Here is a 230,686-nt window from a genome sequence, read left to right as displayed (position 1 = left end):
GGGCCAGCTGCGGGCAGGTTCCGGCGACTTTCTCGCGGAATTCGAAATCAGGCCCGAGGTCCGGCGCTTCCAGCATGCTGGCGCGTGGAGTTCCCATTGCCGGGCGGTAGCGCCCGTCGGACCAGCTGCGGATATAGGGCGCAACGGCGGCAAATTCGGGCCGGCCGTTAAAATCGTTGGCAAAGCCGGTGGCGGCGATGAGGAAATCGTAATGCTTCTCGCCCTGGGTGGTGGTAATCGCCAGGCCGTTGCCCGCTTCCCGCACCGCCACGATGCCGCAGTTCAGATAGAAGTGCGCCTGCGGATGGCGGGAAACGCGCAGCGTGGATGAGCGCGGCGGCGGCGTCTGTGAAGCGGAGGTGTAGTCAACAAACTTCCACTTCCACTCGTCCGCCAGGCGGTGCATACCGTGAACCACGCCCTGGCTGCCGATGCCGGTCATTTTATTGATGCGCGGCATTTCAGGGCGGCGGATCAGCATATCCACACTGGCGGCACCCGCCTCCAGCGCCGTCGCGGCGTTATCCATTGAGGATGCGCCCGCGCCGATCACCGCCACGTTTTTACCGCCCAGCGCCGTGAAGTCGATATCGTCAGCGGAGTGCGCCCAGAAGCGGCGATCGACGCCCTGCAGGAAGTCGGGAACGGCCGCGCCGCCCAGACCGGAGCGGCCGGTCGCCAGCACCAGCCGGCGGGTGTAGACCCGGCCGCTTTCCGCACCGGTAAGATCCAGCGCAATCAGGTCGTCAACCGGGGTAATGGTGGTAATGCGAACGTTGTTGCGCACCGGCAGGTCAAGCACCTGGCGATACCACACCAGATAATCCATCCACTGACTTTTCGGGATTTTATCCAGTTCCTGCCAGGCTTCTGCGCCCCACTGGGCGGTAAACCAGGCGCGGAAAGTCAGCTGTGGCAGCCCCAGTGCCGGGCCGTGCAGAGTTTTCGGTGAACGCAGGGTTTCCATGCGGGCGAAGGTGATCCACGGCCCTTCCTGCCCGGCCGGAGCGGCATCATAGGCCACCACGTTGCTGATGCCGGTGAACAGCAGTTTCGCCGTGGACGCCAGGCCGCACATACCGGCCCCGATCACCACCACGTCGCGCACGGCTTCACCGTGAAGGCGTTGCGGCGGAACCCAGGATTTTGCCGGAAGCTCAAGCAGTTCAAGATCGGATTGAAGCCGCTCTTCCAGAGCCTGCAGGCCGATTGCCGTTGCTGATGCAGCAGAATGCGTCATGGTTATTTTCCTGAATGCTGTCTCCCCCGGGCGGTGGGCAGCCTGCCTGCAAAAGCCCGGAGAGCGGCACTTCTATTATTCAAATAAAGCATGATTAAGCGCTAATAATCAGATATTCACATAATCATGCGTAATCGCTGGATAATCCTCCGCACCATGATTTGTGTCAAGAAAGTGCTTGCATTTCGAACGACGGATTTCTTATATCTTATGCCGAAAATGATATATAGGCCGGAAGGAAGGGAGTGAGGAACGGCCCAATTCAATCAAGTTTGAGCCGTCTGACGATCAGCTGTCCTGATTGATCAGCCGCATCACGCGCGGGTGCTCAGCGGCGGGCAGCTGCTGAAAAGCGGGCAGCAGCGTGGCGGCAGCCGTAGCCAGCGCGGTGACCAGCGACTGTGCGGCGCTGGGAAGCGGCCGCCCCTGCGGGGTGATCACCCCGAAAAAATAGGGAATTTCCTCCTCCAGCGGGCGGATGACAACACCCTCCAGCGGCATCCCCCAGGCGGTCACCGGCTCCAGAATGGCCACCCCCAGCCCGGCGCGCACGCAGGCCAGGATGTTGGCAGAGGAGTTGGTTTCAATGGTTTCGTGCAGCGGCGTCTTCAGTTTTTTGAGCGCTTTTTCAAAGCGGCCGCGCAGGCGCAGCGGGTTCCATGGCGCAATCAGCCGCCGCCCGGCCAGATCGCCAAGCGTGACCTGTTGCTGCGCCGCCAGCGGGTCGTCCTGCGGCAGCGCCACCGCGCAGCGCGACTGACCGATCCAGTGCAGTTCCACCGCGTGGTGCTCCAGCGGCAGGCTGCACAGCGCAATATCCGCTTCGCCGGAGATCACCGCGTGCGCCGTGTGCTCGGCGGATTCACTGATAATCTGCACCTTGTTTTGCAGGCTCAGCGAAGCCAGCGCCAGCGGCAGCAGCCCCGCAGCCAGCGCGGGCGTGGCGGCGATATGCAGCGGGCGATGCTGCTGGCTGCCGATTTCCTGCGCCCGCAGGCGGATCTGCTGAAGTGACAGCAGCGCTTTTTGCACGTACTGATGCAGCTGTAGCGCTTCCGAGGTGGGATGGATGCGCGGCCCGTTGCGGATAAACAGCGGATAGCCCAGCGACTGCTCCAGATCCTGAATCAGCCGTGAAACAGCGGGCTGTGAGCGCTCCAGCGCTTTCGCCGCCGCCGTCACGCTTCCGGCGGAAATCACCGCGGCGAAGGCTTCCAGCTGCTTTAAATCCAAATCCTGCAGTGGCGTCACGGCTTCACTCCTGTGCCAGAATGGCTTCGGCCAGCAGCGTATCAATCACCAGCGTGTTGGCAAAGCCGCCCTTCAGCGCGGCAACGATGGCGGTGAGCTTATCCAGCCCCGAGGCCACCAGCAGGCCGTTCATCTGGCGCAGGGTATCCAGCTCAATGCCGATCACGCGATCGTCCACCTCGCCGAGCAGCGGCTGCCCTGCGCTGTCGATAAAGCGGCCGGCAATAATCCCCGCCGCGCCGTGGGCAACGTAGCGTTCAACTTCTTTTTCGGTAACGATTTTAAACTGGGTGACGTGGCCGTCCGGGGTGCAGGGGCTGACGGTGAAAATGGCTTTATTACAGCGGGTCAGATGCTCAAGCTGCCCGGCGATAATCGGCTCTTCGCGCAGCAGGCGGGCCAGCTCGTTGTTGCTGCACACGGCCGGCGCATTCAGGGTGACGCATAACGCACTGAGCCGGTGAGCGATTTCAATCGAGCAGCGTTCGGCGGTGGGCAGCAGCGGGTTGGACATCGCCCCGATCAGCTGCCGTACCGTCAGATTTTCAATCGGCCAGTACGGCACCTTGTCCGAGATCAGGCTCAGCGTGGAACCCCAACTTACGCCGAGCTGATCGCCAGGCTCAAGGAAATCAAGCAGGACGTGTGCAGCCGCTTCGCAGACTTCGTTAAACCGGCTTTCGTCCGACAGGCCGTCAGCGGGGATCACAAAGGCATCGTCCAGAGAGAAACGTTCCGCAAGACGGTCGGCAAGATCGTTGGTGCGGAAGTGTTCCCCGCTTAACCGTACCGAGACAATCTCCCGCGTTTTGGCCAGCCTGAGGTAGTTAATCACCGTCAGGCGGGACAGCTTCATGCGGGTGGCGATTTCGCTTTGCGTCAGGTTTTTCACGTAATAGAGCCATGCCGCTTCGGCAATGATCCTGTCTGACGGCGACGTACTCTTGGGCTGCGTCTTGATATCCTTGCTCCTGGTTAGGTTAAATCTGACCGGAGCACATCTTCCGTTATCTCGCTATCGGTTTCAAGATGACGATCGGCACGCAGGCCTAATCGTTGTAAATCCGCATGATAGCCGCGCACGGCTTCCAGCGAGGTGGCTTCGCGATCCACCACCCGGCGCATCCAGTTCACCATAGTCGGCTGATGCTCCGCGCCGTTGATCTTGCGGCCAAACAGCGCCAGCCTGCCGCCGCGCCGTTCGGCCTGCGCCAGCAGCTCAAAGGTATCGCGATGCGTCCCCTGCCCGCCGCCGAGTACGCCCACCACCACCGACGGATCGTGGCTGACCAGCTCTTCCAGCGCCTGCGGGCCGTTATAGGCTACTTTAAGAAACTCCGGGCGCTCTGCACGGGTCAGCGAGGCCAGCGTGCGGATAATGCAGTCGTTAATAAACGCCGGAGTCTCCTGCGCGCTGAGGCCGGTGTCCACGTTCGGATTAAACACCTCCAGGAAGTGCATAATTCCGTGCGAGCGGGCGTCAGCGCGGAAGCGTGCGTAGGCTTCCAGCGAGGCGGCATCGTGTCGTGCATCATTGATCCACGTCAGCGAGTACAGGCAAATCGGCGCGCTGGCAAACTCCAGCGCCGCGCCGCGATACGGCAGCGGCGCAAACTCGCGGTAGCGGCCGCCGCGCAGCCCGACCCAGGCATCCGTGGCTTCATTGCCGCGAAACGCCGCCAGCATCCGGCTGCCCTCGAAAGCGCCCTCTTCCTTCAGCTGCTCCATGGTGGCGGTAGAGGTCAGCATAATATCCAGCGTATCCTGGCGGATCAGATCGCGGATCTGCCGGTGGAATTCCGGCCGGGTGCGTAACCCCACAGCGGCACCGCTGCCGTCGCGGCGGTAGCCCATTGCGGTGACGCCTGCGGCCAGATCGCCGTCTTTGGCATCGGCCAGCATAAAGTCTCCGGGGCGGTATTCACCGCGGCGGATACGATCGATCTTTTCAGCAAATCGTGTGGTTTCAAACGGTAGTAACGAACTCATTTTATTCCCTTCTCAGTAATCGGTAGGTTGAACGTCCAGCAGCGCTTTGATTCCCTGGTCGAGGCGCGTGAATTCCCGGTAGCGGGCCTGCAGTACCGCCACGTTTTCGGCAACGGGGTCATGGCGGCGCAGAATGCGGCTCATGGCAGCGGTGGCCTGCTCCAGCGAGGTATAAATCCCGCCCGCCACGGCGGCGCAGATCGCCGCACCCAGCGCGCCGACCTCCGGCGTATCCACCACCTCAACCGGGCGGTTGCAGGTATCGGCAAAGATCTGCGCCCACAGCGGTGAACGCGCCGCGCCGCCGGTCAGACGGATGGCTTCCGGCCAGGCTCCGCCAGTGTGAACCAGCAGCGCTTCGGCGTGGCGACGGTGCTCAAACGCCACGCCTTCGCAGATAGCGCGGATCATTGAAGCCTCGTTGTCCGTGGCGCGCAGGCGCATAAAGCTGCCCTGATAGGGATCGGGGCCGTGGATATACGGCATAAAGAAGCAGCGCTGGCTGTCGACCGGGCAGCCAGCCGCGATGTTCATCGCCTCGTCCACGCTGACCCGGTTGCCCAGCGCGTGTTTGAGGTACCAGCCCAGATTGGCGGCCGATGACGGGCTGCCTTCGGCAACCAGCCGGGCCGCGCCGTCGCGGTAGAGCATATTCAGCAGCGGATAGTTCTCGCTTATCGGGCGCGGAACTTCGATGGCGTTAATCGCCCAGGTGCCGGCAATAAACACCATGCGATCCGGCGACGTGACGCCCGCGCCCAGCGCGCAGGAGGCCACATCCATCATGCTGCCGGCGACCGGGATGCCCTCGCGCAGCCCGGTCAGTTGGGCAATCTCTGCGCTGATGCGCCCGCCGATGGCGGAACTGTTGACGATCGGCGGCAGCTTCTCCGTCAGCGGGCGATGGCCCAGCAGATCGAAGGCCTCAGCCGAATAGTCCTGGCGGCTCAGGTTCATCAGCCCGCCGCCGCTGGCGTCGGACGGATCGGTCAGCGCCTCCTGAGTCAGACAAAAGCGGATGAAATCCTTGCAGGCCAGCCCCCAGCGGGTTTTCGCCATCACCGCCGGCTCATTTTCCGCCAGCCCGGCCAGCTGGATCAGCGTCTGACCGCCCCAGGGACGGTGGCCGTTTTCATCGCTCAGCGCCCGGTCCTGTCCGGCGGCAACAGTGCGATCGGCGATCGGCTGGGCGCGATGATCCACCGAGACGATGCCCGGACGGGTGGGCTGCCCGTGCTCGTCAACGAGGAAAATGCCGTTGCCGAAGCCGGTACAGCCAACGGCCACCACCCGTGCGGCGGTGTCGCCCTCCAGCACGTCGCGAATGGCGGTCAGCGTGGCCTGCCAGAAGGCGTTACCGTCGCGCTCTACCCGGCCATCCGGGTAGTGTTCGGTGGTGACTTCGGCGTTGCGATGGCTGACCAGACGTCCCGCGCTGTCAAACAGCGCGACTTTAACGGCGGTGCCACCGGCATCGATGGCGAGAACGAGAGGTAAGTAGGATGCAGACATAATTATTATTTTCCATTCCAGAGAATGCGGGGATCGGCGGCGCAGCCCTGTGACTGCGTTTGTGCCCATAAGTCATCGTAGCCCAGCGTGTCGGCCATAATGTCAGCGATGTTGTCGAGCGTGCAGGTTGAAAGTCGGCCGGTCATCACGATGTTGGTCCGGCGCAGGATCATATCCTCCAGATTAAGGGTCATACGGTTGCGGGTCAGCCAGATAATTTCACGGCGCGAGTAGCCCGGTGCATCGGCAACCGGCGTGTCCTCTTCCTGGCCGCAGAAGGCTGCGACCTGACGGGCCACGGTGCCATAGCGGGTATAAAGTTCTTTCACTCTCTGCGTGGACAGCCCGCTGTCCTGCGCCAGCTGCACCACATCCAGCGTACCCGCACCCGGATAGGCGCGATCGGCGGTGCTGGCCGTTCGCTGCCGCCCCAGCAGGCCGAGCACGCTGTCGGCGGCCATTTCGGCAAACGAGCGGAAGGTGGTCCACTTCCCGCCGACCAGCGAGATCACCGGCGTGCTGCCCGCGCGGTCCTCGAACAGGGCGTGATCGCGGGCGGCCTGCGTCGCGCTGCCGTTTCCCGCCTGCAGCGGACGGATGCCGCTGGTGACCGCGACAATGTGTTCCCGGGTCAGGGTAATGTCGTCAAACAGGTGATTCAGCGACGACAGCAGATAGTGAATTTCATCATCCACCACGCGGCGATCCTGCGGATCGTCGGTTTCCACCTCGGTGGTGCCAATCAGCGTCACGTCCTGCACCGGCATACAGACCACCATCCGTCCGCGCCCGTCGTCAAAATAGAACGATCGCCCGGCCATGCGGCCGTGAAGCTGAGGATGGCGCAGCACCAGATGCGCACCCTTCACGCCCCTGACGCGGGTTGCGTCGATGCCCAGCTGCGAATTGACCCGGTCAATGGCCGAACCGGCGGCATTGATAATCACTCTGGGACGCAGTTCTGCCGTCTCGCCGCTCAGCGGGTCGGTGACAACAAACTGTCCCTCCTGTGCGTAGTGCCAGCGGAGGTGGTTCACGGCGGTGACGCCATCGATGCGGCTGGCGGCCTCCAGCATTTCAAACACCAGCGCCTCGGGGCCGGTGATCTGCCCGTCGTAATAGCTGATCACCGAACGTACGGCTTTGGGCAGGCCGGGCGGGAAGTTTTTACTGCCGATGACGACTTTATGATGCGGCAGCGCGCGACGGATCGCGCCAAAACGTTCGTAGGCCAGCAGGCCGCTTTTCAGGGCGATGAAGCTGAGCGGTCCCGGGCTGCGGGAGAAGCCGAAAAAGCGCAGCGCCGTACTGGGCAGGCCTTTCACCCAGTGGCGCACTGGCACCACCACCTCCAGCGGTTTGACCAGATGCGCCGCATCATGCAGCAGCATATTGCGCTCCCGCGCCGACTCACGCACCAGGTCGAACTCGCGGTTCTCCAGATAGCGCAGCCCGCCGTGGGCCATGCGGCTTGACGCACTGCTGGCCCCGGCGCAGAAATCACCGCTGTCGATCAGCGTTGCCGAAACCCCGTTGAGGGAGAGATCCCGCAACAGCCCCACTCCATTTACACCTCCGCCAATCACCAGCACATCCGGTACCGGGTTCGCTTTTAGCTTCTCCCAGGCCTCCTGACGGCCAGTGTGCGATGGGATCCTACTTTCCGAACTCAACATGCGATCTGCCTCACGAAACTTCGATTATTAAACACGGTCTTCGCATTACATATGTCAATATTGATAGACTAATGTCAATATCAATGTAACAGTAATGTGAAGAAAAAACACCTGCCTGCGGGATTTCACCATCCGACTGCTGCAGGTTTTTTTTCTTCTTACCTACTGAAAAACAATGAAAACCTGCATAACTTTGGAGTGAAATGATGGAAAGAGTAAAAAATAACGGGCTGTTGCTGACCGGCAGCATTATTGCCTTTGTGCTGATGGGGGCCGGGCAGTCGCTGATGGGGCCGGTGCTGCCGGAGTTTCGCCAGATGTTCGATCTGACAATTGCTTCGGCCAGCATGGTGGTGACCGCCCAGTGGGTCGGGGCGCTGATTGGGGTTATCGCGCTGTTTTTTGCCGGTAAGCGTGACTGGACGGCGCTGGCCTTTACCCTGCTGGTGGTGGGCGCAGCGCTGATGGCGTTCCATCCCGGCTGGCCGCTGACGCTGCTGGGATCGCTGGCGTTTGGTGCGGGGTACGGTGCCAGCCTGGCGCTGGTGAATACCCGCCTGCTTGCTGCCTTCGGCAACAGGGGACCGTCGATGGTCAGCCTGGTCAATGCGCTGTTCGGCGGCGGTGCCATTGTCGCCCCGCTGGTGTTTGTGGCGCTGGCGCGCAATCCGCAGCTGTGCTTCGGCATTCTGGCTGTCGGGCTGATCCTGCCGCTGCTGCTGTCGTTCCGTTTTCCAAAAACGTACGTTGCAGAAGAAACGGCTCAGGGCAACAGCGGCTTCACGCTCTCGGTGCCGACGCTGCTGGTGGGCGCCTCGGGGACGGCAATTGAAGCCTGTCTGATCGGGCTGGGTCCGGTGATCCTGGTGGCGGGGAATTTCAGCGACACAGCGGCGGCCAGCGCGCTCTCGCTGTTCTTTGTTTTCTTCCTCAGCGGGCGTATTGCGCTGAGTTTTGTCGGCCATCGCCTGCCGGCCGCGCCGATGCTGATCGGCGGCTTCATCGGTGGTGCCGTGCTGCTGGCCTGCGCCGGGAGCGGGATCGCCCCGACGCTGACCTATCCCCTGGCGGGCTTCTTTATCGGCAGCATATTCCCGAACTTCTTTGTGTTTGGTTCGGCGCGAATGGGCAACGACCCGCGCACCGGCTCGATTATCGTGACGGCCGCGCTGGCCGGTGGCGTGGTGGGGCCGCTGATTGTCGGGCAGGTGATGGCGAATCTGCCGCCGCTGACGCCGTTCTGGCTGCTGGCAGGCTACAGCGCGTTTATCGCACTGTGCGGGCTGCGTATTCTGAAAAGCCGGGCGGCACCGGCAATACCCGCCACCGGGAAATAAGATTTTGTGATGGCCGTTTATCGAAAGGGCTGAGTAGTGAGATACCGGCCTGGCAGTAACGTGACGGACAGATGACCAGACCAGCAATCCCCGCAGGCAGGCGGGGATTGCTGCCCGTCAGGCAGCGGAGCGGCTTAGCTGGCGACGTTCGGCAATCTTCTCGGCGTGCAGCAGCACCTCCTGCAAATCGCCTTCATCAATATCCAGCAGCTGGCCTGCCAGCAGTGCCTCATGCAGATCGTCACGGGTGATCGAGACGGTGATGGCAACCGGCGGCGGCACGGGTTCCGCTGCGCCCAGCGGATGCGGATAGCGACGCCCGGCCAGGTTGTTAAATACGATTGCCAGCAGCGCCAGCGACACCGAATTCAGCAGGACCGGGGTAAACGCAAACTCATAGCCCGTATTGTGGATGCCCGGCCCGCCGAGCACGGCGGTCAGCGCCACGGCCCCGCCGGGTGGATGCAGGCAGCGCAGTTTAAACATCAGCGCAATCGCCAGGCAGGCCGCCACCCCGCAGGCAATGGCCGGATTATCGATCCAGATCCCCACGGTGACGCCGGTCAGCGCGGAGATAAAATTACCGCCCACGATCGACCAGGGCTGGGCCAGCGGGCTGTTGGGCACGCCAAATAATAAAACGGCCGATGCGCCCACCGGGGCGACGAACCATAAATTAACCTCACCCAGCACCCAGTGGCTGAACAGGCTGGTGATCGCCAGCCCGATGCCGGCACCAAGACTGGCAAGGACCATCTGCTTTCTGGCAACCGCCAGCGGATGGGGTTTCAGGCGGCCGAAGAAAATCCGGGCCTTAGCGATAAGGCTATCTGGAGGGGACTGATTCATAGCGCAGGTGACTAATCCATAGAAAATTCTTATATTATGAGCGGGCGATTCTCCTCCGATTTCGCCCCGCAGACAACCTGCAAAAAAGTAGGGTTTTTCATATTCAACCGACCGTTTTTCGGCTACGGTATTTTTTATCTTTATAAAATCGCTGTGTTATTTTCAAGGAGCTGTAATGCGTCGTTACGTACTGAAGGGAGTTATGCTGGCACTGGTGGGATCGTTGGCCGCCTGCAGCCAGTCCACGGATAGCGTCACCGCACATACCAAAAGTTATGTCTTTAAATCCAAAAACGATTTCGATCCTAATTTTTCCACTCAGATTTCCGACACCATCCAGCTGATGAAGCCCGTTTTCAAAGCGTATCATGACGACGGTATAAAAGACCGTCAGGCGGGAATGTCGCGCGAAGTGGCGTTGCAGAAAGTGGATAACTTTAGAAAAGAAAAAGCCTCAGAAAAGATGGAAAGCCAGCATACCTTTATTAACAGCAGCTATGCCAGCTCGCTGAGCGACAAGCAGCGGGCGCTGTTTATCAACGAGGCGATGGGCGCCTATCTGGACGGTTTTGACGGGCGCTGATCGAAACCACTGCGATTTACGTCATGTGAACGGTGAACCGGACCGATTCTTCGGCTCGCATCATAGTTAATGAAACGCCGGGGCCTGATCCACCGATTCACCTGGCCCCGACGAACCGTATGTTGCCAGCGGCTCATTACCCTGAAATTTAAGGTCAGTTAAACCAGTGCGGCAGCGGATCGGGCAGATTCACCCAGCTGCGCGGCCCGGCGGCCAGTTCGCTGTCGGTCAGCAGCGCCGCATTCAGCCGGCGGCGCAGCGCCCCCTCATCCATCTGCATGCCGATAAACACCAGTTCCTGGCGCGCATCGCCTACGCCATCCTGCCAGTGCTGCATAATCCAGCGCAGGGATTCCTCGTCCTGCGGCCAGCGATCGCGCGGCACGCCGACCCACCAGCGTCCGGCCATCTCCTGGCGTGATACGCCGCCCGCCTGCGACCAGCTCCCGGCGAATTCTGGCCGGCTGGCTAACCAGAAATAACCTTTTGATCGCACCACGCCCGGCAGTTCCCCGCTGAAAAATTCCCAGAAGCGTTCCGGATGGAACGGCCTGCGCGCGCGCCAGACAAAATTGCTGATGCCGTACTCTTCCGTTTCCGGCACGTGGGTGCCGCGCAGCTCCTGCATCCAGCCGGGCGCCTGCGCCGCCTCGGCGAAGTCAAACAGGCCGGTATTCAGAACCTTATCCAGCGCCACCTGGCCGAAACGGGCCATTTCAATTCGTGCACGGGGATTCAGACTGCGCAGGATGGCGGTCAGCTCTTCGCGCTGCCTGTCGCTTATCAAATCGGTTTTATTGACGATCAGCACGTCACAAAATTCGATCTGCTCAATTAACAGGTCCACTACCGAACGCTCGTCGGACTCGCCCAGCGACTCGCCGCGGGAGGCAATGCTGTCGCGCGACTGATAGTCGCGCAGGAAGTTAAAGCCATCCACCACCGTTACCATGGTATCCAGCCGGGCTACCGCCGACAGGCTTTCACCGCTGTCGTCCTCAAAGGTGAAGGTTTCCGCCACCGGCAGGGGTTCGGAGATGCCGGTGGATTCTATTACCAGCTGATCGAAGCGGTTTTCCCGCGCCAGGCGATTGACCTCCAGCAGCAGGTCTTCACGCAGGGTGCAGCAGATGCAGCCGTTGCTCATTTCGACCAGTTTTTCATCGGTGCGGGACAAATCGGCCCCGCCGTTGCGGACCAGCGCGGCGTCGATGTTAATTTCGGACATATCGTTGACGATAACCGCGACGCGTCGGCCCTCGCGGTTGTTCAGAATATGGTTGAGCAGCGTGGTTTTCCCCGCGCCCAGAAAGCCGGAAAGCACGGTAACCGGCAGGCGACCATCGCGGTCGTTGTTGATGCGTTGTTGTGACATAGTGACATCCTCAGGTGCGTTAACGCAAAGATGAACGGGCGTTAAGCCGTATCCCTTACGGGGTAATTGTAATGTTATAACATAACAATTGAGGTTGTCATCTGTTTATCGAAAAATGCCGGGTGCAGGGATGTGTCGGGACTGCGTGGTGTACATTGTACGCTACGTGTATAATATGTTCGAGACAGGGAGAGTCATACAATGAGTTGCGGAATCGAGTTTATTGAAACTTCTCTATTTACCCGGCAAATAAAACAGATAGCCACTGATGATGAACTCAAGGAGTTACAGAAAGAGCTTATAGGATCACCTAATAAAGGCGATTTGATTCAAAAAACCGGCGGGCTGAGAAAAATAAGGATGGCAACAGCCGGTCAGGGAAAAAGTGGTTCTGTACGAATTATCTATTTTATTGCCACGGTCGACGTCATTTATCTGGTCATGGCTTACCCTAAAAATGTTAAAGACAGCTTGAGTGATGCTGAAAAAGCCGAGTTAAAAAAGCTGACCAGAATACTGAAAGATGAGGTAAAGAAATGAATTTTTATGAAGAACTGAAAAGCTCTCTGGAAGAGGCCGTGGAAATAAAAAAAGGCAACAAAGCGCCATCTGCCGTTACCCGATACGATATTGCAGATGTTCGTGCAATCAGAGCGCAGCTCAACGTTACTCAGGCCGAAATGGCGAAGGTATTAGGGACTAGCGTTGAGACCATTAAAAGTTGGGAGTCTAAAAGACGTAACCCAACCGGGCTGGCAGCAAAGGTTTTAGCTGCCATTCAGGCGAATCCCGCCTTTTTTCATGAGCTGGCTGCACATTAGTCGGGCGTGTTCTACTGCCTCACATCTGTCATTCTTTATCGTTGTTACAGCCCGCGTTAGCGGGCACGTTTAGCGAGTAAACCCTGCAGCAGCAGCGTCAGCGCTTCGGAACTCTGCGCCAGGCGGGCGTCACTCTCTTCTCCTTCGGCAATCCAGAATGCGGCTTCGGCCAGACTGCCGTAAATCAGCGAGGCCAGCGCCTGCGGATTCACTTCGGCTATCACGCCCTGAGCAATCAGTTGGCCAATCAGCCGCTGCATAGCATCAACGCAGTGTCGCTGAGATTCCTGCGACGGCCCACCCAGCACGGAACGGGCATCACGCAGGACGATGCGCTGATATTCAGGCTCCAGCGCCATGGTCAGATAGGCATTGCAGCGATGGGTAAAACCCTGCCAGCCGTCTTCAGCCGTACTGGAAATTACCTCCAGTCGCGCATCCATTTCTGCATCAATCTGTTCCACCACCGCCGCCAGCAGTCCTTTTTTGTCGCCGAAATGATGATAAAGCGCCCCCCGGGTCAGCCCCGCCTGCCCGGTCAGGTCGTCCATCACCGTATCGGCATAGCCGACCTTGCTAAAAACCTTACGTGCCGTTGCTATCAACGCGGCGCGGGTTTCTTCCATCTCTGCGCGGGTACGTCGCACCATAATCCTCTCCTTCTGCTAACGAGCTTTGAGTGTTTACATACGTGGCGTATGAATATATGCTTTTTCATACGCCACGTATGTATTATGTCTGCAGCCGTTTTCCGTGGCAAGCGGATGCGTTATGGAGAAGGAAATGATCGCGACTTATCGAGAGTTATTTGCTGCACCGGGCACGCGGGCTTTTACCCTCGCCGGAATACTGGCCAGGCTTCCGCTGCCGATGACGGGTATCGGCATCATCATTATGCTTTCGCAGTCCGGCGGCAGTTATGCCTTTGCCGGCGCCGTTTCCGCCACCTTCGTGATGACCTATGCGCTGGTGTCGCCGCAGATTTCCCGGCTGGTGGATCGTCACGGGCAGCGACGGGTACTGCCTGCCGCTACGGTCATCAGCACGATCGGCCTGATAATGCTTTCATTGAACAGCCTGTGGTGGGACAGCGCATGGATGATGTTTACCGGTGCACTACTCACCGGATTTATGCCCTCGGTATCGGCGATGGTGCGCGCGCGATGGACGGCGATCTACCGGGGACAGCCCCGACTGCAAACGGCTTACTCACTGGAAACGGTGCTGGATGAAGTCTCTTTTATCGCCGGGCCGCCGCTGGCGGTGGCGCTGGGAGTCATGGTGCAGCCTGAAGCCGCTTTGCTTCTCGCCATGCTGCTGCTGACAGCCGGCGTAATCGCCCTGCTGGCGCAGCGAGGAACCGAACCACCCCGGATCTCGTGTGATGTGACCTACAGCAACCGCTCCCTTATTCGCCTCCCGGCGGTGCGTTTACTGGTGGTCTTAATGATGGCGATGGGCGTTATTGTGGGCACCATCGATATCGTCAGCGTGGCTTTTGCCACCGGGCAGGGGCATCCCGCGCTGGCGAGCCTGGTACTTTCTGCCTATGCGCTGGGATCGTGCCTTGCCGGGTTGCTGTTTGGCGCGTTACATCTGCGTGCTGCACTGCATCACCAGCTGGTATTCGGCGGACTGGGGATCGCTTTGTCCACCCTGCCGCTGTTGATGGCAGGGAGCATCCTGTCCCTGACCGCTGCCGTTCTGCTCTCCGGTCTGTTTTTCGCCCCAACGATGATCGTAGCGATGTCGCTGGCCGAGCGCGCCGTGCCCGAAAACCGGGTGACGGAAGGAATGGCCTGGCTGCTTGCGGGGTTGAATATCGGTGTCGCGCTGGGCGCGGCAGTGGCGGGACAGGTGCTCAATCATGGCACGCCTTCACAGGGATTTAGCGTGGCGGTAAGTGCTGCGGGGGTGATTCTCGCCGTCGTTTTTTATGGCTTTCGACGCCCGGTGCCGGTTGTCACGGGTGAATAAATACGATCGGGTTAACGACACAATTGACTGATACCAATGAGGAAAAAGATGCGCGCTGAACTCAATCCCCCTGCTGTTGCCCCGGAAAACTGTTTATGGATGGCGGTGATCTGCGTTGGACTGGCAACGTTTGCGGTGGTCACAACAGAAATGCTGCCCGTGGGGCTGCTGACGACCATCGCCGAATCCTTACACACCTCCAACGGAAAAGCCGGAATGGCTATTTCCCTCCCCGCTCTTCTTGCCGCCCTGTTTGCGCCGTTTGTGGTTATTGCCTCCGGCGGAACAGACCGGCGTATTATTTTACGCTGGCTGTTGCTGCTGCTGGTGGTTGCCAATCTCGCATCAGCGCTGGCTTCCGGCATCATTTCGCTGCTGGCTGCACGCATCCTGGTGGGATTTTGTATGGGGGGGATCTGGGCGATTGCCGGGGGATTATCTGCGCGCCTTGTTCCCGCCCGGTCCGTCGGCCTGGCAACGGCCATAGTGTTCGGCGGCGTGGCGGCCGCCTCCGTACTCGGCGTTCCGCTTGGCGCATTCATCGGGGATTATGCCGGATGGCGTTGGGCATTTGGCGGCATGGCGCTGTTCAGCGTTTTGGTGCTGGCCCTGCACTGGGTCTTTATTCCGGCGCTGCCCGTAACGCATTCCGTTTCGTCCCGCCCGTTCGTGGAACTGCTGCAAAACCCTCGGGTTCGGGCCGGTCTGGTACTGACTCTGCTGTTGGTGGCCGGGCATTTTATGGCTTTTACCTTTGTACGCCCGCTGCTGCTGAACGTGGCGCGGTTTGAGGTGGAGTGGATCGGTATTCTGCTGCTTATTTACGGCATCACCGGCGTGGTGGGAAACTTCCTGACCGGGATTCTCACCACCCGGGGGCCGGCGTTGACTCTGTTGGCGATTGCGCTGGGCTTACTGTTGACCCCGCTGCTCTTTTTAAGCATCGGGCACTTCCGCACCGGCAGTGGAGCCGCGCTGATGCTCTGGGGCCTGGCCTACGGTGGCGTTTCGGTAGGTTTAATGAGCTGGATGATGAAAGCCGCACCGCGAGCAATCGAAATCGCCACGTCGCTGTATGTTGGGGTGTTTAACATCGGTATTGCTGCCGGTTCCTGGCTCGGTGGGGAGATAGTTGACCGGTATGGGCTGGTGCCCAACCTCTGGGTGACAGCAGCGGTTCTGGTGGCGGCGGCGCTGCTGTCACTTTACCTGGTGTTTAGCGAGCGGAAAAACACGTCCGTCGCTCTGCCGTCCTAGCTGTACCGCTTTGCCCCAAACACGCAGAGGATCACCGCCGTGGCGCAGGCGATCATGCTCCAGGCGATGGATTCATGCAGCAGCACGGCGGCCAGCAGCAGGCCAAAAAACGGCTGCAAAAGCTGGAGCTGACTGACGCCGGCGATGCCGCCCAGCGCCAGGCCGCGATACCAGAACAGAAAGCCAATCAGCATGCTGAACAGGGAAACGTAGCCCAGGCTTAGCCAGCCGGGCTGGCTGATGGCGCTCCAGCTTTGCGGCAGGCTGAACAGGCCGATAACCGCCATCAGCGGCAGGGAGAGCAGCAGCGCCCAGCTGATCACCTGCCAGCCGCCGAGGCGACGCGATAACCCCGCGCCTTCCGCATAGCCCAGGCCGCAGACGATGACCGAAGCAATCATGAGCAGGTCTCCGCTCAGCGATCCGCCCTGCCCACTGGCGATGGCAAAGCCGGCCACGATGGCGGCACCGAGCAGTGAAAACAGCCAGAAAGCCTTACGTGGACGTTCGCCGCCGCGCAGCACGCCGAACAGCGCCGTGGAGAGCGGCAGGAGGCCGATAAACACCACCGAATGACCGGCGCTGATATGACGCAGGGCCAGCGCGGTCAGTAAAGGAAAGCCGACGACGACGCCCGTCGCCACTATCAGCAGCGGCAGCATATCGGAACGTGCCGGTCGTCGCTGGCGCAGCAACAACAGCAGTGCCCCGCCCAGCAGCGCGGCGATGGTGGCTCTCGCCGATGTCAGAAACAGGGGGGAGAAATCATTGACCGCCACGCGCGTCGCCGGAAGCGAACCGCTAAAAATCATCACGCCGATCAGTCCACTCCACCATCCTGCCGTTGTCCGTTCCATAGTGCCTCGTTTCTGTTTTGACTCACAATTTTCAACGATAATAGGCAACGTCAGGAGCGTTTCGAAGATACAATGCAGTACAATTTTACCAAACTGTATGGGTTAAAAGGCCCATACGGTCACCGCAGCTCGCAGGGGATGAAGCAACATGACGCGCACCGAAACGCTGATAGAAGATATTCGCACCCGGATAATCGGGGGCGCCCTGACGGCCGGGGAACGGCTGCCGTCGGTGCGGCAGTATGCGGCGCAGATGCAGGTTTCACCCTCTACCGTGGTGGAAGCCTACGAACGGCTGGCGGCTGGCGGGATGATCCGCTCACGGCGCGGCGCGGGCTTTTTTGTGACAGGGTCACACCAGCCCCCTTTTAACCTGGTGGAGAAAAGCGCCGACTACCAGCGCGACGTGGACCCGTTCTGGGTTTCACGGCAGTCGCTGGATGCCGACCCTGATGTGCTGAAACCTGGCTGCGGCTGGCTGCCCGCTGACTGGATGCCGGTGGCGGCGCTGCGTAAGGCGATGCGCCAGCTGGCACGTTCCGATGCCAGCCTGCTGAGTGATTATGGCAGCATCCGTGGAGCCACCGCGCTGCGTCGCCTGCTGCTGGCCCGCTTCGCCGGTGAAGGGCTGTCGGCAACGATGCAGCAAATTATGCTCACCGGATCCGGGACTCAGGCGCTGGACCTGATCTGCCGCTTCCTGCTGCGGCCGGGTGACACGGTGCTGGTGGACGATCCCTGCTACTTTAACTTCCAGGCCCTGCTGCGCGCGCATCAGGTGACGCTGGTTGGCGTGCCGTTTACGCCAACCGGACCGGACGTGGCCGCGTTTGAACAGATACTCGGCAGCGCCCGCCCGCGCCTGTATATCACCAACTCGGCGCTGCACAACCCGACCGGGGCCAGCCTCTCCCCGCAAACGGCATGGCGGGTGCTCAGCGCCGCGCGGGAGCACGACCTGATTATCGTTGAGGATGATATCTTCGCCGAGTTCGAGCCGGAGCTGTCGTCGCGGCTGGCCATTCCTGACGGCCTGGAGCGCGTAATTCGCATGGGCAGCTTCTCCAAAACGCTCTCCGCTTCGGTTCGCTGCGGCTATATTGCCTGCCGGCCTGAATGGATTGAGGGCTTAATCGATTTGCAGATCGCCACCTGCTTCGGCGGCCCCAGCCCGATGACCACTGAGCTGCTGGCCTGCGTACTTTCCGGGGGAAGCTATCGTAAACATCTGGATGAGGTCACCCGACGACTGGCGCGGGCGCGCAAAGCGGCGGCAGAAAAGCTGACGTCGCTGGGGCTGACGCCGTGGATCGTGCCGCGCGGGGGATTTTATCTGTGGTGCCGCCTGCCGGCGGGGCTGGACTCGACGGAGATTGCTCGCCGCAGCCGCGAGCAGAACGTGGTGATGGCACCGGGCAACGTGTTCAGCGTGTCGCAGACGGCGGGGGCGTTTTTACGGTTTAATGTCGCCCATCTGGAGGATGAGCGCGTGTACAGCGTGTTGAAAGACGTGATGGCTGCGTGTCGACCCGGGCAATAGCCTCCCGCGTGCGGGGGCGTGGACGGGGTCGCCATCGCTGAATAACGAGGCCCGCTGACGGCCTCGTTTCTTTGCGAGTGAGCCATCCGTCAGCGGTGATACCAGCCGTTAATGCAGGCTCTCTTCCTTTAAATCAATCGCTCTCAGCGCCTGCTGGAAGGTGGTGTCGGTGATGTTGCGCGCGCGCTTGAGCCTGAACAGCTCGGCGCGCTGGGCCACGATCGCCTCGCGCTGCATCTCTTTTTCAATCCTGGCGCGCTTCTTCAGCTCCTGACCGACATCGTTCTGGTCGTCACTGTCGTTGTAGTGAAGGCGACGCTGGTAGGTCTCCAGCAGCAGGTTACCGGCATCAGCCCGCAAGGCCTCTTCCTCCGGGTCGTCAACGGGCTGGCTGAGCAATTCGTTGAGCCGGGCAATCGCCGCTTCGGTCAGCGCCGCGCTGATTGCCCCCTTGCCTGAATCATGGGGTAAGTCATCCGCCAGATACGAAGTCATGATTGGCAGGCCGACCGCGGCGACGATCAGCGACAGCAGGATCACCGACATTGAGAGGAAAATCAGCAGGTCTCTGCCAGGGAACGGGGAGCCATCGGTCAGCACCACCGGCAGCGTCAGAATACCGGCCAGCGTGATCGACCCCTTCACCCCGGCCAGCGCCATCACCGCCACCGCGCTGAACTGCGGGCGGCTGGTGGTGACTTTACCCTGGCGCTTCTGGCGAAACACCGTCAGCGTAATGGAAAGCCATACCCAGCAGAAACGTACCGCACCCAGCGCCAGGGTGATCACCACCGCATACAGCAGCAGATACCAGGGGGAGGAGACGCCCGCCTGGCTGGCAACGTCCGGCAGCGTCTGCAGCATGCGGGGAAGCTGTTCACCGAGCATCAGGAAGATCATCCCGTTCAGGATGGTCTGCAGCATGTTCCACACGGCGCTGCTTTTCATGCGGGTGGCGGGCAGGCGTGGACCGGAGAGCTGCTCGTAGTGCATCGCAATCCCGGCGGCAACCGCGGCCAGAATCCCCGACACGTGGAAGGTTTCGGCAAGGATATAGGCAGCAAACGGAATAAGAATACTGATCAGGATCTGTATCGCCGGCTCTTCGCGCGTGCGGCGGATCAGGAAGTTATTGCATTTGCCGGTCGCCCAGACCACCACCAGCCCGCTGAAGATACCGCCGATGGCCATGACCACAAACCGGGTGACCGCATCGCTGGCTGAAAAACTGCCGGTCAGCACCGCCGCAACGGCAAAGTTAAACGCCACCAGGCCGGATGCGTCGTTAAGCAGCGACTCGCCTTCAAGAATATGGCCCATACGGGAGGGCAGCGGCGAGCTGGCGGTCATCGCCGAGACCGCAACCGGGTCCGTCGGGGACAGGATCGCCGCCAGCGCAAAGCCGGCCGCCACGGTAATCGCCGGGATCAGCCAGTGGATGAATAACCCAATGCCGATAATGGTGACCAGCACCAGCCCGATGGCCAGTGACAAAATAGGTTTTAGATCGCTGAAAAAGGCATCCTTGGGGATGCGCCAGCCGTCAAGAAACAGCAAAGGAGGAATAAACAGCAGCAGAAAGATATGGGGATCAAAATCGACCTGAAAACCGCCCGCTGCCAGGGCGGCACCCGCCGCTATCTGGATCAGCGGCAGTGGGATTTTGGCAGACAGCAAATGGGATACAAAAACGGTAACAACAATGGCCATCATAAAAACTAATACAATGGTGATCAGCGACATACGCAACCTCCCCTTTTGGTAAAAATGGCATAACACATACAGACCTTCTCCCTGGTGGGTACAACATCAAAGCCTGGCTGGCATTCAAAACACCGGTTTTTTTCATGGCTGCCAGCCAGGGGGGGATGATACAGGAAATTTCTGATGGCGAGGGGATTAAGATTTTAACTGCGCATCGTTATCAGATATTTATCTTTCACAGTTTCCTGCCGCGCTGTTAATAATCTTTATAACTTAATTGCTCTGGCGGCGGCACTCATGACTGAACGTATTCGTTTAGCAAAAGCGGAAGAAGCAGAATTACTGCACGGATTATTACAGCGCGCCTATGCGCCGCTTATTCCGCAGGGGATCCACTTCACTATTACCCGCTCCAGCGTGGAGGATGTGCGCGCGGTCATCGCCAGCGAATCCACCTTCGTGCTGGAAAACGACGGCCGTCTGATTGCCACGCTGACGGTACGTTTCCCGTGGGCTGTCGACAGTAAGCCGGTGTCGCCGTGGCCCTTTCTGCACTGGTTTGCCGTCGATCCGGCATGTAAAGGCCAGGGCTTCGGCAGCCGGATTATTCGCTATGTTGAGGAGAGCTTCCTGCGCGATACGCTGAAATCCCCGGCGGTTTATCTGGCGACGGCCATTAAACATCCGTGGCTGTCACAGCTCTATTTACGCCGTGGCTACCAGCCGTTTCATCGGGCGGTAAATCCGCTGGGCGTGGAGCTGGTTTATTTAACCCGCGTCCTCGATCAGCAGCGCTATCAGCAGGTAAAAATTAAAGAACACCTTCACGACTTTATTGAAAACTCACTGACTGCCTAGTCATCTTTATTACCTTTCCGGGAAAACTATGCGCTTAAATAATAAAGTGGCCATGATGGCTACGGTTTCTTTGCTGGCTTTATCCGTCGCTTCCGCCTTTGCTGCCACCGAACCTCGTTCCGGCGGCACCCTGACCTGGGGCGTGGAAACCGAACCCAAACCGTTAAACCCGCAGCTTAACGGCCAGTCAAAAGCCGAACTGATCCTGCGCGTGGCCTATGAATCACTGCTGGCGCGTAAGGCCGACGGCAGCTTCGTTCCGTGGCTGGCGGAAAGCTACCGCGTGGAGCAGGACGGCAAGCGGATTATCTTCACCCTGCGCCCGGACGTGAAGTTCTCCGACGGCGCGAAGCTGAATGCGGACGCGGTGGCGCAGAACTTCCGCCAGATTCAGGATCCGGCCTACTGCGCGGGATCCAGCCTTTGCGCCCTGAGCCGCCATATCGACAGCATTGAAACCCCGGACGAGCGGACCGTGGTGCTGAATCTGAAGGCGGTTTACTCGCCGTTCCTCGCCTTCGCCGCCGGCCTGAAGCTGATTTCACCGAAATCCTGGCAGTCGCCGGACCTGAAAGCGGGCGGGGCTTCCGTGGCCGGAACCGGGCCGTTTATCCTGCAGCGCTATGAAAAAGGCCAGCAGATCGTGTTTGTGAAAAACCCGGAATACAACTGGGCACCGGCGGACGCCGCGCATCAGGGTCCGGCGTATCTGGACGGTGTGACCTATCGCTTCCTGCCGGAGTCTTCGGTGCGCGTGGGCGCCCTGCTTTCCGGACAGGTTGACGCGATTGAAGGCGTTTCCGGTAACGATGCCGGTGAATTTAAAAACAATTCGGACTTCACCTATCAGCACGCGCTGAATACCGGTACGCCTTATTCACTGTTCCTCAACGTGGAATACGGCCCGACGCAGGAACTTAAGGTGCGCCAGGCACTGTTACAGGGGCTGGACGTGGCGCCGATCCTGCAATCGATCTATCGCGGCGAACGCACCCGCGCCTGGGGCATCACTTCCCCGGTCGATCCGCTGTACACCAACGGCGTTGAGGGTAAATACGGCAATAATCCGGAGCTGGGCAACAAGCTTCTGGACGAAGCGGGCTGGACGGCGCGTGATGCCGACGGTTTCCGCACGAAGGACGGCAAGCGCCTGAGCATTGAAATCATCCAGGCGCAGGCGACGGTGCGCGACCAGCGCGATGTGCTGCTGCAGGCGATTCAGGCACAGGCTCGTCAGCGTCTGGGCGTCGAGCTGAAGCTGCGCTACGTCGACTCCGGTACCTATACCGAGCTGCGCAACAGCGGCCAGTTTGGCTCGATCGCCAACTCCAATACCGAAACCGACGGCATCGATATTGAAAACCACTACCTGCCGGTCAATGCCGGCGGCGCAATCAACTACAGCCGCACTTCAGACCCGGCGATCCTGCCGCTGCTGAATGGCGCGTCCGCGACCGCCGATGTGCCGGCCCGCCGTGGCTTCTACGCGCAGCTGCAGCAGCTGGCGATTATCGACCGCGCGGTGGCGATCCCGCTGTACGAGCCGGAAGACCAGATTGCCGCCGCCAGCTACGTCCACGGTATTGGTTTCCGTCCCTTTAAACAGATGCCGGAAAACGCCTACAGCGTCTGGCTGAGCGAACATTAACAGGTGAGCCATGAGTAGCGAAACCACCCCCCTGATCAACGGTGCTCAACCGCCGCGACCGAAGCCGTCATCCTCGCTGCCCTGGCGCATTGCCGGGCGCATAAGCGGCGGCGCGATGGTGCTGTGGGCCGCGGTCAGCCTGTCGTTTATCGCCGTCTGGCTGGCCCCGGGCGATATCGTCAGCCTGCTGGTCGGTGAACAGGTGCGCACCCCGGAAATCGAAGCGGCTATCCGCGCGGAATGGGGGCTGGATCGCCCACTGTGGCAGCAGTATCTCAACTATCTGTGGCGCATCGTTCACGGTGATTTTGGCCGCTCCTATATGCTGAACGTTGACGTCGGCCAGCTGGTGTTTTCGCAGCTGCTGCCAACGCTGAAGCTGGCCGGGGCCGCACTGCTGGTCAGCGTGGTGTTTGCGGTACTGGTTGCCGTGGCGACCGCGCACCGGCGCTGGGGGCGGAGCTTCGCCAGCGGTCTGGAACTGCTGCTGGCCTCCACCCCGTCGTTCTGGCTGGGCATCGTGCTGCTGTTCGTTTTCAGCTTCACGCTGCGCTGGTTCCCGGTGGCGGGCGACCGCAACTTCGCCGCGCTGGTGCTGCCCTCCCTGTCGCTGGGGCTGGCGCAGGGGGCAGTAGTGTCGCAGGTGCTGCGTCGCGGGCTGGAGGATGCGCTGGATCAGCCGTTTTCCCTGACGCTGCGTGCCTGGGGGATCCACGGGGTGACCGTGCGTCTGCGCCACGCGCTGCGCCATGCCGCACTGCCGGCGGTGACGCTGACCGGCTGGCTGGTCGGCGGCCTGCTGAGCGGCGCGGTGATCACCGAGCAGGTCTTCAGCCGCCCCGGGCTGGGTAAAGTCACCGTTGATGCGGTGCTGGCGAAAGATATGCCGGTGGTGCTGGCGGTGGCGATCCTCTCCGCGCTGGTTTACGTGGTGATGAGCACGCTGGTCGATATCCTCGGCCTGCTGATCGACCCGCGACTGCGCAGCCAGGCTGAAAAGGAGTAAGCCATGTCCACGATGTTACTGGCTCTGCGACGGCCGCGCCGCATTCCGCTTGCCCTGTTGCTGTCCTTTGTTTTTCTTGCCGTGCTGGCGCTGGCCGCCGCGTTCCCGGGCTGGCTGGCACCGGGGGATCCGCTGCTGGCCGATCCGCTGAATGCCATGCAGCCGCCGTCGTGGCAGCACTGGCTGGGGACCGACCAGCTGGGGCGCGACCTGCTCAGCCGGGTGATTTACGGCAGCCGCTACTCCCTGCTGATATCGGTAGCGGCTATCGGGCTGGCCGTGGTTGTTGGTACCGCACTGGGCCTGCTGGCCGGGCTGGCGCGTGGCGTGGTCGATGAGGTGATTGGCCGCACGGTGGATGTGATTTCCGCCTTCCCCGATCTGCTGCTGGCGCTGATGCTGATCGCCTTTACCGGCCCCGGCACCACCAACCTGATTATCGCCCTGGGCGTGGCGTCGGTGCCGCGCTTTGCCCGCATGGTGCGGGCGCAGACATTTTTGATTGCGCAGTCCGGCTACGTTGAGCAGGCGCGTACGTTTGGCCAGCCGTGGCCTGTACTGGTGTGGCGGCACGTGCTGCCGCACGCCATCGCGCAGGTACCTGCGCTGGCGACGCTCGGCCTCGGCACGGCGATTATCGGTACCGCCGGACTGAGCTTCCTCGGCATGGGGCCACAGCCGCCGACGGCGGAATGGGGACTGATGCTCGCGGAAGGACGTAACTATCTGCGTAACGCCTGGTGGACCGGCGTCTGGCCCGGCGTGGCGATCACCCTGACGGTGGTGGCGGTGAGCGTGATTGGCCGCCACTGGCAGGCACGATTTGAAGGAAAACAGTGATGACCGCGATTGTTGATATTCACAACCTCTCGATTCGTTTCGGCACGCAGACGGTGGTGGACGGGCTTAACCTGACTATTCAGCCCGGCGAGTCCGTCGCGCTGGTCGGCGAGTCGGGGTCGGGTAAAACCGTGACCGCCCGCGCACTGCTGGGGCTTCAGGCCAAAGGCGCGGCGATCGATGCCGATCGTTTCACCATTCAGGGGCAGCCCGCGCTTGGCAACGGCGAGCGCGACTGGCGTCAGGTGCGCGGCCGCCAGATTGGCTACGTCTTGCAGGATGCACTGGTGTCGCTGGATCCGCTGCGTACGGTGGGCCAGCAGCTGGCCGACGCGCTGAGGGCCAGCCAGCAGGTTGCGGTGAAAGATATTGCTGCGCGTAGCCTGCAGCTGCTGCATGAGGCCGGGATGTCGGATGCGGAGCAGCGGCTGGCGGTGTATCCGCATCAGCTTTCCGGCGGGCTGCGCCAACGGGTGCTGATTGCCTGTGCGCTGGCCGGGCAGCCCGCGCTGCTGATTGCCGATGAGCCGACCACCGCGCTGGATATGACGGTACAAAAACAGATCCTGACGCTGCTCCGGCGGCGGCGGGAAAACGGCCAGGCATTGCTGCTGATTAGCCACGATCTGGCGGTGGTGGCCGAGCTGGCCGATCGCGTGCTGGTCATGCGTGACGGCAAAGTGGTGGAAAGCGGGGAAACCCGCCAGGTTCTCACCGCACCACAGCATCCGTGGACCCGCCGCCTGCTGCGTGCGATTCCAACGCCGCAGACGCGCGGTTTCCGCCTCGCCAGCGAACGCCCGCAGGCGCTGCCTCCCCGCCCGGTGGTGAGCGGCGAGCCGCTGGTCAATGTCAGCAACGTGCATAAATACTACGGCGATCGCCACGTAGTGAATAACGTCTCTTTCCAGCTGCGTGCCGGTGAAACGCTGGGCGTGGTGGGTGAGTCAGGCTCGGGTAAAAGCTCGCTGGCCCGGCTGCTGCTGGGGCTGAGTGAACCGCAGCGCGGCAGCATTGAGATTGCCGGGGAGCGCTGGAGCCAGCAGCCGGAGGCACTGCGCCGCAGTCGCCGCGCCGGACTTCAGCTGATTGCCCAGGATCCGCTCAGCTCGTTCGACCCGCGTTACAACGTGGAGCGGCTGATTGGCGAGAGTCTGGATACCGGCGGGATCTTCGGTGCGGCACGCCGTCAGCGGGTGCTGCAGCTGCTGGATGAGGTCAGCCTCAGCCGTGAATTACTGCACCGCTACCCGCGTGAACTGTCCGGCGGGCAGCGCCAGCGCGTGGCGATTGCCCGCGCCTTTGCACCCAACCCCGCGCTGCTGGTTGCCGATGAGCCGGTCAGCGCGCTGGATGTCTCGGTGCAGGCGCAGATCCTCGATCTGCTGGCCGATATGCAGACGGAACACCGCACCGCCCTGCTGTTTATCTCCCACGATCTGGGGGTGATTCACCATCTGGCCGATCGGGTGCTGGTGATGAAAGAGGGGCGGATTGTCGAAAGCGGGGATGTCGAGCAGGTGTTTAACCACCCCGCTCACCCCTGGACGCAACAGTTACTTGATGCGCTGCCGGCGATGCCCGGCCGCGCTGCCTGAGATAAAGGAGCACTATCATGAGTCAGACCCAATCCCAGCTGCGTCTGGGGGCGATTATTCAGGGGCCGTCCGGCAATATGTCCGCGTGGCGTCATCCCGACGCACAGAGCGATGCCAGCATTAACGTTGAATTCGTGCAGCAGCTGGCAAAACAGGCGGAGCAGGCGAAGTTTGATTTTCTGTTTGTCGCCGACGGGCTGTATATCAACGCCCAGTCGATTCCCCACTTTCTTAACCGCTTCGAGCCGATCACCCTGCTCTCCGCGCTGGCGCTGGTCACCCAAAAAATCGGCCTGGTCGCCACGCTGTCCACCTCCTACAGTGAGCCGTTCACCGTGGCGCGCCAGTTTGCCAGCCTCGATCAGCTGAGCGGCGGCCGCGCGGGCTGGAACGTGGTGACCTCACCGCTGGAAGGCTCGGCGAAGAACTTCTCCCGCGATCGTCATCCCGAGCACAGCGAACGCTACCGCATCGCCAGCGAGTATCTGCAGGTGGCGAAGGGGCTGTGGGATTCGTGGGAGGCGGATGCCTTTGTACGCAACAAGCAGACGGGCGAATTCTTCGATGCCAGCAAGCTGCACACCCTGAACCACAAGGGCCACTACTTCTCCGTGCAGGGGCCGCTTAACGTCGGGCGCTCGCCGCAGGGACGTCCGGTGATCTTCCAGGCTGGGGCGTCGGAAGCCGGCAAGGCGTTTGCCGCCGAAACCGCCGATGGCATCTACACCCGCCAGGAAACGCCGGAGCTGGCACGGGCGTTCCGTGAAGACGTGCGCCGCCAGCTGGTAGCCCGGGGTCGCAGCGCCGACGCAATACGCGTGTTCCAGGGGATCAGCGTGATTATCGGCGAGGATGAGGCGCAGGCAGAGGAACGCTACCAGCAGACCGCCCAATTGGTGACGGAGGAAAAAGCACTGGAGTATCTGGGCCGCTACTTCGAGCACTACGATTTCAGCCAGCACCCGCTGGATGAACCGTTCCCGGATATTGGCGATCTCGGCCAGAACAGCTTCCGCAGCACCACCGACACCATCAAACGCGATGCCCGCGAGCGCGGTTTAACCCTGCGCCAGACGGCGCTGGAGGCGGCAACGCCAAGGCCGGGCTTCTTCGGCACCGCAGAACAGGTTGCCGACGGGCTGGAGCACTGGTTCCGCTCCGGTGCGGCGGACGGCTTTATCGTGCGCGGCGGCACGCCGACCGCCTTTGATGATTTTGTTGAGCAGGTGATCCCGATCCTGCAGCAGCGTGGACTGTATCGCACCGAGTACGAGGGCAACACGCTGCGTGAAAACCTCGGTCTGAGCGAGCCGGAAAATCAGTTTGCCGCGCAGGAACAGCAGGCGCTGAGCGCCTGATCTGACACCTTCTTCCCCGTTGCCCGGCAGATCGTTTTGCCGGGCAAGACAGGCAAACATTCACACCGGAATACAGTAATCGCCTGTATCAAGGCTGCTGCCGACGTTATCCCACCGCGTCGGGTATCAACCGACGGCGCCTTTAGCTCCCTATCAATCATCCTCTTCCTTCTGTCATTTGTTTAAATATTGTCCGCTCAACGCCTGTTGATTTGGCATATCAATCCCCCGTGTTGCACTGATGTGATGCAATTGTCATTCGCCTTGCACTGCTGAATTTTCTGACGGCTAAACGCCTGAAAATGGCCGCCGCGAAAATAACCTCCATAACATGATGATTTATTGCAATAAAAAATAACCACACAAAGATGGCATGCATCGTGCTTTGTTAGTTTTGTGTCAGCAATGAGCTGAATGACAGCGAACTAACACGGAAACCCGATGAGCGCGAATAACAAACTGTTCACCCTGATTGAAGCCGCCTGGAGCAGCCAGACGCCGAGCGAAAAGCGCATCAGCTCCTGGCTGTTAAGCAACCGGGAACAGATCCCCTTTGAGACGGCTGACGGCATTGCTCAGGCCACCGGCACCAGCGGCATCACGGTGGGGCGCTACCTGCGCAAAATGGGATTCCGCAATCTGGAGGATGTGAAAAGCCAGCTGCGCGAAGCGCCAAGCCAGGCCTACAAACACTGGGGAGTGATCGACCGTCTGGACTCCTGGGAGCAGCAGCAGGCCTTGCCCGACCGGGTGAATCAGTCGCTGCATATGGAGCTGGAAGCCATTCGCTACGTCTATCAGCTGGCGCAGACCGACACGTTTATGGCGGTCAGCCGACAGATTGCGCAGGCCGATGCCGTGGTGATCCTGGGGATCCAGTCGACGCGGGGCATCGCCAATACCTTTTTCAGCCATCTGGAGTATCTGCGCCCGCGCGTCAGCTATGCCGAAGGCAGTTCGGGCAGCTGGCTTGAGTCGCTCAACTCCGGGTATGAAAAGCCTTACGTGGTGCTGACCGATACCCGCGCCTACTCCACCGTGGCGCGGCAGTTCTGCCGGGTGGCCGCCGAACGTGGCGTGGCCATGGCGCTGGTCACCGACATGTGGTGCCCCTGGGCGCGAGATTATCAGGCCGATGTGCTGCAGGTGAAAACCGATACCGGCAGCTTCTGGGACTCGCTCGCCCCGGTGAGCTGTCTTTATAACCTTCTCCTTTCTGCCGTAGTGGAACAGCTTGGGCCAACACTGTCGGCCCGTCTGGCACAGAACCGCCTGCTACAGCAGGAATTTGGTCAGTTTGAACGTTAAAAGCAGGGATAAAAGCATGATTCGGGAAACACAACTTATCGATATTGCTGAGCGCTTTCCTCAGCTACAGCTCGATATGAAATATGCCACGGCCGACAACATCACCGGCCAGCAGATTTACAGCTCCGCGCTGTGTCTGCTGCACGTTGATGCGGTTAAGGCGCTGGAAAAGAGTATTGAAATCGCCCGCCTGGCGGGCTTCACCCTACTGGTGCTGGACGCCTATCGCCCGCAGAAAGCCCAGGAGCTGCTGTGGCGCGCCTGCCCCAACCAGGATTACGTGGTGCCGCTGAGCCAGGGATCGAACCACAGCCGGGGGACGGCGATTGACGTCACCCTGCTGGATGCCGATGGACACGCGCTGGATATGGGCACCGGGTTTGATGAAATGGACGAATTATCCCATCCCTACCATCCCGCACTGGCGCAGGCTGCCCAGCGCAACCGACTGCTGCTTAACGCGGTGATGTTCGGCGGGGGCTTTACCGGTATTGCGACCGAATGGTGGCACTTTGAATTACCGCAGGCGTCGGTTTATCCGCTTATTGATGATGTTTTCTCCTGTATTTCACCCGTACCGATTGACGGAGTCTTACCATGAACAAGACATACACAGCATCAGGCTATTTTCGTCCACTTTTACTGGCGGCACTGGTTGCCGTTTCCGCGCAGGCGATGTCAGCCGTGCCGAAGGACATGCTGGTGATCGGCAAAGCGGCCGACCCGCAAACGCTGGATCCGGCGGTGACCATTGATAATAACGACTGGACCGTGACCTACCCGGCCTATCAGCGCCTGGTGAAGTACAAAACCGAAAACGGCAAAGGCTCGACCGACGTGGAGGGCGACCTGGCCGCCAGCTGGAAAAGCTCCGATGACGGGAAGGTGTGGACCTTTACGCTGAATAAGGGTCCCCAGTTCGCTGACGGCAGCGAAGTGACCGCCGAGGCGGTGAAGCTCTCCTTTGAACGACTGATGCGCATTAAGCAGGGGCCGTCCGAAGCGTTCCCGGCGGACTTAAAAGTGGAAGCGGTCGATGCGCAAACCGTACGCTTTACCCTCAAGGATCAGTTCGCACCGTTCCTGTATACGCTGGCTAACGACGGCGCATCAATTATCAACCCGGCGGTGCTCAAGGCAAATGCGGGCGACGATGCGCGGGCGTATCTGGCCGAGCACACCGCCGGTTCCGGTGCCTACATGCTGCAGCGCTGGCAGAAAGGGCAGCAGCTGGTCATGGTGCCGAACCCGCATTTTGCCGGCGATAAACCCGCCTTTAAACGCGTTTCGGTGAAAATCATCAGCGAAAGCGCCGCGCGCCGCCTGCAGCTGGAGAAAGGCGATGTGGATATTGCCGACTCGCTGCCGGTTGATCAGTTCGCCGCGCTGAAAAAACAGGGTGAGGTGGCGGTTTATGATTATCCGGCGCTGCGGGTCACCTATCTGTACCTGAACAATGCCAAAGCGCCGTTAAATCAGCCGGATCTGCGCCGCGCGGTGTCGTGGGCGACCGACTACAAAGGCATGGTTGACGGCATTCTGGGCGGTAACGGCAAGCAGATGCGCGGGCCGGTACCTGAGGGGATGTGGAGCTATGACGCCTCCGCCATGCAGTATTCGCTGGACCTGACCAAAGCGAAAGAGGCGTTCGGCAAGGTGGCGGATAAACCGAAAACCCTGTCGTTCCTCTATTCCGATAACGACCCGAACTGGGAGCCGATTGCCCTGTCAATGCAGGCCAATCTGCAGTCGCTGGGTGTTAACGTCAAGCTGGAAAAACTGGCCAATGCCACCATGCGGGAGCGCATCGGCAAGGGCGATTATGACATCGCAATCGGTAACTGGAGCCCGGATTTCGCTGACCCGTATATGTTTATGAACTACTGGTTTGAATCGAACAAAAAAGGGCTGCCCGGCAACCGTTCTTATTACGCCAATCCGCAGGTGGATACGCTGCTGAAGCAGGCGGTGTCGACCTCTGACCAGGCACAGCGCACCCAGTTCTATCAGGCCGCGCAGAAAGTGGTGATTGACGAAGCCGCCTACGTCTATTTATTCCAGAAGAACTACCAGGTGGCGATGAATAAAAACGTTAAGGGCTACGTGTTTAATCCGATGCTGGAACAGATCTTCAATATTTCCGAGATGAGTAAGTAAGTCGTTCCTTCATCCTTATCCCGCAGGGTCGGTTTCGATCCTGCTAAGGAAGCCATATGAGTTTCTGGAGTTTAATCCGGCAGCGAAGCTGGGGGCTGCTGCTGGTTGTCGCCGGCGTCTGCGTGATTACGTTTATTATTTCGCATCTGATCCCCGGCGACCCGGCGCGACTGCTGGCCGGCGATCGCGCCAGCGATGAAATCGTGCAGCATATTCGCGAACAGCTGGGGCTGAACCTGCCGCTGTGGCAGCAGTTTATCCGCTATGTTGAACAGCTTTTGCATGGCGATTTAGGCATGTCGATCCGCACCGGACGGCCGGTGCTGGAAGATTTGAAAACCTTTTTCCCGGCCACGCTTGAGCTGGCGTTCTGCGCGCTGCTGATTGCTCTGGTGGTCGGCGTCCCGCTGGGCGTGCTCTCAGCGGTATATAAAAACCGCTGGCTGGATCACATGGTCCGCCTGCTGGCGCTGACCGGGATATCGACCCCGGCATTCTGGCTGGGGCTGGGCGTTATCGTGCTGTTTTACGGCAAGCTGAATCTGCTGCCCGGCGGTGGCCGACTGGATGACTGGCTGGATCCCCCCGCTCACGTCACCGGATTCTATCTGATTGATTCCCTGCTCAGCGGCGATCTGGAGGCGTTTGGGAATGCGCTGACCCATCTGATCCTGCCTGCCACCACTTTGGCCTTTGTGCATCTGGGCATCGTAGCGCGCCAGATCCGCTCGGCGATGCTGGAACAGCTCAGCGAGGATTACGTGCGCACGGCGCTGGCCAGCGGGCTGAGCAAATTTACTATCGTGGTGCGCTATGCATTGCCCAACGCGCTGATCCCGTCGGTGACGGTGTTGGGGCTGGCACTCGGCGATCTGTTGTACGGCGCGGTGCTGACCGAAACGGTGTTTGCCTGGCCGGGAATGGGTGCCTATGTGGTTGCCTCCATTCAGGCACTGGATTTCCCGGCGGTGATGGGCTTTGCCGTCGTGGTGTCTTTCGCCTACGTGCTGGTCAACCTGCTTGTCGACCTTCTCTATCTGTGGATTGACCCAAGAATGGGTCGTGGAGCGTAACCGATGATGCTAACTCAACAACAGCCTGCGGTTGCCCGGGCTACGCCCCGCGCTGCGGCATGGAAACGCCGCCTGTGGATGATCCGCCAGAGTCCGTTAACGGTGGTGGGCGGTGCGATTATTATTTTTATGCTGCTGATGATGATTTTTGCCCCGTGGCTGGTGCCGCAGGATCCCAACGCGATTAACCTGGCCGAACGCCTGCAGCCGCCTGGGGCCGGGCACTGGTTCGGCACCGACGAGGTGGGCCGCGATCTGTTCAGCCGGGTGCTGATTGGCAGCCAGCAGTCCGTTGCTGCCGGTCTGGCCGTGGTGCTGGTAGCGGGCATCAGCGGGTCGCTGCTCGGCTGCCTGTCCGGTGTACTCGGCGGCCACAGCGATGCCTTCATCATGCGCCTGATGGATATCATGCTGTCGATCCCGTCGCTGGTTTTAACCATGGCGCTGGCCGCCGCGCTCGGTCCCAGCCTGTTTAACGCCATGCTGGCGATCGCCATCGTGCGCATCCCGTTTTATGTGCGGCTGGCACGCGGTCAGACACTGATTGTGAAGCAGCATACCTTTGTGGAGGCCTCCCGTACCTTTGGCGCTTCGCGCTGGCACCTGATCAGCTGGCATATTCTGCGCAACGCGCTGCCGCCGCTTGTGGTGCAGGCGTCGCTGGACGTGGGCAGTGCGATCCTGATGGCGGCCACGCTGGGCTTTATCGGCCTGGGTGCCCAGCAGCCCACCGCAGAATGGGGTGCGATGGTGGCGATTGGCCGCAACTACGTGCTTGACCAGTGGTGGTACTGCACCTTCCCGGGCGCGGCCATTTTGATTACCGCCGTCGGATTTAACCTGTTTGGCGACGGCATCCAGGACTTACTCGACCCGAAAGCCGGAGGACGTAACTGATGCAGGACAGAATACTGACCATTGAAAACCTTCGCCTCAGTTTCCCGGTGTATCAGGGCGAGGTGAGCGTACTGAATAACGTATCGATGCACATCGATCGCGGGGAAATCGTCGGCGTAGTCGGCGAGTCCGGCTCCGGCAAATCCGTTACCGCCATGCTGTCCATGCAGCTGATCCCCCGACACTCCTATCGGGTCAACAGCGGCAGGCTGGAGGTGGCGGGACAGGACGTGCTGAGCGCCAGCGAAGCGGAGATGCGGCAGATGCGCGGCAACAAAGTTGCGATGATTTTTCAGGAGCCGATGACCGCGCTGAACCCGACCCGCCGCATCGGTAAACAGATGGTGGACGTGCTGCGCCAGCACCGGCCGCTGTCGGCAAGCCAGGCCCGCGAGCGCGCCGAATCGCTGCTGAAAGATATGCAGATTGCCGATCCGCACAACGTGATGCAGCGCTACCCGTTCGAACTGTCCGGCGGGATGCGCCAGCGGGTAATGATCGCGCTGGCCTTCTCCTGCGAACCGGACCTGCTGATTGCCGATGAGCCAACGACGGCGCTGGATGTGACGGTGCAGCGCCAGGTGCTGAGGCTGTTAAAAGAAAAGGCTGCCGCCACCGGCACCGCCGTGCTGTTTATCAGCCACGATATGGCGGTGGTTTCTCAGGTCTGCGATCGGGTCTACGTGATGTATGCCGGGTCGGTGATTGAAAGCGGCAGTACGGCCAGCGTCCTGACGCAGCCCTCGCACCCCTACTCTGCCGGACTGCTGGAATGCTCGCCGGATAGCGCTGAACCCCGCGCGGAGCTGGCTTCGATACCCGGCACCGTGCCGAATCTGGCTCGTCTGCCGACGGGCTGCGCCTTTCGCGAGCGCTGCTTTGCGGCGGGCGATGCCTGCGGTAAACCGCCGCTGCTGCGCGCTTCAGGCGGCGCCGATCGCCAGGTGGCCTGCTGGTATCCGCAAAAGGAGACGGTAAATGTCTGAATCCCTGCTTGAACTGAACGAAGTCCACGTGAACTTCCCGGCCAGAACCAACTGGCGGGGGAAAGTCACCGAGCGCGTTCATGCGCTTAACGGTCTGGATATGGTGGTGCATCGCGGCGAAACGCTGGGCATCGTCGGCGAATCCGGCTGTGGGAAAAGTACCCTGGCGAAGCTGCTGATGGGGATGCTGAAACCGACGTCGGGGAAACTGGAGCTGGCCCGATCGCCAAACTCGTGGCTGGGCCGGGGTATGCAGATGGTGTTTCAGGATCCGCTCTCTTCACTCGACCCGCGCCTGCCGGTATGGCGGATTATTACCGAACCGGTGTGGATACAGTCGCGTACCGATGAAAAGCCCCGGCGTCAGCTCGCCGAGTCGTTGGCCGCGAAGGTGGGTATTCGGCCTGAGTATCTTGACCGCCCGCCCCACGCCTTTTCCGGCGGACAGCGCCAGCGCATCGCCATTGCCCGCGCGCTGTCGGGACAGCCGGACATTATGGTGCTGGATGAGCCGACCTCGGCGCTGGATATTTCCGTGCAGGCGCAGATCCTTAATCTACTGGTTTCGTTACAACAGCAGCAAAATCTCACCTACGTGCTGATTTCCCACAACGTGTCTGTGGTTCGCCATATGAGCGACCGCGTGGCGGTGATGTATCTGGGGCAAATCGTCGAGATTGGTGAGACGCGCCAGGTGCTGGATGCACCGCAGCATCCGTATACACGATTGCTGATGGAGTCGGTTCCGCGCATCGGCGCACCGCTGGATGGCGCTCCGAGCAATACGGAACTACCAGGGAATCGTCACTTGCCAGCGGGCTGTTATTTCCGTGAGCGTTGTCCTCATGCCTCGGAACGGTGCCGTGAGATACAACCCCTGCTGACACTGGATAACGGTAATGCGGTAAGGTGCTGGCGGGCGGAGGCATTGTCGTTTGCGGGCTGAGTCAGGAACACCCTTCCCCCGCTGTTTCACCTCCCGGGGGAGGGCTGATGGCATGGGAAGTGATGCTGCGGATGCAATAAATGCGCGAAGACTGTGCAAATCGATCGAAATAGTTACAACATACGATAAGTTAATGAACTTATTAACTCCGCACACATCTTTAAGATGGAGATTAAAAAATAGATACAGCGATCTCTGTTACCGCTAAGCAGGAAAAAATGGTCCAGATAAATTACCGTCTGTTATTCAGGACGGCACTGCTGCAGCTGGATCCAGTCTGCCAGGGTTTCCAGCCCGCCCGGCGCATAGGCTTCCTGCCCGAGCATCAGAAATGCGCCCTGCTTCCACCATGGCCACTGCGTCGTCAGCTGATAATCAAACAGCCCGCGCCGAAGCAAGCCGTGCGTTGCATCGGAGATTTGTTGAAGACATCGAGGAGTGCGGGCCGGCAGCGTTGCATTCCACTGTTCTGTCGACTCCTGAGGATCAACGTTTCGATCTGCTTCCCCCATAATAAGCATCACCGGCGTGGTCATCTGGCGAATATCTTCCCGGGCATCCGCCAGCGCATTTCTTCGCTCAAAATCCTGACGATTGCAGCGGGACAGGCAGGGAAGTGAAACCGTTTGTGGGGAATACTGCGCGTCGAACATCTCGTTTTCATCAGCCAGCGCTTTTGCTATTTCATCGGCAGCAACGCCTTCCGACAGCAACCTTTGCCGCATAAAATATAATCCCTGGCTGCGCCAGTTGACTGCGGCACCCATCAGTACAGCGAAGTCGGCGTGGCTCTGTCGGCTGGCACGCGGTACAACCCACCCTGCCTGAGAAAAACCGAGAAATCCCAGGCGGCTGTTATGCAATTCGGGGAGCGTTTTCAATGTTTCCAGCGCCAGCGCGGCCTCATCGGCACGATCGTCCATGGTCTGCGCCAGCCAGTTACCGCGACTGGTACCGACGCCGGGTTTATCCCAGGAAAAAACCGCTATACCGCGTGAAATCAGAAAGTTAACCAGCGGCAGGTAGCCGTCTGCCGACCAGCGATCCTGCGCTGCATCACCATGCACCAGCAGGACCACCGGCGGCGACGATATGCCGGAAGGAAGCAGTAATGTCCCTTCAAGTCTGTCTTCGCCGTGGCTGAAAACAACCGTCTGCTGCCGGGCGGAATCGGGCAGTTCAAACGCCTGCAGCCGACTCAGTACCGTTATGACGATCGTCATTAAAATCACCAGGACTGGCAGAACAACACTTACAACCCTTTTTCCGCGAGACATATCTTCCTTTGCATATCCGTGACGGCTGAATGATTTTTGATCGGCTCCGCAGCCGGCGATGGCGTTGCTGAGGGCGGATTTCCTGAAAAACTGGGCATAACACTAGCAGGATCGTCCACGATCATCAAAATGCGTGGTCGGCGGATACCGGACACGGCATGCTGGCTGACATTGGCGCGCGGATTACAGCAGCCCCGCCTCGGCAACAATCTCTACCAGAAAATCAGCCACCGCCCTGACCCTTGCGGATGCCGTTAACTCGGCATGCGTCACCAGCCATAAATCTTCGTTAAAGACGCGTTCGGCCGGGATGACCTCACTCAGTTCCGGTTCCTGTCTGGCGATAAAACAGGGCAGCACGGCCAGGCCCAGCCCGGCTTTCACCGCCGCGATCTGCGCCACCAGACTGGTGGTGACCAGCGCGGATGGGGCAGTCGGACAGGTTTCACTTAACCATTTCGCCGATGGCAGATGGCTGAAGGCGGGATCCCAGGTGATAAAGCCCCTGCCCTGCTGCGAATGGTCTGCCACAGGGGGATGGCCGTCGAGATAGGCTTTTGAAGCGTACACCGCCGAATCAATGCGCCCGACTTTACGAATTTTCAGCGACTGCTGTTCCGGGCGCACCAGCCTGAGTGCGATATCGGCATCATGCCGTGACATCGAAACGGTGTTTATGCCGGTTATCACTTCCAGCACGATATCGGGGAACCGGGCGTTAAAGCGCGGCAGCGCAGGGATAATCAGATGGCTGGCCAGCGTCATCGCCGTTGCCAGTCGGACTTTACCGGCCGGGCGCATATCCGTACCGGAGATATGACTCTCCAGCGCCAGGATCTTTCCTTCCACTTCTTCGGCGTAGTGCAGCACGTCCTGACCCGCATCCGTTAAAAAGTAGCCGGTCTGATGATGAACAAACAGACGAGTCTTCAGGCTGTTTTCCAGCGCGCTGATTCGCCTTGCCACCGTCGACTGGCTGACCTTCAGCGCGGCGGCCGTCTTCGTCAAACTTTGCGTGCGCGCAACGGTGAGAAAGAAGCGCAGATCGTTCCAGTCCATCATGAATGTCTCGCTGGATGTTTTCTGTTTTTGGAAAATGATTGTCCTATTTTGTCTGTTTTTTTCTAAATTCACCATACCTATACTGGCCACAATGATGAGTAACCTGATGATTTGAAAAGCCAGAGGAAGCCTGATATGACACAGAATGAACACACCTACACGGAAAAACGGAGCGCGACTGCGGTCGTCAACGCGTATTTTGCTGCCTTTGCGCAAGGCAACATCGCGGAGGCCACGGCCTTACTGGCTGACGACGTGGTCTGGCATATTGATGGCGATCCCCGCGTTTCCACGACGGGGCTGCTGCGTGGACCCGAACAGGTCAGAGGCTGGCTGGAGCGCTTCCCGGACCATTTTAAACCCGAGGTGTTTGCCATAAATCAGCTGATCGAACATAACAATAGCGTGCTGGCGATCGGTCGCTTTCGGCATACCGTATTAAGCACGGGAAACACCATCGGCAGCGATATGATTATTCATTTTACCGTCGCTGATTCGAAGATCGCTCGTTATCAAATCTTTGAGGACTCTGCCCTGCTGCAGCGCGCTTTTGACGCCAGCGACAGCTGGCAGGATCAGCAGATTAAAATCAACGGCACGCTCTATCGCTATCGCGACTGCGGTGAAGGCCCGACCCTGCTGTTTGCACACGGGCTGCTGGTCGACCGCGATGTTTTTGCAGCGCAGGTCCGCGTGCTCAGCCGGACCCACCGCTGCATCGTACTGGATATGCCGGGCCACGGGCAGAGCGGATTCCGCCCCGACGGCTGGACGCTGGATGATATCAGCGGCGACCTGGCCCTGATGATCCGCGAACTGTCGCTGGGGAAAGTGACGTTTATCGGCCAGAGCCAGGGCGGGATGGTGGGGATCCGGCTGGCCGCGCGGGATCCGGACTGCGTAGCGGGACTGATCCTTATCGGCACCAGCGCCAGAGCGGAATACCCGGAACGGCTTGAACAGTGGCAAGCGCAGCGCGAGGTGATACTGAACGGCAGTGACGAACAGCGGGCATCTCTGTTTGCGGATATTCAGCGCCGGCTCAACGGCCAGCGCTGGCTTACAGAACATCCCGTTGACGTTAAGCGTGAACGCGCCGTGATGCTGGGCCACAGCCGGACCGGGCTGGCGCTGGCGCTGGACGCGGCCGTATTCACCCGGGGCGATATCCGCGCCCTGCTGCCGTTGATAAGCGTGCCCACATTAATTATCAGTGGTGAAAGCGATCGGGCAACCCCTCCCGCGTTAAGCGCTGAGATGGCGCAGGCGATCCCGGATGCCACACTGCGGACCCTGGCGGAAACGGGACATCATCCGACGATTGAATCAGCTGACGCGGTGACACAGGCTGTCGTTTCATTTCTGTTTAATAACCAGAGCGGGAATATGCGCTAATTGGACATTCAAAGAATATTAAAATCCTTCATAATGCGTTACAGGATTTAATTATATCCAGAACCTGTTACGGCTTAATTCAATCAAATATCATAAATTTTCGGCAACACTGTTTTTTACATCATTATAGCGGTGCTTTCTATACTTAACCCCATGTGACTGCTAAGATGCTGTGATTTTCAACAGATAAGAGTGAGGACTAAAACATGTCCTTAAAGCATTTATTAAGGCGCATTGTATTTAGTCCCTATGACTATCAAGCCGTTAAAGTACGTCCTGAAAACATTAAGCTCGCCGTCATTCACATCCCTGACCAGATCGGGGATGCGATGGCCATTTTCCCGGTGATACGATCGCTGGAAAAGCAGCAGGTGGAACACGTCATTATTGTTGCTTCCACCATCAATAAGCCGGTTTTTGATGAACTGACCCTGGGCCAGACTCAGCTCACCGTGATAGAGATGACCTTTCAGGATCGTGCCAGGCTGGCAGAGATAAAATCAGTGGCACAAAATATCGTAGCCCGCTACGGCACGCCGGATCTCTGCATTGAGGCAATGCGAAAAAGCAATCTTAAGACGATGTTATTCGTCCGTAAATTAAAAGCAAAAACCAATTTTCAGGTTGTTGGTTTAGCGCTGAAATGCTTTTCTCCCGCCTGCCGGACTGCCTCCAGAATGGATCAGTTTTATCGCGCGCCGGTCCCCATGACCTGGTCGATCATGATGCGGGAAGCCGGTTTTCCTGTGGTCAGGGCGCAGTTTGAATTCCCCGTCAGCAACGCGGTTCAGGCGGAAGTTCGCCATGAATTAGAAATAACCGGTCGGTATATTGCCTTTAATTTTGAAGGAAGTGTTAAAGAGCGAACGTTCACGCTCGCCACGGCAAAAAAAATCATCGCCATCATCCGGCATGAATTTAACCTGCCGATAGCCATCGTTAACAGTCCTAAAGGCGTGAATACGGCGATTGAATTATCACAGTTATATGATGATGTTTATCGCCTGTATTTACCGCCTTCAATAAAACGCTCCGCCGCGGTGATTAAATCCGCTTACATCACCATCACACCGGATACCGCCATACTCCATATAGCCAGCGCCTTTAACATTCCCACCGTTGCCATTTACGCCAATTATAAAACGCGCTGGCCCGCCATGCAGGATATTTCTGAAACTATCGTCGTCGGAAATAATATTAACGACCTTAATCTGGATGAATTCACTTTCGCACTGCGTAATCTCAGCCGCCGGCTCGATCTGATTCAGGCAGCAGATCGGGAAGCGCCTGCAGGCCGTGCTGTAGGCGGATAATGTTAACAAACTCCCTCAGCGCCGGATGGACATAGCGCCGGCTGCTGTAATAAATATGGAAGGGTTCACCGTAAGCCGAGTGTTCGGGCATGACGTTGACCAGCGTCCCCGCAGCCAGCTCATTCTCAACCCGCGATTCCAGCACGTAGGCCAGCCCGGTTCCGGCGCAGGCCACCGAGAGGGTGGTTTCAGTGTCCTTAATGGTGATATTCCCCGGCACATTGATGCTGATATTGCCTTCCGGCGAGTCAAAGTCCCAGCGGTAGCGGGCGTTATTCCCCAGCAGCAGTTGAATACAACGATGTTCCGCCAGCGCCGCCGGTGAGGCGGGTGTACCGTGTTGCTTAACGTACTGCGGAGAACCGACCACGATCCACCGCTGCGGGCCAGTCAGCGGCACCGCGACCATATCCTCCGGGACCAGATGCCCGTAGCGCATACCGGCATCAAAGCCTTCAGCGGTAATATCCACCGGGCGATCCTCCACCACGATGGTCAGCCGGACCTCTGGAAACCGTGCGGAGAACGCCGGTAGTGCCGGGGCAACCAGCAGCCTTGCCGCATCGGCAAAAACGTTGATCCGCAGGGCGCCCAGGCTGTTCCGTCCGGGCGCATCCAGCGTTTCAATCGCCGCCGAAATCGTATCAAACCCCTCGCCCAGCTTTTCCGCCAGCTGCTGGCCCAGCGCCGTTGACGACACCGCCCTGCTGGTGCGGTTGAGCAGGCGGGCATCCAGACGCGCTTCAAGCCGCCGTATCGCATGGCTGACCGCCGAAGCGGACAGCCCAAGTTCAATGGCCGCCAGCTTAAAGCTGCGGCAGCGCAGCACCGTCAAAAAAGCCTGAAGATCGGCAAAATCGATACGTTCCATAACAATGATGAACCTGGTTAATTGCTTGAATGAATCCCACTCATCTTTTATCACGGGAGATCCCGTCGGGTAAACGCTAAGCTCCTTTCAACACGCAGTTTTGCCTCCCGGCCTGCTGAGCTGCAGCCGCCCTTTTCAGTCAATGAAAGTAAGGAACGACAAGATGAAACACAGAACACTGGGTAAAACCGGCCAGAAGGTGTCGGAAATTGGTTTTGGTGCCTGGGCAATCGGTGGCACCTGGGGCGAGGTCAGCGTGGAAGACGCGGAAGAAGCACTGAATGCCGCACTGGATTCCGGCGTCGACTTTATTGATACCGCCGATGTTTACGGCGACGGACGTTCTGAAAAGATCATTGCCAGCGTGCTGAACCAGCGCGGCGGCGAACGCCCGTTTATCGCCACCAAGCTCGGCCGCCGCCTGTCTCCGCATCAGGCGACGGGCTACACGGAAAAGAACCTCAACGATTTTGTCGACCGCTCGCGGATTAATCTGCAAATGGATACGCTGGATCTGGTTCAGCTGCACTGCCCGCCAACGGAAGTTTACTACTCGCCGGAAGTCTTTGCGGTAATGGATGAGATGATTGCCGCCGGCAAAATACGCAGCTATGGCGTCTCGGTTGAAAAGGTGGAGGAAGGCCTGAAGGCGCTGGAGTATCCGAACGTTGCCTCTGTCCAGCTGATTTACAACATCTTCCGGCAGCGCCCTGCCGAGCTGCTGCTGAAGGAAGCGAAGCGGCGCGACGTGGGGATTATCGCCCGTGTGCCTCTGGCTTCCGGGCTGCTGACCGGGAAAATGAGCGCGGCCACCGCCTTTGCCGCCGACGATCACCGGGCGTTTAACCGCAACGGGGAAGCTTTCGATAAAGGAGAAACCTTCTCCGGCGTGCCTTACGAGGTGGCGCTGGATGCCGTAGACGACATTCGCCGTTTCATTACCGGTGACGTGACGATGGCGATGTTTGCCCTGCGCTGGATCCTGATGAATGAGGACGTCACGGTGGTGATCCCGGGTTCGAAAAACCGGGCGCAGTCGGAATCTAACGCCCGTGCCAGCGGTGTGGATGCGCTGTCGCAGGAAACGATGGCCGCACTGAAGCAGCTTTACCAGGAAAAAATTGCGCCGTGGGTACATCAGCGCTGGTAGCAGGAGGCTGTCTGTTCTCAGAAGGGTGATGCGGGAGCCTGCTGGCTCCCGTCTTTTATCTCAGACGTTAAACGGCGCACGGCCCAGCAGCATGGCATCAATAACCGCCAGAACCCCCTCTTCATTGTTCGACGGGGCGGCATAACGCGCCGCCGCTTTTGCCGCCGGGGAGCCGTTAGCCATGGCAAAACTGAATCCCGCGTGCCTCAGCATCTCCAGATCGTTTCCCCCGTCGCCGAAGGCCAGCACGTCGTTATCCGCCACGTCGTAAATCTGCTGGATGCGTCGGATGCCGTTCGCTTTATGGTTGCCGGGGATCACCAGGTCAACGGATCCGTGGCCGCTGGAAACCGGCGTGACGATATCGCCAACCTGGTCAGAAATCTGCGCCATCAGCGCGGTGACGTCATCCTCAACGTAGCTGAGGGCGAATTTAAAAACGGTGTCATCGATCTGGTCATAGCTGTCGACCTTCTCCAGCATATGATAGTAAACGCGCATTTCATTGAAGAAGGCGTCACCGGCGCTGGCCAGCATATACGCCCACTTGCGGCCGCAGACCAGGAAATTCACGCCTTCGATGCGGCTGATGACCTCAATGACCCGTTTCACCTCCGCCTCGGGCAGGCTTCCACAGAAGATCTCACGCTGTTTATCCACCACATAGGCGCCGTTTTCCGCCACGTAGGCCAGTTCGGCATCAATCTCCGGGAAGAAGCTTTTTAACTGGTAATACTGATTGCCACTGGCGACAACGAATTTAATATCCCGCTGTTTTAGCTGCGCATACTGTTCGGCAAAACGCTGACGCGCGTAGTCACCCTGCCCGTTAAGGAAGGTGCCATCCATATCGACGGCCACAAGCTTGATCATCATTTATCTCCCTGTCTTATAAAAAAAGCCGGTACAACGGACCCGGCCGGCACATTGCCACTCAGGTAATCGTTAATACTTCAGTTTCCAGGCGCCCAGTACGATAACGAGGAAGCTGACCGCCACCAGCGAGAACGCCACGTAAAGACTGGAGAGATGCGCTACCCAGCCAATCAGCGCCGGTCCCCCCAGCACGCCGAAATAGCCCAGCGTCGCCACCATGGCCACCGAGCGATTGACCGGCATGGCTTTTTCCTGGCCCGCGAGGGTAATCAATACCGGAACGATGTTGGCGGCGCCAATCCCCACCAGCGCAAAGCCAAGCAGCGACATCGCCCAGCCGGTGGTCAGAACGCTCAGCAGATAGCCAGCGATACCCAGCACGCCGCCGACAACCAGCACCCGCTTGCGCCCCAGTGCGCTCACTACCCGGTCGCCGGTCAGGCGCATCAGCGACATGGCGATGGCGAACGCCGCAAACCCCCAGCCCGCGTGCTCAACCGCCATACCGCGCTCCCGGGTGATAAAAATGCCGCTCCAGTCGAGGATGGCCCCCTCCGCCATAAAGCAAATCATCGCCATCACCGCCATCAGCACCAGACGGAAATTGGGGCGCGCCTTTCCGCCCTCAGGCTGCGCTTCCTCGCCGCCGGTCGGCAGCAGCGACGGCAGAAAGCCCAGCGTCACCAGCAGCACCAGAGCGACGGTGCAGAACGCAGCGCCCAGCGGTGAAAAACCGGATCCCAGCAGCAGCGCGCCGCCGCCTGCCCCGGCGATACCGCCGACGCTCCACAGGCAGTGGAAGCCGGACATCAGCGGCGTATCAGCCGCCTGCTCCACCAGCGTGCCCTGCACGTTCATCGCCACATCGGTCAGCCCCACGCCCATGCCGAAGACCAGCAAACTGAACGCCAGCAGCCGGATATCGCTGAACACCGCCAGCAGCGGCAGCGTCAGACAGTAAAGCACCACTCCGGCGACGATCACCGCGCGGCAGCCCAGCCGCCCGATAATCCGCCCGGAAGCCAGCATCGCCACCAGCGATCCGCCCCCGAGGCACAGCAGCAGCAGGCCCAGATCCCCGGCCTCAGCCCCGGTGCGGATCTGCGCATAGGGAACCAGCGCCGCCCACAGGCCCATCGCCATACCGGTGACTAAAAAAATGGCCCGCGTGGAGGCACGGCGCGCGGTGCTGTCCACGCCCGTCAGCGCGTTTTGCATCGACATATCATAGGTTCCTCAGTTTGTGATGATACTTTTTAAAAGTCTTTTAATAACTCGGTATTATTACGATGGCGAAAAAAATGTCAATCGGGGATTGGGAATTTATCGGAAGAAAACGGCGTTACTCCGCGTAAAGACGGTGGTGGTTGTACTGCTGCAGGGTCCGATCGGCAATGCCCTGCAGATAGTCCTGGCGGATCGAGTCACGATAAATCAGTTCGGGCAGATGCTTTTCGGGAAGATAACGCAGGCAGATTTCACGCATCTCCGACAGATGCCCGGCGCGGATGTTATCCCCCGCCACGGCGACGGTGCGCGGGTTAATCAGCGCCGTCAGCGACACCAGGGTTTTGGCCATCCCTTCAACAAGCGGCGGTTCACCCTCAACGTTGAACGGCAGATGCAGCACCTCTCCGGCGAAATTACTCACCCCGGTCAGCACCTTACCGTCAATCACCATGCCGCAGCCGGGATAATGCACGTCGGGTTTGTAGAGGTAGGCGACGGGCGCGCTGACGCCCGCACAGCTGTTCTGGTAAAAGCCCCAGACGGTGTAATTCAGATCGTTGCCCGCCTGGGTAAAACAGCCGGTTTGCCGGGCGATGCGTTCTGCAATCGCCAGCCCGCTGAACAGGGAGATATCACAGTATCCGACGACATCCTCCACCACCACGCCCGGCAGCCCGATGCCGATGACCCGCACGCCGGGATACTGCGCCAGCAGCGAGGCAATCAGCCCGTCAAAGGTGTCCAGCGCCAGCGGCAGAAACGGTCTCTCTCCCTGCGCCAGGATCTCGCCGGTGGCGGAACTGACCGCCCACACCAGCTCGGCCTGGGCATCACTCCCGGCGGCGTACAGGCTTAACAGCGAGAAAAAATCGGGGTTGCAGGCGTAGCGCTGGGCAGGACGCCCACCGCGCGACGCTTCAAACTCCAGCGCCAGCACCTCGCCGGTCAGGGTCAGCTCGTTCAGTACCGCACCGCAGGTGGCGCTGCTCAGCCCGGTTTGCTGCGCCAGTTCGCCCTTGGTGGCCGTGCCCAGAGATTTCAGCATACCGATCACCAGAGCCATATTGCTCTTTTTCATGTCACGGGTGGTTCGGCTTAGCGGCGTATTCATTATTTCTCTCGGGCTGTGTTGGCGGACGACGGTAATTTAACACAGATGAGCATCTTGCGGGCGGCGCTTCACCCGGGGCGGGTAATCTGCCCGGTTCTTATCGCGAACCGGGCACAGGCATCAGGCAGTCAGCGGCTGACAGCGCGCAGCCAGCTTATCGAGGAAGGTATAGAGCACCTGATTCATCGCCTGATAATCGTGGGCGCGCAGCGCTGCGGGCGTATTCACAAAGCGGAATTCAGCCGCCCGGCTGAGGTCGTTTTCAGAGTGGGCGATCAGCAGCTCAACCACCTCAGGCGTCAGTTCCATATGGCACTGGAAACCAAAGACCCGGTCGGAATAGGCCACGATCTGGCGCGGGCATCCTTCGCTGTAGGCGATAATCCTGGCATCCGGCGTCAGGCCCGGCATGTCGTTATGCCAGTGCCCCACGTCCAGCCTCTGCCCAAAGTGGGAAAACAGCACGTCTTCGGCCGCGGCGTCCGTCAGGAAAATTGGGAATTTACCGATCTCTTTTTCCGGGCTGTGGGCAAAGGGCGCGTTAAGCGCTTCACCAATCAGCTGCGAACCGAGGCAGATGCCGATAACCGCTTTACCCGCCTCGATCGCCGAGGCAATCAGCGCCTGCTCGCCTTTGGAATCGAAGTGTGGGCAGGTTTCCCGCGTGGTGGCCGGATCCTGCGGGCCGCCCATCACAATCAGAAAATCGATATCGCTCACCTGCGCAGGCAGCGGCTCACCGGCATAGACCCGGGAAAAGGTGACGTTGTGGCCGCGCGCTCTGGCCCAGATTTCATAAGCGCCGGGGGCTTCAAAACTTTCATGTACAATAAAATGCACGCGCATTGCAGGTTGCTCCGTTAAATTTTCAGGCCCGGTCAGGCCTGCTGAGAAAGAAAAGTCGCGCGTGAAGTAGAGAGGATCGTCGCCAGAGAGTGCGCAATCTGCTCGGTTTCCGCCGGGTTGAGATCGGAGACGGTAATGCGCAGCCCATTGCTGGTGCTGCCGAGCGCAAAGGATTCCCCGCCCCTGACCAGCCATCCGCGCTGAGCCATCTGCCAGACAATCGCCGTGCTGTCCCCCGCCAGGGGGATCCAGACATTCAGCCCGTCGTGCAGGGGCGAAAGGGGAATACCGCAGCGTTTCAGCGCCGTCACCAGCCCCTCACGCTGCTGATAATAACGCTGGCGCGCTTCGGCAATCTGCTGCTTGAAGCGTGGCGAGGTCATGGATGCCCCGGCCAGATCCTGCAGAATATGGCTGACCCAGTTGGTCCCGGCGTTGAGCCGCTGCCGCAGGCGGGCGGAGGTTTCACTGTCGCTGGCGACGAACGCCAGCCGCAGATCCGGTCCGAGGAATTTCGAGGTTGAGCGGATCAGCACCCAGTTTTGCGTATTTTCAGGGATGACGTGATGATAGTCCTGCGTTGAAAGCAGAGAAAAATGGTCATCGACGATGGTCAGTACCTGCGGATACCCGGCCAGCAGAGTGCGGATCTGCGCCGCCCGCGCCTGGCTCAGCCCGTACCCGGTCGGATTATGTGCCCGTGGCGTAATAATCACCGCCTTCACCCCGGCTTCCAGCTGGGCAGCCAGCGCGTCACACTGCATTCCTTCGGTATCCACCGGCACCGGGCAAACCTGCAGGCGGTTATGCCTGAGGGTGCTGATGCTGCTGAGAAAACAGGGATCTTCCACGGCCACGCGATCGCCGGCAATCAGCCAGGTCGCCAGCACGCGCTCGACGGCATCGACGGCTCCGCCGGTCAGATTCAGCTCGAAATCCGCAGGCAGGTCAGACTGCAGCCACGCCCGACCGGCCTTTTCCAGATCGGGGCGAATGGCGGCCTCCCCATACAGGCAGGGCGTACTGCGGATAAAGGGGACCAGGTCGCTCAGCGGCGGCAAAACCTCAGCGGCGGGGTTACCGCTGGCGAGATCCCGCAGGGCAAGATCCGCAGTGCTGCCCTCCAGCTCCACGTCCGCAACGGCGTCACGGATAACGGTGCCGTTGCGCCCTTTGGACAGCGCAAAGCCCGCATCGGTCAGCCGTTTATAGGCCAGCGCCACGGTGTTGCGATTAACGCCGAGCTGATTGGCCAGTTCCCTGACCGGGGGCAGCAGCGTACCGGGAGTCAGCTCGCCTGAATGGACCTTTGAGCGGATGCTGTCGAAAATTTCACCCGCTGTTTTCGCAATTATCTTCATTGAACTGTGACAAAATTAAGTTTAGCCTAGGACAATGTTAATTCACTGACGATGAGTTGTCTATCCGATATGAAATCGCACCCTGATTCTCCACCAATCCCTTCTGATACTGACCAGACGCAGCCGCGCCATGAGATGCACAATCGCTGGCCACAGGCCGAAAGCGTTGAGGATTTCCGTCATAATCTGGCCGCCGTGCAGGCCCGCATCAACAGCGCCTGCCTCCGCGCGGGGCGTGACCCCGCAGAGGTCCGACTGCTGCCGGTCAGTAAAACCATCGATGAAGCCCATATTCGCCTGGCCCATCGGGCCGGCTGCACGATGCTGGGTGAAAACAAAGTGCAGGAGGCGTGGAGCAAATCGCAGGCGATGGCCGACCTGACCGATCTGAAGTGGTCGGTGATTGGCCATCTGCAAACCAATAAGGCAAAGCGGGTAGCCCGGTTTGCCAGCGAGTTTCAGGCGCTGGACAGCCTGCACACCGCACAGGCGCTTGACCGCCACCTGCAGGCGGAAGGCCGTTCGCTGGATGTTTTTGTGCAGGTAAACACCTCAAATGAACAGAGTAAGTATGGCCTGAGTCCCCACGATGTGGCGGCGTTTATGCAGGATATTCAGGGGCTGGACACCCTGCGCATTCGCGGCCTGATGACCCTCGCTGAATTCAGTTCCGACGCCGACCGCGTGCGGGCCTGTTTCGTCAGGCTGCGAACGCTGCGGGATCGTCTTGGCGATGCGCGGGAGCTGGCGCTGTCGATGGGTATGTCCGGCGATTTTGAAATCGCTATTGAAGAAGGCGCTTCGGTCGTGCGGGTGGGACAGGCTATCTTCGGCGCACGTTCCCTGCCTGACGATCACTTCTGGCCCACGGAGAAATAATCTTATGATACCTGGCATCACCCCGGCCCGGCTGCAAAGACCCAGCCCGGATAAAAACGCGGATATTATCTCCATTCAGTCGCAGGTCATCTACGGCACCGTCGGCAACAGCATTGCCGCCCCCGCGCTGGAACACCACGGCTGGCGTGTTCTGGCGGTACCCACCTTTCTGCTCAGCAACACGCCGGATTATCCCAGCTGCTTCGGCGGCGAGATTTCACCAGAGTGGTTTAGCGGCTTCCTGCAGGGGCTGCACGATCGCGGGCAGGATACGCAGCTGCGCGCCATTCTGACCGGCTACCTCGGCAGTACCACCAAAGCCGCTGAAGTCAGCCGCTGGCTGCCGGAAACGGTGCAGAAAAATCCCCGGGCGTTGGTCATCATCGATCCGGTTATGGGGGACGATGACACCGGCTTTTACGTCGACCCGGCGCTGCTGGAGTGGTATCGCGACCGCCTGGCTCCGATGGCAACCGGACTGACGCCAAATCGCTACGAGCTGGCCTGCCTGAGTGGGAAAACGCTGAATAATGACGAGGATGTCATCGCCGCTGCCCGAACGCTGTTAAATCAGCGGACTCAGTGGGTGATTGTCACCAGTGCCGCGCGCGGAGAGGCGGGAAACACGCTGCGCGTCATCTGCGTGACGTCCGAGGCGGTGCACAGCATTGAGCATGAAGCCTACGATCGCGCGCCCAAAGGTACCGGCGATCTGTTTGCCGCTCAGCTGGCGGCTTTTCTGCTTAAGGGGTTACCGCTGTTTGAGGCGGCAGAACTCGCCTGCCAGATGACCCGCCGCAGCGTGCTGGATTCCCTGAACGACGGTTCGGGATTGCTGAACCCACGGCCGGATATTTCCGCCGAACGGAGCGAAAAAAACCCTGACTGAGCGAGATTTTGGCCGGATCCTGGGGTACTGGCGAACGCCCTTGCCATTACTAGCGGCTTTCCGCCGCGCCACCGGCAAGCACTCTGCCCGTCAGAAAATCCACCAGCGCACGTATTTTCGGCGAGGCGTGCTTGCTGGCGGGCCAGAGGATATGAAACACCCCCCTGCGCTTTTCAATATCGTCCAGCAGGGTCACCAGCTGCCCTTCCGCAATCAGGGGGTTAATGGCAAACTCCGGCAGAAAAGCAATGCCTAACCCCTTGAGGGCAAAGCACACGCGGGTTTCAATATTATTGCATACCATGGAAACGGGCAGGTTAAGCTCCATTTCACCGCCAAGCTCCCATTTTTCCAGCTTTCCGCTGTAGGGAAAACGGTAGTGCATACAGCGATGACGGAGCAGATCGCCGGGATGTTCGGGGGTGCCGTAGCGGGCCAGATAGGCGGGCGACGCCACGATTTTCATGGTGAAATTCCCCAGTTTCCTGGCCGACAGCCGTGAATCTGCCGGCTGGCCGGTGCGGATCACCGCATCAAACCCTTCCTCAATCACCTCCACCATTCTGTCGCTGAAATCCAGATCCAGCTCGATATCCGGGTAACGCGCCATAAAATCACCCAGAACCGGCAGCAGCAGCGGGCTGACCTGCGGCAGGCTGATGCGCAGCCGACCGGTGGGTTTTCCCGCCACCTGCGACAGCTCAAGCTGCGCGGCCTCCATTTCACCGATGATCCGCCGGCTCCGCTCCAGAAACAGCGCCCCTTCCGCCGTCAGCGTCATACTTCGGGTGCTGCGATGAAACAGCCGGACGCCGAGCTTCTCTTCCAGCCGGGCAATGCTTTTACTTACTGCGGAGGGAGAAAGCCCCAGCTGGCGGCCCGCCGTCACAAAACTGCGGCTTTCCGCCACCTGCACAAACACCGTCACGCCGCTGAAGCTGTCCATTTTCACCTGCCGATTAACGAAATTTATTCACGAGTTTCCTGAACTATACCCTGGTTTATCTTTAATTCACCGCTGATTAAGGTAGTCGGACATTCACTGATTGAAGGAATTCCAGATGAGCAGCAGCGTGAGTCCGCAGGTTACGGCGTCGCTTTCAGAGCGTGTGAGCACGGTTATTCAACAGGCTTTAGCGCAGCAACGGCTGGTTGGGGCCGTGGTGCTGATTGCCCGACGTGGCGATATTGTTTACCGCCAGGCCGCCGGGCTGGCCGACCGCGAAAACAATCGCGCCATGACCCCGGATACGATTTTCCGCCTGGCCTCGGTCAGTAAACCCATCGTCTCCGCCGCCGCGCTGGTGCTGGTGTCCCGCGGCCAGCTCGATCTGGACAGCCCAGTCAGCCGCTGGCTGCCGGCATTCACCCCAACACTGGCAGACGGAAGCCCGGCAACCGTCACCGCGCGCCAGCTGCTCAGCCACACCGCCGGTCTGGGCTATCGCTTTTTTGAAAGCGATGAACGCGGTCCGTACGCCACGGCAGGCGTTTCCGACGGCATGGATGACGCTGACATCACGCTGGAGGAGAATCTGCGGCGCATTGCCCGCGTGCCGTTACAGTACGCGCCGGGCAGCGGCTGGGCATACTCGCTGGCGACCGATGTGCTGGGCGCGCTGGTTGCCCGCATCCACGGAACCACGCTGAATGTGGCCGTGCGCGAGCTGATTACCGATCCGCTGGCGATGCACGATACCGCATTTTTGAGTACCGAACCGAAGCGGATGGCCCGCCCCTACGTCAGCGATCTTCCCCGACCGCATCTGCTGCAGGAAGGCGAAATCGTGCCGCCGTTCCCCGGTCTGGTCGGCATTCCCTACAGCCCGGCACGCATTTTCAAAGCCGGTGCATTCCCGTCGGCGGGCGCGGGAATGGCCGGAACGGCGGATGATTTTCTGAGTCTGCTGGAAGCGCTGCGTGATGGTGAAACCCTGCTGCCACGCACGCTGGTTGATGAAATGGCCCGCGACTGGACGCACGGTCTGGAACGGGAAGATGCCCCCGGTGTCGGCTTTGGCCTTGGCTTTTCGGTACTGCGTGACCCCTTACTGGCCGCGTCACCGGAGTCGCCGGTAACCTGGCGCTGGGGCGGCGCTTACGGTCATTCCTGGTTCGTCGATCCGCAGCAGGGTCTGAGCGTGATTGCTTTTACCAATACCATCGGGGAAGGCATGTCCGGCCAGTTCGTCAACGATCTGCGCGATGCGGTTTACGGTGTCTCAACCGCAGGCAGGGAGGCGGCATGAGCAGTGAAACCACCGCATTTATCGAGCGTGACCGGCTGCCGGTTTCCGCCCTGCTCGCGCTGGCGCTGGCCGGATTTATTACCATCCTGACCGAGGCGCTCCCCGCCGGGCTGCTGCCGCAGATAGGCAACAGCCTGTCGGTTTCCACCGCCAGCGCGGGCCAGCTGGTCACGCTGTATGCGCTGGGATCGCTGCTGGCGGCGATCCCACTGACGGTCGCCACCCAGAGCCTGCGGCGCAGGCCGCTGCTGCTGACCGCAATTTCCGGTTTTATTGTCGCCAATACGGTCACGGCGCTTTCCGGTGACTATCTGCTGACGCTGGCCGCCCGGTTTCTGGCCGGGGTTTCCGCTGGCTTACTCTGGGCGCTAATCGCCGGTTACGCCGCCAGAATGGTCCAGCCATCGCTGAAAGGGCGCGCGATTTCGCTGGCGATGGTCGGCACCCCGCTGGCGCTGTCGATCGGCATTCCGCTGGGCACGTTTATCAGTGAACTTATCGGCTGGCGCAGCTGCTTTATGGCGATCTCCGCACTCAGCCTGCTGCTGATGCTGTGGATCGTGCTCAGCGTGCCGGATTTTGCGGCCCAGCCCGCCGCGAAAAGGCTGCCGCTGTCCGGCGTGCTGCGTCTGCCCGGCGTGCGCTCGGTGCTGGCGGCCACGCTGATTTTTGTACTGGCGCACAATATTCTCTATACCTATATCGCCCCGTTTTTACAGGCGGTACAGATGGCGGACCGCATCAGCACGGTGCTGCTGGTGTTCGGCATCGCCTCCCTGCTGGGGATCTGGCTGGTCGGGATGACCATCGATCGCTGGCTGCGGGCCGGCGCCCTGCTGTCGGCGCTGCTGTTCGCCCTGGCGATGGTGCTGCTGCAGTGGGGAGGCGGTAGCCCGGTGGCGATCTGGTTCGCGGTGGTACTGTGGGGACTGGCATTTGGCGGTGCGCCTTCGCTATTTCAGACGGCGCTGGCAAAAGCCGCTGACGACTCGGCGGATGTGGCGCAGTCGATGCTGGTCACCGCGTGGAATATTGCGATTGCCGGAGGCGGCGCAGCAGGCGCGGCGATTTTATCCGGCTTCGGACCGGCACTGTTTGCCCCGACGCTGATCGTTCTGCTGGCCCTCACCTGGGGAGTTATCTGGCGGGCAAAACGCCACGGTTTCAGAGCAGAACGAGGGAATTAAGGCTCCATAAACAGCAGCGCGCGCTCGCTGAGATGCAGTTTTTCCCCCTGATAGCGGTGGGTCAGCGCATGATACGACGGGGCGGCAACGATGGTTTTAATGCTGTCGGACAGCGCGTTTAACGCCTGCTGCATCTGCGGCAGATAGTTATGCGTGTCGTACACGCGGTCGATGCCTTCCAGCGCGTGGTTCATGATCTTACGTGCCACATCGTTTGGCGTATCCAGCGCCGCCAGCCGGGATCGGGCGGTACGACGCAGGTCGCGGGTGGTAAACGGCTCCAGACCCAGCCCGCGATCGGCGCGGATCATCCTGCGCAGCGCCTGGGTGATGGCTCCCTTCGATAATGGGCGTGACACTGTCACCGGTGACGGCACCAGCCACGGGGATTCTTCCGGGCTGGCCCGCATCAGCGCCTCGATACAGGTCCGCATCATCGGGGTAATCGGCAGAATATGCTCGCGCTGCGACTTGTTACGATCCCCCTGCCGCCAGATGCCGGAGTCCAGATTAAACTCCTGCTTGCGCGCCTGCACCACTTCATCCGGCCGTCGCGCCGACAGCAGGCAGAGCCGGAGCGCCCAGCGGCACTGCTCGGAAAGCTCCCACTCGTCCAGCCCGTGCCAGAACACCCACACTTCCGCATCGCTCAGCGTCCGGGTTCCCGGCGGCGTACTCCTTCCGGCGATATCGCGCTTTTTCATTGCACTTAGCGGCGAATGCTCGATATATCCCTGAATTTCGGCCCAGCTGAGAAACTGCTTACAGAGGGAGAAAACGCGCCGCGCCTCCTCTTTTTTACCGTCGGCAATCAGGATATTAAACAGCCGGTTGAGCTGCAGGCGGGTGACGCCGCTCAGGGATCGATGGCCAATCACCGGCAGCACGTGCTTCAGCAATGACGAAACGGCGATCTCCGGCCGGCGGCGGGTTTGCAGCAGCGAAAGACGCACCCACAGTTTCATCACCTGCTGGACGCTGCCCTCATCTTCACCGGATTCCAGCTGGATCAGCGAGGCGTTTTGCACCTCGTTCAGCCAGATCAACACATGGCGGCCAACATGCGGCGAATGCAAAACCGGTGTTTTCTTGCTGTCAGCCATTCACGAATACCGCGATTTGTTTCAATGCTGATTCCTTTTTCGTTTACCACCGGTTTTCACGGTGTTTTTCCCGCGCCCTTCTGTCCAATGCCGGGGACACAGGGTAATGATTTCAAAGCATATTTTACCTCGTTGCACGCTGTGACTCCAGACTTAATAGGTCTGGAGTCACAAAAATTACGCAGAACGAAATCTGATGGGGATAACGGGTCAATCCTCAGGGGTTTTCGATCAGCATAACGGCGGTCGTATCGGCTTCCAGCGCCTCGAAAACATGCGGGCAGTCGGCAGAATAGCTGATGTAGTCACCCGCACCGAGTTCCACCCAATGCTCCGCAGGCCCGATGCGCGCGCGGCCGCTACAGAGGATCACATGTTCCAGCGTCCCGGGCTGATGCGGCTCCGACAGCCGCGGTTCGCCGGGCTGCACGCTGAGGCGATAAATATCGCGCTGCGCGCCAGGCGGGCATGCTGCCAGCAGCGTGGCGATGTAGTTCGCCTGACCGGAAACCAGCGGCGTTCCTTCTCCGGCGCGGATCACCTGCACCTGCTGGCGCGGCTGGGCGATCAGACGACTGACCGGAACGTCCAGCGCCATCGCCAGCGACCACAGCGTTTCCAGCCCCGGATTCCCGACGCCGCTTTCCAGCTGTGAAAGCGTGGACTTTGCAATCCCCGCCCGCTTTGCCAGTTCGGTGACGGTGATACCGAGTTTTTCTCTTTCCCGGCGCAGCGCCAGTGCCAGCAGAGAAATCGGAGAGGGGTTGGTACGGGTCGTCGCGTCAGACACAGGTGTGTTTCCTTTATCGGTCGTTTGTTCATCTTGACGAACGCAGCGGTCATGTTCATCATAGTGGTCACTCGTTCATTTTATCGTATTACGCCCGTTTGCACAGCAGCCGGCAGAAAAAAGGAAAAATAAATGACTTCGGCACGCGGCACACTTGAGATGACCCTGGCAATGGCGATAGCCGGAACGACCGGCTGGATGGTGATGATTTCCGGACAGGACGCGATCGCCGCGGTTTTCTGGCGCTGCCTGTTTGGCGCAGTGGCCATGCTGATCGTCTGCACATACGGCGGAGTATTTCGGCGCGGTGCAATGACCGCCCGCCAGTTTTTGCTGACCCTGGCCGGTGGCGTTGCGCTGGTGCTCAACTGGGTTCTGCTGTTCGCCGCCTATGCCGATGCATCCATCGGCATTGCGACCGTGGCCTATCACACCCAGCCGTTTATGCTGACCGCGCTGAGCGCCCTGCTTTTTGCGGAAAAAATTACCCTGAATAAAGCGGCCTGGCTGCTGCTGGCATTTGTCGGCCTGCTGTTGATCGTCGCCGGTGGTGAAGCCGGTGCGGGTGAAGGAGAACATTATCTGCGGGGGATCCTGCTGGCGCTGGGCGCGGCACTGAGTTACGCCGGAGTGGCAATTGCCGCCCGCTATCTGAAACCGGTTGCCCCGCAGCTGCTGGTGCTGATCCAGCTAACGCTTGGCGCACTGCTGCTGTTACCGCTATCCAGCCTGAACATTAGCGAATACCAATTGAATACGTGGCTGGTGCTGATCGCGCTGGGCGCGATCCATACCGGACTGATGTCGACATTACTCTACTCGGCCATCGGCAGACTGCCGGGCAGCCTGGTCGCGGCACTCTCATTTTTATATCCGGTCATCGCCGTCCTTGTCGACTGGGCGGTGTTCGGTCACCGCCTCAGCCTGTGGCAGTTCGCCGGCGGGCTGGCTATCCTGCTGGCTGCGGCGGCCAGCCATTTCAACTGGACGCCGGGCCGAAAATCACTGATGGCGGATCCGGCCGAAACCAAACCCCACGGCGGTGAGAGTCAACAGCACCGTTAACCCTGAAACGATAGCGGCCAGCGCCGTGGCCGGTGGATAGGTACGCATCGCCATCCCGGCCAGCGAAGGTAAAAATCCGCCGACCAGATAGCCTACGGTCTGCACCCAGCCCGACAGTCTGACCGCCGAGGCGGCGTCCGGGCTGAGGGCAACCGGGAGATGCAGCGCCAGCGGAAAACACAAACCGAGGGTGATCCCCATCAGCAACAGCGAAAGGATAACCGGCGCACCGGCGGCGTAAAGCGCCGCCGCGATGAGTGAGGCAGCGACGGCGGCCAGCAGGGTGTAATATTCCCGACCAGAAAGCAGCCGAACGATCGGTGAATAAAAAAGGCTGACCAGCGTTGAAAACACAATCAGCAGCGTGGTCAGCGAATCCGCTTGCGCTGCGCCGTAGCCTTCGAACCGCAGCCACGCGGGCAGCCAGGCAATCAGCGTATAATTGATGCCCGCCTGCAAAGCAAAAAACAGCGAAAGCCCGGCGGCAAGCCAGAACAGCGGCTTTTTCCTCGCGGCAACCTGCGGTTGCTCGCCGTGGGCAGGAAGTGAAAACAGACTCCAGCAGACCAGTGCCAGCAAAGTCGGTAATGCCCAGAAGGCCAGTCCGCCCCCCGGATGCCCGATGATATCCGCCAGCGGAGCCGTGCTCAGCGTCGCCGCACCGGCACCGGCCCCCATTGATGCGGCATAAACACTGACCGCCAGCCGCCCGCGATCGGCGCAGCGCAGTTTGATAAACCCCGAAATCATGGGACGGATCAGCGCATCGCCCACGCCAACCAGCACCGCCGTCATCAGCAGTAAGCCAAATCCGCTGTCGAACCAGCGCAGTAATTCACCGAGGCAGACCAGCATCAGTCCGCTCATCAGCGTTTTCTTTAAGCCTGCTTTTTTTTCCAGCAGAAACGCCAGCGGGGAAATAATGCCCATGCAGACGACCGGGATCGTGGTCAGTAAACCAATCCCTGCGGAACTCACGGTAGCAAACTGCCGCTGCAGGATATCGGCCAGCGGGGCAATAGAGGATATTCCCGGCCTTAAACAAAACCCGGCAAGGATCAGAAGGAACAACACAGGAAAAGTCAGAGAATTTTTCATTAACGTTAACCCGGGCACTGCATGTTGAGATGAAATGCAGAACAACACACAGCGCCGCTTTAGATAAAAGTGGAATCTGTGCGTTGATTGACGTTAACGCGTACGAATGTCTTAGTCAGTGAAAGTAGCATAACCGCGGCCTGCTGAAAAGCCCCGCTCACCGTCGCCGAAGCCGACTCCGGTTACAGGAACCCCTAAAAGTATGTTGTAACTACAGCATCGGCGGATAAAAGCCGGATCAATAAAGCTGCCCTCAGAATCTATTAGAAAAAGGGGCAATTAAGGTGCAGGTTCAAGAACAATACTGTTGCTGTGTTTATCGATAATAGCCGGACAGGATCCAGAATGTTTTTAATGATAAACCGGCGCAAAGCCTGGAAAAATCGCATGTCCAGAAATGGGCTTTATTAAAATGCACAAAAATGTGGAAGACGTCTGATTTCTTCCCACATCTCTGGTTGATAAATGATTTTTTTACAAAACTTGTAAAAAAAACGGGTGACAGGGTAACGCTAAAAGTTTAATAAACCGACCATCAATCCGAATCCGGTACAGGCGGAGTGCAGCCCTTCTACCCCGGAAGGATTATAAATTTCCGTCGGTTTATGCAGCATTGATTATGATATCGACGTGCAGGCGGGGTAAACTTTCATCAGGGAATGATGACTCGTCAAAGAAAGTGTTAAGATTTATCCCATATGTTGTAAATATAGTCCTTTTGCCAATCGTTACATTAGTGACTAAACTTGCACTGAAGAAACATTTAAAGAAACATTTTTTTTGATTGGGTGTTTTTTCGCGATTCATTTGTCTGTACACTTGTCTTCGAAACATTAGTTGACTAAATTTAAACCAACCCAAAGGTTACGGATTCCGTTATGAGTGAAACGCTGAAAGTATTAAATAACATTCGCACCCTTCGTGCCCAGGCTCGTGAAGTCTCTTTAGTTGAACTGGAAGAGATGCTGGAAAAACTTGAAGCGGTTGTGAACGAACGACGTGAATCAGAAGCCGCCATCGCTTCTGAGATTAAAGAGAAAGAAGAGAAGCTGGCTAAATACCGTCAGATGCTGCTGGAAGACGGGATTGATTTAAGCGAGCTGACCGCCGCTGATACCACCGCTGGCAAAACCCGCACCAAGCGTGCTCCTCGCCCGGCTAAGTATGAATATACTGATGAAAACGGCGAAACTAAATCCTGGACTGGCCAGGGCCGTACCCCGGCTGTGATCAAGCAGGCGCTGGATGCAGGTAAATCACTGGACGATTTCCTGATCAAGTGATTTCCCGATCGCGTCATGATAAAGGGCCACTCTAAAGAGTGGCCCTTTACTTTTCCCCCTCCACCCAGGTTGACGTTTTAATCCTCCCGCTATTTAAACATCAGGTCGAAACTTCTTCGCTTTTCCCACCCCGGCGCACTGACTTCGCCACTTTGCGCATCCTGTATAATCTCGATCACAGAAAAATCTGTATGCCCGGGTTGAAATTGATCTGTTCCGCAAAATAGGTTCAGATTCACCAGAGCCAATCCTGCGAAACACACATTCCCGGGAGCGAGGGTAAAATATTAGCGACTTTCTGAGATCCGAACCGGCATAAAGTGACGGTCCAAAAGACCTTATTCATTACCCGTGATCGGCACCTGTTCCATCGGTGCCGTACATAGGTCGGGTCCGTATCATTTTTATTCCACGACGTCATCCTGCTTTAAACGATCGAGCAGCCGCAGCAACCGGTCAATATTGTCTTCCTGCGTGCGCCACGAAGAAACGCTGATACGCAAAGCGGCCTGTCCCTGCCATTGCGTCGCGCCAAACCAGGTTTCTCCGGATGCCTGCACCGCATCGCGAATACGCCGCGTTTGTTGTTCATTGTCAGCACAAAACAGCACCTGATTCAGCACCACGCGATTTAAAACCCGATAGCCGGAGGAAGACAGCCCTTCCGCAACCCGCCTGGCCAGCCGACAGTGCCGCTCAACCATCTCCGCCACGCCCTTCCTCCCCAGCGTGCGCAGCGCGGCCCACACCGGAATTCCGCGCGGGCGACGGGAAAATTCCAGCGTCAGATTTTTCTGCGCGTCCTCCGCCGCGGCCGAATAGACCGCATCGCCGCGCAGGGTGGCGGAAAGAGCTGCGGCGTGACGACAGATCGCCATCGCGCAGTCATAGGGGGTGTTCAGCCATTTATGGGCGTCGGTTGTCCAGCTGTCGGCCTGCTCCACGCCGTCAGTCAGCGCGTTAAGCGATGATGCCCGTGCCCACAGGCCGAACGCGCCGTCCACGTGTACCCAGGCCCCCGCGGCCTGCGCCCGGGGTATCAGCTGAGCAAAGTTGTCAAACTCCCCGCCGTTTACCTCGCCCGCCTGCAAACACAGGATGGTACGATCGTCCAGCGCCGGCAGCCTGTCGACATCCACCTGCCCTTGATCATTCACCGGCGCGATTATCAGATGGCGAAGCCCGAATCCCAGCACGCGCAGGGCCTTAATCACCGTGATATGCGCCAGCGCCGACACCACCACGCGGATCTCCGGTGCACCAACCAGACCTTCCTGGTCAAAGTCCCAGCCCTGCCGCTTTAGCAGTTCGCGTCGGGCGGTCGCCAGGCAGCCCAGGGTACAGGCGGTGGCGCTGGTGCCAAATCCCACCGCGCTTTCGCGGGGCAGGTCGAGGATTTCCAGCAGCCAGCGCGCGGCCTGCCGTTCCAGCGTGGCGGAGACCGGCGAGTTATCCCAGCCGGATGCGCACTGGTCCCAGGCGATCATCAGCCGCTCGGCGGCGCTGGCCACCGGCAGGGAAGCGCCGATAACAAAACCAAAATAGTCGGCCCCGTTAGACGCCGCGGTGGCAGGCGACCCGACATCATCGAGCAGGGCCAGCGTCTGTTCTGCGGGATGCCCCTCGTCAGGTAAAGCCTCCTTAAACAGACTGAGATCGGCAATCGCCTTTGCATCGGGAAAGACCCGGCGTGCAGGCAGCGAACGCGTGTAGTGAAGCGCGCGTTGGTCCGCCGCCGCCAGCAGTGCAAGTTCATCCATTTTTCACCTCGTGTGATTGTGTCGATAAACCAAAAATCAGTGCCAGCAGGCTGGTTATCGCCCCGGCAAGACAAACGGCCGGCCAGCCGCCGTGAGCGAATGCCTGCGTTGAAACCAGCGCGCCCAGCCCGCTGCCCGCAGAGTAAAACAGCATATAGGCGGCGATCAGCTGCGAACCGTCACCGTTTCTGCCGCCCAGCAGCAGGCTCTGGCTGGTCACGTGCAGCGCCTGTCCGCCGGCATCCAGCAGAAAAATACCGATAATCAACAGCGGCAGCGAATGCTCACCCAGCCACAGCGGCAGCCAGCTCAGCAACAGTATCAGCAGTGCAAATCGGGTATTACTGCGGGCCAGCCCGCGATCGACTCGCCTGCCCGCCCGGCTGGCGATCAGCGCACTCGCCGCGCCCACCAGCCCCAGCGCGCCGGTCTGTCCGTGGCTCAGATTCCAGGGCGGCGGGGTTAACAGCAGCACCAGTGCACTCCAGAAAATCGCAAAGCTGGCAAACATCAGCAACGCCAGCACGCCGCGTATCTGCAGCTGCCGGTGCCGGTGCAGCAACCGCCACAGGGAAACGAGCGGTGCGGGTCCGCCGTCCGTTTTCTGTGAAGCGAGGTCGGGCAATCGTCCCCAGAGTACGGCCGCCAGCAGCGTCATCATCAGCGCAGAGGAGAGATACACGCTGCGCCAGCCGGCGACATCGCTCACCGTACCGGCAAACACCCGTGCCAGCAGCAGCCCCACCACCACACCGGCAGAAACGGCACCGACCGTCTGCCCGCGCGTTTCCTCCGGCGCTGCTGCCGCCGCATAGGCGATCATGCCCTGGGTCATCGCGGTTCCGGTCAGACCGGTCAGCAGCATCGCCAGCATCAGCATCGTGGCAGAGGGGGCCACCGCCACCAGTAGCAGTGAAGCGATCAGCGCCAGCAGCTGAGCGCGCATCAGCCGACGGCGGTTCAGCCTGTCGCCCAGTGGTACCACGAACAGCAGCGCCAGCAGGCAGCCCAGCTGCGTGGCAAAGATCACCGTTCCCAGCGAGGCGGAACGCAGCCCGTAGGTGGTGCCGAGGGTATCCAGCAGCGGCTGGGCATAATAAACGTTGGCGACGCTGAAGCCGGTCCCGGCGGTAAACAGGGCAACCTGCCAGCCGGGTAAACGGCGCGGCGATTCATGACATGGCAAAACGTTGCTCACTTCTCCCTCCATATTAGTTTCAAATTAAAACCAATTGCAGCCTGCGCGAAGCAGTTTTAAAATGCAACCAAATAGTTTTCAGGAGATGAAACGATGACGGAGAATACTCCCTCCAGCCGGTCGCCCTGCCCGGTGGCGCGCAGCGTGGACCTGATCGGCGATCGCTGGATGCTGATGATCCTGCGCGATGCCTTTGACGGCAGCCGGCGCTTCAGCGAGTTTCAGCGCGGTCTGGGCGTGGCGCGCAATATACTGGCCTCCCGCCTGAAGCGGCTGGTGGAAGCCGATCTGCTCAGGGTACAGCCCGCTTCGGACGGGACGGCATGGCAGGAATATGTGCTGACCGATCGCGGCCTGGCCACCTTCCCGCTGATCGTTGCGCTGCGGCAGTTTGGCGAAAATCAGCTGTTCAGCACAGGAGAAGCCCACTCCGAGCTGCTCGAAACCGCCAGCGGGCTGACGCTTTCCCCTCTGCGGATCCTTAACCAGCGGGGGGAAGAAATCACCCCGGAGATGACCCGGGTGCAGAAGCTCGACTGAGCCTTATGCAAAAAACGCAAATAGCTAGATGAATTCCTTGGTTCACCAAACCCCTTGTCAGGATTGATATTTATCGTCAGCAGATAAAACAAACTGACAATAAAGGAATTCTTCATGCGCACAACTTTCCGCCTCAGCGCCCTCGCCGGCGCCCTGGCGTTATTTTCCGGGGTGATTGCCGCACAGGCCGCCGATAAAGCCGTTCAGGGCGGCACGCTGATTTACCTTGAGCAGCAGGCACATACCAACCTTTATCCGCCTGCCGGTGGCTTTTATCCTAACGGCGGCATTCTGAATCAGATCACCGATAAGCTGACCTGGCAGAACCCGAAAACGCTGGAAGTCGAGCCGTGGATCGCGGAAAGCTGGAGCAGCAACGCCGATAAAACCGAGTACACCTTTAAAATCCGCCCGGGGGTGACGTTCTCCGACGGCACGCCGCTGGATGCCAGTGCGGTAGCGAAAAACTTCGATACCTACGGCCTGGGCAACAAAGCCCAGCGCCTGCCGGTGTCGGAAGTGATCAACAATTATGACCACAGTGAAGTCATCGACCCGCTGACGGTGAAGTTCTTCTTCAAAAAGCCGTCCCCGGGCTTCCTGCAGGGTACCGCGACGATCGGTTCCGGCCTGGTCTCCCTCAGCACGCTGGCACGCAATTTTGAGGCGCTGGGCGATGCCCGCCACATTATTGGCTCAGGTCCGTTTGTGGTCAGCGATGAGAAGCTGGGCCGCGAAGTGGATCTGAAAGTGCGCGCGGACTACCAGTGGGGACCGAAGAACGGTACACAGCAGGGCCGCGCTAACCTGGACGCGATCAAGATTATCGTTACCCCGGAAGACAGCGTGCGCATCGGTGCGCTGCTGGCGGGCCAGGCGGGCGCTATTCGCCAGGTGCAGGCTTACGATGAAAAGCAGGCCGAACAGCAGAACTTCCCGATTTACGCGGCACCAACCCGGGGCATCAACGACAGTCTGAGCTTCCGCCCGGATAACGCGCTGGTCGCCGATGTGAAGGTGCGTAAAGCCCTGCTGCACGCCACCAACAGCCAGCAGATTGTCGATACCCTGTTCTCGCCTAACTATCCGGTGGCGAAGTCCGTGCTGGCCAGCTCGGCGGCGGGCTTTGTTGACCTCAGCAAGGAGCTGAAGTTTGACCCGGCGCTGGCCAACACCCTGCTGGACGAGGCGGGCTGGAAAGCGGGCAGCGACGGCATCCGTCAGAAGGACGGCCAGAAGCTGGCGCTGACGGTGTATGAATCCCTGCCGCAGCCGCAGAATAAAGAGGTTCTGCAGCTGGTGGCGCAGCAGTGGAAACAGGTGGGCGTCTCGCTGGCGGTGAAGGCGGGTGACGCGGGCAGTAAAACCGTCGATAACCTCGATCCGCAGAAAACCCCGCTTTCCGTCACCGAAGTGGGTCGCGCCGATCCGGACGTGGTGAAAAGCCAGTTCTATCCCACCAACCGCGACGGCCTGCTGCAAAAAGGCGGCTCCAGCAGCCTGGTGAAAACCTTCCGCGACGACAAACTCAACGGCATTCTTGAAGGTATCGCGGCCGAAACCGATGCGCAAAAACGCCTGGCGCTGACCGGTGATGCCCAGCGTTATCTGGTCGAGCAGGCCTACAATATTCCTATCTTCGAAGAGCCGCAGGTGTTTGCCAGCGCGCCGTGGCTGAAGGGTCTGACCTTCGAAGCCGTGGGCCGCCCGAGCTTCTACGGCGTCTGGCTCGAAAAACACTGAGGATCACCAAGATGACGGGATATTTCACTCAGCGACTGGGGCAGGCTCTGCTGGTGCTGTGGGTGGCGTTTACCGTCTCCTTTGTACTGCTGCAGGTGCTGCCCGGCGATGCGATTCTGATTAAATTTCAGAACCCTGACTTAGGACTGAGCCCGGCGCAGATCGAAGAGATGCGCCAGTCTTACGGGGCCACCACGCCGCTGTGGCAGCAGTATCTGCATTCACTTGGCAATATGCTGCGCGGAGACTTTGGCTTCTCCGTGCAGGCCGGGGTCCCGGTCAGCGAGCTGCTGGCCGAAAACTTCCCGGCCACGCTGCGCCTGGCGCTGCCGGGCTTTGTGCTGGCCACGCTGCTGGCGGTGGTGATTGCCTTCAGCTCCAGCCTCACCGGGCTGCGCTGGCTGCGTAACGCGCTGCAGTCGCTGCCTTCCCTGTTTATCTCGATCCCCACCTTCTGGCTGGGGATTGCGCTGATTCAGGTCTTCTCCTTCCAGCTGCGCTGGATACCGGTGATCAACCCCGGCGAGTGGGTCGGTCTGATCCTGCCGGTGATCACTCTGGCGGTGCCGATCTCAGCGCCGCTGGCGCAGATCCTGATCCGCAGCATTGACCAGGTGCAGACCCAGCCGTTCGTTGCCGTCGCCCGCGCCAAGGGGGCCAGCCAGCGGCGGGTGCTGTGGCATCACGTGGCGCGAAATGCGCTGCTGCCGGTGCTGACCATCGCCGGTCTGCTGCTGGGTGAGCTGATTGCCGGGGCGCTGATCACCGAAACGGTGTTCGGCCTCAGCGGGCTGGGCCAGTTGACCCAGCAGGCGGTGAACAATCAGGACGTGGCGGTACTGCAGGCGATCGTGATGATTTCCGCTACCGGCTTCGTGCTGATCAATTTACTGGTCGACGTTTTCTCTCCGTTACTCGACCCGCGTCTTAAGCATTATCAGAGGGCGGCATCATGAGCCTCGCCGATTTGAACAGCACACACAAAACGCGCGGCCTGCACTGGCGCAACATCCTGCCACGGCAGTTCCGTCCGGGGCTGGTGCTGGCCTGGCTGACGATCGCCATTGCCATTCTCTGGGCGCTGTTTCCCGGCTGGTTTACCGACTGGAGCGCCACCGAAGGCGTAGCGGGGGCGCAGCGCCTGGCACCGCAGGCCGGGCACTGGCTCGGCACCGACCAGCTGGGGCGCGATCTGTATGCGCGCATCGTCTGGGGCGCATCCCACTCGCTGAGCGGCGCGCTGGTTGCCGTGGCGCTCGGCCTGACGGTGGGTACGCTACTCGGCGTGATCGCGGGGGCACTGGGCGGGCGCAGCGAAAGCGTGGTGATGCGGCTGGTGGACGTGCTGCTGGCGATTCCCGGCCTGCTGCTCTCCCTGAGCATTATTATCCTGCTCGGCTTCGGCACCGTTAACGCCGCGATTGCGGTGGGGATCACCTCCATCGCCAACTTCGCCCGCCTCGCCCGCTCTGAGGTGGTTCGCGTGCGCCACTCCGAATACGTTGAGGCGGCTTACGGCAGCGGCGGCACCTTCTTCGCGGTGCTGTGGCGGCACATTTTACCCAACTCGCTGACGCCGGTGCTGGCGTTTTCCGCGCTGCAGTTCGGCAGCGCCATTCTGGCGATTTCCACGCTCAGCTTCCTCGGCTACGGTACCCCGCCGCCGACCCCGGAGTGGGGGCTGCTGATCGCCGAGGGGCGTAACTACATTTCTACCGCCTGGTGGCTGACCACCTTCCCGGGCATTGTCGTGGTGCTGGTGGTACTGGCCGCCAACCGCATCAGCCATCATTATTCAGGGGGCCGCCGATGAGCGAAACAACCCAGCCGGTGCTCAGGGTGAGCAATCTGAGCATCGCCTACCGCAGCGGCGGTGAGCAAAAACGCGTGATCCACAACGTGTCATTCAGCGTGGAGCGGGGCGAGGTGGTGGCGCTGGTCGGCGAGTCCGGCTCCGGTAAAACCACTACCGCGCAGTCGATTATCGGCCTGCTGGCGGATAACGCCGTGCGGGAGGCGGGGCAAATCTGGCTGAACGGCGTGGAGATCACCCACTGGTCGCAGAAGCGGCTGGACGGCATTCGCGGCGCCGCCATCAGCCTGATCCCGCAGGATCCAGGCAGCTCGCTGAACCCGGTAAAAACCATTGGCGCACAGGTGGAAGAGATCCTGCTGCTGCACGAACCGTTATCCCGCCAGCAGCGCCGCGAGCGCGTGGTGGCGCTGCTGAAGCGCGTCGGGCTGTCGCATCCCGAACAGCGCGCGCAGCAGTATCCGCACCAGCTTTCCGGCGGCATGAAGCAGCGGGTGCTGATTGCCATCGCCATTGCACTGAAACCGGCGCTGATTATCGCCGATGAACCCACCAGCGCGCTGGATGTCACCGTACAGAAACGCATTCTCGACCTGATTGACGAATTACGGCGTGAATCAGGTACTGCGGTGCTGTTCGTCACCCACGACCTGGCCGTGGCGGCAGCGCGTTCCGATCGCATTCTGGTCTTCCGCCACGGCGAGATCCGCGAGCAGGGCAGCGCGGAAGCGATTGTCCATTCGCCGCAGGATGCCTATACCCGCCAGCTGTTCGCCGATGCGCCCGCGCTGACCGGCGGCAGTTTCGCCCCGACTCAGCAGCAGCAGTTTTCCCAGCCGGCGGTAGAAATCATCGGCCTGAACAAATATTTCTCCCTCGGCAAGGGCGAAGGTTTCCAGGCGTTGAAAAATGTGTCGTTCAGCGTCCGGCGCGGCACCACCCATGCCCTGGTCGGCGAGTCCGGGTCGGGCAAAACCACCCTCGCCCGCATTCTGCTTGGCTTCCAGCAGGCGGACAGCGGCCGGGTGGTGATTGACGGCATTGATGCCTCCTCGCTGCGCGGGGAAGCCCTGCGCCAGCTGCGCCGTAAGATCCAGCTGGTGTATCAGAACCCGTTTGCCTCACTCGACCCGTCACAGACCCTGTACCGGGTGATTGAGGAACCGCTGCTGAACTACGAACCGCTCAGCCAGCAGGAACGCCGCCAGCGTGTAGAAGAAGCGGCGACCCGCGTGGCGCTGCCGCTGGCCCTGCTGGACCGCAAACCGCATGAGCTTTCCGGCGGCCAGCGCCAGCGCGTGGCGATTGCCCGTGCGCTGATCCTGCGCCCGCAGATCCTGGTGCTGGATGAAGCCACCTCGGCGCTGGATGTCACCATTCAGGCGCAGATCCTCAGCCTCCTGCTGCAGCTGCAGCAGGAGCTGGGCCTGAGCTACCTGTTTATTTCACACGACCTCGCCACGGTCCGGCAGCTGGCGCACAGCGTTTCCGTGCTGCGCGCCGGGCAGCAGATTGACTATGGCGATACCGCCGGGGTGTTTAACCGCCCCGCCAGCGACTACACCCGCGAACTGATTGCCGCCATACCCGTTTTGACTCGCGTAAAGGACACCGCATGACCGCTAAACGTCTTGGATTTTTCACCCGCCTGCTGGACAAAACCAGCGCGCAGGAACGCTATCACCTGGCCACGCTGCAGATTCAGCACGCCGAACGCTGGGGATTCGATACCGCCTGGGTCGCCCAGCACCACTTCCATGAACACGAGGGCGGCCTGCCCTCCCCGCTGCTGTTCCTCGCCAGCGTGGCGGCGCAGACCTCGCGTATTCGTCTGGGCACGGCGATTATCACTCTGCCGATGGAGAACGCGCTGCGGGTGGCGGAAGATGCTGCCGTGCTCGATCTGCTGAGCCACCACCGCCTTGAGCTGGGGCTGGGGTCCGGCGGCACGCCCACCTCTTTCCTGCCGTTCGATCTGACCTTCGAGCAGCGCGCCGAGGCGTTCTCGGCCAATCTGGACACGCTGCTGCAGGCCTGGGGCAACGCGCCGCTGGCCCATGAGGATAACCGACTGTATCCGGCCGCGCCGCAGCTGGCCGGGCGTCTCTGGCAGGCCACGTTCTCGGTTGCCGGGGCCGCACGGGCCGGGACCGCAGGTCACGGGCTGATGCTGTCGCGCACCCAGCCGCGCCCGGCGGGCCAGCCGTCGCTGCCGCTGGATGCGATTCAGAACCCGCTGATCGATGCCTATCTGGAGGCGCTGCCGCCCGGGATTGAACCGCGCATTCTGGCTTCACGCACGGCGTTTGTCAGCCGCGACGGTCATGAAGCCCGCCGCCTGGCCCTGCCGGGGCTCACCGCACAGGCGGAGCAGCATCGCGCCGCCGGGCACGTCGTGCCGGGCGATACCCTGGATGACTATCTTGCCGCCTTTGATGCTCACCTCGGCACGCCGGAGCAGGTTATCGCCTCGCTGCGTCAGGACACTACCCTGCCGCGCGTGACCGATATTTCGTTCCAGGTGCACTCTATCGATCCCCCGCATCAGCATATTTTGACCTCTATCGAGCTGCTGGCCACCGACGTCGCTCCGGCGCTGGGCTGGCGACCGGCCGTTACCGTACAGAACCTCAAGGAAACCGTATGACTCAGTCTCAGGATTTACTGCATAAACTGGCCGACATTGCGGCAGACAGCCCGCTGGCAGAAGCCCGCCTGACCCGCGAAGCGGCCACCACGCATACCCAGGGCAGCTATGACGTGCTGTTCAGCGGCAATGATTCAGGCGACTTCCCGCTCTCCCTGCGCGTGGCGCTGGCAGAGCAGATTGCCCGCTGGCACGGCGAAGAATCGCTGGCGGCGCACTATGCCGGACGGATCACCACGGCCCCGCAGGAGGATCGACTGGCCTCCGCGCTGGCACACGCCGAGCTGCTGACCTTTAAACCGGCGAGCGCCGAACCGTCACATCTGCAGGCGCTGGAGCAGGCGGGATGGAGTAAAGAAGCCATCGTGACCCTCTCTCAGCTGGTGGCGTTTATCAGCTTCCAGAGCCGTCTGCTGCGCGGCTATCGCCTGCTGAACGGCGAGAACGGTTCGGCGGCCAGCGCACAGCCGGTGACCGCGGCCGCCTGGCGCACCGAACCGCAGACCCTGAGCGGGAAAAATGCGCCACCGGCGTTTACCCGCGAGGAACTGGGCTGGGAGCCGTGGCTGGCGGCCAAACCGCTGGCCGAGTTCAACGCGCTGGAAAAAGCCACGCTGGCCAAATTCGGCCACACCGATTCTGATTACTTCCGCCTGCTGGCCCGCAATCTGCCGCTGCTGGAGCAGCGCACGCTGGCCGATAAAGGGATCTTCTTCACCTCCGGCGGGCTGCCTCGCAAGGAGCGTGAGCTGGCCGCCACCGTCGCCAGTAAGGTTAACGGCTGTATCTTCTGCGCCTCGGTTCACGCCCGCAAGGCCGCGCAGCTGTCAAAACAGCCGGAAGACGTTCAGCGCCTGATAGATACGGCCCCCGGTAAACCGCTGGCGGTGGATCAGTCCCCGCGCTGGCTGGCGCTGATCGACCTGGCCGCTTCACTTTCCGCCACACCGCCAACCGCCAGCGTTCAGCAGCTGACGGTGCTGCGCGAACAGGGGCTGGGCGAGCTGGAGCTGGTGGACCTTATACAGTCAACGGCGTTCTTCGCCTGGGCCAACCGCCTGATGCTGACCCTCGGCGAGCCGTACACCGAAACCGTCTGAATTGACGGGGGAGCGCATGCTCCCCTTTTCACAGGAGCGATAAATGTCACACCCGCAACCCGCACTGGATCACGTGGTGATCAACGTCGGCCCGCAGCTGGATGAGGCGGCGGCGCTGTTTCAGCGTCTTGGTTTCCAGCTGACTGAACGAGGTCACCATTCGCTCGGTTCAAGCAATCACCTGGCGATTTTCAACAATAACTACCTTGAACTGCTCGGTTATGAGCCTGAACGCGGCAATCTGCGCCGCGATCTTTGGCAGTCGCCGATCGGCCTTTCGGGGCTGGTGTGGAAAACCAGCGATGCCGATGCGGTGTACCAGCACCTTCAGCAGCAGCAGCTGGCCGATACGCCACCGGGGTCGTTTTTCCGCCCGGTCACCCTGCCGGACGGCAGTGAAACGGAAGCCCGCTTTCGTACCGTCAGGCTGCACGCCGATCGCGTGCCGAACGGCCGCAGCTTCTTTTGTCAGCATCTGACGCCAGACGCGGTCTGGCAGGAAGACTGGCAGGCGCATCCGAACGGCGTTACGCAGATCCGCGAATTCGTTATCGCCGCAGAGCATCCCGGGCAGGCCGCCGAGGTTTATCTGCAGCTGTTCCCTGCCGTGACGCTGCAGGAGACGGAAAGCGGTGAGCGGATCATCGATGCGGGTGTTGCGCGGATACGCTTTGTGCCGACGGAGGCGGCGAAAGCCGAGTTCGGCACGCTGTCGGACGACTACAACGGCACGGCCAGAATGGTGGCGCTGAGCCTGCACAGCACCTCGCTGGAACAGGTAAAAAACAGCCTGTCTCAGAGCGGGATCCCCTTCCACGAGGATCGGCGTGGCGTCCGGGTTGATGCCCGGCACGCTTTCCAGCTGGCCCTGCGCTTTACGCAGTAAGCCACCGCGTAAAAGCTCAGTGCAGCATAATACGTCGCGCTGACCGGGCAGGTCAGAATAGCCTGAGCCTGTTATAAAAAAGCGGGCATCTGCCCGCTGTTAAATTTCGACCATGAGTAAAACGCGGTGCTTAGCCGAAATACTCAATAATCGACAGCCCGCCGTTATAGTCGGTGCTGTAGATAATCCCTGCGGCATCCACAAACACATCACAGGACTGGATCACCTGCGGGCGCCCCGGACGGGTATCCATCATTTTCGCCGGCGCGGCGGGCACCAGCGCACCGGTTTCCACCGGCTGATACGGATTGCTGATGTCGTAGGCGCGCACGCCCGCATTCTGCCAGGTGGCAAAGATCAGCGATGAGCTGACAAAGCTGCCCGGGCGGTTTTCATGCAGGTTATGCGGACCAAAGTGCGCCCCTTTCGCCACGTAGTCGATTTCACCCGGCTGCGGGAAGGTCGAAATGCTGATCGGATTGGACGGTTCGCGAATATCAAACAGCCAGATATGCTTCTCCCCGTCTTCCTGGTTATCCAGCACCGCTTCGTCCAGCACCACCAGCAGATCGCGATCCGGCAGCGGCAGCGCGGTATGCGTTCCGCCACCGAACGGCGGGCTCCAGTTGCGGTGGCTGATTAGCGTCGGCTGACTGCGGTCGCTGACGTCCAGCAGCGTCAGGCCGCCGTCACGCCAGCTGCCGTAGGCGGTATCGCCGCTGATAATCGCATGATGCAGCGCATAGCGTTTACCTTCCGGCCAGTCCGGCTGCTCGCCCTCTGCGGCGTTCATGCCCGGCAGCCACCAGCGGCCTGCCACTTCCGGCTTCTGCGGATTGGCGAGGTCGATGGTCAGGAAAATATAGTCGGTAAACCCGTCCAGCAGTGCGGAAACATAGGCCCAGCGGCCGCCCACGTACCAGATGCGGTGAATGCCGATGCCGTTCAGCGGCAGGAAGCTGATTTCGCGCGGACGATCGGGGATCGAGATATCAAAAATGCGCAGTCCGGCGCTCCAGCCCCGGTCCTGCACATCGCTGACCGTTTCGCCCACCGAGCGGGTGTAATAGACCTTCTCATCGGCAAAACGCACGTCGGCAAACAGGTCGCGGGCGTTGATTACCAGCAGCAGATCGTCATGCGCCTGCAGATGCACGTTCCACGTTCCCGGCGGCGCGGCAATATAACCTGCCGGCCGCGGATTTTTCGCATCACGGACATCAATAATCGAAAAGCCGGAGGACACCATATGGCCGACGTAGGCATAGCCACGATGAACCATCACCTGCACACCGTCCGGCCGGCCGCCCTGGTCGCTGTGACCAATCAGGCGCATGTTCCGGCTGAATTCCGGGGTCGGTAAACTGTCTGACACGGTATCGTCCTTACTTTTTGTATTTCGCTTCCAGGGTGGCAAACCACGGCGCGACGAAGTCTTCGGTCTGGCCCCAGCCCGGGATGATTTTGCTCAGGCCCGCCACGTTAACCGGACCCGGCTGGGCTGCCAGCAGCGCCTGCGGAATGGTGGTGGCTTTGAATTCGTAGCTGTCCGGCGTGGCTTCACCCGCCAGCTTCAGCGCGACCAGGCGCACGTTGGTGGCACCGATCAGTTTCGGATCGACCGCCGCGGTGACTTTCCATGGGCTGCCGGCTTCACGCATCAGCTGCAGATCCTGGTTGGAGACGTCAATGCTGTAGAGTTTGATTTCGGTACGGCCATTTTCTTTCAGCGCTTTCAGCGCGCCCTGGCTGAAGGCATCCCAGGTTCCCCAGATCGCATCCACTTTCCCTTTCGGGTATTTGGCCAGCAGCGCGCCCACCTTATTGGCGGTATCGCCCTGCACGTCAGAAGAAACGGCACCGACGGATTCCAGCTCGTGGATGCCCGGGTTTTCCTGCAGCAGCTGCTTGTAGGCGGCCTGGCGACGTTCCATCGGTGGGAAACCGGCGACCCACAGCTTGATGATGTTGGCTTTGCCGTTGTGATCCTGAATCAGCTGGCCGAAGGAGAGTTTGGTCAGGGAGGCATCGTCCTGCTGGGTAACGGTGGCGCCCGGGATGGTGCCGTCAACGGAGGTATCAAACACCGACACCGCAATGCCGCTGTCGACGATCTTTTTAATCAGCGGCGCGGCATACGGCGCGCGGCCCTGCGACAGAATGATCCCGTCATATTTCTGGCTGATCGCCTGGTTAACGAAATCCTGGAATTTGGCATCGTCACCGTTGGTTAAAAAGGTGCTGACCTTAAAGCCCAGCGCTTTACCCTGCTGGATGGCACCCTGCACAAACTGGGTGGTGTTATCGTCGGAACCCAGGTTACGGATCACGGCGATGCGCACCGGACCGTCGTGGCTGGCAATTTTCTCCGGTACCGGAGTCGGCGTGGCGGCATGGACGGGCAGAGCGCTGGCAACGAACAGAGCCAGTACGGAAAAAATTGGTTTCATCAGAGATCCCTGTGTAAAAAAGTAAACTAAAGAATAAACGGCACGATAAGTCACTTTTTCATGCCTGTAACTGACTGACAAAGAAGTAAAAGGAATAAGTAACTACAAAAAAAGTATTAGCCTGTGGTAAAGGCTCTACAGCAGGATAGGAGCAAAGAAACGCTAAGGAATATCATGGACATTACCGCAATTCAGGTCGTTCCCGGCCCCGCTAACTACTATTCTCATCCCGGCGCGCTGGCGCGTCTGACCGACTTCTACAGTGAAGCGCAGCTTTCTCAGGCCGTCTGGCTGTACGGCGAGCGCGCCATCGACGCCGCGCGCCCTTTCCTGCCCGCTGCATTCTCGCAGAACGGTGCGCGCCATCTGCAGTACGGCGGCCACTGTACCGACCCGGATCTGGCCGAACTGGCGCAGGTCGCCGGTGACGACCGCCAGGTGGTGATTGGCGTGGGCGGCGGTGCGCTGCTGGATACCGCCAAGGCGCTGGCCCGCCGCCTGAACCTGCCGTTCGTTGCCATCCCAACCATCGCCGCCACCTGCGCCGCCTGGACCCCGCTTTCGGTCTGGTACAACGCCGCCGGCCAGGCCTCGCACTATGAAATTTTCAACGATGCGAATCACCTGGTGCTGGTGGAGCCGGAGATCCTGCTGCAGGCACCGGTTGAATACCTGCTGGCCGGGATCGGCGATACGCTGGCGAAATGGTATGAAGCCGTGGTGCTGGCACCCGAGCCGAGCAAACTGCCGCTGACCGTGCGTCTGGGGATTGATACCGCCGCCACCCTGCGCGACGTGCTGCTGGGCCAGAGTGAGGCCGCGCTGGCTGACCAGCAGAGGGGGGAGCTGAGCCAGGACTTCATGGACGTGATTGACGCCATTATTGCCGGTGGCGGCATGGTGGGCGGGCTGGGCGAGCGCTATACGCGTATTGCCGCGGCGCATGCGGTGCATAACGGCCTGACGATTCTGCCGCAGACGGCGCAGTATCTGCACGGCACCAAGGTGGCCTATGGCATTCTCGTGCAGTGCGCGCTGCTGGCCGATGAGGCCGCCACTCGCCAGTTGATTGCGGCCTATCAGCGCTTCAATCTGCCGACCACCCTGGCCGCGCTGGGCGTGGACGTCAACGACCCGGCACAGATCGATCCGGTAATCGCACACACCCTGCGGCCTAAGGAATCCATCCATGCATTGCCGATCCCCGTTACGCCGGAAAGCCTGCGCGAAGCGTTCCTTTACGTTGAGGCATTAGGCCGCTAAAACTGACATCCGGCTCACCGGAAATGCAGCGTGAGCCAGATATTTATCCACAGATTCAGGGGATAATTCAGTGAGTAACTGTATTAAACCTGAGAAGAAACACTCGACAAAAGACCTTATCACATTGATAAAAATTGGTTTTTTAAGTTTTACAATCTCCCAGAGGCCGGAGATGACCGTGGCCGATTTTATCACCAATAATTCAGACAAATCCGGGAACCTTGCGTGACAATGTCACGTATTGCCTGCTGCGCGATGATGCATGGAGTAAAGGGCAATTTTTGCTATTCTGTCCGCGCAACTTTCCCGTCAGAAGCCTAACGAGTAAACCATGATGAAGGACAGAACAGATATGGCGCAGCCCCGTGAAGATGAAGCCAAAATTATCGGCGTGGTCAGCGATGAATTTACCAATCCCTACACCGTTACCCTGCTAAATGAGCTGACCCGCCAGCTGAATCAGCGCGGCTGCGTCACGCTGCTGCTGAACGTCAGCTCGCGCGACGGCCTGCAGGCCGCACTGAACGGCGCGGCACGGCTGCAACCCACCGCGCTGGTTTTCCTCTCGTCCCTGTCCAGCGACGAACTGCGCGTTACCGCCGACATTCTGCCGCAGGTTCCGGCAATTTACATCGGTACTGCCGCGCCGGACACGTCGGCAGACAGCATCCGCGTTGACGGCCACACCGCCGGGAAACAGGTCGCCCGCCTGCTGAGTTCACAGGGCTACACCCGCTTCGGCTATCTGCAGGCACAGGATTCTGCCCCGCTGCCGCAGCAGGCTGGCTACGGCGAAGGGCTGGCTGCGGCACATCACGCCGTCACAAAGGTGCTGACTGCCGGCGGCTTCGATCGTGAGCACGCATGGCGCGCTACGCTGGCCTACCTCAAGCAAACCTGGGCATCCGAGCGTATCGATGCCCTGTTCTGCGATAACGACGAGCTGGCATTTGGCGCCCTGCAGGCGGTGCGCGACTTTGGCGAGCGGGTACACGTTGGCGTGGTCGGTTCGGGCGACACCAGTGAAGCCCACTCCGCGACCTGGCATCTCACCAGCCTGTCACAGCGCAGCGATCTGCTGGTCGGCGAAGCACTCAGCCGCCTGCTGGATAACCAGAGCCGTTCAGAAGGTGACTGGCGTCACGGTGAACTGAAAGTCCGGCACTCTCACCTGAGTCGCGAAACCTTCAGCGAACCGTCCCAGTGCGGCTGCGCCAGCCGCCACTGATCCTGCCGCAACGGTGTCAGGATCCTTTTGCCTGTAAGCCAGCCCGCAATCGGTCGCGGGCTGGCTTTTTTTACTGGCGCTGAACGCGATCCTGACCAAAGATCTCTTAAACAACCACTGTAGTAAGAGGATCCTCTCCGGATATCCACTGTAGAGAGGAGTACGCTGAAATAACCACTGGAGAGAGCATTAACCACTGTAGAGAGTGATAACCACTGCAATGAGCAGATAACCACTGCGGTGAGAACGGTATCCACTGTGATGAGTATCTGATGAACGATGACGCGTATACAGGGTGTCACTGATGATGTTAGTGGTTACTGACATGCCACTGAGCAAGGCTTTACAGGTTAGTGGTCACCAGGGCGCGGCGAAATAACCACTGTAGAGAGCACCGCCACTCATTACAGTGGTTGCCTTACTCTCTACAGTGGTGGGTATCAGAAGGAGGGAGGAAGATCGCTCACTACAGTGGATAGTCAGTTGACAATCTTCTCACTACAGTGGTTATGACCGTCAGGTCTTGCGGCCCTTGCGAATTTTTTCCAGCAGCTCCAACTCTTCTCTGGACAGCATGACCATCTCCCCTTCCTTCTCGGTGGTGTCGGGGATGTCATCAAACTCGTCTTCGCCGATGTCAGGCAGGCTGAGCGGGATATCGGCCGGGCGCAGCTTCGGCCGCCTGTAGTGAATAACAAAGTACACCACCTTGCCGCGCTTCACTTCCGTGTAGTCGAGGTAGCCGATTTCTTTCAGCTGCTCCATCGCCTTACGCACCGTGGCATTCTGCGTGATGGTGCGCGAGGTCAGATTCAGCCTTGCCCGCAGACGGGCCATGGAGATCGGTGCGGGTGACGGCGGCAGGCTCTCAATAAACGTGTAAAGCGCCTGCGCGGACTCTTTGCGCGAAAGCTCGTTGATCGCCCTGAGCTGCAGCAGCACCTTTTTATCAAACTGGTAGAGCTCAAAGATCTTTGGATCCGCCTGCAGGGTCACCGAGTCATTTTTGGTGCTGTATTTTGCCGACTGAACCAGGTGAGTGACGTAGTACTCCCCTTCTTTACTGCTGAAGGCAATGGTATTGGTGGCAATACGGGTCAGAGACGCGTCCAGACGGCTTCTGAGCCGCGCAGAGGACCTTACCGAGGGAATGCCACAGAGTTTGGCAAAATCGATGAACGGCAGCGTGACGCTGTCTCCCAGCACCTTGTATTTGGCAAACGCGTGAATGATCCCCACCCAGGTCTTGAAGTCGTTATCCATATCCAGCCGGGCGCCGGTGATCTTTATATTCTCATACCCTTCCGATTTGACGATCGACAGCTGCTTTAACTCTTCCGTGACGTCCATGGTCGACATCTGGTTCTTACGGCCGCGTGCGGTAGACTTCAGCGTGGGAACAAACAGCCCCAGCCGCATCAGCGCTACGGGCTGCACGGTGTTATTGGTGTTAGGCGTGAGGTTGATAACTTCGCCGGTGCGTTTATCCGTTTCACTGAAAGCGTCGGCTATCATTTTGTTTTCTGGATCTTTATCCGGCATTTTTTACATTCCGTAAACTCACAGGCGAGGATCGCAATTACTGGTTACAGTGGATACTAACACTCACTATAGCGGATGTTCTACTGACTACAGAGGTTTTATTACTTGCCACAGTGGTTAGTTTACTCATCACAGTGGATAACAACCCCCTCCAGGAGCAGGCAGGGCGCGGCCTGAGCGCATGCAGGGATCTTTATGGTTCTTCTAAGGTTCTTTATGGATCTTGTTACTGGATCTAAGCAGTGGATAAATTTACGTTATTTCAGATCTGAAAAATGTGGATAAGATCCGGTAACGACAGATCCAGATTCAGTCGCTTAATTAACAACCCGCCACCGGCGCATTTCTGCGCGAAATCAGGTTATTCACCGCGTTTTTTACCCTCTCCTCACTACAGTGGTTTTGATCCACTCTCTTCAGCCGTTAACCGGCTCACTACAGCGGTTATTTTACTCCCTGTAGCGGTTGTTTTACTCTTCACAGTGGATAATGATCGGGTCTCAGCCCAGTCGGGGCAAGGCCTCTGGGGGTGCGGGGATCTTCTTGGATCTATTTATGATCTATTGAGGATCTAATTATTGGATCTGGCCTGTGAATAACGGGGAAAAAATGCACAATACCGGCGTGAACAGGGATAAAACGACGATCTTTTCTTTCAGTCATCCATTTAGAGATAAATGCCACCTTTATGTTGATAATTCTCTTCGTATGTAGGAATATTGATTTTAAGACGATAAGTTACATAAGTGGAGACATTGATGAATATGGATTCGCATCAGACTGAAAAAATCGCCCAGCGGGCAGGTAAAATGCTGACTTCTCTGACTGAACACATTCAGGCACAGAAAGAAGAAATGCGTGAGAACGAGTATTTTCAGGTCTACGCCAAAGCCGCACTGGCAAAACTGCCTAAACTGACTCGCGCCAACGTTGACTATGCCGTCAGTGAAATGGAAGAAAGCGGCTATGTTTTTGATAAACGTGCAGCGGGATCCTCAACCAAATACGCAATGACTATCCAGAATATTGTGGATATCTACCAGCACCGTGGCGTCCCTAAATACCGTGACCGGCATGCAGAAGCCCTGACCGTATTTGTCGGCAACCTGAAGGGCGGCGTATCTAAAACCGTCTCCACCGTATCACTGGCGCATGCCATGCGTGCCCACCCTCACCTGCTGTTTGAAGATCTGCGCATTCTGGTTATCGATCTCGATCCGCAGTCATCAGCCACCATGTTTCTTAACCACACAAGAGCTGTGGGTATTGTGGAAACGACCTCCGCGCAGGCGATGTTACAGAACGTCAGCCGCGAGGAGCTTCTGGAAGAATTTATCGTCAGTTCCGTGGTGCCGGGCGTAGATGTACTTCCTGCTTCAATCGACGATGCCTTTATTGCATCCGGCTGGGAAGGTTTGTGCAGTGAACATTTGCCAGGCCAGAATCCCCACGCCGTTCTGCGGGAAAACGTGATCGATAAATTAAAATCAGACTATGACTTTATTTTTGTCGACAGCGGACCGCATCTCGATGCGTTTCTGAAAAATGCCATCGCCGCGGCGGATCTGTTAATGACCCCCGTGCCTCCGGCACAGGTTGATTTTCATTCAACGCTAAAATACCTGACGCGCCTGCCAGAGCTGGTGAACATTATTGAGTCATCCGGCTGCGGTTGCCGTCTACTGGGCAATATTGGTTTTATGTCCAAACTGTCCAACAAACCGGATCACAAAGTCTGCCACAGTCTGGCAAAAGAAATTTTTGGTGGCGATATGCTGGACGTTGCCCTTCCCCGCCTGGACGGTTTTGAACGCTGCGGCGAATCCTTCGATACCGTCATTTCGGCCAACCCGGCGACCTACATTGGCAGCAGCGAGGCGTTAAAAAATGCCCGCGCCGCTGCAGAAGACTTTGCCAAAGCGGTCTTTGATCGTATTGAATTTATTCGCATTAACTGAGGTGCCTGATGAATATGAAACGGAATACTATCGGGCGCACCTTCAGTGCGCCGGTATTAAACAGCGAACCGCAGCCAGAACCGGTCAAACAGATCTTTACGCTGTCATCAGGCAAAAAAGCCGTTTTTACCCGCGTTACCGTCGCGGCAGCGGATGTTGCCAGCAAAACCTTTGTGGTTCAGGAAACCAACGGCCGTGACCAGGCCGCGCTGACGCCTGAATCCCTGGAAGGCATAACGCGCACGCTGCGGCTGCAGCAATTTTTCCCGGCGATTGGCGTGCGTAAAGGCGAGACGATTGAGATCCTCGACGGATCGCGCCGCCGTGCTTCCGCCATTCTGTGTAATGTTGGCCTGGACGTACTGGTCACTGACGTTCCCCTGACCGCTGCTGAAGCCCGGAATCTGGCGCAGGACATTCAGACCGCGCGTGAACACAACATTCGTGAAGTCGGCCTTCGTCTGCTGGCGCTGAAGGAAAGTGGACTGACGCAGAAAGAGATAGCCGAGGATGAAAATCTCTCGCAGGCGAAAGTGACCCGTGCTCTGCAGGCCGCCAGCGTTTCTGCCGAGCTGCTGTCAATTTTCCCGGTGCAGTCTGAGCTGACCTACGGCGATTATAAAAATCTGCTGGCCGCGGAAGAGATGTTGACCAGCATGGATATTTCCGTGCCGGAGCTGCTGGATAATATCGGCAGCGCGGTGGAAAGTATTCGTGCTCTGTCGTCGCTGGCGGAAGATGAAGTGAAGAATAAAATCATTGCGGAGATCAGGAAGGAAGCGGCCTTGCTGGTGATGACGCCGGAGAAGGATAAGGTTGTCACTACGCCGCTGTGGGACTTCAGCGATAAGAACCGCTACGCGCGCAAGAAAACGCGTGGGCGTACGTTCAGCTACGAGTTTAATCGCCTGCCAACCGACCTGCAGGGCGCAATCGACAGCGCTATCGCCGCGGTGCTGGCGAAGCATTTGAAGAGCTGATTTTTATTCTTCCCTGCATCGGTGGCTACAGCATTGACCAACGATGCAGGGGTTTTTAACTGATTTCCCTGCCATTGAATTTCACAACGTTCTCCCCCCTGATTTCATTATTAATTTACTGTTTTAAAAGGAATTTCATTTTGGATTTCACGGTGAAATCTCCATAATTTCACTGCCTCAAACCCTCAAACCCTCAAACCCTCAAACCCTCAAACCCTCAAACCCTCAAACCCTCAAACCCTCAAACCCTCAAACCCTCAAACCCTCAAACCCTCAAACCCTCAAACCCGCAAAGAACAAAGTTCGGGTATCAGATATCAGGCATAAGGTTTTAAATATTGAGCATTGAGCATTGAGCATTGAGCATTGAGCATTGAGCATTGAGCATTGAGCAGTAGGCAGTAGGCAGTAGGCAGTAGGCAGTAGGCAGTAGGCAGTAAGTATTGTGCGCAGATTTAACTATGAGTTCTATCGCGCACAAATCACCATAATTGCCTGATTGCCTGATTGCCTGATTGCCTGATTGCCTGATTGCCTGATTGCCTGATTGCTTGATTGCCTGACTGCCTGACTGCCTGACTGCCTGACTGCCTGACTGCCTGACTGCCTGACTGCCTGACTGCCTGACTGCCTGACTGCCTGACTGCCTGACTGCCTGAGTGAGTGAGTGAGTGAGTGAGTGCACGGCTCAACTCATCAAGTGACTCGACAAATCACAACAGTGTTATCACAGCCGATTAAAACCCCCTGCGCATGACTCAATCGTTACCTGCACAAACTCCCGGGAGCGAAAAAAAGTCTGACGTAAAAAAGAGTAGCGTGCATAAAAACTTGAGCTGGCTGAGTAATAATATTGAAGAACTGAAGAACTGAAGAACTGAAGAACTGAAGAACTGAAGAACTGAAGAACTGAAGAACTGAAGAACTGAAGAACTGAAGAACTGAAGAGCAGGAGGAATCAGGATTAGCGATCGCGGGTAAGGTGTTATGCCGGTGGAATATAAAAAAGAGAACCAGAAGTAGATTAAACCAACCGGAACTGCCTCCTGCCTGAGAGGTCGTCGTGGCTAAGCAGGGGGCAATATCCGGCTGGCTTTTAAGCGTTGAGAGTGCACAGTTCGTTCCAGTAGCTAAAGCGAATATGGCGCTTCAGTTCCCGGCTGATGTTAGACAGGTTCACGGGCTCTCCTCTGTTGATTAGCGTTTAGCACTGTCGCGACGCGGTCTGACAACCACGTCGGCAATCTGAGTATCTTCGGTGGCATTAACTACCAGACGCACCGCCGCCGCAACGGACTCCGGCGTGCTGTAAGCCAGGGGATCGATAGCAGCAAAATCACCGGCTCGCTCGCGGCTTTTGCGGTTCATCGGCGTGTCGGTGGGGCCAGGTGACACTGTCGCGACGCGCACGCCGTGTTCACTCTCTTCTGTGCGCAGGGCGTGGGCCAGCGCATTAAGCGCAAACTTGCTGGCCGAATACACGGCGTGCCCGGCAAGCGCCAGCGTGCCGGAACCTGAATTGATAAACACCACCTGGCCCTGCTCTTTCCGCAGCAAAGGCAGCGCAAGTCGGGTCAGTTCTGCGGGGGCAAAAAGATTGATGGCAAACTGCTTCTGCCACTGTTCGGGGGTGGCCTGCTCCACGCTCAGTCTTTCCGAAACTGCCGCAGAGTGGACCAGAACGGCAATGGTCGACAGCCGATCGGTAAAGGTTTTCAGCGCCTGATTATCGAGAAGGTCCAGCTCCACGGCTTCGACGTGATGGATTTGCCGTAGCTCAGCCAGCGCCTCAGCCGAGCGCCCGATAGCGTAAACCTGATGGTCGGTCGCCAGATCGCGTGCGATGGCCAGGCCGATGCCGCTGGTGGCTCCGGTGACAATCGCTACCGGGCGGGAAGATGCAGTCGTCATACTCACTCCTTGTCAGAAATGAGAGTGACGCTACCATCCGCCCCGGCTCAGAGCGAGAGACTTATTGTGCTTTGGATAGCCGCCACACGGGAATAACAATGCCCGCTCATCGCGCGCTGAAACCGGCGACCAGCGTGTCAATGGCCAGGCGTAAACGCTGGGGCATGGCGGCGGTTTTTAACCATACCGCAGAAACAGGCAGACCGGGAGCCTGCATCTCAGGAAGCAGTTCAGTCAGTTCTCCGTGACGGATATGCTCACCAACCAGCCACTGTGGCAGCTGGGCTATGCCGTATCCGTCCAGTACCGCACTGTAAACCGCGCCCAGCGTACTGAACCGCAGGCCGTCATGGGGCTGCCACCAGCAGGGTTTTCCGTCACTGCTTTCAAGTATCCATGACTGCGTTCGACCCTGCTCCGGCAGTGTGATATGCCGGTGCCCGGCCAGGTCTTCGAGCGATAAAGGGTTGCCGGCCGCCGCAAGATATTCCGGCGAGGCGCAAAGCTGCATCTGCTGTACGCCCAGCTGGCGGGAAGTGAGATCGCTGTGATGCCCCGGGCTGCCGATGCGCACGGCCAGATCGATTCCCGACTCCGCAAGGTCAATACGTCGGGTGGAAAAATGCATATCCAGCGTCAGGCCGGGCCAGCGGCGCGTGAGCGGCAGCAGCAGCGGCATCACCTGTTTTTCGCCAAACAGCGGCGGAGCGGCTATCCGCAGGCAGCCGGTGGGGACCGAAGCATGGGCGGTCAGTCGGTTTTCAGCCGCATCGAGATCGGCAAGAACGCGCAGACAGTCCTGATAAAACTGCAGCCCTTCGCTGGTTAACGACAGCGTACGGGTGGTGCGAAGAAAGAGCTTAACCTGCAATCGCGCTTCAAGCCGGGCTATTGCCTTGCCCACCGTTGAGCGCGACTGACCAAGCTGCTCGGCGGCCAGACTGAAACCGCCCGCCTGCGCGGCCTGCACAAATGCCCGAATGCCGCTGAGTCTGTCGCCGGGGATCATCGTTACCTCTGGGTTATGGACGACATCAATTCGTCAGTATGACGAATTATCAGCGCAGATGAAGAAAAAAATACGCGATAACCTTGTGCTGACCGATTTCGTAACTCAGGAACGCACGATGAATGTTTCGTTAAACAACACCCCCAAACAGCAGATCGCATTGATCGCCGGGATCTGCATTGCCAGCTTCGCCGGCTGTCTGGACTTCACCATTGTTAACACTGCCCTGCCGGCCATACAGCAGCATTTCCCAGCCGGGCTTGATGCCGTGCAGTGGGTGATGACGGTGTTTGTTATTGCGCTTTGCTGCTGCATGGTGATGGCCACGCGACTGGCCGATCGCTACGGCAGGCGCGAAGTGCTGTACGGCGGCATGCTGCTTTTTACACTGGCATCGCTGGGCGCCGGGCTGGCGGCCAGTCTGCCGATGCTGGTTATCAGCCGGTTAATACAGGGGGCCGGCTGCGCGGTACTGTACACCGCGACGGCGGCGATACTGGTTGAGTCGATAGCGGAATCACAGCGCGGGCGGGCACTGGGTCTGCTGTTTGCCGCTAATGGATTCGGTCTGACGCTGGGCCCGGTCGCGGGCGGCGTGCTGGTGGAACTGCTGGGGTGGCGTGCGGTATTCCTGATTAACGTTCCGCTGATGGTATTGAGCTACTTTTGCTGCCGGGGAAAAATCGCGGTGCAGCGCAACGCGGCTCGTCTGCGCATCGATTATCCGGGATGGCTGCTGCTGATCGGCGGCCTGGTTCCCCTTCTGCTGCTGTCGGTCTACATCGGCCGCTGGGGGTTAAGCAGTCCGGCCTCTCTGCTGCTGCTGGCAATCTCTCTGATATCGCTGCTGCTGTTTATCCGCTATGAACGCCGAACCCCCAGTCCGCTGATCCAGCTTAGCGTGCTGGGTAACCGACTTTTCCGCCGCGCATGCGGGCTCTCCATCCTGCTGGCGGTGTTCTACTGTTCAGCCTTTCTGCTGATGCCGTTTAAGCTGCTGGCACTTTATTCGCTGAGTGCGGCTCTGCTGGGCGTGATGCTGCTGCCGGTGACGCTGGTTATGGCGCTGGTGTCGCCGCTGGCAGGAAAGGTAAGCGACCGCGTCGGCCCGTGGCCGGTACTGACGGCGGGGTTTGTGATGCTGGCACTCTCGGCGGCTTTGCAGAGCCAGTTTTCTTCACCACCATCGCTGCTGCTGACCGTCGCGGCTTTTGTCCTGATGGGCGCGGGCTGGGGGGCAATCCTCGGGCCATCGGTGGCTGCGGCGCTGGGGGCGTTGCCGCATGAGATGCACGGTCAGGGAATTGGAATTTCCTGGACGTTGCACAATCTCGGGGGGGCGCTGGGTCTGACGATGGCAACACAGATTTATCAGCAGTCGGGCGCGGAAACGGGCTATGGCTGGGTAATGGGGATTTTAACGCTGTTGTCACTGTTGGGGGCGGGGCTGGGGTATCTGTCTTGGCGCAGCACCCGTCGTACGCTGAAGGGTGCTGTCACCGCTGAGGAGTAGAGGCTCAGCCTGAGATTGTTTTAGCCGCGAAACGCTTACGCAGTTTTTGCAGCTTAGGGGGGATCACGGCCAGGCAGTAACGGTTTTCCTGGCCTTCACCGGCCCAGTAGTCCTGATGATAGTCCTCAGCCGGATACCAGGTCGCATCCTCTTCGATAGTCGTGACCACCGGGTCGCTGTGATCGGCCTGGGCGCGAACGATTGCCGCGCGAGCTTCCTCTTCCTGTGCGGTACTGGCCGGGAAGATCGCTGAACGGTACTGCGTGCCGATATCGTTACCCTGGCGGTTCAGCTGGGTGGGATCGTGAGTGGCAAAGCTGATATCCAGCAGATCGCCATAGCCGATCTTCTGCGGGTCAAAACCAATACGAATGGCTTCGGCATGGCCGGTATCTCCGTTGCAAACCTGGCGGTAGGTTGGGTCGACCGTATGCCCACCAATGTAGCCACTCTGGATGGACTCAACGCCCGCGATCTGTTTAAACACGGCTTCGGTACACCAGAAACAGCCGCCTGCGATGGTTGCGTATTCAGTTGCCATTATTTTACTCCTTCAGGGAAAACCCCGTTTATCAGCCTTTCTATATAAGAGCAGCCAGGGTCATTTACAAGTCCGGGGACACGCTTTTTTCGCTCAGCCTCGCCGACTGGGGGAATATCTCCAGCTGCAGATGCAGTGCCTGACAGGCGCGCAGCAGGGTATCGATATGGCATACCCCGGTTTTTTCCAGCCGGGAAATCGCCGACTGGGTAGTGCCACAGATCTCGGCCAGATGCTGCTGGTTGATACCCTGCGCACTGCGAACACTGCGGATAACAATGCCAAAGTCGGCTGGCGTTCTGACTTTCATTCGCGCTCATCCTGCTGTGGGTGAAAACACATTATAGCAGTGATGCGATAAAGCGAATTTATAGCAGTACCGCTATATAGAATGAATAAATGTGAAAAGATAGCCATTACGGGCTTTCTGCTTAGTTCATTTAGGAATGGGTTATAACGGTTGGTTATTGGCTGCGGTGCGGTGAAGCAAAGAAAATGGAGCTAATTTATAACATATTGATTTATGTCAATACAGTGTTAAAAAAGGTGTATTTTGAATAACTCACTGACCGTACTGCTGGCCGAAACGCTTCTCTCCCGTCATCCCGGAGACGCGGAGCGGCAAAATGCCCGTGAAGGCGCGAAGGATTATTTTGCCTGCCTGTTTCCGGTGCTGTACGGCAGCGTGGTCGACAGCGGGCTGGAGCCGGTGATCCGCGTCTTCCCCGCGCTGCATTCCAGGGAAAACCTTGCGCTGCAGCTGGGCTACCTCAGCCATGCGCTGGATTTCGACGACTATCATCCGACCTTTCGCGGCCATCCAACCACCGTCGTGCTCTCCGCGCTGCTGGCGCTGAGTAAGGCCTCGCCGACGGTGAGCATTGATGCCTTCCTGGATGCCTATGTGGTGGGTGTGGAGCTGGCGGGCAGGCTGGGTAAAGCCATCGGTACCCGCCACTACAGCGCCGGATTCCACAGCACGGCCACCCTCGGCACGATTGCCGCCGCCGGTGCCGCCTGTCGCCTGCTGAATCTCAGCGTCCACACCACGCAGGTAGCCCTCGGGCTGGCCGCAACCCAGGCCTCCGGTCTGCGCAGTCAGTTTGGCTCGGCGGCGAAGCCGCTGCACGCCGGGCTGTCGGCGCGCAGCGCGGTGAACAGCGTGCAGCTGGCAAAGGCCGGTTTTGGCGGTCAGCCGGATGGCGTGCTGGAAAGCTTCCTGCAGATCCTCGGCTTTGATGCCGCGCAGCCGGAACAGCTGCTGGCGGGCTGGGGTAACCCGTGGCGTATTGTCGCGCCGGGCCTGGAATTTAAACGCTACCCGACCTGCGGCGGCACGCACAGCGCCGCCGAGGCCGCCTTCGTGCTGCGTCAGCAGCTGGAGGAAAGAGGGCAGGGCGGTAATGTTCAGGCCATCGACCGTATTGAGGTCAGCTTCCCCCCGGGTGCCGATACCGCGCCGAATATCATTGCGCCGAAGAACGGCGTGGAGGCGCGCTTCAGCCTGGAGTACGTCATCGCCGATGCGCTGATCAATGGGTCGGTGGCGCTGGAAAACTACACCGAAGCCCCGGTCAAAGCCGATATCGCCGAACTGGCCGCGCGGGTCAGCCGCCATCCGGACCCGACGGCCCCGGCCGATGAGCTGGACCCCGATCGCCGTTTCCATCACGTGACGCTGTTCCTGCACGATGGCAGCCAGCTCAGCCACCGCGTCACCCGGCAGGAAACCGCCGCCGCCTTTACCGACGTGGAGGCAAAACTCCGCAACAGTCTCAGCGCGCTGCCTGCGCTTCTGGCGCAGGGCGTGTTTAACGATGCACAGCTTGGCAGCGACGCTGCGCTGCATCGTCTCATTTCATTGCTCAGCAAATAACGAATAAGGGTTTCTCATGACCGTAGAAAAATCACCGTCACGCCAGCTGCGCCTCGGCCTGTTTGTGCAGGCCCTGGGTCATCATGTCGGTGGCTGGCGCGCAGAAGGCGCTCAGGGTTCACCGACCGACGTCGACTGGTTCACCTGGATCGCCAAAAAGGGCGAAGAAGGCCGTTTTGACATGTTCTTCGTCGGCGATGCGCTGGCCACCAGCGTTCACCGCCTGCCGTCCACCATGTCGCGCCTGGAGCCGCTGACGCTGCTTTCCGCCCTGGCGGTGCAGACCAAGCACATCGGCCTGGCGGCGACCGCCTCCACCACCTTCGATGAGCCGTTCCACCTTGCGCGCGCGCTGTCCTCCGTCGACCATATCAGCCGTGGACGCGGGGCGTGGAACGTGGTGACCTCGTTCTCCACCGATGCGGCGCGTAACTTCAGCCGCACCGATCTGCCTTCACACGCCGAGCGTTACGACATCGCCCGCGAATTCCTCGACGTCACCTTCAAGCTGTGGAACGGCTGGGAAGAGGGCGCTATCGTGCGCGAGAAGGCGTCCGGCCGCTACTCCGATGAAGCGAAAATTCATGCCGCGAACCACAAAGGCAAATACTTCCAGGTGCAGGGCCCGCTGAACATCGCCCGTTCACCGCAGGGCCGCCCGGTGATCATTGAAGCCGGTTCATCCCCTGCCGGGCAGAAGCTGGCGGCGGAAACCGCCGAAGTGGTGTTTACCGCGGCGGCATCGCTGGAAGAGGGCCAGGCCTTCTACCGCAGCCAGAAGCAGTTCGTCCGCGAAGCCGGTCGTCACCCGGATCACCTGCTGATCCTGCCGGGCGTGATGCCGATCGTGGGCCGCACCCGCGAGGAAGCGCAGGAAACCTGGAACCAGCTGAACGAACTGGTGGATATCGATAACGGTATCGAACAGCTGTCGGCCCGTTTCGGCGTGGATATGACCGCCTATCCGCTGGACGGCCCGGTGCCGGAAATTGGCGGCACTGAAGGCGGGCAGAGCCGCGTTAAGCTGCTGACCGAACTTGCCGCACGTGAAAACCTGACCCTGCGCCAGCTGGCTGCGGTGGCGGCCGGTTCGCGCGGCCACCGCGTGATTGTCGGTACCGCATCTGACATCGCCGACGACTTCCAGCAGTGGCTGGAGCAGGAAGGGGCCGACGGCTTCAACATCATGCCTGCCGTGCTGCCAAACCAGCTGGAGCTGTTCGTGGAGCTGGTGGTGCCTGAACTCCAGCGCCGCGGCCTGTTCCGTACCGAATATCAGTTCAGCACCCTGCGTGAAAACCTCGGCCTGCCGTCGCCGGAAGAAAATTTTGCCGCCGTGCCCGCACTGGCGACTGAGAAGGAATAATCCATGATAAAAACAGTACTGACCGCCGCCGTTCTGAGCCTGTTCCCACTGACTTCTGCGCTGGCCGCAGACCAGGACGTGGCCTTCAGCAGCAGCGTCAAGCCAAAAGCGGATGCTGCCCTGCACGCCACGCTGCCCGCCGACATTCTGAAAAAAGGTTTTATCGTGGCGGGCACCAACCCGAATACGCCGCCGACCACCTTCTATCAGGCGGATAATAAAACCCTCGCCGGGCGCGAAATCGACATCGTCAGCGCGGTGGCCGACCGTCTGGGCGTCGCGGTTCACTGGCGCGATACCGGCGGCTTTGACAACATCATTCCCGGCCTGAAATCCGGCCGCTACGATCTGGCCGCGTCCAATATCGACGCCAATAAAAAGCGCCTGCAGCAGGTGGATTTCGTCGGCTATTATAACGCCTCCAAGCTGGCGCTGATCTCCCGTAAGGATGCCGAACTGGGGCCGTTTAACACCTTCCCTGAGCTGTGCGGTAAGACCGTCGGTGCCGGTGCGGGCACCTCGCAGGTGACGCGCCTGCAGCAGGCCAGCGACGCCTGTAAAGCCGACGGTAAGCCGGAAATCACCATTCCGATCTTCCCGGATCGCCCTGCGGGCGTGCAGGCGGTGATTAGCGGCCGCGTGCCGATGTTCTTTGGCCCGTATGAAGGCCTGCGCTATCAGGCCAGCCACGTGAAAGCACTGGCGCTGGCGGGCGAGATCACCATTGAAGACACCATCGTGTCGATTGCCCTGCCAAAAGCATCGCCGCTGGAAAAACCGGTTCAGGCGGCACTGAACTCGCTGATCGCCGACGGCACCTATCAGCAGATCCTCGATAAGTGGGAAATCGGTTTTGGCGCGGTGAAAAGCGCTGGTCTGAATGAAGAGATTGCCAAATGAGTCTGCGGCCTGACGAAGACGGCGCAGGCCTGCGGATAGTCGGGCATCGTCACTACGGGCGCTGGTTCAGCGCCCTGATCGTACTGCTGCTGGTGGCGCTGATGGGATCGTCGGTGGTCAGCAACCCCCGCTTCGAGTGGGACGTGGTGGCGGAAAACCTGACGGAAGCGTCGATTATCAGCGGCGTGCTGATGACCATCAAGCTGACGGTGATCTCGGTGCTGTTTGGTTTTGCGGGCGGCACGATTCTGGCGCTGATGCGCCTCTCTGCCAACCCGGTACTGGCGTGGGTGAGCTGGGTGTATACCTGGTTTTTCCGCGCGGTGCCGATGCTGGTACAGCTGTTCCTGTGGTACAACATCGCCGCGCTCTATCCGAAGCTGTCGCTCTCGCTGCCGTTTGTCGGCGAGGTGTGGACCGCCACCACTAACGAGATCATCAGCCCGTTCAGCGCGGCGGTGATTGCGCTGGTGATGCACCAGTCGGCCTACGCGGCGGAGATCATCCGTGCCGGCATTCAGAGCGTGAATCCGGGCCAGCTGGAGGCGGCAAAGGCGCTGGGCTACCGTCCGGGGCAGATTTTCCGCCAGACGGTGCTGCCGCAGGCGATGCGTACCATTCTGCCGCCCGCCGGGAATGAAGTGATCGGTCAGCTGAAAACCACCGCCGTGGTGTCGGTGATTGCCCTGCAGGACGTGCTCTACTCAGCGCAGATTATCTATCAGCGCACCTACGAGGTGATCCCGCTGCTGCTGGTGGCCACCGGCTGGTACCTGCTGATGACCTCGGTGCTGTCCGTCGGACAGTATTATGTCGAAGCCTGGTTCAGCCGTGGCAACGCGCCGGTGAAACGCAGCTGGTTCCGCCGTGCGGCCAGTGTTGAGGAGCATCAGTCATGAGTGAACCGATCAGACTGCGCGGCATCCGCAAACAGTTTTCCGGCAGGACGGTGCTGCACGATATCAATCTGGATATCGCCGCAGGTTCGGTGACGGTGATCCTCGGGCCGTCCGGCTCGGGGAAATCGACGCTGCTGCGCTGCATCAATCATCTGGAAAAACTCGATGCCGGCACCATCCACGTCGGCGAGGCGCTGGTCGGCTACCGCCGTAAAGGCCAGCATCTGGTTGAGCTGGCGGAGCATCAGGTGGCCCTGCAGCGTCAGAGCATCGGCATGGTGTTTCAGCAGTTCAACCTGTTCCCGCACCGTACCGTGCTGCAGAACGTGATGGACGCACCGCTGCGTATCCGCAAGGAGAAGCGCCAGGTGGTGGAAGCGCGTGCGCTGAAGCTGCTCGATCAGGTGGGCCTGGCGCATCGCGTCAGCGCCTGGCCGCGTGAGCTGTCCGGCGGCCAGCAGCAGCGCGTGGCGATTGCCCGCGCGCTGGCGATGGAGCCGGGCGTGATGCTGTTTGATGAACCTACCTCGGCGCTGGATCCGGAGCTGGTCGGTGAAGTGCTGCAGGTGATGAAGCAGCTGGCGCATTCGGGCATCACCATGGTGGTGGTCACCCATGAGATCGGCTTTGCCCGCGAAGTGGCGGACAACATCGTGTTTATGGATAACGGCGCGATTGTGGAAAGCGGCGATGCCCGCACGCTGCTGGACAGTCCGCAGCATCCGCGCCTGCGTGAGTTCCTGGCCAGCGTACTGTAGTTTTTTCTGCCCGTCAGGGCAGGGGAGGGGCGTAACCGTCGCAGCAAGCGTATGACGGTTACGCCGTTCGCAGATTTTACAGCAGTTCGTAGTCGTTAAACTCCAGCGGCGTTTCACCGCCGTTGGTGAGTTCCACCTGGCCCGCCCCGGTGAGGAACGCATCACCGCGGTGTACCCAGATCTCCTTCACGCGATTCGGTTTACCCGGCTCCGCCAGCAGTAACCGCCCTTCGGTAAAGAACACTCTCACGCCCGGCCCGTGCTGTTCGTACGCCGGTGCCACTTCCCCCGGCTGCAGCCGGACCTTCCAGCCCTTCACCGTTTTTTCATCCAGTACCGGATGGAACAGCGGACTGGCCGGACGCGTAGCCCCGCCAAAGTTCTGCGGGCCGTTCTGTTTAATCTCAAATGACACCTGATGATTGAGGGTGTTGTCGGTATTGCTGACCTTATCCTCATCCGACTTGCCCTGATGCGGACCGAACTTCACGTCGCCGGTCTTCATCCAGTGATCTTTGGCCGGATGATCCGGGTACGAGATATTCACCATGCTGCCGCTGACGTGGGTGTTCACGTAGTCCAGATGCTGTTCGTGAAACTCGGTGGACTGGCCCGGGCGGATCATCACCCGCATCACGGTGACGTACTGGTTTTCCATAATCACGTGATGCAGCGGTTCCAGATCGGTGGCGATGGCTTTTTCCGCCGCGGAGGCGGCCGGAATGGCACTCAGAACCAGACCGCCGACAAACAGCGCCTCAATCAGGGTTTTCATTTTAAACGTCATCATAACTCCTTACAGGGGGTAATAAGACCCGATGGCATCACTCAACCAGGGTAACCCAGTTAGCGCCTTTGCCGGTCGGGTAGCGGCCAAGCAGCGTCAGCGCGCCGGTGGACGGGGTGATGGCATACAGCGACAGCTGCTCCGATTTCTGCCCGGACTCAATCAGGAAACGGCCGCTGTTATCAATGGCAAAGCCGCGCGGCTGGGCTTCGGTTTTGATGCTTTGCAGCCGGGTGAGATGGCCATCAATGGCATCGACCGAGAACGAGGTCAGGGTACTGCTGGTGCGCTCGGTCGAATAAAGGAAGCGTCCATCCGGGGTCAGATGGATATCGGCCTGCCAGATGCGCGGCTTGTGCGACGGCGGCAGATCGTCATCGCCGGTCAGCGGCCGGGCTTCGCCGCGCTGCATATCCTCATCCGGTGAGATGGACGACACATCCTCGTGGGCCGTGGCGCGGCCCGCGTCGTCCAGGGTGACGCGGGTGATATTGCCCGCCATCTCGTTCAGGATGTACATATTGCGCTGGCCCTGCCTGTCGCGCCGGGGCGCGATGACAAAGTGACGCGGTCCGGTGGCCGCCTCGTGCTGAATATTAATAAACGGCGGATCGAGCGGCGTGACCTTCCCGGTTGCGCCGTCAAAACGGTACTGCAACAGCTGATCGGTGCCGAGCTGGGTGACGTAGAGATGGCGGTTTTCCGCATCCACCTGCACCGCATGGGCGCGCTTGCCGGTGTGCACTATCTGCACCGGCTTCTCCACCACGCTGCCCGCGCTGTCGATGGTGTTGATGCTGAACAGATCGCCGCCGAATGAGGCGCTGAGCAGGTAGTGCCCCTGCCTGTCGGTAGACAGATAAGCCATGCTTTCCGGCAGCGGCGTTTCGCTGGCTTTTTGCAGCGTGCCGTCGGGCTGGATGCTGTAAGCCACCACGCGATAGGGTTTGCTGCGCACCGAGACGTACAGCATTTTCTTATCCGGCGAGACGACGGACGACATCGCTTTCTCCCCCGCGGGGAAGGTGCCTGTTGGTTCGAGCGCCGGTTTGTTTTTATCCAGCGTATAGCCGGTGACCGTGCCGCTCCCGGCGTTGGACACATAGACCAGGCTCTGCGCCTGAGCGCTGGCTGCGGCGCAGGAGAAGGCCAACAGCATGGCTGCATACAAAGGTTTGTTCATCGGGGTTCCTTGCCAGTATTTGTAGGGTACAGCTCAGGAGTTACCAGCGGGTGCTGAACACCTCGCACAGCTCCGCGACCGCCGCCTGGCTCAATGGCTCTGGCTTGTCAGCGGACAGCAGCCACAGGCGGGCGGTCTCTTCCAGCTCTTCCAGCGCGGCGGTGGCGGTGGCCACGCTTTTACCCCAGATAACCGGTCCGAGGCGCTCCAGCATCACGCCGCGCACCTCCAGCGCCAGGCGGGCCACCTGTTCGGCCACGTCCGAGGCACCGGGGCGCTGGTAGCGAATGAGCGGGATACGGCCCACTTTCATCACCTGATAGGGGGTGATCGGCGGCAGAATGCTGTCCTGCTGCCAGACGCCCGCCAGGGTCAGCCCCACCAGATGGGTGGAGTGGGTATGCACTACCGCGCCGGCTTCGCCGTTGCGGTCATAAACCTGGCGGTGCAGCTGCAGGGTTTTTGACGGTTTATCCCCGGAAACCCATTCACCGCTGGTGCTGACCTTGGCAATTTTCGCCGGGTCAAGGCGACCGAGGCAGGCATCCGTGGGCGTAATCAGCCAGCCGTCGTCCAGGCGGGCGCTGATATTGCCGGCGGTACCGACGGTGTAGCCGCGCTGAAACAGGTTGGCACCGGCCCAGCAGATTTCTTCACGAAGTTGGTTTTCATTGCTCATGGTTATTCCCTGAAAAATTGATTAACGGTCGGTCGTCAGCGGTTTACCCAGCTGGGCGTCGGTTTTCAGAACCAGCGGTTCCACTTTCCCCATGATGAACAGGAAGTTGAATGCGCCGAACAGGCAGATACCACCGGCAACCAGCAGCGGGATCACAAAGGAGCCGTGGCTCAGCGTCAGCATCAGGCCGGTAAACGATGCGGTGACAATCCCCGCCAGATTTCCGGCGAAGTTCTGGATGCCGCCCAGCGTGCCCACGTAGCCGGAAGAGGGGGCGACATCGGCCGGTAACGTCCAGATATTGGCAGCGGTAAAGGCCAGACCGGCATAGGTCAGCGAGAACAGCACCAGGATCACCGTAATGCTGTCGGTGAAGGCGGCGAAGGCGATGACCGAGGAGAGCAGCATCCCGGCGATCAGGCAGGTTTTACGTGCGGTGGTCAGCGAGAAGCCCTTGCGGTACAGCCAGTCGGAACAGATGCCGCCGAGCAGACTGCCGGGGATACCCATCAGCGCCGGAATCGCCCCCAGGGTACCCAGCTCCTTCAGCGAGAAGCCGTGCGCGATGGTCAGGTAGGTCGGGAACCAGGTCACGAAGAAATAGGTGGCAAAGTTCATGCAGAAGAAGCCAATCATCATGCCCCAGACGGTGCGGTAGCGGAACAGCGCTTTAATGCTGACTTTCTCGCTTTTATCCACCACGTGTACGCTGCGGTCTTCCAGCAGATTCTGGCGCTCCTGCTCGTTCAGTCCCTTCATATCCTCCGGCTCGCGGTAGAAGGCCAGCCAGACAACCATCCAGATCAGACCAATCGCGCCGGTGACGATAAACGACGTTTCCCAGTTCCAGGTGCTGATAAGCCAGGCCACCAGCGGCAGGGCGATGGCGCTACCGGCACGCGGGCCTGCGTCAAAGATGCCGCTGGCGGTGGCGCGTTCTTTTTTGGCAAACCACGAGTAGACCACTTTTGCGCAGCCCGGGTAGCCGCCGGACTCACCGACGCCCAGCAGCAGACGTGCGCCAAACAGCGAGCCAAAGCCGCGGCCGAAGGCGGTAATCACGGTAAACATCGACCACCAGCCCACGGCGATAGCCAGCCCGGCACGGGCACCCAGCCGGTCAATCAGACGCCCGGCCGGGATCTGCATCAGGGCATAGGTCCAGAAGAAGGCACCGAGGATCAGGCCCATACTGGTATCATCCAGCCCGAGATCGGCTTTGATGTGCGGTGCGGCGATGGCCAGGTTAATGCGGTCTATGTAGTTGATGGCGATAGCAAAAAAGCAAAATGTTATCATCAGCCAACGGATTTTTGGGTATCTACGCATGGTGAATTCCTTTATTATCTTGATGTTATTTAACCTGGCGTGCGCACGCGGGTAAGTCGTTTTTTACAGATTAATTGTTATCGTCTGGTGATAAAATCCCGGCATCTGATAACATGTCGTTAAAAGTAAGCGATTACAAAATACAGTCAAGCCAAAAGTAAGCGCTTTCAAAATGAATCGTCAGTTGTCTGCAAATTTTGTGGACGAGGTCACTAATTTCAGTCTGGAGTTCCAACATGTCCGATAAGTCCCTTCTGCCTGGCCGCGTGTCGCTGGAAGATGTCGCAAAGCGATCCGGCGTATCGACCGCAACCGTCTCCCGCGTGCTGAACGGCAGCACCACGGTCAAAGCGGCGCGGCGCGAGGCGGTAGAGCGCGCCTGCGAGGAGCTGGGATATGTGATCAATCGGGCGGCGCGCACCCTGGCCTCGCGCCGCAGCATGACCATCGGTGCCGTGGTGCCCACCCTGGCAACGGAAACCTTCTCGCGGCCGCTGGCCACCTTCCAGCAGAAAATTCACCAGTCGGGCTACACGCTGCTGCTGGCCAACTCTGATTTCGACCCGGATACCGAGCTGAAAGAGGTCAATAAGCTGGTGGAGTACGGCATTGACGCGCTGATGCTGGTGGGTAACTCACATCATCCCCGCCTGTGGGAGCGCATTGAGCAGCAGAATATCCCCTGTATCCAGACCTTCTCGGTGGACCAGCGTTACCCCAGCGTCGGTTACGATAACGAACAGGCGGCGGGGGAGCTGACTGCGCACCTGCTGGGGCTGGGGCATCAGCGTTTTGCGGTGATTGTCGGTACGCCACCGTCGAACGACCGCGTTTCCGATCGTATCAGCGGCACGCGTCAGGCGCTGGCAAAAGCCGGGCTGGAGCTGGCGGAGGAGAATCTGGTGAACAGCGCGTTCACCATGAACGATGCGCGGCAGGCGATGTTCCGCCTGCTGGACGGCCCGACGCCGCCGACGGCGGTGATCTGCGGGAATGACCTGCTGGCTTTCGGCGCGATGCGCGGGGCGGCGGAGCGCTATCTGCGCATTCCGAACGATATTTCGATCACCGGATTTAACGACTACGAGTATTCAGAGCATCTGGAGCACCCGCTGACCACCATGCGCGTGGAGCTGGACCGCATCGGTGAGCATGCGGCCGATTATCTGCTGGCCGCGCTGAACGGCGAAGAGGCCCCGCGCCAGACGCTGCTGAAGCCGGAACTGATCGTGCGCAGCAGCACCGGCTCGGCCCCGCGCCGGCCGCGCTAAGCTACTCCCGCCAGCTTAACCCCGAGGCCTCGAAGATACGGCGGGCCTCGGCGGAGCGCAGAAAGGCCAGCAGCCGCGCGGCGTCTTCACGGCGCTCTGCCTCACTGAAAATCCCGGCGGAGAAAGAAAGCGTCTTCTCTGCTCCGGGCGGCAGCGGGCCGATAATCGCGATCCCCTCTACGGTCAGCAGTTCGCTGATCTGCTGCACGGCGATATCCGCCTTGCCCTCCACCAGCAGACTGGCGGTAAAGCCCTCGGGGATGGTGGTGGCGCGCCGGTTAACCTCGTCGGCAATGCCCAAATTCTCCAGCAGCTGCCGGAAGTAGATGCCGCTGGCCCCGGCCAGCGAGTAGCCGACGGAGCGCGCATTCAGCAGCGCCGCTTTCAGCGCCGCCACGCTACTGATATCCGGCTTTGGCGCGCCGGGCAGGGCAGCGAGGCCAATTTGCGAATCCACCAGTTCGATACGGCTTTCCGCAGGCACATAGCGTTCGGTAATCAGTCTGTCCATTGCCTCGACGGTGACAATCACCGCATCGGCGCGCTGCCCGGCGGCAATGTTTTTCTCAATCACCACCGTCGGCCCCCAGGTAATATCCAGCGCAATATGCGGATAGCGCTGCTGCCAAAGCGGCAGCAGCCGGTCAACGGCGGCGCGGATCGCCAGCACGCTGAACACGCGCAGCGTTGTTTTTTCGGTCATGGTCTGAATCCTGGTTATCACAGTTTGCGCAGGTAGGTGTCGTCCAGCTCGCCCGGAGTACGAACGCCCAGCAGTGCCAGATCGCGGTCGATTTCATCACGCAGGATGCCCATCGCGTGCTCGACGCCCGCCTGGCCGGCAACCACCGTAGCGTAGAGGAACGGGCGACCGAGGAACACAAAGTCGGCCCCCAGCGCCATCGCTTTCATCACGTCGGTGCCGCGCCGGATACCGCTGTCGATAATCACCTTCATGTCGCCTTTCGCCGCCGCAATCTCCGCCAGCGTATACAGCGGCGGAATGGTGTGGTCCAGCTGACGCCCACCGTGGTTAGACAGGATCACCGCATCGGCCCCGAGATCGCGGGCGATAAAGGCATCCTGCGGCGACATCAGCCCCTTAATCACCAGGTTACCGCGCCATTTTTTGCGAATGGCTTCGACGTTTTTCCAGCACAGTTTGTCGCGGGCGTTGGTGTTGCGCACCTTGCTGGACATCATCGGCGGGCCGCGTTCGGCATCGGTATTTTCAAAATGCGGCGCGCCGTGGCGCAGGAAGGTCTGTGCCACGGTGCCCAGCAGCCAGCGCGGGTTCATCGCGCTTTCAAACGCCACCTTCGGGGTGATTTTGATCGGCATACTGAAGCCGCTGCGGGTGTTGTGCTCACGGTTGCCGAGCATCGGCGTATCGCCGGTCACCACCAGCGTCTGATACCCGGCGGCCTCCACGCGGTCCACCAGCCGGTCAATGCGCGGCTGGTCACCGGCCAGATAGGCCTGGAACCACGCGTCCGGGTTAGCGGCGTGAACGTCTTCCAGCTTTACCAGTGAAGAGGCGCTGAGGATCATCGGCACGTTCATGCTGCGTGCGGCGCGGGCCAGGGCGATATCGGCCTGATAGGCCACGAAGGACGCGCCGCCCAGCGGGGCCACGCCGAACGGATGCTGATAGCGGTGGCCAAACAGATTCACCGACTGATCGCGGCCGGAAACGTCGCGGAACATGCGGGGAATAAATTTATAGCGCTGATAGGCATCAAAATTTCCGGCAATACCCTGACCGGTTTCCACGCCGCCCGCCACGTACTGATAAATCATGTTTGGCAGACGGCGGCGGGCGTGGCGTTCAAAGTCATCCAGCGCCAGCAGATCGCGAAACTGGCGCGGCAGTTTTTTTGCCACGGACGGGCTGACCGCCGCACTGAGCGGAGCCGCAGTGGTCGGGAGAGATGAGGAATTTGCAGGCGTTGTCATAGGGCGTTCTCACTGTCCATTTTTAGCGTGGTTGCCGGGCCAGGTGGCAGAGCAACCTGTTGCATCGGGCATTAATTTTTGTAAGCGCTTTCAATTTTGCTGTCTTACACATAAAATTTCAACACCGTACGAGCGATGCCAACCTGTTTTTATGTGACCGGCATCACTTTACAGAAACAATTGTAAGCCCTTACATTAAGCCTGTGCCCGACAGACTGGAGTTGAAATGACATCGCGAATTGTTTTACTGCATGCCACCCCGGTGGCCATGGAGCCGATCCACACCGCTTTCGCCGAAATCTGGCCGCAGGCGGAAACCATTAACCTGCTGGACGATGGCCTGTCCGTTGACCGAGCCCGCAGCCCGGAACTCACCGAAGCGATGATCGCCCGCTTTGTTCGCCTCGGCGAATACGCGGCGGATATGCAGGCCGACGGCATTCTGGTCACCTGCTCGGCGTTTGGCCCGGCGATCGACCGGCTGGCGGCAGCGCTGAGTATCCCGGTGCTGCGCCCGAACGAGGCGATGTTCCGCCAGGCCATCGCCCGGGGCAGCCATATCGGCATGCTGGCCACCTTTGGCCCGGCGGTGGAAACCATGACCGCTGAATTTGACGAGTACGTGGCGCGCACCGGATCGAGCGCGCGGCTGACCACCGTGCTGGTGCCGGAGGCCATTGACCTGCTGAAAAAAGGCGACGCGCAGAGCCACAACCGGCTGGTCGCTGAGCGGGCAGGTGAGCTGGCACACTGTGATGTGATTATGCTGGCGCACTTTTCCACTTCACGCGCCGCCGCCGCCGTTCGCGAGCAGGTAACCATTCCGGTGCTGACCGCACCGCACGCCGCCGCCAGCCTGATGAAAACCAGCGTAACCGGCACAGAGAAGGAGTAAATAATGCTGATTGGAGTGATTGCCGATGATTTCACCGGCGCCAGTGATATCGCCGTGACGCTGTCGAAAGGGCTGGAAGGGGAAGGCGGGCTGCGCACCACGCAGTACCTCGGCGTGCCGTCCGTTCAGGCCGATGCCCCGGTCGAGGCGGGCGTTATCGCACTGAAAAGCCGTTCGCTGCCGGTGGAAGAGGCGGTGGCGCAGTCGCTGGCCGCCTGCCGCTGGCTGCAGGCACAGGGCTGCCAGCAGATTATTTTTAAATACTGCTCCACCTTCGATTCCACCGACGAGGGCAATATCGGGCCGGTGACCGACGCGCTGGCGGCGCACCTGGAAGCGCAGAGCGTGGTGATGTGCCCGGCGTTTCCGGCGATGGGGCGCACGCTGTATCAGGGGCATCTGTTTGTCCATGATAAACCGCTGAACGAATCCGGCATGCAGCACCATCCGCTGACGCCGATGACCGATGCCGATCTGCGCCGTGTGCTGGCGCGCCAGTCGAAAAACCGCGTGCGGCATATTGCGTGGCAAACGGTCAGCGCGGGCAGCCGGGCGGTGCAGGAAGCCCTGGCGGCGCAGGCAGAAGAGGGCAGGGTGCTGGTGATTGTCGACGCCGTCAGCAATGAGGATCTCACCACTATCGGCAACGCCTGCCGGGGAGCGGCGCTGGTGACCGGCGGTTCGGGCATTGCGCGCGCGCTGCCGCACAACTTTATTGCCGAAGGGCGGGCGCAGGGGCAGCGTGCCGGTGTGCAACAAATTGCCGGAGCAGAAGCGATCCTCGTCGGCAGCTGTTCCGGGGCCACGCGCGGGCAGATCGCCGAGCATGAAAAGCAGCATCCGGTGCTGATGATTGAGGTGAAAGAGGTGCTGAGCGGCGCAACGGGACCGCAGCAGCTGGTGGACTTTATTCAGGCGCATCAGGGCCAGGCGCCGCTGGTTTACTCCTCCGGCGATCCGGAAACCGTGCGCCAGCTGCAGCAGGAATACGGCCGTGAAAAGATTGCTCAGGCGCTGGATACGCTGTTTGGCCAGACGGCGCGTCAGCTGGTGGCCGAAGGCGTGCGGCGTCTGGTGGTGGGCGGCGGAGAAACCTCCGGGGCGGTGGTCAGCGCGCTGGATCTGGATGCCCTGACCATCGGGCAGGAGATCGATACCGGCGTTCCGGCCATGGTATCCGGCGGAGAGCGGCCGATCGCCCTGGCATTGAAATCAGGCAACTTCGGCGGCAGGGACTTTTTCGCCCGGGCGCTGAAAATGCTGTAACGCAGAAAAACCGGGCGCGGGCCACGGTACCGCGTCCGCACTGACTTATATTTTTCAGGTATTAGATAGCTTTTTTAATTATTTTTTGGAATTAGCAGCGCCTGATAGCGTAAATTTTCTACTAATAACATGATGAAAAGTGGGAAAATTTATGGCTTTCAAAATAAGTCGTGTGGCTACTGTATTACTCGCCCTGGGAACCGTCACCAACGCATCCGCCGCTGAGCAGGCGCTCTCGCTGCAGGGGAAAACCATCGGTATCGCCGTGGTGGGCACCCAGCACTTCTGGGACCGTGAGGCCTATAAAGGCGCCACGGAAGAGGTGGAAAAGCTGGGCGGCAAGGTGGTGGGTGTTGACGGTGGCCGCGATAATCAGGTGCATGCGGATAACCACGACATCCTGCGCGCGCGCAAGGTGGATGCGGTGATCAGCATCCTCGGCGACAGTTCTGTTGAGCCAAAGTTTAAAGCGCTGCGTGACGCCAGTATTCCGGTCTTTACCGTCGATCACGTCTCGCCGTACTCGGTGAATAATACCACCTCGGATAACTACAGCCTTGGCAGCACCATTGGCCGCTATACGGCAGATGCGCTGGGCGGCAAAGGCACCGTGGCGGTATTCAACGCCTTCTCCAACTCGCTGCGCATCTGCGGCATTCGCTACGATCAGTGGAAATACGTCCTGCAGGACTACCCGGGGATTAAGATCCTGCAGCCGGAGCTGGCCGAACAGTTCGCCAACTCCCCGGAGGATGCGCGCAAGAAAACCCTCGAACTGCTGAGCCAGCATCCGAAAGGCACGCTGGATGCGATCCACGTCGCCTGCTGGGATCAGCCGGCCATCGGTATCGTGCAGGCGCTGGAAGAGACCGGCCGCGACAAAGACGTCAAAGTCACCGCGATTGATGCCGGTCCGGATACGCTGGAAATCATGGCCGAGAAAGACAGTCCGTTCGTGGCTAACGTTGCCCAGCAGCCGCGCCTGATCGGCACCACCTCCGCCGATAACGTCGCCCGCTACTTCGGCGGTGCCAAGCTGCTGCCGCAGACCTTTGTGCCGGTGCTGCCGGTGCAGGGACCGGAAGAGGCGAAGGCGGTGTACAAACAGCTGGGCTACGGCGATCTGAAGGAGTAATCGCAGCGTGACTCAGTCTCTGCACAGGGCCGCCCCGGGCGGCCTGTTTATGCAGCACATCCGCAAAACCTTTGCCGGTGTGACTGCCCTCGACGGGGTTGAACTGAGCGTTCGCCCCGGTGAAATTCATGGCCTGATCGGTGAGAACGGCGCGGGAAAATCCACGCTGATTAAAATTCTTGCGGGCGTGTATGCGCCCGACAGCGGCGAAATCAGCGTCGGGGGACGGAGGCTGGTCAGCGTTACCCCGGCGGCGGTGCAGCGCGAAGGCATCCGCTTTATCCATCAGGAGCTGTATCTGATCCCGCATTTCACCGTGGCGGAGTCGGTATTTATCGGCCAGGAACGCTGCCATCGCCTGGGGCGGCTCGATCGCCGGGCGATGCGCGCGGACAGCGAAAAATTCTTTCGCGAGGTGCTGAATATCCGGCTGGACGGCAACCGCCTGATCCGCGACCTGTCGCAGGCCGAACTCAAGCTGGTGCAGATTGCCCGCGCGCTGATCGACGGCGAAGCCCGCCTGGTGGTCTTCGACGAACCGACCGCGCCGCTGGAGGCCCGGGAAGCGGCGCTGCTGTTTGAGGCCATCAGGGCACTGAAAGCGCGCGGTATCGCGATTATCTACGTTTCCCACTACCTGAACGAAATCACCCGAATTTGTGACCGCGTGACGGTGCTGCGCAACGGGAAACAGGTTGCCACGCTGGACGAGGTCAATACGGATGACATCGACCGCCTGATTGAATTGATGGTGGGCCGCGAGCTGACCACGCTGTTTGCCCCACCGGCGGAAAAACCGCCGTCGACATCGCCGTGGCTGACCCTGGACAACCTCGGCGGCGACGCGTTTCGGAACATCCATTTCCAGCTGGGGCCGGGTGAGATTGTTGGCATCGCCGGGCTGTCCGGCTCCGGGCGCGAGCAGTTGATCGATGCGCTGTACGGCCTCTATCCGCTGCGGCAGGGCACGCTGAGAATTGCCGGTAAGGCGGTGCGGCTGCGCTCCCCGGTGCAGGCGATTGCCGAGGGCATCGCGCTGGTGCCGCGCGACCGCCGCCATCACGGGCTGATCCAGCCGCTGTCGGTGGCCGACAACATTAACATTGCCTCGCCGGGCAGCCTGTCGCGTTTCGGCTGGGAGCTGAAGGAAAAAGCGCGGCAGAATGCGCTGGCGCTGGCGGAAAAGCTGGATATTCGGCCGCGCAACGTGCGCCAGGCGGTGCGCTACCTCAGCGGCGGCAACCAGCAGAAGGTGATTCTGGCCCGCTGGCTGAACAGCCACAGCCAGCTGTTTATCCTTGATGAGCCGACGCTCGGCGTTGACGTCGGGGCGCGTGCCGAAATCTACCACCTTACCCGCCAGCTGGCCGACAAAGGGCGCTGCGTGCTGGTGTCCTCCAGCGATGCCAGCGAGCTGATCGGCCTCTGCGATCGCCTGCTGGTGATGCGCCGTGGCGAAATCGTGGCCGAAGTGCCGACCCATAATCTGACCCAGGACGGGCTGCTGGCGCTGACCAGCGGCGGCAGTGAACAGGAAACCCCGCAATGAGCGATCTCTCTCAGCCAGGCCTGCGGCGCAGGCTGGCCTTCCCCGTCGATAAAATTCCGCTGCTGCTGTTTGCTGCGCTGCTGCTGTTCTTCTGCTTCCAGGCGCCGTGGTTTCTCAGCTGGCAGAACGTCACGGTCATCCTGAAACAGACCGCGCCGCTGGCCATTCTCTGCTTCGGCCTGGCCTGCGTGATCATCGGCGGCGGTGATGATGTTGTGTCCGGCGGTATCGATCTGTCGCTGCCGGCCATTTCGGTGCTGGCCGTCGCCATCATCAGTATCGGCGTACAGATCGAGGCGAATATCTTCCTGCTGGCGCTGCTTGCGGTCGCCGCCGCGCTGCTGGCCGGGCTGGTGAATGCGCTGATGGTGGTGCGGATTGGCCTGCCGCCGCTGCTGGCGACGCTGGCCAGTTCGGTGGCGATCGTCGGCCTGACCAACTACCTGACGCGCCAGCGCCGCATCAGCATTGACGCGCCGTGGCTGGTGGCCTTCCGCGACGGAACCCTGCTGGGGATCCCGTGGGCGGTGTGGTTTATGCTGGCGGTGTTTGTCGTCTACCAGTTTGTGGTGCATCACAGCCGCTGGGGTCAGCATCTGCAGGCCAGCGGCGGCAGCCGGGAAGCCGCCGAACTGGCCGGGCTGCCGGTGAATGCGCTGGTGCTGCGTTCCTATCTGCTGGCCGCCGCCGCCGCCGCGCTGGCCGCCTTAACGCTGCTGGCACGCGGTTCCGGCAGTTCGCCCGGTGCCGAAGAGCCGCTGCTGCTGGAAATGGTGCTGGCGACCTTTATCGGCACCGCGTTTTCCCGCCGCCGGGTGGTCACCGTGTGGGGCGCGCTGCTGGGGGCGCTGCTGGTCAACGCGCTGTCCAACGGGCTGGCGCTGATGCGGGTGGATATTTTCTGGGTGGGAACGGTGAAAGGCGTGCTGATCCTGCTGGTCCTGGCCGCCGCGGCCATGCAGCGTAGGGGGCAGTCATGAGTAAATCAACATCCATCCGGGCCGCGGATGCGCGCGGCGCGTCCCTGAGCGTCAGCCTGCTCTCGCTGCTGGCCCGCTACGGATTCCAGCTGATCCTGCTGCTGTTTATCCTGTTTTTCGCCCTCAACAGCCCGGTGTTTTTAACGGCGGATAACCTTGCCAACGTCCTGCAGGGGAATGCCATTCTGCTGATTGTGGCACTGGCGATGACGCTGGTGGTCATTGCGGGCGGTATCGATCTGTCGGTGGGCGTGGCGCTGGATTTTGGTGCCGCCTTTGCGCTGGTGGCGCTGAAAACCTGGCACTGGTCGTGGCAGGGCGCGGTGCTGGCCGCGCTGGCCGGGGGGGCGCTGGTCGGTCTGGTGAACGCCATTCTGATCCTCGGCTTCCGGGTGAAGCCGTTTCTGGCGACGCTGGGTACCTGGTTTATCGGCAGCAGCCTTGAGCGGGTGCTGACCGACGGCGGCGGCCCGATTGCCTATCGCCGCATGGCCGCCGAATACCATCAGATCGCGGTAGGGTCGCTGTGGGGCATCGCCATTCCGGTGGTGATTGCCGTGGCGCTGATGCTTGTCTGCTATCTGCTGCTGGAGCACACGCTGTTCGGCAAGCGCATCCACGCCGTGGGCCTCAACCCGGTCGCCTCGCTGAATGCCGGGGTCAACGTGAAGCGCAATCTGCTGTGGGTGCTGATCGCCAGTTCGGTGCTGTGCGCCATCGGCGGGATTATCCTTTCCGCGAACCTGCGGCAGTTCAGCCCGCTGGCCGGGCAGTCCTATCTGCTGGACGCCATTGCGGCGGTGTTTATCGGCACCGCTTTCCACCCACAGGGCAGGCCGAACGTGCCGGGCACGGTGGCGGGCGTCCTGTTCCTTGGACTGGCTGCCAACGGCCTGAACCTGATGGGGCTGGATTTTATTCTGAAAGACGCGCTGAACGGGCTGGTGCTGCTGGTGGCGCTGGTGCTCTCCTTCTGGCAGGGCAGGCTGCGCCAGTCGCTGCAGTGGCAGAAAAAGGAGGCGGCATGAGCCAGTTTGACGCGGTGTTTGTCGGATTAACCACGCTGGATATCGCCGGGCGACCCATAAGCGGCATCCCGCCCGGCGGGGGCGTAGCGTTCATTGACCAGATCCGCCTCAGCCCGGCGGGCACCGCCTGCGGTGCGGTAATGAACGCCGCGAAGCTGGGCATTCACACCGCCGTGGCCGCCTGCCTCGGCGATGATGAAAAAGGGGACTTTATCGCCGGCGTCTGGCGGCGGCTGGGTATTGACGGTTCGCTGATCCAGCGCACGCAGGCCAGCGAAACCTCCGCGACGATTCTGGCGATCCGCCCCAACGGCGAGCGCCCGGCGCTGCACTGCCGGGGCGCGTCGGACCATTTGTTTATCGACGAGGCGGATTTCGCCCGGGTGTGCAATACGCGTTTCCTGCACCTCGGCGGCAGCGGCCTGCTGGCGGCGATGGACAACGGCCAGAGTGCGAAGCTGCTGGCCTGGGCGCACCGGCACGGCGTGACGACCAGCTTCGATCTGATTGCGCCGAATGAAAGTACGCTGGATCTGCTCACGCCGATGCTGCCGCATATCGACTACTTTATGCCGTCGATGGAGGAGGCCGCGCAGATCTCCGGGCAGCAGGAGCCTGAGGATATCGCCCGCTTCTTCCTCGATCGCGGCGTCGGCACCTGTATCTTTAAGGACGGCGCGCGGGGATCGTGGGTATTTGGCCGGGACATTCAGCTGCGCATTCCGGCCTGGCAGGTCACGGTGGTGGACACCACCGGCTGTGGCGACAGCTACTGCGGCGGCTTTATTGCCGGGCTGGCAAAGGGGCTGGACGTTGAACAGGCCTGCCGGGTTGGCAGCGCGGTGGCCTCGCTGGTGGCCAGCGGGCTGGGTTCGGATGCGGGCGTGGTGGACTGGGACACCACCCGGGCCTTTATGGCCACCACGCCCACGCTGCTATTGTCAGGCTGACGGCCAGCGATAGTGCAGGGGTTCGCCGCTGAGGAAGCGTTGTAAATCAGCGGCGATCATCGCGGTATGCTTCACCAGCGTTTCCCGGGTCGCCCCGGCAATATGCGGGGTGATCACCACGTTATCAAACTCGGTGATAAACGGATGGTCGCGCCAGATCGGTTCGCTGGCGAACACGTCCAGCGCCGCCCCGGCAATGCGCTTTTCGCGCAGGGCGACAATCAGATCCTCTTCGACGATCACCGCCGCGCGCGAGGTGTTAATCAGGCGCGCTTCCGGCTTCATCAGCCCCAGCAGGCGCTGGTCAATCAGCCCGGTGGTCTGCGGCGTCACCGTCAGATGCAGGCTGACGTAGTCGGACCCGGTAAACAGCTCCTCCAGCGTGGCCTTACGCACGCCCGGTTCGTTAATATCCTCTGCCGCCACGCGCGGATCGGCCACCAGCAGCGACATACCGAACGCCCGCGCCAGGCGCCCGACGCGCTGGCCGATGCTGCCGTAGCCCACCAGGCCCAGCGTTTTATTACGCAGCTCGCCGCCCTTAAACACTTCATACGGGCTGGATTTATCCACGTCCCACACCACGTCCTGCCGCAGCCCATGTTGGGTGGCGTTGTGGCCCTGGGTGGCACGGGTGAACTCGCCGTGCTTCAGCGCCCCGTGCGCCTGCGGGATATGCCGCGCCAGGCTGAGCATCAGCCCCAGCGTCAGCTCGGCGGCGGCATCGGCATTGCGTCCGGGTGTGTAAAGCACCGGGATATTGCGCGCCGCCGCCGCCTTCAGGTCAACGTTAACCGGATTGGCTCGGGTGCAGGCAATCAGCTTCAGCTGCGGGCAGGCGTCGATCACCCGGGCGGTGATGTCGTCGTAGCTGACAATCAGCACATCGGCGTCCTGACCGTGGGCAATCAGGGCCTCTTCGCTCAGTTTACTGTCGCCCGCCGCCCAGCCGGTGACCACCAGTTCGCCGTACTGGCGGAACGCATCAAGGCTGCCGGCATACTCGGCGGTAAAGAGAATTTTCATAAATCGGCTGAATCCTGTGCAAGTTGAGTTAAGGCGTCATCCCGCGCCTGCCAGACCGGCAGCAGCTGTTCGCGCAGCTGGCGGAAAACCGGGAACAGGCGCTGGTACTGAATATGCGAACGTGCATCCGGGTGCCAGGTCTGGCGATCCACCGGCTGGAGTGATTCCGCGCTCACCGGCTGTCCGAGCGCCATGGCCGCCAGGATCGCCGCCCCGCGCGCGCCGGGTTCGCTCTGCGGACTGACGATCACCCGGCGGCCGGTGCAGTCGGCGATAATCTGCAGCCAGAACGGTGACGCCGTGCCGCCCCCGGCGAGATAAAGGTCGCCGCCCGGCGGGTAGTCGCTGAGCACATCGGTAATCGCCCAGGCCAGCCCTTCGAAGACCGCGCGCAGCAGGTGCGCGTTGGTGGTGTCCTGGCTGATGCCAAAGAAACCGGCGCGGGCGACAGGACTGTAGAATGGGGCGCGTTCGCCGTTGAGGTAAGGCTGATAAAACACGCCGCCGCTGCCGGGGGAGAGGGCGCTGATTTCCGCACCCAGCTCGCTGAAGCTGCGTTTGGCCGCCAGATGGCTGATGGCCCAGTCCAGGTTCGGCGTGCCGGACTGCATGGCAAACAGGTTCAGGAACTGGCCCTGCCAGGCGTGGCTGACAAAGCGGGTTTGACGGCTGACCCGCGCCAGATCGTCGCAGACGATGCCGGTACAGCAGGTGGTGCCCAACAGGGTGAAGACGTCGCCGTCGTGCACCGCGCCGATGCCGAGCGCGCAGGCGGAAACGTCCAGCGCCCCGGCCGCGACCGGCGTACCGGCGGGCAGCCCGGTGGCCGACGCGGCTCCTTGACTCAGCTCTCCGGCGAGATCGTGCGGGGCCAGCAGCGGTGGAAAGAGCGGGCGCAGATTTTCAATACCCAGCTCTTTCAAGACCGTAGCGGAAAGCGCGCCCTGGCGCAGATCCAGCAGTGAAGTACCGGCATCGGTCCGTTCGAGGTTGGCGCGGCCGGTCAGGCGGAAACGGATCCAGTCCTTGGCGAAGAAAAACCACTGCGCGTCAGTCAGCCGTTCCGGCCGGTGCCGGTGCAGCCAGCGCAGCTGCAGGCTGCTGTTGCAGGGCAGCAGCCGGCTGCCGCACAGCTCAAACAGCGTCTCCTCCAGCCCGTCCTGGCCGGCGAGTTCGCGAATGGAGGCCGCGGCGCGGGTGTCGCTCCACAGCAGCGCATCACCCAGCGGCTGGCCCTGTTTATCGATCAGCCACGCGCCTTCGCCCTGGCCGGACAGCCCGATACCGCGCAGCTGCCCTTTTGCCAGCAGCGGCGACGCGGAGAGCGCTTTCAGCGTGCTGACCACGTTCTGCCACAGCGCCTCCATCTGCTGCTCCTGATGGCCGGGCGCGGGGGTCAGCGTCCGGTTGCTGACGGAGGCGACTTCCAGCTGGTTAAAGCGGGCATCAAACAGTACCGACTTGGTTTTTGAGGTTCCGACATCAATGCCGATAAAGTAATCCATAGTGCAGCCTTATTACGGTAAGCCATTCAGCCCGTGGATAAAAAACCGTGCCGAACGCGACGCTTCGCAGAAATTTTCTCCATTATTGCCACAGGTTTTCAGAACCCGAAAGACAGAATCAGGCTCCAAATATTCTCTTTGGTTATAAGCCATGCCATTTCAGTCGTTTCCAATAGTTTCCCTGCTGCTTAATATCACCAGGCAATTAGTGCTATCGATAATTCACTTATAAAAATCAGTTTAATTAATCAGCATATTTCGCTGATACGACGGCAGAAAACAGGCAACAGATGATCGTTTTACGCAACGTTTCTAAAATATTTCACGCCCGTTCGGGCCTGGTCACCGCCGTTGACAACGTCAATCTGCAGGTAGAGCAGGGCCAGATTTACGGCATTATTGGCTACAGCGGCGCGGGAAAAAGTACGCTGATCCGCCTGCTCAACGGTCTGGAAAAACCGACCTCCGGCAGCGTGATGGTGGCCGGGCAGGATATCGCCCAGGCCAGCGGTGAAGCGCTGCGCCAGGCGCGATTGAAAATCAGCATGGTGTTTCAGCATTTCAATCTGCTGTGGTCGCGCACCGTCAGCGAAAATATCGCCTTCTCGTTGCAAATCGCCGGTGCGCCAAAGGCGGTCATCCAGCGCCGGGTGCAGGAGCTGATTGAGCTGGTCGGGCTGAACGGCAAGGAGCAGGCCTATCCCTCACAGCTGAGCGGCGGGCAGAAGCAGCGCGTGGGGATCGCCCGCGCGCTGGCTAACAGCCCGGACGTGCTGCTGTGCGACGAAGCCACCTCGGCGCTGGATCCGCAAACCACCGACGCCATTCTCGATCTGCTGCTGGATATTAACCGCCAGCTCAGGCTGACCATCGTGCTGATCACCCATGAGATGCACGTGGTGCGCAAGATCTGCCACCGCGTGGCGGTGATGGAAGCCGGGCGCATCGTGGAAGAGGGCGAGGTGCTGTCGGTGTTCACCCATCCGCAGCAGCCGATCACCCGCCAGTTCGTCAAGCAGACCACCGAATACAGCAGCGCCGATACGCCGTTTAATGCCGGGCTGGTTGATGCGGCGGCGGGCGCGGTACTGAAGCTGACCTTTGTCGGCCAGAGCACGCGCCAGCCGATCGTCGGCGAACTGACGCTGAAATACGCGCTGCCGTTCAATATCCTGCACGGGAAAATGACCCAGACCGCCAACGGCACCTTTGGTGAGCTGTGGCTGCAGGTTCCGGCCAGCGGCACCCAGCTGGAGAACATTCTGGCCGATCTGCACGCCCATGCAATTTCAACCGAGGTGGTAAAAAATGTCTGAGTCCCTGTTTCCGCACCTCAAGCTGGACCAGCTGTGGGCCGCCACCGGCGAAACGCTCTATATGACCGCGCTGTCCGGCCTGGCGACCTTTGTGCTGGGGATCCTGCTTGGCCTGGCGCTGTTCCTGACCGCACGCGGCGGACTGTTCCAGAACCGCGCGGTGTACGGCGCGATTTCCATCCTGGTGAATGTGTTCCGCTCCATTCCGTTCATTATTTTGATTGTGCTGTTGATCCCCTTCACCAAAACGCTGATCGGCACCATTCTCGGTGCTAACGCCGCGCTGCCTGCGCTGATTGTCGGCGCGGCCCCGTTTTACGCCCGGCTGGTGGAGATCGGCCTGCGCGAAGTGGACAAAGGGGTGATTGAGGCCTCCCGCTCGATGGGCGCGAAGCTGAGCACGCTGATTTTTCGCGTGCTGCTGCCGGAGTCCTCACCCGCGCTGGTGTCCGGCATCACCGTGACGCTGATTGCGCTGGTCAGCTACAGCGCGATGGCCGGGGTGATCGGTGCCGGCGGCCTCGGTAATCTGGCGTATCTGGAAGGTTTTCAACGTAACCACGGCGATGTGACGCTGGTGGCGACGGTGATGATTCTGGTGATTGTTTTTATCATCCAGTTTTTAGGTGATGTGCTCACGACACGGCTCGACAAACGTTAACTTTTTAGGAAAATCCAAAATGAAAAAAACACTGACGCTGCTGGCTGCAGCCACCCTGGGAGCCCTGAGCCTGAGCGCATGGGCAGACACGCTGACCGTTGGGGCGTCTAACGTGCCGCACGCGGAAATTCTGGAGCAGGCGAAGCCGATTCTGGCGAAGCAGGGCATCGATCTGGAAATCAAACCGTTCCAGGATTACATCCTGCCAAACACCGCGCTGGCCAGCCGCGATATCGATGCCAACTATTTCCAGCACATTCCGTATCTGAACAGCGTGCTGAAAGATCACGCCGGTGATAAGACCTATGATTTCGTCAGCGCGGGTGCGATTCACATCGAGCCTATCGGCATCTATTCGAAGAAGTTCAAATCGCTGAAAGAGCTGCCGGAGAACGGCAAAGTGATCATGCGTGATGCGGTAGCGGAAGAGGGCCGCATCCTGTCCATCTTCGAGAAAGAGGGGGTGATCAAGCTGAAGCCGGGCGTGAACAAGGTGAATGCGCGCATCAGCGACATCGTGGAAAACCCGAAACACCTGAAGTTCCTGCCGAACGTTGAAGGCGCGCTGCTGCCACAGATGTACAACAATGACGAAGGCGACGCGGTGGTGATCAACGCTAACTACGCGATTGACGCGGGTCTGGATCCGGTAAAAGACCCGATTGCGGTGGAAAGCGGCGAGAACAACCCGTACGCCAACATCATTACCGTGCATCGCGGTGACGAGAACAAGCCGGACATCAAAGCGCTGGTGACCGTGCTGCACTCTCAGGCGATCCAGGACTGGATCCGCACCAAATACAAAGGCGCGGTGATCCCGGTTAATAACTGATTTAACGCAGCGTAAAGGCCCGGAACAGGGGGGAGAATACTCCTTTGTTTGGGGCTTTTTTATGGCAGTAAAATGGATTTTCCTCCCGACCTCTTTATCGCGTTTGCTAATTGGTTTCAATTTCGAGTTGATGTTGTTTGATAAAAATTTGCTACATCCGATTGACTGTATGTAGTGGCTTTGCGCATTTCCCTTGAAATTATGAATTGCAGTTCCTACACTGCAATTCATAAGCTATAGCTTATAAAAGGACATGCAAGGAGCAAGGGAATGTGGACGGTAATAGTGGGGCCGTTATTCGATCGCTGGTTACATGAGCAGGAACTCGGTTTACAGGAAAAAGTGTTAGCCGATCTGATTCGTCTGAGAACTTTTGGACCTTCACTTTCGCGGCCTTATGCCGATACGGTGAAGGGATCGCGCTATAAGAATATGAAAGAACTTCGTATTCAGTATGCTGGATTGCCGATACGGGCGTTCTTTGCGTTTGACCCAGTCAGACAGGCAATTGTGCTTTGCGCCGGCGACAAACGTAACGACAAGCAATTTTATGAAAAGTTGATCCGTATTGCCGATGAGGAATATTCGTTTCATCTTTCTGATTTAGAGGGCAAAAAATGAGAACACTAGATGAAGTCATTGCGGCTCGATCGCCGGAAAGTCAGAAACGGATTACCGAACTGGCTGATGAACTGATACTTGAAACCGGTCTGCAAATGATCCGTGAAGAGCTTCAACTATCGCAAAGACATGTGGCTGAAGCCATGGGCATCAGTCAGCCCGCGATCACACAGCTTGAACAGCGTGGCAATGAGCTGAAGCTGGCTACCCTAAAACGCTATATTGAAGCGATGGGCGGTAAGTTAAGTCTGGATGTAGAGCTTCCATCCGGTAAGCGCGTTGCATTTCATATATAAACTGAAACCAGACCACAGTAATTGTGGTCTGCTTATGCTTTGTACCGTTAAACACGAAAGGCACATTTTTTTTGTGTATATAGTCTACCCTTAATCGCTGGACTCCATAACAATGTCGGAGAGACAGTGATGAGCAACGATAAATGCAAGCCTACCACCACCGATGCCGGTAGCCCGGTCGCCAGCGATGAGCATTCCCTTTCGGTCGGACCGAACGGACCATTGCTGCTGCATGACCACTATCTGATTGAGCAGATGGCCAATTTCAACCGTGAACGCATTCCCGAGCGCCAGCCGCATGCCAAAGGTAGCGGGGCGTTTGGTCATTTTGAGGTGACGGAAGATATCAGTCGCTATACGCGAGCGGCACTGTTCCAGCCCGGCGTTAAAACGGATGTGGTGATGCGTTTTTCCACCGTGGCGGGGGAACGGGGCAGCCCGGATACCTGGCGCGATCCGCGTGGCTTCGCCATCAAGTTCTACACCAGCGAAGGCAACTACGATATGGTGGGGAACAACACCCCGGTATTTTTCATTCGTGACCCGCTGAAATTCCAGCACTTTATCCGTTCGCAAAAGCGCCGCGCCGATAACAATCTGCGCGATCACGATATGCAGTGGGATTTCTGGACGCTGTCCCCGGAGTCGGCGCACCAGGTGGCCTGGCTGATGGGGGACCGTGGGATCCCGAAAAGCTGGCGACATATGGACGGTTTTTCCAGCCATACCTACATGTGGGTCAACGCACAGGGCGAAAAGTTCTGGGTGAAATACCACTTCAAAACCGACCAGGGCGTTGAGTGCCTGCATCAGCAGGAGGCCGATCTGCTGGTCGGGCAGGATGGCGACTACCATACTCGCGATCTGTATGAAGCGATCAAACGCGGGGAGTACCCGAGCTGGACGCTGTTTATGCAGATTATGCCGTTCGCCGAGGCGGATAATTATCGTTTTAACCCCTTCGATCTGACCAAGGTGTGGCCGCACGCGGATTACCCGCTGATTAAGGTCGGTAAACTCACCCTTAACCGGAATCCAACCGATAACCACGCGCAGATTGAACAGGCGGCCTTCGAGCCAAACAATCTGGTCCCGGGCATCGGTATCAGCCCGGATAAAATGCTGATCGGCCGCATGTTTGCCTATGCGGATGCACACCGTGCGCGGCTGGGGGTGAACTACAATCAGATCCCGGTAAACGCGCCGCAGTCGCCGGTTAACAGCTACAGCAAGGACGGAGCGATGCGTATGAACCCGGTTTCTGACCCGGTTTACGCGCCGAATTCCAAAGGCGGTCCGGTTGCCGACGGCAAGCGTTATCCGACGGATTCCACCTGGCACGCCAGCGGTGAGATGGTGCACGCACCGTACAGCCTGCACCGTGATGACGACGACTACGGCCAGGCGAACACGCTGGTTAATCAGGTGATGGATGACGCCGCCCGCCAGCGGCTGGTGGATAACGTCAGCGGCCATCTGCTGAACGGCGTGGAGGAGCCGGTGCTCTCACGTGCTTTTGAATACTGGCGCAATATCGATCGCTGCATTGGCGACCGTATCGCGCAGCAGGTCACCGCCGAGCGTGCAAAACGCGCTTAATCCTCACGGCCTCCTTCGGGGGGCCATTTCCCGTGCGGCCTTCTTCAGCGAATAATAACTAACCTTATAATTTTTAAGCATTCGTCTGTGATTTTGTGCAACGTTACACTGCCCCAAAGTTAACTTTCAGCGGGGCGGTAATGATTAAAGTCAGCGGGTTAAATAAAAAGTTTAAGAATTATCAGGCGCTTAACGACATCAACTTCAGCGTCAGGCGTGGTGAAGTGGTGTCGATTATCGGGCCGTCCGGTTCGGGAAAATCCACGCTGCTGCGCAGCCTGAATCTGCTGGTGAAACCCGACAGCGGCCAGCTTACCATCGGTGCAGAAACGGTTGATACCACCGCGCTGACCCACCGCAATACCACCCGCTTTCGTCGCCAGAGCGCGATGGTCTTCCAGCACTACAACCTGTTTAAGAACAAAACCGCGCTGGAAAATATCTCCGAAGTGCTGATCTACGGCCGCGGCTGTCGCCGGGATGAGGCTCGCGACCGGGCGATGGCGCTGCTGACCAGCGTCGGCCTGGCGCATAAGGCTTCTGCCTATCCCATTACGCTTTCCGGCGGTCAGCAGCAGCGCGTCGGTATTGCCCGCGCGCTGAGCCTGGAGCCGGAAGCGCTGCTGCTGGATGAACCCACCTCATCGCTGGACCCGGAGCTGCGGCGCGACATTCTGAACCTGATCGCCAGCCTGGCGGAACGTTCGCTGACCATGCTGATCGTCACCCATGAAATGCGTTTCGCCCGTGATATTTCGCAGCGAATATTTTTTATGGAGCAGGGGCGCATCGTCGAGCAGGGCGCGCCGGAGGTGATGTTCGATCCCGTTACGGAAAACCGCGCGCACCGTTTCCTCCACGAATTTGCCTGACCCTACGATAAGGACATCCCGCCATGAATTTTGACGTTGGCTATATGCTGGGGATTATCCCGCAGATCCTGACTTACCTGCCGATCACCCTGTTTATTTCGCTGTGCTCTATTGTGCTGGCCACCGTGCTGGGTGCCGGGCTGGCCGTTTTGCTGCGGAGTATTCGCCCGCTGGCGCTGTTTGCCCACCTGTATATCTCCTTTTTTCGCGGCACGCCGGTGCTGGTGCAGCTGCTGATTATCTACTTCGGCCTGCCGCAGCTGTTCCCGGCGTTGAACAGCCTGAGCGCCACGCACGCGGTGATTATCGGCCTGAGCCTGAACAGCGCCGCCTATCTTGCCGAGGTGTTTCGTGCGGCGATTGATTCAGTGGATCGCGGGCAGTGGGAGGCCTCGCTGGCATCCGGCCTCAGCCACGTCCACGCGGCGAGGCGTATCCTGCTGCCGCAGGCGTGCCGCAATGCCATTCCCGCCGCCGGGAATATCTGGATTGGCCTGATCAAGAACTCGTCGCTGGCCTTCACCCTCGGGGTGAGTGAGCTGCTGGCGGGCGGCAAGCTGATTGCCACCGAATCACTGAAATTCTTCGAAGCCTATTTTGCCGTCGGGCTGGTGTACTGGGCGCTGACCATTGTGCTCAGCGCGCTGCAGCGGCAGCTGGAACGCTATATCGGCAAACCTTACGTCCTCTGACTAACCGGGAAAAACAATAATGAAAGGGTACAAATTTGCACTGATTGCCGGCGCGCTGGCACTGCTGAGCGGCTGCGACAATGCCGCCGATAAATCTGCGAAGCAGCCGGTGCTGAGGGTGGGAGCCACGCCGGATGGCTATCCGCACTATTTTAAACAGGGTAATGAAATCAAAGGCTTCAGCGCCGAGATCCTGCAGGCGGTGGCGGAGAAAATTCACTACAAGATCGAGTGGGTGACCTCCGACTGGGTCGGGGTGCTGGGCTCGCTGGAAACGGGCAAGGTGGATACGGTGGGCAATTTCGCCGACACGCCGGAGCGCCGCAAGAAATATGATTACAGCGTACCGTATTACTACTCGGCGGCGGCGCTGGCGGTCAGCGTGAATAACAACAGCATCCACGGGCTGAGCGACATGGCCGGGAAAACCGTGGCGGCCGAGCTGGGGTCGAACTATGCCAAAGTGCTGAAGGAATTTGACCCGGAAAACAAAATCAAGCTGGTGACCTTTGAAGGGTCCGACGTGGTGTTTAACAGCGTGGCGCAGGGCAAGGTGGATGCCTTTGTTTCCGGCCAGGTGATCCTGCTGGGGCAGATCAAGCATAAGAATCTGCCGCTGAAGGTGGTGGGTGAAACCTTTGGCGAAAAGCAGGTGGCCCTGCCGTTCCGCAAGGACGCCCGCGGTGAGGAGCTGAAGGCGAAGGTCGATAAGGCGCTGACCGAACTGCGCGCCGACGGCACGCTGAAGAAGATCTCCGAGAAGTGGTTTGATACCGATCTGACCGTCAGCACCCAGCCGGCTAAGGGGTAAACGATGTCACTGCATCTGGCGCTGTTCCTGGAACCTACCGGCTGCCACTACGCGGGCTGGCGAATGCCCGGCGCGGCAAAACCGAACCCCACCGACTGGCCGCTGATTCAATCACTGGCACAGAAGGCCGAGGCGGCGAAGTTCGATCTGATTTTTATGGCCGACAAGCTGTCGATTGATGATGTGTACGGCGACAGCGTGACCGAAGCGGTGCGCCATCGCGTAACCGAGCGGCCGGAACCGTTCACCGTGCTCTCTGCGCTGGGGGCGGTCACCGATAAAATCGGCCTGGCGGGGACCATTTCCAGCTCGGTGATCCAGCCCTTTGCCGCTGCGCGTACCCTGGCAACGCTGGACCATCTGACCGGCGGGCGTGCCGGCTGGAACGTGGTGACCTCAACCAGCGATGCCGAAGCGGCCAATTTTGGTCAGACGCTGCTGAGCCACGAACAGCGATACGAAAAGGCGGACGCGTTTATTGAGGCGGTGCGTACACTCTGGGACAGCTGGGCGGATGAGGCGATTATTGGCGATCGTGAAAACGGCGTTTACGCCGACGGCAGCCGTATTCGCTATGCCAATATCGATAACGACTGGTTCCGCAGCCGCGGGCCGCTGAATATTTCCCGCCCGCCGCAGGGGCATCCGGTGACGTTTCAGGCCGGCGGTTCCGGGCCGTTTATGGAGCTGGCGGCGCGGACGGCGGATGCGGTGTTTGCCGCCGAAAAGCCCGATCTGGCTTCGGCACAGACCTGGTATGCGGCGGTCAAAGCGCGGGTGGTGGCCCATGGCCGAAAGCCCGACAGCCTGAAGATCCTGCCCGGTCTGCAGCCGGTGATTGGCCGCACGCAGAAGGAGGCCGACGACCTGCTGAACGAGCTGAAGCAACTGCATCATCCGCTGGCAACCCTGACGCATCTCTCCAATACCATGAACTATGACTGGGCGCAGCACGATCTCGACGGCCCGGTGCCGGACATCGTCGGTCAGCTGGCGCGAAAAGAGCGCTTTGCGCCGATGCTGAGCCATGCGAGGGAGCAGGGGATGACCGTGCGGCAGTTTACCAAATGGGTGGCCGGATCCGGGTTTATCGTGGCGGGAACCGCGCAGTCGCTGGCGGCCCGCATCGCCGAATGGTATCAGCAGCGTGCGGTGGATGGTTTTGTGGTGATGCCGCCGTGGATACCGGAGGCTTCAGACGCCTTTTTCAACGAGGTGGTGCCGTTACTTCAGGAGCGGGGGGTGTTCCGCGCAGAGTATCAGGCCGATACGCTGCGCGGCCATTTAGGCCTGGAGCGCCCGGCGCGTTAGTTCACACCCAGCCTGCTGAGCACCGGCCACTGCAGCATCAGCGTGTCCACCAGTGCGTTCAGCTCGGCATTCGTCGCGCCTTCACGGGCGCGTACGGACATTCCCTGCAGCAGGCAGCCCAGCCAGGCAGAAATACCCTCCACGTCGGCCTGCGGATCCAGCTCACCGGCCGCCTTGCGATCCTGCAGAAACGCCAGCAGGTTCTGTTCCTGATTGTCGTGACGCCTGCGCAGCATTTTTGCCACGTCTTCGGAGCTGGCGGAAAGCCCGGTTGAGGTGCAGATAAAGAAGCAGCCGCCCGGCTTTTCACTGTCGGTGAAACAGGCCGCCGTTGAGCGGAAGTAGTTCTCTATGCCGCTGGCGACACAGCTGTCCGGGCAGGTGAGCGCGGCGGCACTTTTGCTGGCGAATTTCTCGGTATAGCGATCCACCGCCGCACGGAACATGCCCTCTTTATTGGTAAATTCAGCGTAAAGCGTTGGCGCTTTTGCGCCGGTTGCTGCCACCAGATCGGCCAGGGAAGTAGCTTCATAGCCGTGACGCCAGAACAGCTCCAGCGCGATATCCAGCGCCGCTTCCCGATCGAAGGTTTTTGGCCGTCCCCGGCCTTTACGTGTTGCTGCGTCCTGCTCAGTCGTTGTCATCATTCCTCGCTTAGCATTACCGCACAAATGATTAAATTATCAATCAGTATAAAAACATTGATGGCCGCTGTCGAGCGGTACGTAATGGCAGATTTCTCCGGGCGTTATGCAAAAAAGTGCTCACTATAAAAATAGTAAATTCAATGAATTAGTTATTAACTTATCGATCGTTAATAAAATGATGTTGACGATACGACAGACGGAGGATAACATTTAATTATCGATCGTTAATTAATAACGACGCCAACTAACCAAACAGCACAAAATTGAGAGTAAATATTATGAAAACCATTAAAATGACCGTCGCTGCAATCGCTCTGGCTTCCGTTTCTTTCACCGGCTTTGCGGCCGATCTGGTCAACAGTGCACCTCAGCAGCAGCAACAGATTGGGGTGATTTCTGCGGGCGGCGCGTCAAATCTTTCCTCACTGGAAGCGAAACTGGCGGCAAAAGCAGAGCAGGCGGGTGCGAAATCTTTCCGCATCACCTCCACATCCGGTGCGAATAAACTGCACGGCACCGCGGTTATCTATCAGTAATTCATTTATCACAGGAAAAGGCATCAAGGGGACATTATGAACATTCGCAAAACCGCCCTTGTTGCAGTCATCCTGAGCACGATTTCCGGTGCCAGCCTGGCAGCACAAACAGAGGGTTATCTGACCACGGTGCAGCAGCCGTCAACAATCAGCTTTGTCACCGGCAGCACCTCGCTGGTTGCGCTGACGACCCAGCTGTCGGGCAAGACCACCGCCGTGCCTGCCAGGGCGATTCGCACCGCCGCGTATACGGAACCGAATAGCCTGGTGGGGACGACTATCAGCTATCACTGATCTGCACTTTCATCCGGAGCGTCGCTGTTTTACAGCGGCGCTTTTTTGTTGCTGAATTTATGCGTACTATCGCTACTGGCCCGTTCAAAAGGAACCGATAATGCGCGTCTTTGGCTATATTAGCGAACAGGAAAGTCGTCATTCAGGCAGCGGTACGCCGTTTCTGCCGGGCTATAATTTTCATGAACGGCATGAATCCGGGCCGATTTTCGCCCCGGCCGACGCGATTCTGGATGCCGTTGCCGCCTACGATATGCGCAGTGACCCGCTTTCCCATGCGTTTATGACCCTGCGCGAGCTGCCGGGGAAACTGTTTCCCTCAACGAAAACATCCCGTGAACCGCAGCCCGCTTTTGGCCTGCATACCTTTACGCCTCTTGAACGCGGCCCGGATACGCTCAGCTATGGCCTGACAGGACGATTCTGGCGAACGGATATGGGCATTATCCCTCTGCGGGACGTCGGGGAGTTTACGGCGTTCCAGCAGCCGGGTGTGGCGCGTCTGGTGCTGCACTTTCAGCTAGTGGCGGAAGGTGAAGCCTGGCGATTACGAACCGAAACCTTTATCGGCTGCCCGGATAAAGCTACGCGGTTGAAGCTGCTGCCCTACTGGCTGCTGATACGCACGGCCAGCGGGATGATTCGTCGCCGCACGCTTTCTGCGATTCGGCATCAGCTGTCCGGAAGGTAACGGGCGACGGATCCAGGATACCGGCGTCGGTGATGCTGCCGGGTATTTCTTGTTTTTCAGAGTTTATTATCGTTATTTTGCTAACTTTCGTTATATAAAATAGTAAAAGCACGAAAAAACAAACAATCCCTCTCCCGGTTAACGCAAATTAATCACGTGGCGCACTCTCGTGCCATTGAAAAACGAGCGATCCCCGCCAAACCGGGATGTTTTTCGTATGACTTATCCCCACTGTACATGCCTCGGTGCTTAACGCCCGGACCTGCAATTCTGGCCAATATTTCCCCGGCAGATGTGAATCCTGAAGGGGAATACGGGTGATTAACGGCACCGAAAAGACATGGAAAGTCCTTTCCGGGCGGGTGGCAAATGCCACCATGCAACGGTTGAAATAAATATTAATCAGGAGTTTATTATGAACCAGGTCGCAATTCTGGAAACGGTGAAATCGTTTTTCCAACGTGAACACGGTCATTTCATTAACGGACTCAGCCATCCAGGAAAAGGCGCGTTACGACAGGTTGTAAATCCTGCCACGGCGCAACAGGTCGCTCACGTCCATGACGGATGTGTCGAAGATGTTGAAGCGGCGATGACGGCGGCGCAGCAGGCGTTTACCGGCAGCTGGGCGGCGACCTCAGCGCTGGCGCGCGGAAATCTGCTGTTAAAACTGGCTGATGCCATGGAACGCCACCGTGAGGAACTGGCACAGATTGAAACGCTGTGCTCCGGTAAAACCATTGTCCTTTCACGGGGTCTGGAAGTGGATCAGGCCGTGGCGTTTCTGCGCTATTTTGCCGGCTGGGCAGGAAAAATCTGTGGGGAAACGACCGATATCTCGATCCCGGCCGCGCAGGGTGAAAAGCTCAGGGGATATACGCTGCGAGAGCCGCTGGGCGTGGTGGTGGGAATTATTCCGTGGAATTTCTCTATTCTCATTTCCATCTGGAAAATGGCGGCGGCGCTGGTGTGCGGCTGTACCGTGGTGCTCAAGCCCAGTGAATATACCCCGCTGACCATGCTGCGCGTTGCCCAGCTGGCAACGGAGGTGGGTTTCCCTGCGGGCGCGATTAACGTGGTCAACGGTGACGGCAGGCTGCTGGGACCAATGCTGATTGAACACCCATTCTGCGCCAAGGTGACCTTTACCGGTTCAGTGCCGACCGGCCGTGGCGTTGGCAATTCGGCCAGCGCGCTGGCTAAACCGGTCACGCTGGAACTGGGAGGCAAGAACGCTGCGCTGTTCCTTGATGATATGACGGTGGAAGAAATGGTGAACGGCATCATTGAGGCCGGCTATCTGAATCAGGGTCAGGTTTGCGCTTCGGCCGAGCGGTTCTATCTGCCGTCCGGCAAACTGGATGAGGTGCTGGAGAAACTGAGCCAGCGACTCGCTCAGTTCAGAGTTGCTTCGCCGCTGGATGAAGCGTGCCAGATTGGCCCGCTGGCCAACAAGGCGCATCTGGATAAAGTGCTGGGCATGGTTAACCAGGCGAGAGAGGAAGGGGATGAAATCGTTTATGGCGGATGTTCTCCCGACCAGCCCGGCTATTATTTCCTGCCGACGGTGGTGAAAGTCCGCAGTGAGAATTCGATGATGATGCGGGAAGAGACGTTTGGCCCGGTCGGTTCGTTCCTGGCCTATGACGATGAAGAAAAGGCGCTGGCAATGGTTAACAACTCACCGTTTGGCCTGGCCGCCAGCGTCTGGACCCATAATCTGCATAAGGCTATGCGCTACAGCGAGCGTATGCAGGCGGGCATTGTCTGGATCAACATGCATACGTTACTCGACCCGGCGCTGCCGTTTGGCGGCATTAAAGGCTCGGGTAACGGGCGCGAGTTTGGCAGTGCGTTTATCAATGACTACACGCGTCTGAAATCGGTGATGATGCGTTACTAGTTTCCCCCCCCGGGCGATGATGACATCGCCCGTTTTACGCCATCCCTTCAAACCGGTAACGGTCATCCAGCAACTTCACACTAAACTGCCGCTGTGACGGGCAGATCACCCGGCGATCCCGGGTGACAAAAATGGCTTCGATGTGGGGAACGTCGCGCAGGCAGGCAAGGCTTTGTTCCACCCCCATACCGTAAAGCAGGGTGGTCCAGATATCACCGTCAATCGAATCTTTCGAAACGACGGTCACGCTCAGCAGTTCGTTATCCAGCGGATAGCCGCTCTGCGGGTCAAGAATGTGATGATAGCGGCGACCGTCAAGCTCAAAGTAACGCTCATAGACGCCAGAGGTGACCACCGATTTATTGATCACATTTATCACTCCAATCAGTGCATCAGGAGCGCCAAACGGCTGCTTGAGGCCAATGCCCCAGGATCGCTCCGTCCGGTGGCCCAGCGTCTGGACGTTTCCCCCCAGGTTAATCAGCCCGTAGTCCACCTCCCGCTGGCGCAGATAGTCGCGCACCACGTCGGCAATCCAGCCTTTGGCTATCGCCCCGAGATCGATTTCCATGCCCGGCTGATGCAGGAACACGCTGTGGCTTTCGTCGTCAAGCGTAATGGCATCGGGCCGGGTGAGTGCCAGTAACGCCTCCAGTTCATCTTCAGGCGGCACGCTGTTGCCCTGAAAACCAATTTTCCAGCGCTTGACCAGCGGGCCAATGGCGAAATTAAACGCGCTGCCGGGCAGCAGGCTGACCCGGTGAGCGTGCTTAATCAGCGCGTAGACCGGCGGACTGACGGTGACCGGATGGCGGCCCGCCGCGTGGTTAATCGCCATCACCTCCGAGTGGGGACGATTGACGGTGAGCCGGTTTTCCTGCTGTTTGATCAGCTGGAAAACCGCGCGCGCCAGCGTGTCATCCTGCTCAAACAGCTTGAGCAGGATGGGGGAGCCCATCATCACGGTGGAAAAGGCATACACCCCGTCCACCGGGGATCAGCGCCTGGCCCAGGCGGCGGCGTTGCGCCCGGCCAGCGTGCCGAAGATGATGATGTCCGCTATGGCGTTACCGCCGATGCGGTTAGCGCCGTGAATACCGCCGACCACTTCACCCGCCGCCCATGCGCCGCCGATCGGCTGCTGCTGCGCATCCAGCACCGCCGTCTCGGTATTGATGGTGACGCCGCCCATGGTGTGATGCACGCCGGGCGCAATGCGGATGGCATAGTACGGTGCCTGATTCAGCGGATGACGCATCGCGGTGGTGCGGCCAAAATCCTCATCGTTCTGCTGCTCAACAAACTGGTTGTAGCGCCCCAGCGTGGTTTGCAGGCTTTCCTGATCCATATTCAGTTTTACCGCCAGCTCGTGCGGAGTGGGGGCGCTGACCACAAAGCCTTTGGCGATGTACTCATCGGCGGCTTTATTATTGCCGCGAACCTGGTTGTCGAAGATAATCCAGGCGCTTTTCTCCGGGAGGGCGATAATTGCCGCCGACACTTTGTCGCGGGTTTCCATTTCGTTATAGAAACGCTGGCCCGCCTGGCTGACCAGAATCGCGCCGCCGCCGCGGATCGCTTCGGAAATCAGATAAGAGGTGGTTTGCTCCACGGTCGGGTGGATCTGAATTTCGCCCATATCCACCGTGCCTGCGCCAATTTTCTGCAGAATGGCAATCCCGCTGCCGGTGGCGCCCTTATGGTTGGTGGTGACGAAGCCATCCAGCTCCGGACGGTATTTCACCACCATTTCGCGGTTGGCGCTGAAGCCGCCAGTGGCCACAATCACGCTTTTGGCGTTGAGGACGCGGCTGTCGTTGTATTCATCCACCACCTTCACGCCGCTGACCACGCCGTTTTCCAGCAGGATCTCCTCCACGGAGGTTTCCAGCAGCACCTCAATACTGCGCTGATTAATGCCTTTCACCAGGCCGCTGATCAGGAAACCGCCAACGGCAGAGCGATCGGCCGGGCGGTGGGTGCGCTCAATGCTCATGCCGCCGGTAATGGTGATATCGCTGAGTTCAATCTCATTGTCCTTCAGCCATTCAATCGCCCCCGGCGCCCGCTCGACAAATTCTTTCAGCAGAACCGGGTTGTTTTTGAATTTGCCGCCTTTCAACGTTTCGTCATAGAACAGCGTTTTGCTGTCCTCAATGCCTTTCAGCTGCTGGTAGTGGGTTTCCGCAGCGTTCATTCCCACCGAGGCCTTAATGGTGTTGCCGCCGATGGTCGGCATCTTCTCGATAATCACCACGTGCGCACCGGCGTCGCTGGCCTGGATCGCCGCCGCCAGACCGGCACCGCCGCTGCCGATCACCACCACATCGTAATTCTGCGGTGCCTGCGGGTTGCCGCCTTCCTCAATCACGTGTTCTTTACTGGAGGTGGTCATCGCGCGGGAGACGGCTTTTTTCAGCGCCTCGCTCTGGGTGGTGGCCCCGGTGATGGCATCCACATAGGGGCTGTTGGCCACCAGCATGCGGGTGCGCAGCTTCTCAAAGGTGGTGGTAAAATCCACGTCGAGCGAATCATCCGCCACCATGGCGATATCGGTAATACGGTCGGTGTCCAGCGTGACGTTGATTTTAAGCTTCAGCGCTTCGGCTTCTACTTTCTCCTGGTACACGCCGGCTTTATATTTCCGGCCGCCGGAGCTGACATCGCGGATCATCGCGTCCACCAGCGAGAATCGCCACAGCGGTTCAGGGATGTTTAGCGCTTCCCGCTGGGTGCTGTTGATAAACAGCTCAAGCTGTTCGTTTTTAATGATGCGGTCGGCCCAGTCCGGGTAGGCGATGCAGGCCTTGCCTACCGCCACCAGATCAAAACCTTTCTCCAGCGCCAGCTCGGCATCGGCTTTATTCAGCACGCCGCCCACGCCAATAACAGGCACTTTCGCCAGCGTGGCCGTGCGGGCGGCGAGGTATTTGGTAATCAGCGGAGTAGGGTCGTCGCGGTCCACGATGGAGGGGCGCAGCAGCTGGCCGACGGAGAAATGCACGTAATCAATGCCGCGCGCCGCCAGCTTCTCCAGCAGGTACATCGTATCATCGAAGCGGATGCCGGGGACTTCCAGCTCTTCCGGTGAAAAGCGATAGCCGATAATAAACGTCGAATCGGCGAAGCGCTGCACCATTTTATGGGTGATTTCCAGCACCTCCAGCGGGAAGCGGGTGCGGTTGTCGCGGCTGCCGCCCCATTTGTCATCGCGCTGGTTGGAGTTGGGTGAATAGAACTGCTGGATCAGATAGGTATTCGCGCCGTGCAGCTCCACGCCGTCAAACCCGGCTTTAATTGCCCGGTTCACCGCATCGCCAAATTTGGTGATCATCACCTCAACTTCTTCCGCGGTCAGCGCCTGCGGCGTGGTCGCTCCTTCACGGGGAGCGGCAATGGCGCTGGGGGCGACCGGCGTTTTGCCGCCGATCAGCTCCGGTTCCACCATGCGGCCACCGTGATAGATCTGCAAAATAGCTTTTGAGCCTTTGGTCTTGATAGCGTGTGCAATTTTTGCCAGACCCGGGATTTTGTTGTCGCTGTCGATGCCGATAGCGCCGGGGAAGGCCGGACCTTTGGGGTCGATAAAGCAGGATTCAACGATCACCGTGCCGATGCTGCCGGCGCGGTCGCGGTAGTATTCAACCAGTTCGCTGGTGACCGTGCCGTCGTAAAAGCCGGTACAGGTGGTCATCGGGGCCATTAACAGACGGTTTTTCAGCACGGCGCCGTTCGGCAGCGTCAGGGGGTTAAGAACAGGGCTTAGCGTATTCATCAGGTGGGCTCCAAATAAAAATTCTTATAATGCTGTTGCAGGCGACGATTAAAAAATAATGAAGTTACGACATCCTGTTGCGAATATAAAATTACCCGGGTGGATTGTTTATTATTCTAAATTTAACCACCGACAATGAACAGATATTCCTGTGCCAATATAAACTATTTCATTAATTGTTAACCAACAGGAACAAAAAATCAACTTTCAAGAAACATAAAAATAACTACAGTAAAAACAATGCACTATGTGGTGGATTTTGTCTAAGAAAAGCGCTGGCGATAAAACAGGCGACCACATTAAGAGAGTAAGATTAAGCTAATGTGGGCAATAAAAATTTGTTCTTTATTTTATCCGCGTGGCGAGGCTCCGGTAAATATTAACGCCTGCGGCTTTATCTTATTTCACCCGGGCCGGTCTGACGGCTGAATGTCAGGAGAAAAAAATGAAAAAACAAACGCAATATCGGCTATAAAGTAAGTGGATACTTCACTTATACCCATCAACCTGCAGATAAAACTATGAAACAGACATCTTCGGTTAGTGAAACCGTCGCCGCCCCTCCGGCCGCTACGGGACAAAAAAAACGTCTGATTATGATGTTCCTGCCTGTTCTCGTGGCGGTACTGCTGTTACTGGTGCCGGTGCCTCAGGGGCTGGAGCCATACGCATGGCACTTCTTCGCCATTTTCGTTGGGGTGATTGTCGGCCTGATTTTCGAACCGCTGCCCGGGGCAGTAATAGGACTGACCGGCGTGGTGGCGATCGCGCTCTTCAGCCCGTGGGTGCTGTTCAGCCCGGCGGAACTGGCCGACCCGAATTTTAAAACCGCGACGCAGGCGTTTAAGTGGGCGGTCAGCGGCTTCGGCAACTCCACCGTGTGGCTTATTTTTGGCGCATTTATGTTTGCCGCAGGCTATGACAAAACGCAGTTTGGCCGTCGGCTGGCGCTGATCCTGGTAAAATATCTGGGCCGCCGCAGTCTGACGCTGGGCTACGCCATCACCTTCGCCGATCTGCTGCTGGCGCCCTTTACGCCGTCCAACACCGCGCGCAGCGGCGGAACCATTTATCCGATTATCGCCAACCTGCCGCCGCTGTACGGCTCCAAACCCAACGACCCCAGCGCGCGTAAGATCGGCTCTTACCTGATGTGGGTGGCCATCACCGCCGCCTGTATCACCAGCTCAATGTTCCTGTCCGCGCTGGCCCCGAATCTGCTGGCGCTGGCGCTGGTTAAAAGCGTTATCGGCTTTGAAATCTCCTGGGGTATGTGGTTCCTGGCCTTCCTGCCGCTGGGCGTGCTGCTGCTGCTGACCATGCCGCTGATGGCCTACTGGCTCTATCCGCCGGAGGTGAAGTTCAACGACGAAGTGCCGCGCTGGGCTACCAGCGAACTGGAGAAGCTCGGCAAGCTGTCGCGCAATGAAATCCTGCTGCTGGTGTTTGTCGTGTCCGCGCTGCTGATGTGGATCTTCGCCACGGCCTGGATTGAACCGGCAATGGCCGCGCTGCTGGTGGTGGTGCTGATGCTGTGGACCGGGGTGCTGAACTGGAATGATATCACCAGTAATAAACCGGCCTGGAACACCTTCGCCTGGTTTGCCACGCTGGTGGCGCTGGCCGATGGCCTGGCGCGCGTCGGCTTTATTGCCTGGCTGGGCAAGCAGGGCGGGCTGCTGCTTCAGGGCTACGATCCGCAGGTCTCGGCGGTGGTGCTGATGATCGCCTTCTACCTGCTTCACTACCTGTTTGCCAGCACCACCGCGCACACCACCGCGCTGCTGCCGGCCATGCTGACCATTGCCGCGGCAATCCCGGGGATCAATATGCCGGTGTTCTGTCTGATGATGTGTACCTCACTGGGCGTGATGGGCATTATCACCCCTTACGGCACCGGCCCCAGCCCGATTTATTACGGCAGCGGCTATCTGCCCACCAAAGACTACTGGCGCATGGGCACCATTTTCGGGCTGTTCTTCCTGTGTGCGCTGATGCTGATCGGCTATCCGTGGATGGTAATGATGTTCTGATCTGCCACTGAAATCATGGTTATTCTCCGCAACTCCCTATAACATTCTCAGTAAACCTGCCGGCCCCGCTTCTCCCCGGGCCGGCCAGATAAAAACCATAATGAAATATCGCCAGTGACGTTGCCGGTGGTGCAGCGATGTTGCGCGGCTACTTATGATTAAGTGAGAGCAAAATGTCGAAAAAACCGTTCCATTATCAGACCCCGTTTCCTCTTGCCAAAGAGGATACCGAATACTATCTGCTTACCCGCGATCACGTTTCCGTCAGTGAATTCGACGGGCAGTCGATTTTAAAAGTCGAACCTGAGGCATTGACGCTGCTGGCGCAGCACGCGTTCCACGACGCCTCCTTTATGCTGCGCCCGGCGCACCAGCGCCAGGTGGCCGCGATGCTGACCGATCCGGAAGCCAGCCAGAATGACCGCTACGTAGCGCTGCAGTTTCTGCGCAACTCTGAGATTGCCGCCAAGGGTATTCTGCCGACCTGCCAGGATACCGGTACGGCGATTATTATGGGCAAAAAAGGGCAGCGCGTGTGGACCGGCGGCGGTGATGAGGCCGCGCTGGCGAAAGGGGTCTACAACACCTACACCGAAGACAACCTGCGCTATTCGCAGAATGCCGCGCTGGATATGTACCGCGAGGTGAACACCGGCACTAACCTGCCCGCGCAGATCGACCTCTACAGCGTTGACGGCGACGAATATAAGTTCCTGTGTATGGCGAAAGGCGGCGGCTCGGCCAACAAAACCTATCTCTACCAGGAAACCAAAGCGCTGCTGACCCCCGGCAAGCTGAAAGCGTTTCTCACCGAGAAAATGCGCAGCCTGGGCACCGCCGCCTGCCCGCCGTACCATATTGCCTTTGTTATCGGCGGAACGTCTGCTGACAGCACGCTGAAAACCGTGAAGCTGGCCTCGACCCACTACTACGACCAGCTGCCTACCGAAGGCAACGAGCACGGTCAGGCATTCCGTGACGTAGAGCTGGAGCAGGAGCTGCTGCTGGCGGCTCAGCAGCTGGGGCTGGGCGCGCAGTTTGGCGGTAAATACTTCGCCCACGATATCCGCGTGATCCGCCTGCCGCGCCACGGCGCATCCTGCCCGCTGGCGATGGCGGTGTCCTGCTCCGCCGACCGTAACATCAAGGCGAAAATCAACCGCGACGGCATCTGGATTGAGAAGATGGAGCAGAATCCGGGTCAGTATATTCCGGAGGAACTGCGCCAGCAGGGCGAGGGCGACGTGGTACAGGTGGATCTGAACCGGCCAATGAAGGAGATTCTGGCCCAGCTGTCTGAATACCCGGTATCGACCCGTCTGTCACTCAGCGGCACCATCATCGTCGGGCGCGATATCGCCCACGCCAAACTGAAAGAGCGGATTGATAACGGCGAAGGCCTGCCGCAGTACATCAAGGATCACCCGGTGTACTACGCCGGACCGGCGAAAACGCCGGAGGGCTATGCTTCCGGCTCGCTGGGGCCGACCACCGCCGGCCGCATGGACTCCTACGTCGATCAGCTGCAGGCCAACGGCGGCAGTATGATCATGCTGGCGAAGGGCAACCGCAGCCAGCAGGTGACGGATGCCTGTCAGAAACACGGTGGCTTCTACCTCGGCAGCATCGGCGGCCCGGCCGCGGTGCTGGCGCAGCAGAGCATCAAAAGCCTGGAGTGCATTGAATATCCGGAACTGGGTATGGAGGCTATCTGGAAAATCGAAGTGGAAAACTTCCCGGCCTTTATTCTGGTCGATGACAAAGGCAACGACTTCTTCCAGCAGATCCACAATCAGTGCGACAACTGCGTGAAATAATGGCGTAAAAAGGTCACCCCCTTTGGAAAGAAGGGGGTGACGCATCACTTCTGCTCTCCAGCGCGAGCTGGCACCTGTATCTGCGCCATCAGCAGGGTCGCTGCAGCCAGCAGGCGGCGATCCTCCCCGGCCGCAAACTGAAACTCCATCCCCACCGGAATTCCGTCAGGCGTCTGCGCCAGCGGCAGGCTGATGCAGGGCAGCCCCACCACCGTGGCCGGTTCGCAGTTGGCAATCAGCTGGCGGAACAGCGAATTGGCCTGCGCAATTGATGGCGGCAACAGCGGCACCGTCGGAAACACCAGTCCGTCTAACCGATGCTGCTGAAAAACAGCCCGATAGCGGGCAACCAACAGCGGCTTCCAGTGGTTAAGCGCCTCCTGATAGCGTTCGGGGCCGATGGTTGCCGCATCGGCCATCAGCGCCCGCACGTCCGGGCTGGCGACGGCCATTTTCAGCTGCTCAAAGCTGTAGCGGCTGCCGCGCTGTTGCAGATAGCGCGGGAGATCGCGCAGCAGCTCAAACGAGGCAATCGGGTATCCGGCCTGTACCGCCAGCTCTCCGGCCTGTTCAATGTCCACCTCAATCAGCGTGACGCCGCTATCGCCTAAGCGTTGCAGCACCATTTCCGCCGCCGCCGCAACGGCAGGTTCACAGCCGTGCCAGAAATGCGCACGGGGGACGCCCAGCCGCAGATTGGCCAGCGCAACGGCGGGCAGGGCGGAGTCACCGCTAATGGCAGCATCCAGCGCCAGCACGTCGTCCATACGCCGGGCGAGAATGCCGGCGGTGTCCCGGCTGGGGGAAATGGGGGCGATCCCCTGCTGCGGATAGCGCGCGAGCGAAGGGCGAAAGCCAATCAGCCCGCAGAAAGAGGCCGGAAGCCGCACCGATGCGCCGGTGTCGGTGCCGATGCTGGCCGGAACAATCCCGGCCGCCACGGCGGCGGCGCTCCCGCTGGAGGAACCGCCCACCACGCGGCCCGGCAGGAAGGGATGCAGCACATCGCCCCGGGCGGCGTTCAGCCCACTGGTGCCGGACGCCAGCTCGTGCATGCTGGCTTTACCAATAATAATCGCCCCGGCCCGCTGCAGGCGGGTGACCAGCTCCGCACTGTGGCTGACCGGTTCCTCTGCCAGTAGCGAAGTGCCGATGCTGGTCGGCATCCCGGCGACATCGATATTGTCTTTCACCACCAGCGGAAAACCGGCCAGCGGGGCGTCCATACCGTCGCTACCTGCCGCCGCCGCTGCCAGCGCCGGTTCCGCAGCCAGCCAGCTCAGGCTGTTCAGGTGGCGCTGTTTAAATGCCTGTAACAGCGCCCGGTGCAGTCGTTCGGCGGAAGCGGCCATGGGCTTACACCAGCGCCTGCGGTCGTTCGCTGCCCTTCACTGTGGCGCGATGCATCACGCGGCGGTAGGCGACGTCGTCATACGGCGTCGCCTGGTGCATGGTACAGCGGTTGTCCCAGATCAGCAGATCGTGCGCCTGCCACTTGTGGCGATAAACAAACTGCTCGCTGACGGCGTGGGCATTCAGGCGCGCCAGCAGCGCGTCGCTCTCTGCCGGCGACAGGCCGACGATCTCTTTCACAATGTCCTGGCCGACAAACAGCGACGGGCGGCCGGTTTCCTGATGACGACGCACCAGCGGGTGGATCACGTCCGGGGTGGCGGCTTTCTGCACCTCGGTCAGCGGTTCACGATCCGCGAAGGCTTTGGCGTAGTAGGTGGAGTAGGAATGCACCGCGCTGAGCGGTTGGATCAGGCGCTGGGTTTCTTCATCCAGCGCGTCATAGGCGGCAAACATCGAGGAGAACAGCGTATCCGCGCCGACCGGCGGCACTTCCACCGCATGCAGCACCGAGCCGAAGCAGGGCACATCGTAGTAGGACCAGTCCGAGTGCCAGTTCCAGCCCTCTTTATGGTTGCCGATCGCCTTGCCGTCCTGCTTAACGTTGGACAGCACATACAGCTCGGGATACGGCGTGGTCAGATACTGGCTCAGCACGTGGACCTGCAGCTCACCAAACTCGCGGGCAAAGGCCACGTGCTGCGACTCGCTGACCGGCTGTTGGCGCAGGAGCAGCACCGAGTGGGTGTTCAGCGCATCGCGCAGGGCGACAAACGTCGCAGCATCGATCGGGCGGGTGGCATCAACGTTCAGCACTTCCATGCCGATATGTTCGGTTAACGGACGAAGTTCTAACATGACTAATCTCCTCAGGCGTTACTGACGATAGCTGGGGTCAAGGTTGTCCAGCAGACGGATAAAGGCGGGCCACTCGCGTTCACCACGCAGGCGGATATCCCCTTCACATTGATTGAACTGGCGTGCGGCCTTCTCTGAAACGGCCTCCGGCGGCAGCAGCAGCTGGCTGCCGCTGCCCTGAGCCATCAGCTGAATGCGCGCGGCGCGTTCGAAGTAGTAAGCGAGCATAAAGGCTTCGGGAATGGTACGACCGGCGGCGAGAATGCCGTGATTGCGCAGCACCATCACCTGATGTGGGCCGAGGTCGCGCACCAGCCGCGCGCGCTCATCGGTATCCAGTGCCACGCCCTCGTAGGCGTGATAGCCGAGGCGGTTCCAGAAGTGCATGGCAAACTGGCTGACCGGCTGCAGGCCTTCTTCCAACGCCGAGACGGCGGTGGCGGCATCCGAATGGGTGTGCAGCACGCAGATGGCATCTTCCCGCGCCGCGTGGATCGCGCTGTGGATGACGAATCCGGCGCGGTTCACCTCATAGTCACTCGGCTCCAGCGCGTTGCCTTCCAGATCGATCCTGATCAGGCTGGAGGCGGTGACCTCAGAGAAAAACAGCCCGTAGGGGTTGATCAGAAAATGGTGTTCCGGCCCCGGCAGGCGCACGGAAATATGGTTATAAATCAGATCGTCCATCTTGAAATGCGCGATCAGCCGGTAGCAGGCGGCAAGCTGTACGCGGAGTTGCTGTTCGGATTGAGTCATGATTATTTCCACCAGATAAAGGTTGTATCGATCCAGGCCAGCAGGCCGTAGAGTGCGATACTGACCAGAGAAGAAACGACGACGGCAGCCCAGACGGTCAGCAGATCCACCTGCTGCGTGGACTGGAAAATGGTCCAGCCTATGCCCTGATACGCGCCGAGCATTTCGGCGACAATCGCCACGATGATGCTGCGCACCAGCCCCACGCGCAGGCCGCTGACGATGTTCGGCAGCGCGGCAGGCAGCTGCAATTTGTGCATAATGGTCAGGCGGCTGGCGCCGAAGCTGCGCATCAGATTGATCATCTGCGGGTCGGCCTGTTTCAGGCCGTGCAGGCTGTTGACCAGAATGACAAAGCTGACGGCGAGCACCACCAGCACGATTTTGGACATCGCGCCCATGCCGAACCAGATCAGCGCCAGCGGGATCCAGGCCACGGTCGGCACCGAGTTAATCGCCACCGCCAGCGGCATCAGAATCGCTTCCAGCGACCGAAAAATCGTCATCAGCACCGCCAGCAGCAGCCCGGCCAGCAGGCCTAGCGCAAAGCCGCTCAGCGCCTCCACCAGCGTCCAGCCCATTGACACCCACAGGCTGCTGCCGCTGCTGATAATTGCCAGCACGATGCTGTGCAGCGACGGCAGTACAAACGGCTGAATGTTAAACAGCCAGATGCTGCCTTCCCACAGCACAATCAGGCTGAGTACGCCGAAGAACGGCGGCAGAAGTTTGCGTATCACGGTTATTTCCCCCACCAGGCCAGTTTTCTCTCCAGCCGCTCCACCACGCCGTACAGCAGCGCCCCGGTCAGCCCGCAGATCACAATCAGCGTCCACATCCTCACCACGTCTTCGTTGTACATCGACTGGATCAGCAGCACGCCCAGGCCCGTCGTGTCACCGAACCACTCGCCGACAATCGCGCCGACCAGGCTGAGGGAAATGCCCAGCTTCAGCGCCACAAAAATCGACGGGGCGGCGGCGGGGAAGTGCAGCACCAGAAAACGCTTCAGGCCGCTGGCACCGAAGCTGCGCAGCAGGCTGATATGCAGCGGATCCACCATCTCCAGCCCGCGCTTGGTGTTCAGCGTGACCGGCAAAAATGTCAGGTAAAAGGCGATCATCACCTTGGCAAACAGCGTGTTGCCGAACCAGATCACCACCAGCGCGCCAAAGGCAATCACCGGCACGGTCTGCGAGATAACAAACAGCGGAAACCAGGCGCGATCGATCCAGCTGACGTAGAAAAACAGAATGCCGCAGGCCACGCCAAACGCGGTGCCCAGCGCAAAACCCAGCAGCGTCTCCAGCCCGGTGCGTCCGGTACTGGCCAGCAGCAGATCGACGTTCGCGCGGATATCCGCCATCACCATCGGCACCGACGGCAGATAGCGTGGGCTGATGGCAAACAGCGTGACGCTTCCCTGCCAGAACAGCAGCACCAGCAACACCGCGACCACCAGGGGATGGGTCAGAAGGCGTTTGATCATGACTGTTCCTCATGCTCGGTGAAGCGAAACGACTTCATGCTCTCTTCTTCAATGGCTTCCAGCAGACGTTTCTTGATGGCGATAAATTCGGCGGAGGTCAGCATGTCCGGGGTGCGCGGGCGGGGCAGATCAATCTGCTCAACGCATTTGATAGTGCCGGGACGCGCGCTCATCACCACAACTTTGCTGCCGAGGAAGATCGCTTCATCAATGTCGTGAGTGATAAACAGCACGGTGCGGCGATGCTGCTCCCACAGCTTCAGCAGCCAGCGCTGCATCAGCGTGCGGGTCAGCGCATCCAGAGCGCCGAACGGCTCATCCAGCAGCATTAAATCGCGCTCAAACAGGAAGGTGCGCATTAATGCCACGCGCTGGCGCATCCCGCCGGAAAGCTGGTGCGGATAGCTCTGCTCAAAGCCGCTCAGACCAAAGCTGGGGAACAGCGCCTCGGCGCGTTTGCGCGCCGCTTTGCGCGGCACGCCTTCGCACTCCAGCGCCAGAATGGCGTTATCCATAATGGTGCGCCACGGCAGCAGCAGGTCGCGCTGCGGCATAAACGACACTTTGCCAAGCAGCTCGCCATCCCGCTGAGACTGGCCTTTAAACAGGATCGCCCCGTCGCTGTCCGGGTCGAGCAGTCCGGCGATCATATTGAACAGGGTTGACTTGCCGCAGCCGGAAGGGCCAACCAGCGTGACAAACTCACCTTCATTGACGGTCAGGTTGACGCCGGAGACGGCGATGACCTGTTGCTGCCCATCGCCAAAGCGTTTCCATAAATTATCCAGCTGCAGCAGGGGCAGATGTTTTTTTGGTGCAACGGTCATCAGGCTTCTCCGCACGGTGATCAGTTAAGGGTTTTGTACTGCGCCGGGACGTTATTCCAGAAGCTGAGGTCGAAGGTCTGGTTGACGTCCACCGGCTGTTTCAGCGCGCCGTACTCCACCAGCAGCTTCATCATCTTCTCGGCTTTCGGCATATCGACGTTGCCCAGCCCCGGCGATCCCGGCGGGTACATCAGCGAGGCGACGGAGTCGAGCATCGCCACCTGATGTTTCCGGTCGAGGCTCGGGTTGGTTTTCATCAGAATATCAATGGTTTCTTCGCGGTGGGTGAGGGCATATTTCCAGCCTTCCAGCGTGGCGTTAACGAAGGCCTGCACCTGCTGCGGCTTTTTCTCCACCATCGATTTTGAGGTAATCAGCGCATCCTGCTGGGTGGTCACCCCGACGTCATCGGGTGAGATCAGTTTGAGGTTGGTGACGCCTTTCTCTTTCAGCGTGTTGTACTCGTTGTAAAGGGTGACGGTGGCAACATCGACCTGCTTATCGATAAACGGGTTGAGCGACACCGACTGCGGAAGCAGGGTGATATCTTCCTTCTTCAGCCCCGCCGCACCGAGCGAGGCCAGTAGCGGATACTGCACGCCGGTGAACCACACCGAGACTTTTTTGCCTTTAAAATCTTTAAAGCTGTTGATGCCGGAATCCGCATAGGTGACAAAGACGAACGGCGTGCGCTGCTGGGACATCGCCAGCGCGACAATCGGCAGGCCTTTCTCCCGCGCGGCCAGTACGCTTTCCATGCCACCTGCCAGGCCGAAGGTATCGGCACCCGACGCCACTAAAGTTTCCACGTTGATATTCGGGCCGCCGGGATTGATGGTGACATCCAGCCCCTGCTGCGCGTAGAAGCCTTTTTCTTTGGCGACGAAAAAGCCGGCAAACTGCGCCTGCGCCAGCCATTTCAGGCGCACGGAGACTTTCTCCTGAGCGGCCTGCGCGGCGCTGGCCAGCAGCGCGGTACAGAGCAATCCAGTCAGACAACGACGGGCGAACTGCGAGGTAAGTCCTGACATGAGTGTATCCTCTGGTTTCGGGTTCAACATTCGGGTGGTGATGAAAATCGCGTTATGTATACATCACGGCGCTGTTTTAATGTCTTTGCTGCCATTCATGACTTGCAGGATGTGTGCCAGTTTCAATAAAGGGCATTGACCCGCGCCAGAAATAAGCGACAATACGCACTATAAAGCGGTGAAGGCGATGTATACCTGTTTATTAAAAAGGTATGCAAATGGATCGTAACAGTGCAACCTGACGAGCAAACAGCACCATGAGTGAGCAAAAAAACCTCTCCCGCCTGACGGGAACCTCGCTGGCGGACGGCCTGAAGCAGACGCTGGAAAAAGAGATCGCCAGCGGCGCGCTGGAGCCGGGTAAGCGACTGGACGAAAAAGAAATTGGCGCGCGATTTGGCGTTTCCCGTACCCCGGTACGCGAAGCGTTTCGCCTGCTGGCGGCCGACGGGCTGGTGGATCTCAACGGCCGACAGGGCGTGATGGTGCGCGCCCTGAGCATGAATACGCTGCTGGAAATGTTTCAGGTAATGGCCGAGCTGGAAGGACTGTGCGCACGGCTGGCGGCGCGGCGTATTTCGCCGGATCAGCTGGCCGCGCTACGCCAGATCCAGCAGCAGATGGCGGATCGCGGGCCGACGATCTCGCCGGAAGCCTTCTACGAGATGAATCTCAGCTTCCACGAAGCTATCTACGCCTTTGCGCGCAACGCGTTTTTAGCCGAGGAGACGCGCGCTCTGCGCAACCGCGTGGGTGTATATCGCCGCCGGGTGACCTTCCATCCGGGGCGGGTCAATAAAACTCTCGAGGAGCACGGCGCGATCCTCGAGGCGATCGCGCGTAACGACGCTGATGCCGCGCACGACGCGATGCGCAAGCACCTGACCCTGCTGGGTGACGATCTGGTCGATTTTATCGCGGGCTTCACTAAATAAACATTTTTGCCTTTCTGGTATGCAAATTGCTTTGCTATGTATACCTAAACTGGAGGGCACAAAATGAAACTCAATCTGAACGGCAAGATCGCGCTGATTACCGGCGCGTCAAAAGGCATCGGCGAAGCGACGGCGCGCGTGCTTGCCGCCGAAGGCTGTACGCTACACCTGGCGGCGCGTAACGGCGCGGCGATGCGCGATCTGCAACAGGCGCTGATTGCCGAATATGGCGTCAGCGTTTCGGTTTATGAAAAAGACCTCAGCTCAACGGCGGCGATGGAGTCGCTGGCGGCCGAAGTCGGCGCGATTGATATTCTGATCAACAACGCGGGCGATATCCCTGCCGGATCGCTGGAGGTGGTCGGCGACCGCGAGTGGCGTGCCGGGTTCGATCTGAAGGTCTTCGGCTATATCTCCCTGTGCCGTCTCTATTACCCGCAAATGAAAGCGGCCAAAAGCGGCGTGATCGTCAATGTGATCGGCAACTCCGGTGAAAACTGGGACGCGAGCTATATCGCCGGCAGCACCGGTAACGCCGCGCTGATGTCGTTTACCAAAGCGCTGGGCGGGCGCAGCCTGGATGACGGCATCCGCGTGATCGGCATCAACCCTGGCCCGGTCGCCACCGACCGCATGCTGAAAATTATGAAACGTAAAGCAATCGATATGCTGGGCGACGAGTCGCGCTGGGAGGAGCTGTTCGCGCTCTATCCGGGCCAGCGCCCGGCAACTTCTGAAGAGGTCGCGGATTTAGTGGCCTTTATGTCTTCCGGGCGTGCTGGCTACATCAGCGGCACCAATATTACTATCGACGGCGGCATTGCTGCGCGTGGATCGGTCATTTAACCGGGAGCACAGCATGTCAGATATCTATACGCGTAATGCCTGGTTCGATCGACTGTTTGCCACCGAGGGACTGATCTGGATGGGGCAGAACACCAACCATCTGCCGCCGCATCCCGACGTGCTGGCCGCGCTGCATAATTCTGTGGCCGCCACCGAGTTTAGTGCCTATGCGCCACCGCTGGGGTTTGAGTCACTGCGCAGCGCCATTGTCGCCGACATTGGGGTTCCCGGTGTGACGGCAATGGTCACCGACGGTGGGGTGAATGCCCTGGCGACGCTTTGCCGCGCCCGCTGCCGCCCCGGGACCACCTTTGTTACCACCGATCCCAGCTGGAAATGGCCCTGCCAGTTTGCCGAGCAGATGGGATCCGAGGTTATTCAGATCCCGATCTGGAACCCCGACTGCCACTATCGCCTGACCCCGGACGCACTGGCGGCGGCGGTGGATGACAGCACCGCATTGATTTATCTCGTCGACCCGAATAACCCGCTGGGCATTCACTACAGCCGCGGGGAACTACAGGCGTTTATCGACATCGCCCGCCGCCACAATGCGCTGCTGATCCACGACTGCACCTACCGCGACTTTGCCCCGGAGCACGTGGCCGCGCTGGGGCTGGACAGTGAACAGGTGGTGATGTCCGTGAGTTTTTCAAAATGGCTGGGACTGGCGGGCCTGCGGGTCGGCGCGCTGGTGGCCGCTCCGGCGCTGCTGGCCGAACTGGCCCCGTACAACGGCGGCGTGCTGGGTGCCAGCGTTCCGGCCCAGCGCGCGGCTGAAGCGGGTTTAAGGGTAAAAGCGGAATGGATGAGCACGCTGCTGGCGGCGGACAAAGGCAACAAAGCGCGCATTGCCGAGGCGGTGAGCGCCGTGGCAGGGCTGTCGCTGCCGGTCTACCCCTCCGGCGGTAATTTCCTGGTGATTGATGTCACCGGTGCCGGTATTCGTCCCGAAGCGCTGGTGGAGTGCTATCTGCAACAGGGCATTCAGATCCGCCACGGCGGCTATCACACCGCCACCTTTGGCGATCGCTTTATCAAAGTCAGCACCACCGTTCCGGCTGAATGGGCAGAGAAATTTGCCGCTCTGCTGCCGGAGATGGTGGCGCAGGCCGCGCAGCTGCAGCAGTTCCGCCAACCATTTTGAGGAGCGAAAAATGTTTATCACCACCAACGATCGGGTTCAGCTGTGGGTTGAAACCAGCGGGGAGGGCATCCCGATACTGTTTATCCATGAATTTGGCGGCAGTTTTGACAGCTGGCAGCCGCAGGTCCATGCCTTCAGTCGCCGCTATCAGTGCATCACCTATGCGGCACGTGGCTATCCGCCCTCGTCGGTTCCGCAGGATCTGGCGGCGTACTCCCAGCAGCGGGCCGTGGAGGATGCGCTGGCCGTGCTGGACGGGCTGGGCATTGAAAAGGCGCATATCGTCGGGTTATCGATGGGTGGATTTGCCGCGCTCCATTTTGGCCTGATTGCGCCCGAGCGCGCGCTGTCGCTGACCGTGGCCGGAGCAGGCTACGGCTGCGAGCCGGAAACCGAAGCGTATTTTCGCCAGGTTTCATTACAGGTCGGGGAAAACTTTGTCCGTCAGGGGGCAAAACAGTTCGCGCCGACCTATGCGCTGGGGGCCAGCCGCGTGCAGTTCCAGAACAAAGATCCGCGCGGCTGGCAGCGCTTTGCCGATCGGCTGGCGGAACACGACTCGCTGGGGGCCTCGTTGACCATGCGCGGCGTGCAGGCGCGTCGCCCGGCGTTCTACCAGCTGGAAGCGCAGATCAAGGCGCTGATGCTGCCGGTGCTGATTATGGTCGGTGATGAGGACGATCACTGCCTGCAGCCCGGCCTGTACCTGAAAAAACATCTGCCTGCCGCCGGTCTGGCAATCCTGCCGAAAACCGGCCACACCCTGAATCTGGAGGAACCGCAGCTGTTTAATCAGCTGCTGGCGGAATTTTTTGCGCAGGTAGAGGCGGGGAAATGGGGCGTGCGCGATCCGCGTGCCAATCCGGCACAGATTATGCGTACCGACTGAGGGTAAAAACATGAAGATTAATGGTGAACGGCTCTGGCAGCGGCTGATGCGGATGGCGCAGGTGGGGGCTATTACCGGTGACGGCGTCAATCGTCAGGCCCTCAGCGCCGAGGAAGCGGAAAGCTGGCGGCTGATGATCGACTGGGCGCAGGCCAGCGATCTGGAGGTCCGTTGCGATAAAGCGGGCAACCTGTTCGTTATCCTGCCCGGAACGGATCGCCTGGCGGCGCCGCTTCTGCTGGGCAGTCACCTTGACAGCCAGCCCACCGGCGGCCGTTTCGATGGCGTCTACGGCGTACTGGCGGCGCTGGAAGTGCTGACGGTGTTGCATGAACGCGGCGTCCAGCCTGCCTGCGATGTCGTGGCGGTATCGTGGATGAATGAAGAAGGGTCGCGATTCGCACCGGGGATGATGGGATCGTCACTGTTCGCCGGTGCGCGTGAACTGTCGACGGTGCGCGCCGTGACCGACGAGGCGGGCTGCTCCGTTGGCCAGGCGCTGGATGCGCTGCACCGGGCGGTGCCGTTGGGGATTTACGCCTGCGCACATCCCCCGGTGGCCTATCTGGAGGCGCATATTGAACAGGCGACGCAGCTGGAACGGGCGGCTGCCACCATCGGAGTGGTAAGCGGGATTCAGGGGAAGGTGACCTGGCAGGTGACGCTGCGGGGCGATCGCGGCCATGCGGGCACCGTGCCGATGGCGCTGCGCCGCGACGTGCTGCGTAGCTTCACCGGCATCGCGCAGCGGCTTTACGATGAGGTGGGCGCGGCCGATCCGGCGGTGATGCTGACGATAGGACGGATTGAAATGCAGCCCAACGCGCCGTCGGTGATCCCGGACTGTCTGATCTTCCGCATCGATCTGCGCCATCCCGACGCTGCGCGGTTAACGGCGCTGACGGCGACAGCCGAGCGGCTGATGCGCGACCTGGCATCCCCCTGTAACATTGATTACACCCGCCTGAGCGAAGCGGCTCCCAATGCTTTTTCCCCCGAACTACAGCAGGCAATCGCGTCATCTGCCAGCGAACGCGGCTATCCGGCGCTTTCTTTGCTTTCTGCTGCCGGCCATGATGCGCGCTATCTGGCGGCAATCTGCCCTTCGGCAATGATCTTTATTCCCTGCCGCGGGGGCATCAGCCATGCGCCGGAAGAGTGGGCAGCGCCGGAAGCGGTCAGCGCGGGCGCGCAGGTGCTGCTGGACGTTGCGCTGCGGTGGTCAGGGCTGCAGCATATCGGTCATCGCTTTTAAATTGGCTGAGTGTGTGCCCTTGCGCCACACCAGCCAGATGCTGATGTTCCCCATTCCTCCGGCCAGCGGCCAGGCCTGCACGCTGTCCCGCCCCGGCATACTCTCCAGCATACTGGCCGGGATCAGCGCCAGCCCCGCGCCCGCACTGACGCAGGCCAGAATGCCGTGATAGGACTCCATTTCGAATATCTTTCCCGGTACCGCATTTTCGCGCGCGAACCAGTTTTCAAACAGCCGCCGGTAGGAGCAGTTGGCGCGAAAGGCATAAATCGTGGAGCCGGAAATGCTGGCAGCATCCGGCACCGGAGGGTGGTTCAGCGCGCCGATCAGCACCAGCTCCTCGCTGAAGGCCGGTACGCCCACCAGCTGCGGATGCTTCGGCGGCCCGTCAACAAACGCCGCGCTGTACCGCCCGGAGAAAATCCCGTCAATCATATCGCCTGAAGGCCCGGTGGAGAGATCCAGCTCCACCTGCGGCCACCGCTGATGATAGCGGGCAATCAGCGGCGGCAGGCGCACGGCGGCGGTACTTTCAATCGCCCCCAGGGTGAAGATGCCGCTGGGATGCTGGCCGGAAACGCTCAGCTTTGCCTCATCGGCCAGCGCCAGAATGCGCCGGGCATAGTCCAGCAGCGTGCGGCCGCTGTCGGTGATGTGCAGCCGCAGTTTTTCCCGATGGAACAGCTCACAGCCCAGCTCCTCTTCCAGCTGGCGCAGGCGGGTGGAGATATTCGACGGCACGCGGTGCAGCCTCCCGGCGGCGGCGGTGACGCTGCCCTCTTCGGCAATCGCCCGGAAGACTTCCAGCTGGGTCAGGTCCATATCATTCTCAATTTAAGTAAGTAACTTTCATTATTATTCATTTTTAAAGAAAGAGTGACAAGCCTATCATTTCCCCATGCCGCATTTCAGCCTCTGCCGCTGGGTGCAATGTCGTCCAGATTGATCGAGAAGGTGCAAAATATGACTCACGTAAACTCTGCCGTTTCCCGCAACCCCGCCACGGGTGACGTGGTGGCCCGCTATCCTTTCGCCAGCCGGGCCGACGTTGATGCCGCGCTGGCACAAACCGATAGCGCATTCCAGCAGTGGCGCCGCAGCCCGCTGAGCGATCGCGTTGCGCTGCTGCTGGCTGTTGCCGCCGGGCTGCGCGGGCAAAGCCGCGAACTGGCGGAGATGATGACCACCGAGATGGGTAAACCCGTCGATCAGGGGCTGGCTGAAGTGGAAAAAAGCGCGAAGCTCTGCGAGTGGTACGCGCAGCACGGCCCGGACTTCCTGCAGCGGGAACCGACCACCGTTGAAGGCAACAAGGCCTTCGTTGACTATCTGCCGCTGGGCGCGGTGCTCTCGGTGATGCCGTGGAACTTCCCCGTCTGGCAGGTGCTGCGCGGGGCGGTGCCGATTCTGCTGGCGGGCAACGGCTACCTGCTGAAGCCGGCACCGAACGTGATGGGCTGCGCGCTGCTGCTGCAGCAAATCCTCGTAGATGCGGGCGTGCCGGAGGGATTGTTTGCGGTGGTGAACGCCGACAACGACGGCGTGGCGCAGGCGATCAACGATCCGCGTATTAAAGCGGTGACGGTGACCGGCAGCGTGCGCGCCGGATCGGCGATTGCGGCCCTGGCGGGCGCGGCGATTAAAAAATGCGTGCTGGAACTGGGCGGTTCCGACGCCTTTATCGTGCTGGCCGATGCCGATATCGATGCGGCGGTGAAGGGGGCGATCGCCGGTCGCTTTATGAATAACGGCCAGCTGTGCATCTCGGCGAAACGTATCATCGTGGAGAAAGCGGTCTTTGACACCTTCCGCGACAAATTCCTCAGCGCGGTAAAGGCGATGAAAATCGGCGATCCGCGTGAGCCGGGCGTATGGATCGGCCCGATGGCCCGCTTCGATCTGCGTGACGAGCTGGATGCGCAGGTGCAGGCCACGCTGAAAGAGGGCGCAACCCTGCTGCTGGGCGGCCACGTACTGCCCGGAGAAGGTAACTACTATGCGCCAACGGTGCTGAGCGACGTTACCCCTGCGATGACCAGCTTTAAGCAGGAGCTGTTTGGCCCGGTGGCCTCGCTGATCGTCGCGGATGATGCAGAACACGCCGTGACGCTGGCCAATGATTCCGAGTTTGGTCTGGGCGGCAGCCTGTGGAGCCGCGATCTGGCCGCAGCGCAGCGCCTGGCATCACGTATTGAAACCGGCGGGATGTTTATTAACACGCCGAGCTTCTCCGACCCGCGGGTGCCGATTGGCGGCGTGAAGAAGAGCGGCTTCGGTCGCGAGCTGTCGCACTTCGGCCTGCGCGAGTTTACCAACCCGCAGACCGTCTGGATTGAACAGCCCTGAGGCTACACCGCCATATGGCTGAACCAGTGTTCCAGCTTGTCCGGCGGTAGCGGGTGGGAATAATAGAAACCCTGGATTTCGTCGCAGCCGAGGTGCTGCAGCGAGGCCAGGGTTTGCAGATCTTCCACCCCTTCGGCCAGCACCACGTAGTTCAGCTCTTTCAGCATGGTGATCATATGGCGGGCAATCACTTCGCAGGCCGGGTCGCAGTTCAGCTGCTGGATCAGCGAGCGGTCGAGCTTGATGACATCGATCGGGATGCGGCGCAGCGTATTGATATTGTTGTAGCCGGAACCAAAATCATCCAGCGCGATGCGAAAGCCGCGCTGTTTGAGCATATCCAGCCCCCGGCAGGCCTGGGTGCTCTCCAGCACCTGCTGGGTTTCCAGGCATTCCAGGGTCAGGTCACCCGCCTGCAGGCCGGCGCGATGGGTCTTTTCCGCCAGCGCGGAGGCGAACTCCGGGCGGGAAAAATCGCTGACGCTGAGATTCACCGACACCGGCAGGTTCAGCCCTTTTTCACGCCACGCGCTCAGCTGCATCAGAGCGTGGTCAATCACCCAGTCGGTCAGTTCATCCATCAGGCTGGTATGCTCCGCCAGCGGAATAAACTCGGCGGGGGAAATATTGCCGGCGACGGGATGCTGCCAGCGCAGCAGCGCCTCCAGTCCAACCGGCCTGCCGGTGTGCAGGCAGAGCTGCGGCTGATAGACCAGATACAGCCCCTGACTGCCGCGTAGCGCCAGCGCCAGGTCGTTCAACAGCTGAAAGTTAAGATTCCGGCGGTGGTCGCTGTCGGCGTTGTAGGCCATCGCCGTCTGCTTCTGGCTGATCGCTTCATGCAGGGCACTGACCGCCTGGCGCAGCACTTCCGTCACCTGCGAGGTGGCGGGAACAAAGCTTACGTCGCCGACGTAGATTTTCACATCCAGGGTGATATCGCCCAGCACCTGAGCACGAATGTGTTCCAGACGATCGCTGAGCGCCTTCGCACTGACCGCGCTCTGTTTTTTACTTAACAGGGCAAAGCGGCCGGTGGCGACGGTATACAGCACATCCTCTTCGCTCAGCCGCAGCCGCGAACGCACCGTTGCGGCCAGGGCTTTCAGCAGCGTTTCAACCGCATCCATTCCCATCGACCGGGCGATTTCATAGGCGCGGGGCATATCAATACAGTCGATAAGCGTCAGCGTCAGCGGATCAAAGCTGGAGGCGCGCTGCAGCAGGCCGATATCCTTGAGCAGGCGCTGACGGTTGGGCAACTGCGTCACCACGTCCTTGTAGCCTGCGGTATACCAGGCATCAAGATAACCGCTGACCAGCCCTGCCAGCAGTTCCAGCATCGTCGACTTGTGTTCATCAAAGGTGTGCGGCTGGGTATGGGTAATGCACAGCGTGCCTACCGAAATGCCGTCGCGCGTTTGCAGGGGTATACCCGCGTAGAACCGGATAAACGGCGCGCCCAGCGTGAAAGGATTCTGGCTGAACCGGGGGTCGAGCAGCGTGTCGCTGCAGATCAGTCGCTCATCGCGGCGCGCGGCCTGGCGGCAGAAAGCATCATGCAGCGAGCTTTGAGGGACATCCAGACAGCAGGCCGCTTTAATATACTGATTTTCATTATCCAGAACCGAGACAAAGCAGCCCGGGATCGCCAGCAAATCACTGGTGAGCAGGGTGAATTTTTGCAAAATATCATCGCGGATAGCATCTTCAGATTTGAGCATCTCAAGGGCAGCCAGGCGTCTGACATCATCGTTACTGAAGGTCCCACTCATGGTTTGGATTCGCATTAAAGAGTTGATGGCTGCTGACCCCGTCAGACTATCACGATTCATCTCTCTGACTGGTCGATCTTCACTGCTGTCATCACGAAAATAATTTTTAATGATAGTGAAGAGATTGCATCATTCCAATGCGGCCGCGCATTTTGCTAGCAGTGCGTGCGAAACTGTGACGGGAATCATGGCTCAGAGAGCCATGTCGGTGTTTTCCTGATGGTTTTTGCGGCGGCGCCAGCCAAGCCCGGGGGCAATCAGCGTGACGAAGTCGGTGAGGATCTGGCGATACTGGGCTGCGGTAAATTCATAGGGAAGCTCCAGCCTCAGTTCGTCCACTTCGCGCAGGATCGGGTCGTTAACCAGGCGCTCCAGGATCTGCTCCGCGCTGCCCACGATATCCTGTGAGAACAGCGTGCGGCGCGGACCCTGCGGGGTGAGCGTGCGCGCGTAGCGGCCGGCGGCGAATTCCGCATAGCGGCGGCGCGTATTGCTGTCCGCACTGTCGGTGGGCACGATCACCCGGCCTGCGGCGATGCGCGGTCGGCGTGCGTCCTCTTTGCGCCAGTTCTGGCGATAAACGGCAATCTGCGCCTGCTGGGCCTCGTAATAGTTGTTCGTCTCTTCCCCGGATGTGAGGTTACCGATCAGCATGTTGAAGCCGTTCGCCGCCGCCCACACCGCCGATTTCAGCGAGCCGCCGCCGTACCACAGGCGGTCAACCAGGCCCGGCGAGTCGGGATGCAGGCGCGGGCGCTGCTGATTGCCTGGCGAAGCGATCAGGGTATTTTCATCCGCCAGCCAGCGGCCGCTGAGGTTATCCCGCAGGCGTCGGACCCGTTCGTAGGAAAAATCCTCCTGTCGCCAGTCGCCGGAAAACAGCGCCGGGCCGATCAGCTCCAGGTGGTTCGGCTGCCCGGCGCTGAGGCCGACGTTCAGCCGCCCGCGCGACAGCACGTCCACCGTCAGTAAATCTTCCGCCAGCCGGAACGGGCTTTCATAGCCCATCTGGATCACCGCGGTGCCCAGCTCGATATGCCGGGTGCGCTGCGTGGCGGCGGCGAGAAAGGTGCTCGCCGAGGAGACGCCGTGCTCCAGATGGCGCTGGCGCACCCAGGCGCCGTTGTAGCCCAGCGATTCCCCCAGCTCAAACAGCTGCAGGGTCTCTTCCAGCCCCTGGAGCGGGGCGCTGTCCGGGTAGTTGCCGGGAGTGAGAAACGCGATATGCGATATGGCCGGTTTTGTCATGGTGTCCATCCGTTCAGACCTGATGTGGGAGAGGCGCGCTGAAAAATCCTTCAGCATCGGGCAATTGTGTTGCCTGCCCGGCGCTTTGCAAAATGCTGAATCCGGCACACTATTTTCATCCGGCGAAAACGGTCGTCGAAATAAATCCATCTAAACGCTTGCGGTTGCGCTCAGGATGCAATAAAAAAGTCTCTGTCAGGGGAGTCTCGCCGAAGAGACTGAGAGGCTGATTGCGATTTATCGCGGCTCAGCGACCCTTAGAACCTGACCCAGTTGATACTGGCGTAGGAAGACCTGACGTGCCGCCTCGCCGCACGCCTTATCGGGCAGATCGCAGCCGCCGAACGCCGATACTCTCCCTTCTCACTATCGCGGGTCTTCTTAGTTATCTGAGAGGCCGGTATGACGTTTGTAACAACTCTCCCTGAATATTCCGCCGGGGCGACATCGTGAGCCACTGGTCGGTCCTGGGTTCCGGCGTGACCGGGCTGTGCGTGGCGACCGCGCTGGCCGACGCCGGAGAAAAGCTGGAAATTATCACCTCTGAAGAACACGGCCCTGCGTCATATTTTGCGGGGGGGATGCTTGCGCCCTTCTGCGAAGGCGAAGGTGCGCCCGAGGACGTTGTCAGGCTGGGGCAGGGGTCCGCCGACTGGTGGCAGGCGCACGTCAGCGGCGTGGAGCGCCAGGGCACGCTGGTCATCGCGCCGCCCCGCGACAGCATGGAGCTGAACCGCTTTGCCAGAATGACTCAGGGCCATGAGTGGGTGGATCCGGGCAGCGTGGAGGACCGCCTGGCCGGGCGCTTCGCACGCGGGCTGTTTTTCCCCAGCGAAGGGCACCTCGACCCGCGTAAGGCGATGCAGGAGCTGCGGCAGAAGCTGCTGGCCGCGGGCGTGGCGATCCACCACGGCAAAGCGACGGGCAAAATCATTGACTGCCGGGGCATTCATGCCGCGCCGCTGCTGCCGGAACTGCGCGCCGTGCGCGGGGAGATGCTGATCCTGCACAGCGATGAGGTGCAGTTTTCGCGCCCGGTCCGCCTGCTGCACCCGCGCTTTCCCTGCTACCTGGTACCGCGCAGCGAGGGGCGCTTTATGCTCGGTGCCACCATGGTGGAAAGCAACGACGCCAGCTCCATCAGCGCCCGCGCGCTGATGGAGCTGCTGAGCGCGGCGTACACCATCGACCCGGCGCTGGCCGAAGCGCGGGTGATTGAAACCGGCAGCGGCCTGCGCCCTTCCTACCCGAATAACCTGCCGGATATCCGCTACCGCGACGGCACCTTCCACGTCAACGGCATGTACCGGCACGGCTTTCTGCTGGCACCGATCGTGGCGCAAAATCTTATCCAACAGCTGTCGCAGGAGACGCGCTGATGCACATTTTACTGAACGGTCAGGCGACCGAAACCCGGGCCGCTACCCTGACGGCGCTACTGGACGAGCAGCAGATCGATCGCAGCTGCGTGGCCTGCGCGCTGAACGGTGACTTCGTGCCGCGTGGCCTGTATGACGCCACGCCAATTCACGAAGGCAGCAAGATTGAAGTGCTGTCGCCAATGCAGGGGGGTTGAGATGAACTTTTACGATTACGCACCTGAATCACGCTTTCTGCTGGGTACGGCGGGCTATCCGTCGCCGGACGTGCTGGGCCAGGCGATTGAAGCCTCCGGCACTGAGATTATCACCGTCAGCCTGCGTCGTGAGGGCGGGGCGGGCGGCGCATTCCGCGACCTGCTGACCCGGCTGAACAAGCGCGTGCTGCCTAATACGGCGGGCTGCCATACGGTGAAAGAGGCGGTGACCACCGCGCATATGGCCCGCGAGCTGTTCAACACCCGCTGGATCAAACTGGAAGTGATCGGCCATGCCGATACGCTGCAGCCGGACCCGTTCGGGCTGGTGGAAGCGGCGCGTATCCTCTGCGAAGAGGGATTCCAGGTGTTTCCTTACACCACCGAAGATCTGGTGCTGGGCGAGAAGCTGCTGGAGGCGGGCTGCCAGGTGCTGATGCCGTGGGGTGCGCCGATTGGCTCCGGCCAGGGGCTGCGCAATATCGAAGGGCTGCGCACCATGCGTGCGTGGTTTAAGGACGTGCCGCTGGTGGTGGATGCCGGGATCGGCACGCCGAGCCAGGCCGCGCAGGCGATGGAGATGGGCTTCGACGCGATCCTGCTGAACACCGCCGTGGCGAAAGCGCAGGATCCGGTGCGCATGGCCAGCGCGTTCCGCGATGCGATCCACGCCGGGCAGCAGGCGCTGCTGGCCGGGCCGATGGAGCGCCGCGATATGGCGGCGGCCTCCACGCCGGTCTTTGGCCTGGCGGAGTTTAACTGATGGATCGCTACCAGCGACAGACCATGCTGCCGGAGATCGGCCCGCAGGGGCAGCAGAAGCTGGCACAGGCGCGGGTGCTGGTAGTTGGCGCGGGCGGCCTGGGGGCCACCCTGCTGCCGCAGCTGGCCGGCGCCGGGGTGGGCTTTCTGCGCGTCTGCGATGACGACCGGGTGGAGGTGCATAACCTGCACCGGCAGACGCTGTTTACCATGCAGGACGTCGGGCAGCCGAAAGCCGTGGCGGCCCGCCGGGCGCTGAATGCGCTGAACCCGGAATGCGAGGTCGAAGCCGTTGATATCAGGCTGTCCGGCAGCAGCCTGGATCACGCGCTGCGCGATATGGATATCGTGGTGGATGCGGCGGATAACTTCGCTATTACCTGGCTGCTCTCCGACGCCTGCTTCAGCCGTAATCTGCCGCTGATCTCCGCCTCGGTACTGGGGCGGCAGGGCTACGTCGGCGGCTTCTGCGCCGGTGCGCCGAGCTATCGCGCGCTGTTCCCGCAGCTGCCTGCTTCTGCGGCCAACTGCAGCACGGCGGGCGTGATGGGGCCGGCCGTCGCCACCCTGGGTGCGCTGCAGGCGCAGATGACCCTGAGCGTGCTGCTCGGCCTGAGGCCATCGCCGCTGGGCTGCATGGTGAACTGCGATTTCGTGAACTGGCGCTTCGGGCAGTTTCGCTTTGACGGCGCGCCGGAACCGACGGAAGCCATTATCCCGTTCCTCGACGCGCAGATGCTGACGGCGGAAGACTGCATTGTGGAGCTGCGCAGCCTGGAAGAAGCCCCGGAGAGCGTGGCGGCACAGGTTCAGCGCATTCTGCCCGCCGAGCTGGCCGCGTGGCGGCCGCCCGCATCGGGGCGCATCGTGCTGGTCTGTGCCAGCGGCATCCGGGCGGGCCGGGCGGCGCAGCAGTTGAAAGAGCGGGGATACCGCGACCTGGCGCTGGTGGCGGCGGATTATATTCCGGCGGAGTGACAGGCCGCCAGTCAGAACACCAGCTGCACCTTGGCTGCCTTTTCTTTATCGGCAGCCAGCGCCAGCGCGGCGGCCGCATCGGCCATATCCCGTTCGGCGGAAAGCAGCGGCAGCGGATTGATTTTGCCCGTTTCCAGCCATTTGACGGCGGTGTCGAACTCGCCGATAAAGCGGAACGAACCGCGCAGCTGAACCTCTTTCACCAGCAGCGGCCCGATCGGGAAATTCACTTCGGCGGCCCCCATGCCCAGCTGAACGATAACCCCGGCCGGGCGGGTAAAGGCCACCATCGCCGCAATTGCCGACGGCGCGCCGGAGGCTTCAAAGCAGACGTCAAACTGGCCGCCGTCCGCCGCCCAGCCCGTGGTTGTTACCTCATCACGCGGGTCCAGCGCCAGTGTGGCTCCCATCTCCAGCGCCAGCGCCCGGCAGCGCGGGCTGATGTCGGTCGCCATCACCTCCGTTGCACCCGACGCCAGCGCCGAGGCGATCGTCAGGCAGCCAATCGGCCCCGCGCCGCTGACCAGCACGCGTTTGCCGGTCAGATCCCCCGCCTGTTTCACCGCGTGAATGCAGACCGCCAGCGGTTCCGCAAAGGCAATAACGCGCGGCTCCGCCTCCTGCGCATAGGGAACGCACTGCGCCGGGCTGACCGCCACGTACTGCGCAAAACCGCCGTTCACGTGCGGGAAGAACTGCGCGCTGCCCATAAACCGCATGGTGCGGCACAGGTTCTGCCTGCCGCTGCGGCAGATATCACACTGCTGGCAGGGTTGGGACGGGTTGATCGCCACGCGTTGGCCGCCGTGCAGCCCGCTGTTTTCCGGGGCGTGCTCGACGATGCCGACGAACTCATGGCCCAGCACCATCGGCGATTTCAGCACCGACATGCCGGCTTTGCCGTGCTGGAAATAGTGGATATCGGAGCCGCAGATGCCGCCGCGCTCCACTTTCACCAGCACCCGATCTGCCTCCCAGCTCAGGGTATGACTCTCCAGGCGCACATCGTGCGCCCCATGTGCGACCACGGCTTTTACGGTTTTCTGCTGCATAGTTATCCCTGAATTTCAGACGGATGAAGGTTTTTTTTGCTGTCGGCTTCCGGTTCGCTTTCCGGTGGCGTCATCAGCTCGATTTTCCCGACGAGGAACAGATAGGCGAGGAAGCCCGCCAGCGCCACGGCGGCGATGTACCACATGGCGTACTGGAAGTTCTGGGTGCGCTGCAGGATCACCCCAATAATGATCGGGCTGGCGATACCGGAGAGATTGCCAAAAATATTCAGGAAGCCGCCGATAGTGCCGATCAGATGGCGGGGGATGACATCGCTGCACACCACCCAGCCCAGGTTGGAAAAGGCATTGGCGAAGAACGCCACGGAGAGGATGCCAATGGCGATCACCGGCTGGTCCTGGAAGAAGTTCACCAGCGCAATTGAGCAGGTCAACAGCATCCCCGCCATCACCGGCAGCTTGCGGGAGAAGGTCCGGCTGTGGCCGCGCTTCAGCAGCAGATCGCTTAAGGTACCGCCGCACAGCACGCCCGCCATCGCCATCAGGTATGGGAACATCGCCCCGATCCCGGCTTTATCAATCGACAGATGCAGGCCTTTTTCCAGATAAACAATAAACCATGTCAGGAAGAAATAGAGCGTTGAGGACGCGGCAAACTGGGCGATAAACAGGCCCCAGGTGGTGCGCTGGCGCAGAATATAGCGCACGGACTGCCAGTTAACCCGGCTGCCGGCCTGCTGTGACGCCGAGCCGTAGCCGCCGCCCTTGCGGATAATCTCCAGCTCGGCCTGATTGACGGTTTTGCTGTGCTGCGGATCGCGGTAGGTCATCAGCCAGTAAATGCCAAAAACAATGCCGACGATGCCCGAGATGTAGAACGACATCTCCCAGCCCCATTTGCTGACGATAAACGACAGGGCAGGGGTCAAAAGCGCCAGGCCGATATACTGGGCGCTGGAGTAGGTGGCCGTGGCGCGGGCGCGCTCGTGGTCCGGGAACCAGGTGGCGATAATTTTGGTGTTCGAAGGGAATGAGGGCGCTTCCGCCATCCCCACCAGCGCCCGGCAGGCCAGCAGCATCATAAATGAGGCCGTGGCGGTGGTGAACAGATGGTGAGAGGCAAAGCCCATCATCAGGGTGAACACGCTCCAAAGGACGATCGCGCTGCCGTAGAGCCAGCGGGAGCCGATCCGGTCCAGCAGGTAGCCTACCGGGATCTGGCTCATGGCGTAGAACCACGTGAACATCGAGAACAGCAGGCCAAGCTGGGTTGGTGACAGAGCGAACTCGCCCTGGATATGCGAGCCTGCCACCGACAGGTTCGCGCGATCCATATAGTTGATTGCTGTGACCACGAACAGCATGATCAGCACGGAGAAACGGCTGCGGGTAGGTCTGAGTTTCATTTGTTTTTGCCTTAGGACGCGGAGGCCGTGCGGGTTGAGGCCGCAGAGGTGCTGCTGAACCGGGTCAGTATCGTCAGCAGAACGGCAATCACCAGTGAGCCACCCATAAAGATGTAGGAGGCCGCCGGGCTGCCGGTCAGACCGTTGAGGTAGCCAACAATCCACGCGCCGACAAAGGAACCCAGCGCGCCAAAGCAGACGACGAACGACATCGCCCCGGCCACCACGTTGCGCGGGATCATCTCTGGAATGGCAGCAAAGAACGGGCCATACGGGGTGTACATCGCACCGCCCGCAATCACCAGCAGCGTCCACGAAATCCAGAAGTGGGAGGCACCGAGCGTGAACGAGGCGATAAAGCATGCCGCTCCAAGCCCGAGGAAGGTCACCACGATCGCTTTGCGCTGCTGGAATTTATCGGAAATCCACGACGCGCCCAGCATCAGCGGCACGGCAAGCAGGTACGGGGCCGCCGACAGCCAGCCGGTGGCGACGATGCCCATGCCGGAAGCGGTTTTCAGAATTGACGGCAGCCACATAATGAAACCGTACATGCCGATGTTCCAGAAGAAGTGGATAAACGCCAGCGAGAGCACTTTCGGAGAGCGGAACGCCTCGCGGTAGTTTTTCACCGGCGCGATCGCCTGCTGCTCGGCGGCCAGCGCGTTTTCCACCGCCCGTTTTTCCTGTTCGCTCAGCCACGCGGCATCTTTCGGGCGATCGGCATAAACCATCCACCAGATAAACGCCCACAGAATGGCGGGAACGCCTTCGATAATAAACATGCCGCGCCAGCCAAAGGAATTCACCAGATAGCCGGACAGAATCGACATCCACAGAACGGTTATCGGGTTACCGAGGAATAAAAAGGTGTTGGCCCGGGAGCGTTCCTGGCGGGTGAACCAGTGGCTGAGGAAGATCAGCATCGCGGGCATCACCACGCTTTCGGCAACGCCGAGCAGGAAGCGGATCACGGCCAGCAGCGCGACGCTGTGTACCATGCCGGTGGCCGTGGCCAGCGCGCCCCAGAGGATCAGGCTCCAGAAGATCATTCTTTTCGCCGAGTGCTTTTCCGCGTAGATACCGCCCGGCACCTGAAAACAGAAATAGCCGAGGAAGAACAGCGCGCCGAGCAGCGAGGAGATAGCCGGAGTGATATTCAGATCTTCCGCCAGCCCGGCAGCGGCGCCGAAGCCATAGTTGGCGCGGTCCAGGTAGGCCAGGCTGTAGGTAATAAACGCGATGGGAATGAGCCTGCTCCACCGTTTGGTCGGTAGCAGCCCTGCAATGGTCTGATTCATGTGCTGACCTCTTATCGTTGTTTTGTAGGGTAATCGGGTCTTGGGATTTAACTGCGGGCGGCGCCCTTGCTACAGCGTGGCCAGCCAGCCGCCGTCTACGTAGATCATCTGACCGTTCACGTAGTTGGATGCCGACGAGGCCAGGTACACCGCCGTGCCGATCAGCTCTTCCGGTTTGCCCCAGCGTCCCGAAGGATTGCTGTTGCAGACCCACTGGTTGAATTCGGCGTTATCCACCAGCGCGGCGTTCATATCGGTGAGGATGTAGCCGGGGCCGATACCGTTCGACTGGATGTTATGCACCGCCCACTCGGCGGCCATCGATTTGGTCAGCAGCTTGATGCCGCCTTTCGCCGCCGTATAAGGTGCCACCGTCGGGCGTGCGGCTTCGCTGGTGAGTGAGCCGATATTGATAATCTTGCCGCCGCTGTTGCGCGCCACCATGCGCTTCGCCGCCGCGCGCGCTACCAGGAACGCGCTGGTCAGGTTCACATCCAGCACGCGCTGCCAGTCGCTCAGCGCCAGTTCCAGCATCGGTTTACGGAACTGAATCCCGGCATTGTTGATCACGATATCGACGTGAATGTTTTCGGCGTCTAACTGGATGAACACGCTCTCAATTTCGCTTTCACTGGCGACGTCAAAAATAAAGCCTCGGGCGTTATGCCCTCTGGCCTGTAGTTCACTCAGTGCCGTGTCCATATGCGCCTGGCGGGTGCCGTTCAGGATCACCGATGCACCGGCTTCGGCAAGACCCGACGCGTAAGCGAATCCCAGACCGCGCGTGGAACCGGTGATCAGCGCCGTTTTTCCCGAAAGGTCAAAAATGGGGTTCATTTTAAATCCTCATGTAACATGACTAACAAGTTGATGTCGTTTGTTGTACGTGAGCTTTTATGAACCAGCAATTAGCGGCTGAATAAAATGCAGCAGGCTTCACAAAAATAGTGATTTATAGCAGCATCAGAAAATAGATATATTTCTTATACTAATGATTTTTAATAATAAAAACTGGAAGGCATTTTGATCGTTGTCGCAGCCGTTAAATTTTTAACTTGTGATACGCCTCGGGAAACGATACAACTCCAGACATGTAGGACAAGTGGGTAAATGACGTGGCGCTTGAGAGTGTGCAAAAGCACAACATCGTGGATGTGATCTACGAACAGATGAAAAACAACATCCAGAACGGCATCTGGGAGCCGGGCTGCAAACTGCCTTCCGAGGCTGAACTAACGAATACGTTCCAGGTCAGCCGGGTGAGCGTACGCAGCGCGGTGCAGAAGCTGCGCGACCTCGGCGTGGTGATCACCCATCAGGGCAAGGGCACCTACGTGACGCGTGACGTGGCGCGCTACGGGGCATTCAACGATAACCAGCCTATCCTGCACCTGTCTGAAGAAGAGTTTGAGGACATGCGCGTGTTCCGCCAGACCGTGGAGTTTCGCTGCATGGAGCTGGCGGTAAAAAACGCCACCGATGACGATATCGCGGAACTGGAAAAGGCGCTGAACCGCATGCTGGTCAACAAGGATGACTATAAAAAGTATTCGCTGGCGGACTACGACTTTCATCTGGCGATTGTGAAAGCCTCGCACAATACCATTTTCATCCACGTGATGGAGTCGCTGAAGGGCATCTACGTCCACTATCTGGAAGAGCTGAACCGGGTGCTGGGCATTACGCTGGAAAGCGTCGAGGCTCACATTAAGGTGTTTATGGCGCTGAAAAATCGCGATGCCTCGCTGGCCACCGAGACGTTAAACAGCGCGATGACCCATAACGTTCATGCCATTGAAGACGTGCGGCATAACTGATTCCGCTAAAAAGCCCTTTTCGGGCTTTTTTAAGCACTTAACATGTAGGACATCATACAGGATTAATAAGGAATAACATGAGCAAACTCACCATTACCGACGTGAAAACCATCCTGACCGCACCGGGAGGCATCGACCTTGTGGTGGTCAAAATCGAAACCAGTGAACCCGGCCTGTACGGCCTGGGCTGCGCGACCTTTACTCAGCGTATTCATGCCGTGTCGGCGGCCATCGACAACTACATGAAACCCTTCCTGCTGGGCAAAGATCCCGCCCGCATTGAGGATATCTGGCAGTCGGCGGCGGTCAGCGGCTACTGGCGTAACGGCCCGGTGATGAATAACGCGCTGTCCGGCGTGGATATGGCGCTGTGGGACTTGAAGGGCAAGGTTGCCGGGTTACCGGTTTATGAACTGCTGGGCGGCAAATGCCGCGATGGCATTGCGCTTTACCGCCACTGCGACGGCGCGGATGAAGTGGAGGTGGAAGACAATATTCGTGCCCGCATGGAGGAGGGCTATCAGTACGTTCGCTGCCAGATGGGCATGTACGGCGGGGCAGGGACCGACGATCTGCGGCTGATTGCCGGTAAGCTGGCGAAGGCGCGGAATATTCAGCCGAAGGTGTCCCCGCGCCAGCGGACGGCGGGCGTTTACTTCGATCCCGATGCCTACGCCCGCGCGGTGCCGCGCCTGTTTGAGCATCTGCGTAATAAAATCGGCTTTGGCGTTGAGTTTATTCATGACGTTCACGAAAGGATCACCCCGATTGCCGCCGTGCAGATGGCGAAGTCACTCGAACCCTACCAGCTGTTCTTCCTCGAAGATCCGGTGGCGCCGGAGAATATCGACTGGCTGGACAAGCTGCGCGCGCAGAGCAGCACGCCGATTGCCATGGGCGAGCTGTTTACCCAGATCAATGAATATAAATCGCTGATTCAAAACCACCTGATTGACTATATTCGCTGCCACGTCAGCACCATTGGCGGCATTACCCCGGCCAAAAAGCTCGCCACCTTTGCGGAACTGTACGGCGTGCGCACCGCGTGGCACGGACCGGGTGACATCTCACCCGTCGGTGTTGCCGCCAACCTGCATATCGATATGAGCATTACCAACCTGGGGATTCAGGAGTACACGCCGGTGAATGAGGCGCTGATGGAGGTGTTCCCAGGCTGCCCGGAAATCGACCGCGGCTATGCCTACCTCAGCGACCGCCCGGGGCTGGGTGTAGATATCAATCTGAAAGAGGCGGCGAAATACCCGGTACTGGGCGGCATTCCCGAATGGACCCACGCGCGCCTGCCGGACGGGACTGCCGCACGCCCGTGAGGGGTTTGTAAGGGGTTGATAAATTGATAGGGGCTGCCGGGATGGCGGCCCATATGCACGACAATGGTGAGGGCCCGATCACCGTTCGTGATGAGATGGGACATGCGATCTTTACAGCAACTCAGAAACACGACCGTCGTAGCGATGAATGTCTTCATCGTACCCGATATAACTATGATTTCGAATCAGCGCCTTTGTCATAATGGCTTTTAAGCTTTATTCGGTAATTCGCGTATACTAAGTAATGAATAAATTAATTATAATCAGCTTCATCAAAGCGCGATGACGAGGATAATATCTGTGCTACCTTTATTGGAAGTTTACAATAATAGCATGATGCAATTACAGGGAGTTCTTGAACACTTTGGTTGGGGTATTGCGGTTAGCTCATTGACTGAGCAAGAAAAGCAGGAGATATGCCGTCGAGAAAATCAAAATATTGAAAGACATTATTTAGATTGGGAAGGCGGTCTAAATGACTTTGCTGAAATTGAGAATAACAATCATATTTTTTAATTATCTATCAAAGTGATAGATTTACGAAGTCCTGATGCCCCTCATGCAGCCATTATTATGCGTTTCGATGAGCATATCCCAGGTGTGCAAATTTACATGATTGAGAATTTCATAAGAAATCAAGTAACTACGTTAAATGGGAAGGTTTTCATTACCGCACTCCTTTTTGCCACGATTTTTGCCACAAATATCGATGTCAATGAAGAGAGAGGTAACGAAACATCAGTGATACTTGTTAACCCTGATGATAACTTACTGGGGTACTACAGGAGTTTTGGGTTTTATCAGGACGTCACTAATTTTAGTTGGATGTCTGCGGAAGTACCTGATATCGAGGATAACATCAAAAGGAAAATCGATCTTATGGACGAAGAGATTCCTTTTGATGATACAGCTGCGCTACCGAATCCCCACTTCCCGGGAAGCCTGGCGACGGAAGATGTGAATGATGACGCTGTGTCTGACAACAGCGATGGCATAACACCGGATGAACGGTAGAGTAGTCGGTAGGGTTGTTTGTAAAACAGACAGTGGCAGTGTAGAATTTGCCTAACGGCCCATCGATACAGTAGGAGGTCTGATGAGAATCAAAGAGAAACCAACCAGCATTGGCGACAAGAAAGACCTCGCCAAACCAGCGGTGGATTTCTGGATGAGTCTTGATGGCGGGAAGGTTGCAAAATTAGGTAGAAAAGACGCTGACACACTTGGCGTGAAGACCTGGCCAAACAAGAAATCTATTCCAGTGAATTAAGAAAAGGCTCCTTTGGGAGTCTTTTTTATGCCTGGCAAAACTGGAAAGCCGCGCCAGACAAGGCTTCACGTTTTGCTACTAGCATTTAAAAGCCATACAAAGCACCTAGGGTGTGGACGTTATGTGGGCACTCTGTCCACCGTTTTCACCCTTCAACGGGTTGAGTAAAATCGCATCCTGCAGGTACTGAGGCGCGAAGTGCGCATAGAGCATTGTTTGTGCAATTCTCGTATGACCCAAGATCCTCTCCAGCGTGATGATGTTCCTTTGTTAATCATAATATGCTTCGCGAAATAGTGGCGCAGTGCGTGCGTTGCTTGCCCCGATGATAAATCAGGTTTAACCGCTTTGAGGATGTTCCTGAATTCTTTGTAGCTGGCATCAGGGAACAAAAAACCTCGCGTATTGCCGACAATGTAAGCCGCGACTTCATCTGAGATCGGAACCGTGTGCGGGGTATTGGTTTTCGTCTTACCAAAAGATACCCGGTTATGAATCACATTCTCCGCTTTCGGTCGCGCTGCTTCACTCCATCTTGCACCGGTGCTCAGGCACAGAACCGCAATCTTACGATTTCCCCCCCGATAACGCCGCCAGCAACGCGTCAATTTCCTCAAGAGTGAGATAGCCTGTTTCGACAATCTGCTCTTTCAGTTTTTTAAACCCCCTGAACGGATGTTCCCCGTTGTAGAGTTCTGCCTCAATCAGGGTCGTAAACATCCTGCCCATTGTGATGAGGTCGCGGTTTATGGTGGTTGGCTTAACGCTATTACCTCATCGCTGTGCGCAATACTGCGTTATCAGGCTTTTGGTGATCTGGAAAGAACATGGGTTATCCGCAGTCTTGAACTCGCGCTCTCGGCCTGCGCGCTCAAGGTCGAGACCATCAAAGACTGTCAGGACAACACCGATGCAGAATATGAAGAGCCTGCGCAGGGCGCTCACTGACGCCGTGCCGTAGTTAAAAACAAACCCCGAAATGATTCGCATCTTTGCCGATGAGGGAAATATTGATGCGCGCCTCGCGGCCTCGTTGTCACACGAAAAGATTTACACCCTGAATGTGATCGTATGTGATTTTGTGGGCTACCCCGATTTGATTTTTGTGCCGGTGGCTGCATGGCTGCGAGAGAATCAGCCGGACATCTGCACGCACGATGAGGGACGAACAAAGGACTATCCGTTCCAGATGGATTTGAACGACGGGAACAATGTCGATATCAGTATCAGCCTGCAGCTCACAGAGCGCACGCTCGTCAGGGATGAAAACGGCGCGCTGCACGTAAGCTATGCGCCTGAGCTACCATTGCACGAGCCGGTTACGCGTCCGACTGAGCTGTATATTAATGGTGATCTGGTGAGCAAATGGGATGAGTGACTTTAAACCCTTTGACGATAAGCTGGTCGGGCTGGTTGGTGCGCTGTCACAGGCTGGGCGGCGAAAACTCGCTGCTGAGATTGTGAAGGAACTGCGCAGATCGCAACAACAACACATCAAACAGCAAATTGCTCCAGATGGCACGCCGTATCAGGCCAGAAAACGCCAGCCCCTCAGGGAAAAGTAGGGGCGTATTAAAAGGGCAATGTTTAAGAAGCTGCGAACCAGTCACTACATGAAAACCAGTAGCCGCAATGATACTGCCGTGGTGGAGTTTACCGGCAAGGTGCAACGAATTGCACGTATTCATCAGCTCGGGCTTAAAGACCAACTAAGTCCTCACGCTCGAGATACGCAATATCCGGAACGCCAGTTACTTGGATTTACTTCTAAAAATAAGAAATTGATTGAAGCAATAATCTTAGAAAAATGAATTGACACGTTTTAAGCAAGTGAATATAACGGTTATTGGATTTCAAAAATAAGTGATTATTCTATCTACTGTAGATGGCACATATATAAGCTAAATTTCAATGTGTTTATTGTTATTAGGTGCGAAGGTAGGGGGCTGTATAGCTTGGAGATAATGATGTTGGCAAATCTAGAACGGATGAGGAAAGCCATTACAGAATGGGCTATAAAAGATAGTTTATTGCACGATGCGAGATTTTACTCTAGGAGTGAATGGAATTCACGTAGCGAAGAGATGCATGATGGTGCTCTTTTAGTATTAACTATTGATTCAAGCGGGTTATATCACTTGCTTAATGGCGGTTGTGATACTGAGGAGTTTGATGATCTTGTTGAGTCCTTTGGGTTTTATTATGAGATGGGATATGCTTGGAGCTTAGGATTCTATCCTTTAGATGATTACAATTATTCAAGGTTGTCAGGGACGTACACGCAGAAACTGACTGATAATAGATGGCAGATGAAATCAGCACTGGTGAAACGTAGGGCTGAGCATAAGTGCCAAGATTGCGGTGCTAAACCTCCTCTTGACGCTCACCACTGTTATTATACAAGTATGCGAGAAGGATATGAACCTTGGGAATATCCTTTGAGCGCATTACGCGCATTATGTAGAACCTGTCATGAGAAAAGGCCTATACCTGAAATCAGAATTAGGGCTTTTCTTGCTCAGCTAACTCAAACGCAATTAATAGAGTTAATAGATGGTCTCGATAATGCATTCAATAGGTTTGAAACTGATTCATTTCTTGAATTTTTGCAAAAAGTGTCATTCCATGAAAATTTAATGGATTCGGCAATCAAGATTTTGAAGAAAAATACTGATATCTATGATTAGAAATTTGATGCGTTTAAGGTCAGTATTAGACCTTAAACGCATGATGTTAATTTGCGAGGAAATCGTATAAGCAAAGTAATTGACGATATCCGGTATTAACATTATGTGAATTTGCTAGTAAATACTTTTTGAGCTGATCAATATTTATGTTATCGTCAAAAACACAACAAGCGATAGTCCCTGCGACTTTCCATGCAGGAGTCTGGTCTAGTACATCTTCTATTGACGTAAAATCAGAGCGACATACAGCGCGAGATCTTTCGATCTGGCTAACTATTTTATCAAGTTGTCTGTCTTTAGCTATTGGGATGTTTTCTAAGTCAGGGCATATTGAGCTATAGGCATAAAAAGGGAAGTGCTCATGATTACCGATTGTTTGCTTATTAAGAAGTACAATAAGTTGAGCGTTGGCTTCTTCCACTATTTTAAAATAGTTTTGCAACATTTCAGATTTGGTTTGGTATACATACTGAACTGTTTTTTCTGAACCCACGGCAATAACCATTTCTTCATTTCGAAGTTCATCGAGGTTTTCAGTTATTTTTACTTTTATTTCGCCACCGCTTTTGATGGTGTTCCATACTTTTTGTACTTTACGAATGTCCATTGCTGAAACTGGTAAAACTAAATTTGATATTGCTTCATAAACAGCTTTGTAGTTGTCAGTTTTTATTTTATTGATCCTGATAATTGACAATCCCTCAATGTTAATGTCGTGCTCCGATATCGTGGTTGACATATTTCCTTCTTCGTATTCAACCAAAAGAAAATTATCTTTTATTCTTTTGGCTAAATCAGTATTGATATCAACATAAGAAAAAATGGTTTGGAGAAGATACTTGATGTTTTTGTCGCTAATGCTATAACCAATGAAAATTATTGGGTTATGAATAAAAATAGATAAAAGCTGCGCCCTAATTAATTCATACTTATTATCAAAATTTTTATAATCGTCAAGTGTGATTATGATATTGTTGGGGTCGCTAACACATCCGTGTATTTTATAAACGGAGCCGTATGGGTTGCTTAATAAAATGTTATTACCAATTAATGGGATGAAATCAAAAAAGTTTTCAATAAGCTGATCGTAATTGGTTGTAATTACGGAGCCAATGTTCTTCCTCGTTTTAATGAGGCTATTAACTTCGTCCTTCATGAGTTCTCTAATTTTCAATTCTTTTAATATTGATGTGAGGTAAATTTTGAAACGACTAAGTTTTTTTCCTTGTTTCATATTCTCATAAAAAATGTTATTAATTTCTTCGAACTTACCATTTCGATCAGAAGCTAATGTTTGATTGAATATCTCTTCGAGATTAGTGGCTAAAATGTCATACCGATATTCATCTCCCACAAGGCTATCAGCTTTGAGATCGTAGTAGAACTCCGGGTTTCCAGTCAAGTCTACAGCGGCTTTCATTAATAGGTCATCCCAGCTGTAGGAGTTTTCTAGATAGCGGAGACTAAACCCAGTGCCGATGAAAAGGACAGGATGGTTTTTATATTGGCAAACGAAATCGTTAATTTCCATGACAACCCTCAATGTGAATCATTTATAACTCTATGTAACCAAATTGCTGTAAGAATTTCCAATAATCTTTGCAAACTTTGATACGAATCTTCGAGCAAGTATAGTCAGTTAGTCATGTAAGCTAGAATGCTATCTTGGTATTTATGGAGCTAAATAATTCAGAATTTAAAGTAACCGATTGTTGTTCCATCTCTGACATAACCCCTCTCGATTGCCGCTGGCCTTGCCCGGCGGCATCTTCCCCCATGAACAATCTAACTTCTCTGCAGTATATCGCCCGTGCGATACGCAACCTCATCCGCATCGGCATTTTGACCGATGTCGACCCCATTGAGGGGCTTTATCGCGTCCAGACCGGCGGGGTGCAAACTTCCTGGCTTAACTGGCTTAACTGGCTTAACTGGCTTAACTGGCTAACCTGTCGCGCCGGGCGCTCGTGGGTGTGGTGGGCTCCATCCGTTGGCGAGCAGGTGCTTTTGCTGGCTATCGGTGGCGAGCTCGATACCGCCTTTGTCGACCGTCTGGCGGAGCACCGTAAGGCGATTGGCCTGTAACCCTTGATCCGGTCAGCAATGCTGGCCGGTCACTTAACTTTGAAGAGAGAAACATCATGGAAAATATCAACGAAACCGCCACCACCGAAACTGAAAGCTCGAACGTTGTGATCCTCGATACCCCGCTGATGTGTGGCGAGCAGAAAATCGCGCAAATCACCCTGACCAAACCGAACGCGGGAATCGCAGATTCGAGGCTGACCAGCTCGATATCGAACTCGATGATGCCGACGGGCTGGTCGAGCTGCCGCCGCGCGGCGCAAGGCTGACGCTGTGGCACGGCTGGCAGGGATCCGCGTTGCTCAACAAGGGCAGTTTTACGGTCGATGAAATCGAGCACCGGGCCGCACCGGATACGCTGACTATCGGGGGGCGCAGCGCTGATTTTCGCGGAGCGCTGAATTCTCGCCGGGAACAGTCATGGCATGACACCAGGCTCGGAGTGATTGTCGAGACCATTGCGGCGCGCAATAAGCTGATGGCCAGCGTGGCCGACACGCTAAAAGCGATCTCCGTGCCTCACATTGACCAGACGCAGGAATCCGACGCGGTGTTTCGGTCCCGTCTGGCTGACCGCAACGGCGCAACGTTTCGGTAAAGGCCGGGAAACTGTTATTCATCAAAGTCGGTGACGCGATGCTGGCCAGCGGTAAACCTATCCCGCAGATGACACTTGAGCGTGGAGACGGTGACCTGCATGAGTTTGCCATTGCTGACCGGGAAGCCTACACCGGCGTGACGGCGAAATGGCTGCAAACCAAAGACTCGAAACCGCAAAAGCAAAAGGTGAAGATAAAACGCAAGCCGAAAGAGCAGCACCTGCGCGCGCTGCAGTACTCGAAAGCCGTCAAAGCACCAGGCCAAAAAAGAGCAGGAAGCGCGCGAGGGGGAGTATATGGCCGGTGAGTCTGACAATGTGCTGGAGCTCACGACCATCTACGCGACAAAGACGCAGGCCATGTGCGCTGCTCAGGCAAAGTGGAATAAGCTGCAGCTTGGTGTTGCGGAGTTTTCAATCTCGCTGGCGACTGGCCGGGCTGATTTATTTCCTGAAACGCCGGTTGCGATGAAAGGCTTTAAGCGCGTTATAGACGAGCAAGCATGGATAATCAGCCGGGTGGTGCATAACCTCAACGGGAACGGCTACACGACGGGCTTAGAGCTTGAGGTGAAGGTTTTTGTTGGTGAGTATGATAGCGAAGAGTTAAATCAATGAATATAATATAAGTGTTTGTTATGTAATAATTTTGTTGTTAGAGTTAACGTATCAGAAATTAAAAAGGTGTTCGCTATGTTTCATTGTCCAAAATGTCATTTTGCTGCTCACGTCCGCACAAGCCGCTATTTATCTGACACTATCAAAGAGCGTTATCATCAGTGCACAAACATCAACTTCAGCTGCACGTTTGTTACCAATGAAACGGTTGAGCGGTTTATTGCATCGCCTGCAGTATTAGTGCCAGCGCCACCTCACCCAACAATATCAGGGCAGCAGAATATGAACTGGATGTGACCTATGGTAATTTTAAATAAAGCGAAATAACAATTAATTGTTATTTTTAGGTTAAAATGGGATCTGCTAATAAATTAAGGTCATCGTCATGTCGCAAATCGACTCAAAATTAATTTTTAAAGTAATTTCTTCCTGGAAGTTGCGGGTCTGGGCAGTAATATATTTTTCTGTGGTTATATTTTTCGCCTTCTTGTACTACGGATTTTGGTTGTATAGGCCAGATAGTTTTATTATAAACTCGGAGCTTAATGTGCATCCATTTTACGATATGAACGTGATGCTTTGGAGTGATGAGGGTTACGACTACCCTATGGGTAGCGGCATAGATTTGAATGTTCTTAAAAAAGAAAATGACGAATATGTTTTAAAATTATCCAAAGATAAAAATGATCTAGAGAAAATTGATTCTGAATTGGCTGATCTTGATAACGAGTTTAATTCAGTCTATAAGAAAAAAGAAGCCGAATTTACAGATAAAAAAAAGGAATATGAACAAGAGATGTTGTCAGCGTTTATAGAGCATGAGAAAGCTTTAGAAGCAAACGTGGCTAATTTTGAAAAAGAGTCTCCAGTTATAGTTAAGACAAATGATGATGTTATGAAAATTCAGCGCATTGGTGATGAACGAGTCAGATTAGCAGAAGCTAGACTAGAAACCGCACGTCAATCATTTAAAATCGCTGATTATATTCTTAAGAATTTGACGCTATTTACTTCTAAGGAGACGCGTGATGATTTAATTAAATTAAATGAGAGAAGAATAAGTTATAATGATAAGAGATTTGAACTAGTACAAGAAATGGGGGGTAAGCGTTCTGCTGCAATCGATAACGTCGGTCGATATTACAAGCAGTATATGGCAAGACTCAATCCTATTGATTTCATTTATTTTAGTGTAGGGATATCTACAACTACAACTTTTGGTGACATTGTTGCTAGTGATAGATTAATCAGGGCTTTTGTCAGTCTGCAACTTTTGTTGTGCATATTCATCGTCGGTGGATTTTTAAATTCTGCAATAAATAAAAATTAAATGACCTTGATTCATCTTTTTTAGCTTTCCGCAAGCGATAAGAAAAATTGATAGTGGTATACGATTCTTAGAAATGCATAAAGCCATCGAATATTTATCTGTGAGGAGCAACCTAGCATATGCGGGGTTGCTCTTATCGGCGTGGTCAATGTGTGGGCGCAATCTGAAATAAATTATTTTATTTCATTGTTTTAAGATTTTTAAAAGACTCCTTTAGGAGTCTTTTTTTGTATGCTGCTCAAGTTGTCGCGCTAAAACATTCAGGAGGGGCGATGTCATTTGAAAACATTTCCCGGCGATTCCAGAGATGGAAGGTCGTTATGATTCCCGGGGAAAAATCATATGAGTCATGGGATGACATGGTAACGAGTGAAAACTTCCCGGAAGACGCCAGGAAGAAGTATAAGACACACCGCACTAAGGCGATCGACCGTACGCTAAAAAATCCGGACTATATACACACAATGTCTGAATTTGGTATTACCGTTAGGTATCGTGTGGAACGCCGGCGGTAATACTGATTATATTGCAGTTCTTTGTGAACTCATTCTTCAAGTTTGAAACTGATAAATGCCACCACCGCACCCAAAACCGCGGCAGTCGCATTTTTTCTTCTTTCCGATGATGCATCCCGCCTGCATCATCAGCCACAACGTCATCTACTTTTCGCGGGCAGGGTGGGGGAGCGGATAATCAAAATCAACCCTGATTGGCTCCGCGTAGGGGCTGTTCCACAGCTGGCTGTAAAGCGCGTCCAGGCGCTCGGTCATCGGCCCGCTGTTCATCACCAGCTCAAGGTTGCGCGAGTTATCAAAATAGCCCCCGCTCCAGTTGCTGGTTCCCACCCAGGCGGTCGCGCCGTCGATGGTCATAAGCTTGCTATGAACCACTCGTGCAAAGGGAATAAAGCCCCGGGCTGCGGGAGGGATGGTCACCACCTTCAGCTGCACGTTAGGCACCAGCGACAGGCTCTTTAACCAGAACACCTCCGGTTTTTTCAGATTCCAGCTGGCCACCATCAGTTCAACCTGCACCCCCCGCGCGGCCGCGCTGCGCAGGGCGTTATCAATCGTGGCGTAATAGGGGCGCTTTCCCTTTTCTCCCCACGACAGCGGGGCGTAGTCCATCACCTGCACCCGGATCCGCGATTTGGCGTTGGCCAGCAGACGCGGCAGTTCAACCTGCGAGTCAATCACCCCGCTCGGGTTGTAGTCGCGCGGGCTGGCAACCAGATAATTGCCCTGTGGGGACGACGCCGGTGCCTGCCACGCCAGTTTTGGCACCGGCTTATTCCCGGCGAGCAGGGCCTGCGCCTGCCAGTCCTGATCGAAGATAGCCTGAATTTGCCGCACCGCTTGTGCATCATCGATCCGCAGGCCGGTTTCCTGAATCTGCTCCAGCGCGCGCCAGTCAAAGTTCTGGCTGCCGACAAAGGCTTCTTTGCCATCCACCAGCAGATACTTGGCATGGACGATACCGCCGGTCAGCCGGTGGAACGGAATAATCCGCAGCTCAAGGTTGGGGATGGTTTTCAGCGCCGCCAGCGTTTCCGGCGTCGACAGGCCAACGCCTTTCTCCTCCATCAGAAAACGAATTTTTACACCGCGTTCCCCGGCGGCCCGCAGGTGGGTCAGCACGCCGTCCAGCAGCGAGCCTTGTTCGTTTGCCACATAAAACTGCGCCAGATCGATATGAGTGTGCGCCGAATCAAACATCTGCTGCCAGACTTCGGCAGCATTGCGCAAATCATCGTTCTGCAGCGTGGTTTCCTGGGGTGCGTTATAAACCAGCTCGTAGCCCGGTATTGAAAACGCCGCCTGCGCGGGCAGACTTAGCAGCATCCAGCCGCCCGCGACCAGGCTAATCAGGCGGCCTCCCGGCCACCCGTATTGACGATAATCAGGCATAGCGCTGCGCCTCGCGCCCTTCCCAGCGTTGCTCGCTTTTGTCCGGACGACTGCCCGGGCTGCCGGCACGGATCAGCAGAACCTTGAGCAGCTCGTTAATGCGTTCCATGCGGCTTTGCAGGTAGTTGTTGCCCACCAGGCACAGCAGCGCTATCGCAATCCCCAGACCGGTGGCGTACAGCGCGGTGCCCATCCCGGCGGAAACCATACTGGCGTCAGATACGCCAGAGGCGGAAAGCGCCTTAAAGGTATCCATAATGCCCAGTATCGTCCCCAGCAGGCCCAGCAACGGCGCGGCGGTCACCACGGTTTCAAGCATCCACAGCCCGCGCGACATCTGCGGTTTGCTCAGCAGGTATTGCGCATCAATTAAATCGCTCATCGCCTCGCGGTCTTCCGTCATTTGTTTTTTCTCCAGCACCGGCAGAATCGTGGTCAGCGGCAGGCTGCTGCGCCGGGTCAGCGATTCCGGCAGGTCCGACGCCCGGCGGACGTCCGGCTTCAGCGCCTGTTCAAAGCGCTGAGCCTGGCGCTGGGTCCACGAGAAATAAAGCCCGCGTTCAATCAGTATCACCACGGCGATCGCCAGCGCGGCATACATAATGTAGAAAATAATGTCGTGGATCAGGTTGGCATCCATCAGCGTGCCCTCCGGTCAGTTAAAAGGTGGCTTCCAGCGAAACGCTAAAGGTGCGCTCTTCGCCGACGTTGTAATACGGAGTGCTGGCCCTCACGCCGTTGTAAGGTGCCGCGTTAAAGGTCGTTGAACGCACGGAGGTCAGGTACTCTTTATCGAACAGGTTATCGATGCCAAAGCGCAGGGTGGCGCTTTTAACAATCTTTTTATCCACCGGCAGATGAACGCCTGCGGCAACGTCAAAGATCGTGCGGCCGCTGATTTTCTCGTCGTTGGTTAAATCGCCGTAGAACGCGCTGACGTATTTACCGCCGAAGCTGCCGTAATACAGACCATTGTCATACCCCAGCGACATGTTAAGCATGTTTTTCGGTACGTTTGGCACCGTTTTGCCCGACGTTGGCAGTGGATTGCCGCCGTTGCTCACAATGTCATCTTTTTGTTCGGAATGCGTGTAGGTGTACGAGGTGTAGTAGTTGAAGTTGTACGGCAGCTTACCGCTCCACTCCAGCTCCAGCCCTTTACTTTCCACGCTGCCGATATTCATCATTTCGTAGTCGCCGTCAGCATTGGTGGTAGAGATCTGACGGTCGGAATAGCGCATATAGAAAACGGTCGCGCTCAGCAGCATATCGTCGCGCTGGAAACGCCAGCCCAGCTCGTGGTTCCAGCTCAGCTCCGGCGCGGTGTTGATGGAGTCGCCCACGTTGTAGAGCACGTAGTTTGGCGGTGTGCGCATGTTGCGCGTCAGGTTATAGAACAGTTGGTTTTCCAGGTTCGGCTTATAGCTGAGGCTGAAGTTCGGCAGGAACTCATGGTAGGTCGCTTTACGCTTTTCCGGCGCGTTGTACAGGCTGCCCTTGTTATCACCAATGCGCTCGACGTACTGATACGCCAGCCCGCCCACCACCGTCCACTCTGGTGACACGAACCAGGTATCCTGCAGCCAGACTTTTTGCGCCGGGGTAACGGTGTACTGGTTGCGGCCCTGTACCGTGTTGCCGTTGGCGTCTTTTACCTGATCGGATCCACCGGGCTTACCGGAAACGTTCGCCGGGTTGCCATCATCCTGAATGCTGATAAACGGCTGAGTCTGCGACTGGCGCGCACGCTCATACCAGTAACCGATATCCAGGCTGTGCTCGTCGTTAATATCCCACTTCAGTTTCGTGGTAACGCCCGGCCGCCATGTCTGGGTCCACGAAGGTCGGTAGTAGGTATTGGATGTTAAATTGCTCAGGTCGTACTGCCCGGCCTGATCGGAGGTGCCGGACAGCACCGAGGCCGTTTGCCCGGTAAAGCTGCCGCCGTTACCCCAGTAGTAATAGGGCTGAACGGTCAGCGCGAGGTTGTCGCGAAGCTGCAGTCGTTGTGAGAAAGAGAGGCTGAAGTTTTCAAACGGGTTACGGTCCAGCTTGTAATATTTGCTCAGCTGTCCTCTGCTGTTATAAACCGGGGAGGTCGAGTAATCCTGAGTCGGATCTTCGTCAAACTGCGCTTTGCTCAGGGTGTTGTAGTTGGTGTTGTCCTGCTTGTTGTACTTCACGATCAGGTTACTGCTGTTGCCGTTGCCATCCTCGTACAGCGAGTTCATCTCGAACTTGTTGGAGTAGTTGCGTCCTTCTCCGCGCCACTTTTTGGCTTCGGTGTGCGAGTAAGAGAGCCAGTTGCTGAAACCGTTGTATTCGCCGGTCTCCAGGCGGGCAAAGGTTTTGCTGAGACTATTGCTGCCCAGCGTTTGCTTGACGAAGCCGCCGAACTCTTTAGACGGGCGCTTTGTGACCAGGCCGATGTTGCCGCCGCTGGACCCGATATGCGGGCCGTCCGCTTCGGAAGAGCCCTGAGTCACAAAGATCTGTTCAAGGTTATCCGCGTCGCCCAGCAGGTTCGGATACACCGCATAGTTACCCGAATCGTTAATCGGGATGCCGTCCATCGACAGGCCGATTTGGTCGGCGTTCATCCCGCGCATGGTGTAGTCGATACCGCTCAGGCCGCTGGCGTCATTACTGTTGACGTTCATACCCGGCGTATATTTCAGCATGTCGATCGCGTTGCTGGCACCGGGCGCTTTGTCCATGGCTTCTTTGGTCAGCGTGGAGCGCGCTTTACTGCTGTCTTCCTGCACCATCAGACCGCCGCCCAGCGACTGCCCTTTGACGTTAATCTCCCCCACATCGCTGCTGTCTGCCGCCAGCGATGAACCTGATAACAAGGCCGTCACCACGGCTAACGCAATCCCAGAATAATTAAAGTTCTTCATTTTTTTTCCTGTGAAAAAACAGATAATTAAATTTTATGGAGCCTGATAATTAAACGTTGCGGTAAACCTTTTACTTCTTTGCCCGGCGAAAGCCTCTTCAGGGAAGGGCTTCAGCTGGCTGATACTTTGTAAAGAGCTGAGCGCGGCGCGATTGAGCAACATGCTCGGCGCCCTGCCGGCAATACCGGAAGCGAGCACCCTGCCGCTGCGGTCAACCTCCAGCCAGACTTCAACGTTGCCCTGTGGACGCTCCAGTGATGCCTGGCGGCCGCTCGGGTAGCGTTTGCGCTGTTCCAGCTCGCGGCGTAGCGCCTGCAGGTAGCCGTTTTCTACCGCCTGCGCGTTGGCTTTCGGGGCCGGAGGAGCAGGCGGAGCAGGGGGCGCGGAGGGCTGGCTCACCGGCCTGCTAACGGCAGGCGACCGTGGAGCCACGCGCGCCTGCGGCTTCGGCGCTTTTTCAGCAACCGGTTTTGGCTTTGTTTCAGGTTTCGGCTTCGGCTTTGGCTTCGGCTTAACAATCGGCTTGGACTGAATAACCGGTTCAGGAGCAGGAACGACGGGTTCAGCCATCGGTTCCGGCTCGGGCTGCGGTTCGGGTTGAGTCTGTGGTTCCGGCGGCGGTTCTGGCTGCGGTTCCGGGATCGGCTCCGGCTGCGGCGGCTCAGGTTCAGGTTCGGCCAGCGACAGTTCCATGACCGTATCGTCGTAGTGGGGTTTCACCTGCAGCACGGCATGCTGGCTGATAAACAGTAAGCATCCACCGATAACGAACGCGGGTAGCCAGCTGACAACGTGGCGTGAGCGATAAAGCAGATACATATCACTGCTTCCGTGTGGCGATGGAAATGGAGAAGAAACCGCCCTGGCGCAGGGTATCCATCACGGCAACCAGGCGCTCGACCGCCACGTCTTTATCGCTGTTGACGATAATGGTGGTGGTCTGGTTTTCCTGCTGCTGCTGCTTCAGGGTCGTCACCAGCCCATCAAGGGCCAGCGGCTGGCCGTCCAGCTGCAGCTGTTCGCCGCTACCGAGGGTGATGATGGCTTTTTTCTGCGGTTTAAGCTGCTGGGCGCTGCTGGCCGACGGCAGCTGGGTTTTCAGGCCCAGAGCCGGGATCACATTCAGGCTAATCAGAACAAAGAAAACCAGTAAAAACATCATCACATCGATCATCGGGATCAGTTCGATATGGGCTTTATTTTTTTTAGGCTCACTCCAGTTACGCATGGCACTCCCTCCCAAAATTGAAGGGGCCAATATAGAAGTGCTTTGTTTATTTTTTGTTGCACATTTATTATTTTATTATCACAACCCTTACATTTTTATGAAATATAACAGCGATAGGGTTTAGTCCTTACCACGATATTTGGCTGCGGTCAGGGCCGGATTATGTTTTCAGCGTATGAGGATGCGGGGGGTTTACAGGAATAAAATTTATTATCATCCCTGACGATTCAGAACTGCTAAAGGTGAAAACCTATTTCTGTTGATTTTATGGTGCCAAATGAATCAAAATATGTATCTAAAATCATATAGTTAATCATTTTTAAAATCTGGAGATCTACAGAGGCAGAAAATTGATTTTTTACCGTGAAAAACGGGTGTCGTCGGCGTTAAGCAATCGATTTCGTTCAAGCAATTGGGTCAGGAAAGATCCTTCAGGAATAGTGATTACCAGACCATCAGTAGTAATATAATTGCGTGATATCTACAACAGTGATTATTTCTGGATTCACCGACTCTGCCTGTAAAATTAAGGGAGTGGGTTTGTCATATCCGGAAATATAGATTCGAGATGCTCTGGCGGTATTAAGCGCTGCCCTGACTCAGGGCCGTATCCCCATTACGCGGGTCAGATTATTGACCGTCAATCCGGACAGCCGCATCTTATCGCTTTCCCGTCAGGGAATATCTGCACACCATCCCACCCTGTATTTTTAACCGCGAAAGGCGGTAAACTGCCCGCCATACGCCGCTAAGCAGAACACACCATGCAAAATCGCCTGACGATCAAGGACATTGCCCGCCTCAGCGGGGTGGGGAAATCCACCGTATCCCGCGTGCTGAACAACGAAGAAAACGTTCGGCCTGAAACCCGTGAGCGCGTACTGCAGGTGATTGAAGAGCATAATTTCAGCCCGTCCAAATCGGCGCGGGCGATGCGCGGCTTCAGCGATAAGGTTATCGCCATCGTCGTGTCGCGGCTGGATTCCCCGTCGGAGAATCAGGCGGTGCGCGGCATGCTGCCGGTGTTTTATCAGCAGGGCTATGACGCTATCGTGCTGGAAAGCCAGTTCAGCGTGGAGCGGGTGAAAGAACACCTGCAGGTGCTGAAGCAGCGCAATATCGACGGGGTGATCCTGTTTGGATTTACCGGCCTGACCGCCAAAATGCTGCTGCCGTGGCGGGAAAAGATGGTGATGCTGGCCCGCGAAATGCCCGGCCTCTCTTCGGTGTGCTACGACGATGCCGGGGCGGTGCGGCTGCTGATGCAGACGCTGCGGGAGAAGCAAATCGGCGAAATCGGTTTTATCGGCGTTTCCGATCGCGATACCACCACCGGGCTGAAGCGTACCCGCGCCTATGAAGAATTCTGCCAGCAGCACGGGTTAGCGCCGCATATCGCGCTGGGCGAGCTGACCTGGCAGAGCGGTTACGATCTGCTGCCGCAGCTGCTGGCCCACGATATCCGCGCGGTGGTCTGCGCCTCCGATACCATCGCCCTTGGCGCGCAAAAATACCTGCAGCAACAGCAGATTAGCGGCGTGCTGGTGTGCAGTATCGGTAACCTGCCGCTGCTGCATTTCCTGTTCCCGGAGTCCTTCTCCGTGGAGCTGGGATACGGTGCCGCCGGCGATGCCGCCGCCCGCCAGCTGCTGGCGCAGCTGGACGGATCGACCGATCTGCATCAGACGATTATTCACGGAAAACTGGCGCTTTAACGCCGCCTTTCGGTCCGGTTACCCCCCCACGATCCTGAAAATTTGTGATCGTTTCTGCAAAACTGGGAACGTTCCCATGACAGAGCATAGTGGTTCTGGCTATTCTTGCCTCGATTTCAGGCAGCCCCTGACCCGGCATTGGACACTTCCAGAGATAAGGCCACTTCATATGAGTAAAGTTAAGCAACAGGACGTTGATCGGCTGATCGACCTTGTAGGCGGCAGAGACAACATCGCCACCGTGACCCACTGTATTACGCGCCTGCGTTTTGTCCTGAGCGATCCGAAAAAAGCCTCGCCGCAGGGGCTGGAAGCGCTGCCGATGGTCAAAGGCTGCTTCACCAACGCCGGGCAGTTCCAGGTGGTGATTGGGCCGGAAGTCGGCGACTACTACAAAGTGCTGATTGCGACGATCGGCCAGAATGAAGTCGGCAAAGAGCAGGCAAAAATCGCCGCGCGTCAGAATATGAGCCTGTTTGAGCGCAGCATCTCCCACTTCGCGGAAATCTTCTTCCCGCTGCTGCCCGCGCTGATCAGCGGCGGTCTGATCCTCGGCTTCCGCAACGTTATCGGTGATATTCCCTTCAGCAACGGCCAGACGCTGGCGCAGATGCACCCGATGTGGCAGTCGGTTTATGACTTCCTGTGGCTGCTGGGCGAAGCGGTGTTTATGTTCCTGCCGGTGGCGGTGTGCTGGTCAACGGTCAGAAAAATGGGCGGCACCGAGATCCTCGGCATCGTGCTGGGCATCACCCTGGTGTCTCCGCAGTTGATGAACTCCTACAACCTCGGGCAGCAGCTGCCGGAAGTGTGGAACTTCGGCTGGTTCACCATTGAAAAAGTCGGCTATCAGGCGCAGGTGATCCCGTCCGTGCTGGCCGGTATGGCGCTGGCGCTGGTGGAAAACGCGCTGAAGCGCATTGTGCCGGCGTACCTCTATCTGGTTATTGTGCCGGTGACGTCGCTGCTGATTGCGGTGTTCCTCGCCCATACGCTGATCGGGCCGTTCGGCCGCATGATCGGTGACGGCGTGGCGTTCGCGGTGAAAAGCGTGATGACCGGCAGCCTTGCCCCAATTGGTGCGACCCTGTTCGGCTTCCTTTACGCCCCGCTGGTGATCACCGGCGTGCATCAGACCACGCTGGCGATCGATATGCAGATGGTGCAGAGCACCGGTGGTACGCCGGTCTGGCCGCTGATTGCCCTGTCAAATATTGCCCAGGGTGCCGCTGTAGTGGGCGTGATTATCGTCAGTAAGAAGCATAACGAACGTGAAATCTCGGTTCCGGCGGCGATCTCCGCGTTCCTCGGCGTAACCGAACCGGCGATGTACGGCATCAACCTGAAATACCGCTTCCCGATGCTCTGCGCGATGATCGGTTCCGCCGTGGCGGCGCTGATTTGCGGCCTGGCCGGCGTGACGGCAAACGGCATCGGCGTGGGTGGCCTGCCGGGCATCCTCTCGATCAAACCGCAGTTCTGGAGCGTTTACGCGCTGGCGATGCTGGCAGCAACTGTAATCCCGATTATTTTGACCGTGCTGGTTTACCAGCGTAAGGCGCGCCGTGACGCGCTGGCTGCGGTCTAGTGGTATTTAATAAGGAACAGGCAATGAGTAACGAAGTGCAGTGGTGGAAAAACGGAACCATCTACCAGATTTACCCAAAAAGTTTTCAGGACACCACCGGCAGCGGCACGGGTGATATCAGCGGCATTATCAACCGGCTGGATTACCTGCAAACCCTGGGCGTGGATGCGCTGTGGCTGACGCCGATTTACCTGTCGCCGCAGGTGGATAACGGCTACGACGTGGCCGATTACTGCGCCATCGACCCGGCCTACGGCACCATGGAACAGTTCGAGCAGCTGACGGCGGAAGCCCATCGCCGCGGCATTCGTATCGTGATGGACATGGTGTTTAACCACACCTCCACGCATCACGAGTGGTTCCTGAAATCGCAGGATCGCGACAGCGAGTTCCGCCCGTTCTACATCTGGCGCGATGCCGCCGAAGACGGTGGGCCGCCCAATAACTGGCGCTCCAAGTTTGGCGGCGGAGCCTGGCAGTGGCACGAGGCGAGCGGGCAGTATTACCTGCATCTGTTTGCCACCGAGCAGGCGGATCTGAACTGGGAACACCCCCCGGTGCGGGAAGCGCTGAAGCAGGTTTGCCGCTTCTGGGCGCAGAAGGGCGTGGACGGCCTGCGGCTGGACGTGGTGAATCTGGTTTCCAAGCAGCAGGACTATCTGCCGGATGAGGTGGGCGACGGTCGCCGTTTTTATACCGACGGGCCGCGTATCCACGACTTCCTGCATGAGTTCAGCCGCGACGTGTTTCAACCGCTGGGCCTGATGACCGTGGGCGAGATGTCCTCCACCCGCCTGGAGGACTGCCGCCGCTACGCCGCCATTGACGGCAGCGAACTGTCGATGACCTTTAACTTCCACCATCTGAAGGTGGACTACCCCAACGGCAATAAGTGGACCGATGCCGCCCCGGATTACGTGCTGCTGAAGCAGATTTTCCGCGAATGGCAGCAGGGGATGCACGGCCACGCCTGGAACGCGCTGTTCTGGTGTAATCACGATCAGCCGCGCATCGTTTCCCGCTTTGGCGACGAGGGCAAGCTGCGCGTCACCTCGGCTAAGATGCTGGCGATGGTGCTGCACGGTATGCAGGGCACGCCGTACATCTATCAGGGCGAAGAAATCGGCATGACCAATCCGGGCTTCACCGATATGCAACAGTATCGCGATGTCGAAAGCCTGAATATGTACGCCGAGCTGAAAAGCACCGGGCGGAGTGACGAAGAGCTGCTGCGTATTCTGGCGCGTAAATCCCGCGACAACAGCCGCACGCCGATGCAGTGGAGCGCCGATCCGCAGGCCGGTTTTACCGCCGGTACGCCGTGGATCCCGGTGGCGCACAACGCCGATAAAATCAACGTTGAGCAGGCGCTGGCGGACCACGATTCGGTGTTTTATCACTATCAGCGGCTGATCCAGCTGCGGAAAAGCGTTTCGCTGCTGACCGAGGGCGACTATCAGGATCTGCTGCCCGACAGTGCTGACCTGTGGTGCTATACCCGATCCGCCGGCGGGAAAACCCTGCGCGTGCTGGCGAATCTCAGCGGCCAGGCGCAGGCGGTAACGCTGGCGGCGTGTCGCGGTGAGGTGCTGCTGCACAACTACGAGGATGCCGCGCTGCCGGGCGTTTTGCGCCCCTATGAGTGCATCTGGCAGCTGGCAGACTGACGAGACCGGCCTTCATTTTCTTTAGCTTCGACTAAGCTTGTTTTTCGTAAGCTGTCTGAAGCGGATATCGTTTCACGCTATCCCTCCGCCTTAACAGCCCGGGTTGATGTTACTCACGGAATTAACGGGTTAAACGGGGCTAAAGAATGAATGGAAAATCTGTTTTGCGCAGTTGGGGGGCGGAATACGTCGCCGCTGGCGTGGTCCGCTTTCGTCTGTGGGCAACGGGCCAGCAGCACGTCACCCTGCGCCTTGCCGGTGCCGATCGGCCGATGGATCCGGTCGGCGACGGCTGGTTTGAGCTTCAGGTTGAGAATGTTGAACCCGGGGCTGAATACCGCTTCGTGCTGAATGACGGGAGCACGGTGCCGGACCCGGCCTCCAGAGCACAACGGGACGGGGTTAACGGACCGTCACGGGTGGTCGACCCGGCGAGTTACCGCTGGCAGCACGCGGAATGGCGCGGCGTGCCGTGGGAAAATGCCGTGGTGTATGAACTGCATATCGGCACCTTCACGCCGGAAGGCACGTTCAGCGCGGCCATGGCAAAGCTGCCCTGGCTTGCCGAGCTGGGCATCACGCTGATCGAGGTGATGCCGGTGGCGCAGTTCGGCGGCGATCGCGGCTGGGGCTATGACGGCGTGTTGTTTTACGCGCCGCACGCTGCCTACGGCACGCCGGATGAATTTAAAGCCTTTATTGATGCCGCCCACGGCTACGGCCTGTCGGTGGTGCTGGATATCGTGCTCAACCACTTTGGCCCGGAAGGCAACTATCTGCCGACGCTGTCGCCGGATTTTTTCGATCCGCAGCGCACCACCCCGTGGGGCAACGGCATCGCCTGTGAGATTGACGCGGTGCGCCGCTATATCGTGGAGGCACCGCTCTACTGGCTGACGGAGTACCGCCTGGACGGGCTGCGATTTGATGCCATCGACCAGATAAAAGACGACTCCGCCCGACACGTGCTGGTGGAAATCGCCGAGCGTATCCGCAGCGACATTACCGACCGCCCGATCCACCTCACCACCGAAGACAGCCGCAATGTGACCTTCCTGCATCCACGGGCGGAAGACGGCTCCGCGCCGCTGTTTACCGCGGAATGGAATGATGATTTTCATAACGCCGCCCACGTTCTTGCGACCGGGGAAACCCAGGCCTACTACCGCGATTTCGCTGAGCGGCCGGAACAATGGCTGGCGCGGGCGCTGGCGGAGGGCTTTGCTTATCAGGGCGAGGTGACCGTTCAGAGCGGCGAGCCGCGCGGGGTCGACAGTACCGGGCAGCCGCCGGCGGCGTTTGTCGACTTTATTCAGAATCACGACCAGGCCGGAAACCGCGCCCAGGGCGAGCGTCTGATATCGCTGGCCGGGGCCGACCGAACCCGCATCCTGCTTGCCACCCTGCTTATGTCGCCGCATATTCCGCTGCTGTTTATGGGGGAAGAGTATGGCGAAACCCGTCCGTTCCTGTTTTTCACCGATTTCCACGGCGAGCTGGCCCGTGCGGTGCGGGAAGGGCGGGCGAAGGAGTTTGACGGCCACGCCGGGTACAGCAGCGAAAGCGTGCCGGACCCTAACGCCGAGGAGACATTCCAGCGTTCGAAGCTCGACTGGGAAAAACGCCACGGGGAAGAGGGCAAGGCCTGGCTGACGCTGGTGCGTCAGCTTCTGCTGCTGCGCCAGCAGTATATCGTGCCGCTGATCGCCGGTGGTGCGCTCGGGGCCGGAGAGATCCTGATGACGGCACCGGGCGTGGTGGCCGTTCGCTGGCGCTTCCCGGCAGGAACGCTGTCGCTGGCGCTGAATCTCAGCGAGAACGCGCTGTCGCTGCCCGAGCTGCCGGGTAAAACCCTGTTTGCCTGGCCTGCTGAAGCCGACCGCCTGGGACATAACGCGATGATCGTCCGGCTTGCAGAGGGGGCCGCGCAATGATCCCACTTTCCACCTACCGCATTCAGTTCCGCAACGGCATGACCTTCGATCGCGCCGTTAAACTCATTCCTTACCTGAAGCACCTCGGCATCAGCCATCTTTACGCCTCGCCGGTGTTTACCGCGACCACCGGCTCCACCCACGGCTACGACATCACCGACTTCAATGAAATTGAACCCTCCATCGGCGGGCGTGAAGGCTTTGAACGGCTGGCCCACGCGCTGAAAGCGGCCGGGCTGGGGCTGATCCTCGATATCGTACCCAACCATATGGCCAGCTCGCTGGAAAACGCCTGGTGGCGAAGCGTCATCAAATATGGCCGGCAGAGTCACTATGCCCGCTATTTTGATATCGACGGCTCGCAGCGCCTGACGCTGCCGTTCCTCGGCGATACCTTCGAGACGGCGCTGGAAAACGGCGAGATTAGCGTACAGGCCGATATGCATAGCGGCGATCCCGCGCTGGTTTATTACGACAGTTATTACCCGCTTAATCCGGATAGCTGGGCGGGTAATCGCGCGGCGGTGCTGGCGCTGACCGATCCCGGGGACATCGCCGAACTGCACGAGCGCCAGTCCTGGCGGCTGATGTCGTGGCGGGATGCGCCCACTGAACTCTCTTACCGCCGCTTCTTTGAGGTGACCGGCCTGGTGGGCGTGCGGGTTGAGGACCACGCGGTGTTTGACGATTGCCACCGGCTGATCCTCGAACTGGTCAGAAGCGGGCTGGTCGACGGCCTGCGGGTGGATCACGTGGACGGCCTGGCCGATCCGAAAAGCTATCTGGAACGGCTGCGCCAGGAGGCGGGGCCGGATTGCTATATCACCGTGGAGAAAATTCTCTCGCAGGATGAACAGCTGCAGCCGGACTGGCCGGTATCCGGCACCACCGGCTATGAGTTTATCGCCGCGCTGTCCGAAGTGCTGGTGGATGATGAGAATATAGACCGTCTGCGCCAGGTCTGGCATGAGTCGGTGGGGAACGAGGTGGATATGCGCGCCGAACTGCGGGAGGCCAGGATCCTGATGGTCGATCGTAATTTTGCCGGCGAGTTTTCCCGCCTGTTCAGGCTGGCAATGGCGATTGCCGAGACGACGCGAGTGGCGCTGGAAAAAGCCAGCGTGCGCGATGCGCTGCGCGAACTGCTGCTGGCCTTTCCCACCTACCGTACCTACGGCACGGCGGCGGGCATGTCCGGGGCGGATATCAGCCTGCTGACCCGCGTGGCGGAGAAGGTCAAAAACCGGCCTGAACCGCCGGAAAACGCGGCGGTGGACTTTGTGGTGTGCATTCTGACCGGCGGGCTTTCCGCCGCGGCCTACGACAATGCCGCCGAGTTCCGCACCCGCTTCCAGCAGCTGACCGGGCCGCTGATGGCGAAATCGGTCGAGGATACGCTGTTCTTCCGCCAGAACATGGGGCTGGCGCTGAATGAAGTCGGTGCCGAGCCGGTTAAACGCGCATTTTCGCTGACGCGCTTCCACAGGGAGATGCATCTCCGCCTGGCGCAGCAGCCCGATGCGCTCTCGGGAACCTCAACGCACGATACCAAGCGCGGAGAGGACGCCCGCGCCCGGCTCTATACGCTGACCGAAGCACCGGATATCTGGCGCGACGGTTTTGCCCGCTGGCGGCAGATGAACCAGACCCACGTGAAGTTTCTTAACGACGGCACCGCGCCCAAAGCCGCCGATACCTGGATGCTCTATCAGGCGCTGGCCGGCGTGTGGCCGGCATCCCGTCAGATCCCCGATGCCGCCGCGCTGGCATCGCTGGAGGCGCGTTTCCTGGGCTTTGTTGAAAAAGCGCTGCGGGAAGCCAAGCTGCGTACCGACTGGGTGGACACCAATGAAGCCTATGAAACGGCGGTACTCGACTATGCCCGCCATTTATTCTCGCCGGAGAACGCCCGCTTCCTGACGGATTTCCATCAGACGCTGCAGCCGTTTATCCGGGGCGGACTGATCAACAGCCTGACGCAGACGGCGATCAAGCTGACCGCGCCCGGCGTGCCGGACATCTACCAGGGCAGCGAGGCGCTCAATTTCAGCCTGGTGGACCCGGACAACCGCCGCGAGCCGGACTTCCACCTGCTGGCACAGCAGCTGGCCGAACCTGAGCCGTTCAGCGCCGATGAGCACTGGCGGAGCGGGCGGGTCAATCAGCACGTCACCGCTGCACTGTTGGGGCTGCGCCAGCGCGCACCGGCGCTGTTCCGACGGGGTGCATATCTGCCGCTTCAGGCCGTCGGTCATCACGCGGATAACGTGATTGCCTTTGCCCGCGCGGACGACCGGGACGCGGCGATCGTTATTGCGCCGCGTCTGGTCTTCAGCGTCTCGGATAAACCGCTGGCCGATGCCGCGGCTGAACTGTGGCAGGAAACGGCCGTGGCGTTACCGACGCGGCTTGCCGGAAAGCGCTACCGCGAACTGTTCAGCGGTAAAGACTATGCCGCCGGAGACAGGCTGGAGCTTTCCACGCTGCCCGGCCGGGCGGTCGTGCTGGTTGCCGTCTGATATGTTGCTGAAACCATGATTCAGGGATTAAGGGAAAACAATGTCCAACGAAAAACGATTTGAAATCAGGGCAGGATACGGTTACGCACTTGGGGCAAATTACGACGGCGAAGGGGTGAATTTCGCAATCTTCTCCGCCCACGCGGAGCGGGTTGAGCTTTGCCTGTATGACGACAGCGGGCAGCATGAAATTGCCCGGCTGACGCTGCCGGAATACACCAATGAGGTCTGGCACGGCTACGTCCCCGGCCTCAGGCCCGGTGCGCTGTACGGCTATCGCGTTCACGGCCCGTACGATCCGGAAAACGGCCACCGCTTCAACCCGCATAAGCTGCTTATCGACCCTTATGCCCGCGAGCTGGCCGGTGATATCGCCTGGAACGACGCCCATTTTGCCTACCAGCTGGGGCATGAAGAGAAGGATTTAAGCTTCGATACCCGCGACAGCGCCCCCTTTACGCCAAAGTGCCGGGTGATCGATATCAATGAGTTTGACTGGCAGGATCACCGACGCCCGTCGGTCCCGTGGCCTAATGCGGTGGTGTATGAAACCCACGTCAAAGGCTTTACCCAGCTGAATCCGGCCATTCCGCCCGAACTGCGCGGTACCTTTGAGGGGATGGGCCATAAAGCCTCGGTTGACTACATCAAGAGCCTGGGCATCACCTCGGTTGAACTGCTGCCGGTACACTGGTTCCCCGACGACCAGCACCTGCTGGATAAGGGGCTGAAAAATTTCTGGGGCTACAATTCGCTTGGCTTCTTCGTGCCCGCCACCCGTTATTACGGCCCCCGGGGCATTCAGGGCTTCCGCGAGATGGTGCGGGCGTATCACGACGCCGGTATCGAAGTGATTCTGGATGTGGTCTACAACCACACGGCGGAGGGTAACGAGCTGGGGCCAACGCTGTCCTTTAAGGGCATTGATAACTTCTCCTACTATCGCACCCTGCCGGACCAGCACCGTTATTACATTAACGATACCGGTACCGGAAACACGGTGAATACCTCGCATCCCCGCGTGCTGCAAATGGTGATGGATTCACTGCGCTACTGGGCGGAAGCGATGCATATTGATGGTTTTCGTTTCGACCTGGGTACCATTCTGGGGCGCGAGCCGGAAGGCTTCGATCAGCGCGGCGGCTTTTTTGACGCGGTTATGCAGGACCCGGTGCTGGCAAAACTCAAGCTGATCGGCGAGCCATGGGATATCGGGCCGGGCGGCTATCAGGTGGGCGGCTTTCCGCCGGGCTGGGGCGAATGGAACGATAAATATCGCGACACGGTGCGCGAGTACTGGAAGGGCGAAAACGTCACCACCGATTTTGCCGCCCGCCTGCTGGGTTCCGGCGATCTGTACGATCTGCGCGGCCGCCGCCCGTCGGCAAGCGTTAACTTTATCACCGCGCACGATGGCTTCACGCTGAACGACCTGGTGTCGTACAACGAGAAGCACAACGAGGCCAACGGCGAAGGAAATAACGACGGCCATAACGATAACCGCTCCTTCAACTACGGCGCGGAAGGCCCGACGGACGACGCGGGGATCAACGCCGTGCGCGAGTGCCAGAAGCGTAATTTCCTCACCACGCTGCTGTTTTCCCACGGTACGCCGATGCTGCTGGCCGGGGATGAATTTGGCCGCAGCCAGCTGGGCAACAATAATGGCTACTGTCAGGACAGCGAGATCTCGTGGATACACTGGGAAAATCTGCCCGAAAGCGCCGGAGCACTGCGTGAGTTTACCCGCCGTCTGATTGCGCTGCGGGCCAGCCAGCCGCTGCTGCGACGTGAGAACTGGCGCGACGGCATGGTGATTAAATGGTTTAACGCCGGCGGCGGCCCGCAGCAGTCGGAACAGTGGGATGAAGGCACGACGATTGGTTTGTACCTGACGCGGCCCGATCTGCAACAGCAGGAAGGGATCTGGCACGATGTGCTGATGCTGTTCAACCCGTTTGAGGGCAGCGTGCCGTTCAGCATTCCGCAAATTGGCGAAGGCGGCTGGGTACTGGAGCTGAACACCGCCGATCCGCAGCAGCAGGGGCAGGTGATTACGCAGGAAGAGGACTTCGAACTGGCGGGGCGCAGCTTTGTGCTGTTCAGAAGACCATGACAGGGCCGGTGACGGTCAGGGGTTAAACGCCGGCAGGGAGGGCGTCAGCAATGGCGAAATCCCCGTCATGAGTTTTTGTGTGGGGATGTGTTAATAACAGGCCGCCGGATGGAAAGCCCGCGGCCCGTGAGTTCTGCCGTGTCGACAGTTAATCCGACTGCTGGAACTCGCTGGCCATCAGCTGCTGGCAGCCCTCGGTTGATTTCACCTGTTTACGCTGTTCCGGCGACAGCGACTGCCAGCTATTGACGACCTCTTCTGCAGTCTCCTGATCGAACTCATCCTTATTCAGCGCCGACGGCGACTCACCGCGCATGCTCAGCTCTTTGATTTTTTGCAGGAAGTAATCGGCGGAGGCATCGGGCTTTTCAACCGCAACGCTGCACAGATAATTGATGTAGGTGGCTTGGGTTTGCTGTTCGTCCGCGGCGCTGGCTGATGCAGCGGCGAAAAGTAAGACGGCGGGGATAAAAATTCTCATAACATCTCCTGCGGTGGCCCGTTTCAGGGGCGTTTACAAGGCTTGCCTGTTTCAGCGGTGACAGCAGTCAGTATGGGACAAAGCGGGTGAAAATGCTGCTGCATTACCCCCGCCAGCGTCAAAATCAGTGCCGGTGCCGGTGCCGGTGCCGGTGCCGGTGCCAGTTCCAGTGCCGGTGCCAGTTCCAGTGCCAGTTCCAGTTCCAGTGCCTGCTTCTGACTCAGTCCTGTTCCGGCGGGGTCCGGGTTTCTTCCGCTTTCTCTTTCTCTTCCTCTTTCTCCGGCTCAGCCGGGGCGGCATGGTTATGCGTCGGTTTCAGCAGCTGGATATCAAGGATCACATAGGTCATGGTGCTGATAAACAGTGAGATCACGCTGCCCATCACGCCGCTGGTGGTGAAGGTGAGGTAATTATAAATAACCAGCCAGGTCAGGCCGATAAACAGCGCCAGCGCGGTGGCAATCGCCGGGCTGGAATAGTCGCTGGCACCTGAGCTGCGGGCGTTAACGGCGGTAAACAGGCTGCCGGAACCCTGTGCTTCCAGCGCGCGGATCGCCCGATCCCAGCTCTCGGTACGGCGGGCGCTGGTTTTACAGTGGAACAGGTACAGAATGGCAATAAAGTAGCCGGAAAAGGCGATCAGCACCGGAATGGCTTCCAGCGCATATTCGATACTTTTATGGCCGTGGCTGGCATTCCCGGCGGAGAGATCCAGCGTCAGCGAAGCGCCCAGCGCGGCATAAAGAAAAACAAACAGCGCCAGGAAAGCGATAGCGTGCTGCCAGAACAGCGTCGATTCGCGGTTTTTCTGCGCGACGGCAGCGATCAGCGCCTGTTGGATCTTCACCGTTCGCCGCTCGTCGTGTTCGCTCCCGGCCGTGTCGTTTTCAAAAAATGCCTGCATAAACTCTGCATCAGCCTGCTCAGTGACCACTTTCATCCCTTGCCTCAATAACAGTTAATTAACGTTCATAGGGTAGCAACGGAAGGCGCAATGTGGAACCCGTACCGATCTCAGTTCATTTCCCCGTAATTAATGTGACTACCCTCGAAGAAAACGATTTTTTCCGGCGGATGAAAACCCCATTTCGCCAGTTAACAAAAGGTTAACATCATGAATTGAATGCGCTTAGCGTCCGTTTCATTCATGAAATGCGCTCAAATTTCACGCATTGCAATTTTTATTGCTGCGATCTTATTATTGGAAAAAATGGTGCGAAGTCCTGTCGGCAGACGGGGCCATTTTAGATAACGTCCGTTGATAATAAACCTTCGTCGTCGGCTAGCGCCGATTAACCTATTAATGTGGAAGGCAATAATGAAAAAAACACTCTTGCTCTGTCTGACCCTTCTCACGCTCAGCCCGGCTGCTTTTGCGGTTCAGGTGGGCGTCAGCATCGCACAAATGGACGATGTCTTCCTGTCCCGTCTGCGGGGATACGTGCTGGACCAAAGTAAAACCTATCCTGATATGAAAGTGCAGTTTGAAGATGCGCAGGGTGCGGTCGATAAGCAGCTGAGCCAGGTACAGAATTTTATCAACGGCAAGGTGGATGTAATTATCGTCAACCCGGTGGATACCCAGGGCACCAAAAATATGAGCGAGGCCGCCAGAAAGGCCAAAATTCCGCTGATCTACCTCAACCGTATGCCGTCGGATTCGAAGATGGGTGACGGGGTCAGCTATATCGGCAGTGATGAAGTCGAGGCCGGCAGGCTGCAAATGGAGTACCTGGCGGAGAAGGTGAAGGACCGTAAAAGCGTCAACGTGGCGATTATGAAAGGGCTGCTGAGCAACGATGCCACCCGCTTCAGAACGCAGGGCGCAAAAGAGGTGATCGCCAGACATCCCAATATGCACGTGACGCTGGAAGATACCGCCAAGTGGATGCGTGAAGACGGCATGAACCTGATGAACAACTGGATCCTCGCCGGTGACAAAATCGACATTCTTTCCGCGAACGCCGATGAAATGGCGATCGGCGCGGCGATGGCGATAAAAAGCAACGGCCTGACTCCCGGTAAGGATATTCTGGTTGGCGGCACCGACGGCGGCCCGAACGGCCTGCAGGCGATTAAAACCGGTCTGCTGACCGTCACCGTGTTCCAGGACGCGAAATCACAGGCCTACGGGGCGGTGGATATGGCCGAGACAGCCGCTAAAGGCGGCAAGGTCGAGGACATTAAATTTATTCCCTTCCAGCAGGTTACTCCTCAGAACTACCAGCAGTTTATGACGAAGTAACAGGGCACCGACTGGATGAAACCCGGCTACGCCTGATTGCCGGGTATCTCTGACCGCGATGGCCGCGGTCAGAGAGGGCGCGTGAATGCTATCGCGCGAATTTGAGGCTTGCCCGATAACCGTGTTGTCCCTAACGGCGGATCACCACCAGCAGCCCGCAAATAACCAGTACCGTTCCCACCATCTGCTCCACTGATATCGGCTCATTGAGCAGCCACCAGCTAAAGAAAATGGTCAGTACCGGGCCCAGCAGGCCAATCAGCACCGCTCTGGCGGCACCGATACGGAAGACGGCGGCGGACTGCCAGAAAATCGGCAGCACCGTTGAGAACATCGCCATCGCCAGACTCCAGCCGTAGACCGGCAGCGGCAGATGGAGCGCCGTCAGACGATGGGTGAGGAGGAAGTGGACCAGCGTGGCCATCGTGGACACTAGCAGCGCCAGCACGGAAAACTTCATCGCGCCGAGGCGACCAATCGCCGCTTCCGAACCGGCGCTGTAGCCGGCATACAGCACCGCACAGCCGAACACCAGCAGGCCGCCGACGATCACCGTACTCATCTCGGCGGAGACGCTGACGTCGTGCATAAAGGCAAACAGGATCCCGGCGTAGGCAAGCGCCATCGCCAGCAGCACTTTTCTTTCAAACTTTTTCCCCAAAAAAGCCACCCCGATAAGGATAGTCAGCATCGGGTAGGTAAACAGAATCAGTCGCTCCAGTCCGGCGGAGATATATTGCAGACCCATAAAGTCCAGCATGCTGGATCCGTAATAGCCCACCACGCCGAGCAGGACAAGCCATCCGTAGTCCTTAGCGGTGAGTGCCGGCCCTTGGCGCAGGATGGGGATTGCCATCAGCAGGATAACCGGTAGCGACATGCTCATCCGCAGCGCCAGCAGGGTGACCGCATCGACGGGTGCAGACTGATAGGCGAGCTTAACGAATATCGCCTTAAACGAAAAACCAAACGCGGCGAGTACGGCAAAAGCGATCCCGGCAATCCGGGATGAGGCAGATAGAGTCATTTGAGCCATTTTTATGTCTGTAACAGGGAAGGCTGTCGGCGGTCCGCATCGCGCCGAAAGGTGGTTAATTTAATGCTGTGGTTTGGTGCCTGTTCGGCCGGATGATTTATTGTTCAGCGGTTTCCTTGAGGTTTAGCGGGGCGTGTGTTTTGCGATAAGAGAGATAATCGCTGACGGTTTCTGATATGTGAAATCGTAATCAGGTATCTGTCTGATATGCGTTTTATATGAATCAGGGAGGGGGCCCGGCCTGAGCGCAGCATTCATGCTGCGCTCTCCTGGCCCAATGCCTTCATCTCAGCGCTGCGGATTATCCGGCAGCCGCCGAGGCCGGGCCCCTCTTACAGTTGGCATCGCTGTTTTGAAAATCGCTTGTTCGTTAATTTTAAGTGCCAGAGCCAGAGCCATTTTTTCAAACAGGCAACGCAAAAGTAAAACGCAGACTGGCCGGGGGACCGAACGGGCAATCCGCAGCGCTGAACGTAGCGAGGAAGCCAGGATTCGGCCACACGGACGTGGCCGAAAGTCACAGCCGCGCAGGACGCGCGTCTGTGGCGGTCCGACCGGCTGACAAGCGAAGTGAGGGCACCGCAAAGCGGCGCGAGGACCCGCCCGAGCGGTCCCCCGGCCAGTCGAAGCATTCACTAAAATCGCAGTCATCACGCCGTACAGGAATCCGCAGTTAACTCAGCCAGCCAATTCAGTCACCAAGTTTGCCGACATCCTACGTCACGCCCTGATAATGACTCATCTTACAGAAATCCCTCATAAAACCCTCTGGCAAAATGTTGAATATCTCACCCTACCGGCGTTAAAGTTCGATATACAAAACCGCACCCTGGCAGGGTTCTGATATCCACAGCCTATCGAGAAAAAATGATTAATTTTCGCATCATCCGCCATATGTGGCTGTTCCTCGCCGTGGCGGAAGAGAAACATTTCGGCCGTGCGGCAAAGAAACTGGGTATGACGCAGCCTCCTTTAACCCAGCAAATTCAGGTGCTGGAACAGTCGCTGAAAGTTAAGCTGTTCGACCGCTCGAAAAGAAACGTGCAGCTGACTCCGGTCGGCCTGGCGATCCTTCCGGCGGTGAAGAAATTTGCGGAGCAGGTGGAGCGGCTTGAGGTGGCGATCAACGAGGCCGTTGCCGGGCACAGCGGGGTGCTGACGATTGGCGCCATCAGCGCCGCAATGCTGGACGTGCTGCCCGGCTATATTCGCCGGATGAAGGCGCTGAACCCGGATATCGTGATTTCCATTAAGGAGATCGACAGCGCTGAGGCAATTCCGGCGCTGCAGAACGGTGAAATTGACCTGGCATTCGCCCGTCTGACCGGCGAGCAGGGGGAAGGGATTGAATCGCTGCCGATATCCAGCGCGGAGCTGGTGGTGACGCTACCGCACGATCACCGGCTGGCCGGGCAGAACCGAATCAGCCTGCGCTCGCTGATGAATGAAGAGTGGGTGATGTTCTATCGCTACCTCAACCCCGGGTATTTTGACAGCATTATCACCGCCTGCCGCAGTGAGGGCTTTTCGCCGCGCATCCTCCATGAGGTTCGCTCCGTTGCCTTACAGATCGCGTTCGTCGGCTGCGGGCAGGGTATTGCGCTGGTTCCTTCCTCGCTGAAACATCTGTCGCTCACCAGCGTGGTGACGCTGCCGCTGGAAGAGCGCATTGAAGTGGTCACCACGGCGGTGGCCTGGTCTTCTGCCCGCCAGAATCCGCTGGTGGAACGGTTTGTGGAACTGGTGAAAGGGGATGCGTAGGGCTTAACAGCGGTATCGATATAAATGCCGCCAATCCCTACGCTTTACGGGATGTAGTACGGTGAACCGCTATAGATGCGCTCGTACTTCACATCTTCCGCTTCGCCGTTATTGACGTTGCCATATTTTTCCTGGTGATGCGTGCAGCAGGAGCCACAGGAGGTACAGATATACCGGCCTTCGTCGCATTTCTCGGTCAGATCGCGGGCGTCGATAATCTCGCTGCATTTATAGCCAATGCAGTGGTTGATGTAGTGGCTGATATCAAATTGCTCGCAGCCATGGCTGGCGCACTTAAATACCGTCAGACGATAGGCCGCCTGGAAGGGTCTGCGGACAAATCCTTTGCTTTCCGGGTCCCACACCGTGGCCTCAACGCGGGAGTATTTCATATTGGGGACCATCAGCAGACCGCAGCTGCGGCAGCAGAGGCGCGCAAACAGCTCCCTGATACGGTTAAACCAGGCCGCCAGTTTAATCGGTAAATCGCGCTTTGACGGCTCGTCCGCGACCATATACTGCATGCCGTAGTGCGCAAGCCAGTCATAAATGGAGAAATCCCCGTAAGGCTTACTGAGATCGGGCAATACCTGAGGTTCCAGGCACTTTTTCGATCGGCAGAGAAACACTTTTGCCTTAGGGCCGTCCTGATTTTTGGGCTGCCAGTGGAAGGCCTCGCAGGAGAGTTTGATATGCCAGTAACGGCTGCGCAAATTTTCACACTGCGGGAAAAGCCTGAAGATAGCGGGATGATCAACGGTGATCCTGCCGGACAATAATCCCTGCCAGATCTCATGCAGAATCACGCTTTGAATGACCATATCGTCGTTGCGCCCAATCAGCGGCAGGAGCTTCCCGAGGATAAAATACTCAGGATCGGCGGACATCAGCGGGCTGGATTCAATGTCATCAACGAAGCTGAAATCCTTTCTGAACATCTTGAGTTTTATCAGATAGGGCAGCGCATAAGCCTTAATTACCGGGTGAGCGAAATAATCGGCTCTTGATGCGAACGCGTGCTGATAGGCGTCGCGCACAAAGGGTTCTACCGCCAGCCTGTCATCGCTGAAGCTGCGCTTAACAAACTGCGCTATTTCACTGCCGCGGTGGTCAATCAGGGTGTCAGCCGGCAGGCAGTTCAGGAAGGCGAGGTAGAGAACGGCGCTCAAAGAGATATGGGTCAGCAGCGTTTTAATCAGTGCGACCTGGGGCACCGCGTGAACGGAACTCTGTACTGCCTCTGATTTTATCCACCCGGCAAACTGCGTGATATGCGCGTCGATAAACGAGCGCGGCATCAGCGTCGGGCAGATCCGTTCTGCAATCAGGCCGTTAAAATCGCGGCTGGCGGCGATGGCATCAAACAGCCCGGCATAGTGCATCCGCTGGTGGAACAACGCCAACAGCGTGCAGGGCGGAATGCCGCTGGCAGCCAGCCGGCTGACCACGTCTTTTCCCCACGCCTGAGTGAAGCACTGAATCACCCTGTCGCGGTACGGCCAGCGGTTGAAATCAATTTCACCCTGGCGGGAAGCGCTGAGGTAGTCGGCCAGCCGATCCGCCGAGTCGGCGGCCTCCAGAAGATGTACGGCAAAGGCGGCGGGTTTGCCGTTTTTGCTGACGCCTTCGTGAAACAGAACCAGCGTTTCTTCTTCGGGCAGTTGGCTGCCGATGATGTCGCTTTTATGAAAAAAAAGCTCTGCTTTGCTCTCGGAGGCCAGAAAGCCGAAATGGTTTTCTCTGTTCGTTTTGGTATTAAAACCGCCGTACCAGATCACGCTACCCAGACACCATTTTTCACTATCCGCAGGGGTTGCGGCCATACTGCTGATTCCTTATTTATGTCGAACGGCCGGGCTCTGCGCTAGCGGCGCTGGGCAACAATATCCAGCTGATACTGCTGCTTAATCAGCGCCTTACGGATGTCCGGTGCCAGGCCGTCATCGGTGATGATCTGGCTGAAGCGGTGCTCAATGGAAATCGGATAAGGGTGTACGCTGCCGAATTTGGACGAGTCGGTCAGCGCAATGGTCCAGGTACCTTTGGCCATTACCGCGTTCACCACGTCGCAGCGCATCATGTTGCGGCCGGTAAAGCCGGTATCGGAATGCCAGCCGTCCACGCCGATAAAGGCCTTGTGGAAGTTGAGCTGCTGGATGCAGTAGCGGGTTAACGGTCCGACCACGGACTCGCTGCTTTTCTGATACTGGCCGCCGAGGATCACCACTTCGCACTGCGAGTCGCGCAGCAGATGGGCGATAAAGTGGCTGACGGTGATAATCGTCAGGTCGCTGCGCGCGGCGAGCGCGCGGGCCAGCAGGGCATTGGTGCTGCCGCCTTCGATAAAGATCGCTTCGCCATCGCCGATCTGTGAGGCGGCAAATTCGGCCAGCCCCTGCTTGATTTTGTAGCGGGTCTGCATGCGGGAATTGACGTCATCGCTGTCGGGCGCCACGGCGGAGCCATGAACGCGCTTCAGGAAATTATCGCGTTCCAGCGCGTTGAGATCCTGGCGGATAGTGACTTCGGAAACGCCGGTCAGCTGCGCCAGCTCGCTGACGCTGACGCTGCCTCTTTCATTCACCAGCTGGATGATCTGTTCGTGTCTGCTGTTCATTCAGGCTTTGATAAGGCTGGAATAATTCGCCCCAGTCTAACAGATATTCTTCACGGCATACCACGTCTGTGCCAGGTGGCCTGCGTGCGGCTGGCCCAAAACTTCAGGCCAGCCGTTTTGTCACTTATTCCAACCCGAGGCTACGCTTACCGATGTCATTCAAATCCGCAGTAGTAAAGCGCTGCTGCCAGTCGCGTTCGTAGTCTTCCCGCGGGAAATCGCCCGGCGACGTTCCTTGATCCAGCGCCTGCGCCACTTTGTGTGCGTAGGCCAGATTCTTCTCACAGAGCGGTGCGGCGGGGATATACATCACGTTGCCCCAGCCCTGCTGTTCGGTTACCGGGGCCACCGAGTGGATCACATCGCAGTGCCACCAGACCGAATCGCCCGCCTGCAGCGACGGGATCGAGCTGAGTCCCTCAATCAAATCAGGGTGCCACTGTGGTGATACCGGCAGAACCTTGCCCGGCGCCACGCCGCACAGTTCATCTTCCGGGACGTCGTTCAGCAGCGGCCGCAGCAGCACATAGGCCATCGCTTCCGGCACCGGCACCACGTGCAGCAGCCCCTGTCCCTGCTGCATATCCGACAGCGCGGTCCAGCCCTGGAAGGTGCGGAAGGCGGAGCACTTGGTGGTGTTATCAACATCATATTCATGCACCTCGGTGCGGTGCGCCGCATCCCACGGATCGTACTCGGCGAACTGATTGTTGAATATTTTGCTGAATACCTGCTGGTAGGCCGGCAGCAGCCAGCGTTCCAGCGCGCCGGAGTCGGTGTGCGCACCCAGGCCTTTTGAGGTGGTTCCCGGCAGGCGGCGACGGATGCGGTCCGGATAGATAATGCTGACGTCCGGGTTAAACCAGCTCACCCCTTCGGTTTCAAACTTCCACAGGCGGTTGAGGAACGACTGCGTTTCGGCCATTGCCTCACTTTGCCGCGCTTCCATCTGTGCGGTGGACCAGTAAATCGGGTAAATCTCCGGTCTGGATGCCTCAAGGCTGCCGAAGAACGTATCCCCCGGCCCACGATACTGCGCGTCGAAATCGTTGCGGTCGAGGTAGTCGAGCATTGAGGTGTCCCAGGCCAGGGCTTTATCGCGCGGGAAAGTTTGCTTCACCACCACGCAGCCGCGCCGTTTGATCGCCGCAATCTGCTCCGCCGTGATGCGTTTTTCGCTGATGTCACTCCAGTTAATCACCGGCCAGGCGGTGCCGTTCGCGGCCTCTTCTGCCTTCGCCCGGGCGATTTCAGTCGTAATCTTGTGCTTAACCTGGGCAAAAAGCCCTTCAACGTCACCAATCTGCTGGCGAAGCTGCTTTTTCATCAGCCGGATAAGGGCCTTGTGGTCTTCAGGTAGGGTGGTCGAGGTGAAATCGCTCATCGTGACAGCTCCGCTTCAGGTGTGTTAGGCTTCGAATGAAGGTTTTATTATCTTCGTTCGTAATTATGTCGGAGATGCTAACAAAATTGCAACAAGCCGGAAGTGAGCCGGATCACGGATCGTTAATGCCCGGACGGCGGGAAGATCCGTATCGCTCAGATCGATAGCGAAACGTGGGGGAGTTAAAATGAGTATGTTGAGAGACAGCGCGCACTATTTCCGCGACTACTTCAGACTGTCCGAAGGCGACAGCGGCCGCATCTGGCAGGGTTTCAGCGTGGAGGCACGCTACGGCTATCTGGCCGCGCTGCTACAGTGGCAGGCGGATGAAGCCGATGAAAACGGCTGTAACGGCGAGGAACAAAACGGGCAGCGGCATGGAGAATAATGGCGGCAGGAAGCGCACAAAATAAGCAGATACTGTTTGCCCGGGGATAAACAGTACCTGAAGCCTGAAGCCTGAAGCCTGAAGCCTGAAGCCTGAAGCCCGATCGCCGGGAAGCAGAGGGTTTCAGGCTTTAGAACCGCAGGACTTGCGGATAATCAGTTCGGGCTTCAGCAGTGTGTGGGTAAAGGGCGCGGTCGGATCCTTTAACCGGTTCAGCAGAATCTGACTGGCCAGTTCGCCAACTTTATGGCTCTGCAGGGCAACGGTGGTCAGCGGCGGGTTGGTGAACGCGGTATTAGCTACGCCATCGCTGCCGACCACGGCAATATCCTTGCCGGCGGTCAAACCCTGTTCACCGATTTCGCTTAGTACCCCGGTGGCGATCAGATCGTTATAACACACCACTGCCGTTGGGCGTTCGTTAAGCTGGAGCAGCTGTTTCATCGCTTCTTTACCACCCGCCATGCTGATTCTACTTTCTACAATCCACGACGAATTAATAGTAAATCCGTTGTTCAGCAGGCAGTGCTCGTAGCCGTCCTGGCGGACAACGCTGACGGAATTGGTGCGGTTACGGCCAATGAAGGCAATTTTTTTATGGCCGAGATCGATCAGGTGCTGGGTGGCCAGCTTAATGCCTTCGTAGTTATCACAGCCGATAAAATCAGAGTCTTCACCCTCTAACGGGCGCATCACGGTGACGAAGGGCAGCTTCCAGCTTTTCAGCGTTCGGATCAGGCCGGGCGGCGTGCTCAGTGCAGGGCACAGTATCAGCCCGGCGGCTTTTTGCTCACGCATCGAATTAAGTACCTGTTCCTGAAGCGGAATATCTTCCCCGGTATGGGAGAGCAGGGTGATAAAGCCCGATTCCAGCAGGCGGCGCTCGGCACCGATCAGCAGCTCAACAAAGAAAGAGTTGGTGAGGTCATTAACCACCATCGCCACAACGTTGCTGGTTCCCTGCCGCAGGCTGGCCGCACTGCGGTTATAGACATAACCGATGCTTTCCGCCGCCAGCTTCACCTTTGCGGCTGTCTCCGGCTTCACCAGTTCGCTGTTGTTAAGCACAAGTGAGACAGTAGATTTGGACACGCCAGCAGCACGGGCAATATCCATGATTGTCACTTTACCGTCACCCGTAGGAAGTCTCACTTTGTAACCTCTGGAAAAAATTTCCCTAAGAGTAATCGCGGTACTGGTCAAAATCCACCTTTCCCCCTGCGGTATCACCAATTAATGCATTGCAAGTGAAGATACTTACAAGAAGTTTGCGACGAAGATCATATTTTAGATCTTATCTGTTATGACGGATTGACTCTTTCTAATGCCATCTATAGTGTTTTGGAACGTTCCAAAAGAAATTGGAACGATCCAATTTTGAATTTTTATGGTTTTTAAATGAAAGGGCAAAGCGCGCCAGAAACGCTGGCTTGATCTCAATAATAAACCGTATGGAACAATAGGTGGGTTGTTATGTTTCTGTTTTACATAATTAATTTTGTTTTTTACCAACAAGGTTTGGCGCTTATTGATGAACGTGATGAGTAGGGGATGCTTCTGATTGGACAGGAAAATTCATGTTTTATCGATTTTAATCAAACAATAAGTGAACACGATGAAAAAACTACTCACTGCTGACGAAGCCGCTGCGCTGGTCGGCGATAACGCTTCGGTCACCGTCAGTTCGGCCAGCGGCCTGAACTGCCCGGATGCGGTGCTGGCTGCGCTGGGCAAGCGTTACAGAAATGAAGGGAAACCGGTCAATCTCACCATGATCCACCCGATTGCCGCGGGGGATATGTACGGTATTCCGGGGATTGAGCATCTTGCCCAGGCCGGACTGTTGAAAAAAGTGATCGCAGGTTCGCTGCCCAGCGGCCCGTCATCCTTACCGATGCCGGAAATCTGGCGGATGATTATCGACAACGAAATCGCCGGCTACAACGTGCCCAGCGGCGTGCTGTTCGATCTGCATAAGGACGCGGCGGCAAAACGTCCCGGCGTTCTGACCAAAGTGGGTCTGGATACCTTCGTTGACCCGGATCGTCAGGGCTGCGCGATGAACGAACTTGCCGCCGCGGAACCGCTGGTCAGCAAAGTTGATTTTTCCGGCCAAACCTGGCTGCACTTCCATCCGCTGGTGCCGGATGTGGCAATTATTCGTGCCACCACCGCTGACGAGCGTGGCAACCTGTCCTTTGAACATGAAGGCGGTGTGCTTGGCGTGGTGGAACAGGCGCTGGCAGTGAGAAACAATGGCGGCACGGTGATTGCCCAGGTCAAGCGCCTGACCAAAGCCGGCACGCTGAAACCGCATCACGTCCATGTGCCCTGCAACCTGGTGGACCATGTCGTTGTGGCCCCGGACCAGATGCAAACCACCATGATTGCCTACGATCCGGCGATCAGCGGCGAAATATTCCACCCGGAAAGCAGTTTTGAGGTACCTGAGTGGGGTACGGAAAAACTGATTGCCCGCCGCGCAGCCATGCAGCTGAAAAAAGGCATGACCGTTAACCTCGGCTTCGGTATTTCCGCCAACGTTCCGCGGATTCTGCTGGAAGAAGGCATGAACGGAGAAGTCACCTGGGTGATTGAGCAGGGGGCGGTGGGCGGTATGCCGCTGCTGGGCTTTGCCTTTGGCTGTGCGGCCAACGCTGACGCGATCGTCCCGGCATCCACCCAGTTCACCTATTTCCAGGGCGGCGGTTTTGATATGGCGATGCTGTCGTTCCTGCAGATTGACCGCTTCGGCAACGTGAACGTGTCGAAACTCCCTGGCAAACCTTACCTGACCGCCGGCTGCGGCGGCTTTGTCGACATTACCACCCATGCGAAAAAACTGGTGTTTTCCGGATTCTTTAAAGCCGGCGCCAGCCAGCGGATTGAGGGTGGGGAACTGGTCATCGATCGGGAAGGCAAAATGCGCAAGCTGGTTAACGATGTCGATCATGTGACGTTCAGCGGCCGGATGGCGCTGGAACGCGGACAGGACGTTATCTATGTCACCGAGCGCTGCGTGATGCAACTGACTAAAGACGGGCTGATGGTCACGGAAATCGCGCCAGGCATGGATTTGACCCGGGACGTGCTCGAGCAGGCCGACTTCCCGCTGCGGGTAGCTCAGAACCTGAAGATTATGGATCCTCGTATGTTTTACGACGCGGTAATGGGACTGGAACTACCGGAGGTGACCCATGGCTGAAAATATGGGCAGCGTCACGCTGGAGACGCGCGGCACGATTGCCATTGTTACGCTGAATCGCCCTGAAAAGCTCAACGCGCTGACGCCCTTTATGCTCAGCGAGCTGGCGCGCATTGCGGATGAAATTGATGACCACCCGGTGCTGCGCGCCGTGGTACTGACCGCAGTTGGCGACCGTGCCTTTTGCGTGGGTGCGGATATCAAGGTTTGGTCTTCGCTGGCGGCGCTGGATATGTGGCGCAGCTGGGTGCGTAAAGGCCATCGGGTTTTTGACCGCTGGGCCACGCTCAGAGTGCCGGTGATTGCGGCGATCAACGGTCACGCCTTCGGCGGTGGACTGGAGCTGCTGGCTACCAGCGATATTCGCGTTACCGACCCGGCGGCCACGTTCGCCCTACCGGAGGCGGGAATAGCCACCTGCCCGGGATGGTCGGGTACCCAGCGTCTGGTGCAGCTGATCGGACCAGGGCAGGTGAAATATATGGCGCTGACCGGCATCCGCATCAACGCCGACCGTGCGTATGAGACGGGCCTGGTTCAGGAAATCAGCGAACCGGGCAAGGCGCTGGAAACGGCTATCGCGCTGGCGGAAAAAATCAGCGAGCAGGCACCGGTTTCCGTACAGCTGACCCGACAGATTATTGATGCAGGCACAGGAACGGATACGGCGATGGCGCTGGAATCCATTGCCGGTGCGCTGGCAGCAACCACACGCGATGCGAAAGAAGGACTGGCGAGTTTTTCTGAGCGGCGTAAAGCAGAATACCTGGGAGAATAAGATGACCACATTTTTAACCGCAGACCCGTCAATCCTGACTGACTATCGGCCTTATCACGGCAGCATGCTGATCGGCGGGGAATTCCGTGACTCCGTTAGCGGCAAACGTGTTGACCGCGTTGGTCCTGCGCACGGCATCGTCGCCGGAAATTATGCTGACGGCAGCGCGGAAGACGCTCTGCTGGCCATTTCTGCGGCGCGCCGTGCGTTTGATGCAGGAACATGGACGTCGTTCACCGCGAAGGAGCGTGCGGAGCTGCTGCTGAAGATTGCCGACGGCATTGCGCAGCGCAGTGAAGAGATGGCGATTATCGAATGCCTGGAAACCGGTAAACCGCTGGCGCAGGCGCGCGGTGAAGTGTCCGGCTGCGTGGATTTATGGCGCTATGCCGCCTCGCTGGCCCGCACGCTGCACGGTGAAAGCTACAACACGCTGGGCGACCAGATGCTCGGCCTGGTGCTGCGTCAGCCGGTGGGCGTGGTATCGATGATCACGCCGTGGAATTTCCCGATCTGGATCCTCAGCCAGAAGCTGCCGTTTGCGCTGGCGGCGGGCTGTACCGTGGTGATTAAACCGAGCGAGTTCACCAGCGGAACCACGCTGATGCTGGGCGAAATCCTCACCGACGCGGGCGTGCCTGCTGGCGTGGTCAACATCGTTACCGGCCTGGGTACCAATGTGGGCAGTCCGCTGGTGGATCACGATGATGTCGATATGGTGTCGTTTACCGGCTCCACCCGGGTAGGCAGACATATCGCGGCGGAAGCCGGGCGCAAGCTGAAGAAAGTCTCGCTGGAACTGGGCGGTAAAAATCCGCAAATCATCTTCCCGGACTGCGATTTTGACGCGGCGGTCGATGCCGTGGTGTTTGGCGTCTATTTCAACGCTGGCGAATGCTGTAACAGCGGCAGCCGCGTACTGGTGCATCAGGACATTGCCGAGAAATTTACCCGCGCGGTGGTAGAAAAAGCCAGTCAGGTGAAGGTCGGCGACCCGCTGCATCCCGAGGTCAAAGTCGGTTCAATTATTAATGATAACCAGATGGCGGTCATTGAGGACGCTATCCGTTCTGCCCGCGAACAGGGTGCTGAAATCCTGCTCGGCGGCGACCGGGTTACGACCGGTCAGGGACTGTTTATGGCCCCTACCGTGGTCGGTGGCGTGAAGGCGGAGATGCAGATTGCGCAGGAAGAGGTCTTTGGTCCGGTACTGGCCATTCTGACCTTTGCCGATTATGAAGAGGCAATCAGCATTGCTAATAACTCCCTGTACGGACTTTCCGCCGCAGTGTGGAGTAAGGATATCGATATTTGCCTGGAAGCCGCGCGAAAAATTAATGCCGGTACGATCTGGGTAAATACTTTCCTGGACGGTTCGCCGGAATTACCGTTTGGCGGATTTAAACAATCCGGCCTGGGGCGTGAATTAGGTAAGGGCGCGGTAGAAGATTATACCGAGCAGAAAACCGTGCAATTACACACCGGTGCCAGAACCAACTGGTGGATAAATAACGCCAGTTAATTCAATTCGCAAGTTAAATAATAACGCGGCCATCTGAATAAGATGGCTGCCGTCTCATGACGTGAGGTCAACGTGGAATACGATTATATTATTATCGGCGGGGGATCTGCCGGTTGCGTTTTGGCGAACCGACTCAGCGAGGACCCGGCAATTAAGGTGTTGCTGCTGGAGGCGGGTGGGGGTGATACCCATCCGCTGTTCAGCATGCCCGCCGGCTTTGCCAAAATGACTAAGGGCCGCAGTAGCTGGGGTTGGCACACCGTACCGCAGAAGCATCTGAATAATCGCGTACTGCGATTTACCCAGGCGAAAGTAATTGGCGGCGGTTCATCGGTTAACGCGCAGGTTTATACCCGTGGGTCGAAATATGATTATGACGAATGGGAGCAGGCCTGCGGCGTTAAAAACTGGGCTTATAAAGATGTGCTGCCCTATTTTAAAAAATCCGAAAAAAACCAGCGCTTCGTTAATGAATATCATGATTATCGCGGCCCGCTTGGCGTATCAAATCCCATCAGCCCGTTGCCTATTTGCGAAGCTTTTTTCCAGGCCGGACAGGAATTAAATATTCCCTATAACCCGGACTTTAACGGTGAGCATCAGGGCGGGTTAGGTTATTACCAGCTTACCCAGCTTAATGCTAAACGCTCCTCAACGTCGGTGGCATATTTGCGTCCGGCGCAGTCGCGGCCAAATCTGACCGTGAAGCTGAATACTTTCACCCTGCGCATTTTGCTGGAAGGCAAGCGGGCGACCGGTGTGGAAATTGCCACCGGCAGCGGCGGCACACAGCAGGTACGCGCTACGCGGGAGGTGATCGTCACCTCCGGTGCCTTTGGCTCGCCTAAGCTGCTGATGCTTTCCGGGATCGGCCCGGCCCGGCATCTGGAAGAGCAGGGTATTACTGTGAAACATGATCTGGCGGGCGTGGGCAGCAATCTGCAGGATCACCTCGACCTGTTCGCTATTGCCGAGTGTACCGGCGACCATACCTACGACCCCTGCCTGAAAATTCATCATGCGGCCTGGGCCGGTTTGCAGTATCTGCTGCTGAAGAAGGGACCGGTAGCCTCCAGCCTGTTTGAAACGGGCGGCTTCTGGTACCTGGACAGCAACGCGCGGTCACCGGACGTGCAGTTCCACCTGGGGCTGGGGTCCGGCATCGAAGCGGGCGTTGAGCAGATGAAAAACTCCGGCGTGACGCTGAACTCCGCCTTCCTGCGCCCGCGCTCGCGCGGCACGCTGCGGCTGGCAAGCGGCAATCCGGCCGATGCGCCGCTGATCGATCCCAACTACTGGGCGGACCCTTACGACCGCGAAATGTCACTGCGCGGCCTGAAGCTGGTGCGTGAAATCCTGTCGCAGGATGCGTTCAAGCCTTACGTGAAGGAAATTCGTCTGCCTTCGCCGCAGATCCGTACCGATGACGAGCTCTTCGAGTATGCCTGCCAGAACGCAAAAACCGATCATCACCCGGTAGGCACCTGCCGCCTGGGTGTAGAGAGCGATCCTGATGCGGTAGTGGATGAGCATCTGAAGGTATTTGGTCTTGAAGGCCTGCGCATTGCGGATTCATCCGTGATACCACGCGTCCCGAGCAGTAATACCAACGCACCGACCATCATGATTGCCGAAAAGGCAGCGGATGCCATTCTCGGTCGGTTGGGCCGTCATTAAACACTAAAAACATCTGCGAAGAGGTCTGTATGAGTATTGATAACAACATCGCTTCTGTTCCTGCATTTAATAATAAGACTGTATCGGTAAAGCTGGCCTTTGGCATGATCACCTCGCTGTTTTTCCTGTGGGGGCTTTCCCACGGCCTGCTGGATGTTTTAAATAAACATTTTCAGGATTCCTTAAACGTCAGCAAGGCGCAGTCCGGCTATTTGCAAATGGCCTATTACGGTGCCTATTTTCTTGTGGCGATCCCGGTCGGCGCAGTGATGCAGCGTTATGGCTACAAGCTTGGCGTGATCTGCGGATTATTACTTTTCGCAGCCGGAGCATTACTGTTTGTGCCGGCCACCTCGGTCGGTACTTTTGCCTTTTTCCTGTTTGCCCTGTTTATTCTGGCCTGCGGTTTAGGCTGCCTGGAAACTTCGGCCAATCTGTATGCGTCGGTGCTGGGTGATGCTAATAATGCCGAACGTCGCCTGAATTTCGCCCAGTCCTTTAACGGCCTTGGCGTGTTTATGGGGCCAATTATCGGCGGTACGCTGTTCTTCGCGCCGGACATTCGCATAGCCGGGCACGCCTTTGATCCGGTGATGACCACCTACGTGGTGCTGGCTGCCGTAGTACTGCTGCTGATGGTGGTGTTTATCGTCACCCGCCTGCCGGAAGTGCAGGAAGCACGCGATGACAGCTGCGTCGGTGCCGTTCAGCAGAGCATCTGGAGAAAACCGAGCTTTACCGGCGCGCTGGCCGCCCAGTTCTTTTATATGGCTGCGCATGTGGGGATCGCCTCATTCTTTATCAACTACGCGATTGACCACTGGAAGGGTACCAGCGTGCAGGACGCCTCTTATCTGCTTTCCTGCGCGATGCTGACCTTTATGATTGGCCGTTTTATCAGCACCTGGGTGATGAAGTATTTCGCGCCACGCAGCATGTTAATTACCTACAGCATTATTAATATTCTGCTGTGCTCGCTGGCGGTGATGGGCGTGGAAAAAATCTCCGTTATCGGACTGGTGGTGATTTTCTTCTTCCTGTCGATTATGTACCCGTGCATTTTTGCCATGGGGGTGAAAAACCTGGGCGCGCAGTCAAAGCGCGCGGGTTCTTATCTGGTGATGACCTTAGTCGGCGGGGCTATTTCGCCTTATCTGATGGGGATGATTGCCGATTACTCCTCAATGGCAACCGCGTTTATTATTCCGGTGTTCAGCTTCGGCGTCATTCTGTTCTATGCCGTGAAGTGTACGCGTTAATTAAATAAAATTTTTGTGGAAAAAATATGAGTGCTGTTGATCAACAGATTCTGGATAGCCTGACGCAGGTATCCTTTCCTAAGTCATTTAATAAAGTCCGGGAAAGCGAAATAAGGGATATTAACGGACTGAATGTTCCGTTTTATCACTACGATGCGGTGGTGGTCGGCACCGGGGCCGCCGGGCTGCGCGCCGCCGTGGAGCTGAAGCGAAAAAACGTCAACGTTCTGCTGGTGACGTCGGGGCTGTATATGGGCACCTCGGCCTGTTCGGGTTCGGACAAGCAGACGTTGTTTACCGCGGCGACCGGCAAAAATGGCGATAACTTCCATCAGCTGGCGGCGGCATTGAGCTCAGGCGGCGCAATGGACAAAGATATCGCCTATGTGGAAGCCGTTGGTTCCATCCACACACTCGCGGGACTGCAATATCTGGGGCTGGAACTGCCCGAAGATCGCTTCGGTTCGATATTGCGCTATCAGACCGACCATGATGAGGCCGGTCGCGCCACCAGCTGCGGTCCGCGCACCTCACGGTTGATGGTGAAGGTCTTGCTGGAGGAGACGCAGCGACTGGCGATACCGATGCTGACCGCCACAACGGCGCTAAAGCTGATCAAGCAGCGGGACAGCGCTGGTGCGGAGCGCTGCGCCGGTTTACTGGTCAGCACCGGCAGCGCGGTTCACAATCCCTATCGTTTTGGGGTCATCAATGCCGCATCGGTGGTGCTGGCCACCGGCGGGCCGGGGGATATGTATCGCGACAGCGTTTACCCGAAGAAGTGTTACGGTTCGCTGGGGCTGGCGCTGGAAGGTGGGCTGAGGTTAACCAATATCATCGAAAGCCAGTTTGGCATCGGCACACCGCGTACGGCATTTCCGTGGAACCTGTCGGGAACCTATGTGCAGGTGATCCCCTATATCTATTCGGTGGATGCACAGGGCAACGAGCATAACTTCCTCGCGCAGTATTATCGTACCACGCAGGAGCTGGCCTCAAATGTGTTCCGCAAGGGCTATCAGTGGCCGTTTCATGCCACGCGCACGCTGGAACACGGCTCCAGCCTGGTGGATATGGCGATTGCCGAAGAGGTGAAAAACGGGCACCGGGTGTATATGGATTTCAACCGCAATCCGCAGCCGGTCCCGGGAGATCAGCCGTTTTCGCTGTCGCGGCTTGATGAAGATGTCAGCAGCTACCTCGCCAATAACGAATGTGCAGCCGATCTGCCGATCGATCGCCTCCGGCAGATGAATCCGCTGGCCATTGAGCTTTATGCCATGCACGGCTGCGACATCACGCGCAGTCCGCTGGAATTTGCGGTGAACAATCAGCATATGAACGGCGGCATCGAGGTGGATATTTGGGGAGAGACCAGCCTTACCGGTTGTTTTGCGCTGGGAGAAGTGGCCGGTACCCATGGCGTCACCCGACCCGGCGGCGCGGCGCTGAACTCCGGACAGGTATTTGGCGTGCGGGTGGCGCAGAAGGTGGCGCACGACGTGCAGCAGCGCCAGCGGCTGGCCGCGCGTGAAGGGGAAATCGATTATGCGGATGTGATGGCGGATATCATTCAGTGGGCTGAAAAATCACTGTCGGAAGACGCTATCGATCCCGTTGCGCTGAAAACCGAAATTCGTAACCGCATGTCGGACCAGGCCGGATTTGTTGTCGCGGCGCAGGAAATCGCAGAGGAACAGCAGCGGGCTGCGTTGCTGCTGAGCGAGGTACTGGCGAAAGGTGTGAGGTTGACCAGCCTGACTAAGCTGACCGAAAACATACTCTGGCGGCATTTTGCGCTGGCTTCAGCTGCAGTAATGGCGATGCTGAGCACGTATATCGAAGGCGGCGGCGGCAGCCGAGGTGCCCGAATTATCCTTGATGAACTGGGGGATTCAGTTCCCGAGGGTCGCAGCGGGCCGATTGAGAAATGGCGCTTCCGGTCGGAGAAAGCCGCCGCGCCGGACAGCAAGCTGCTGATTGCGTGGGACGGTGAACGCTTCCATCATGCCTCGCGCCCGGTGAACGATCCGGTGGATCTCAGTAAAGTCTTTTTTGAAAAGAACTGGCCTGATTTCCTGATGGGGAAAATATACCGCTAATAAAAAAACGCCATGTCTGACATGGCGTTTTGCTTTGTAGCGGATTGGAGTCCTTATTTGGCAAGACGATGCTGCATTATGTGGTCCGCCACTCGCAGCGCCTGCGCGGCAATAGTCAGTGAAGGGTTAACCGCTGCCGAACTGGGCATAAAGCTGGCGTCCACCACGTACAGGTTCTCATGCTCCCAGGCCTGACAGTAACTGTTAAGCGGATCGCGCTCGGGATCGATACCCATTCTGACCGTGCCGCACTGGTGTGACGGCGTTCGTTTATCGAAGGGTTTACTCATCACAAAATAGAACCCACATTTCTTAAGTGCGTTGCTGAGTTTTTTCACCAGTCGGGTATGCGCCGCCCAGTTATTGCGCTCCCAGTGCAGAGTTATTTTATCGCCGTCCAGCTGGATACGGTTTTCAGGGGAGGGCAAATCTTCACTCATGGCGTAAAAATCAATGCTGTGCCTGCTGAAGTAGTTCAAGGCGAAACCCGGCGCTGCGGGAAGGGACGACTTGAGGATCTGACCGGACACGCGACCCAACAGCTGAATGTTGCCTAGCGGGTAGCCACCTGCGCCGTCGGAAAGATAGAAATCATTCAGGCCGAAGGTTTTCTGATACACAGAGCGGTTGCAGTAGCGATGGCTGAAGCCCACCACGGCGGTGCAGTTGTGGTTCATAAAGTTGCGACCAACCATGCCAGAGCGATTCGCCAGCCCGTTGGGGTAGCGGGTGTTTTTCGATTTAAGCAGCAGCGCAGCCGAATGTACGGCTCCGGCGGCGAGAATAACCAGTTTAGGGCGCACGCTACAGGTCTGATTATTGCGTTGATAAACCACCTCTTCGATGCGTCCGCCGTCCGCAGCGGTTTTCAGTCTGATGACCTTGCTGCCGGTCAAAAGTTGAATATTGCTGTGGCTGGCGGTCAGGCTCAGGGCGGCGGTTTCCGCATCAAACTTGCCGTTAAAATAGTGGGGATGTGCATCCCACGGGACTTTGCGCGACTGGCTCCACTGTGCAATATCTACCGCCAGCGGCAGAGAATAGGGACTAAGACCCTGTTTTTGCAGCCTGCGCCGGACGATGGCGATATCGGCTTCATCCTCAATGGCTGCAAAAGCATAGGGGTGGGAACGGGGTGGTTCGGTCGGGTCGGCCTGGCTGTTGCCCCTGACCCGATAGAGTTTTTCCGCCGCGCAGTACCAGGGTTCCAGTTCGGCATAACCGAATGGCCAGGCGGGGGAAACGCCTCCTTCATGGATCATCTCCTCAAAGTCCTCCTGCCGGTAGCGTGCCAGTACCGCGCCGTAGAACTTGGAGTTGCCACCAACGTAGTAGTAATTCCCGGGGCGAAAAGCTTTATTATCTTTATCGAACCAGACTTCGTCGGGCTTAAAGTGCTGCTGAGAAAATATCTTCTGCTGATCGTCATTGTCCGGAGAGTCCGGCATCTGTTCGCCGCTTTCCAGAATGAGGATCTTCAGATCGCTGTTAGCAAGCCCGAAAGCCATGGTGGCTCCACCAATACCGGAGCCAATAATCACAATGTCGGGATGGTCTAAATCACGCTGCATTTTACTGTTCCTCACCGATATGAACGGTAATTCCGGATGAAACCGCTTTCACTACGGCAAGAGATACTGCCAGAGACTGTCGTCCGTCATCACCACTGGCCGCCGGTTGCCCACCATTGAATATCGCATCGCGGAACGAGGCTAAACCGCGTTCATAAAGACTGGCGTGTTCGATCGCTAACGGTTCAGACCCGTGACGGTTATGAAGCGTCACTTCGCCTACGGGGTTCTGCGTCAGAATATTGCGCGCACGCAGCGTACCCTGCGTGCCGATCACATCAATACTGGTTTCAAAATTGCGGGCGGTGAAGGAGTCAAAAAAGCTGACCAGCGTACCTTTGGAAAAACGTAGCGTGCCCATCACCGTTTCCACCGAGCCACTCTGGCTTAGCAGTCCGTCCTGGGCCATTGCGGAAACGGCGACGACGTCGTCATCGAGTAAAAATCTCAACGTATCAATATCATGAACGGTAATATCCATAATCACACCGTTGCCTGCGCTGTTATCCGTGCGCCAGCCAATCAGATTTTCAGGCAGAGAAACGGCGTGGCAGAAGCGAACGGTGAGAATATCACCCAGCGTGCCGTTCCGAATCTCGTCGCGCATTTTCCGAATCGTCGCGGCATTGCGCAGGTGGTGGTTTACCGCCAGCACTTGGTTGCACGCAGATGCCCGTTCGATCATCGTTGTCGCTTCTTCCATCGAAAGTGCCATCGGTTTTTCGCACAGCACGTGCTTGCCATACTCCAGCGCCAGCATCGCCTGCGGGAAATGCTTTTCGTTGGTTGTAGAGATATATACGGCATCAATATCCTGCTGCGAAAGGGCAAGTTTCAGGTCCGTGGTAAAACGGGCAATGTTGTTTTTTACAGCAAATGCCGCAGCCCGTTGTTCATCTCCACTAACCAGCCATGATATTTCATCGCCGCCTGCGCGAATCGCATCAATAACAAACTGTTGTGCAATGGTGCTGGCACCAATAAGAAGCCACTTCATGATTAATCTCCTTGTTTAGCACAGTATGTGCCGAATAAAAATATTAATAAGTAACATGCTGCCGGAATTATTAAGCTGAGTTTTAACGTGAATATATCGGCCAGAAGGCCGGTAATGGGAGGGATGAATCCTCCGCCGACGATGGCACAGCAGAGCAGGCCAGAACCTTCAGCTGAACGGGAATTAAGCTTCGAGCAGGAAAGGGAAAATATTGTTGGGAACATAATTGAATTAAAAAGGCCAACCGTGAGCAATGCAAAACCGGCCAGTTCTCCATGGGAATTCATACTGACCGCAATCAGTGTGATAACCATTGCCGAGAATATAAACAGAATCTTCGCAGGAGAAATTATTTTCATCAGCGCCGAGCCGATAAAACGACCCACCATGGCCCCACCCCAGTAAAAAGCAATATATTTACCTGCCTGTTCAGGTGTAATGGCCATGACATCACCATGAGTCAGATAATTAACTAAGATGCTGCCGATGGTGACCTCAGCCCCAACGTATAAAAACAGACTGATAAACCCGAGGCGAAAACGTGTACTGCTAAATAAATTCAGTGAGTTCATCAGGTTAGTTTTTGGTAGCATCGCGCTGTGCTGACCAAATGACTTAAATCTGAACATGGCTGCGCAAAACAGAAAAATGACTACGGCGATGGCCGTATAGGCCTGACCGATCACGGCCGTTTCTTTCTGCATGGCCGCGGCCAGTTCCGCTCCATGAAGGGTTGAGAGATCGATACCAGAAATAGCACCGAGAATAAAAATTGCCCCGATCCATGGTGCAATGGTGGTGCCTAATGAATTGAATCCGTGGCCAAGCGTCAGCCTGATAGATGCGCTTCTGGCTGAACCAAGTAGGGTGATTAGCGGGTTGGCAACCACCTGAATAACGGTGACACCAACGGCCAGCAGAAATAAAGCGCCAAGGAATGCCGGGAACAACCCGATATGAGTGGCCGGAATAAATGCCAGGCAGCCAATGCCCATAATCAGCAGCCCGGCAATTGCCGATTTGACATAGCCGAAGCGGATGATCAGCCTGCTGGCGGGGATGGAAGCGGTAAAGTAGGCGAAGAAAAAGGCGGACTGTACCAGCATTGATTCCATATAGGTGAGCTGGAAAAGCTCCTTCAGTTTAGGGATCAACACATCGTTTAAACTGGTGATACTGCCAAACATAAAAAATAGTGAGAATACCATCAATTTCAATGGTGTATTAATCTGGTAATGATCTTCTTTTGTTGAATGTAATATAGCGGCAGGTGTGCTCATCTTCTATCCTTTATTGATCTGGTTCACATTATCGGATTTAAATTATTGACATTTATTTTATATTTTTTATTGACATTTATCTCAGGTTGGGTGTTAAGTTGATAATATGTCGACGGCTAGAGAATGGCTGTTTTAGGTCTGTTATGTAAGTGTTAAAATGCCAATAACTGATACTATCCTACCAATAATGATGAGAGTGGATTATGAAGTCTGATTATGAAAAGATTATTAATAATCCTTATGTGTCATGGTCATTTCTTCATCGAGTGATGCAGGATGAGATTCCTTTTCAGTGGCATCATCACCCTGAGTATGAATTAACGTTTACACTAAATAGTTACGGCGTTAAATATATTGGTGGGGATATTAATCATTATAAAGATAACGATTTGGTCTTGATTGGTCCGAATGTTCCTCATTCGTGGAAATCGCAGGGAAAGATTAATGATGCCGATCCACATTTGGCTCTGGTTATCTGGTTTAGTTCTGAATGGATTGAAAAGCTGGCTGATACTTTCCCAGAGATGAAGGCGGTTAAAGATTTTTTGCGCCGAATAACCTCTGCGGTAACATTTAGCGAAGCTGTTATTCAGCAGGTCAGGCCGGATATTATGTCTATTGCTGAACTGGCTCCGCCCTATCGTACGCCGCTGTTGTTGAATATTCTGTTAAAGCTCGCGTCGGATTCGGTAACGGAATTCTCTACCATTATTCATTCCGAGCATTTTCGTGAAGACAGAAAGCAGATTAGAAATATTCTTGAGGTGATTGATTACCTGAATAATAACTATCATCAGCGTGTTTCGGTGGAGCAGATGGCAACCCTTTGCCACGTCAGTTCGACCACTTTTCACCGACTTTTTAAGCGTATCACCAAGAAGTCACCGATGGACTACATTATTAACCTGCGCATCCTGCATGCGGCCGAAAAACTACTGGAATCGCAGGATTCTGTTTCCAGTATTGCCGATGAGGTCGGCTATTCCTCGCTGGCCCTGTTTAATCGCCATTTTAAAGCCTCCAAGGGGATGCCGCCCAGAGAGTTTCGCGATACTTATCTGAAAAACAGATAACCGGCCATGAAAAAACCGGGCCATTGATGGCCCGGTTTAGTGGTTTAAAGCCGAGAATGCTTGCTTAATATGAGTGTTTAGCCCAGTTTTTTCAGCAGCGCCTTCGCCACATCTTCCGAGCTGGCCGGGTTCTGGCCGGTGATCAGATTGCCATCTTCCACCACGAACGGGGCCCAGTCGGCACCTTTCTGATAGTGTGCGCCAGCGGCAATAAACTCATCCTCAATCAGGAAAGGCACCACGTCGGTCAGCTGCACCGCCGCTTCTTCACTGTTGCTGAAGCCGGTCACCTGTTTGCCCTGAACGCGCGGTGCGCCGCCGGTGGATTTCACGTGGCGCAGCACGCCCGGCGCGTGGCAGACAAAGCTGATGGGCTTAGCGGCGCGGTCAAAGGCTTCAATCAGCGCAATGGAGTCGGCCGATTCGGCCAGATCCCACAGCGGGCCGTGGCCGCCGGGATAAAATACCGCATCAAAGTCCTGCTGATTGACCGTCTCCAGCTTCACGGTGCTGGCCAGCGCCTGCTGCGCCGAGCTGTCGGCCTTAAAGCGGTCGGTCATTGCCGTCTGAAAATCCGGCAGATCGCTTTTCGGGTCCAGCGGCGGCTGGCCACCGGCAGGCGAGGCCAGCACCACGTCTGCACCCGCATCCCTGAAGACGTAGTAGGGCGCGGCAAACTCTTCCAGCCAGAAACCGGTTTTCTCTCCGGTATTACCCAGCTCGGCGTGTGAGGTCAGTACCATTAAAATTTTCATTACGGGTTCTCCGGTGATGGGGCGAATAGAGATTATTGATTAAGCATAGCCGTCACGGCGGCCGTTTTGTCCTGATACGGAGCACGCAGGCGTAAATTGGTGGTGCCCGCCTCATCCTGAATGACTACCGGTTTGGCGTGGCTGAAGCGCCGGAAGCCGTGAATCCCGTGGTAAGCCCCGATCCCCGATGCGCCGACGCCGCCAAACGGCAGGCTGTCGATCGCGGCGTGGGTCATCACGTCATTGATAACCAGCGCGCCGGAGGTGGTCCGCTGTGCCATCTGCTGCTGGCGCTGCCGATCGTTGCCAAAGTAGTAGGCGGCCAGCGGGCGCGGATGTGCATTGATGTAAGCTATTGCTTCACTGACATCGCCCGCATAGGTTTTCACCGGCAGCAGCGGTCCAAATATCTCTTCCTGCATCACGTTCATCTCCTCGTTGACATCAAGGATCAGATGCGGGGCGATTTTACGGCTCAGCGGATCGAAGTCGGCTTCACCCTCTGGTGCCAGGCTGATAATGCGCGCACCTTTGGCGGCGGCGTCGGCCAGCAGATCGACCAGTCGCTGATAGTGACGATCGCTGACGATCGCGGTGTAGTCCGGGTTTTCCTGCACGGCAGGGTAAGCCCGGCGGATAAAGGTGCGTGCGGCGTCGGTAAACGCCTCTTCTGCGGCCTGCGGCAGCAGCAGATAGTCGGGAGAAATACAGATCTGCCCGGCGTTAAAGGTTTTGATGGTCAGGGTTCTTTCGGCGGCCAGTTGCGGGTCGGCATCCACATCCAGCACCACCGGCGATTTTCCGCCCAGCTCCAGCGTGACCGGCACGAGGTTCTCGGCAGCGGCGCGCATCACGTGTTTGCCTACCGAGGTGCTGCCGGTAAACACCAGATGGTCGAACGGCAGGGCGCTGAACGCCTGGCCCGTGGCGGCATCGCCCAGTACCACCGTCAGCTCGTTCGGGTCGAAATAGCGCGCCACCAGTTCGGCCAGCAGGGCAGAGGTGGCTGGCGTCAGCTCCGATGGCTTGAGCATTGCGGTATTGCCCGCGGCGAAGACGCCCGCCAGCGGCCCGAATGCCAGGTTAATCGGAAAGTTCCACGGGCTGATTACACCCACCACGCCCAGTGGCTGTGGTTCAATCCATGCCTGCATACCCGCGACCGGCACTTCAGCGGCCTCCGGTTTCATCCATTCGGCCACGTGGTCCGCCGCGTGCTGCAGCATCCCGATCGTGGTTAGCAGGTCGGCGGTCATCGTCTGGTAAGCGCTGCGGTGGCCGAAATCGGCGCTGATGGCGGCGGCAATTGTTTCATGGTTATCGCGGATCAGCGCGGCGCTGCGCAGCAGGCGGTCGCGCCGCAGTGCCAGCGGTGCTAGGCCAGCCTGTAAATGTGCCTGCTTCATGGTCTGGAGAATACGCTGTAAATCCTGTTGAAGGGTGCTGTGAGTCATGGTGTTCTTTGCCTCGCGGTAATCGTTAAGTTGCAGCAAGCTTACCTGCCGTGGATTTTCGGTGCTAACAAAGCTATTTTGGCAGGGGTATAAATATTTTTATGGGGGAAACATGTCGCTGGTTCGCTTACGCACCTTTATTGAAGTTTATCGCCAGCGCTCCATTTCCGGCGCGGCCAGGGCGCTGAATCTGACCCAGCCTGCAGTATCTCAGCACATCAGCGGGCTGGAAGTTGCCGTGGGCCGACCGCTGTTTCAGCGCCAGCCGCAGGGCGTTGTTCCGACCGCCGCTGCGGATGATTTAGCGGCCGATATCGGTAATACCCTGGATACCGCCGAGTCGGCGCTGGCCTCGGCCCGTGCACGCTCTATGGACGTCAGCGGCACGCTGCAAATCATCGGGCACGCGGATTTTATGGCGGAGAAACTGGCCGGGGAGCTGCTGCCGCTGCTGGAAAACGATATTCGCGTACATATGCACACCGGCGACGGTGAGATGGTGGTGCAGATGGTGGTGGAAGGGCACTGCGATCTGGGGATTACCGCACACCCGGTGAGCGATTCGCGGCTGAAAGGTGAAGTGATTTTCACCGACCGCGTACTGGCGGTGGCCGCGCCCTCGGTGGCGCATCGGCTACAGCAGCAACCGGACTTCGCTCTGGCGTTACTGCAGGAGCCGCTGTTGGCCTACAACCTTGAGCTTTCGCTGATCGGCCGCTGGCTGGATAAAAACCGCATTAAGTATGATGCACTGCTCCCGGCGATGGTCGGCCAGGATTTGCGCGGCCAGCGCAGCCTGCTGTGTAAGGGCTTCGGCTGGACGGTGATGCCGGAATTCCTTTGTCGCAGACAGCTAGACAGCGGTGAACTGGCGGCACTCGGTGCACCGGTCGGTGACACGGAAATCCGTTACAGCCTGGTGTGGCTGCCGAGCGCGCTGCGCCAGCCAAGAATCGCTCATGCCCGGCAGATGCTGGTCTGGCGGCTGGCGAACCGGGAGGGTTGAGCGGCGCAGCGGCCGATGAGCGTGCGACACCTGCGCCGGTCCGGTTAAGCCAGCGCATGATGCACCAGCAGATTGATCGCGCCGCCGCCGATAATCAGCCAGATAAACAGCAGCAGCCCCAGTACAAACGGACGGGTACCGGCCTTCATCAGCTGGCTGATGCGGGTGCTCAGCCCCAGCGCGGCCATCGCCATCGCCAGCAGCACGTTATCCAGGCTGTTGACGGCGGCCACCAGCGGCAGCGGCAGCAGGTGGAATGAGTTAAACATCGCCACCACGATAAACATCAGCGCGAACCACGGGAAGACGATGCGCTGTGCCGCAGCGCCGCTCTCCGTTGCCCCCCGGCTGATGAAGATGCTCAGCACCAGCAGGAACGGCGCGAGCATCATCACGCGCAGCATTTTGGCGATCACCGCCGCATTTTCGGTTTCCGGGCTGACGGCGTGGCCCGCGGCCACCACCTGGGCAACTTCATGCATGGTTGACCCGGTATATACCCCAAACTGCGTAGCGGAAATCCCCGGGATCAGCGGGGCAACGTGATGCCAGATCCACGGATAGAGGAAGATCCCGGCGGTCCCGAAGATCACCACGGTGGCGACCGCCACGGCGACCTTGGAGGACTCCGCTTTCACCACCGGGGCCGTTGCCAGCACCGCCGCCGCGCCGCAGATGCTGCTGCCCGCGCCGATCAGCCACGCGGTCTGGCGATCGATACCGAGCAGGCGCGACCCCATGTAGCTGGCTATCAAAAAGGTGCTGCTCAGCATCACCACATCGACCACCACGCCGCTCAGCCCGACATCCATCACCTGCTGAAAGGTCAGCCGGAAGCCGTAGAGGATAATGCCCAGCCGCAGCAGCTTCTGCTTGGCGAACTGTACGCCCTCATCGCACTGCGGGTGGAGCAGGGGATAAACCGTGTTGCCCAGCACGATACCCACGATAATTGCCAGAGTCAGCGCCCCCAGGCCGAGACCCGACATCACCGGCTGATTACCCAGCCAGGCGGTGCCGAGTGCAATGGCCAGCGTGAGCAGGATGCCCGGGATAAAGCGTTTTGCCGTGTGTGAATACTGTACCAGCGGGATATCGGTCATGGTTCTCTCCTCATGTATAGGACTGAGGATGCGACGAATCGGTTTGAAAAAACAATTTATTATATCGTTATAACTAATCTGAATATCAGGTAAACGTACAAAGTTCAGGGTATTTAGCCGGCGTAATGAATAGCGCAGGACGGAGAAGAGCCGGGCGAAAAAAAACTAAATTTATTGATAATATTCAGATAAATAAAGATAAATCTTCTTCGTTTTTACTCCTCGGGCACGGTGGGGTTATCCACGCAAATCCGCTTAAGAAGGCCTGCCGGTACAATAGTCGACAGAGTTCACAGTTCCGGTGAAATCTGCCTTTTTGTGCATAATTTCAGCGCGGAAAGATGTCTGCAACTCCTGTATATGTCATAGTATGACTGTCAAAACTATTCAGCGCCTGTCGGTCGGAGGAAGACAGTATGAATCAGGATTTTTCATCATCCGCTGAAGTGAAATCGGCGATATTCCAGCCGCTTTACCTGCAAATCAGCCAGCTGCTGCTGGAAAGAATTGCCTCCGGCGAGTGGCCTGCGGGCACCTATATTCCCAGCGAAGCGAGCCTTGCCGACGCCTATAACGTCAGCATCGGCACGCTGCGCAAGGCGCTGAACGAGCTGGTAAGCAACAACGTGGTGATCCGCTATCAGGGCAAGGGCACCGTGGTGGCCGCCCATGATTCGGACAGCGCGCTGTTTCGCTTCTTTAACGTGCTGCGCGAGAACGGCGAGCGCTCGCTGCCGCTATCCCGGGTGCTGGCGAGGCATTTGCGCTCCGCCTCCGCAGAAGAGGCCGCGGCGCTGGATATTGCGCCGGGCAGCAAGGTGATTCACATCTGGCGGGTACGCGATCTCGACGGAGCGCCGGCGATACTGGAGCACGTTTACGTGGATGCGGCGCGCTTCCCCGGTATGGACCGCGAACCGGAGATCCTGCCGAATACGCTCTATCAGCTGTATCAGCAAAAGTACGCCTGTACGGTGGCTAACGCCCACGAGCAGATTACCGCGGTGAATGCCGGGCCGGATGAGGTACTGCATCTGGAAGCCACCGAAGGCGAGGCGCTGCTGCGCATCTGGCGCACGGCAAGGGATTTTCAGGATAAACCGGTTGAGTACCGCGTTTCCACCGTACTCACCCGGCATCACGCCTACTTTAATCAGCTCTGAGGCGCAGCGTTGCCAGCAGCGCGGCGGGCAGGTCCAGCGTCGCGCTGTTCTGCCTGGCGAGAGCCTGGCGCCGCTCCCCGGGCAGACGCACGCCGGGCTGCCCGAGCATCGCCCGAAACAGCGCTTCGGTATGCTGCAAATAGCCCGCTGAGAAAAACGCCGGATTCAGCAGCAGCAGCAGCTGGGCGATATGCGGCGGTTCGCCTTCGGCGCTGAAGAATGAACTGGCCTGGAAGCCAAAGTGGCTACCGGTCAGCCCTGCCGTCAGCAGTTCCACCATCAGCGCCAGCGCGGCTCCCTTGGATCCGCCTGCCGGTGCCATGCTGCCCGCCAGCGCGGCGTCCGCGTCCTGAGTCGGGTTGCCCTGGCGATCGATAGCCCAGCCCAGCGGTATCGCTTCCTTTTTCTGGCTGGCCAGCATGATTTTTCCGCGCGCCACTTCCGACAGCGACAGGTCGATCACCAGCGGCTCTCCCTGCTCGCGCGGTGAGGCGAAGGCCACCGGGTTGGTGCCGTACAGCGGCACGCTGCCGCCCCATGGGGCCATCGCCGCCGGACCGTTGCTGAGCGCCAGGCACACTAAACCCTGACGTGCGGCCTGCTCGACGTAGTAGCCCGCCATGCCAAAGTGATGCGAATGACCGATCGCCACGCTGACGATGCCGGACTCCTGCGCCAGCGCCATGCCGCGATCCAGCCCGCGCTGCACGGCGGGGAAGGCCAGCCCGGAATCGGCGTTGACGTTAATCACCGCGCCGCGCTGGCTAATGGAGGGCTGCGCGTGGGCGTTCAGCTTGCCGCTGGCCAGCTGATCGAGGTAGAAAGGCAGCCGGGCAAACCCGTGTGAGGGAATGCCCGCCCGCTCGGCGGCCATCAGCGCCGCACAGGTATCGGCGGCGGCCTGAACCTCCACCCCCAGCTTCAGCAGCGTGCGTTGCCCCAGGCGGGTGAGGTCGTCCAGGGCAATCGTTTCGTGGCTCATCGTGTTGTGCTTCCTTCTTCTTCGGTATCGGGGAGAGGCGCATCCGGCAGGACCATTTTACCGGGTCCGGTCCGCAGCTCTTCCAGCGCCTGGGCCAGGTCCAGCTTATTTTCCCAGCGGGCGATCACCAGTGTGGCCACCACGTTGCCAATCATATTGGTCACCGCGCGCATTTCATTAAGGATCCGGTCTATCCCCAGCACCAGGGTGATCCCCGCCAGGGGAATAATATTATGCGTAGCCAGCGTCGCGGTCAGCGCTATCAGCGCCGCCCCGGCCACCCCCGCGCCGCCTTTGGAGGTCAGCAGCAGGATCACCAGCAGGCCCATCTGCTGCCAAAGGGTAAGGTCCGTATTGGTGGCCTGGGCGATAAACAACGACGTCATGGTGAGGTAAATCGCCGCGCCGTCCAGATTAAAGGAATATCCGGTGGGAAGCACCAGGCCAACGATGGCCCGGTCGCAGCCGAGTTTTTCCATTTTCACCATCAGGCGCGGCAGCACCGACTCGGTGGTCGAGGTACCCAGCACGATCAGCAGTTCCTCGCGGAAGTAGACGATCAGCCGCCACAGGCTGACGCCGACCAGCTTACAGATCAGCCCCAGCACGCCACCGATAAACAGGAAGCTGGTGATATACAGGCAGACGATCAGCATACCGAGGTGCTGCAGCGAGGTCAGGCCGTATTTACCGACGGTAAAGGCAATTGCGCCAAACGCGCCGAGCGGGGCCAGCCGCATAATCAGTTCGACAATGCGCATCAGCACCTCGCCGCACTGTTCAATGGTTTTGGTCAGGAAGGCGCTGCGGTTGGAGGCCAGCGAAAGCGCCACGCCGAACAGTACGGAAAACAGCAGCACCTGTAGCAGATTACCCTGGGCAAAGGCACCGATCACCGAATCGGGGATGATCTGCTCAAGGAAGCCTTTACTGTGCTCGCTGACGTTAACGTAGTGGCTCATCGCACTGTCGTCCAGCTTCGTGGCATCCACGTTCATTCCCTTGCCGGGCTGCATCACGTTGGCCACCACCATGCCGATAATCAGCGCCAGCGTGGTGATCAGCTCAAAGTAGAGCAGGGTTTTGCCGCCCACTTTGCCGACCTGTTTCAGGCTTTCCATGCGGGCAATGCCAATGGCGACGGTGCAGAAGATCACCAGGGTGACCACCATTTTAATCAGACGGATAAAGGTATCGCCAAGGGGTTTCATCTGAACGGCTAAATCAGGAAACGCGTACCCCACAGCAACCCCGGCGACCAGGCCGATGAGGACCTGGACGTACAGGTGCTTGAGAAATCGCATGCGGATGTCCTCGCAGTGCCTGGCGGCGGCGAACCGGGATGGGTTACCGCCGCAGGCGATCGGGAAAGCCATGCCCGCCGGAAGCGGCGGGCGGAAGATTACGCACTTTCGAAGATACGGGTCAGAACAAATTCCCGATGGCCCAGCGCTTCAGCGGCGGTCAGGCGACCGTTGGCGGTACGCATCAGGCATTCCAGCAGCGCGTCGCCCGCGCCGTCCATGGTCATTTCGCGGCGCAGCAGGGCGGAGACATCCACATCAATGTGCTCGGACATCGTTCGCACGGTGCGCGGGTTGGCGCAGATTTTTATCACCGGCAGGATCGGGTTACCGATCACGTTCCCCTGGCCGGTGGGGAAGAAGTGCGCCACATAGCCCGCTGCGGCGCAGAGCGTCACCATTTCGGCGGCGGCGGAGGAGGAATCCATAAACCACAGCCCCGGCCCGGTTGGCGTTTCGGCTTTATCCAGCACGCCGTCCACCCGGCACTTTTTGCCGATTTTCTGAATATTGCCCAGCGCCTTCTCTTCGATGGTGGTCAGGCCGCCTTCGATATTGCCTTTGGTCGGCTGCGATTCGGAGAGATCGCTGGTCTTCCAGCGGTCGATCATCGCGCTGTAGCGATCGAACATAAACTGGAACTTCGTGCGCACGTCGTCATTGATGCAGCGCGCGGCCACCAGATGTTCACCGCCGGTGAGTTCGGAGGTCTCCCCAAACAGCAGCGTATTGCCGTTGGCGTGCAGGCGATCGAACAGGTTGCCCACCGACGGGTTTGCGCCGCAGCCGGAGGTGGTATCGGACTCGCCGCACTTGGTCGACACCCACAGCTCGCTGATATCGCAGGTTTCGCGCTGCAGTTCAGAGGCGTACTGCGAAAATTCCCGTGCCTTACGCGATGAGGCGCAGATGGTGTTGTGATCCCCGTTCTGCTCAATCCAGAATCCTGCCACCGGCTTGCCCGTGGCTTTAATACCGTCGACCACGCGCTGGGTCCAGCCCGGCTCAATGCCGATGACGATCACCGCCGCCACGTTCGGGTTACAGCCGGTGCCGATCAGCGTGCGGAAGTGCAGCTCCAGATCCTCACCAAACTGCAGGCGACCGTAGGGATGCGGCAGTGCAACGGTGCCTTTAATATTGTTCGCGACCGCTTCCGCCGCGGCGTTGGAGATATCATCCACCGGCAGCACAATCACATGATTGCGAATGCCCACGCGACCGTTTTCGCGGCGATAGCCTGCAAACTTGCTTCCCTGGATTTCCATGATTACCACCTTTTGGTTTTAACGTTGTGAACGTGGAGATGCTCGCCCTGTTTGATTGCCGCCACCACGCGGCCGATGTCTTCGCCGTATTTGATCACCGTGTCATCCACGGCCAGATCGCGAATGGCTAACTTATGGCCAATCGGAATGGCATCTTTCACCGCAAACTCGATCGTTTTGTTTTGATCCATGATCCAGCCCGTCAGTTTCTGGCCTGCTTCCACGCCTTCCACCACGACCACCCCAACAGAATCGCCATCATCATGTACGACAAAATCAATACTCATCACTGCCTCCGCTGTTTGAACAATAATGCAACTCATGTATATGACATATATTACATGACTTGCGGAAAGCAAAATTTTTTTCGCCGCCTGCTTACTTTTTTGCGAGGGACTTCACGAATAAAGGCCGATCGGGGCAGGGGCAGGTGGTGGGAAGCGCCCAACAAAAGTAAATCGATTAAATCGATGATTGATATCACTTTATTAATTAGGTGATAACAAAACCCGCTTAAAATGTGATCGCAGATAAACTTCTGAGGGATGAAGCCGATCGCGATCACTTTTTATACGATTGTTTTTTGCGCTTCGGGGAAATGCTCATTATAGATATAGGTGAGTCATATATATGACACAGGAGTATCGACGCGATGAACAGCCGTCGGGCACATTTAAACCTCGGAGATGCGTATGTCTGTAACCTGGTTAAAAAAAGCAACTAAGACCCCGGAGTCCAATACTTCAGAAGCTCGTCGTGTGGTTGAAGAGATGCTCACCACCATTAAAGTCGAAGGGGAAGAGGCGGTGCGCCGCTATGCCCACACGCTGGATAAATGGAGCGGGGAGATCGTTCTGACCCCGGAACAGATTGCGGCGCAGATACGCGAAGTCCCCGCCGACGTCCGGCGGGATATCGACTATGCCATTGAGCAGGTTTACACCTTCGCCTGTGCCCAGCGTGAGTCGGTGAAGGATATCGAGGTGACGCTGCCTTCCGGTCTGATCGCCGGGCAAAAAGTGCTGCCGGTCAATACCGTCGGCTGCTACGCCCCGGCAGGGCGCTATGCCCACATCGCTTCGGCCTATATGGGCGTGGCGACCGCCAGGGCCGCCGGGGTGAAAAATATTATCGCCTGCTCCGGGCCTTATCTCGGCCAGTCGATTCATCCCTGCGTGCTTTACGCCTTCCACCGGGCGGGAGCCAGCACCATCATGACCCTCGGCGGCGTGCAGGCGATTTCCACCATGGCGTGGGGGCTGTTCACCGGTACGCCTGCCGATGTGGTGGTGGGGCCGGGCAATAAATTTGTTGCCGAAGCCAAACGTACCCTGTTTGGACAGGTGGGCATTGATGTGTTTGCCGGGCCGTCGGAAGTGGCGGTGATTGCCGACGACAGCGCCGATGCCCGCGTGGTGGCCTGCGATCTGGTCGGCCAGGCGGAGCACGGGCATGAATCGCCCGCCTGGCTGTTTACCACCTCCCGCGCACTGGCCGAGGCGGTGATGGCGGAGGTTCCCCGGCTGATCGATCTGCTGCCGCCGGTGGCGCGCGATGCGGCGAGCTGCGCGTGGCGTGACTACGGCGAAGTGATCCTGTGCGACAGCCGCGAAGAGGTGGTGGCGATCTCCGACCGCTACGCGTCCGAACATCTGGAAGTGCATACCCGCGATCTGAACTGGTGGCTGGACTCCCTCAGCTGCTACGGCTCGCTGTTCCTCGGGGAAGAAACCACCGTGGCCTTTGGTGATAAGTGCAGCGGGCCTAACCACGTGCTGCCGACCAAAGGCGCGGCGCGTTACTCCGGCGGCCTGTCGGTGCATAAATTCCTGAAAACGCTGACCTGGCAACGTATGCCGCGTGAAGCCGTCCCGCAAATCGGTGAGGCCACCGCGCGGATATCGCGCCTGGAAGGGATGGAAGCCCACGCCCGCACCGCCGAAATCCGCCTGGAAAAATATTTCCCCGGCATCGCTTTCCAGCTCGGCACGCCGGTGACGCGCTAAGGAGAACTTATGCATCCTGCATCCTTATTTGATCTACAGGGCAAAACGGCGCTGGTTACCGGCGGCGGCAGTGGGATTGGCGCGGCGATGGCGGAGGCGTTAGCCCGGGCCGGTGCCTCGGTGATCCTCGCCGCCCGCCGCGAAGGGCCGCTGGCGGAAACGGCGCAGCGGCTGAACGAGCGGGGACCGACGGTGCGTTATTTCTGTGCCGACGTCAGCAGCGTCAGCGAAATCAATGCGCTGGCGTCGCAGTGCGGTGCGGTGGATATCCTGGTCAACGCGGCAGGGATTAATCTGCGGCAGCCGTTTGAGGACGTCAGCGAAGCCGCCTGGGACCAGCAGCTGGCGTTGCATCTTAAAGCACCGTTTTTCATGACCCAGGCGCTGGCCCCGGGCATGGCGCAGCGCGGCTGGGGGCGAATAATCAATATTGCTTCGCTGCAGTCCCTGCGCGCCTTTGACAACAGCGCACCCTACGGCGCGGGTAAGGGCGGTATTGTGCAGCTGACGCGGGCCATCGCCCAGCGCTGGGGGCGCGACGGCGTGAACTGTAACGCCATCGGCCCCGGATTCTTCCCCACGGCGCTGACCGGGCCGGTGTTTGCCAGTGACGAACTGCGCGAGCGCCATGCGGCCCACACCTGTCTGGGGCGCAACGGCGAGATGGCCGATCTGCACGGCGTCACGCTGTTTCTCGCCAGCCAGGCCAGCGCCTACATCACCGGGCAAACACTGATGGTCGACGGCGGCTACAGCGCCGTCTGACCCTGACTTCTCAGCGCAGAGGAACACATTATGCAACAGCCAGCCAGCGGTAACCTGCGGCGCGTCACGGTGTCGAGCCTGTTCGGATCGACAATCGAGTGGTACGACTTTTTCCTGTACGGCACCGTCGCCGGCATGGTGTTTAACAAGCTCTATTTCCCGGAGGGCGATCCCTTTATCACCACGCTGCTTTCCTACGGCGTGTTCGCCATTGGATTCTTAACGCGTCCGCTGGGGGCCATTATTTTTGGTCACTTTGGCGATACGCTGGGCCGCAAAAAAATGCTGATCCTGACGCTGGTGATTATGGGCGGGGCCACGGTGTTTATCGGCCTGATACCCAGCTATCACCAGATCGGGCTTTGGGCACCGTGCCTGCTGGTGCTGTGTCGTCTGATTCAGGGGATTGGCCTGGGCGGTGAATGGGGCGGCGCGGTTCTGATGACCTATGAGTCGGCACCGGAAAAACACCGGGCCTTCTTCGCCAGCATTCCGCAGATCGGCATGTCGCTCGGACTGCTGCTGGCCTCGGGGGCCATTGGTCTGGCGTCACTTTTGCTGACGGATGAGGCGTTTATGTCCTGGGGCTGGCGCGTGCCGTTCCTGCTCAGCGGCGTGTTCGTGATTATCGGCACCTACATCCGCAACAACGTGGCGGAAACGGAAGATTTCCTCAGGGCGAAAGAGGCGCAGAAGGATAAGCCGAAGCGCATTCCGCTGGTGGAGCTGTTCCGTAAGCATACCGGGCTGGTCTTTACCTGCATGGGGATGCGGCTGATCGACGGCGTGTTCTTCAATATTTTCGGCGTGTTCTCGCTGACCTGGCTGACTCAGACGCTGGATGTTCCCCGGGGGCAGGCCATTGTGGCCATCCTCGCCAGCGCCTTTGTAATGAGCTTTTTTATTCCGTTCTGGGGCTATATGGCCGACCGCTACGGTCGGGCGAAGATCTTCGCCATGGGCGCCACGCTCTCCGGCCTTTCTGCCTTCCCGGCGTTTGCGCTGATGCACGGCCATGCGGATAACATCTGGATTATCTGGGCATCGATTGTTATCCCGTTCGGCATCTTCCATGCGGCGGTCTTCGGCACGCTGTCGTCGGTGTACTCGGACTGTTTTGACGCCTCGATTCGCTATACGGGCATCTCCTTTGCCTATCAGATTTCCGGCGTCTTTGCCGGCGGACTGACCCCGGTGCTGGCGACGATTTTCTCCGAAATGCTCGGTGGGAAACCGTGGCTGATCTGCGCCTATGTCCTGATTATCGGTCTGATCAGCGCGGCCTGTGCGCTCTATTTATGGCGTCGTACCCACGGTGCCGGTCGTCTGGCGATGGGCCAGACCTTAACGATGAAGTGAGGAACGATGAAAGCATTAGTTTATACCCAACCTTACCGGGTCAGCGTTGAGGAACGCCCTTATCCCCAGCTGGAGGACGGCAGCGAGCTGGTGCTGATCCGCATCGGTGCCGCCGGGATCTGCGGCTCGGATATGCACGCGTTCCACGGCAGCGATCCCCGTCGTCAGCCCGGGCTGGTCCTCGGCCATGAACTGGCGGGTGAGGTGGTGGAAAGCCAGTCCGCGCGTTTCCGCATCGGTGACCGTGTCACGGCCAATCCGCTGATTACCTGCGGGCAGTGCGAATTCTGTCGCCAGGGGCGCGATAATCTGTGCAGCGACCGCCATATGGTGGGCATGGACTGGGCGGGCGCGTTTGCCGAGTTTATGAAGATCCCCGCCCGTTCGGTGGTGAAGTTGCCCGATTCGCTCTCCGTGCAGCACGCCGCCCTGACGGAACCTGCCGCCACGGTAGTTCACGCACTAAAGCTGACGCAGCGAGCGTTAACCCTGCTGCTGGCGGAAACGCGGGCGCTGGTAATTGGCGGCGGGGCTATCGGCCTGCTGACGGTGCTGGTGCTGCGCGCCTGGGGCTGCCGGGATATCACTCTGGCGGAAACCAACGGCCTGCGGCGGGAGGCGGCGGTGCGGCATACCGGCTGCGTCGGCATTAATCCGCTGGAAACCCCGGTTGAAGAGGCGCAGATGCAGCTGGTTATCGATGCGGTGGGTGCGGCCCCGACGCGGCAGATGGCGCTACAGGCGGTGAAACCCGGCGGGGTGGTGATGCACATCGGCCTGCAGGCGTGGGCCAGTGAAATCGATATGCGCAAGCTGACGCTGGCGGAAATCACCCTGCTCGGCACCTACACCTATACCATGGATGATTTCTGCGTCACGCTGAAAATGCTGGGGGAAGGGGCGCTTGGGCCGCTGGACTGGGTGGAAACACGCCCGCTGGCGGAGGGCCAGCAGGCGTTTGACGATCTGGAATCGCAACGGGTTTCGGCGGCGAAGATTCTGTTGATCCCCTGAGCCAGGGGATCGTTCTTTCAGGCAATCAGAATCGCGCGGATGTCGTTAACGTTGGTCAGCGTTGGGCCGGTGATCAGCAGATCGCCGGTGGCGTGGAAATAGCTGTAGCTGTCGTGGGCATCCAGATAGTCAGAGGCATTCAGCCCGCGCGACCTGCCGCGCGCCAGCGTGTCGGGGCTGATGATTGCCCCGGCGGCATCTTCGGTGCCGTCGATGCCGTCGGTGTCCCCGGCGACGGCCCAGACCCCGTTTTCCCCCTTCAACGCGCAGGCCAGGCTGAGCAGAAACTCGGTATTGCGCCCGCCTTTTCCTGCCCGGCCATTGGCCACCGTCACCGTGGTTTCGCCCCCGGAGAGCAGTACCGCAGGGCCGGAAAGCGGCTGCCCGTACTGCTTGACCGATTTGGCGATCCCGGCCATCACGATAGCGGCCTCGCGGCTCTCTCCTTCAATGGCGTCACCGAGGATCAGCGGGGTTAAGCCCAGCCGTCGGGCGGCATCAGCGGCGGCGTTGAGCGCCATCGCCGGCGTGGCAACCAGTTTAACCTCACTTAATGCCGCCGAATTATCGCGCAGCGTCGGGCTGTGGCTTTCGCTGCCTGCCCGATCCCCGGCGTTCAGAACCTGACGCACCGCCTCAGGCACCGCAATACCGTAGCGCTCAAGCACCCTGAGCGCATCCGCAGGTTGGCTGCCGTCGGCCACCGTCGGACCCGAGGCGACGTCGGCCGGATTGTCGCCGGGAACGTCGCTGATAATCAGCGATACCACCCGTGCGGGATGGGCCATCGCCGCCAGCCTGCCGCCCTTCACGGCGGAGAGATGGCGACGCACCAGGTTCATCTCGCTGATGCTTGCTCCGCTGTGCAGCAGCGCCCGGGCGATCGCCTGCTTGTCGCCGAGCGTCAGGCCCGGCAGCGGCAGCGCCATTAAGGCGGAACCGCCGCCGGAGATCAGCGCCAGCACCAGGTCGTCGGCGGTCAGCCCGCGCAGGGCTTCAACGATCTGCAGCGCCGCCGTTTCGCTCATCGCGTCGGCTACCGGATGAGCCGCTTCGAGGATGCGAATGCGTCCAGCGGGAACAGCGTGACCGTAGCGGGTGACCACCACGCCGCTGAGGTCAACATCCGGCCAGGCCGCATCCACCGCCGCCGCCATGGCGGCGGAAGCCTTACCGGCACCGATCACCACGCAGCGCCCAGCGGGTTTAGCCGGCAGCGCGGGCGGGATAACCGGCCCGGGGCGGGCGCTGTCGACGGCCCGAATAAAGATCTGCCGCAGCATCTCTGCGGCCTGTGGATTGGTCATCGTTATGCGCTCTCGGCGATGGGGGCTTTGGCCGTAATAAAGCTGACCAGCGCCCGGGTAACCTCGGCGGTCGTCGCGCTGCCGCCGACGTCCGGGGTCAGAATGCCTTTCGCGCAGACGTCTTCGATGCCCTCCATTACCAGCGCGGCGGCCTCGCGTTCGCCCAGGTGCTCCAGCATTTGCACGGCGGTCCAGAAGCTGGCAACCGGATTAGCGATGCCTTTGCCGGTGATATCGAATGCCGAGCCGTGAATCGGTTCGAACATCGACGGGAAGCGGCGCTGCGGATCGATATTGGCTGTCGGTGCCACGCCCAGACTGCCCGCCAGCGCCCCGGCCAGATCGGACAGAATATCGGCGTGCAGGTTGGTGGCGACGATGGTATCCAGGCTCTGCGGATGCAGCGTCATGCGGTGGGTCATCGCATCCACCAGCATTTTGTCCCAGTTGACGTCCGGGAACTCCTGCGCCACTTCAGCGGCGATTTCATCCCACATCACCATCCCGTGCCGCTGGGCGTTGGATTTGGTCACCACCGTCAGCAGTTTGCGCGGGCGGGACTGCGCCAGGGCAAAGGCATAGCGCATAATGCGGGTCACGCCGACGCGGGTGAAGATCGCCACTTCGGTGCCGACCTCTTCCGGCAGGCCACGGTGCGCGCGGCCGCCGTTACCGGAATACTCTCCCTCTGAGTTTTCACGCACGATCACCCAGTCCAGATCGCCCGGTCCGCAGTTGCGCAGCGGCGGGATAATGCCGGGCAGGATTTTGGTCGGGCGGACGTTTGCGTACTGGTCAAAGCCCTGGCAGATCGGCAGCCGCAGTCCCCACAGGGTGATATGGTCCGGCACATCCGGCGCGCCGACCGCGCCAAAGTAGATGGCGTCGAACTTTTTCAGCGTCTGCAGGCCGTCCTCCGGCATCATCACCCCGTATTGTTTATAGTAATCAGAACCCCAGTCGAAGGTTTCAATAGCAAACCTGAGCTGCGGGTTTTGCTGTTCCAGCGCGCGAAGCACTTCAACGCCGGCGGAAATCACTTCAGGGCCGATACCGTCGGCGGGAATGGCGGCAATAGAGTAGTTACGCATGTTGTTTCTCCAGTTTGATATCAGTGAGTACGGGGATGCGGGGCATCAGCTGCCTGCGCCTGCGGTTTTTTTGCCGACAGGATAAGAACGGTGATGGCCGAGATAGCAAGCAGTCCGGCGACGAAATAGAGTCCCCAGGTGTAGCTGCCGGTCTGCTGGCGGATCACGCCAATCATCATCGGGCCGACGAAGCCGCCGAGATTGCCGATGGAGTTAATGGTGGCGATGCCTGCGGCGGCGGCCGGTCCGCTGAGGAACAGCGTTGGCATACTCCACAGCGGCGGTTTGGAGGCGCTGATGCCCACGGTGACCAGCGTCAGGGCGAGGATCACCGCCAGCAGTGAGCTGACGTTACCGGCGTAGATCAGCCCGGCGGCGGCCAGCAGGCAGGCGGCGATCACGTGCCAGCTGCGTTCATTGGTGCGGTCGGAATGGCGCGCCCAGAGGATCATGGCGATGACGCCCACCACGGCCGGAATGGCGTTCAGAAAGCCCAGTTCCAGCGATGAAGCGCCAAAACTGTGAATAATCTGCGGCGACCAGATGCCCAGCGTGTACAGCCCCGCCGAGGTGCCGAAATAGACCAGCGCCAGGGCCAGCACGCGGCGGTCGGTCAGGCCGCGCCATGCGCTGCTGTGGCTCTGTTTCGCCGCCCGCGCCAGCTCTTCCTGCTGCATGGTATTTTGCAGCCACTCGCGTTCCTCATCGGTCAGCCATTTCGCCTTCGCCGGGCGGTCGGTCAGCCAGAACAGCACCACCACGCCCAGCACCACGGCCGGTATCGCTTCGAGCACAAACATCCACTGCCATCCGGCGTAGCCGAACAGCCCGTGCATCTCCAGCAGCGCGGCGGAAATCGGTGAACCCAGCGCGGTGGAGAGCGGTGCCGCAGCCATAAAAATAGCGGTCACCTGGGCGCGCTTCGCTGCCGGGAACCAGTAGCTGAGATAGAGAATGATCCCGGGGAAGAATCCGGCTTCGGCGACACCGAGCAGGAATCGCAGCGTGTAGAAGCTGGTGGTGCCCTGCACAAAGGCCATGCAGCCCGATACCAGCCCCCAGGTGATCATCACGCGGGCAATCCAGATACGGGCACCAACTTTATGCAGGATCAGATTGGAGGGCACTTCGAAAAGAAAATAACCGAGAAAGAAGATCCCCGCGCCCAGACCAAATACCGTGGGCGAAAAACCTAAGTCCTGATTCATCGTTAAAGCGGCAAAACCGATATTCACGCGGTCGAGAAAAGCGATGAAGTAGAGCAGGATGATAAAGGGCACAATGCGCAACGTCACTTTACGCATTACCCTTTTTTCGAGGGACGTGTTCATAGATAAGTGCTCCGGATTGTGTAGGGGGTGTTATTATTTTGTAATCAAGTTCAGTATGCTGATTTGTCCGGGCAGATCATCAGGGCAGGATTATATAAAGTATTTGAATAATCTTTTGGCGAGGGGAAAGTGGATATAAATCAACTACGTTGCTTTGTTGCAGTCGGCAAAGAGCTGCACTTTGGCCGGGCGGCCCAAAGAATGGAAATGATGCCTGCGTCACTTTCTCGCTTTATCAAACTGCTGGAAGAGGACCTCGGGGTACGGTTGTTGAATCGCTCAACGCGCAACGTTTCATTCACCGCCGAGGGGGCAATATTTTTCGACGAAGCCAGCAATATTATCGATCGGTTTGATGCGCTGGCGGCGCGATTTAAAGTCGGAATAAAAGACGATCGCCGAACGTTAAGAATCGGCGCGATGGATACCGCCGCCAGGGGATTAGTTCCGGCGCTGCTGAACTTATTTCTGGCGCAGCATCCCGATACCGATATCCATATTATCGAAGATAAAACCATTAACCTGCTGCCTAAATTAAAATCCGGCTGGCTGGATATGATCTTTATTCGCGCACCGCAGACGCTGGATGCCTCGCTGGCGGTGCGCTTTATCACCCGTGAGCACTGCGTGCTGGCCGTGCCGGTCAGCCATCCGCTGGCGGCAAAGGGCAGCGTCTCGGTGGCGGATTTCAGCCAGGCCGCGATGATTATCGCCGACCGGCGAACCCGCCCGCACAGCCACGATCTCACCATGAGCCTGTTTAAACATGCCGGTTTTACGCCGCATATCGCGCAGTATGCCGAAGAGAAGCAGACCATTCTGAGCCTGGTCGCTGCCGGTCTGGGCCTGGCCGTGGTGCCGGCTTCCTATAGCAATATGAACGGTGACAAGGTCACGTATATTCCGCTGATCCTGGACGAACAAAGCAAGGGGCTCCCTTTAAGCGTGGCGTGGCAGAAGGGGAACGAGGATGAATATCTGCGGGATATGCTGCGGCTGCTGAACGAGCACAAAGGGGCGTTGACCGGGGGGCTGTAACATCATAGATATCGGTGAAATCTTCAGCCGCACGTCGGGTGAGTTTATACACGATGCTTTAACTTCCTTTGTTCTGCAATTTCCTTCAGCGTCAGTTCGCTTTCGCCGCTTTCCAGCCCGGCAACAACGGCCTGGCGGAGCAGTTCATCGCTCGCTTCTGAGTGTGACCCTTATCACGTAAAAGCAATTTTTAACCATTAGTGATGTAACCCTGACTGTCTAAATCAATCATTTCATCATCTTAGCGTGATACCTGCCACAACTTCCCGCCTTGCAACTTGTGCACATTCATAGAGAATAAACCCGACCCTGCCAGCGTTCCGCGCTGTGAAAATAATACTGTGAGGCTGTTATGCTGACCCACTGCCAGGATGACGTCACCGTCTATCCCGATTACGCCGCGCATACCGCGCCGAAACTGCTGTTTGTCTGTAAAACCCAGGGCGAAGAGTCCGCCATCCCGCGCGTTATGCATAAGCATGACGACCGGCTGGAAATCATGTTTGTTGCCAGGGGCAGCGGCCAGTACCTGATCGGCGGCCGCCAATATCTTGCGCAGCAGGGTGATATCCTGATTTTTAACCAGGGCGTGGTTCACGATGAACGTCCCCACGTCAGCGAGGATTCGCTGATCTACAGTTGTGGTATCAGCCAGCTGCACATCGACGGGCTGCCTGAAAATCACCTGATCGGTCGCGATAAAAGCGCGGTGATTGCGGCAGGTGAGCAGAGCCAGGCGCTGTGCGGCCTGTTTGATGCGCTTTGCGCGCAGATCTTCAATCACGAGCGTCACCATGGCGTGGTCACGCATCACCTGCTGAATGCGATTGTGGTGATCTGTCGCAATATCTGCCTGGCGCGGCACGAACAGCTGGAAAAAACCGACGCCTCGCTGGGACTTTCAATCAAGCAGTTTATTGACGAGCACTATAAAGAGCCGATTAACCTGGAGTCGATTATGGCGGCGTCCGGGATCACCCGCTTCTACCTGATCCACCTGTTCAAGAAGTTCTCCGGCTACACGCCGAAGCAATACCTGATTCGGCGACGGGTAGGGGAAGCGCAGTCGTTGCTGGTGAACACCGATATGGACGTGACCACCATCGCCGGCGAGGTGGGCTATGAGAGCGTCAACAACTTCCATCGGGTGTTTAAAATGGTGGTCGGTATTCCGCCTACGCAGTACAAAAAGCTGTGGATGGAGGGGATTCAGGTGAAGGCGGGATAACGATCAAGCCCGCCGGACGGCGGGCTTGAGTGCAGCGGCTGTTTGTCGATCAGATAGCCGGTAACAAGTAGTCGGACTTCTCAATGGTTGCCGTGCGCTTCAGCAGATTCACCGATTTGATCACGCCTTCCATCCGCGACAGGTTCATATCTTCATGCTCGATGCTCAGGGTCAGGTCCGGGCTGGCAAAATGCGCCAGATGGTAGCAGAAGGCATTCCACCACGGTTCCGTCTGGCCGTAGCCCAGCGTCACGTAGGACCAGCTGCGTTCGCGGCTCTGCGTCATCGGGCGGTTATCCAGCGCCGTGGCGGTGGCGCGGTTAACCGTATCGATAAAGGTATCTTTGGCGTGAACGTGATAGATCATGCTGCCCGCCTGGCGGATAAACGCCAGCGGATCGCCGCCCATCCACATAATGTGGCTCGGGTCGAAGTTCAGGCCCACCACGTCACCGGTAATCTCCCGCAGCTGCAGGAAGGTCGGCAGGTTGTAGGCCAGCTGCTGGCCGTGCAGTTCGATGCAGATTTTCACGCCGTAGGTACGCGCCGCCTCGGCGGTTTTGCCCCAGTAGCCTTCGGCCACTTCCCACTGATGTTTCAGGATGGTCTGCGTTTCCGGTGGCCATGAGGTGACAATCCAGTTGGGATAGCTGTCGCCCGGCGCGCCCGGCAGGCCGGACATGGTGATGACGTTTTCCACGCCCAGCAGGTTAGCCAGCTCCAGGGTTTTATACAGGCAGTCGGAGTGAATTTTCCCGGTTTCACCCGGATGCATCGGGTTGCCATTAGCGTTCAGCGCGGAGAGCGTCAGCCCGTTATCGTCCAGCCTGCTCTTCAGCTCCGCCCGGGCGTAGGTGCTGGAAAGCAGCTTTTCCAGGTTGAGGTGCGGGGCCGTTGACCAGTTGCCGGTGGCGAACTCGATGCAGTCCAGCTTCAGCTCGGCGGCGGTTTTGATCACCTCATCCACCGGGAGATGGGCCAGGCTGTCAGACACTAATCCGATTTTCATCTTTTATCCCTCCAGGTTAACGCTAACGACTTTCTGCGTTTTAAATGATTCGATCGCCGCTTCGGCCAGCAGCAGCGCGCGTAGCCCGTCGTCCGCGTTGGTGGGTACCGGACGATTGTCTTTCAGCGCGGCAACAAAGGCTTTCCACTGCTCGCTGAACGCCTCCTGATAGCGCTCAAGGAAGAAGTGCAGCGGCTTTTGCGCCTGCGCGCCAAACTCTTCGGTCACTTTCACCAGCGTGGTGGTCGGCACGTTGTGAACGTACAGACAGCCTTTCTGGCCGTGCGCCTCAATGCGCTGATCGTAGCCATAGCCTGAACGGCGGCTGTTGTTGATCACCGCAATCTTGCCGGAGGCGGTCTGCAGGGTGATCACCGCCGTATCGACATCTCCGGCCGCTTTCACCGTCGGGCTGACCAGCGCGGAGGCGATGGCCGACACCGATACCGGCTCTTCGCCAAGCTGGAAGCGCGCCATGTCGAAATCGTGAATGGTCATATCGCGGAACATACCGCCGGAAATCAGCAGGTAGTCGTCCGGCAGCGGCGACGGATCGCGCGAGCAGATTTGCAGATGTTCCAGTTCACCGATCTCGCCGCTGCGCAGGGCGCGGTTAAGGTGGGCGTGGTTCGGATCGAAGCGGCGGTTAAAGCCGATCATAAACGGCACGCCGAGCGCTTTGATTTCGGCCACGCAGGATTTCACGCGCTGGATATTCAGATCGACAGGCTTCTCACAGAAGATTGCCTTGCCGGCACGGGCGGCCTGCAGGGAAAAACCGGCATGGGTATCGGTGGAGGTGGCAACCAGCACCACGTCAACCTGCGGGTCGGCAATCGCTTCATCTGCTGAGAGTACGCGGGCGGCATACTTTTCGGCGAGGGTTGACGCAGCCTCCGCGTAAATATCCGATACCGAATAAAGCGTGGTATCCGGATGGTCGTGAATATGGCGAGCGTGAACCTGGGCAATGCGCCCGGCACCTAATAAAGCAACTTTTAGCATGTTAAACCTCAGCAGAATGAAATTAAGTGCAAAAACGTTTGCCCGAAGAGCAATTTTTAATAGTGAGAGAAAGAACGGCGGTAAATCCTACTTATTCCTCCCTGGTGCACAGACCCAAGAATATATCTGTGAATTTTACGTTTCAATATATTTGTGTGTGGAATTTTTATTTTGTTATACAGGTAACATTTCTCACCGGGTGCGAAAAGTTGCTGCGATATAACTTATTGTTAAATATATAAAAACTTATATCATTGTCGTGAATTTGTCCTAAGTCCTTACTGATGTGAGTGTTAAATGGGCGTTTCAATGAGGAATTATTTGTGAGGTAGATGTTTATTTTTAGATCTTGAAATCAGGACGCTTACCTATAAATTGGATTAAAATCAAGGCATTGTGTTTTTAGTGGATTTGGCGATTTTTTGTACACAACGCCGATCTTTGTGAAAGGCCTCACAGCTCTTCACGGCTATCCGTTGCAGAGCAACTTCCGGCATTGGAATATAAATTTCATTCGTGATTAATAATAGAACAAACGACGCAGGGGTGTGCGGCGTTTAAAAACGACTTATTGACGTTGGTGTTTGTACCTGAAAACAGGCAGCCATTAATTACCTCAATACGCTGCCTGATATTATCTGACTACCAGGATGAGATAATCACGATGGAAGAAAAACTGGCTCGACAGAATACAGCCGTGCAGGATCAATCCTCCGGGAAAAATATAAAACGCATTACGCTGGTGTCGACGATTGGCGGTTTATGTTTTGGCTACGATACCGGGGTGATTTCCGGTGCCTTACTGTTTATGAACCGCGATCTGGGGCTTAGCCCGGCAGCGGAAGGGTTCATTACCTCTTCGCTGCTGTTCGGTGCGGCGTTTGGCTCGCTGTTCGGCGGCATGCTGTCCGACCGCCAGGGACGCAGGAAAAATCTGCTGTGGGTGGCGATTATCTTTATCTTCGGCGCGCTGGCAACGGCGGTGGCCTGGGACGTTCCCTCCATGCTGGCGGCGCGCTTTATTCTCGGGCTGGCCGTGGGCTGCGCCTCGGTGACCGTGCCGGTCTATATTGCTGAACTGGCCCCGGCCAACCAGCGAGAACGGCTGGTGACGGTTAACGAGCTGATGATCGTGACCGGCCAGTTCCTGGCCTACTCGGTGAACGCCGGGATCGTCAACGCGTATCCGGAACTGAGCCACAACTGGCGCATTATGCTGGCTATCCCGGCGATCCCCGGCGTGCTGCTGTGGTTCGGGATGATGATGATGCCGGAGTCACCGCGATTCTTCCTGCAGCGCGGCAAAGAGAAAGAGGCGCGCAGGGTGCTGTCGATGGTGCGCCAGCCGGAAGAGGTGGAGAAAGAGATTGCTGATATCCGCCAGATTATCGCGCTGGATGCCAGCGGGCCGAGTATTCGCGAGGAGCTGAGCAAGAAATGGGTGATTAAGCTGATCCTGACTGGCCTGATGATCGTGCTGGCGACGCGCGTTACCGGGGTTAATACCATCATGTATTACGCACCGAGCGTGCTGAAATCGACCGGACTGGGCGATGCCGCCGCCGTTACCGCCGCCGTTGCCAATGGGCTGATATCGATTATCGCCACCGTGCTGGGCATGGCGATTATCGGCAAAATTCCCCGGCGCAAAATGTTCCTCAGCGGCCAGATTGCCGTGACGCTGGTGCTGGTGATGATTGGCCTGGCGTTCAAACTCTGCTTCCACTACGAAGAACATAACGGGGTGAGCATACTGCAGGGTAACTTTGCCGGTGCCAGCTACATTATTCTGGCGCTGATGTCGCTGTTCCTGGTGTTTATGCAGGGCTGGATTGCGCCGGTATTCTGGCTGATGCTCTCGGAAATCTATCCGCTGCGGATACGCGGGCTGGGGATGGGCATTGCGGTATTTGGCCTGTTCGGCTTCGACTTTATTATCCAGTCGCTGTTCCCGATTATGCTCAACGCCTGGGGCGGCGGCTCAACCTTCGGCGTGTTTGCGCTGTGTAATGTGGTGATGCTGGTGCTGCTGTTTAAGTATTTGCCGGAAACGCGCGGGCTGTCGCTGGAAGAGATTGAGAGGAAGTTCAGGGAGTAGGGTAGAAGGTACGATGTAGCTTGTTGATAGACCTAACATCTTTGGCACGGTTTGGGTAAAGCACCCTCTGCGTTATAAAGTTACTTTATAGTGACAAAAAACGTCCAGTAAGTTCGCT

Annotated in this window: 203 protein-coding genes, 4 pseudogenes and 1 riboswitch (1 of these 208 cut by a window edge); of the genes and pseudogenes, 120 read left to right on the top strand and 87 right to left on the bottom strand. The window is 58.5% G+C overall.

Features of this window, described 5'->3' with window-relative positions; translation table 11 throughout:
• The 6 genes from PGH32_RS22205 to PGH32_RS22180 all read right to left on the bottom strand — a co-directional run.
• Nucleotides 1-1,240: the 5' portion of an NAD(P)/FAD-dependent oxidoreductase gene (locus tag PGH32_RS22205; RefSeq protein ID WP_337895170.1), read on the bottom strand. 230 nt of this gene lie to the left of the window's left edge; the window shows 1,240 of its 1,470 coding nt (coding positions 1-1,240); the start codon lies at nt 1,238-1,240; its stop codon lies off the left edge, out of view.
• A gap of 288 nt (nt 1,241-1,528) precedes the next feature.
• Complete coding sequence (locus PGH32_RS22200) at nt 1,529-2,491, bottom strand: LysR family transcriptional regulator (protein WP_314419013.1); 963 nt, start codon at nt 2,489-2,491, stop codon at nt 1,529-1,531.
• Nucleotides 2,492-2,495: 4 nt separating this feature from the next.
• Nucleotides 2,496-3,383, bottom strand: coding sequence for a sugar-binding transcriptional regulator (locus tag PGH32_RS22195; RefSeq protein WP_314419011.1), 888 nt, complete (start codon nt 3,381-3,383; stop codon nt 2,496-2,498).
• Between the two features lie 83 nt (nt 3,384-3,466).
• Nucleotides 3,467-4,480, bottom strand: coding sequence for a hypothetical protein (locus tag PGH32_RS22190; protein WP_314419009.1), 1,014 nt, complete (start codon nt 4,478-4,480; stop codon nt 3,467-3,469).
• Nucleotides 4,481-4,492: 12 nt separating this feature from the next.
• The gene (locus PGH32_RS22185; RefSeq protein WP_314419008.1) at nt 4,493-5,992 is read right to left on the bottom strand and encodes an FGGY-family carbohydrate kinase; all 1,500 of its coding nucleotides are present in this window, start codon (nt 5,990-5,992) and stop codon (nt 4,493-4,495) included.
• Between the two features lie 5 nt (nt 5,993-5,997).
• Nucleotides 5,998-7,668 carry a glycerol-3-phosphate dehydrogenase/oxidase gene (locus PGH32_RS22180; RefSeq protein ID WP_314419007.1) on the bottom strand — a complete coding sequence of 557 codons (1,671 nt, stop codon included), beginning with the start codon at nt 7,666-7,668 and terminating at the stop codon, nt 5,998-6,000.
• A 203-nt stretch (nt 7,669-7,871) separates the two neighbouring features.
• On the opposite strand from PGH32_RS22180, the gene PGH32_RS22175 reads away from it, so the two are divergent.
• Nucleotides 7,872-9,005 (top strand): MFS transporter, encoded by a 1,134-nt coding sequence (locus tag PGH32_RS22175; RefSeq protein ID WP_337895169.1) that lies wholly within the window; start codon nt 7,872-7,874, stop codon nt 9,003-9,005.
• Between the two features lie 117 nt (nt 9,006-9,122).
• On the opposite strand, the gene PGH32_RS22170 is transcribed toward PGH32_RS22175, so the two are convergent.
• On the bottom strand, nt 9,123-9,854 hold the full coding sequence (locus PGH32_RS22170) for an HPP family protein (RefSeq protein WP_314419003.1): 732 nt from the start codon (nt 9,852-9,854) through the stop codon (nt 9,123-9,125).
• A gap of 175 nt (nt 9,855-10,029) precedes the next feature.
• Here PGH32_RS22170 and PGH32_RS22165 point away from each other — a divergent pair, with 175 nt between their 5' ends.
• Nucleotides 10,030-10,437, top strand: coding sequence for an Exc2 family lipoprotein (locus PGH32_RS22165; protein WP_337895168.1), 408 nt, complete (start codon nt 10,030-10,032; stop codon nt 10,435-10,437).
• A 154-nt stretch (nt 10,438-10,591) separates the two neighbouring features.
• Here the strand turns inward: PGH32_RS22165 and zigA are convergent, their stop codons facing one another.
• Nucleotides 10,592-11,812, bottom strand: a complete 1,221-nt coding sequence (gene zigA / locus PGH32_RS22160; protein ID WP_337895167.1) for a zinc metallochaperone GTPase ZigA — start codon at nt 11,810-11,812, stop codon at nt 10,592-10,594.
• Between the two features lie 201 nt (nt 11,813-12,013).
• On the opposite strand from zigA, the gene PGH32_RS22155 reads away from it, so the two are divergent.
• Together PGH32_RS22155 and nadS are read left to right on the top strand one after the other, a co-directional pair.
• On the top strand, nt 12,014-12,352 hold the full coding sequence (locus tag PGH32_RS22155) for a type II toxin-antitoxin system RelE/ParE family toxin (RefSeq protein WP_314418998.1): 339 nt from the start codon (nt 12,014-12,016) through the stop codon (nt 12,350-12,352).
• On the top strand, nt 12,349-12,633 hold the full coding sequence (gene nadS, locus PGH32_RS22150; RefSeq protein ID WP_337895166.1) for a NadS family protein: 285 nt from the start codon (nt 12,349-12,351) through the stop codon (nt 12,631-12,633). The genes PGH32_RS22155 and nadS overlap by 4 nt, the downstream gene beginning before the upstream one ends.
• 56 nt (nt 12,634-12,689) lie before the next feature.
• Here the strand turns inward: nadS and PGH32_RS22145 are convergent, their stop codons facing one another.
• Nucleotides 12,690-13,283: a TetR/AcrR family transcriptional regulator gene (locus PGH32_RS22145; protein WP_337895165.1), complete on the bottom strand. Its 594-nt coding sequence runs from the start codon at nt 13,281-13,283 to the stop codon at nt 12,690-12,692.
• 133 nt (nt 13,284-13,416) lie between these two features.
• On the opposite strand from PGH32_RS22145, the gene PGH32_RS22140 reads away from it, so the two are divergent.
• Complete coding sequence (locus PGH32_RS22140; RefSeq protein WP_337895164.1) at nt 13,417-14,610, top strand: MFS transporter; 1,194 nt, start codon at nt 13,417-13,419, stop codon at nt 14,608-14,610.
• A 48-nt stretch (nt 14,611-14,658) separates the two neighbouring features.
• Nucleotides 14,659-15,867, top strand: coding sequence for an MFS transporter (locus tag PGH32_RS22135; RefSeq protein WP_337895163.1), 1,209 nt, complete (start codon nt 14,659-14,661; stop codon nt 15,865-15,867).
• Here the strand turns inward: PGH32_RS22135 and PGH32_RS22130 are convergent.
• Nucleotides 15,864-16,724 (bottom strand): DMT family transporter, encoded by an 861-nt coding sequence (locus PGH32_RS22130; protein WP_337895162.1) that lies wholly within the window; start codon nt 16,722-16,724, stop codon nt 15,864-15,866. The two genes, PGH32_RS22135 and PGH32_RS22130, sit on opposite strands and share 4 nt — an antisense overlap.
• Before the next feature lie 148 nt (nt 16,725-16,872).
• On the opposite strand from PGH32_RS22130, the gene PGH32_RS22125 reads away from it, so the two are divergent.
• Nucleotides 16,873-18,264: an aminotransferase-like domain-containing protein gene (locus tag PGH32_RS22125; protein WP_337895161.1), complete on the top strand. Its 1,392-nt coding sequence runs from the start codon at nt 16,873-16,875 to the stop codon at nt 18,262-18,264.
• Nucleotides 18,265-18,372: 108 nt separating this feature from the next.
• Here PGH32_RS22125 and PGH32_RS22120 read toward each other — a convergent pair whose 3' ends face one another.
• Nucleotides 18,373-20,007, bottom strand: a complete 1,635-nt coding sequence (locus tag PGH32_RS22120; protein ID WP_337895160.1) for a Na+/H+ antiporter — start codon at nt 20,005-20,007, stop codon at nt 18,373-18,375.
• A gap of 258 nt (nt 20,008-20,265) precedes the next feature.
• Between PGH32_RS22120 and PGH32_RS22115 the strand changes: the two genes are divergently transcribed.
• The 13 genes from PGH32_RS22115 to PGH32_RS22055 all read left to right on the top strand — a co-directional run bounded on the left by PGH32_RS22115 (nt 20,266) and on the right by PGH32_RS22055 (nt 34,643).
• A complete protein-coding gene (locus tag PGH32_RS22115; RefSeq protein WP_337895159.1) occupies nt 20,266-20,826 on the top strand; it encodes a GNAT family N-acetyltransferase in 561 nt (186 codons plus the stop codon).
• A gap of 52 nt (nt 20,827-20,878) precedes the next feature.
• The gene (locus tag PGH32_RS22110; RefSeq protein ID WP_443112825.1) at nt 20,879-22,474 is read left to right on the top strand and encodes an ABC transporter substrate-binding protein; all 1,596 of its coding nucleotides are present in this window, start codon (nt 20,879-20,881) and stop codon (nt 22,472-22,474) included.
• A gap of 10 nt (nt 22,475-22,484) precedes the next feature.
• Nucleotides 22,485-23,480, top strand: a complete 996-nt coding sequence (locus PGH32_RS22105; protein WP_314418981.1) for an ABC transporter permease — start codon at nt 22,485-22,487, stop codon at nt 23,478-23,480.
• A 3-nt stretch (nt 23,481-23,483) separates the two neighbouring features.
• On the top strand, nt 23,484-24,320 hold the full coding sequence (locus PGH32_RS22100; RefSeq protein ID WP_337895157.1) for an ABC transporter permease: 837 nt from the start codon (nt 23,484-23,486) through the stop codon (nt 24,318-24,320).
• A complete protein-coding gene (locus PGH32_RS22095; protein WP_337895156.1) occupies nt 24,320-25,918 on the top strand; it encodes an ABC transporter ATP-binding protein in 1,599 nt (532 codons plus the stop codon). Before PGH32_RS22100 ends, PGH32_RS22095 begins: the two co-directional genes overlap by 1 nt.
• Before the next feature lie 17 nt (nt 25,919-25,935).
• Nucleotides 25,936-27,276 (top strand): LLM class flavin-dependent oxidoreductase, encoded by a 1,341-nt coding sequence (locus tag PGH32_RS22090; protein ID WP_337895155.1) that lies wholly within the window; start codon nt 25,936-25,938, stop codon nt 27,274-27,276.
• Nucleotides 27,277-27,717: 441 nt separating this feature from the next.
• A complete protein-coding gene (locus tag PGH32_RS22085; protein WP_337895154.1) occupies nt 27,718-28,584 on the top strand; it encodes a MurR/RpiR family transcriptional regulator in 867 nt (288 codons plus the stop codon).
• Between the two features lie 16 nt (nt 28,585-28,600).
• Entirely contained in the window at nt 28,601-29,185 is a 585-nt protein-coding gene (gene ddpX, locus PGH32_RS22080; RefSeq protein ID WP_337895153.1) for a D-alanyl-D-alanine dipeptidase, read from the top strand.
• Nucleotides 29,182-30,741 carry an ABC transporter substrate-binding protein gene (locus PGH32_RS22075; RefSeq protein WP_337895152.1) on the top strand — a complete coding sequence of 520 codons (1,560 nt, stop codon included), beginning with the start codon at nt 29,182-29,184 and terminating at the stop codon, nt 30,739-30,741. Before ddpX ends, PGH32_RS22075 begins: the two co-directional genes overlap by 4 nt.
• 56 nt (nt 30,742-30,797) lie before the next feature.
• Nucleotides 30,798-31,814 carry an ABC transporter permease gene (locus PGH32_RS22070; RefSeq protein ID WP_337895151.1) on the top strand — a complete coding sequence of 339 codons (1,017 nt, stop codon included), beginning with the start codon at nt 30,798-30,800 and terminating at the stop codon, nt 31,812-31,814.
• A 3-nt stretch (nt 31,815-31,817) separates the two neighbouring features.
• Nucleotides 31,818-32,711 (top strand): D,D-dipeptide ABC transporter permease, encoded by an 894-nt coding sequence (gene ddpC, locus PGH32_RS22065; RefSeq protein WP_337895150.1) that lies wholly within the window; start codon nt 31,818-31,820, stop codon nt 32,709-32,711.
• Nucleotides 32,711-33,697, top strand: a complete 987-nt coding sequence (locus tag PGH32_RS22060) for an ABC transporter ATP-binding protein (RefSeq protein WP_337895149.1) — start codon at nt 32,711-32,713, stop codon at nt 33,695-33,697. Before ddpC ends, PGH32_RS22060 begins: the two co-directional genes overlap by 1 nt.
• Nucleotides 33,690-34,643: an oligopeptide/dipeptide ABC transporter ATP-binding protein gene (locus PGH32_RS22055; protein ID WP_337895148.1), complete on the top strand. Its 954-nt coding sequence runs from the start codon at nt 33,690-33,692 to the stop codon at nt 34,641-34,643. The genes PGH32_RS22060 and PGH32_RS22055 overlap by 8 nt, the downstream gene beginning before the upstream one ends.
• A 242-nt stretch (nt 34,644-34,885) precedes the next feature.
• Here the strand turns inward: PGH32_RS22055 and PGH32_RS22050 are convergent, their stop codons facing one another.
• The gene (locus tag PGH32_RS22050; RefSeq protein WP_337895147.1) at nt 34,886-35,866 is read right to left on the bottom strand and encodes an alpha/beta hydrolase family protein; all 981 of its coding nucleotides are present in this window, start codon (nt 35,864-35,866) and stop codon (nt 34,886-34,888) included.
• A 237-nt stretch (nt 35,867-36,103) separates the two neighbouring features.
• Complete coding sequence (locus tag PGH32_RS22045) at nt 36,104-36,982, bottom strand: LysR family transcriptional regulator (RefSeq protein WP_337895146.1); 879 nt, start codon at nt 36,980-36,982, stop codon at nt 36,104-36,106.
• A gap of 135 nt (nt 36,983-37,117) precedes the next feature.
• Here PGH32_RS22045 and PGH32_RS22040 point away from each other — a divergent pair, with 135 nt between their 5' ends.
• Both PGH32_RS22040 and PGH32_RS22035 read left to right on the top strand, forming a co-directional pair.
• Nucleotides 37,118-38,377, top strand: coding sequence for an alpha/beta fold hydrolase (locus tag PGH32_RS22040; protein ID WP_337895145.1), 1,260 nt, complete (start codon nt 37,118-37,120; stop codon nt 38,375-38,377).
• A gap of 206 nt (nt 38,378-38,583) precedes the next feature.
• The gene (locus tag PGH32_RS22035) at nt 38,584-39,690 is read left to right on the top strand and encodes a glycosyltransferase family 9 protein (protein WP_337895144.1); all 1,107 of its coding nucleotides are present in this window, start codon (nt 38,584-38,586) and stop codon (nt 39,688-39,690) included.
• Here PGH32_RS22035 and PGH32_RS22030 read toward each other — a convergent pair.
• Nucleotides 39,620-40,561 (bottom strand): LysR family transcriptional regulator, encoded by a 942-nt coding sequence (locus PGH32_RS22030; protein WP_337895143.1) that lies wholly within the window; start codon nt 40,559-40,561, stop codon nt 39,620-39,622. The two genes, PGH32_RS22035 and PGH32_RS22030, sit on opposite strands and share 71 nt — an antisense overlap.
• A gap of 163 nt (nt 40,562-40,724) precedes the next feature.
• Here PGH32_RS22030 and PGH32_RS22025 point away from each other — a divergent pair, with 163 nt between their 5' ends.
• Nucleotides 40,725-41,711, top strand: coding sequence for an aldo/keto reductase (locus PGH32_RS22025; RefSeq protein WP_337895142.1), 987 nt, complete (start codon nt 40,725-40,727; stop codon nt 41,709-41,711).
• Between the two features lie 60 nt (nt 41,712-41,771).
• Here PGH32_RS22025 and PGH32_RS22020 read toward each other — a convergent pair whose 3' ends face one another.
• The 5 genes from PGH32_RS22020 to ptsJ all read right to left on the bottom strand — a co-directional run bounded on the left by PGH32_RS22020 (nt 41,772) and on the right by ptsJ (nt 47,135).
• On the bottom strand, nt 41,772-42,587 hold the full coding sequence (locus PGH32_RS22020; RefSeq protein ID WP_337895141.1) for a Cof-type HAD-IIB family hydrolase: 816 nt from the start codon (nt 42,585-42,587) through the stop codon (nt 41,772-41,774).
• A 69-nt stretch (nt 42,588-42,656) separates the two neighbouring features.
• A complete protein-coding gene (locus PGH32_RS22015) occupies nt 42,657-43,811 on the bottom strand; it encodes an MFS transporter (protein ID WP_337895140.1) in 1,155 nt (384 codons plus the stop codon).
• Between the two features lie 118 nt (nt 43,812-43,929).
• A complete protein-coding gene (locus PGH32_RS22010) occupies nt 43,930-44,928 on the bottom strand; it encodes an ROK family protein (protein WP_337895139.1) in 999 nt (332 codons plus the stop codon).
• Nucleotides 44,929-45,048: 120 nt separating this feature from the next.
• The gene (locus PGH32_RS22005) at nt 45,049-45,774 is read right to left on the bottom strand and encodes a type 1 glutamine amidotransferase (protein WP_337895138.1); all 726 of its coding nucleotides are present in this window, start codon (nt 45,772-45,774) and stop codon (nt 45,049-45,051) included.
• A gap of 32 nt (nt 45,775-45,806) precedes the next feature.
• Nucleotides 45,807-47,135, bottom strand: coding sequence for a MocR-like B6 salvage transcription factor PtsJ (gene ptsJ, locus PGH32_RS22000; protein WP_337895137.1), 1,329 nt, complete (start codon nt 47,133-47,135; stop codon nt 45,807-45,809).
• Nucleotides 47,136-47,204: 69 nt separating this feature from the next.
• Between ptsJ and PGH32_RS21995 the strand changes: the two genes are divergently transcribed.
• Both PGH32_RS21995 and pdxY read left to right on the top strand, forming a co-directional pair.
• Nucleotides 47,205-48,014 carry a YggS family pyridoxal phosphate-dependent enzyme gene (locus PGH32_RS21995; protein WP_337895136.1) on the top strand — a complete coding sequence of 270 codons (810 nt, stop codon included), beginning with the start codon at nt 47,205-47,207 and terminating at the stop codon, nt 48,012-48,014.
• A 4-nt stretch (nt 48,015-48,018) separates the two neighbouring features.
• The gene (gene pdxY / locus PGH32_RS21990; RefSeq protein ID WP_337895135.1) at nt 48,019-48,903 is read left to right on the top strand and encodes a pyridoxal kinase; all 885 of its coding nucleotides are present in this window, start codon (nt 48,019-48,021) and stop codon (nt 48,901-48,903) included.
• A gap of 49 nt (nt 48,904-48,952) precedes the next feature.
• Here pdxY and PGH32_RS21985 read toward each other — a convergent pair whose 3' ends face one another.
• Complete coding sequence (locus PGH32_RS21985; protein ID WP_337895134.1) at nt 48,953-49,849, bottom strand: LysR family transcriptional regulator; 897 nt, start codon at nt 49,847-49,849, stop codon at nt 48,953-48,955.
• Between the two features lie 115 nt (nt 49,850-49,964).
• On the opposite strand from PGH32_RS21985, the gene PGH32_RS21980 reads away from it, so the two are divergent.
• Entirely contained in the window at nt 49,965-51,152 is a 1,188-nt protein-coding gene (locus PGH32_RS21980) for a serine hydrolase domain-containing protein (RefSeq protein WP_337895133.1), read from the top strand.
• Nucleotides 51,149-52,339 carry an MFS transporter gene (locus PGH32_RS21975; RefSeq protein WP_314418934.1) on the top strand — a complete coding sequence of 397 codons (1,191 nt, stop codon included), beginning with the start codon at nt 51,149-51,151 and terminating at the stop codon, nt 52,337-52,339. The genes PGH32_RS21980 and PGH32_RS21975 overlap by 4 nt, the downstream gene beginning before the upstream one ends.
• Here PGH32_RS21975 and PGH32_RS21970 read toward each other — a convergent pair.
• Nucleotides 52,336-53,442, bottom strand: coding sequence for a tyrosine-type recombinase/integrase (locus PGH32_RS21970; protein WP_337895132.1), 1,107 nt, complete (start codon nt 53,440-53,442; stop codon nt 52,336-52,338). The genes PGH32_RS21975 and PGH32_RS21970 overlap by 4 nt on opposite strands.
• A 217-nt stretch (nt 53,443-53,659) precedes the next feature.
• A complete protein-coding gene (locus PGH32_RS21965; protein ID WP_314418931.1) occupies nt 53,660-54,232 on the bottom strand; it encodes a helix-turn-helix domain-containing protein in 573 nt (190 codons plus the stop codon).
• 132 nt (nt 54,233-54,364) lie between these two features.
• Here PGH32_RS21965 and PGH32_RS21960 point away from each other — a divergent pair, with 132 nt between their 5' ends.
• Nucleotides 54,365-55,297 (top strand): DMT family transporter, encoded by a 933-nt coding sequence (locus PGH32_RS21960; RefSeq protein WP_314418930.1) that lies wholly within the window; start codon nt 54,365-54,367, stop codon nt 55,295-55,297.
• Here the strand turns inward: PGH32_RS21960 and PGH32_RS21955 are convergent.
• Nucleotides 55,235-56,395 (bottom strand): MFS transporter, encoded by a 1,161-nt coding sequence (locus PGH32_RS21955; protein ID WP_337895131.1) that lies wholly within the window; start codon nt 56,393-56,395, stop codon nt 55,235-55,237. The genes PGH32_RS21960 and PGH32_RS21955 overlap by 63 nt on opposite strands.
• An 878-nt stretch (nt 56,396-57,273) precedes the next feature.
• Between PGH32_RS21955 and PGH32_RS21950 the strand changes: the two genes are divergently transcribed.
• Nucleotides 57,274-57,678, top strand: a complete 405-nt coding sequence (locus PGH32_RS21950; RefSeq protein WP_205067114.1) for an H-NS family histone-like protein — start codon at nt 57,274-57,276, stop codon at nt 57,676-57,678.
• A gap of 404 nt (nt 57,679-58,082) precedes the next feature.
• Here the strand turns inward: PGH32_RS21950 and PGH32_RS21945 are convergent, their stop codons facing one another.
• Together PGH32_RS21945 and PGH32_RS21940 are read right to left on the bottom strand one after the other, a co-directional pair.
• Nucleotides 58,083-59,438 (bottom strand): pyridoxal phosphate-dependent decarboxylase family protein, encoded by a 1,356-nt coding sequence (locus tag PGH32_RS21945; RefSeq protein WP_337895130.1) that lies wholly within the window; start codon nt 59,436-59,438, stop codon nt 58,083-58,085.
• Nucleotides 59,431-60,648 (bottom strand): MFS transporter, encoded by a 1,218-nt coding sequence (locus PGH32_RS21940; RefSeq protein ID WP_443112820.1) that lies wholly within the window; start codon nt 60,646-60,648, stop codon nt 59,431-59,433. Before PGH32_RS21940 ends, PGH32_RS21945 begins: the two co-directional genes overlap by 8 nt.
• An 81-nt stretch (nt 60,649-60,729) precedes the next feature.
• On the opposite strand from PGH32_RS21940, the gene PGH32_RS21935 reads away from it, so the two are divergent.
• The 8 genes from PGH32_RS21935 (at nt 60,730) to PGH32_RS21900 (ending at nt 69,365) form a co-directional block, all read left to right on the top strand.
• On the top strand, nt 60,730-61,176 hold the full coding sequence (locus tag PGH32_RS21935; protein WP_337895128.1) for a winged helix-turn-helix transcriptional regulator: 447 nt from the start codon (nt 60,730-60,732) through the stop codon (nt 61,174-61,176).
• A gap of 114 nt (nt 61,177-61,290) precedes the next feature.
• A complete protein-coding gene (locus PGH32_RS21930; RefSeq protein ID WP_337895127.1) occupies nt 61,291-62,919 on the top strand; it encodes a TIGR04028 family ABC transporter substrate-binding protein in 1,629 nt (542 codons plus the stop codon).
• An 11-nt stretch (nt 62,920-62,930) separates the two neighbouring features.
• Nucleotides 62,931-63,875, top strand: a complete 945-nt coding sequence (locus PGH32_RS21925; protein ID WP_123333743.1) for an ABC transporter permease — start codon at nt 62,931-62,933, stop codon at nt 63,873-63,875.
• Nucleotides 63,872-64,732 (top strand): ABC transporter permease, encoded by an 861-nt coding sequence (locus PGH32_RS21920; RefSeq protein ID WP_314418916.1) that lies wholly within the window; start codon nt 63,872-63,874, stop codon nt 64,730-64,732. The genes PGH32_RS21925 and PGH32_RS21920 overlap by 4 nt, the downstream gene beginning before the upstream one ends.
• Nucleotides 64,729-66,351 (top strand): ABC transporter ATP-binding protein, encoded by a 1,623-nt coding sequence (locus tag PGH32_RS21915; protein ID WP_337895126.1) that lies wholly within the window; start codon nt 64,729-64,731, stop codon nt 66,349-66,351. The genes PGH32_RS21920 and PGH32_RS21915 overlap by 4 nt, the downstream gene beginning before the upstream one ends.
• Nucleotides 66,348-67,379: a putative FMN-dependent luciferase-like monooxygenase gene (locus PGH32_RS21910; protein WP_337895125.1), complete on the top strand. Its 1,032-nt coding sequence runs from the start codon at nt 66,348-66,350 to the stop codon at nt 67,377-67,379. Before PGH32_RS21915 ends, PGH32_RS21910 begins: the two co-directional genes overlap by 4 nt.
• Nucleotides 67,376-68,479 (top strand): alkylhydroperoxidase domain protein, encoded by a 1,104-nt coding sequence (locus tag PGH32_RS21905; RefSeq protein ID WP_337895124.1) that lies wholly within the window; start codon nt 67,376-67,378, stop codon nt 68,477-68,479. Before PGH32_RS21910 ends, PGH32_RS21905 begins: the two co-directional genes overlap by 4 nt.
• A 43-nt stretch (nt 68,480-68,522) precedes the next feature.
• A complete protein-coding gene (locus PGH32_RS21900; RefSeq protein ID WP_337895123.1) occupies nt 68,523-69,365 on the top strand; it encodes a VOC family protein in 843 nt (280 codons plus the stop codon).
• A 130-nt stretch (nt 69,366-69,495) separates the two neighbouring features.
• Here the strand turns inward: PGH32_RS21900 and PGH32_RS21895 are convergent, their stop codons facing one another.
• Nucleotides 69,496-70,701, bottom strand: a complete 1,206-nt coding sequence (locus PGH32_RS21895) for an LVIVD repeat-containing protein (RefSeq protein WP_443112824.1) — start codon at nt 70,699-70,701, stop codon at nt 69,496-69,498.
• A gap of 49 nt (nt 70,702-70,750) precedes the next feature.
• Entirely contained in the window at nt 70,751-71,815 is a 1,065-nt protein-coding gene (locus tag PGH32_RS21890) for a sugar ABC transporter substrate-binding protein (RefSeq protein ID WP_314418905.1), read from the bottom strand.
• Between the two features lie 174 nt (nt 71,816-71,989).
• Between PGH32_RS21890 and PGH32_RS21885 the strand changes: the two genes are divergently transcribed.
• Complete coding sequence (locus PGH32_RS21885; RefSeq protein ID WP_337895122.1) at nt 71,990-73,078, top strand: oxidoreductase; 1,089 nt, start codon at nt 71,990-71,992, stop codon at nt 73,076-73,078.
• A 331-nt stretch (nt 73,079-73,409) separates the two neighbouring features.
• Complete coding sequence (locus PGH32_RS21880; RefSeq protein WP_337895121.1) at nt 73,410-74,306, top strand: substrate-binding domain-containing protein; 897 nt, start codon at nt 73,410-73,412, stop codon at nt 74,304-74,306.
• A 516-nt stretch (nt 74,307-74,822) separates the two neighbouring features.
• Here the strand turns inward: PGH32_RS21880 and PGH32_RS21875 are convergent.
• Nucleotides 74,823-75,848, bottom strand: coding sequence for a RepB family plasmid replication initiator protein (locus PGH32_RS21875; RefSeq protein WP_314418901.1), 1,026 nt, complete (start codon nt 75,846-75,848; stop codon nt 74,823-74,825).
• A 764-nt stretch (nt 75,849-76,612) separates the two neighbouring features.
• On the opposite strand from PGH32_RS21875, the gene PGH32_RS21870 reads away from it, so the two are divergent.
• Nucleotides 76,613-77,806 (top strand): AAA family ATPase, encoded by a 1,194-nt coding sequence (locus PGH32_RS21870; RefSeq protein WP_314419505.1) that lies wholly within the window; start codon nt 76,613-76,615, stop codon nt 77,804-77,806.
• Nucleotides 77,807-77,814: 8 nt separating this feature from the next.
• Entirely contained in the window at nt 77,815-78,786 is a 972-nt protein-coding gene (locus PGH32_RS21865; protein WP_337895120.1) for a ParB family protein, read from the top strand.
• Between the two features lie 1,197 nt (nt 78,787-79,983).
• On the opposite strand, the gene PGH32_RS21860 is transcribed toward PGH32_RS21865, so the two are convergent.
• Together PGH32_RS21860 and PGH32_RS21855 are read right to left on the bottom strand one after the other, a co-directional pair.
• Nucleotides 79,984-80,697 carry an SDR family oxidoreductase gene (locus tag PGH32_RS21860; protein ID WP_314419503.1) on the bottom strand — a complete coding sequence of 238 codons (714 nt, stop codon included), beginning with the start codon at nt 80,695-80,697 and terminating at the stop codon, nt 79,984-79,986.
• 106 nt (nt 80,698-80,803) lie between these two features.
• Nucleotides 80,804-81,706 (bottom strand): LysR family transcriptional regulator, encoded by a 903-nt coding sequence (locus PGH32_RS21855; protein WP_314419502.1) that lies wholly within the window; start codon nt 81,704-81,706, stop codon nt 80,804-80,806.
• Nucleotides 81,707-81,824: 118 nt separating this feature from the next.
• Between PGH32_RS21855 and PGH32_RS21850 the strand changes: the two genes are divergently transcribed.
• On the top strand, nt 81,825-83,219 hold the full coding sequence (locus PGH32_RS21850) for an MFS transporter (protein WP_337895119.1): 1,395 nt from the start codon (nt 81,825-81,827) through the stop codon (nt 83,217-83,219).
• Between the two features lie 4 nt (nt 83,220-83,223).
• Here PGH32_RS21850 and msrA read toward each other — a convergent pair whose 3' ends face one another.
• Both msrA and PGH32_RS21840 read right to left on the bottom strand, forming a co-directional pair.
• Nucleotides 83,224-83,760, bottom strand: a complete 537-nt coding sequence (msrA, locus tag PGH32_RS21845) for a peptide-methionine (S)-S-oxide reductase MsrA (protein ID WP_337895118.1) — start codon at nt 83,758-83,760, stop codon at nt 83,224-83,226.
• Nucleotides 83,761-83,824: 64 nt separating this feature from the next.
• Nucleotides 83,825-84,070: a helix-turn-helix domain-containing protein gene (locus tag PGH32_RS21840; RefSeq protein ID WP_123333771.1), complete on the bottom strand. Its 246-nt coding sequence runs from the start codon at nt 84,068-84,070 to the stop codon at nt 83,825-83,827.
• A 243-nt stretch (nt 84,071-84,313) separates the two neighbouring features.
• Here PGH32_RS21840 and PGH32_RS21835 point away from each other — a divergent pair, with 243 nt between their 5' ends.
• Genes PGH32_RS21835 through PGH32_RS21815 form a run of 5 tightly spaced genes read left to right on the top strand, consistent with a single transcriptional unit; the run spans nt 84,314 to nt 89,559 of the window.
• On the top strand, nt 84,314-85,636 hold the full coding sequence (locus PGH32_RS21835; protein ID WP_443112819.1) for an MmgE/PrpD family protein: 1,323 nt from the start codon (nt 84,314-84,316) through the stop codon (nt 85,634-85,636).
• Between the two features lie 16 nt (nt 85,637-85,652).
• Complete coding sequence (locus PGH32_RS21830; RefSeq protein ID WP_314419496.1) at nt 85,653-87,002, top strand: LLM class flavin-dependent oxidoreductase; 1,350 nt, start codon at nt 85,653-85,655, stop codon at nt 87,000-87,002.
• Between the two features lie 3 nt (nt 87,003-87,005).
• On the top strand, nt 87,006-87,902 hold the full coding sequence (locus PGH32_RS21825; protein WP_337895117.1) for an ABC transporter substrate-binding protein: 897 nt from the start codon (nt 87,006-87,008) through the stop codon (nt 87,900-87,902).
• Entirely contained in the window at nt 87,899-88,801 is a 903-nt protein-coding gene (locus PGH32_RS21820; protein WP_123333775.1) for an amino acid ABC transporter permease, read from the top strand. The genes PGH32_RS21825 and PGH32_RS21820 overlap by 4 nt, the downstream gene beginning before the upstream one ends.
• A complete protein-coding gene (locus PGH32_RS21815) occupies nt 88,798-89,559 on the top strand; it encodes an amino acid ABC transporter ATP-binding protein (RefSeq protein WP_314419490.1) in 762 nt (253 codons plus the stop codon). Before PGH32_RS21820 ends, PGH32_RS21815 begins: the two co-directional genes overlap by 4 nt.
• Nucleotides 89,560-89,635: 76 nt before the next feature.
• Here the strand turns inward: PGH32_RS21815 and PGH32_RS21810 are convergent, their stop codons facing one another.
• Genes PGH32_RS21810 through PGH32_RS21795 form a run of 4 tightly spaced genes read right to left on the bottom strand, consistent with a single transcriptional unit; the run spans nt 89,636 to nt 93,537 of the window.
• On the bottom strand, nt 89,636-90,349 hold the full coding sequence (locus PGH32_RS21810; RefSeq protein ID WP_337895116.1) for a hypothetical protein: 714 nt from the start codon (nt 90,347-90,349) through the stop codon (nt 89,636-89,638).
• Between the two features lie 34 nt (nt 90,350-90,383).
• Nucleotides 90,384-91,529: a lactonase family protein gene (locus PGH32_RS21805; protein WP_337895115.1), complete on the bottom strand. Its 1,146-nt coding sequence runs from the start codon at nt 91,527-91,529 to the stop codon at nt 90,384-90,386.
• Nucleotides 91,530-91,569: 40 nt separating this feature from the next.
• Nucleotides 91,570-92,208 (bottom strand): 3-oxo-tetronate 4-phosphate decarboxylase, encoded by a 639-nt coding sequence (otnC, locus tag PGH32_RS21800; RefSeq protein WP_337895114.1) that lies wholly within the window; start codon nt 92,206-92,208, stop codon nt 91,570-91,572.
• Between the two features lie 21 nt (nt 92,209-92,229).
• Nucleotides 92,230-93,537 carry an MFS transporter gene (locus PGH32_RS21795; RefSeq protein WP_337895113.1) on the bottom strand — a complete coding sequence of 436 codons (1,308 nt, stop codon included), beginning with the start codon at nt 93,535-93,537 and terminating at the stop codon, nt 92,230-92,232.
• A 236-nt stretch (nt 93,538-93,773) separates the two neighbouring features.
• Between PGH32_RS21795 and PGH32_RS21790 the strand changes: the two genes are divergently transcribed.
• Nucleotides 93,774-94,808 (top strand): LacI family DNA-binding transcriptional regulator, encoded by a 1,035-nt coding sequence (locus tag PGH32_RS21790; protein ID WP_337895112.1) that lies wholly within the window; start codon nt 93,774-93,776, stop codon nt 94,806-94,808.
• Between the two features lies 1 nt (nt 94,809).
• Here PGH32_RS21790 and PGH32_RS21785 read toward each other — a convergent pair whose 3' ends face one another.
• Together PGH32_RS21785 and PGH32_RS21780 are read right to left on the bottom strand one after the other, a co-directional pair.
• Nucleotides 94,810-95,511 (bottom strand): molybdate ABC transporter substrate-binding protein, encoded by a 702-nt coding sequence (locus PGH32_RS21785; protein ID WP_337895111.1) that lies wholly within the window; start codon nt 95,509-95,511, stop codon nt 94,810-94,812.
• A gap of 17 nt (nt 95,512-95,528) precedes the next feature.
• Complete coding sequence (locus PGH32_RS21780; protein WP_337895110.1) at nt 95,529-96,764, bottom strand: alpha-hydroxy acid oxidase; 1,236 nt, start codon at nt 96,762-96,764, stop codon at nt 95,529-95,531.
• A gap of 226 nt (nt 96,765-96,990) precedes the next feature.
• Here PGH32_RS21780 and PGH32_RS21775 point away from each other — a divergent pair, with 226 nt between their 5' ends.
• The 7 genes from PGH32_RS21775 (at nt 96,991) to PGH32_RS21745 (ending at nt 104,567) form a co-directional block, all read left to right on the top strand.
• Nucleotides 96,991-97,659 (top strand): aspartate/glutamate racemase family protein, encoded by a 669-nt coding sequence (locus PGH32_RS21775; protein ID WP_337895109.1) that lies wholly within the window; start codon nt 96,991-96,993, stop codon nt 97,657-97,659.
• 3 nt (nt 97,660-97,662) lie between these two features.
• Nucleotides 97,663-98,925, top strand: coding sequence for a 3-oxo-tetronate kinase (otnK, locus tag PGH32_RS21770; protein ID WP_337895108.1), 1,263 nt, complete (start codon nt 97,663-97,665; stop codon nt 98,923-98,925).
• Between the two features lie 151 nt (nt 98,926-99,076).
• Nucleotides 99,077-100,060, top strand: a complete 984-nt coding sequence (locus PGH32_RS21765) for a sugar ABC transporter substrate-binding protein (protein ID WP_337895107.1) — start codon at nt 99,077-99,079, stop codon at nt 100,058-100,060.
• Nucleotides 100,061-100,109: 49 nt separating this feature from the next.
• On the top strand, nt 100,110-101,609 hold the full coding sequence (locus tag PGH32_RS21760; protein ID WP_337895304.1) for a sugar ABC transporter ATP-binding protein: 1,500 nt from the start codon (nt 100,110-100,112) through the stop codon (nt 101,607-101,609).
• Complete coding sequence (locus PGH32_RS21755) at nt 101,606-102,589, top strand: ABC transporter permease (RefSeq protein WP_337895106.1); 984 nt, start codon at nt 101,606-101,608, stop codon at nt 102,587-102,589. Before PGH32_RS21760 ends, PGH32_RS21755 begins: the two co-directional genes overlap by 4 nt.
• Entirely contained in the window at nt 102,586-103,617 is a 1,032-nt protein-coding gene (locus PGH32_RS21750) for an ABC transporter permease (RefSeq protein ID WP_337895105.1), read from the top strand. The genes PGH32_RS21755 and PGH32_RS21750 overlap by 4 nt, the downstream gene beginning before the upstream one ends.
• Nucleotides 103,614-104,567 carry a carbohydrate kinase family protein gene (locus tag PGH32_RS21745; RefSeq protein WP_337895104.1) on the top strand — a complete coding sequence of 318 codons (954 nt, stop codon included), beginning with the start codon at nt 103,614-103,616 and terminating at the stop codon, nt 104,565-104,567. Before PGH32_RS21750 ends, PGH32_RS21745 begins: the two co-directional genes overlap by 4 nt.
• Here the strand turns inward: PGH32_RS21745 and PGH32_RS21740 are convergent.
• Entirely contained in the window at nt 104,559-105,593 is a 1,035-nt protein-coding gene (locus PGH32_RS21740; RefSeq protein WP_337895103.1) for a 2-hydroxyacid dehydrogenase, read from the bottom strand. The two genes, PGH32_RS21745 and PGH32_RS21740, sit on opposite strands and share 9 nt — an antisense overlap.
• A complete protein-coding gene (locus PGH32_RS21735) occupies nt 105,590-107,098 on the bottom strand; it encodes an FGGY-family carbohydrate kinase (RefSeq protein WP_337895102.1) in 1,509 nt (502 codons plus the stop codon). The genes PGH32_RS21740 and PGH32_RS21735 overlap by 4 nt, the downstream gene beginning before the upstream one ends.
• Nucleotides 107,099-107,388: 290 nt before the next feature.
• Between PGH32_RS21735 and PGH32_RS21730 the strand changes: the two genes are divergently transcribed.
• From PGH32_RS21730 to PGH32_RS21685, 10 genes are all read left to right on the top strand, one after another.
• On the top strand, nt 107,389-108,414 hold the full coding sequence (locus tag PGH32_RS21730; protein WP_337895101.1) for a methionine ABC transporter ATP-binding protein: 1,026 nt from the start codon (nt 107,389-107,391) through the stop codon (nt 108,412-108,414).
• Entirely contained in the window at nt 108,407-109,075 is a 669-nt protein-coding gene (locus PGH32_RS21725) for a methionine ABC transporter permease (protein WP_337895100.1), read from the top strand. Before PGH32_RS21730 ends, PGH32_RS21725 begins: the two co-directional genes overlap by 8 nt.
• Nucleotides 109,076-109,094: 19 nt before the next feature.
• A complete protein-coding gene (locus PGH32_RS21720) occupies nt 109,095-109,907 on the top strand; it encodes a MetQ/NlpA family ABC transporter substrate-binding protein (protein ID WP_123333805.1) in 813 nt (270 codons plus the stop codon).
• 270 nt (nt 109,908-110,177) lie between these two features.
• Nucleotides 110,178-110,528, top strand: a complete 351-nt coding sequence (locus tag PGH32_RS21715; RefSeq protein ID WP_337895099.1) for a type II toxin-antitoxin system RelE/ParE family toxin — start codon at nt 110,178-110,180, stop codon at nt 110,526-110,528.
• The gene (locus PGH32_RS21710) at nt 110,525-110,824 is read left to right on the top strand and encodes a helix-turn-helix domain-containing protein (protein ID WP_200545032.1); all 300 of its coding nucleotides are present in this window, start codon (nt 110,525-110,527) and stop codon (nt 110,822-110,824) included. The genes PGH32_RS21715 and PGH32_RS21710 overlap by 4 nt, the downstream gene beginning before the upstream one ends.
• Before the next feature lie 129 nt (nt 110,825-110,953).
• Nucleotides 110,954-112,423, top strand: coding sequence for a catalase (locus PGH32_RS21705; RefSeq protein WP_337895098.1), 1,470 nt, complete (start codon nt 110,954-110,956; stop codon nt 112,421-112,423).
• A gap of 140 nt (nt 112,424-112,563) precedes the next feature.
• Nucleotides 112,564-113,295 carry an amino acid ABC transporter ATP-binding protein gene (locus tag PGH32_RS21700; RefSeq protein ID WP_314419455.1) on the top strand — a complete coding sequence of 244 codons (732 nt, stop codon included), beginning with the start codon at nt 112,564-112,566 and terminating at the stop codon, nt 113,293-113,295.
• Between the two features lie 23 nt (nt 113,296-113,318).
• The gene (locus tag PGH32_RS21695; RefSeq protein WP_314419454.1) at nt 113,319-113,987 is read left to right on the top strand and encodes an amino acid ABC transporter permease; all 669 of its coding nucleotides are present in this window, start codon (nt 113,319-113,321) and stop codon (nt 113,985-113,987) included.
• Between the two features lie 19 nt (nt 113,988-114,006).
• Complete coding sequence (locus PGH32_RS21690) at nt 114,007-114,798, top strand: amino acid ABC transporter substrate-binding protein (RefSeq protein WP_314419452.1); 792 nt, start codon at nt 114,007-114,009, stop codon at nt 114,796-114,798.
• 3 nt (nt 114,799-114,801) lie between these two features.
• On the top strand, nt 114,802-116,109 hold the full coding sequence (locus tag PGH32_RS21685) for an NtaA/DmoA family FMN-dependent monooxygenase (protein WP_314419450.1): 1,308 nt from the start codon (nt 114,802-114,804) through the stop codon (nt 116,107-116,109).
• Here the strand turns inward: PGH32_RS21685 and PGH32_RS21680 are convergent.
• A complete protein-coding gene (locus PGH32_RS21680) occupies nt 116,106-116,756 on the bottom strand; it encodes a TetR/AcrR family transcriptional regulator (protein WP_314419448.1) in 651 nt (216 codons plus the stop codon). The two genes, PGH32_RS21685 and PGH32_RS21680, sit on opposite strands and share 4 nt — an antisense overlap.
• A 278-nt stretch (nt 116,757-117,034) precedes the next feature.
• On the opposite strand from PGH32_RS21680, the gene bhsA reads away from it, so the two are divergent.
• From bhsA to PGH32_RS21660, 4 genes are all read left to right on the top strand, one after another.
• On the top strand, nt 117,035-117,292 hold the full coding sequence (gene bhsA / locus PGH32_RS21675) for a multiple stress resistance protein BhsA (protein WP_314419446.1): 258 nt from the start codon (nt 117,035-117,037) through the stop codon (nt 117,290-117,292).
• 36 nt (nt 117,293-117,328) lie between these two features.
• The gene (locus tag PGH32_RS21670) at nt 117,329-117,586 is read left to right on the top strand and encodes a hypothetical protein (protein WP_314419444.1); all 258 of its coding nucleotides are present in this window, start codon (nt 117,329-117,331) and stop codon (nt 117,584-117,586) included.
• A gap of 100 nt (nt 117,587-117,686) precedes the next feature.
• Nucleotides 117,687-118,277, top strand: coding sequence for a hypothetical protein (locus PGH32_RS21665; RefSeq protein ID WP_314419443.1), 591 nt, complete (start codon nt 117,687-117,689; stop codon nt 118,275-118,277).
• A gap of 415 nt (nt 118,278-118,692) precedes the next feature.
• On the top strand, nt 118,693-120,180 hold the full coding sequence (locus tag PGH32_RS21660) for an aldehyde dehydrogenase family protein (protein ID WP_337895097.1): 1,488 nt from the start codon (nt 118,693-118,695) through the stop codon (nt 120,178-120,180).
• Between the two features lie 34 nt (nt 120,181-120,214).
• Here the strand turns inward: PGH32_RS21660 and PGH32_RS21655 are convergent, their stop codons facing one another.
• Together PGH32_RS21655 and PGH32_RS21650 are read right to left on the bottom strand one after the other, a co-directional pair.
• Complete coding sequence (locus PGH32_RS21655; protein WP_337895303.1) at nt 120,215-121,141, bottom strand: FAD:protein FMN transferase; 927 nt, start codon at nt 121,139-121,141, stop codon at nt 120,215-120,217.
• A 36-nt stretch (nt 121,142-121,177) separates the two neighbouring features.
• Nucleotides 121,178-123,955 (bottom strand): flavocytochrome c, encoded by a 2,778-nt coding sequence (locus PGH32_RS21650; protein WP_314419439.1) that lies wholly within the window; start codon nt 123,953-123,955, stop codon nt 121,178-121,180.
• Between the two features lie 521 nt (nt 123,956-124,476).
• On the opposite strand from PGH32_RS21650, the gene PGH32_RS21645 reads away from it, so the two are divergent.
• Both PGH32_RS21645 and fumA read left to right on the top strand, forming a co-directional pair.
• Complete coding sequence (locus PGH32_RS21645; RefSeq protein WP_314419437.1) at nt 124,477-125,988, top strand: anion permease; 1,512 nt, start codon at nt 124,477-124,479, stop codon at nt 125,986-125,988.
• Nucleotides 125,989-126,161: 173 nt separating this feature from the next.
• Nucleotides 126,162-127,805 (top strand): class I fumarate hydratase FumA, encoded by a 1,644-nt coding sequence (gene fumA / locus PGH32_RS21640; RefSeq protein WP_337895096.1) that lies wholly within the window; start codon nt 126,162-126,164, stop codon nt 127,803-127,805.
• 44 nt (nt 127,806-127,849) lie between these two features.
• On the opposite strand, the gene PGH32_RS21635 is transcribed toward fumA, so the two are convergent.
• Genes PGH32_RS21635 through PGH32_RS21605 form a run of 7 tightly spaced genes read right to left on the bottom strand, consistent with a single transcriptional unit; the run spans nt 127,850 to nt 134,119 of the window.
• On the bottom strand, nt 127,850-129,157 hold the full coding sequence (locus PGH32_RS21635; protein WP_337895095.1) for an amidase family protein: 1,308 nt from the start codon (nt 129,155-129,157) through the stop codon (nt 127,850-127,852).
• A gap of 4 nt (nt 129,158-129,161) precedes the next feature.
• Entirely contained in the window at nt 129,162-130,016 is an 855-nt protein-coding gene (locus tag PGH32_RS21630) for a TauD/TfdA dioxygenase family protein (RefSeq protein WP_314419431.1), read from the bottom strand.
• An 18-nt stretch (nt 130,017-130,034) separates the two neighbouring features.
• Nucleotides 130,035-130,772, bottom strand: coding sequence for a class II aldolase/adducin family protein (locus PGH32_RS21625; RefSeq protein ID WP_314419429.1), 738 nt, complete (start codon nt 130,770-130,772; stop codon nt 130,035-130,037).
• 2 nt (nt 130,773-130,774) lie between these two features.
• Nucleotides 130,775-131,512: an ABC transporter permease gene (locus PGH32_RS21620; protein WP_337895094.1), complete on the bottom strand. Its 738-nt coding sequence runs from the start codon at nt 131,510-131,512 to the stop codon at nt 130,775-130,777.
• A 2-nt stretch (nt 131,513-131,514) separates the two neighbouring features.
• Complete coding sequence (locus PGH32_RS21615; protein ID WP_337895093.1) at nt 131,515-132,261, bottom strand: ABC transporter permease; 747 nt, start codon at nt 132,259-132,261, stop codon at nt 131,515-131,517.
• Nucleotides 132,258-133,088, bottom strand: coding sequence for an ABC transporter ATP-binding protein (locus PGH32_RS21610; protein ID WP_105591996.1), 831 nt, complete (start codon nt 133,086-133,088; stop codon nt 132,258-132,260). The genes PGH32_RS21615 and PGH32_RS21610 overlap by 4 nt, the downstream gene beginning before the upstream one ends.
• Before the next feature lie 20 nt (nt 133,089-133,108).
• Nucleotides 133,109-134,119 carry an ABC transporter substrate-binding protein gene (locus tag PGH32_RS21605; RefSeq protein ID WP_337895092.1) on the bottom strand — a complete coding sequence of 337 codons (1,011 nt, stop codon included), beginning with the start codon at nt 134,117-134,119 and terminating at the stop codon, nt 133,109-133,111.
• A 257-nt stretch (nt 134,120-134,376) separates the two neighbouring features.
• Between PGH32_RS21605 and PGH32_RS21600 the strand changes: the two genes are divergently transcribed.
• From PGH32_RS21600 to PGH32_RS21580, 5 genes are all read left to right on the top strand, one after another.
• On the top strand, nt 134,377-135,054 hold the full coding sequence (locus PGH32_RS21600) for a GntR family transcriptional regulator (protein ID WP_314419422.1): 678 nt from the start codon (nt 134,377-134,379) through the stop codon (nt 135,052-135,054).
• A 63-nt stretch (nt 135,055-135,117) separates the two neighbouring features.
• A complete protein-coding gene (locus tag PGH32_RS21595) occupies nt 135,118-135,900 on the top strand; it encodes an SDR family oxidoreductase (protein WP_314419421.1) in 783 nt (260 codons plus the stop codon).
• Between the two features lie 13 nt (nt 135,901-135,913).
• Nucleotides 135,914-137,047, top strand: coding sequence for a pyridoxal phosphate-dependent aminotransferase (locus tag PGH32_RS21590; protein WP_337895091.1), 1,134 nt, complete (start codon nt 135,914-135,916; stop codon nt 137,045-137,047).
• A gap of 10 nt (nt 137,048-137,057) precedes the next feature.
• On the top strand, nt 137,058-137,936 hold the full coding sequence (locus tag PGH32_RS21585; RefSeq protein ID WP_314419417.1) for an alpha/beta fold hydrolase: 879 nt from the start codon (nt 137,058-137,060) through the stop codon (nt 137,934-137,936).
• A gap of 10 nt (nt 137,937-137,946) precedes the next feature.
• Nucleotides 137,947-139,191 (top strand): M20 family metallo-hydrolase, encoded by a 1,245-nt coding sequence (locus PGH32_RS21580; protein WP_337895090.1) that lies wholly within the window; start codon nt 137,947-137,949, stop codon nt 139,189-139,191.
• Here the strand turns inward: PGH32_RS21580 and ptrR are convergent.
• The gene (gene ptrR, locus PGH32_RS21575) at nt 139,159-140,013 is read right to left on the bottom strand and encodes a putrescine utilization regulator PtrR (protein ID WP_337895089.1); all 855 of its coding nucleotides are present in this window, start codon (nt 140,011-140,013) and stop codon (nt 139,159-139,161) included. The two genes, PGH32_RS21580 and ptrR, sit on opposite strands and share 33 nt — an antisense overlap.
• A 141-nt stretch (nt 140,014-140,154) precedes the next feature.
• On the opposite strand from ptrR, the gene PGH32_RS21570 reads away from it, so the two are divergent.
• Nucleotides 140,155-141,537: an NAD-dependent succinate-semialdehyde dehydrogenase gene (locus PGH32_RS21570; protein WP_337895088.1), complete on the top strand. Its 1,383-nt coding sequence runs from the start codon at nt 140,155-140,157 to the stop codon at nt 141,535-141,537.
• 2 nt (nt 141,538-141,539) lie between these two features.
• On the opposite strand, the gene PGH32_RS21565 is transcribed toward PGH32_RS21570, so the two are convergent.
• The gene (locus PGH32_RS21565) at nt 141,540-143,312 is read right to left on the bottom strand and encodes a sensor domain-containing diguanylate cyclase (RefSeq protein ID WP_337895087.1); all 1,773 of its coding nucleotides are present in this window, start codon (nt 143,310-143,312) and stop codon (nt 141,540-141,542) included.
• Between the two features lie 192 nt (nt 143,313-143,504).
• Nucleotides 143,505-144,560, bottom strand: coding sequence for an LLM class flavin-dependent oxidoreductase (locus tag PGH32_RS21560; RefSeq protein ID WP_337895086.1), 1,056 nt, complete (start codon nt 144,558-144,560; stop codon nt 143,505-143,507).
• Between the two features lie 187 nt (nt 144,561-144,747).
• A riboswitch (TPP riboswitch) is annotated at nt 144,748-144,868 on the top strand.
• Between the two features lie 141 nt (nt 144,869-145,009).
• On the opposite strand from PGH32_RS21560, the gene PGH32_RS21555 reads away from it, so the two are divergent.
• The 4 genes from PGH32_RS21555 to PGH32_RS21540 are packed head-to-tail and all read left to right on the top strand — an operon-like array spanning nt 145,010 to nt 147,876.
• Entirely contained in the window at nt 145,010-145,939 is a 930-nt protein-coding gene (locus PGH32_RS21555) for an FAD-dependent oxidoreductase (protein ID WP_337895085.1), read from the top strand.
• Complete coding sequence (gene thiS, locus PGH32_RS21550) at nt 145,939-146,136, top strand: sulfur carrier protein ThiS (RefSeq protein WP_337895084.1); 198 nt, start codon at nt 145,939-145,941, stop codon at nt 146,134-146,136. Before PGH32_RS21555 ends, thiS begins: the two co-directional genes overlap by 1 nt.
• Nucleotide 146,137: 1 nt before the next feature.
• Nucleotides 146,138-146,899, top strand: a complete 762-nt coding sequence (locus tag PGH32_RS21545) for a thiazole synthase (protein ID WP_314419405.1) — start codon at nt 146,138-146,140, stop codon at nt 146,897-146,899.
• Nucleotides 146,899-147,876, top strand: coding sequence for a HesA/MoeB/ThiF family protein (locus PGH32_RS21540; protein ID WP_337895083.1), 978 nt, complete (start codon nt 146,899-146,901; stop codon nt 147,874-147,876). Before PGH32_RS21545 ends, PGH32_RS21540 begins: the two co-directional genes overlap by 1 nt.
• Before the next feature lie 11 nt (nt 147,877-147,887).
• On the opposite strand, the gene idnD is transcribed toward PGH32_RS21540, so the two are convergent.
• The 4 genes from idnD to PGH32_RS21520 form a co-directional block, all read right to left on the bottom strand.
• On the bottom strand, nt 147,888-148,928 hold the full coding sequence (gene idnD / locus PGH32_RS21535) for an L-idonate 5-dehydrogenase (protein WP_337895082.1): 1,041 nt from the start codon (nt 148,926-148,928) through the stop codon (nt 147,888-147,890).
• 2 nt (nt 148,929-148,930) lie between these two features.
• Entirely contained in the window at nt 148,931-150,295 is a 1,365-nt protein-coding gene (locus PGH32_RS21530) for an MFS transporter (protein ID WP_337895081.1), read from the bottom strand.
• 11 nt (nt 150,296-150,306) lie between these two features.
• Nucleotides 150,307-151,596, bottom strand: a complete 1,290-nt coding sequence (locus PGH32_RS21525; protein WP_314419400.1) for an MFS transporter — start codon at nt 151,594-151,596, stop codon at nt 150,307-150,309.
• 69 nt (nt 151,597-151,665) lie between these two features.
• Nucleotides 151,666-152,433 (bottom strand): SDR family oxidoreductase, encoded by a 768-nt coding sequence (locus tag PGH32_RS21520; protein WP_337895080.1) that lies wholly within the window; start codon nt 152,431-152,433, stop codon nt 151,666-151,668.
• 278 nt (nt 152,434-152,711) lie between these two features.
• Between PGH32_RS21520 and PGH32_RS21515 the strand changes: the two genes are divergently transcribed.
• The 5 genes from PGH32_RS21515 to PGH32_RS21495 all read left to right on the top strand — a co-directional run bounded on the left by PGH32_RS21515 (nt 152,712) and on the right by PGH32_RS21495 (nt 156,014).
• Complete coding sequence (locus PGH32_RS21515; RefSeq protein ID WP_123333876.1) at nt 152,712-153,413, top strand: FadR/GntR family transcriptional regulator; 702 nt, start codon at nt 152,712-152,714, stop codon at nt 153,411-153,413.
• 77 nt (nt 153,414-153,490) lie between these two features.
• Complete coding sequence (locus PGH32_RS21510) at nt 153,491-154,744, top strand: enolase C-terminal domain-like protein (RefSeq protein ID WP_123333879.1); 1,254 nt, start codon at nt 153,491-153,493, stop codon at nt 154,742-154,744.
• Nucleotides 154,745-155,044: 300 nt separating this feature from the next.
• Nucleotides 155,045-155,260, top strand: a complete 216-nt coding sequence (locus PGH32_RS21505; RefSeq protein WP_337895079.1) for a hypothetical protein — start codon at nt 155,045-155,047, stop codon at nt 155,258-155,260.
• A gap of 57 nt (nt 155,261-155,317) precedes the next feature.
• Nucleotides 155,318-155,758 carry a hypothetical protein gene (locus PGH32_RS21500; protein WP_337895078.1) on the top strand — a complete coding sequence of 147 codons (441 nt, stop codon included), beginning with the start codon at nt 155,318-155,320 and terminating at the stop codon, nt 155,756-155,758.
• Between the two features lie 82 nt (nt 155,759-155,840).
• Nucleotides 155,841-156,014, top strand: coding sequence for a hypothetical protein (locus PGH32_RS21495; protein WP_337895077.1), 174 nt, complete (start codon nt 155,841-155,843; stop codon nt 156,012-156,014).
• 152 nt (nt 156,015-156,166) lie between these two features.
• Here PGH32_RS21495 and PGH32_RS21490 read toward each other — a convergent pair whose 3' ends face one another.
• Both PGH32_RS21490 and PGH32_RS24750 read right to left on the bottom strand, forming a co-directional pair.
• Nucleotides 156,167-156,622 (bottom strand): tyrosine-type recombinase/integrase, encoded by a 456-nt coding sequence (locus PGH32_RS21490; RefSeq protein WP_337895302.1) that lies wholly within the window; start codon nt 156,620-156,622, stop codon nt 156,167-156,169.
• Complete coding sequence (locus PGH32_RS24750) at nt 156,582-156,734, bottom strand: hypothetical protein (protein ID WP_443112818.1); 153 nt, start codon at nt 156,732-156,734, stop codon at nt 156,582-156,584. Before PGH32_RS24750 ends, PGH32_RS21490 begins: the two co-directional genes overlap by 41 nt.
• Between PGH32_RS24750 and lysC the strand changes: the two genes are divergently transcribed.
• The 4 genes and pseudogenes from lysC to PGH32_RS21470 all read left to right on the top strand — a co-directional run bounded on the left by lysC (nt 156,690) and on the right by PGH32_RS21470 (nt 158,701).
• Nucleotides 156,690-156,962 carry an Rz1-like lysis system protein LysC gene (gene lysC, locus PGH32_RS21485; RefSeq protein WP_337895076.1) on the top strand — a complete coding sequence of 91 codons (273 nt, stop codon included), beginning with the start codon at nt 156,690-156,692 and terminating at the stop codon, nt 156,960-156,962. The genes PGH32_RS24750 and lysC overlap by 45 nt on opposite strands.
• Nucleotides 156,925-157,392 (top strand): annotated as a pseudogene (locus PGH32_RS21480) (phage tail protein). Before lysC ends, PGH32_RS21480 begins: the two are co-directional and overlap by 38 nt.
• Nucleotides 157,385-157,825: pseudogene (locus PGH32_RS21475) on the top strand (phage virion morphogenesis protein). Before PGH32_RS21480 ends, PGH32_RS21475 begins: the two co-directional pseudogenes overlap by 8 nt.
• A 153-nt stretch (nt 157,826-157,978) precedes the next feature.
• Nucleotides 157,979-158,701, top strand: a complete 723-nt coding sequence (locus tag PGH32_RS21470; RefSeq protein ID WP_337895075.1) for a hypothetical protein — start codon at nt 157,979-157,981, stop codon at nt 158,699-158,701.
• A gap of 46 nt (nt 158,702-158,747) precedes the next feature.
• On the opposite strand, the gene PGH32_RS21465 is transcribed toward PGH32_RS21470, so the two are convergent.
• Nucleotides 158,748-160,232: an SIR2 family protein gene (locus PGH32_RS21465; RefSeq protein WP_337895074.1), complete on the bottom strand. Its 1,485-nt coding sequence runs from the start codon at nt 160,230-160,232 to the stop codon at nt 158,748-158,750.
• A 245-nt stretch (nt 160,233-160,477) separates the two neighbouring features.
• On the opposite strand from PGH32_RS21465, the pseudogene PGH32_RS21460 reads away from it, so the two are divergent.
• From PGH32_RS21460 to PGH32_RS21440, 5 genes and pseudogenes are all read left to right on the top strand, one after another.
• Nucleotides 160,478-160,747: pseudogene (locus PGH32_RS21460) on the top strand (phage baseplate assembly protein V); the annotation flags it as partial.
• Between the two features lie 95 nt (nt 160,748-160,842).
• Nucleotides 160,843-161,055 (top strand): phage tail assembly protein, encoded by a 213-nt coding sequence (locus tag PGH32_RS21455; RefSeq protein ID WP_337895309.1) that lies wholly within the window; start codon nt 160,843-160,845, stop codon nt 161,053-161,055.
• A pseudogene (locus PGH32_RS21450) lies at nt 160,956-162,002 on the top strand (phage late control D family protein); the annotation flags it as partial. The gene PGH32_RS21455 and the pseudogene PGH32_RS21450, both read left to right, overlap by 100 nt.
• 75 nt (nt 162,003-162,077) lie before the next feature.
• Nucleotides 162,078-162,299 (top strand): DNA-binding transcriptional regulator, encoded by a 222-nt coding sequence (locus PGH32_RS21445; RefSeq protein WP_337895073.1) that lies wholly within the window; start codon nt 162,078-162,080, stop codon nt 162,297-162,299.
• An 88-nt stretch (nt 162,300-162,387) separates the two neighbouring features.
• Nucleotides 162,388-163,332: an ion channel gene (locus PGH32_RS21440; protein WP_337895072.1), complete on the top strand. Its 945-nt coding sequence runs from the start codon at nt 162,388-162,390 to the stop codon at nt 163,330-163,332.
• A gap of 659 nt (nt 163,333-163,991) precedes the next feature.
• Here the strand turns inward: PGH32_RS21440 and PGH32_RS21435 are convergent.
• The 5 genes from PGH32_RS21435 to PGH32_RS21415 are packed head-to-tail and all read right to left on the bottom strand — an operon-like array spanning nt 163,992 to nt 169,367.
• Nucleotides 163,992-165,239, bottom strand: coding sequence for a phospholipase D-like domain-containing protein (locus tag PGH32_RS21435; protein ID WP_337895071.1), 1,248 nt, complete (start codon nt 165,237-165,239; stop codon nt 163,992-163,994).
• The gene (locus tag PGH32_RS21430; protein ID WP_337895070.1) at nt 165,232-165,879 is read right to left on the bottom strand and encodes a MotA/TolQ/ExbB proton channel family protein; all 648 of its coding nucleotides are present in this window, start codon (nt 165,877-165,879) and stop codon (nt 165,232-165,234) included. Before PGH32_RS21430 ends, PGH32_RS21435 begins: the two co-directional genes overlap by 8 nt.
• A gap of 19 nt (nt 165,880-165,898) precedes the next feature.
• Nucleotides 165,899-168,139, bottom strand: a complete 2,241-nt coding sequence (locus PGH32_RS21425; RefSeq protein WP_337895069.1) for a TonB-dependent receptor family protein — start codon at nt 168,137-168,139, stop codon at nt 165,899-165,901.
• A 33-nt stretch (nt 168,140-168,172) separates the two neighbouring features.
• Complete coding sequence (locus PGH32_RS21420; protein ID WP_337895068.1) at nt 168,173-168,958, bottom strand: energy transducer TonB family protein; 786 nt, start codon at nt 168,956-168,958, stop codon at nt 168,173-168,175.
• A gap of 1 nt (nt 168,959) precedes the next feature.
• Nucleotides 168,960-169,367, bottom strand: a complete 408-nt coding sequence (locus tag PGH32_RS21415; RefSeq protein WP_123333898.1) for an ExbD/TolR family protein — start codon at nt 169,365-169,367, stop codon at nt 168,960-168,962.
• Nucleotides 169,368-170,131: 764 nt separating this feature from the next.
• Here PGH32_RS21415 and treR point away from each other — a divergent pair.
• The 6 genes from treR (at nt 170,132) to glgX (ending at nt 180,906) form a co-directional block, all read left to right on the top strand.
• Nucleotides 170,132-171,082, top strand: coding sequence for a trehalose operon repressor TreR (treR, locus tag PGH32_RS21410; RefSeq protein WP_337895067.1), 951 nt, complete (start codon nt 170,132-170,134; stop codon nt 171,080-171,082).
• A 169-nt stretch (nt 171,083-171,251) separates the two neighbouring features.
• Complete coding sequence (gene treB / locus PGH32_RS21405) at nt 171,252-172,670, top strand: PTS trehalose transporter subunit IIBC (protein WP_314419377.1); 1,419 nt, start codon at nt 171,252-171,254, stop codon at nt 172,668-172,670.
• Nucleotides 172,671-172,693: 23 nt separating this feature from the next.
• A complete protein-coding gene (treC, locus tag PGH32_RS21400; protein ID WP_337895066.1) occupies nt 172,694-174,337 on the top strand; it encodes an alpha,alpha-phosphotrehalase in 1,644 nt (547 codons plus the stop codon).
• A gap of 146 nt (nt 174,338-174,483) precedes the next feature.
• A complete protein-coding gene (gene treZ, locus PGH32_RS21395; protein ID WP_337895065.1) occupies nt 174,484-176,271 on the top strand; it encodes a malto-oligosyltrehalose trehalohydrolase in 1,788 nt (595 codons plus the stop codon).
• The gene (gene treY / locus PGH32_RS21390) at nt 176,268-178,790 is read left to right on the top strand and encodes a malto-oligosyltrehalose synthase (RefSeq protein WP_337895064.1); all 2,523 of its coding nucleotides are present in this window, start codon (nt 176,268-176,270) and stop codon (nt 178,788-178,790) included. The genes treZ and treY overlap by 4 nt, the downstream gene beginning before the upstream one ends.
• 40 nt (nt 178,791-178,830) lie before the next feature.
• Entirely contained in the window at nt 178,831-180,906 is a 2,076-nt protein-coding gene (gene glgX / locus PGH32_RS21385; protein ID WP_337895063.1) for a glycogen debranching protein GlgX, read from the top strand.
• 148 nt (nt 180,907-181,054) lie between these two features.
• Here the strand turns inward: glgX and PGH32_RS21380 are convergent, their stop codons facing one another.
• Together PGH32_RS21380 and PGH32_RS21375 are read right to left on the bottom strand one after the other, a co-directional pair.
• Nucleotides 181,055-181,387, bottom strand: coding sequence for a hypothetical protein (locus PGH32_RS21380; RefSeq protein ID WP_337895062.1), 333 nt, complete (start codon nt 181,385-181,387; stop codon nt 181,055-181,057).
• Nucleotides 181,388-181,607: 220 nt separating this feature from the next.
• Nucleotides 181,608-182,327 carry a RipA family octameric membrane protein gene (locus PGH32_RS21375; RefSeq protein ID WP_443112817.1) on the bottom strand — a complete coding sequence of 240 codons (720 nt, stop codon included), beginning with the start codon at nt 182,325-182,327 and terminating at the stop codon, nt 181,608-181,610.
• Between the two features lie 378 nt (nt 182,328-182,705).
• Here PGH32_RS21375 and PGH32_RS21370 point away from each other — a divergent pair, with 378 nt between their 5' ends.
• Nucleotides 182,706-183,632 carry a substrate-binding domain-containing protein gene (locus PGH32_RS21370; RefSeq protein WP_337895061.1) on the top strand — a complete coding sequence of 309 codons (927 nt, stop codon included), beginning with the start codon at nt 182,706-182,708 and terminating at the stop codon, nt 183,630-183,632.
• A 130-nt stretch (nt 183,633-183,762) separates the two neighbouring features.
• On the opposite strand, the gene PGH32_RS21365 is transcribed toward PGH32_RS21370, so the two are convergent.
• A complete protein-coding gene (locus PGH32_RS21365; RefSeq protein WP_314419361.1) occupies nt 183,763-184,659 on the bottom strand; it encodes a DMT family transporter in 897 nt (298 codons plus the stop codon).
• A gap of 876 nt (nt 184,660-185,535) precedes the next feature.
• Here PGH32_RS21365 and PGH32_RS21360 point away from each other — a divergent pair.
• Nucleotides 185,536-186,429: a LysR family transcriptional regulator gene (locus PGH32_RS21360; RefSeq protein ID WP_337895060.1), complete on the top strand. Its 894-nt coding sequence runs from the start codon at nt 185,536-185,538 to the stop codon at nt 186,427-186,429.
• Nucleotides 186,430-186,473: 44 nt separating this feature from the next.
• On the opposite strand, the gene PGH32_RS21355 is transcribed toward PGH32_RS21360, so the two are convergent.
• The 3 genes from PGH32_RS21355 to PGH32_RS21345 all read right to left on the bottom strand — a co-directional run bounded on the left by PGH32_RS21355 (nt 186,474) and on the right by PGH32_RS21345 (nt 190,430).
• Nucleotides 186,474-188,252: a cold-shock protein gene (locus PGH32_RS21355; protein ID WP_337895059.1), complete on the bottom strand. Its 1,779-nt coding sequence runs from the start codon at nt 188,250-188,252 to the stop codon at nt 186,474-186,476.
• Between the two features lie 41 nt (nt 188,253-188,293).
• Nucleotides 188,294-189,046 (bottom strand): DeoR family transcriptional regulator, encoded by a 753-nt coding sequence (locus PGH32_RS21350; protein ID WP_314419357.1) that lies wholly within the window; start codon nt 189,044-189,046, stop codon nt 188,294-188,296.
• Nucleotides 189,047-189,170: 124 nt separating this feature from the next.
• The gene (locus PGH32_RS21345; RefSeq protein ID WP_337895058.1) at nt 189,171-190,430 is read right to left on the bottom strand and encodes a DUF1479 domain-containing protein; all 1,260 of its coding nucleotides are present in this window, start codon (nt 190,428-190,430) and stop codon (nt 189,171-189,173) included.
• Between the two features lie 187 nt (nt 190,431-190,617).
• Here PGH32_RS21345 and PGH32_RS21340 point away from each other — a divergent pair, with 187 nt between their 5' ends.
• Nucleotides 190,618-190,818: a hypothetical protein gene (locus PGH32_RS21340; RefSeq protein ID WP_337895057.1), complete on the top strand. Its 201-nt coding sequence runs from the start codon at nt 190,618-190,620 to the stop codon at nt 190,816-190,818.
• Between the two features lie 123 nt (nt 190,819-190,941).
• On the opposite strand, the gene PGH32_RS21335 is transcribed toward PGH32_RS21340, so the two are convergent.
• Nucleotides 190,942-191,970, bottom strand: a complete 1,029-nt coding sequence (locus PGH32_RS21335) for a LacI family DNA-binding transcriptional regulator (RefSeq protein WP_314419351.1) — start codon at nt 191,968-191,970, stop codon at nt 190,942-190,944.
• A gap of 463 nt (nt 191,971-192,433) precedes the next feature.
• Here PGH32_RS21335 and PGH32_RS21330 point away from each other — a divergent pair, with 463 nt between their 5' ends.
• The 6 genes from PGH32_RS21330 to PGH32_RS21305 all read left to right on the top strand — a co-directional run bounded on the left by PGH32_RS21330 (nt 192,434) and on the right by PGH32_RS21305 (nt 201,361).
• Nucleotides 192,434-194,023, top strand: coding sequence for an acyl CoA:acetate/3-ketoacid CoA transferase (locus PGH32_RS21330; RefSeq protein ID WP_337895056.1), 1,590 nt, complete (start codon nt 192,434-192,436; stop codon nt 194,021-194,023).
• Entirely contained in the window at nt 194,016-194,801 is a 786-nt protein-coding gene (locus PGH32_RS21325) for an enoyl-CoA hydratase/isomerase family protein (protein ID WP_337895055.1), read from the top strand. Before PGH32_RS21330 ends, PGH32_RS21325 begins: the two co-directional genes overlap by 8 nt.
• Before the next feature lies 1 nt (nt 194,802).
• Nucleotides 194,803-196,323 (top strand): aldehyde dehydrogenase family protein, encoded by a 1,521-nt coding sequence (locus PGH32_RS21320; RefSeq protein ID WP_337895054.1) that lies wholly within the window; start codon nt 194,803-194,805, stop codon nt 196,321-196,323.
• Between the two features lie 72 nt (nt 196,324-196,395).
• Nucleotides 196,396-198,000: a GMC family oxidoreductase gene (locus PGH32_RS21315; RefSeq protein WP_337895053.1), complete on the top strand. Its 1,605-nt coding sequence runs from the start codon at nt 196,396-196,398 to the stop codon at nt 197,998-198,000.
• Nucleotides 198,001-198,029: 29 nt separating this feature from the next.
• Nucleotides 198,030-199,259 carry an MFS transporter gene (locus PGH32_RS21310; protein ID WP_314419343.1) on the top strand — a complete coding sequence of 410 codons (1,230 nt, stop codon included), beginning with the start codon at nt 198,030-198,032 and terminating at the stop codon, nt 199,257-199,259.
• Nucleotides 199,260-199,285: 26 nt separating this feature from the next.
• The gene (locus PGH32_RS21305; protein WP_337895052.1) at nt 199,286-201,361 is read left to right on the top strand and encodes an FAD-binding protein; all 2,076 of its coding nucleotides are present in this window, start codon (nt 199,286-199,288) and stop codon (nt 201,359-201,361) included.
• 53 nt (nt 201,362-201,414) lie between these two features.
• On the opposite strand, the gene PGH32_RS21300 is transcribed toward PGH32_RS21305, so the two are convergent.
• From PGH32_RS21300 to PGH32_RS21290, 3 genes are read right to left on the bottom strand one after another with little or no spacing between them, the layout of a single operon-like run.
• Nucleotides 201,415-202,932, bottom strand: a complete 1,518-nt coding sequence (locus PGH32_RS21300) for a GMC family oxidoreductase (RefSeq protein ID WP_314419339.1) — start codon at nt 202,930-202,932, stop codon at nt 201,415-201,417.
• A gap of 1 nt (nt 202,933) precedes the next feature.
• On the bottom strand, nt 202,934-203,929 hold the full coding sequence (locus tag PGH32_RS21295) for a Gfo/Idh/MocA family protein (protein ID WP_337895051.1): 996 nt from the start codon (nt 203,927-203,929) through the stop codon (nt 202,934-202,936).
• Nucleotides 203,930-203,931: 2 nt separating this feature from the next.
• The gene (locus tag PGH32_RS21290; RefSeq protein WP_337895050.1) at nt 203,932-205,209 is read right to left on the bottom strand and encodes a sugar MFS transporter; all 1,278 of its coding nucleotides are present in this window, start codon (nt 205,207-205,209) and stop codon (nt 203,932-203,934) included.
• A 203-nt stretch (nt 205,210-205,412) separates the two neighbouring features.
• Here PGH32_RS21290 and PGH32_RS21285 point away from each other — a divergent pair, with 203 nt between their 5' ends.
• Nucleotides 205,413-206,282 (top strand): helix-turn-helix domain-containing protein, encoded by an 870-nt coding sequence (locus tag PGH32_RS21285; RefSeq protein WP_205066910.1) that lies wholly within the window; start codon nt 205,413-205,415, stop codon nt 206,280-206,282.
• 77 nt (nt 206,283-206,359) lie between these two features.
• Here PGH32_RS21285 and PGH32_RS21280 read toward each other — a convergent pair whose 3' ends face one another.
• Entirely contained in the window at nt 206,360-207,037 is a 678-nt protein-coding gene (locus PGH32_RS21280) for a type 1 glutamine amidotransferase domain-containing protein (RefSeq protein ID WP_314419330.1), read from the bottom strand.
• Between the two features lie 32 nt (nt 207,038-207,069).
• Nucleotides 207,070-208,491, bottom strand: coding sequence for a coniferyl aldehyde dehydrogenase (locus PGH32_RS21275; RefSeq protein ID WP_337895049.1), 1,422 nt, complete (start codon nt 208,489-208,491; stop codon nt 207,070-207,072).
• Between the two features lie 112 nt (nt 208,492-208,603).
• On the opposite strand from PGH32_RS21275, the gene PGH32_RS21270 reads away from it, so the two are divergent.
• Nucleotides 208,604-209,497, top strand: coding sequence for a LysR family transcriptional regulator (locus tag PGH32_RS21270; RefSeq protein WP_337895048.1), 894 nt, complete (start codon nt 208,604-208,606; stop codon nt 209,495-209,497).
• A 44-nt stretch (nt 209,498-209,541) separates the two neighbouring features.
• Here the strand turns inward: PGH32_RS21270 and PGH32_RS21265 are convergent, their stop codons facing one another.
• Complete coding sequence (locus PGH32_RS21265; protein ID WP_337895047.1) at nt 209,542-210,600, bottom strand: YeiH family protein; 1,059 nt, start codon at nt 210,598-210,600, stop codon at nt 209,542-209,544.
• 416 nt (nt 210,601-211,016) lie between these two features.
• On the opposite strand from PGH32_RS21265, the gene PGH32_RS21260 reads away from it, so the two are divergent.
• Nucleotides 211,017-211,763 carry a GntR family transcriptional regulator gene (locus PGH32_RS21260; RefSeq protein WP_314419323.1) on the top strand — a complete coding sequence of 249 codons (747 nt, stop codon included), beginning with the start codon at nt 211,017-211,019 and terminating at the stop codon, nt 211,761-211,763.
• Here the strand turns inward: PGH32_RS21260 and PGH32_RS21255 are convergent.
• The 4 genes from PGH32_RS21255 to PGH32_RS21240 form a co-directional block, all read right to left on the bottom strand.
• Nucleotides 211,750-212,745: an Ldh family oxidoreductase gene (locus tag PGH32_RS21255; protein WP_337895046.1), complete on the bottom strand. Its 996-nt coding sequence runs from the start codon at nt 212,743-212,745 to the stop codon at nt 211,750-211,752. The two genes, PGH32_RS21260 and PGH32_RS21255, sit on opposite strands and share 14 nt — an antisense overlap.
• On the bottom strand, nt 212,742-214,055 hold the full coding sequence (dctA, locus tag PGH32_RS21250) for a C4-dicarboxylate transporter DctA (RefSeq protein ID WP_443112823.1): 1,314 nt from the start codon (nt 214,053-214,055) through the stop codon (nt 212,742-212,744). The genes PGH32_RS21255 and dctA overlap by 4 nt, the downstream gene beginning before the upstream one ends.
• 92 nt (nt 214,056-214,147) lie before the next feature.
• On the bottom strand, nt 214,148-215,317 hold the full coding sequence (locus PGH32_RS21245; protein WP_337895044.1) for a UxaA family hydrolase: 1,170 nt from the start codon (nt 215,315-215,317) through the stop codon (nt 214,148-214,150).
• Nucleotides 215,318-215,319: 2 nt separating this feature from the next.
• A complete protein-coding gene (locus tag PGH32_RS21240; RefSeq protein WP_105591934.1) occupies nt 215,320-215,604 on the bottom strand; it encodes a UxaA family hydrolase in 285 nt (94 codons plus the stop codon).
• 405 nt (nt 215,605-216,009) lie between these two features.
• Between PGH32_RS21240 and hisD the strand changes: the two genes are divergently transcribed.
• Genes hisD through PGH32_RS21220 form a run of 4 tightly spaced genes read left to right on the top strand, consistent with a single transcriptional unit; the run spans nt 216,010 to nt 220,461 of the window.
• Nucleotides 216,010-217,323, top strand: a complete 1,314-nt coding sequence (gene hisD, locus PGH32_RS21235) for a histidinol dehydrogenase (protein WP_337895043.1) — start codon at nt 216,010-216,012, stop codon at nt 217,321-217,323.
• 9 nt (nt 217,324-217,332) lie between these two features.
• A complete protein-coding gene (locus tag PGH32_RS21230) occupies nt 217,333-218,088 on the top strand; it encodes an SDR family NAD(P)-dependent oxidoreductase (RefSeq protein WP_314419312.1) in 756 nt (251 codons plus the stop codon).
• Nucleotides 218,089-218,118: 30 nt separating this feature from the next.
• A complete protein-coding gene (locus tag PGH32_RS21225) occupies nt 218,119-219,447 on the top strand; it encodes an MFS transporter (protein ID WP_337895042.1) in 1,329 nt (442 codons plus the stop codon).
• 6 nt (nt 219,448-219,453) lie between these two features.
• On the top strand, nt 219,454-220,461 hold the full coding sequence (locus PGH32_RS21220; RefSeq protein ID WP_337895041.1) for an alcohol dehydrogenase catalytic domain-containing protein: 1,008 nt from the start codon (nt 219,454-219,456) through the stop codon (nt 220,459-220,461).
• Nucleotides 220,462-220,478: 17 nt separating this feature from the next.
• Here PGH32_RS21220 and PGH32_RS21215 read toward each other — a convergent pair whose 3' ends face one another.
• The 3 genes from PGH32_RS21215 to PGH32_RS21205 are packed head-to-tail and all read right to left on the bottom strand — an operon-like array spanning nt 220,479 to nt 224,190.
• Complete coding sequence (locus PGH32_RS21215; protein WP_337895040.1) at nt 220,479-221,768, bottom strand: glycerate kinase type-2 family protein; 1,290 nt, start codon at nt 221,766-221,768, stop codon at nt 220,479-220,481.
• 2 nt (nt 221,769-221,770) lie between these two features.
• The gene (locus tag PGH32_RS21210; RefSeq protein WP_337895039.1) at nt 221,771-222,859 is read right to left on the bottom strand and encodes a tartrate dehydrogenase; all 1,089 of its coding nucleotides are present in this window, start codon (nt 222,857-222,859) and stop codon (nt 221,771-221,773) included.
• A 20-nt stretch (nt 222,860-222,879) separates the two neighbouring features.
• Nucleotides 222,880-224,190 carry an MFS transporter gene (locus tag PGH32_RS21205; RefSeq protein ID WP_200547283.1) on the bottom strand — a complete coding sequence of 437 codons (1,311 nt, stop codon included), beginning with the start codon at nt 224,188-224,190 and terminating at the stop codon, nt 222,880-222,882.
• 129 nt (nt 224,191-224,319) lie between these two features.
• Between PGH32_RS21205 and PGH32_RS21200 the strand changes: the two genes are divergently transcribed.
• A complete protein-coding gene (locus PGH32_RS21200) occupies nt 224,320-225,228 on the top strand; it encodes a LysR family transcriptional regulator (RefSeq protein ID WP_337895038.1) in 909 nt (302 codons plus the stop codon).
• Between the two features lie 352 nt (nt 225,229-225,580).
• Complete coding sequence (locus PGH32_RS21195; RefSeq protein WP_314419299.1) at nt 225,581-226,456, top strand: helix-turn-helix domain-containing protein; 876 nt, start codon at nt 225,581-225,583, stop codon at nt 226,454-226,456.
• Nucleotides 226,457-226,505: 49 nt separating this feature from the next.
• On the opposite strand, the gene PGH32_RS21190 is transcribed toward PGH32_RS21195, so the two are convergent.
• Both PGH32_RS21190 and iolG read right to left on the bottom strand, forming a co-directional pair.
• Nucleotides 226,506-227,465, bottom strand: coding sequence for a sugar phosphate isomerase/epimerase family protein (locus tag PGH32_RS21190; RefSeq protein ID WP_337895037.1), 960 nt, complete (start codon nt 227,463-227,465; stop codon nt 226,506-226,508).
• A 3-nt stretch (nt 227,466-227,468) separates the two neighbouring features.
• Nucleotides 227,469-228,470, bottom strand: a complete 1,002-nt coding sequence (gene iolG, locus PGH32_RS21185) for an inositol 2-dehydrogenase (protein WP_337895036.1) — start codon at nt 228,468-228,470, stop codon at nt 227,469-227,471.
• Nucleotides 228,471-229,134: 664 nt separating this feature from the next.
• Between iolG and PGH32_RS21180 the strand changes: the two genes are divergently transcribed.
• Entirely contained in the window at nt 229,135-230,568 is a 1,434-nt protein-coding gene (locus PGH32_RS21180) for a sugar porter family MFS transporter (protein WP_337895035.1), read from the top strand.
• Nucleotides 230,569-230,686 lie beyond the last annotated feature (118 nt).

This window comes from Erwinia sp. SLM-02 (assembly GCF_037450285.1).
In the GTDB taxonomy this organism is placed as follows: Bacteria; Pseudomonadota; Gammaproteobacteria; order Enterobacterales; family Enterobacteriaceae; genus Erwinia.
Note: the sequence above shows the minus strand (reverse complement) of the source record. Positions and strands in the feature narration are given on the sequence as shown.

Bases quoted from the DNA above. Each gene is read 5' to 3' on its own strand.
- PGH32_RS22190 (WP_314419009.1), bottom strand. From the start codon at position 4,480: ATGAGTTCGTTACTACCGTTTGAAACCACACGATTTGCTGAAAAGATC.
- PGH32_RS22185 (WP_314419008.1), bottom strand. From the start codon at position 5,992: ATGTCTGCATCCTACTTACCTCTCGTTCTCGCCATCGATGCCGGTGGC.
- PGH32_RS22180 (WP_314419007.1), bottom strand. From the start codon at position 7,668: ATGTTGAGTTCGGAAAGTAGGATCCCATCGCACACTGGCCGTCAGGAG.
- PGH32_RS22175 (WP_337895169.1), top strand. From the start codon at position 7,872: ATGATGGAAAGAGTAAAAAATAACGGGCTGTTGCTGACCGGCAGCATT.
- PGH32_RS22170 (WP_314419003.1), bottom strand. From the start codon at position 9,854: ATGAATCAGTCCCCTCCAGATAGCCTTATCGCTAAGGCCCGGATTTTC.
- PGH32_RS22165 (WP_337895168.1), top strand. From the start codon at position 10,030: ATGCGTCGTTACGTACTGAAGGGAGTTATGCTGGCACTGGTGGGATCG.
- zigA (WP_337895167.1), bottom strand. From the start codon at position 11,812: ATGTCACAACAACGCATCAACAACGACCGCGATGGTCGCCTGCCGGTT.
- PGH32_RS22155 (WP_314418998.1), top strand. From the start codon at position 12,014: ATGAGTTGCGGAATCGAGTTTATTGAAACTTCTCTATTTACCCGGCAA.
- nadS (WP_337895166.1), top strand. From the start codon at position 12,349: ATGAATTTTTATGAAGAACTGAAAAGCTCTCTGGAAGAGGCCGTGGAA.
- PGH32_RS22145 (WP_337895165.1), bottom strand. From the start codon at position 13,283: ATGGTGCGACGTACCCGCGCAGAGATGGAAGAAACCCGCGCCGCGTTG.
- PGH32_RS22140 (WP_337895164.1), top strand. From the start codon at position 13,417: ATGATCGCGACTTATCGAGAGTTATTTGCTGCACCGGGCACGCGGGCT.
- PGH32_RS22135 (WP_337895163.1), top strand. From the start codon at position 14,659: ATGCGCGCTGAACTCAATCCCCCTGCTGTTGCCCCGGAAAACTGTTTA.
- PGH32_RS22130 (WP_337895162.1), bottom strand. From the start codon at position 16,724: ATGGAACGGACAACGGCAGGATGGTGGAGTGGACTGATCGGCGTGATG.
- PGH32_RS22125 (WP_337895161.1), top strand. From the start codon at position 16,873: ATGACGCGCACCGAAACGCTGATAGAAGATATTCGCACCCGGATAATC.
- PGH32_RS22120 (WP_337895160.1), bottom strand. From the start codon at position 20,007: ATGTCGCTGATCACCATTGTATTAGTTTTTATGATGGCCATTGTTGTT.
- PGH32_RS22115 (WP_337895159.1), top strand. From the start codon at position 20,266: ATGACTGAACGTATTCGTTTAGCAAAAGCGGAAGAAGCAGAATTACTG.
- PGH32_RS22110 (WP_443112825.1), top strand. From the start codon at position 20,879: ATGATGGCTACGGTTTCTTTGCTGGCTTTATCCGTCGCTTCCGCCTTT.
- PGH32_RS22105 (WP_314418981.1), top strand. From the start codon at position 22,485: ATGAGTAGCGAAACCACCCCCCTGATCAACGGTGCTCAACCGCCGCGA.
- PGH32_RS22100 (WP_337895157.1), top strand. From the start codon at position 23,484: ATGTCCACGATGTTACTGGCTCTGCGACGGCCGCGCCGCATTCCGCTT.
- PGH32_RS22095 (WP_337895156.1), top strand. From the start codon at position 24,320: ATGACCGCGATTGTTGATATTCACAACCTCTCGATTCGTTTCGGCACG.
- PGH32_RS22090 (WP_337895155.1), top strand. From the start codon at position 25,936: ATGAGTCAGACCCAATCCCAGCTGCGTCTGGGGGCGATTATTCAGGGG.
- PGH32_RS22085 (WP_337895154.1), top strand. From the start codon at position 27,718: ATGAGCGCGAATAACAAACTGTTCACCCTGATTGAAGCCGCCTGGAGC.
- ddpX (WP_337895153.1), top strand. From the start codon at position 28,601: ATGATTCGGGAAACACAACTTATCGATATTGCTGAGCGCTTTCCTCAG.
- PGH32_RS22075 (WP_337895152.1), top strand. From the start codon at position 29,182: ATGAACAAGACATACACAGCATCAGGCTATTTTCGTCCACTTTTACTG.
- PGH32_RS22070 (WP_337895151.1), top strand. From the start codon at position 30,798: ATGAGTTTCTGGAGTTTAATCCGGCAGCGAAGCTGGGGGCTGCTGCTG.
- ddpC (WP_337895150.1), top strand. From the start codon at position 31,818: ATGATGCTAACTCAACAACAGCCTGCGGTTGCCCGGGCTACGCCCCGC.
- PGH32_RS22060 (WP_337895149.1), top strand. From the start codon at position 32,711: ATGCAGGACAGAATACTGACCATTGAAAACCTTCGCCTCAGTTTCCCG.
- PGH32_RS22055 (WP_337895148.1), top strand. From the start codon at position 33,690: ATGTCTGAATCCCTGCTTGAACTGAACGAAGTCCACGTGAACTTCCCG.
- PGH32_RS22050 (WP_337895147.1), bottom strand. From the start codon at position 35,866: ATGACGATCGTCATAACGGTACTGAGTCGGCTGCAGGCGTTTGAACTG.
- PGH32_RS22045 (WP_337895146.1), bottom strand. From the start codon at position 36,982: ATGATGGACTGGAACGATCTGCGCTTCTTTCTCACCGTTGCGCGCACG.
- PGH32_RS22040 (WP_337895145.1), top strand. From the start codon at position 37,118: ATGACACAGAATGAACACACCTACACGGAAAAACGGAGCGCGACTGCG.
- PGH32_RS22035 (WP_337895144.1), top strand. From the start codon at position 38,584: ATGTCCTTAAAGCATTTATTAAGGCGCATTGTATTTAGTCCCTATGAC.
- PGH32_RS22030 (WP_337895143.1), bottom strand. From the start codon at position 40,561: ATGGAACGTATCGATTTTGCCGATCTTCAGGCTTTTTTGACGGTGCTG.
- PGH32_RS22025 (WP_337895142.1), top strand. From the start codon at position 40,725: ATGAAACACAGAACACTGGGTAAAACCGGCCAGAAGGTGTCGGAAATT.
- PGH32_RS22020 (WP_337895141.1), bottom strand. From the start codon at position 42,587: ATGATGATCAAGCTTGTGGCCGTCGATATGGATGGCACCTTCCTTAAC.
- PGH32_RS22015 (WP_337895140.1), bottom strand. From the start codon at position 43,811: ATGTCGATGCAAAACGCGCTGACGGGCGTGGACAGCACCGCGCGCCGT.
- PGH32_RS22010 (WP_337895139.1), bottom strand. From the start codon at position 44,928: ATGAATACGCCGCTAAGCCGAACCACCCGTGACATGAAAAAGAGCAAT.
- PGH32_RS22005 (WP_337895138.1), bottom strand. From the start codon at position 45,774: ATGCGCGTGCATTTTATTGTACATGAAAGTTTTGAAGCCCCCGGCGCT.
- ptsJ (WP_337895137.1), bottom strand. From the start codon at position 47,135: ATGAAGATAATTGCGAAAACAGCGGGTGAAATTTTCGACAGCATCCGC.
- PGH32_RS21995 (WP_337895136.1), top strand. From the start codon at position 47,205: ATGAAATCGCACCCTGATTCTCCACCAATCCCTTCTGATACTGACCAG.
- pdxY (WP_337895135.1), top strand. From the start codon at position 48,019: ATGATACCTGGCATCACCCCGGCCCGGCTGCAAAGACCCAGCCCGGAT.
- PGH32_RS21985 (WP_337895134.1), bottom strand. From the start codon at position 49,849: ATGGACAGCTTCAGCGGCGTGACGGTGTTTGTGCAGGTGGCGGAAAGC.
- PGH32_RS21980 (WP_337895133.1), top strand. From the start codon at position 49,965: ATGAGCAGCAGCGTGAGTCCGCAGGTTACGGCGTCGCTTTCAGAGCGT.
- PGH32_RS21975 (WP_314418934.1), top strand. From the start codon at position 51,149: ATGAGCAGTGAAACCACCGCATTTATCGAGCGTGACCGGCTGCCGGTT.
- PGH32_RS21970 (WP_337895132.1), bottom strand. From the start codon at position 53,442: ATGGCTGACAGCAAGAAAACACCGGTTTTGCATTCGCCGCATGTTGGC.
- PGH32_RS21960 (WP_314418930.1), top strand. From the start codon at position 54,365: ATGACTTCGGCACGCGGCACACTTGAGATGACCCTGGCAATGGCGATA.
- PGH32_RS21955 (WP_337895131.1), bottom strand. From the start codon at position 56,395: ATGAAAAATTCTCTGACTTTTCCTGTGTTGTTCCTTCTGATCCTTGCC.
- PGH32_RS21950 (WP_205067114.1), top strand. From the start codon at position 57,274: ATGAGTGAAACGCTGAAAGTATTAAATAACATTCGCACCCTTCGTGCC.
- PGH32_RS21945 (WP_337895130.1), bottom strand. From the start codon at position 59,438: ATGGATGAACTTGCACTGCTGGCGGCGGCGGACCAACGCGCGCTTCAC.
- PGH32_RS21940 (WP_443112820.1), bottom strand. From the start codon at position 60,648: ATGGAGGGAGAAGTGAGCAACGTTTTGCCATGTCATGAATCGCCGCGC.
- PGH32_RS21935 (WP_337895128.1), top strand. From the start codon at position 60,730: ATGACGGAGAATACTCCCTCCAGCCGGTCGCCCTGCCCGGTGGCGCGC.
- PGH32_RS21930 (WP_337895127.1), top strand. From the start codon at position 61,291: ATGCGCACAACTTTCCGCCTCAGCGCCCTCGCCGGCGCCCTGGCGTTA.
- PGH32_RS21925 (WP_123333743.1), top strand. From the start codon at position 62,931: ATGACGGGATATTTCACTCAGCGACTGGGGCAGGCTCTGCTGGTGCTG.
- PGH32_RS21920 (WP_314418916.1), top strand. From the start codon at position 63,872: ATGAGCCTCGCCGATTTGAACAGCACACACAAAACGCGCGGCCTGCAC.
- PGH32_RS21915 (WP_337895126.1), top strand. From the start codon at position 64,729: ATGAGCGAAACAACCCAGCCGGTGCTCAGGGTGAGCAATCTGAGCATC.
- PGH32_RS21910 (WP_337895125.1), top strand. From the start codon at position 66,348: ATGACCGCTAAACGTCTTGGATTTTTCACCCGCCTGCTGGACAAAACC.
- PGH32_RS21905 (WP_337895124.1), top strand. From the start codon at position 67,376: ATGACTCAGTCTCAGGATTTACTGCATAAACTGGCCGACATTGCGGCA.
- PGH32_RS21900 (WP_337895123.1), top strand. From the start codon at position 68,523: ATGTCACACCCGCAACCCGCACTGGATCACGTGGTGATCAACGTCGGC.
- PGH32_RS21895 (WP_443112824.1), bottom strand. From the start codon at position 70,701: ATGCGCCTGATTGGTCACAGCGACCAGGGCGGCCGGCCGGACGGTGTG.
- PGH32_RS21890 (WP_314418905.1), bottom strand. From the start codon at position 71,815: ATGAAACCAATTTTTTCCGTACTGGCTCTGTTCGTTGCCAGCGCTCTG.
- PGH32_RS21885 (WP_337895122.1), top strand. From the start codon at position 71,990: ATGGACATTACCGCAATTCAGGTCGTTCCCGGCCCCGCTAACTACTAT.
- PGH32_RS21880 (WP_337895121.1), top strand. From the start codon at position 73,410: ATGATGAAGGACAGAACAGATATGGCGCAGCCCCGTGAAGATGAAGCC.
- PGH32_RS21875 (WP_314418901.1), bottom strand. From the start codon at position 75,848: ATGCCGGATAAAGATCCAGAAAACAAAATGATAGCCGACGCTTTCAGT.
- PGH32_RS21870 (WP_314419505.1), top strand. From the start codon at position 76,613: ATGGATTCGCATCAGACTGAAAAAATCGCCCAGCGGGCAGGTAAAATG.
- PGH32_RS21865 (WP_337895120.1), top strand. From the start codon at position 77,815: ATGAATATGAAACGGAATACTATCGGGCGCACCTTCAGTGCGCCGGTA.
- PGH32_RS21860 (WP_314419503.1), bottom strand. From the start codon at position 80,697: ATGACGACTGCATCTTCCCGCCCGGTAGCGATTGTCACCGGAGCCACC.
- PGH32_RS21855 (WP_314419502.1), bottom strand. From the start codon at position 81,706: ATGATCCCCGGCGACAGACTCAGCGGCATTCGGGCATTTGTGCAGGCC.
- PGH32_RS21850 (WP_337895119.1), top strand. From the start codon at position 81,825: ATGAATGTTTCGTTAAACAACACCCCCAAACAGCAGATCGCATTGATC.
- msrA (WP_337895118.1), bottom strand. From the start codon at position 83,760: ATGGCAACTGAATACGCAACCATCGCAGGCGGCTGTTTCTGGTGTACC.
- PGH32_RS21840 (WP_123333771.1), bottom strand. From the start codon at position 84,070: ATGAAAGTCAGAACGCCAGCCGACTTTGGCATTGTTATCCGCAGTGTT.
- PGH32_RS21830 (WP_314419496.1), top strand. From the start codon at position 85,653: ATGACCGTAGAAAAATCACCGTCACGCCAGCTGCGCCTCGGCCTGTTT.
- PGH32_RS21825 (WP_337895117.1), top strand. From the start codon at position 87,006: ATGATAAAAACAGTACTGACCGCCGCCGTTCTGAGCCTGTTCCCACTG.
- PGH32_RS21820 (WP_123333775.1), top strand. From the start codon at position 87,899: ATGAGTCTGCGGCCTGACGAAGACGGCGCAGGCCTGCGGATAGTCGGG.
- PGH32_RS21815 (WP_314419490.1), top strand. From the start codon at position 88,798: ATGAGTGAACCGATCAGACTGCGCGGCATCCGCAAACAGTTTTCCGGC.
- PGH32_RS21810 (WP_337895116.1), bottom strand. From the start codon at position 90,349: ATGATGACGTTTAAAATGAAAACCCTGATTGAGGCGCTGTTTGTCGGC.
- PGH32_RS21805 (WP_337895115.1), bottom strand. From the start codon at position 91,529: ATGAACAAACCTTTGTATGCAGCCATGCTGTTGGCCTTCTCCTGCGCC.
- otnC (WP_337895114.1), bottom strand. From the start codon at position 92,208: ATGAGCAATGAAAACCAACTTCGTGAAGAAATCTGCTGGGCCGGTGCC.
- PGH32_RS21795 (WP_337895113.1), bottom strand. From the start codon at position 93,537: ATGCGTAGATACCCAAAAATCCGTTGGCTGATGATAACATTTTGCTTT.
- PGH32_RS21790 (WP_337895112.1), top strand. From the start codon at position 93,774: ATGTCCGATAAGTCCCTTCTGCCTGGCCGCGTGTCGCTGGAAGATGTC.
- PGH32_RS21785 (WP_337895111.1), bottom strand. From the start codon at position 95,511: ATGACCGAAAAAACAACGCTGCGCGTGTTCAGCGTGCTGGCGATCCGC.
- PGH32_RS21780 (WP_337895110.1), bottom strand. From the start codon at position 96,764: ATGACAACGCCTGCAAATTCCTCATCTCTCCCGACCACTGCGGCTCCG.
- PGH32_RS21775 (WP_337895109.1), top strand. From the start codon at position 96,991: ATGACATCGCGAATTGTTTTACTGCATGCCACCCCGGTGGCCATGGAG.
- otnK (WP_337895108.1), top strand. From the start codon at position 97,663: ATGCTGATTGGAGTGATTGCCGATGATTTCACCGGCGCCAGTGATATC.
- PGH32_RS21765 (WP_337895107.1), top strand. From the start codon at position 99,077: ATGGCTTTCAAAATAAGTCGTGTGGCTACTGTATTACTCGCCCTGGGA.
- PGH32_RS21760 (WP_337895304.1), top strand. From the start codon at position 100,110: ATGCAGCACATCCGCAAAACCTTTGCCGGTGTGACTGCCCTCGACGGG.
- PGH32_RS21755 (WP_337895106.1), top strand. From the start codon at position 101,606: ATGAGCGATCTCTCTCAGCCAGGCCTGCGGCGCAGGCTGGCCTTCCCC.
- PGH32_RS21750 (WP_337895105.1), top strand. From the start codon at position 102,586: ATGAGTAAATCAACATCCATCCGGGCCGCGGATGCGCGCGGCGCGTCC.
- PGH32_RS21745 (WP_337895104.1), top strand. From the start codon at position 103,614: ATGAGCCAGTTTGACGCGGTGTTTGTCGGATTAACCACGCTGGATATC.
- PGH32_RS21740 (WP_337895103.1), bottom strand. From the start codon at position 105,593: ATGAAAATTCTCTTTACCGCCGAGTATGCCGGCAGCCTTGATGCGTTC.
- PGH32_RS21735 (WP_337895102.1), bottom strand. From the start codon at position 107,098: ATGGATTACTTTATCGGCATTGATGTCGGAACCTCAAAAACCAAGTCG.
- PGH32_RS21730 (WP_337895101.1), top strand. From the start codon at position 107,389: ATGATCGTTTTACGCAACGTTTCTAAAATATTTCACGCCCGTTCGGGC.
- PGH32_RS21725 (WP_337895100.1), top strand. From the start codon at position 108,407: ATGTCTGAGTCCCTGTTTCCGCACCTCAAGCTGGACCAGCTGTGGGCC.
- PGH32_RS21720 (WP_123333805.1), top strand. From the start codon at position 109,095: ATGAAAAAAACACTGACGCTGCTGGCTGCAGCCACCCTGGGAGCCCTG.
- PGH32_RS21715 (WP_337895099.1), top strand. From the start codon at position 110,178: ATGTGGACGGTAATAGTGGGGCCGTTATTCGATCGCTGGTTACATGAG.
- PGH32_RS21710 (WP_200545032.1), top strand. From the start codon at position 110,525: ATGAGAACACTAGATGAAGTCATTGCGGCTCGATCGCCGGAAAGTCAG.
- PGH32_RS21705 (WP_337895098.1), top strand. From the start codon at position 110,954: ATGAGCAACGATAAATGCAAGCCTACCACCACCGATGCCGGTAGCCCG.
- PGH32_RS21700 (WP_314419455.1), top strand. From the start codon at position 112,564: ATGATTAAAGTCAGCGGGTTAAATAAAAAGTTTAAGAATTATCAGGCG.
- PGH32_RS21695 (WP_314419454.1), top strand. From the start codon at position 113,319: ATGAATTTTGACGTTGGCTATATGCTGGGGATTATCCCGCAGATCCTG.
- PGH32_RS21690 (WP_314419452.1), top strand. From the start codon at position 114,007: ATGAAAGGGTACAAATTTGCACTGATTGCCGGCGCGCTGGCACTGCTG.
- PGH32_RS21685 (WP_314419450.1), top strand. From the start codon at position 114,802: ATGTCACTGCATCTGGCGCTGTTCCTGGAACCTACCGGCTGCCACTAC.
- PGH32_RS21680 (WP_314419448.1), bottom strand. From the start codon at position 116,756: ATGATGACAACGACTGAGCAGGACGCAGCAACACGTAAAGGCCGGGGA.
- bhsA (WP_314419446.1), top strand. From the start codon at position 117,035: ATGAAAACCATTAAAATGACCGTCGCTGCAATCGCTCTGGCTTCCGTT.
- PGH32_RS21670 (WP_314419444.1), top strand. From the start codon at position 117,329: ATGAACATTCGCAAAACCGCCCTTGTTGCAGTCATCCTGAGCACGATT.
- PGH32_RS21665 (WP_314419443.1), top strand. From the start codon at position 117,687: ATGCGCGTCTTTGGCTATATTAGCGAACAGGAAAGTCGTCATTCAGGC.
- PGH32_RS21660 (WP_337895097.1), top strand. From the start codon at position 118,693: ATGAACCAGGTCGCAATTCTGGAAACGGTGAAATCGTTTTTCCAACGT.
- PGH32_RS21655 (WP_337895303.1), bottom strand. From the start codon at position 121,141: ATGATGGGCTCCCCCATCCTGCTCAAGCTGTTTGAGCAGGATGACACG.
- PGH32_RS21650 (WP_314419439.1), bottom strand. From the start codon at position 123,955: ATGAATACGCTAAGCCCTGTTCTTAACCCCCTGACGCTGCCGAACGGC.
- PGH32_RS21645 (WP_314419437.1), top strand. From the start codon at position 124,477: ATGAAACAGACATCTTCGGTTAGTGAAACCGTCGCCGCCCCTCCGGCC.
- fumA (WP_337895096.1), top strand. From the start codon at position 126,162: ATGTCGAAAAAACCGTTCCATTATCAGACCCCGTTTCCTCTTGCCAAA.
- PGH32_RS21635 (WP_337895095.1), bottom strand. From the start codon at position 129,157: ATGGCCGCTTCCGCCGAACGACTGCACCGGGCGCTGTTACAGGCATTT.
- PGH32_RS21630 (WP_314419431.1), bottom strand. From the start codon at position 130,016: ATGTTAGAACTTCGTCCGTTAACCGAACATATCGGCATGGAAGTGCTG.
- PGH32_RS21625 (WP_314419429.1), bottom strand. From the start codon at position 130,772: ATGACTCAATCCGAACAGCAACTCCGCGTACAGCTTGCCGCCTGCTAC.
- PGH32_RS21615 (WP_337895093.1), bottom strand. From the start codon at position 132,261: ATGATCAAACGCCTTCTGACCCATCCCCTGGTGGTCGCGGTGTTGCTG.
- PGH32_RS21610 (WP_105591996.1), bottom strand. From the start codon at position 133,088: ATGACCGTTGCACCAAAAAAACATCTGCCCCTGCTGCAGCTGGATAAT.
- PGH32_RS21605 (WP_337895092.1), bottom strand. From the start codon at position 134,119: ATGTCAGGACTTACCTCGCAGTTCGCCCGTCGTTGTCTGACTGGATTG.
- PGH32_RS21600 (WP_314419422.1), top strand. From the start codon at position 134,377: ATGAGTGAGCAAAAAAACCTCTCCCGCCTGACGGGAACCTCGCTGGCG.
- PGH32_RS21595 (WP_314419421.1), top strand. From the start codon at position 135,118: ATGAAACTCAATCTGAACGGCAAGATCGCGCTGATTACCGGCGCGTCA.
- PGH32_RS21590 (WP_337895091.1), top strand. From the start codon at position 135,914: ATGTCAGATATCTATACGCGTAATGCCTGGTTCGATCGACTGTTTGCC.
- PGH32_RS21585 (WP_314419417.1), top strand. From the start codon at position 137,058: ATGTTTATCACCACCAACGATCGGGTTCAGCTGTGGGTTGAAACCAGC.
- PGH32_RS21580 (WP_337895090.1), top strand. From the start codon at position 137,947: ATGAAGATTAATGGTGAACGGCTCTGGCAGCGGCTGATGCGGATGGCG.
- ptrR (WP_337895089.1), bottom strand. From the start codon at position 140,013: ATGGACCTGACCCAGCTGGAAGTCTTCCGGGCGATTGCCGAAGAGGGC.
- PGH32_RS21570 (WP_337895088.1), top strand. From the start codon at position 140,155: ATGACTCACGTAAACTCTGCCGTTTCCCGCAACCCCGCCACGGGTGAC.
- PGH32_RS21565 (WP_337895087.1), bottom strand. From the start codon at position 143,312: ATGAGTGGGACCTTCAGTAACGATGATGTCAGACGCCTGGCTGCCCTT.
- PGH32_RS21560 (WP_337895086.1), bottom strand. From the start codon at position 144,560: ATGACAAAACCGGCCATATCGCATATCGCGTTTCTCACTCCCGGCAAC.
- thiS (WP_337895084.1), top strand. From the start codon at position 145,939: ATGCACATTTTACTGAACGGTCAGGCGACCGAAACCCGGGCCGCTACC.
- PGH32_RS21545 (WP_314419405.1), top strand. From the start codon at position 146,138: ATGAACTTTTACGATTACGCACCTGAATCACGCTTTCTGCTGGGTACG.
- PGH32_RS21540 (WP_337895083.1), top strand. From the start codon at position 146,899: ATGGATCGCTACCAGCGACAGACCATGCTGCCGGAGATCGGCCCGCAG.
- idnD (WP_337895082.1), bottom strand. From the start codon at position 148,928: ATGCAGCAGAAAACCGTAAAAGCCGTGGTCGCACATGGGGCGCACGAT.
- PGH32_RS21530 (WP_337895081.1), bottom strand. From the start codon at position 150,295: ATGAAACTCAGACCTACCCGCAGCCGTTTCTCCGTGCTGATCATGCTG.
- PGH32_RS21525 (WP_314419400.1), bottom strand. From the start codon at position 151,596: ATGAATCAGACCATTGCAGGGCTGCTACCGACCAAACGGTGGAGCAGG.
- PGH32_RS21520 (WP_337895080.1), bottom strand. From the start codon at position 152,433: ATGAACCCCATTTTTGACCTTTCGGGAAAAACGGCGCTGATCACCGGT.
- PGH32_RS21510 (WP_123333879.1), top strand. From the start codon at position 153,491: ATGAGCAAACTCACCATTACCGACGTGAAAACCATCCTGACCGCACCG.
- PGH32_RS21500 (WP_337895078.1), top strand. From the start codon at position 155,318: ATGCGTTTCGATGAGCATATCCCAGGTGTGCAAATTTACATGATTGAG.
- PGH32_RS21495 (WP_337895077.1), top strand. From the start codon at position 155,841: ATGAGAATCAAAGAGAAACCAACCAGCATTGGCGACAAGAAAGACCTC.
- lysC (WP_337895076.1), top strand. From the start codon at position 156,690: ATGTTCCCCGTTGTAGAGTTCTGCCTCAATCAGGGTCGTAAACATCCT.
- PGH32_RS24750 (WP_443112818.1), bottom strand. From the start codon at position 156,734: ATGTTTACGACCCTGATTGAGGCAGAACTCTACAACGGGGAACATCCG.
- PGH32_RS21470 (WP_337895075.1), top strand. From the start codon at position 157,979: ATGATGTTGGCAAATCTAGAACGGATGAGGAAAGCCATTACAGAATGG.
- PGH32_RS21465 (WP_337895074.1), bottom strand. From the start codon at position 160,232: ATGGAAATTAACGATTTCGTTTGCCAATATAAAAACCATCCTGTCCTT.
- PGH32_RS21455 (WP_337895309.1), top strand. From the start codon at position 160,843: ATGGAAAATATCAACGAAACCGCCACCACCGAAACTGAAAGCTCGAAC.
- PGH32_RS21445 (WP_337895073.1), top strand. From the start codon at position 162,078: ATGTTTCATTGTCCAAAATGTCATTTTGCTGCTCACGTCCGCACAAGC.
- PGH32_RS21440 (WP_337895072.1), top strand. From the start codon at position 162,388: ATGTCGCAAATCGACTCAAAATTAATTTTTAAAGTAATTTCTTCCTGG.
- PGH32_RS21435 (WP_337895071.1), bottom strand. From the start codon at position 165,239: ATGCCTGATTATCGTCAATACGGGTGGCCGGGAGGCCGCCTGATTAGC.
- PGH32_RS21430 (WP_337895070.1), bottom strand. From the start codon at position 165,879: ATGGATGCCAACCTGATCCACGACATTATTTTCTACATTATGTATGCC.
- PGH32_RS21425 (WP_337895069.1), bottom strand. From the start codon at position 168,139: ATGAAGAACTTTAATTATTCTGGGATTGCGTTAGCCGTGGTGACGGCC.
- PGH32_RS21420 (WP_337895068.1), bottom strand. From the start codon at position 168,958: ATGTATCTGCTTTATCGCTCACGCCACGTTGTCAGCTGGCTACCCGCG.
- PGH32_RS21415 (WP_123333898.1), bottom strand. From the start codon at position 169,367: ATGCGTAACTGGAGTGAGCCTAAAAAAAATAAAGCCCATATCGAACTG.
- treR (WP_337895067.1), top strand. From the start codon at position 170,132: ATGCAAAATCGCCTGACGATCAAGGACATTGCCCGCCTCAGCGGGGTG.
- treB (WP_314419377.1), top strand. From the start codon at position 171,252: ATGAGTAAAGTTAAGCAACAGGACGTTGATCGGCTGATCGACCTTGTA.
- treC (WP_337895066.1), top strand. From the start codon at position 172,694: ATGAGTAACGAAGTGCAGTGGTGGAAAAACGGAACCATCTACCAGATT.
- treZ (WP_337895065.1), top strand. From the start codon at position 174,484: ATGAATGGAAAATCTGTTTTGCGCAGTTGGGGGGCGGAATACGTCGCC.
- treY (WP_337895064.1), top strand. From the start codon at position 176,268: ATGATCCCACTTTCCACCTACCGCATTCAGTTCCGCAACGGCATGACC.
- glgX (WP_337895063.1), top strand. From the start codon at position 178,831: ATGTCCAACGAAAAACGATTTGAAATCAGGGCAGGATACGGTTACGCA.
- PGH32_RS21380 (WP_337895062.1), bottom strand. From the start codon at position 181,387: ATGAGAATTTTTATCCCCGCCGTCTTACTTTTCGCCGCTGCATCAGCC.
- PGH32_RS21375 (WP_443112817.1), bottom strand. From the start codon at position 182,327: ATGAAAGTGGTCACTGAGCAGGCTGATGCAGAGTTTATGCAGGCATTT.
- PGH32_RS21370 (WP_337895061.1), top strand. From the start codon at position 182,706: ATGAAAAAAACACTCTTGCTCTGTCTGACCCTTCTCACGCTCAGCCCG.
- PGH32_RS21365 (WP_314419361.1), bottom strand. From the start codon at position 184,659: ATGACTCTATCTGCCTCATCCCGGATTGCCGGGATCGCTTTTGCCGTA.
- PGH32_RS21360 (WP_337895060.1), top strand. From the start codon at position 185,536: ATGATTAATTTTCGCATCATCCGCCATATGTGGCTGTTCCTCGCCGTG.
- PGH32_RS21355 (WP_337895059.1), bottom strand. From the start codon at position 188,252: ATGGCCGCAACCCCTGCGGATAGTGAAAAATGGTGTCTGGGTAGCGTG.
- PGH32_RS21350 (WP_314419357.1), bottom strand. From the start codon at position 189,046: ATGAACAGCAGACACGAACAGATCATCCAGCTGGTGAATGAAAGAGGC.
- PGH32_RS21345 (WP_337895058.1), bottom strand. From the start codon at position 190,430: ATGAGCGATTTCACCTCGACCACCCTACCTGAAGACCACAAGGCCCTT.
- PGH32_RS21340 (WP_337895057.1), top strand. From the start codon at position 190,618: ATGAGTATGTTGAGAGACAGCGCGCACTATTTCCGCGACTACTTCAGA.
- PGH32_RS21330 (WP_337895056.1), top strand. From the start codon at position 192,434: ATGAAAAAACTACTCACTGCTGACGAAGCCGCTGCGCTGGTCGGCGAT.
- PGH32_RS21325 (WP_337895055.1), top strand. From the start codon at position 194,016: ATGGCTGAAAATATGGGCAGCGTCACGCTGGAGACGCGCGGCACGATT.
- PGH32_RS21320 (WP_337895054.1), top strand. From the start codon at position 194,803: ATGACCACATTTTTAACCGCAGACCCGTCAATCCTGACTGACTATCGG.
- PGH32_RS21310 (WP_314419343.1), top strand. From the start codon at position 198,030: ATGAGTATTGATAACAACATCGCTTCTGTTCCTGCATTTAATAATAAG.
- PGH32_RS21305 (WP_337895052.1), top strand. From the start codon at position 199,286: ATGAGTGCTGTTGATCAACAGATTCTGGATAGCCTGACGCAGGTATCC.
- PGH32_RS21300 (WP_314419339.1), bottom strand. From the start codon at position 202,932: ATGCAGCGTGATTTAGACCATCCCGACATTGTGATTATTGGCTCCGGT.
- PGH32_RS21295 (WP_337895051.1), bottom strand. From the start codon at position 203,929: ATGAAGTGGCTTCTTATTGGTGCCAGCACCATTGCACAACAGTTTGTT.
- PGH32_RS21290 (WP_337895050.1), bottom strand. From the start codon at position 205,209: ATGAGCACACCTGCCGCTATATTACATTCAACAAAAGAAGATCATTAC.
- PGH32_RS21285 (WP_205066910.1), top strand. From the start codon at position 205,413: ATGAAGTCTGATTATGAAAAGATTATTAATAATCCTTATGTGTCATGG.
- PGH32_RS21280 (WP_314419330.1), bottom strand. From the start codon at position 207,037: ATGAAAATTTTAATGGTACTGACCTCACACGCCGAGCTGGGTAATACC.
- PGH32_RS21275 (WP_337895049.1), bottom strand. From the start codon at position 208,491: ATGACTCACAGCACCCTTCAACAGGATTTACAGCGTATTCTCCAGACC.
- PGH32_RS21270 (WP_337895048.1), top strand. From the start codon at position 208,604: ATGTCGCTGGTTCGCTTACGCACCTTTATTGAAGTTTATCGCCAGCGC.
- PGH32_RS21265 (WP_337895047.1), bottom strand. From the start codon at position 210,600: ATGACCGATATCCCGCTGGTACAGTATTCACACACGGCAAAACGCTTT.
- PGH32_RS21260 (WP_314419323.1), top strand. From the start codon at position 211,017: ATGAATCAGGATTTTTCATCATCCGCTGAAGTGAAATCGGCGATATTC.
- PGH32_RS21255 (WP_337895046.1), bottom strand. From the start codon at position 212,745: ATGAGCCACGAAACGATTGCCCTGGACGACCTCACCCGCCTGGGGCAA.
- PGH32_RS21245 (WP_337895044.1), bottom strand. From the start codon at position 215,317: ATGGAAATCCAGGGAAGCAAGTTTGCAGGCTATCGCCGCGAAAACGGT.
- PGH32_RS21240 (WP_105591934.1), bottom strand. From the start codon at position 215,604: ATGAGTATTGATTTTGTCGTACATGATGATGGCGATTCTGTTGGGGTG.
- hisD (WP_337895043.1), top strand. From the start codon at position 216,010: ATGTCTGTAACCTGGTTAAAAAAAGCAACTAAGACCCCGGAGTCCAAT.
- PGH32_RS21230 (WP_314419312.1), top strand. From the start codon at position 217,333: ATGCATCCTGCATCCTTATTTGATCTACAGGGCAAAACGGCGCTGGTT.
- PGH32_RS21225 (WP_337895042.1), top strand. From the start codon at position 218,119: ATGCAACAGCCAGCCAGCGGTAACCTGCGGCGCGTCACGGTGTCGAGC.
- PGH32_RS21220 (WP_337895041.1), top strand. From the start codon at position 219,454: ATGAAAGCATTAGTTTATACCCAACCTTACCGGGTCAGCGTTGAGGAA.
- PGH32_RS21215 (WP_337895040.1), bottom strand. From the start codon at position 221,768: ATGACCAATCCACAGGCCGCAGAGATGCTGCGGCAGATCTTTATTCGG.
- PGH32_RS21210 (WP_337895039.1), bottom strand. From the start codon at position 222,859: ATGCGTAACTACTCTATTGCCGCCATTCCCGCCGACGGTATCGGCCCT.
- PGH32_RS21205 (WP_200547283.1), bottom strand. From the start codon at position 224,190: ATGAACACGTCCCTCGAAAAAAGGGTAATGCGTAAAGTGACGTTGCGC.
- PGH32_RS21195 (WP_314419299.1), top strand. From the start codon at position 225,581: ATGCTGACCCACTGCCAGGATGACGTCACCGTCTATCCCGATTACGCC.
- PGH32_RS21190 (WP_337895037.1), bottom strand. From the start codon at position 227,465: ATGAAAATCGGATTAGTGTCTGACAGCCTGGCCCATCTCCCGGTGGAT.
- iolG (WP_337895036.1), bottom strand. From the start codon at position 228,470: ATGCTAAAAGTTGCTTTATTAGGTGCCGGGCGCATTGCCCAGGTTCAC.
- PGH32_RS21180 (WP_337895035.1), top strand. From the start codon at position 229,135: ATGGAAGAAAAACTGGCTCGACAGAATACAGCCGTGCAGGATCAATCC.